This is a genomic window from Xanthomonas hortorum pv. pelargonii (assembly GCF_024499015.1).
In the GTDB taxonomy this organism is placed as follows: domain Bacteria; phylum Pseudomonadota; class Gammaproteobacteria; order Xanthomonadales; family Xanthomonadaceae; genus Xanthomonas; species Xanthomonas hortorum_B.
The window spans coordinates 1724522-1955207 of sequence record NZ_CP098604.1 but is presented as its reverse complement, the minus strand read 5'-3'; the positions used below and the strand labels follow the sequence as shown (position 1 = coordinate 1955207).

The 230686-nt window shown below is 63.9% G+C and carries 190 protein-coding genes, 3 tRNA genes, 3 rRNA genes and 9 pseudogenes (1 of these 205 only partly in view); 113 read left to right on the top strand and 92 right to left on the bottom strand.

Going from position 1 to position 230686, the window contains the following annotated elements; genetic code table 11:
* The 7 genes from NDY25_RS08700 to NDY25_RS08670 all read right to left on the bottom strand — a co-directional run.
* On the bottom strand, positions 1-1310 hold the 5' portion of the coding sequence (locus tag NDY25_RS08700) for a leucyl aminopeptidase family protein (RefSeq protein ID WP_168959592.1). It extends 61 nt beyond the left edge of the window; only the first 1310 of its 1371 coding nucleotides appear in the window; it begins with the start codon at positions 1308-1310; the stop codon falls past the left edge of the window.
* A 42-nt stretch (positions 1311-1352) separates the two neighbouring features.
* A complete protein-coding gene (locus NDY25_RS08695) occupies positions 1353-2090 on the bottom strand; it encodes an HAD family hydrolase (RefSeq protein WP_168959591.1) in 738 nt (245 codons plus the stop codon).
* 93 nt (positions 2091-2183) lie between these two features.
* Positions 2184-3290 carry an AI-2E family transporter gene (locus NDY25_RS08690; protein ID WP_168959590.1) on the bottom strand — a complete coding sequence of 369 codons (1107 nt, stop codon included), beginning with the start codon at positions 3288-3290 and terminating at the stop codon, positions 2184-2186.
* A gap of 172 nt (positions 3291-3462) precedes the next feature.
* Positions 3463-3846, bottom strand: a complete 384-nt coding sequence (locus NDY25_RS08685; RefSeq protein WP_168959589.1) for a hypothetical protein — start codon at positions 3844-3846, stop codon at positions 3463-3465.
* Positions 3843-4331, bottom strand: a complete 489-nt coding sequence (locus NDY25_RS08680) for a phage holin family protein (RefSeq protein WP_115039437.1) — start codon at positions 4329-4331, stop codon at positions 3843-3845. The genes NDY25_RS08685 and NDY25_RS08680 overlap by 4 nt, the downstream gene beginning before the upstream one ends.
* A gap of 3 nt (positions 4332-4334) precedes the next feature.
* Entirely contained in the window at positions 4335-4697 is a 363-nt protein-coding gene (locus tag NDY25_RS08675; RefSeq protein WP_006450942.1) for a hypothetical protein, read from the bottom strand.
* A gap of 115 nt (positions 4698-4812) precedes the next feature.
* A complete protein-coding gene (locus NDY25_RS08670; protein WP_023905506.1) occupies positions 4813-6249 on the bottom strand; it encodes a Do family serine endopeptidase in 1437 nt (478 codons plus the stop codon).
* 242 nt (positions 6250-6491) lie between these two features.
* On the opposite strand from NDY25_RS08670, the gene NDY25_RS08665 reads away from it, so the two are divergent.
* Positions 6492-7343, top strand: a complete 852-nt coding sequence (locus tag NDY25_RS08665; RefSeq protein ID WP_168959588.1) for a histidine biosynthesis protein HisIE — start codon at positions 6492-6494, stop codon at positions 7341-7343.
* Positions 7344-7539: 196 nt separating this feature from the next.
* On the opposite strand, the gene NDY25_RS08660 is transcribed toward NDY25_RS08665, so the two are convergent.
* The 8 genes and pseudogenes from NDY25_RS08660 to NDY25_RS08625 all read right to left on the bottom strand — a co-directional run bounded on the left by NDY25_RS08660 (position 7540) and on the right by NDY25_RS08625 (position 13030).
* Positions 7540-8202, bottom strand: a complete 663-nt coding sequence (locus NDY25_RS08660; protein WP_168959587.1) for a DUF3313 domain-containing protein — start codon at positions 8200-8202, stop codon at positions 7540-7542.
* Positions 8203-8262: 60 nt separating this feature from the next.
* Entirely contained in the window at positions 8263-8553 is a 291-nt protein-coding gene (locus NDY25_RS08655; RefSeq protein ID WP_043909161.1) for a hypothetical protein, read from the bottom strand.
* 100 nt (positions 8554-8653) lie between these two features.
* Positions 8654-9576: pseudogene (locus NDY25_RS08650) on the bottom strand (ATP-binding protein); the annotation flags it as partial.
* Between the two features lie 275 nt (positions 9577-9851).
* On the bottom strand, positions 9852-10517 hold the full coding sequence (locus tag NDY25_RS08645) for a response regulator transcription factor (protein ID WP_168959585.1): 666 nt from the start codon (positions 10515-10517) through the stop codon (positions 9852-9854).
* A gap of 151 nt (positions 10518-10668) precedes the next feature.
* Positions 10669-11556 (bottom strand): TIGR01777 family oxidoreductase, encoded by an 888-nt coding sequence (locus tag NDY25_RS08640; protein WP_168959584.1) that lies wholly within the window; start codon positions 11554-11556, stop codon positions 10669-10671.
* A 189-nt stretch (positions 11557-11745) separates the two neighbouring features.
* Positions 11746-12339: a DUF4142 domain-containing protein gene (locus tag NDY25_RS08635; protein WP_168959583.1), complete on the bottom strand. Its 594-nt coding sequence runs from the start codon at positions 12337-12339 to the stop codon at positions 11746-11748.
* A gap of 99 nt (positions 12340-12438) precedes the next feature.
* The gene (locus NDY25_RS08630) at positions 12439-12705 is read right to left on the bottom strand and encodes a hypothetical protein (protein ID WP_168959582.1); all 267 of its coding nucleotides are present in this window, start codon (positions 12703-12705) and stop codon (positions 12439-12441) included.
* 43 nt (positions 12706-12748) lie between these two features.
* Entirely contained in the window at positions 12749-13030 is a 282-nt protein-coding gene (locus tag NDY25_RS08625; RefSeq protein ID WP_006450952.1) for a hypothetical protein, read from the bottom strand.
* Between the two features lie 650 nt (positions 13031-13680).
* Between NDY25_RS08625 and NDY25_RS08620 the strand changes: the two genes are divergently transcribed.
* Both NDY25_RS08620 and NDY25_RS08615 read left to right on the top strand, forming a co-directional pair.
* Complete coding sequence (locus tag NDY25_RS08620; RefSeq protein WP_168959581.1) at positions 13681-14766, top strand: DUF3182 family protein; 1086 nt, start codon at positions 13681-13683, stop codon at positions 14764-14766.
* Positions 14766-15632, top strand: coding sequence for an alpha/beta hydrolase family protein (locus NDY25_RS08615; RefSeq protein WP_168959580.1), 867 nt, complete (start codon positions 14766-14768; stop codon positions 15630-15632). The genes NDY25_RS08620 and NDY25_RS08615 overlap by 1 nt, the downstream gene beginning before the upstream one ends.
* 131 nt (positions 15633-15763) lie before the next feature.
* On the opposite strand, the gene NDY25_RS08610 is transcribed toward NDY25_RS08615, so the two are convergent.
* Positions 15764-16585 (bottom strand): hypothetical protein, encoded by an 822-nt coding sequence (locus tag NDY25_RS08610; protein ID WP_115039477.1) that lies wholly within the window; start codon positions 16583-16585, stop codon positions 15764-15766.
* 667 nt (positions 16586-17252) lie between these two features.
* Positions 17253-17900: an HTH-type transcriptional repressor FabR gene (gene fabR / locus NDY25_RS08605; RefSeq protein ID WP_006449004.1), complete on the bottom strand. Its 648-nt coding sequence runs from the start codon at positions 17898-17900 to the stop codon at positions 17253-17255.
* Positions 17901-17993: 93 nt separating this feature from the next.
* Here fabR and NDY25_RS08600 point away from each other — a divergent pair, with 93 nt between their 5' ends.
* Positions 17994-19070 (top strand): ferredoxin reductase, encoded by a 1077-nt coding sequence (locus NDY25_RS08600; protein WP_168959579.1) that lies wholly within the window; start codon positions 17994-17996, stop codon positions 19068-19070.
* A gap of 9 nt (positions 19071-19079) precedes the next feature.
* Positions 19080-20204, top strand: coding sequence for a fatty acid desaturase family protein (locus NDY25_RS08595; RefSeq protein ID WP_168959578.1), 1125 nt, complete (start codon positions 19080-19082; stop codon positions 20202-20204).
* 251 nt (positions 20205-20455) lie between these two features.
* Here the strand turns inward: NDY25_RS08595 and NDY25_RS08590 are convergent, their stop codons facing one another.
* Positions 20456-22018, bottom strand: a complete 1563-nt coding sequence (locus NDY25_RS08590; protein ID WP_168959577.1) for an EAL domain-containing protein — start codon at positions 22016-22018, stop codon at positions 20456-20458.
* 384 nt (positions 22019-22402) lie between these two features.
* Here NDY25_RS08590 and NDY25_RS08585 point away from each other — a divergent pair, with 384 nt between their 5' ends.
* Positions 22403-22579: a hypothetical protein gene (locus NDY25_RS08585; protein ID WP_006449000.1), complete on the top strand. Its 177-nt coding sequence runs from the start codon at positions 22403-22405 to the stop codon at positions 22577-22579.
* Positions 22580-23077: 498 nt separating this feature from the next.
* Here NDY25_RS08585 and NDY25_RS08580 read toward each other — a convergent pair whose 3' ends face one another.
* From NDY25_RS08580 to ubiK, 3 genes are all read right to left on the bottom strand, one after another.
* Positions 23078-23587 (bottom strand): lipocalin family protein, encoded by a 510-nt coding sequence (locus NDY25_RS08580; RefSeq protein ID WP_168959576.1) that lies wholly within the window; start codon positions 23585-23587, stop codon positions 23078-23080.
* Between the two features lie 89 nt (positions 23588-23676).
* Complete coding sequence (locus NDY25_RS08575) at positions 23677-25197, bottom strand: YifB family Mg chelatase-like AAA ATPase (RefSeq protein WP_168959575.1); 1521 nt, start codon at positions 25195-25197, stop codon at positions 23677-23679.
* 16 nt (positions 25198-25213) lie between these two features.
* Positions 25214-25492 (bottom strand): ubiquinone biosynthesis accessory factor UbiK, encoded by a 279-nt coding sequence (ubiK, locus tag NDY25_RS08570; protein ID WP_023905487.1) that lies wholly within the window; start codon positions 25490-25492, stop codon positions 25214-25216.
* A 153-nt stretch (positions 25493-25645) separates the two neighbouring features.
* Between ubiK and NDY25_RS08565 the strand changes: the two genes are divergently transcribed.
* Together NDY25_RS08565 and NDY25_RS08560 are read left to right on the top strand one after the other, a co-directional pair.
* Positions 25646-26020, top strand: a complete 375-nt coding sequence (locus NDY25_RS08565) for a P-II family nitrogen regulator (RefSeq protein WP_199680230.1) — start codon at positions 25646-25648, stop codon at positions 26018-26020.
* Positions 26021-26390: 370 nt separating this feature from the next.
* A complete protein-coding gene (locus NDY25_RS08560; RefSeq protein WP_256627882.1) occupies positions 26391-28364 on the top strand; it encodes a glycoside hydrolase family 84 protein in 1974 nt (657 codons plus the stop codon).
* Positions 28365-28705: 341 nt separating this feature from the next.
* Here the strand turns inward: NDY25_RS08560 and NDY25_RS08555 are convergent, their stop codons facing one another.
* On the bottom strand, positions 28706-29389 hold the full coding sequence (locus NDY25_RS08555; RefSeq protein WP_168959573.1) for an RIO1 family regulatory kinase/ATPase domain-containing protein: 684 nt from the start codon (positions 29387-29389) through the stop codon (positions 28706-28708).
* A 563-nt stretch (positions 29390-29952) separates the two neighbouring features.
* Here NDY25_RS08555 and NDY25_RS08550 point away from each other — a divergent pair.
* Together NDY25_RS08550 and NDY25_RS08545 are read left to right on the top strand one after the other, a co-directional pair.
* Positions 29953-30762, top strand: a complete 810-nt coding sequence (locus NDY25_RS08550) for an outer membrane beta-barrel protein (RefSeq protein ID WP_168959572.1) — start codon at positions 29953-29955, stop codon at positions 30760-30762.
* A 197-nt stretch (positions 30763-30959) separates the two neighbouring features.
* The gene (locus tag NDY25_RS08545) at positions 30960-31571 is read left to right on the top strand and encodes a PH domain-containing protein (protein ID WP_168959571.1); all 612 of its coding nucleotides are present in this window, start codon (positions 30960-30962) and stop codon (positions 31569-31571) included.
* A 231-nt stretch (positions 31572-31802) separates the two neighbouring features.
* On the opposite strand, the gene speE is transcribed toward NDY25_RS08545, so the two are convergent.
* Positions 31803-32660, bottom strand: a complete 858-nt coding sequence (gene speE / locus NDY25_RS08540; RefSeq protein WP_168959570.1) for a polyamine aminopropyltransferase — start codon at positions 32658-32660, stop codon at positions 31803-31805.
* 234 nt (positions 32661-32894) lie between these two features.
* On the opposite strand from speE, the gene speA reads away from it, so the two are divergent.
* The 4 genes and pseudogenes from speA to NDY25_RS08520 all read left to right on the top strand — a co-directional run.
* A complete protein-coding gene (gene speA / locus NDY25_RS08535) occupies positions 32895-34781 on the top strand; it encodes an arginine decarboxylase (RefSeq protein ID WP_168959569.1) in 1887 nt (628 codons plus the stop codon).
* Between the two features lie 955 nt (positions 34782-35736).
* Positions 35737-39720, top strand: coding sequence for a non-ribosomal peptide synthetase (locus tag NDY25_RS08530; RefSeq protein ID WP_168959568.1), 3984 nt, complete (start codon positions 35737-35739; stop codon positions 39718-39720).
* On the top strand, positions 39713-41050 hold the full coding sequence (locus NDY25_RS08525) for a glycosyltransferase (RefSeq protein ID WP_168959567.1): 1338 nt from the start codon (positions 39713-39715) through the stop codon (positions 41048-41050). The genes NDY25_RS08530 and NDY25_RS08525 overlap by 8 nt, the downstream gene beginning before the upstream one ends.
* 276 nt (positions 41051-41326) lie before the next feature.
* A pseudogene (locus NDY25_RS08520) lies at positions 41327-42400 on the top strand (acyltransferase family protein); the annotation flags it as partial.
* A gap of 90 nt (positions 42401-42490) precedes the next feature.
* On the opposite strand, the gene NDY25_RS08515 reads toward NDY25_RS08520, so the two are convergent.
* From NDY25_RS08515 to radC, 6 genes and pseudogenes are all read right to left on the bottom strand, one after another.
* Positions 42491-43102 (bottom strand): thioredoxin-like domain-containing protein, encoded by a 612-nt coding sequence (locus NDY25_RS08515; RefSeq protein ID WP_168959565.1) that lies wholly within the window; start codon positions 43100-43102, stop codon positions 42491-42493.
* A pseudogene (locus tag NDY25_RS08510) lies at positions 43092-45292 on the bottom strand (TonB-dependent receptor plug domain-containing protein). The gene NDY25_RS08515 and the pseudogene NDY25_RS08510 overlap by 11 nt, the downstream one beginning before the upstream one ends.
* A 312-nt stretch (positions 45293-45604) precedes the next feature.
* Complete coding sequence (locus NDY25_RS08505; RefSeq protein WP_168959563.1) at positions 45605-46363, bottom strand: SDR family NAD(P)-dependent oxidoreductase; 759 nt, start codon at positions 46361-46363, stop codon at positions 45605-45607.
* Between the two features lie 162 nt (positions 46364-46525).
* Positions 46526-47425 (bottom strand): SPOR domain-containing protein, encoded by a 900-nt coding sequence (locus tag NDY25_RS08500; RefSeq protein ID WP_168959562.1) that lies wholly within the window; start codon positions 47423-47425, stop codon positions 46526-46528.
* A gap of 45 nt (positions 47426-47470) precedes the next feature.
* Positions 47471-49159 (bottom strand): arginine--tRNA ligase, encoded by a 1689-nt coding sequence (gene argS, locus NDY25_RS08495; protein WP_168959561.1) that lies wholly within the window; start codon positions 49157-49159, stop codon positions 47471-47473.
* An 86-nt stretch (positions 49160-49245) separates the two neighbouring features.
* Positions 49246-49923: a RadC family protein gene (gene radC, locus NDY25_RS08490; RefSeq protein ID WP_168959560.1), complete on the bottom strand. Its 678-nt coding sequence runs from the start codon at positions 49921-49923 to the stop codon at positions 49246-49248.
* Positions 49924-50019: 96 nt separating this feature from the next.
* On the opposite strand from radC, the gene coaBC reads away from it, so the two are divergent.
* Genes coaBC through NDY25_RS08475 form a run of 3 tightly spaced genes read left to right on the top strand, consistent with a single transcriptional unit; the run spans position 50020 to position 54104 of the window.
* Positions 50020-51279, top strand: a complete 1260-nt coding sequence (gene coaBC / locus NDY25_RS08485; RefSeq protein ID WP_256627881.1) for a bifunctional phosphopantothenoylcysteine decarboxylase/phosphopantothenate--cysteine ligase CoaBC — start codon at positions 50020-50022, stop codon at positions 51277-51279.
* Positions 51276-51743, top strand: a complete 468-nt coding sequence (gene dut / locus NDY25_RS08480) for a dUTP diphosphatase (RefSeq protein ID WP_168959558.1) — start codon at positions 51276-51278, stop codon at positions 51741-51743. The genes coaBC and dut overlap by 4 nt, the downstream gene beginning before the upstream one ends.
* 12 nt (positions 51744-51755) lie before the next feature.
* Complete coding sequence (locus NDY25_RS08475; RefSeq protein WP_168959557.1) at positions 51756-54104, top strand: phosphomannomutase/phosphoglucomutase; 2349 nt, start codon at positions 51756-51758, stop codon at positions 54102-54104.
* A gap of 101 nt (positions 54105-54205) precedes the next feature.
* Here NDY25_RS08475 and NDY25_RS08470 read toward each other — a convergent pair whose 3' ends face one another.
* The 9 genes from NDY25_RS08470 to pyrE form a co-directional block, all read right to left on the bottom strand.
* Complete coding sequence (locus NDY25_RS08470; RefSeq protein WP_168959556.1) at positions 54206-54739, bottom strand: hypothetical protein; 534 nt, start codon at positions 54737-54739, stop codon at positions 54206-54208.
* 258 nt (positions 54740-54997) lie between these two features.
* A complete protein-coding gene (locus tag NDY25_RS08465) occupies positions 54998-55339 on the bottom strand; it encodes a lipid-A-disaccharide synthase N-terminal domain-containing protein (protein WP_074056508.1) in 342 nt (113 codons plus the stop codon).
* Entirely contained in the window at positions 55339-56061 is a 723-nt protein-coding gene (locus NDY25_RS08460) for a glycosyltransferase family 2 protein (RefSeq protein ID WP_168959555.1), read from the bottom strand. Before NDY25_RS08460 ends, NDY25_RS08465 begins: the two co-directional genes overlap by 1 nt.
* A gap of 134 nt (positions 56062-56195) precedes the next feature.
* Positions 56196-57161 carry an SDR family NAD(P)-dependent oxidoreductase gene (locus tag NDY25_RS08455; protein ID WP_006448976.1) on the bottom strand — a complete coding sequence of 322 codons (966 nt, stop codon included), beginning with the start codon at positions 57159-57161 and terminating at the stop codon, positions 56196-56198.
* Between the two features lie 99 nt (positions 57162-57260).
* The gene (locus tag NDY25_RS08450; protein ID WP_043907425.1) at positions 57261-57569 is read right to left on the bottom strand and encodes a helix-hairpin-helix domain-containing protein; all 309 of its coding nucleotides are present in this window, start codon (positions 57567-57569) and stop codon (positions 57261-57263) included.
* Between the two features lie 34 nt (positions 57570-57603).
* Positions 57604-58533, bottom strand: coding sequence for a ParB/RepB/Spo0J family partition protein (locus NDY25_RS08445; protein WP_168959554.1), 930 nt, complete (start codon positions 58531-58533; stop codon positions 57604-57606).
* On the bottom strand, positions 58533-59330 hold the full coding sequence (locus NDY25_RS08440; RefSeq protein ID WP_023905461.1) for a ParA family protein: 798 nt from the start codon (positions 59328-59330) through the stop codon (positions 58533-58535). Before NDY25_RS08440 ends, NDY25_RS08445 begins: the two co-directional genes overlap by 1 nt.
* A gap of 115 nt (positions 59331-59445) precedes the next feature.
* Positions 59446-60126 (bottom strand): hypothetical protein, encoded by a 681-nt coding sequence (locus tag NDY25_RS08435; RefSeq protein WP_168959553.1) that lies wholly within the window; start codon positions 60124-60126, stop codon positions 59446-59448.
* 22 nt (positions 60127-60148) lie between these two features.
* Complete coding sequence (gene pyrE / locus NDY25_RS08430) at positions 60149-60808, bottom strand: orotate phosphoribosyltransferase (RefSeq protein WP_074056510.1); 660 nt, start codon at positions 60806-60808, stop codon at positions 60149-60151.
* A 120-nt stretch (positions 60809-60928) separates the two neighbouring features.
* Between pyrE and NDY25_RS08425 the strand changes: the two genes are divergently transcribed.
* The 3 genes from NDY25_RS08425 to NDY25_RS08415 all read left to right on the top strand — a co-directional run bounded on the left by NDY25_RS08425 (position 60929) and on the right by NDY25_RS08415 (position 63392).
* The gene (locus tag NDY25_RS08425; RefSeq protein WP_256627880.1) at positions 60929-61729 is read left to right on the top strand and encodes an exodeoxyribonuclease III; all 801 of its coding nucleotides are present in this window, start codon (positions 60929-60931) and stop codon (positions 61727-61729) included.
* 71 nt (positions 61730-61800) lie between these two features.
* Positions 61801-63093: an AmpG family muropeptide MFS transporter gene (locus NDY25_RS08420; RefSeq protein WP_257608272.1), complete on the top strand. Its 1293-nt coding sequence runs from the start codon at positions 61801-61803 to the stop codon at positions 63091-63093.
* Positions 63094-63164: 71 nt separating this feature from the next.
* Entirely contained in the window at positions 63165-63392 is a 228-nt protein-coding gene (locus tag NDY25_RS08415; RefSeq protein WP_168959550.1) for a hypothetical protein, read from the top strand.
* Positions 63393-63652: 260 nt separating this feature from the next.
* Here the strand turns inward: NDY25_RS08415 and NDY25_RS08410 are convergent, their stop codons facing one another.
* On the bottom strand, positions 63653-64795 hold the full coding sequence (locus NDY25_RS08410) for an anhydro-N-acetylmuramic acid kinase (protein WP_168959549.1): 1143 nt from the start codon (positions 64793-64795) through the stop codon (positions 63653-63655).
* A 74-nt stretch (positions 64796-64869) separates the two neighbouring features.
* A complete protein-coding gene (locus tag NDY25_RS08405; RefSeq protein ID WP_168959548.1) occupies positions 64870-66288 on the bottom strand; it encodes a M23 family metallopeptidase in 1419 nt (472 codons plus the stop codon).
* A gap of 170 nt (positions 66289-66458) precedes the next feature.
* On the opposite strand from NDY25_RS08405, the gene tyrS reads away from it, so the two are divergent.
* The 6 genes from tyrS to rrf all read left to right on the top strand — a co-directional run bounded on the left by tyrS (position 66459) and on the right by rrf (position 73603).
* Positions 66459-67670 carry a tyrosine--tRNA ligase gene (tyrS, locus tag NDY25_RS08400; RefSeq protein WP_168959547.1) on the top strand — a complete coding sequence of 404 codons (1212 nt, stop codon included), beginning with the start codon at positions 66459-66461 and terminating at the stop codon, positions 67668-67670.
* A gap of 724 nt (positions 67671-68394) precedes the next feature.
* A 16S ribosomal RNA gene (locus NDY25_RS08395) occupies positions 68395-69941 on the top strand.
* 92 nt (positions 69942-70033) lie between these two features.
* A tRNA-Ala gene (locus NDY25_RS08390) sits at positions 70034-70109 on the top strand.
* A 19-nt stretch (positions 70110-70128) separates the two neighbouring features.
* A tRNA-Ile gene (locus NDY25_RS08385) sits at positions 70129-70205 on the top strand.
* A 227-nt stretch (positions 70206-70432) separates the two neighbouring features.
* Positions 70433-73315, top strand: a 23S ribosomal RNA gene (locus NDY25_RS08380).
* A gap of 173 nt (positions 73316-73488) precedes the next feature.
* A 5S ribosomal RNA gene (gene rrf / locus NDY25_RS08375) occupies positions 73489-73603 on the top strand.
* Together the 16S, 23S and 5S rRNA genes with 2 tRNA genes alongside form the textbook arrangement of a ribosomal RNA operon.
* A 544-nt stretch (positions 73604-74147) precedes the next feature.
* Here rrf and putA read toward each other — a convergent pair.
* The gene (gene putA / locus NDY25_RS08370) at positions 74148-77348 is read right to left on the bottom strand and encodes a bifunctional proline dehydrogenase/L-glutamate gamma-semialdehyde dehydrogenase PutA (RefSeq protein ID WP_168960019.1); all 3201 of its coding nucleotides are present in this window, start codon (positions 77346-77348) and stop codon (positions 74148-74150) included.
* A gap of 278 nt (positions 77349-77626) precedes the next feature.
* Between putA and NDY25_RS08365 the strand changes: the two genes are divergently transcribed.
* The 6 genes from NDY25_RS08365 to NDY25_RS08340 are packed head-to-tail and all read left to right on the top strand — an operon-like array spanning position 77627 to position 82379.
* Positions 77627-78103 (top strand): DUF2244 domain-containing protein, encoded by a 477-nt coding sequence (locus tag NDY25_RS08365; RefSeq protein ID WP_006449742.1) that lies wholly within the window; start codon positions 77627-77629, stop codon positions 78101-78103.
* A 16-nt stretch (positions 78104-78119) separates the two neighbouring features.
* The gene (gene coxB / locus NDY25_RS08360; protein WP_168960020.1) at positions 78120-79073 is read left to right on the top strand and encodes a cytochrome c oxidase subunit II; all 954 of its coding nucleotides are present in this window, start codon (positions 78120-78122) and stop codon (positions 79071-79073) included.
* Between the two features lie 39 nt (positions 79074-79112).
* On the top strand, positions 79113-80717 hold the full coding sequence (ctaD, locus tag NDY25_RS08355; protein ID WP_168960021.1) for a cytochrome c oxidase subunit I: 1605 nt from the start codon (positions 79113-79115) through the stop codon (positions 80715-80717).
* Positions 80698-80871: a hypothetical protein gene (locus NDY25_RS08350; protein ID WP_168960022.1), complete on the top strand. Its 174-nt coding sequence runs from the start codon at positions 80698-80700 to the stop codon at positions 80869-80871. Before ctaD ends, NDY25_RS08350 begins: the two co-directional genes overlap by 20 nt.
* Complete coding sequence (locus NDY25_RS08345; protein ID WP_168960023.1) at positions 80868-81464, top strand: cytochrome c oxidase assembly protein; 597 nt, start codon at positions 80868-80870, stop codon at positions 81462-81464. Before NDY25_RS08350 ends, NDY25_RS08345 begins: the two co-directional genes overlap by 4 nt.
* A 39-nt stretch (positions 81465-81503) precedes the next feature.
* Positions 81504-82379, top strand: a complete 876-nt coding sequence (locus tag NDY25_RS08340) for a cytochrome c oxidase subunit 3 (RefSeq protein ID WP_006449737.1) — start codon at positions 81504-81506, stop codon at positions 82377-82379.
* 76 nt (positions 82380-82455) lie between these two features.
* On the opposite strand, the gene NDY25_RS08335 is transcribed toward NDY25_RS08340, so the two are convergent.
* Entirely contained in the window at positions 82456-82674 is a 219-nt protein-coding gene (locus tag NDY25_RS08335; RefSeq protein ID WP_006449736.1) for a twin transmembrane helix small protein, read from the bottom strand.
* 60 nt (positions 82675-82734) lie between these two features.
* On the opposite strand from NDY25_RS08335, the gene NDY25_RS08330 reads away from it, so the two are divergent.
* From NDY25_RS08330 to cyoE, 4 genes are read left to right on the top strand one after another with little or no spacing between them, the layout of a single operon-like run.
* Entirely contained in the window at positions 82735-83460 is a 726-nt protein-coding gene (locus tag NDY25_RS08330) for an SURF1 family protein (RefSeq protein ID WP_168960024.1), read from the top strand.
* A 27-nt stretch (positions 83461-83487) separates the two neighbouring features.
* Positions 83488-84063 (top strand): hypothetical protein, encoded by a 576-nt coding sequence (locus NDY25_RS08325; protein WP_168960025.1) that lies wholly within the window; start codon positions 83488-83490, stop codon positions 84061-84063.
* Positions 84064-84073: 10 nt separating this feature from the next.
* Complete coding sequence (locus NDY25_RS08320; RefSeq protein WP_023905443.1) at positions 84074-85237, top strand: COX15/CtaA family protein; 1164 nt, start codon at positions 84074-84076, stop codon at positions 85235-85237.
* A gap of 2 nt (positions 85238-85239) precedes the next feature.
* On the top strand, positions 85240-86136 hold the full coding sequence (gene cyoE, locus NDY25_RS08315; RefSeq protein WP_168960026.1) for a heme o synthase: 897 nt from the start codon (positions 85240-85242) through the stop codon (positions 86134-86136).
* A gap of 203 nt (positions 86137-86339) precedes the next feature.
* On the opposite strand, the gene NDY25_RS08310 is transcribed toward cyoE, so the two are convergent.
* The 6 genes and pseudogenes from NDY25_RS08310 to rpsU all read right to left on the bottom strand — a co-directional run bounded on the left by NDY25_RS08310 (position 86340) and on the right by rpsU (position 93177).
* Positions 86340-87920: a thioredoxin family protein gene (locus NDY25_RS08310; protein WP_168960027.1), complete on the bottom strand. Its 1581-nt coding sequence runs from the start codon at positions 87918-87920 to the stop codon at positions 86340-86342.
* Between the two features lie 268 nt (positions 87921-88188).
* Positions 88189-89190, bottom strand: a complete 1002-nt coding sequence (locus NDY25_RS08305) for a bile acid:sodium symporter family protein (RefSeq protein WP_168960028.1) — start codon at positions 89188-89190, stop codon at positions 88189-88191.
* 111 nt (positions 89191-89301) lie between these two features.
* A pseudogene (gene dnaG / locus NDY25_RS08300) lies at positions 89302-91054 on the bottom strand (DNA primase).
* Between the two features lie 128 nt (positions 91055-91182).
* Positions 91183-92130: a YihY/virulence factor BrkB family protein gene (locus tag NDY25_RS08295; protein WP_074056523.1), complete on the bottom strand. Its 948-nt coding sequence runs from the start codon at positions 92128-92130 to the stop codon at positions 91183-91185.
* Positions 92131-92379: 249 nt separating this feature from the next.
* Positions 92380-92826, bottom strand: a complete 447-nt coding sequence (locus tag NDY25_RS08290) for a GatB/YqeY domain-containing protein (protein WP_168960029.1) — start codon at positions 92824-92826, stop codon at positions 92380-92382.
* Positions 92827-92961: 135 nt separating this feature from the next.
* Complete coding sequence (rpsU, locus tag NDY25_RS08285; protein WP_002808376.1) at positions 92962-93177, bottom strand: 30S ribosomal protein S21; 216 nt, start codon at positions 93175-93177, stop codon at positions 92962-92964.
* A 294-nt stretch (positions 93178-93471) separates the two neighbouring features.
* Here rpsU and tsaD point away from each other — a divergent pair, with 294 nt between their 5' ends.
* From tsaD to NDY25_RS08270, 3 genes are all read left to right on the top strand, one after another.
* Positions 93472-94536: a tRNA (adenosine(37)-N6)-threonylcarbamoyltransferase complex transferase subunit TsaD gene (gene tsaD, locus NDY25_RS08280; RefSeq protein WP_168960030.1), complete on the top strand. Its 1065-nt coding sequence runs from the start codon at positions 93472-93474 to the stop codon at positions 94534-94536.
* An 86-nt stretch (positions 94537-94622) separates the two neighbouring features.
* Entirely contained in the window at positions 94623-95000 is a 378-nt protein-coding gene (gene folB, locus NDY25_RS08275; protein ID WP_168960031.1) for a dihydroneopterin aldolase, read from the top strand.
* A gap of 257 nt (positions 95001-95257) precedes the next feature.
* Positions 95258-97429, top strand: a complete 2172-nt coding sequence (locus NDY25_RS08270; RefSeq protein WP_168960032.1) for a glycoside hydrolase family 3 N-terminal domain-containing protein — start codon at positions 95258-95260, stop codon at positions 97427-97429.
* A 70-nt stretch (positions 97430-97499) separates the two neighbouring features.
* On the opposite strand, the gene NDY25_RS08265 is transcribed toward NDY25_RS08270, so the two are convergent.
* Both NDY25_RS08265 and NDY25_RS08260 read right to left on the bottom strand, forming a co-directional pair.
* Positions 97500-98263, bottom strand: a protein-coding gene (locus NDY25_RS08265; RefSeq protein ID WP_095574585.1) for an IS5 family transposase whose coding sequence is annotated in 2 segments (ribosomal slippage) — positions 97500-97948 and positions 97948-98263 — 765 coding nt in all. Because the reading frame shifts where the segments join, the coding sequence is not laid out codon by codon here.
* A gap of 265 nt (positions 98264-98528) precedes the next feature.
* A complete protein-coding gene (locus NDY25_RS08260) occupies positions 98529-99707 on the bottom strand; it encodes a PQQ-dependent sugar dehydrogenase (RefSeq protein WP_168959646.1) in 1179 nt (392 codons plus the stop codon).
* Between the two features lie 171 nt (positions 99708-99878).
* Here NDY25_RS08260 and yiaA point away from each other — a divergent pair, with 171 nt between their 5' ends.
* A complete protein-coding gene (gene yiaA / locus NDY25_RS08255) occupies positions 99879-100316 on the top strand; it encodes an inner membrane protein YiaA (protein ID WP_168959647.1) in 438 nt (145 codons plus the stop codon).
* A 53-nt stretch (positions 100317-100369) separates the two neighbouring features.
* On the opposite strand, the gene NDY25_RS08250 is transcribed toward yiaA, so the two are convergent.
* From NDY25_RS08250 to NDY25_RS08225, 6 genes are all read right to left on the bottom strand, one after another.
* Positions 100370-100702, bottom strand: a complete 333-nt coding sequence (locus NDY25_RS08250) for a hypothetical protein (RefSeq protein WP_168959648.1) — start codon at positions 100700-100702, stop codon at positions 100370-100372.
* A 181-nt stretch (positions 100703-100883) separates the two neighbouring features.
* A complete protein-coding gene (locus tag NDY25_RS08245) occupies positions 100884-101381 on the bottom strand; it encodes a hypothetical protein (RefSeq protein ID WP_256627877.1) in 498 nt (165 codons plus the stop codon).
* Between the two features lie 87 nt (positions 101382-101468).
* Positions 101469-102776 (bottom strand): APC family permease, encoded by a 1308-nt coding sequence (locus tag NDY25_RS08240; protein WP_168959649.1) that lies wholly within the window; start codon positions 102774-102776, stop codon positions 101469-101471.
* Entirely contained in the window at positions 102773-103549 is a 777-nt protein-coding gene (locus tag NDY25_RS08235) for a L,D-transpeptidase family protein (protein WP_168959650.1), read from the bottom strand. The genes NDY25_RS08240 and NDY25_RS08235 overlap by 4 nt, the downstream gene beginning before the upstream one ends.
* A gap of 561 nt (positions 103550-104110) precedes the next feature.
* Complete coding sequence (locus NDY25_RS08230; protein WP_168959651.1) at positions 104111-105208, bottom strand: dipeptide epimerase; 1098 nt, start codon at positions 105206-105208, stop codon at positions 104111-104113.
* The gene (locus tag NDY25_RS08225; protein ID WP_168959652.1) at positions 105205-106617 is read right to left on the bottom strand and encodes a C40 family peptidase; all 1413 of its coding nucleotides are present in this window, start codon (positions 106615-106617) and stop codon (positions 105205-105207) included. Before NDY25_RS08225 ends, NDY25_RS08230 begins: the two co-directional genes overlap by 4 nt.
* A gap of 265 nt (positions 106618-106882) precedes the next feature.
* Between NDY25_RS08225 and NDY25_RS08220 the strand changes: the two genes are divergently transcribed.
* The 13 genes from NDY25_RS08220 (at position 106883) to hglS (ending at position 119183) form a co-directional block, all read left to right on the top strand.
* Entirely contained in the window at positions 106883-107686 is an 804-nt protein-coding gene (locus tag NDY25_RS08220) for an N-acetylmuramoyl-L-alanine amidase (RefSeq protein ID WP_168959653.1), read from the top strand.
* Positions 107687-107859: 173 nt separating this feature from the next.
* Positions 107860-108777 carry a hypothetical protein gene (locus tag NDY25_RS08215; protein WP_168959654.1) on the top strand — a complete coding sequence of 306 codons (918 nt, stop codon included), beginning with the start codon at positions 107860-107862 and terminating at the stop codon, positions 108775-108777.
* A 372-nt stretch (positions 108778-109149) separates the two neighbouring features.
* On the top strand, positions 109150-109926 hold the full coding sequence (locus NDY25_RS08210; RefSeq protein WP_168959655.1) for a hypothetical protein: 777 nt from the start codon (positions 109150-109152) through the stop codon (positions 109924-109926).
* A gap of 153 nt (positions 109927-110079) precedes the next feature.
* Positions 110080-112050: a peptidoglycan-binding protein gene (locus NDY25_RS08205; protein WP_168959656.1), complete on the top strand. Its 1971-nt coding sequence runs from the start codon at positions 110080-110082 to the stop codon at positions 112048-112050.
* Between the two features lie 320 nt (positions 112051-112370).
* Positions 112371-113075 (top strand): M15 family metallopeptidase, encoded by a 705-nt coding sequence (locus NDY25_RS08200; protein WP_168959657.1) that lies wholly within the window; start codon positions 112371-112373, stop codon positions 113073-113075.
* 150 nt (positions 113076-113225) lie between these two features.
* Positions 113226-113423, top strand: a complete 198-nt coding sequence (locus NDY25_RS08195; RefSeq protein WP_115039547.1) for a CPXCG motif-containing cysteine-rich protein — start codon at positions 113226-113228, stop codon at positions 113421-113423.
* 137 nt (positions 113424-113560) lie between these two features.
* On the top strand, positions 113561-113938 hold the full coding sequence (locus NDY25_RS08190; protein ID WP_168959658.1) for a hypothetical protein: 378 nt from the start codon (positions 113561-113563) through the stop codon (positions 113936-113938).
* Positions 113939-114163: 225 nt separating this feature from the next.
* Positions 114164-114523, top strand: a complete 360-nt coding sequence (locus NDY25_RS08185; RefSeq protein ID WP_256627876.1) for an EF-hand domain-containing protein — start codon at positions 114164-114166, stop codon at positions 114521-114523.
* A gap of 272 nt (positions 114524-114795) precedes the next feature.
* Positions 114796-115200, top strand: a complete 405-nt coding sequence (locus NDY25_RS08180; protein ID WP_180336605.1) for an EF-hand domain-containing protein — start codon at positions 114796-114798, stop codon at positions 115198-115200.
* Positions 115201-115237: 37 nt separating this feature from the next.
* Positions 115238-115996, top strand: a complete 759-nt coding sequence (locus NDY25_RS08175) for an HAD family hydrolase (RefSeq protein WP_256627875.1) — start codon at positions 115238-115240, stop codon at positions 115994-115996.
* A gap of 108 nt (positions 115997-116104) precedes the next feature.
* Positions 116105-116692, top strand: coding sequence for a hypothetical protein (locus NDY25_RS08170; RefSeq protein ID WP_251755064.1), 588 nt, complete (start codon positions 116105-116107; stop codon positions 116690-116692).
* Positions 116693-116862: 170 nt separating this feature from the next.
* A complete protein-coding gene (locus NDY25_RS08165; RefSeq protein WP_256627984.1) occupies positions 116863-117483 on the top strand; it encodes a hypothetical protein in 621 nt (206 codons plus the stop codon).
* Between the two features lie 332 nt (positions 117484-117815).
* The gene (gene hglS / locus NDY25_RS08160; RefSeq protein WP_168959662.1) at positions 117816-119183 is read left to right on the top strand and encodes a 2-oxoadipate dioxygenase/decarboxylase HglS; all 1368 of its coding nucleotides are present in this window, start codon (positions 117816-117818) and stop codon (positions 119181-119183) included.
* A 1283-nt stretch (positions 119184-120466) separates the two neighbouring features.
* Here the strand turns inward: hglS and NDY25_RS08155 are convergent.
* From NDY25_RS08155 to NDY25_RS08145, 3 genes are all read right to left on the bottom strand, one after another.
* Positions 120467-123607: an efflux RND transporter permease subunit gene (locus tag NDY25_RS08155; protein WP_168959663.1), complete on the bottom strand. Its 3141-nt coding sequence runs from the start codon at positions 123605-123607 to the stop codon at positions 120467-120469.
* A 130-nt stretch (positions 123608-123737) separates the two neighbouring features.
* Positions 123738-126986: an efflux RND transporter permease subunit gene (locus NDY25_RS08150; RefSeq protein ID WP_168959664.1), complete on the bottom strand. Its 3249-nt coding sequence runs from the start codon at positions 126984-126986 to the stop codon at positions 123738-123740.
* A gap of 93 nt (positions 126987-127079) precedes the next feature.
* Positions 127080-128321, bottom strand: coding sequence for an efflux RND transporter periplasmic adaptor subunit (locus NDY25_RS08145; RefSeq protein ID WP_256627874.1), 1242 nt, complete (start codon positions 128319-128321; stop codon positions 127080-127082).
* A 256-nt stretch (positions 128322-128577) separates the two neighbouring features.
* On the opposite strand from NDY25_RS08145, the gene NDY25_RS08140 reads away from it, so the two are divergent.
* From NDY25_RS08140 to NDY25_RS08115, 6 genes are all read left to right on the top strand, one after another.
* Complete coding sequence (locus NDY25_RS08140) at positions 128578-129894, top strand: M20 family metallopeptidase (protein WP_168959666.1); 1317 nt, start codon at positions 128578-128580, stop codon at positions 129892-129894.
* Between the two features lie 165 nt (positions 129895-130059).
* The gene (queF, locus tag NDY25_RS08135) at positions 130060-130875 is read left to right on the top strand and encodes an NADPH-dependent 7-cyano-7-deazaguanine reductase QueF (protein ID WP_115039557.1); all 816 of its coding nucleotides are present in this window, start codon (positions 130060-130062) and stop codon (positions 130873-130875) included.
* Between the two features lie 103 nt (positions 130876-130978).
* Entirely contained in the window at positions 130979-131272 is a 294-nt protein-coding gene (locus NDY25_RS08130; protein WP_104549983.1) for a LysM peptidoglycan-binding domain-containing protein, read from the top strand.
* A gap of 90 nt (positions 131273-131362) precedes the next feature.
* On the top strand, positions 131363-131917 hold the full coding sequence (locus NDY25_RS08125; RefSeq protein ID WP_168959667.1) for a hypothetical protein: 555 nt from the start codon (positions 131363-131365) through the stop codon (positions 131915-131917).
* Positions 131918-132348: 431 nt separating this feature from the next.
* Positions 132349-134580, top strand: a complete 2232-nt coding sequence (locus NDY25_RS08120) for an NADP-dependent isocitrate dehydrogenase (protein ID WP_168959668.1) — start codon at positions 132349-132351, stop codon at positions 134578-134580.
* A gap of 360 nt (positions 134581-134940) precedes the next feature.
* The gene (locus tag NDY25_RS08115; RefSeq protein ID WP_168959669.1) at positions 134941-136566 is read left to right on the top strand and encodes a caspase family protein; all 1626 of its coding nucleotides are present in this window, start codon (positions 134941-134943) and stop codon (positions 136564-136566) included.
* Here NDY25_RS08115 and NDY25_RS08110 read toward each other — a convergent pair.
* On the bottom strand, positions 136563-137147 hold the full coding sequence (locus tag NDY25_RS08110) for a helix-turn-helix transcriptional regulator (RefSeq protein WP_006452421.1): 585 nt from the start codon (positions 137145-137147) through the stop codon (positions 136563-136565). The two genes, NDY25_RS08115 and NDY25_RS08110, sit on opposite strands and share 4 nt — an antisense overlap.
* Positions 137148-137704: 557 nt before the next feature.
* Here NDY25_RS08110 and aceK point away from each other — a divergent pair.
* The 7 genes from aceK to NDY25_RS08075 all read left to right on the top strand — a co-directional run bounded on the left by aceK (position 137705) and on the right by NDY25_RS08075 (position 152121).
* Positions 137705-139444: a bifunctional isocitrate dehydrogenase kinase/phosphatase gene (gene aceK / locus NDY25_RS08105; protein WP_168959670.1), complete on the top strand. Its 1740-nt coding sequence runs from the start codon at positions 137705-137707 to the stop codon at positions 139442-139444.
* A 450-nt stretch (positions 139445-139894) separates the two neighbouring features.
* The gene (locus NDY25_RS08100; protein ID WP_256627873.1) at positions 139895-146608 is read left to right on the top strand and encodes a hypothetical protein; all 6714 of its coding nucleotides are present in this window, start codon (positions 139895-139897) and stop codon (positions 146606-146608) included.
* Complete coding sequence (locus tag NDY25_RS08095) at positions 146608-148542, top strand: YncE family protein (RefSeq protein ID WP_256627872.1); 1935 nt, start codon at positions 146608-146610, stop codon at positions 148540-148542. Before NDY25_RS08100 ends, NDY25_RS08095 begins: the two co-directional genes overlap by 1 nt.
* On the top strand, positions 148543-149172 hold the full coding sequence (locus tag NDY25_RS08090; RefSeq protein WP_168959673.1) for an SCO family protein: 630 nt from the start codon (positions 148543-148545) through the stop codon (positions 149170-149172).
* Positions 149169-149744, top strand: coding sequence for an SCO family protein (locus tag NDY25_RS08085; RefSeq protein ID WP_168959674.1), 576 nt, complete (start codon positions 149169-149171; stop codon positions 149742-149744). The genes NDY25_RS08090 and NDY25_RS08085 overlap by 4 nt, the downstream gene beginning before the upstream one ends.
* A 10-nt stretch (positions 149745-149754) precedes the next feature.
* Entirely contained in the window at positions 149755-151056 is a 1302-nt protein-coding gene (locus NDY25_RS08080) for a c-type cytochrome (protein ID WP_168959675.1), read from the top strand.
* Positions 151057-151236: 180 nt separating this feature from the next.
* On the top strand, positions 151237-152121 hold the full coding sequence (locus NDY25_RS08075) for an energy transducer TonB (protein WP_256627871.1): 885 nt from the start codon (positions 151237-151239) through the stop codon (positions 152119-152121).
* Positions 152122-152826: 705 nt separating this feature from the next.
* Here NDY25_RS08075 and rho read toward each other — a convergent pair.
* Positions 152827-154740 carry a transcription termination factor Rho gene (gene rho, locus NDY25_RS08070; RefSeq protein ID WP_168959678.1) on the bottom strand — a complete coding sequence of 638 codons (1914 nt, stop codon included), beginning with the start codon at positions 154738-154740 and terminating at the stop codon, positions 152827-152829.
* A 220-nt stretch (positions 154741-154960) separates the two neighbouring features.
* Entirely contained in the window at positions 154961-155302 is a 342-nt protein-coding gene (trxA, locus tag NDY25_RS08065) for a thioredoxin TrxA (protein WP_005923050.1), read from the bottom strand.
* A 198-nt stretch (positions 155303-155500) separates the two neighbouring features.
* Here trxA and rhlB point away from each other — a divergent pair, with 198 nt between their 5' ends.
* From rhlB to rpoH, 6 genes are all read left to right on the top strand, one after another.
* Positions 155501-157237: an ATP-dependent RNA helicase RhlB gene (gene rhlB / locus NDY25_RS08060; RefSeq protein ID WP_256627870.1), complete on the top strand. Its 1737-nt coding sequence runs from the start codon at positions 155501-155503 to the stop codon at positions 157235-157237.
* A 75-nt stretch (positions 157238-157312) separates the two neighbouring features.
* The gene (ftsE, locus tag NDY25_RS08055) at positions 157313-157999 is read left to right on the top strand and encodes a cell division ATP-binding protein FtsE (RefSeq protein WP_006453137.1); all 687 of its coding nucleotides are present in this window, start codon (positions 157313-157315) and stop codon (positions 157997-157999) included.
* On the top strand, positions 157996-158946 hold the full coding sequence (gene ftsX / locus NDY25_RS08050) for a permease-like cell division protein FtsX (RefSeq protein ID WP_168959680.1): 951 nt from the start codon (positions 157996-157998) through the stop codon (positions 158944-158946). Before ftsE ends, ftsX begins: the two co-directional genes overlap by 4 nt.
* A gap of 8 nt (positions 158947-158954) precedes the next feature.
* On the top strand, positions 158955-159797 hold the full coding sequence (locus NDY25_RS08045; protein WP_006453139.1) for a response regulator: 843 nt from the start codon (positions 158955-158957) through the stop codon (positions 159795-159797).
* A gap of 14 nt (positions 159798-159811) precedes the next feature.
* Entirely contained in the window at positions 159812-160537 is a 726-nt protein-coding gene (gene ung, locus NDY25_RS08040; protein ID WP_256627983.1) for a uracil-DNA glycosylase, read from the top strand.
* Between the two features lie 197 nt (positions 160538-160734).
* The gene (rpoH, locus tag NDY25_RS08035) at positions 160735-161610 is read left to right on the top strand and encodes an RNA polymerase sigma factor RpoH (protein ID WP_006453141.1); all 876 of its coding nucleotides are present in this window, start codon (positions 160735-160737) and stop codon (positions 161608-161610) included.
* A gap of 145 nt (positions 161611-161755) precedes the next feature.
* On the opposite strand, the gene NDY25_RS08030 is transcribed toward rpoH, so the two are convergent.
* Both NDY25_RS08030 and NDY25_RS08025 read right to left on the bottom strand, forming a co-directional pair.
* A complete protein-coding gene (locus NDY25_RS08030) occupies positions 161756-162370 on the bottom strand; it encodes a trimeric intracellular cation channel family protein (RefSeq protein WP_168959681.1) in 615 nt (204 codons plus the stop codon).
* Between the two features lie 52 nt (positions 162371-162422).
* Positions 162423-163715, bottom strand: a complete 1293-nt coding sequence (locus NDY25_RS08025) for an NAD(P)/FAD-dependent oxidoreductase (RefSeq protein WP_168959682.1) — start codon at positions 163713-163715, stop codon at positions 162423-162425.
* Positions 163716-163833: 118 nt separating this feature from the next.
* On the opposite strand from NDY25_RS08025, the gene NDY25_RS08020 reads away from it, so the two are divergent.
* From NDY25_RS08020 to NDY25_RS08010, 3 genes are read left to right on the top strand one after another with little or no spacing between them, the layout of a single operon-like run.
* Entirely contained in the window at positions 163834-164364 is a 531-nt protein-coding gene (locus NDY25_RS08020; protein ID WP_168959683.1) for a hypothetical protein, read from the top strand.
* Complete coding sequence (locus tag NDY25_RS08015) at positions 164361-165191, top strand: NYN domain-containing protein (RefSeq protein WP_168959684.1); 831 nt, start codon at positions 164361-164363, stop codon at positions 165189-165191. Before NDY25_RS08020 ends, NDY25_RS08015 begins: the two co-directional genes overlap by 4 nt.
* The gene (locus tag NDY25_RS08010) at positions 165188-165850 is read left to right on the top strand and encodes a glutathione S-transferase family protein (protein WP_305888812.1); all 663 of its coding nucleotides are present in this window, start codon (positions 165188-165190) and stop codon (positions 165848-165850) included. Before NDY25_RS08015 ends, NDY25_RS08010 begins: the two co-directional genes overlap by 4 nt.
* Positions 165851-166247: 397 nt before the next feature.
* Here NDY25_RS08010 and NDY25_RS08005 read toward each other — a convergent pair.
* Positions 166248-167011 (bottom strand): IS5 family transposase gene (locus tag NDY25_RS08005; RefSeq protein ID WP_256627982.1). Its coding sequence is split into 2 segments (ribosomal slippage): positions 166248-166696 and positions 166696-167011, totalling 765 coding nucleotides; the frame shifts between segments, so codons are not numbered across the junction.
* Between the two features lie 42 nt (positions 167012-167053).
* Complete coding sequence (locus tag NDY25_RS08000) at positions 167054-169276, bottom strand: primosomal protein N' (RefSeq protein WP_168959905.1); 2223 nt, start codon at positions 169274-169276, stop codon at positions 167054-167056.
* Positions 169277-169746: 470 nt separating this feature from the next.
* Between NDY25_RS08000 and NDY25_RS07995 the strand changes: the two genes are divergently transcribed.
* From NDY25_RS07995 to sppA, 4 genes are all read left to right on the top strand, one after another.
* Positions 169747-170784, top strand: a complete 1038-nt coding sequence (locus NDY25_RS07995; protein ID WP_251754951.1) for a hypothetical protein — start codon at positions 169747-169749, stop codon at positions 170782-170784.
* The gene (locus NDY25_RS07990) at positions 170771-171403 is read left to right on the top strand and encodes a DUF3106 domain-containing protein (protein ID WP_168959907.1); all 633 of its coding nucleotides are present in this window, start codon (positions 170771-170773) and stop codon (positions 171401-171403) included. Before NDY25_RS07995 ends, NDY25_RS07990 begins: the two co-directional genes overlap by 14 nt.
* A gap of 173 nt (positions 171404-171576) precedes the next feature.
* A complete protein-coding gene (locus NDY25_RS07985; protein ID WP_168959908.1) occupies positions 171577-172953 on the top strand; it encodes an MATE family efflux transporter in 1377 nt (458 codons plus the stop codon).
* Positions 172954-173037: 84 nt separating this feature from the next.
* Positions 173038-174936, top strand: coding sequence for a signal peptide peptidase SppA (sppA, locus tag NDY25_RS07980; RefSeq protein WP_168959909.1), 1899 nt, complete (start codon positions 173038-173040; stop codon positions 174934-174936).
* Between the two features lie 143 nt (positions 174937-175079).
* On the opposite strand, the gene NDY25_RS07975 is transcribed toward sppA, so the two are convergent.
* Positions 175080-175295, bottom strand: a complete 216-nt coding sequence (locus tag NDY25_RS07975; protein WP_023905392.1) for a hypothetical protein — start codon at positions 175293-175295, stop codon at positions 175080-175082.
* A 106-nt stretch (positions 175296-175401) separates the two neighbouring features.
* Between NDY25_RS07975 and NDY25_RS07970 the strand changes: the two genes are divergently transcribed.
* Complete coding sequence (locus tag NDY25_RS07970; RefSeq protein WP_104650048.1) at positions 175402-176178, top strand: SDR family oxidoreductase; 777 nt, start codon at positions 175402-175404, stop codon at positions 176176-176178.
* A 172-nt stretch (positions 176179-176350) separates the two neighbouring features.
* On the opposite strand, the pseudogene NDY25_RS07965 reads toward NDY25_RS07970, so the two are convergent.
* The 9 genes and pseudogenes from NDY25_RS07965 to NDY25_RS07925 all read right to left on the bottom strand — a co-directional run bounded on the left by NDY25_RS07965 (position 176351) and on the right by NDY25_RS07925 (position 186207).
* Positions 176351-177017, bottom strand: a pseudogene (locus tag NDY25_RS07965) (DUF4124 domain-containing protein).
* Entirely contained in the window at positions 177014-177808 is a 795-nt protein-coding gene (locus NDY25_RS07960; protein ID WP_168959911.1) for a DUF4124 domain-containing protein, read from the bottom strand. Before NDY25_RS07960 ends, NDY25_RS07965 begins: the two are co-directional and overlap by 4 nt.
* A gap of 217 nt (positions 177809-178025) precedes the next feature.
* Positions 178026-178600 (bottom strand): annotated as a pseudogene (tsaC, locus tag NDY25_RS07955) (L-threonylcarbamoyladenylate synthase type 1 TsaC).
* A gap of 8 nt (positions 178601-178608) precedes the next feature.
* Positions 178609-181101, bottom strand: a complete 2493-nt coding sequence (locus NDY25_RS07950; protein WP_168959913.1) for a DNA topoisomerase I — start codon at positions 181099-181101, stop codon at positions 178609-178611.
* 182 nt (positions 181102-181283) lie between these two features.
* Entirely contained in the window at positions 181284-182516 is a 1233-nt protein-coding gene (locus tag NDY25_RS07945) for an RDD family protein (RefSeq protein ID WP_256627868.1), read from the bottom strand.
* Between the two features lie 60 nt (positions 182517-182576).
* On the bottom strand, positions 182577-183302 hold the full coding sequence (locus NDY25_RS07940; protein ID WP_168959915.1) for a pilin: 726 nt from the start codon (positions 183300-183302) through the stop codon (positions 182577-182579).
* A 40-nt stretch (positions 183303-183342) separates the two neighbouring features.
* Positions 183343-183816 (bottom strand): DUF494 family protein, encoded by a 474-nt coding sequence (locus NDY25_RS07935; RefSeq protein ID WP_168959916.1) that lies wholly within the window; start codon positions 183814-183816, stop codon positions 183343-183345.
* A 43-nt stretch (positions 183817-183859) separates the two neighbouring features.
* Positions 183860-184996 (bottom strand): DNA-processing protein DprA, encoded by a 1137-nt coding sequence (gene dprA, locus NDY25_RS07930; RefSeq protein WP_168959917.1) that lies wholly within the window; start codon positions 184994-184996, stop codon positions 183860-183862.
* Between the two features lie 74 nt (positions 184997-185070).
* Positions 185071-186207, bottom strand: coding sequence for a LysM peptidoglycan-binding domain-containing protein (locus NDY25_RS07925; RefSeq protein ID WP_168959918.1), 1137 nt, complete (start codon positions 186205-186207; stop codon positions 185071-185073).
* A 132-nt stretch (positions 186208-186339) separates the two neighbouring features.
* On the opposite strand from NDY25_RS07925, the gene def reads away from it, so the two are divergent.
* From def to NDY25_RS07900, 5 genes are all read left to right on the top strand, one after another.
* Complete coding sequence (gene def / locus NDY25_RS07920) at positions 186340-186852, top strand: peptide deformylase (RefSeq protein ID WP_006453163.1); 513 nt, start codon at positions 186340-186342, stop codon at positions 186850-186852.
* A 102-nt stretch (positions 186853-186954) separates the two neighbouring features.
* Complete coding sequence (gene fmt, locus NDY25_RS07915) at positions 186955-187878, top strand: methionyl-tRNA formyltransferase (protein ID WP_006453164.1); 924 nt, start codon at positions 186955-186957, stop codon at positions 187876-187878.
* Complete coding sequence (gene rsmB, locus NDY25_RS07910; RefSeq protein WP_251754953.1) at positions 187878-189188, top strand: 16S rRNA (cytosine(967)-C(5))-methyltransferase RsmB; 1311 nt, start codon at positions 187878-187880, stop codon at positions 189186-189188. Before fmt ends, rsmB begins: the two co-directional genes overlap by 1 nt.
* 47 nt (positions 189189-189235) lie before the next feature.
* Entirely contained in the window at positions 189236-190957 is a 1722-nt protein-coding gene (locus tag NDY25_RS07905) for an ArnT family glycosyltransferase (protein WP_168959920.1), read from the top strand.
* 152 nt (positions 190958-191109) lie between these two features.
* The gene (locus tag NDY25_RS07900; RefSeq protein WP_168959921.1) at positions 191110-192381 is read left to right on the top strand and encodes an O-antigen ligase family protein; all 1272 of its coding nucleotides are present in this window, start codon (positions 191110-191112) and stop codon (positions 192379-192381) included.
* On the opposite strand, the gene NDY25_RS07895 is transcribed toward NDY25_RS07900, so the two are convergent.
* Positions 192366-193190, bottom strand: a complete 825-nt coding sequence (locus NDY25_RS07895) for a glycosyltransferase family 2 protein (protein WP_168959922.1) — start codon at positions 193188-193190, stop codon at positions 192366-192368. The two genes, NDY25_RS07900 and NDY25_RS07895, sit on opposite strands and share 16 nt — an antisense overlap.
* On the opposite strand from NDY25_RS07895, the gene NDY25_RS07890 reads away from it, so the two are divergent.
* Complete coding sequence (locus NDY25_RS07890) at positions 193191-194249, top strand: CDP-glycerol glycerophosphotransferase family protein (protein ID WP_256627867.1); 1059 nt, start codon at positions 193191-193193, stop codon at positions 194247-194249. It abuts the gene before it with no gap.
* 111 nt (positions 194250-194360) lie between these two features.
* Here the strand turns inward: NDY25_RS07890 and NDY25_RS07885 are convergent, their stop codons facing one another.
* The 3 genes from NDY25_RS07885 to ribA form a co-directional block, all read right to left on the bottom strand.
* Entirely contained in the window at positions 194361-195866 is a 1506-nt protein-coding gene (locus NDY25_RS07885; RefSeq protein ID WP_168959924.1) for a PH domain-containing protein, read from the bottom strand.
* Positions 195863-196339 (bottom strand): PH domain-containing protein, encoded by a 477-nt coding sequence (locus NDY25_RS07880; protein WP_168959925.1) that lies wholly within the window; start codon positions 196337-196339, stop codon positions 195863-195865. The genes NDY25_RS07885 and NDY25_RS07880 overlap by 4 nt, the downstream gene beginning before the upstream one ends.
* Positions 196340-196478: 139 nt before the next feature.
* Complete coding sequence (gene ribA, locus NDY25_RS07875) at positions 196479-197612, bottom strand: GTP cyclohydrolase II RibA (protein WP_168959926.1); 1134 nt, start codon at positions 197610-197612, stop codon at positions 196479-196481.
* A gap of 245 nt (positions 197613-197857) precedes the next feature.
* Here ribA and NDY25_RS07870 point away from each other — a divergent pair, with 245 nt between their 5' ends.
* Positions 197858-198379 (top strand): GNAT family N-acetyltransferase, encoded by a 522-nt coding sequence (locus NDY25_RS07870; RefSeq protein WP_115039600.1) that lies wholly within the window; start codon positions 197858-197860, stop codon positions 198377-198379.
* Positions 198380-198620: 241 nt separating this feature from the next.
* Here NDY25_RS07870 and NDY25_RS07865 read toward each other — a convergent pair whose 3' ends face one another.
* On the bottom strand, positions 198621-199637 hold the full coding sequence (locus NDY25_RS07865) for a lauroyl acyltransferase (RefSeq protein WP_180336614.1): 1017 nt from the start codon (positions 199635-199637) through the stop codon (positions 198621-198623).
* Between NDY25_RS07865 and dtd the strand changes: the two genes are divergently transcribed.
* The 5 genes from dtd (at position 199636) to NDY25_RS07840 (ending at position 204075) form a co-directional block, all read left to right on the top strand.
* Positions 199636-200076: a D-aminoacyl-tRNA deacylase gene (dtd, locus tag NDY25_RS07860; protein ID WP_168959928.1), complete on the top strand. Its 441-nt coding sequence runs from the start codon at positions 199636-199638 to the stop codon at positions 200074-200076. The two genes, NDY25_RS07865 and dtd, sit on opposite strands and share 2 nt — an antisense overlap.
* Positions 200077-200181: 105 nt before the next feature.
* Positions 200182-202059, top strand: a complete 1878-nt coding sequence (gene rpoD, locus NDY25_RS07855; protein WP_256627866.1) for an RNA polymerase sigma factor RpoD — start codon at positions 200182-200184, stop codon at positions 202057-202059.
* Positions 202060-202233: 174 nt separating this feature from the next.
* Entirely contained in the window at positions 202234-202557 is a 324-nt protein-coding gene (locus tag NDY25_RS07850) for a DUF6566 family protein (protein WP_168959929.1), read from the top strand.
* A 280-nt stretch (positions 202558-202837) separates the two neighbouring features.
* A tRNA-Ile gene (locus NDY25_RS07845) sits at positions 202838-202913 on the top strand.
* Between the two features lie 85 nt (positions 202914-202998).
* The gene (locus tag NDY25_RS07840) at positions 202999-204075 is read left to right on the top strand and encodes a site-specific integrase (protein ID WP_168959930.1); all 1077 of its coding nucleotides are present in this window, start codon (positions 202999-203001) and stop codon (positions 204073-204075) included.
* A 115-nt stretch (positions 204076-204190) separates the two neighbouring features.
* Here the strand turns inward: NDY25_RS07840 and NDY25_RS07835 are convergent, their stop codons facing one another.
* On the bottom strand, positions 204191-205171 hold the full coding sequence (locus NDY25_RS07835; RefSeq protein WP_256627865.1) for an IS5 family transposase: 981 nt from the start codon (positions 205169-205171) through the stop codon (positions 204191-204193).
* Positions 205172-205300: 129 nt separating this feature from the next.
* On the opposite strand from NDY25_RS07835, the pseudogene NDY25_RS07830 reads away from it, so the two are divergent.
* From NDY25_RS07830 to NDY25_RS07800, 7 genes and pseudogenes are all read left to right on the top strand, one after another.
* Positions 205301-206261 (top strand): annotated as a pseudogene (locus tag NDY25_RS07830) (IS5 family transposase); the annotation flags it as partial.
* A 1216-nt stretch (positions 206262-207477) separates the two neighbouring features.
* A protein-coding gene (locus NDY25_RS07825) for an IS5 family transposase (protein WP_256627981.1) occupies positions 207478-208241 on the top strand; the annotation gives its coding sequence in 2 pieces (ribosomal slippage) (positions 207478-207793 and positions 207793-208241; 765 coding nt in all).
* A 165-nt stretch (positions 208242-208406) separates the two neighbouring features.
* Positions 208407-208694, top strand: coding sequence for a hypothetical protein (locus tag NDY25_RS07820; RefSeq protein WP_081374062.1), 288 nt, complete (start codon positions 208407-208409; stop codon positions 208692-208694).
* Between the two features lie 6 nt (positions 208695-208700).
* On the top strand, positions 208701-208973 hold the full coding sequence (locus NDY25_RS07815) for a hypothetical protein (RefSeq protein ID WP_168960100.1): 273 nt from the start codon (positions 208701-208703) through the stop codon (positions 208971-208973).
* Between the two features lie 212 nt (positions 208974-209185).
* Positions 209186-209896 carry a P-type DNA transfer protein VirB5 gene (virB5, locus tag NDY25_RS07810; RefSeq protein ID WP_168960101.1) on the top strand — a complete coding sequence of 237 codons (711 nt, stop codon included), beginning with the start codon at positions 209186-209188 and terminating at the stop codon, positions 209894-209896.
* A gap of 9 nt (positions 209897-209905) precedes the next feature.
* Positions 209906-210340 carry a hypothetical protein gene (locus NDY25_RS07805; RefSeq protein ID WP_168960102.1) on the top strand — a complete coding sequence of 145 codons (435 nt, stop codon included), beginning with the start codon at positions 209906-209908 and terminating at the stop codon, positions 210338-210340.
* A gap of 2 nt (positions 210341-210342) precedes the next feature.
* A complete protein-coding gene (locus NDY25_RS07800; protein ID WP_168960103.1) occupies positions 210343-210486 on the top strand; it encodes an EexN family lipoprotein in 144 nt (47 codons plus the stop codon).
* A 36-nt stretch (positions 210487-210522) separates the two neighbouring features.
* On the opposite strand, the pseudogene NDY25_RS07795 reads toward NDY25_RS07800, so the two are convergent.
* The 3 genes and pseudogenes from NDY25_RS07795 to NDY25_RS07785 all read right to left on the bottom strand — a co-directional run.
* Positions 210523-210846 (bottom strand): annotated as a pseudogene (locus tag NDY25_RS07795) (integrase core domain-containing protein); the annotation flags it as partial.
* A 198-nt stretch (positions 210847-211044) separates the two neighbouring features.
* The gene (locus NDY25_RS07790) at positions 211045-211440 is read right to left on the bottom strand and encodes a type II toxin-antitoxin system VapC family toxin (protein ID WP_009602864.1); all 396 of its coding nucleotides are present in this window, start codon (positions 211438-211440) and stop codon (positions 211045-211047) included.
* A complete protein-coding gene (locus NDY25_RS07785; protein WP_002804328.1) occupies positions 211437-211688 on the bottom strand; it encodes an AbrB/MazE/SpoVT family DNA-binding domain-containing protein in 252 nt (83 codons plus the stop codon). The genes NDY25_RS07790 and NDY25_RS07785 overlap by 4 nt, the downstream gene beginning before the upstream one ends.
* Before the next feature lie 181 nt (positions 211689-211869).
* On the opposite strand from NDY25_RS07785, the gene NDY25_RS07780 reads away from it, so the two are divergent.
* Positions 211870-212436: a recombinase family protein gene (locus NDY25_RS07780; protein ID WP_075287283.1), complete on the top strand. Its 567-nt coding sequence runs from the start codon at positions 211870-211872 to the stop codon at positions 212434-212436.
* 52 nt (positions 212437-212488) lie between these two features.
* Here the strand turns inward: NDY25_RS07780 and xopE are convergent, their stop codons facing one another.
* Positions 212489-213559: a XopE/AvrPphe family type III secretion system effector gene (xopE, locus tag NDY25_RS07775; RefSeq protein WP_256627980.1), complete on the bottom strand. Its 1071-nt coding sequence runs from the start codon at positions 213557-213559 to the stop codon at positions 212489-212491.
* A gap of 255 nt (positions 213560-213814) precedes the next feature.
* Here xopE and NDY25_RS07770 point away from each other — a divergent pair, with 255 nt between their 5' ends.
* From NDY25_RS07770 to NDY25_RS07755, 4 genes are all read left to right on the top strand, one after another.
* Positions 213815-214417 carry a hypothetical protein gene (locus NDY25_RS07770; RefSeq protein ID WP_251761834.1) on the top strand — a complete coding sequence of 201 codons (603 nt, stop codon included), beginning with the start codon at positions 213815-213817 and terminating at the stop codon, positions 214415-214417.
* Between the two features lie 353 nt (positions 214418-214770).
* The gene (locus NDY25_RS07765; protein ID WP_256627864.1) at positions 214771-215232 is read left to right on the top strand and encodes a hypothetical protein; all 462 of its coding nucleotides are present in this window, start codon (positions 214771-214773) and stop codon (positions 215230-215232) included.
* Positions 215229-216026, top strand: coding sequence for a M48 family metalloprotease (locus tag NDY25_RS07760; RefSeq protein ID WP_233366680.1), 798 nt, complete (start codon positions 215229-215231; stop codon positions 216024-216026). The genes NDY25_RS07765 and NDY25_RS07760 overlap by 4 nt, the downstream gene beginning before the upstream one ends.
* Before the next feature lie 68 nt (positions 216027-216094).
* Positions 216095-217238 (top strand): IS3 family transposase gene (locus NDY25_RS07755; RefSeq protein WP_256627863.1). Its coding sequence is split into 2 segments (ribosomal slippage): positions 216095-216336 and positions 216335-217238, totalling 1146 coding nucleotides; the frame shifts between segments, so codons are not numbered across the junction.
* A gap of 255 nt (positions 217239-217493) precedes the next feature.
* Here NDY25_RS07755 and NDY25_RS07750 read toward each other — a convergent pair.
* Entirely contained in the window at positions 217494-218597 is a 1104-nt protein-coding gene (locus NDY25_RS07750; protein ID WP_168957282.1) for an alkene reductase, read from the bottom strand.
* Between the two features lie 110 nt (positions 218598-218707).
* Between NDY25_RS07750 and NDY25_RS07745 the strand changes: the two genes are divergently transcribed.
* Positions 218708-219616, top strand: coding sequence for a LysR family transcriptional regulator (locus NDY25_RS07745; protein ID WP_168957281.1), 909 nt, complete (start codon positions 218708-218710; stop codon positions 219614-219616).
* A 196-nt stretch (positions 219617-219812) separates the two neighbouring features.
* On the opposite strand, the gene NDY25_RS07740 is transcribed toward NDY25_RS07745, so the two are convergent.
* On the bottom strand, positions 219813-220424 hold the full coding sequence (locus tag NDY25_RS07740; protein ID WP_168957280.1) for a TetR/AcrR family transcriptional regulator: 612 nt from the start codon (positions 220422-220424) through the stop codon (positions 219813-219815).
* Positions 220425-220644: 220 nt separating this feature from the next.
* On the opposite strand from NDY25_RS07740, the gene NDY25_RS07735 reads away from it, so the two are divergent.
* The 3 genes from NDY25_RS07735 to NDY25_RS07725 all read left to right on the top strand — a co-directional run bounded on the left by NDY25_RS07735 (position 220645) and on the right by NDY25_RS07725 (position 224146).
* Complete coding sequence (locus tag NDY25_RS07735) at positions 220645-221856, top strand: MFS transporter (protein WP_168957279.1); 1212 nt, start codon at positions 220645-220647, stop codon at positions 221854-221856.
* 148 nt (positions 221857-222004) lie between these two features.
* Positions 222005-223117, top strand: coding sequence for a DJ-1/PfpI family protein (locus NDY25_RS07730; RefSeq protein WP_256627862.1), 1113 nt, complete (start codon positions 222005-222007; stop codon positions 223115-223117).
* A 66-nt stretch (positions 223118-223183) separates the two neighbouring features.
* On the top strand, positions 223184-224146 hold the full coding sequence (locus NDY25_RS07725) for a GlxA family transcriptional regulator (protein WP_251755113.1): 963 nt from the start codon (positions 223184-223186) through the stop codon (positions 224144-224146).
* 95 nt (positions 224147-224241) lie between these two features.
* Here NDY25_RS07725 and NDY25_RS07720 read toward each other — a convergent pair whose 3' ends face one another.
* Positions 224242-225312, bottom strand: coding sequence for an acyltransferase family protein (locus NDY25_RS07720; RefSeq protein WP_168957276.1), 1071 nt, complete (start codon positions 225310-225312; stop codon positions 224242-224244).
* A gap of 272 nt (positions 225313-225584) precedes the next feature.
* Here NDY25_RS07720 and NDY25_RS07715 point away from each other — a divergent pair, with 272 nt between their 5' ends.
* The 3 genes and pseudogenes from NDY25_RS07715 to NDY25_RS07705 all read left to right on the top strand — a co-directional run.
* Positions 225585-225797: a ParD-like family protein gene (locus tag NDY25_RS07715; protein WP_023905360.1), complete on the top strand. Its 213-nt coding sequence runs from the start codon at positions 225585-225587 to the stop codon at positions 225795-225797.
* Positions 225794-226570: a type I methionyl aminopeptidase gene (gene map / locus NDY25_RS07710; protein WP_168957275.1), complete on the top strand. Its 777-nt coding sequence runs from the start codon at positions 225794-225796 to the stop codon at positions 226568-226570. The genes NDY25_RS07715 and map overlap by 4 nt, the downstream gene beginning before the upstream one ends.
* Before the next feature lie 377 nt (positions 226571-226947).
* A pseudogene (locus NDY25_RS07705) lies at positions 226948-228423 on the top strand (SulP family inorganic anion transporter); the annotation flags it as partial.
* Here the strand turns inward: NDY25_RS07705 and NDY25_RS07700 are convergent.
* Positions 228379-228624, bottom strand: coding sequence for a hypothetical protein (locus NDY25_RS07700; RefSeq protein ID WP_168957274.1), 246 nt, complete (start codon positions 228622-228624; stop codon positions 228379-228381). The pseudogene NDY25_RS07705 and the gene NDY25_RS07700 sit on opposite strands and share 45 nt — an antisense overlap.
* Before the next feature lie 192 nt (positions 228625-228816).
* On the opposite strand from NDY25_RS07700, the gene NDY25_RS23120 reads away from it, so the two are divergent.
* Together NDY25_RS23120 and NDY25_RS07695 are read left to right on the top strand one after the other, a co-directional pair.
* Positions 228817-229026 carry a hypothetical protein gene (locus NDY25_RS23120; protein WP_168957273.1) on the top strand — a complete coding sequence of 70 codons (210 nt, stop codon included), beginning with the start codon at positions 228817-228819 and terminating at the stop codon, positions 229024-229026.
* Positions 229027-229154: 128 nt separating this feature from the next.
* On the top strand, positions 229155-229385 hold the full coding sequence (locus NDY25_RS07695) for a DUF1653 domain-containing protein (RefSeq protein ID WP_168957272.1): 231 nt from the start codon (positions 229155-229157) through the stop codon (positions 229383-229385).
* 119 nt (positions 229386-229504) lie between these two features.
* Here NDY25_RS07695 and NDY25_RS07690 read toward each other — a convergent pair whose 3' ends face one another.
* Positions 229505-230242, bottom strand: a complete 738-nt coding sequence (locus NDY25_RS07690) for a DNA/RNA non-specific endonuclease (RefSeq protein WP_168957271.1) — start codon at positions 230240-230242, stop codon at positions 229505-229507.
* 20 nt (positions 230243-230262) lie between these two features.
* Positions 230263-230559: a hypothetical protein gene (locus NDY25_RS07685; RefSeq protein ID WP_256627861.1), complete on the bottom strand. Its 297-nt coding sequence runs from the start codon at positions 230557-230559 to the stop codon at positions 230263-230265.
* Positions 230560-230686: the final 127 nt, after the last annotated feature.

Genomic DNA, 230686 nt, shown 5'->3' with positions numbered 1-230686 from the left:
CCGGCCGGGCGGCCGGGGCGGTCGCTGTCGTTCCAGGCGTACACGTCCAGATGCGCCCATCGCTGGCCCGGGGCGACGAAGCGCTCCAGATACAGCGCGGCAGTGACGGCGCCGGCCATGCGCGAGCCGGCGTTGGCCATGTCGGCCACGTGGCTGTTGAGATAGCGCAGGTACGGGCGCCATAGCGGCATGCGCCAGACCGGGTCGCGGGTCTGCTCGCCAGCGCTCAGCCAGGCCTGCGCCAGGGCATCGTCGTTGGCGAACAGCGCAGGCAGATCCGGGCCCAAAGCGATACGCGCGGCACCGGTGAGCGTGGCGAAATCCAGAATCAGATCGGGGTGCTGTTCGGTGGCGTAGCTCAATGCATCGCACAGCACCAGGCGGCCTTCGGCATCGGTGTTGTCCACTTCCACGGTGACGCCGGCGCGGGTGGTGATCACTTCGCCAGGGCGGAACGCATCCGGGCCAACGGCGTTTTCCACTGCAGGAATTAGCAAGGTCAGCCGCACCGGCATCTGCTGCGCCATGACCAGGCCGGCCAGCGCCAGCGCATGCGCCGCGCCGCCCATATCCTTTTTCATGTTGCGCATGCCGTCGGCCGGTTTCAGATCCAGCCCGCCGGTATCGAAGCACACGCCCTTGCCGACCAGCACCAGATGCGGATGCTCGGCCGCGCCCCAGCGCAGCGCGATCAGACGCGGCGCGCGATGCGAGGCGCGTCCCACTGCATGGATGGTGGGGAAGTTCTGCGCCAGCAACTGCTCGCCGACAATCGCCTCGACCTGCGCGCCATGCGTCTGCGCCAGTGCGCGCGTGGCATCTTCCAGCTGTTGCGGGCCCATGTCTTCGGTGGGTGTGTTGACCCAGTCGCGCACGCGCAGGCAGGCTTCGATCAAGGCGCGGGTTTCCGCCGATGGCGTGGCCGCCAGTTCTGCCGGGGCACGCGGTACCTTGCGATAGCGCGAGAAGCGGTACGCGCCCAAGCCCCAGCCCAGGTGCAGCAGCGCCTGTTCGGTATCGCTCAATGCGCTGGCCAGCGTCCAGCGGCTCGCCGGCGGCAACGCCATCGGTGCATGTGCGTAGGCATAGGCATCGGCACGGTCGCCGATGCCCAGGATCGCCCCGGCCAGCCCGTTTTCGCCCGGCAACAACAACACGCTGCCCTGTGTGGCATCGAAGCGCTGCGCCTGCGCCCACGCCAACACGCGCGTGGGTTGCTCGGCGCACCAACCTGCAAAGCCTGCGCGGTCGAGCACATACAGCGGCAACGCGGCGGCGTTGGGATCGATGAAACCGGTGAGCTGCGACATGGGAATCCTTGAATGCGGCGCCATGCGCCGAGCAATAGTGGCTCAGGCGGGAAGGTGGATGCCATCGCGTGCGGCGCCTGGATGCGGCCGGTGTGCGTCGAGCCAATCGGCCAGCCCGGCCATGGAGTCGAACTCCAGATCCGGCTGCTGTGTGGGGTGCGACCACTGCGCGCCTTCGCGATTGATCCAGCACGCGCGCAAGCCGGCATCCAGCGCGCCCAGCACGTCCATGCGCACGTGGTCGCCCACATGCAGCACCTGGGCCGGCGGCGCGTCCAGCCGCGCGCATGCGGCCAGGAAGATGCTCGGGTCGGGTTTTGCGCTGCCGTGTTCGCGCGAGCCCAGCTGAAACGCAAAGTGATGCATCAGCCCGATGCGCTGCAGATCGGCGTTGCCGTTGCTGAGCGCCGCCACCGGCACATGCGCGGCGATGCGTGCCAGTGCGTCGAGCGCATCCGGATAGCATTCCACCTGGTTGCGCACGGCATAGAACACCTCATAGGCCGGTTCCAGCAACGCCAGATCGCCGCCGCTCTCGCGCAGCGCCATTTCCAGCGTCAACCGGCGCAGCGCGCTGAGGTCGTGATGCAGGTGCGGGTGATCGGCAAAGCTGCGCTCGCGCAGTTCGCGCATCGCCTCCACCGGGAAGCGTTCGGCGGTGACCGGACTGTGCTCGCGCATCCAGTCGTACAACACCTGATCGATCCGCGCCCCGATCGGCGCAAAGGGCCACAACGTATCGTCGAGGTCGAGAGTGATGGCGCTGATGTGGAAGCTCATCGCGAGATTGTAATGCCGGGAATGGGGAGTCGGGAATCGAGAATGGGTAGAGCGGCGCCTCTGCTCTTGCGATTCCCAACTCCCGATTCCCGGCTACTCAAGCAGCCTGGCCCAGCGCTGCATTCCCTCCACCCGGCTCAGCACCATCTTGATGCAGACCAGCAGCGGCACCGCCAGCAGCAGGCCGACCATGCCCCATAGCCAGCCGAACAGCATCAGCGCCAGGATCAGCATCAGCGGCGAAATCGCCATGCGGCGGCCCAGGATGATCGGGGTGACCACCTGGCCTTCGATGGAGTGCAGCGCCAGATACAAAATGGCCGGCAGCAGCGACGACAAGGTGGTGCGGAATTCCACAAAACCCATCAGCAGCATCAGCATCACGCCGATCAGCGGGCCCACATACGGCGCGAAGTTGAGCAGCGCCACCACCGTGCCCCATAGCAATGCTTCGGGCAGCGGAATCTTGAGCGCATACAGAATGCCGGCGAAGACCAGTCCGACCAGCGTATTGATCACGCTGATGGTGAGCACATAGCGCGAGACCTCGCGTTCGATGTCCAGCATGATTTCGGTGGTGAAGCGCTGTTGCTGCCGATTGGGCAGCAAGGCGATCGCATGCCGCTGCAGGCTTTCGCCATAGACCATGAAGAAGAACGTCAGCAGCACCACCGCCAGCACCGAGGCGGCCAATTTGGGCGTACGCACCAGCGCCTTGTACGGGTCGTCCATCTGCGTGCGCACGATCTGCACATTGCGCTGGCCTTCGCCGCCTGCCGCGCGTGCAAAATTTTCCGCAGCCTGGTTGGCCTGCATCACCGGTTTGGTGAGATCGCGCACATCGCGCGCGATCTGGCGCATCTGCCGCGGTGCCTGCTGCACCCATTCCGCAGCCGGGCCGGCCAGTTGCGCGGCCAGCGCCACGGTGCCGGCCAGGCCCAGGCACAACACCATGAAAGCGCCAAGAAAACGTGGGATATAAAGCTTGCGCAAGCCGCGCAGGATGGGATTGCCGATCAGAGCGAAGAACGCCGCCAGCATCACCGGCAGGATGATCGTCTGCGCTGCCCACAAGGTGTAGCCCACCGCCAGCGTGGCCAGCACCACCAACGAGGCAGGGGCCCGCGGACGCGGTGCCGGTGGGGGCGGGAGCGATTCTGCCGGGACGGCAGCATCCAATGAGTCGATGGGAAGAGACATGCGCGCCCTGGCAGCAGACTGGCGTGGTGCCAGCGGTGGGCCATTATCGGCAGAACGCGTCAACAGCGCGCACAGAGTCTGTGCGCATCACGTCAGTATCGAAAGTTCGGTGGCGGACTCGGCCGCACAGGCAGTACACAAAGGCACACGGTGCCCGCCTTCAGCGCAGCGATCAGGCTGCGCGGTCTACCGGCGGCTGCACCACGGTCACCGGCGGATCGGCAGCAACCTCTTCGGCGTTGTCGGCCGCACGTTCGGCCTGCTCGGAGGCCTCCTGCGCGCGATGTGCTGTAAACAGTGCAGAGATCGTGCTGATCATCTGCAGAATCTTCGGGATACCGCCCAGCTTGCTGGCGATGCTGCCAAGCGCGGCTTGCGGTTCGTTGCGGCCGGTGACAAAACCCAGTCCGAAACCGACCACCACGATGCGCAGCGGCGACCAGCCAGCACGCCAGGTCTGGCGTAATTCACCCCAATGCTGACGCGTTTCTTGCGCGCGCCCTTCCACCAGAAATTCAGCGCGCTCGACGCGCTGACGCAAGGTGCCAAACTTCATGTACGCGCTCCATTGCTGGGCGATGCAGTGGCATCGTCGTCGTCATTGCTGTCATCGAAGATGCCCAGCTTGATCAGCTGACGACGTGTTGCATTCAAGCCGGTGTGATCGAAGTAGAAGAACACCCGCCACGCCGCGATGCCGGTGACCAGCAAGCTGGCCAACGCGGTGAAGAACATTGCCTGGAACCACGACAATCCGGCGCGCTGCAACAACGCGATGATCGCGCCTGCCAACAACAACCATGATGAAGCGCCGAAAACCACGGCAACGCATGCCCATGCCAGGCCGCGCCCGAAGGCACTACGTGCAAGTTGTAAATCGGCCGACACCAGCCGGCGTAATGCGCGGCTGGTGTCCTTGGCCGAGCCCAGCGTCGCGCGACCGGCAGCGCCGACCGCACGTACGCTTTCGTCCAGTCCTGGCGTCTCCGTACGCGCGTTAGGCGCGTCGGATGCTCCAGCTGTAGAGGCCTGATCGCTCACGACTTAGTTGTCGTTGCTGCGTGCCAGCTTGGCAATGATCCAGCCGGTCGCAAATGCAACGCCAAACGCAGCCAGTGGACGCTCGCGGATCAGATCGGTAGCGCTTTCCAGCAGGTCGTTGCCCTTGCTGACCAGCACGTCGAGCTGCTCCTTGGCAGCGGCACCGCCGAACTCTGCAGCCGCCATGCCGGCCAATGCGGTGTCGGACAGCTCTGCCTTGACGTTGGCGCGACCAAGCTTGAGCTCATCGCCCGCAGCGCTGGTGGCGCCCTTGACCGCTTCGCCTGCAGCGCTGGCAGCGGACTTCAGGTGGGTGCTGGCTTCGCTCAGATTCTCTTTCAGCTGATCGGTATTGGTGGGGCTCATGCGATATCTCCTTCGGTCATTGATGGCAGCCGCGACAGCATGCGGGCGTGGTGCAGCAATAGCATCGCTGCGGTGTAGGGGGTGTTAGTGGACGTGCATCGCAGTGCACGCCACGTCAACGCATCAACGCGTCGTACTGCGCGTTGCCACGCAAGATGCGGACGACCAATTGCTGCGGTTTGCGTTGAAAGTTGGCGCGCCAGCTGGCCAGATCGGCAAACTCGCCCACGCTGCTGGCCACGATCACATCGCCGCTGACCAGACCATTGGCTGCGGCACGACCGCCGCGTTTGACCTCGCTGACCATCACCCCGGTGATGCCGGATTGGCGCAGCGATTCGGGCAGGTCCACAAAGGTGGCCCCGCCCAGGCGTGGGTCGAGCATGTCGCCAGTGACCGCGCGATCCTGCTCTTTCAGTGTGGCGCTGAGCTTGAGCGGTTTGCCGTCGCGACGAATCTCCAAGGTCACCGCACTTCCTACCGCTTGCAGGCCTTCGTAGTTGTGCAAGGCTTCGGCACTGTCCACGCGTTGGTCGTTGGCCGCCACCACCACATCGCCCGGCTGCACGCCTGCGGCCGCAGCAGCGGAACCTGGCAACACGCGCGTCACCAGGGCGCCGCGCAATGAATCCACACCCAGGCCCTGCAGCATCTGCTGGGTAAGGTTCTGGGTTTCCAACCCGAGCGTGCCGCGCACCACCACGCCCTTGGTGACCAATTGCTCCACCACATTGCGCGCCAGGTTGGAGGGGATCGCCAGGCCCAGCCCGATATTGCCGGCCATGCTGCCCTGCGGATTGAAGCTGGCAGTATTGATGCCCACCAGCTGGCCTTGCAGATTGACCAGCGCGCCGCCGGAGTTACCCGGATTGATCGAAGCATCGGTCTGGATGAAGTTCTGATAGCCCAGCCCGCGAATACCGCTGCGGCCCACCGCCGAGACGATGCCGGAAGTGACCGTCTGGGTGAAGCCGAACGGGTTGCCGATCGCCACCACAAAATCGCCCACGCGCAGCGCGCTGCTATCGGCCAGTTTGATGTCGGTGAGCTTGTCGGCCTTGATGCGGATCAGTGCAATATCGGTATCGGCATCGGAGCCGATGAAGTCGGCCTTGACGGTGCGCCCGTCGCCGAGTGTCACCTGCACATCGTCGGCATTTTCGATGACGTGGTGGTTGGTCAGCACGTAGCCCTTTTGCGCATCGATGATCACCCCCGAGCCGAGCGATTCGTTGATGCGGTCCTGCGGAATTTCCGGAAACAGCCGGCGCAGGATCGGGTCGTTGAAGAACGGGTTGCGCACGCGCACCACTTGCTTGGTGTTGACGCTCACCACTGCCGGCATCGCTTGCTGCAGCATCGGCGCCAACGACGGCACCGGTTGCCCGGCGACCGCAGCCGGCAGCGCGGCAGCCGCGGGCAGGGTGAAGGACGCAGCGCCGGCCGGGGTGGCCTCGGCACGGTTGTCCAGCCAGGCATTGATGCCGGTGGCGGCAAATCCGCCGAACGCGGCGGCCAATGAAAGTGTCAGCAGGGTAGGCAGCGGTCGCATGCAACGGAATCCGGTTACGCGGTGGAAGAGGAATAGGGCGTCTGACTGCGTAAATCAAGCTGAACGAGAGTGCCAGTGCGCGATTTAACTCTTGGTGAAAGCGCCGCGCACCCCTTGCAGGCCTTGCGTTGACAGCCGCTTGAGCCCGGCGTAGCGTCCGCTTGATCCGATGCCTGTTCAGCATACGCATGCCGTCGTGCATCGCCCGCGTTTTTCAGAAATGACGCCCTTAAGGAGGGTCTATGAGCAACGGCAATGGTGTGACGGCAACCCTGTCCGACGCCGTCGACAGCGTAAAAAGCACGGCTACCGAACTGACCGAAACCATCGCCAGCACCACCAGCGACGCGGTTGCCAGCGTGCAGGACGCGGCCGGCACGGCGGTGGAAGAGGTCAAGACGCGCGTGGCCAAGGCGCGCAAGGCCGTGGTCAAGGTCGAAAAACGCGTGGTCAAAAAAGCCAATCAAGCGGCCACTGCCGTCACGCGCAGTGTGGCCAAGACCAAGCGCTCGCTGGTGTCGACCAAAGAGGCTGCCAAGGACAAGCTGACGGCCACCAAAAACGCGGCCAAGCACAAGCTGAGCACGACCAAAGACGCAGCAAAGCAGAAGTTGACCGCGACCAAGGATGCGGCCAAGCAGAAGCTGACCAGCAGCACCGCTGCGGCCAAGCAGAAACTTGCCAGCACCAAGGCCAGCGCCAGGCAGAAGCTGGAAACCGCCAAGGCCAACGCCAAGGCCGAAGCGGCTGCATTGACTGCCAAGACCGCTGCCAAGAGCGCGGCGCGCAAGAGCGCGGTGGCCAAGGTCGGCGCGCGCTCGGCGGCGAAGAAGGCTGCGGCCAAGTCGGCTGCCGTCAAGAAGCCGGTCGCCAAGACCATTGCCAAAACCACGGCCAAGAAAGCGCCAGTGGCCAAGCAGACCGCGACCAAACAGGCAGCGGTGAAGAAGGCGCCGATCAAGAAGGTAGTGACCAAGACCGCCTTGAAGAAGGCCGCCAAGGTGACCAAGACCCCGGCAACGCGCGCAGTGGCCAAGACCACCGCCGCCCGCAAGGCCGTCGGCAAGAAAGTGGCCAAGCGCGTGACGCGCTGATGGTGCGGGGCCAAGCTGACACTGCACGCTGACGAACTAAAGAAGCCCTTCTCCCTGGCGCAGAGCCCCTCTCCCGTCGGGAGAGGGGTTGGGGAGTGGTACGGGGCGAAGCCCTCGTGTCGTTCCAACTGCACGAGGCTTCGCTCGTACCCTCATCCGGCGCTATGCGCCACCTTCTCCCGGTGGGAGAAGGGAGTTACTCCATCCCTTTGACCAACTGCTCGGCACCCTTGCGAATGCCGGCTTTTGCCGCGTCGTATGCACCCAGGCTGGCCTTGATGTTCATCGCGCTCGGATACTGCTTTTCGACATAGGCAGCGAGCAGGCGATTGCTCTGTGCATCGAAGATTTCCACCGCGTAGCTGACCGAGCCGGAGAACGCGCCCTCCTTGCCGCGCGCGGCCTGCACTGCGTTGTAGGAACCGCCGCCGATATCCACCTTCATGAAGGTGCCGAGTACGCGTTTGCTGGGCTTGGCGCCGGTCAAGGTGATGCGCACACGTAAGCTGTCGCGCTCTGCCGTGGTCGCACGCTGCCAGCGTTGTCCGATCGCATTGCCGAACTCCTGCTGCATGTAGTCGGCCAACATGCGTTTGTCCTGCTCGGGCACGTCTTCGAATTGCGCGTCCGGCCCGCGATAGATGCTCACCGGCTCGATCAGCGCGGCACGGTAGCGGGTCCAGTCCACTTGGCTCTCATACGAATACGGCATGCGGTCGCCGCGGCTGCCGTCGTGCAGGCGCAGATAACTGGCAGACGGCAGTTGGCTATACGGCATCGGACGCGTGCTGGCGCAGCCGATCAGCGTCACGCTAACCATCACGAGCGCGCAGCAACGGACAGAAAAAGAGTGCGACATGAAAAAGTACCTGAAGAAGAGGAAATGGCGTTGCAACAGCACACAGCCGATGCCCAGCGCTCAATGCATCAAGAAACTGGCCAAGGCCAGCGCAAAGACCACCGCTGCGGCAACGAACAACACACTGCTTTTTGCCCAGTGCTGCAGTCGGCGTGCATCGCGCGCGCTGCGGATATCCGGTAACGCACTCCAGATGTCGCGATTGCGCGTGCCGGTGCGGCCGCAGCGGAATTCCAGTGCAGGCGTCGCAGCAGTGACAGCGGTCGTGACGCTGTCGTTGGCGGCGATGTGCGGTGCCAGCAGCGAGACGGCGGCCGGAGCGAGATGGGTGGAACGGATCGAGTGGAACATCACCATGCATCCTGGACGCGTGCGGTGAGTGCACTCTAGGCAAGCGGTTTTGGAAACTTATTGGTATCGTCGGCGCGCCATTGCGGTGCGCGGACTGCAGTCAGCCACCAACGCGCGCACTGTCGCTGGCAAACACCACGCGCACGCACAGGCCACGCCCCTCGTTGCCTTCGCAGGTTTCGATGGTGGCTTCGTGCAGCCGTGCGATGCCGGCCACCAGCGACAAGCCGATACCGCTGCCTTGCACCTCGCTGTCGGCAACCCGGTAAAAGCGTTCGAAGATGGATGCGCGTGCGCTCTCCGGCACGCCGGGGCCGTCATCGCTGACCTGCACGAACGGGTGCAGCACATCGGCGCGCAGGCAATAGCCGCAACTCACTTCAACCGTGCCATGGGTGCGGCCGTAGCGGATGGCGTTGTCGACCAGATTGCGGATCAGGATCCCCACTGCGTCCACATCGCAACGCAGGGTGCACGGTGCGGCTTCCAGCTGCAGAGTGATGTGGCGCGCATCTGCCTGCACGCTGAATTCGTCCAGCACATGGGTGATCAATTCGCCCATATCGACCTGCTGATACGCCGCCGATGTGATGCCTGCATCCAGTCGCGCCAGGTCCAGTAATTGCTCGGCCAGACGGTTGCTGCGGCGCGCGGTTTCCAGCAGCTGTTGCAGCGCTGCGTCCTTGGCTTCCAGCGTGGGCGCACGCAGCGCGACTTCGGCATAGGCATGCAGTGCGGATAGCGGCGTGCGGAGTTCGTGCGCGGCATCGGCAATGAAATCGCGCTCGACCTGCATGGCTTTTTCCACCCGCGCCAGCAAGGTGTTGAACGAGGCGATCAGGGGCGAATTTCGTCCGGCACCTTGTCCATCGGCACCGGTTCGGTGTCCAGTCCCTTGCGTGCGGCGATCGCCCGCGAAATCTTGCGCAGCGGCCCCAGCGAGGTGCGGACCGCCCAGGACATCAGCAGTGCCAGCGTCATCAGCTGCACGGTGTTCAATACAACCGCAGTCAAGGTGCGTTTGAGATCGGCCTTGGTGGATTCGGTGGGGGTGCCGGCCGTGTCCCACGAGGGCTGCGCGGCCGGCAGGGGCGCGTGTGCAGGAGCGACAGGTTCGAAACGCTGTTCGATCTGGTCCGGCAGCACCTTGGCCAGGTGCTCGCCGAAGTCGTTCAAGTGATGCTCCCAGGCGCTTTCCCGGCCCTGCAGGATCAGCGCAATCAGGATCCAGATCGAGACCGCCCAGCTGAGTACCACGATCGTGCCCAGTGCTGCGATCATGCGCGCGCGCAGCGACCTCATTCGGGTGCCTTGCCGACCATGTAGCCCTGACCATAGACGGTGGAGATGAGCTCCTCCCCCAGCTTGCGGCGCAACTGGTGCACATACACAGCGATCATGTTGCTGCCGCCTTCGGACGGGCCGCCGTAGACGCCTTCTTCCAGCTGATCCTTGGTGACCACGCGCCCGGCGCGTTCCATCAATGCGAGCAGCAGGCGGTATTCGTGCGCGCTCAGTGCGACCCACTTGCCGTCCCTGGTGACCTTGCGGCTGCTCGGGTCCACGCAGACATCGCCCTGCGTGAGCAGCGGCACCACGCGGCCCTGGCTGCGCCGGGTGATCGCGCGCAGCCGCGCCATCAGCTCATCGAACTGGAAGGGTTTCACCAGGTAATCGTCGGCGCCGGCATCCAGGCCGCGGATGCGGTCGGTGAGCTGGCCGCGCGCAGTCAGTGCGATCACCGGGGTGGCGTCGTACTGGCCGCGCATGAAGCGGATCACGGTCAGCCCGGACTCGCCGGGCAAGCCGATATCCAGCAGCACTGCCGTGTAGCGATGGTCCACCAGCACGGTCTTGGCGGCGTTGGCACTACCGACATGGTCGATGGTCCAGGAATGCTGGCGCACGCCGGCGCAGATGGCGTTGGCCAGCATGGTGTCGTCTTCGACGAGGAGCAGGTGCATAGAAGTTCCGCCGGGCACGGGGCCTGTCCGAGATGCGCGCCACTGTCGGAGGTCGCCATTAGGCAAATATTAGTGCATGGCTCAGGCGCGCATTCCAGCGCGGCCAGCGGCTTTGCCCTGGTGGCCGAAGTCACCGGACAGGTGGCGCAGCTCAGCGCTGCAGGATGGCGCGCAACGCCGCTTCCAGGCCTGGGTGCTGGAAGCGGAAGCCGGCAGCCAGCGCGCGTTGCGGCAGCACCCGCTGGCTGATCAGCAGCAGCTCGGCCATTTCGCCGAAGCCCAGCCGCAGCAGGCCGGCGGGCAGCGCCAGCAGCGCCGGGCGGTGCAGCACCCGGGCCAGCGTACGCGCGAACTCGGCGTTGGTGACCGGGGTCGGTGCGGTGGCGTTGTAGGCGCCGGCTTCGCCGTGCTCGAGCAGCCACAGCAGCAGCGCGACCATGTCGGCGCGGTGGATCCAGCTCATCCAGTGGCGGCCATTGCCGAACGGGCCGCCGCCGCCAAAGCGGAACGCCGGCAGCATGCGCGCCAGCGCGCCGCCATCGCGGTCGAGCACGATGCCGGTGCGCACCCAGCTCACGCGCGGGCCCAGTGCGGCGATCTTGGCCGCTTCGGCCTCCCAGTCGCGACACAACACGGCGGAAAAATCGTCGCCGGCGCTGTCTGCTTCGGTCAGCGCGGTGTCGCCGCGTTCGCCGTAATAGCCCACCGCCGAGCCGGAGATCAGCACGGACGGGCGTTGCTCGGCCGGTTGCTGCACGATCCAGGCCTGCAGTTGCCGGGTGATGCCCAGCCGCGATGCGCGAAATTGCTGCTTGCGTGCATCGGTCCAGCGGCCGGCCGCCAGCGGCTCGCCGGCCAGGTTGATGACGGCATCGGCTTGCACGCCGTCCAGCGTCTCCACGGCGGTGATGCCGGGCAGGGTGCGGTTGGCGCGGCGGGAATCGCGCGTCAGTACGCTGACCCGATGCCCGGCGCGCAGCAACGCCGGGCACAGTGCCTGGCCGATAAAACCGGTGCCGCCGGTGATGAGCAACTGCATGGTGGAGATTCCTGGGCCAAGGCGATGCGGCACGATAGGCCAGGGCGGGGGGCAGCGCAGTGAAGTCGATGCCTTGCCAGTGCTGCGATAGGATCACGGCGTGTTGCACCGAGCTGATCGCTGCGCAGCCCAAACGCAAACGCGCCGGACCAGCCGGCGCGTTGCGCGATCGCTAAAACAGCCGAGTGCTTACTTCGACGAAGACACCGCGTGGGCGCGCTCGAAGTGCGCCGAAACCACGCGGCGGCTCTCTTCCAGATGCTGCTTGACCGGTGCGCTTTCGGCAGCGGGCAGCAGTTCGGAGTCGATGATCTTGATGGTGTCGCCATGGTCGATGACCATGGTACGCATGAAGCCGTTGCGATACGCATCTTTGCCGTCTGGCAGGGTCAAGGTCTGCGACAGCGCATCGGCGGAAGCCTTGCCCTTGGCGCGCATCGCATCGGCGCGCGCGCTGCCGGTGGCACCCAAGGCCTTGCACTTTTCAAGATTGGCTTCGTGGTCGTGCAGCATCTGCCTGGCGAATGCGTCGGTGGCGCCGCCCATTTCCTGCGCGATGGCCTGCTTGGCCAGCGCGATTTCGTTTTCATCCAGCGCCGCCAGCACGCCCAGCACCGCGCCATCGCCCTTGGCCAATTCGGCTGCGCCGGTGCCGCTGACCGGTGCGGCAGTGGGTTCCGGCGAGACGGCCGGTGCGGTGCGCGAGGCATCGCCGCCGGGGCGATCACACGCGGTGAGCGTCAGCATGGCGAACAACGAGGTAGCAACAAGAAGGGATTTCATGGACGTCCTGAGCGTTGAAGAAACCGCCGGCAGGTGCCGACGGCAAAATGCAAAGGAGCCGCTGTGCGGCTCCGATAATGCGCGGGGGGAGTTATGCACTCACGCCCACTGGGTCTGGGCTACCGACCCGAGGCCCATCGGCCTGGCCGGTGCATGCACTGCGTCCTGCGCGCTGCGACAGATACGCGTCATGCGTGCGGTGCGTTCGCGAATCAGCGCGTGTTCGCTGGCCGGCGCACTGCCCAGCAGACTGGCCACATGAAAGCCAAGGATGTCCTCCGCGCGGTCGCCCTGGTCGCTGACGATGTGCGGTACCAACCGCTCCAATCGTTCCAGCTCCTGCTGCACTTGATACGGGGTTTTCATGACGTTCTCCAATGAATAACGGGTCCTGCTGACACTGACGTACTCAACTATTGCGCATGCCCAGACGCTGCCAGCAATCGGTGGCCAACTGCTCGTAATTGGACTGGGTGTTGGATGAAATGAAGTGATGTTCCAGGCGGTCGCGAAACAATCGCAGACGCTCCTGATCACTTGAACGCGGCGCCTGCAGATAGATATCGCAGGCCATTTTCACCACCGGTGACAACTCGCTGAACTTGCCTGCACCAAGGTTGCCCTGGGCATGCCGCGCTTGCCAATGCGCGATTTCGGCTTGTACATCGATAACGGAGGGGTCTCTGCTCATGACTTCGGGTGGTCCGGGTTAAACAAACTTGACGTGCAGGGTAACTGCGGGTATGTCAACGAATGATCATCGAACGCGACCATTGGCTCTTCGTGCGGCCGTATTTTCTTAATTAGTCAGAGTTTTTATGGATCTCTACACGCTGCATATGCACTGCGGCCGACCTGCGAATTCCAGCATCGACGGCAGCGACCACATTCGGCTCGTGCACCGGCCTGTATCACTTTGAGCGGATCGATGCGCCGCGCAAATGAGCGCAGCGCAAAGATGAATACGATAAATTGCGTTAGAAACAGCCGTGTTTTACGGAATATTCTGAACCGCTCTACACCTGTGTAACGTCTGATCCGTAAGCTCTGCAGCGACGTAATGGAGAGAGCACCCAGGATGCAGGAGAGCGAAAGCAGTCGCAGCAAGCCGCAGCACGCTAGCGGCACATCGGAAGCACGCGTGTGGTGGCATGCCTTGTTGGAGTTGCGTGGCGGGCGCGTCGCCATCAGCCTAGTCGTGGTGCTTGTGATTGTGCTCGGGGTCTACCTGGTACTGAAGTGAAACGCTAGCGCAACCCGCGTGCGGTAACGCATTGCAGGTTTCAGGTGCGCGATTAGAGCCAGAACGATCAAGCGGCCGAGCGCCGCGAGGGGAACGTGATGGCACACAAGCGGTATCGGCAGGTGCTGGGACATGTCACGCGTCTGGTGCCCGAACACGGCCATGAGCAGATCACGCATGCGTGGGTGTGCAGCGAAATTGAACGCTTGCTGGGCGCGCATGATGCAACAGCGGCCGCTGATGACGCGGCAGTTTTCCATGTGCCCGACGAGACCCTGACCACCGAGCAGGCGCATGGCTTGGGAATCGACGACAACGGCGATCTGCTGGGCGGCATCGTGCCGCACGCGTTTCTGGCGACCAAGGTGATTGGTCATCCGCTGATCGCCGACGATGCGGCCAGCATCCCTGGTTGGAATCAGGCGCTAGCCACCGCGCTGATCCCGGCCACGCTACCAGGCTACACGGTGTTTTCGCGTGCCGATGCCGAGCACGCGCTGGATGCATTGCTGCCAGGCGGAGGGGTGCGACTCAAGCTGCCGACCGGCGTTGGTGGCAATGGTCAATGGCGCATCGCCAACGCCGCGCAGTTGGCAGATGCACTGGACAGCCTGCCTGATTGCTATCTTGCGACGCACGGTGCCGTGCTGGAGCGCAACGTCCTGCATGCAGTCACGCATAGCGTTGGCGAGTTGTGTGTTGCCGGAATTCAGATCGCCTATTTCGGCACGCAATGCAATGTGCGCAACGCGCAGGATGACGAGGTCTATGGCGGCTCGTCGCTGCAGGTGTATCGCGGATCGCTCGAAGCGCTGGCCGTCACCGCGCTGTCGGCATTGCAGAAACACGTGGTCGAACAGGCCTGCAGATACGATCGATTCATCACCGCCGCCTATCCTGAGTTGCACATCTCGCGCCGCAATTACGATGTGGTCAGCGGTGAAGATGCGCAGGCTGGGCTGATCTGCGGCGTGCTGGAGCAATCCTGGCGGGTCGGTGGCGCCACCCCGGCCGAGCTCGCTGCAATCGCCCGCTTTCAGCAAGACCCGGCACTGCAATGGGTGACAGCATCCACGCATGAGATCTATCAGGGCGAACCGCCGGCCGATGCGCAGATCTACTACCGCGCCGAGCATGCCGGGCCAGGTCCGCGCTACAAATACAGGAGGGTATCCAGCACCTAATGGAAGCCAAACTTTCCAGCATCCAAATTCCCGTCGACCAGGACGCACTCAGCGGCACCTTGCTCACGCCGTCTGGCATGCCGGCCGTGTTGTTCGTGCACGGCTGGGGTGGCAGCCAGCACCACAATCTGCTGCGCGCACGCGAGGCGGTGGGCCTGGGCTGCATCTGCATGACTTTCGACCTGCGTGGTCACGAAGGCTACGCATCGATGCGCCAGACAGTGACGCGTGCGCAGAACCTGGACGACATCAAGGCCGCCTACGATCAACTCGCGCATCTGCCGTATGTGGACGCGCAGTCGATTGCCGTGGTTGGGCTGAGCTACGGCGGTTATCTGTCTGCCCTGCTGACGCGCGAGCGCCCGGTGGAATGGCTGGCGTTGCGCTCGCCTGCTCTCTACAAGGACGAACATTGGGACCACCCCAAGGTCAGCCTCAATGCCGATCCGGAGTTGATGGACTACCGCCAGCGCACACTGACCCCCGATGACAACATCGCCCTGGCCGCGTGCGCGCAGTACAAGGGCGATGTGTTGCTGGTGGAAGCCGAAAACGATGTCATCGTGCCGCATCCGGTGCTGCGCAATTACGCCGATGCCTTCGTCAATGCACGCTCGCTGAGCACACGTGTGATTGCCGGCGCCGACCATGCCTTGAGCGTCAAGGAGCATCAGCACCACTACACGCGTGCACTGATCGACTGGTTGACCGAGAAGGTTGTCGGGCGTCGGATTGCGCTGGCCAAGGAAGTGGTGGCCGCACGCAAGCAATTGCTCAAGGAGCAGGGCGACGCGGTGTCGTCGTCGGGGCAGGGCACGCGCGAGTTTCGTGGCGATATCCGGGCGGTGGAGAAGACCTCCAGTTGATCTGGAGCAATGGCTGATCACGCCGCGCTCGATCATCAACAACGCGCGACAATAAAAAACGGGCCCATTGGGCCCGTTCTTTATTCATTACGCTCACGCTTTCACTGCAGTGAAGCGCTGGATCGAGACGGCTACACGCGTGGATCGGTCGGGTTACGACGTGCGGCTTCGTCGTGATGCTCGGAGTCGAATGCCTCGCGCACGGCATGCTTGGCCTTTTCCCAGCTCAGACGCGAGTTGGACTTGAAGCGATCCCAACCATCACCCAGGTCGCGTTCCAGATGGTCGTCCCACTGGCGGCCGGCGTGCTGCTGGCGTGCCTGCATGCCATAGCGATACGCCGGGCGATAATCGTCGTACGAATAGTCGGCATCGCGATAACCTGCGCTGTCGAAGCGACCTTCGTAGTGCGTGTCGCCATCGCGATACACGCTGTGCGTGCGATCGGCGCGCTCCCAGGCATCGCGTGCAGCCAGACGTGCATCGTCCCACTCCAGGCGCGATTCGCCGCGATTACGCGGCCACTCGCCGGCCAGGGTCGCTTCGGTTTCTTCCCAGGTGCTGGTCGGACGCGTTTCGCGTGCCTGCAGACCGAACCCGTAAACCGTTGCGTAATCGCGATCGTAATCGGTGCCTTCCTTGTAGTAAGGACGGTTCTGATGTTCCTGGCGCCAGTATTCGGATTCGACGGTCGGGTCCAGTCGTTCTGCCACGCCCTTGCCGGCCGCAGCACCAGCCACAACACCGACTGCCGCACCGATCAAGGTCCCCAGCGGGCCGAACACGGTGCCGGCCAACGCGCCTGCTGCTGCGCCGCCCGCGATGCCACCAACGCCCACGCCAACCGGATGCGATCCGGGTGCTCCGGAGATCGGGTCACGATTCGAATCCTGTGCTTCTGCTGCGCGTTCCTGCTTATCCAGCTTGTCTAGATTGCTGTCGTGATTGGTCATGTCGTCTCCGGCTGTCTGGTGGATGCGGTCTGTGGATACAGATCGCCAACGTGGCGCCACCATGGCGATGCAGGAGTGAAACGCGTGTGCGTAGATGTGAGCATCATCGCGACATGCCTGAACTGTGCACGAGTGCAGTGCGGATGAGGTTGGTGACATACCGCTGCAATATTTTCCCGCAGAAATTAAGGGGCATGCGCGGGTTTTCTACTTTTCCCCTTGATGCACAGCAATGGCGTCTACAGACGACCTCAATCAAGTTTTCGAGCCGACAACTTGGAAGCCTACAAGCCGCGTTGGCAGACGCGATGCCTTCAACGCTAGCGGGACACGCCGTGAATCCATCGATGCCGCCAAAGAGTCCTGCAAGCGGTGAGGACACCGCACCAGGAAGCTTGCAGGTTGCTTTGTTGAAAAAAATGCACACCGACCATCTCGACTGGCCCTTGCCGGCCTACCGTCGCGGGACCTTACGCGGCATGGATGCCGCGTAAGAGCCTACACGGACGTACTTGCGGCGTGTCCCGCGATGGTAGGCCGGCAAGGGCCCTGCAGAAAAGCTAAAGGTCAACCGCTCTACAATTGATCTATCCGCGCCATCAACCCTCCAAGACAACCCAGATTTCGAGTCGCAGCGTCGTTTTTAGATGCGAAAGCACACGCACACTCAACCGCCGTGCGTACCCAGCGTGCGTGCGCCGGTCAGGATCATGCGCAGCATCTGCGAGATCTGTTCGACCAGTTCCGGATCTTTTTCCGGCGGCGAATCCATCGCCACTGCGCCCATCGCAAAGACCAGCCGGGTGATCGCCTTGGACACCAGCGCCGGTGCGTGCAGCTTGGCGTTGTCGGCGGCGGCCAGGCGGATCAGGTCCACGCGCAGCTCGTCTTCGAAATAGCTGAGCTCGCGCTCCACCGCCTGCTTAAACGCATCCGAGCCCACTGCACCTTCGCGCAGCAGCACGTGCAGCAACTTGTCGTCGGCGCGCAGCTGTTCCATGAACGCCTCGACCGACACGCGGATGACGCTGCGGTCTGTGGAGGTGGCGCGTTGGCGGGCCTGGCCGATGATGGTGCGCAGCGAGCGCCCGGCCAGATCGATCAAGGCCACGGCGAGCTCGTCCATGTCGCGGAACTGGCGATAGAAGCTGTTGGGCGCGATGCCGGCTTCGCGTGCCACCTCGCGCAGGCTCAGCGTGGACAGGCTCCGGTGCGGGCCGATCAGCGACAGCGCTGCGGCGATCAGATCCTCGCGTGAAATCGCCGGCTTGCGTGACGGCGGCGCGTCGTGGGAAGGCAGGGCGATGGAAGTCATGAGGCTGCGGCCGGTCGTGGGGATGAATCATAGCCCCTTCGGCCGATATACAACTGTATACACGTCTGTGCATGCATGCGTATAGTGTAATCCATGAACCTGGCATCCGACCCCAAGTCCAAGTCCCCGTTGCCGACGCGCCTGGCGCGCCGGCTGGTGTCGCCGCAGTTGTTCGACTTCTGGGCAACCCGGCTCAACCCCTTGTGGACCCTGGAACGGCCGATGGCCCGCCTGGTTGCGCGCACCGCAGCAAGCCGTGATGCGGTGACCCTGGTGCTGCAGCCCAACGGCCACTGGCAGGGCCTGCAGGCCGGCCAGCACGTGAGCCTGGGCGTGGAGATCGACGGCCGCCGCCTGCTGCGCAGCTACAGCCCGACCGTGCTGGCCGATGGCCGCCTGGCGATCACCGTCAAGGCGATCGAGGGCGGTCTGGTGAGTCGCTACCTGGCAAGCGAGGCGGCCATCGGCACGGTGGTGTCGCTTGATCCGGCCTTCGGCGACATGCTGCTGCCGACCATACCCACCCCTCTGTTGCTGCTGGCCGCCGGCTCGGGCATCACCCCGATGCGCGCGCTGCTGCAGGCCGCCGCGCAGGCGGGCATGCCGATGGATGTGGACCTGCTGTACTGGGTGCGCCAGCGCGACGAAGCCTGTTTTGTCGAAGAATTCGAAGCGCTGGCGGCGGCGCATCCGCGCTTGCGCGTGCGTTTGCTGACCACCCGCGAAGGCGAGGCGCCGGCTGCGCGCGTGGATATCTATCCGTTGGAGCAGATCGCCGATCTCTCCAATCGTCACGTCATGGTCTGCGGCCCTGGCGGTTTTGTGCAGGCAGCGCGCGAGCGCTTGCAGGGGCGCGTAGCCGCGTTCCAGGCCGAAGCCTTCAGCGTGCCGACGCTGGACGATGGCGAGGCCGGTGAGGTGCAGGTGCAGCTGTCACGCAGCGGCCGTACGCTCACCCTGCCGCGCGGCCAGTCGCTGCTGGAAGGCCTGGAAGCGCAAGGCCTGCGGCCGAAACACGGCTGCCGCATGGGCATCTGCAACAGCTGCGCCTGCGCGCGCCAGGCCGGCACCACGCGCCACCTGTTGACCGGTGAGCGCAGCAACGAACCCACCGCACAGGTGCGCCTGTGCATCAGTGCCCCGAGCACTGACCTGATCCTGGATCTGTAAGGAATCTTCATGAGCCGAGTCCATAACCGTTCCCTGTCCGCTGCCGAACTGCAGTCGTTTGGCGACGAACTCGATGCCATCCGCGCCCGCGTGCAGGCCCAGGTCGGTGCCAGCGATGCGCGCTACATCCGCCGCATCGTGGCCGCGGTGCGCTGGACCGGTGTGGCCGGTCGCGCGCTGCTGTTTCTGGGCGCGTTCGTGCATAGCGTGCTGATTCCGGCGTGGATCGCCGGTGTGGTGCTGCTGACCTTGTCCAAGATCCTGGAGAACATGGAGCTGGGCCATAACGTCATGCACGGCCAGTACGACTGGATGGGCGACCCGCAGCTCAACGGCAACACCTACGAGTGGGACATCGTCGCCACCGGCGACAACTGGCGCAAGACGCACAACTTCAAACACCACACCTACACCAACGTGCGCGGCATGGACGACGACATCGGCTACGGCCTGCTGCGCATCTTCCCCGAGCAGCGCTGGCGCCCGTTCTACCTGCTGCAGCCGTTCGTGGCGGTGTTCTTTGCGCTGTTGTTCGAATGGGGCGTGGCGATCCAGGACCTGCGTCTGGGCCGCTGGTTTGCCGGCAAGATGAAGGCGGCCGAATTGCGCGCCTCGTTCCTGCCGGTCGGCCGCAAGATGGGCCGCCAGATGCTCAAGGACTACATCGTGTTCCCGCTGCTGGCCGGCCCGTTCTTCCTGACCGTGCTGCTGGGCAATCTCGCCGCCAACGTGCTGCGCAGCATCTGGACCTTCGTGATCATCTTCTGCGGCCACTTCACCGCCGATGCGGAAGTGTTCCCGAAGGAATCGATCCGCAACGAGTCGCGCGGCCATTGGTATCTGCGTCAGCTGCGTGGCTCGTCGAATCTGACTGGCGGCAAGCTGATGAACGTGCTGTCGGGCAATCTGAGCCACCAGATCGAGCATCACTTCTACCCGGACCTGCCGGCCAATCGCTATGCGCAGATTGCCGTGGAAGTGAAGCAGATCTGTGCGCGTTACGGCCAGCACTACAACACCGGCTCGCTGCCGCGTCAGTTCGGCCAGGTGATGTGGCGGATCGTGCGCCACGCCTTCCCGAGCCGGCCCAAGCCGGCACGCCGCCAACGCGAAGGCGCCTTGCAAAGCGCCTGATCAGGCAAAGCGCTTGATCAACATGATCAAAAGGGGTCGCCATCGGCGGCCCTTTTTGTTGGGTCAGCGAAGTGGTCGCCATACGACGTTGCGCATCGTCGCGCGGGCGCGGTCGTTACATTGCGGCAGCGGTGAACCCCTCCGCTGCGATTCGAGCCTGCCGTTTGCGCATACCGGCAACCGCTGCGCCTGGTGGGTCGGCGGCGCGCAGTGACGGCTCAGGTCAGGGTGTAGCGGCGCACCGCCCCCGGTCAGTGTGCGGCGCCGCGCATCAGCGCGTGATACGCGATGAAACCAGTGGCCGGCAGTGCGCGCGAGAACAGCCAGCCCTGCGCCAGATCCACGCCATGCGCGCGCAGATAATCCAGCTGCTCCTGGCGCTCCACGCCTTCGGCAATGGTGCGCAACTTCAGCGTCTTGGCCATGTCGATGATGTGCGAGGTCACCGCACTGGTGGCCGAGTGGGTGCCAATGGTGTCCACGAACGACTTGTCGATCTTCAATGCATCCAACGGCAGCCCTTGCAGGTACTGCAGGCTCGAATAGCCGGTGCCGAAGTCGTCGATCGACACCGTGTGGCCGGCGCCGCGCAGGTGGGTGATGGTGGCGCGTGCCGCATCGATATCCATCAGGCTGCGTTCGGTGGCCTCCACCCACAGCTGTCCGCTGTCCACGCCGGTGCCGCGCAGTGCTTGCGCCAGCACGGTCTGCACGCGGCCGCTCTTGATGTCGCCGGCCGAGACGTTGATGGCCACATGCAGGGACGGAATCGCCGCCAGGGTCGGGCCGAGTTCGCGGATGACTTCGGCTACCACCATGTCGGTGATCGGCAGGATCAGACCGCTCTCTTCGGCCAGCGGGATGAAGGCGTCGGGCGGGATCAGCACGCCATCGGATTGCTGCCAGCGCACCAGCGCCTCGGCACCGACGCAGGCGCCGCTATCGAGCGCGATGATCGGCTGGTAGTGCACGATGAATTCGCCGCGCTGCACCGCACTTTCCAGCCGTGCCAGGGGCGACAGCCGCCGCCGCGAAACCCAGATCACCAGGCTGACCAGCAGCAGCGCCAATGCGATGCCCACCGGCACTGTCTGCAGGCGTGCCGCCGCCAGCGGGCCACGCAGGTAAGTGGCCGGTTCGGTGACCACCGCAGCCCAGTCGCCACGGCGGTCGCGGCCGGACAAGACCTGCGTCTGCGTTGCGTCTGCGCTGGATGTATCGGGCAACGGCTCGATCAACAATTGCTCTGCGGCGATATCGGTACTGCTCAGGATCTGCCCGGTCGGGGTGCCGATCGCCAGTTGCAGGCCGGGCGGGATATTGATGTCGGTGAGGGTGGCCGGATTGATCAACACGTTGTAGTCGTCCAGCTGCAGCGCCATCAGCGGGTGCTGCGGATTGGCCAGCGGACGAAGGCGGGTGGTCACCGCAATGCCGCGCTTGACAACGAAATCCGGGGTGGACTGTGGAATGGCCTCTGGCAACGGCCCCCACGAGGTGCAGCGCAAACGGCGCTGCTGAAAATGCCCCAGCTCCACGATGTAATGACTGGTCAGCACCAATGCGCGCATCTGCGCCAGGTGCTCAGGAGAACAGCGCGGCAGCTGCGAGCCAGCCATGTTCACCAGCGCGCCGTGCGCTTCGTCGAAGGCGGCTTCGGTGCGCCGGATCGACAGCGCTGCCAGCTGGCTGAGCCTGCTCTGCTCGCGATCCAGCGCCAGCCGCCACGCCAGGTAATAGGACAGGCTGATCGGAAGGGTTGCGCATAGCACCACCAGCAACACGGTCACACTGATGATGCGTTGTCGCTTCACCTCATCCCCCGCATCTGCATGGCGGCCAGCTCACGCAGTGCGCCCTGGACAGTGCGCGGCAGATGCGCATTGCCGAGCAATCGGCACAGCGAATGCGCCGCGCGCACGGAGGCCCGACGCGCGCATGGTGACGACAGGAGACATGGACTGATGAGGCTGCACGTCGCGAATGTACGACACGCGCGTGCATTGCGCGCGTCCTCGGAGCGAAGCGGATGTGATTTTCTGCCGACGCGCATGCACCGCAGAGTGGCAAGCGGGCTTGTCAATAGGTTCACACGCCTGCACGCGATGGCGCGCTAGGGTCGAAAGGTCTGCCCTCCCGTCTGGGAGCAGCGGGACAATCCGGTCCCACGCAAGACGCTTTCCGAGGAGGAATCACCCATGACAACCCAGAAAGAACGTGTCGGCGGCACCGATGCCGTGCCGATCTTCAAGATGCAGGAAACCACGCGCGACGGCGAACTGACCAAATACGTGGTCGGCGACACCGGCGTGGCCTTCGACAGCCTGGAAGGCGCACAGGCTGCGGCCAAGGATCTGAGCACACTCAACGGTTGAGTGCGTGCTCTAGATCCGAGGTAGTTAATCGAGTACGGAGTAGGCGAGGGCGCGGTGCCCTCGCCGCTCGCGGGACACGCCGTAAACCCATCCCTGGGAGCATCCATGCCGCCACACGGTCCCGCAATCGGCGAGGACACCGCACCAGAAAGTTGGCGGTTGCTTTGTTGAAAGCCTGCCTGTTGATCGCGTTGCGTTGCGAAGCTGATCAAACGCGCAGTTATCCAAACAACGCACGACATGCCTTGCTTGCAACCATGTACACCGACCATTTCGACTGGTCCTTGCCCGCCCACCGTCGCGGGACCTTACGCGGCATGGATGCCGCGTAAGAGCCTACACGGACGTACTTGCGGCGTGTCCCGCGAGGGTGGGCGGGCAAGGGCCCGGCAGTTAAGTTGCAGGTCGACCGCTCTACACCTGACAAAAACCTGGCCAGTCGAGGGTGCAGTGCTCTCTGGACGTTATAGGTGGCTTTGTTAAAAGCCTAAACCCTGATCAGGAGAGCGGCTGCTCGGTCAGCCGCCCGGTATGCGGGGTGTGGATCAGCGGCGCCAGATCGAAGCCCTGCTCGCGCGCATGCGCCAGATAGGCCTGGGTGATGTTCTCGTCCAGCTGCGGCAGCCGTGCCAACAGCCACAGATACTTGCGGTCGGGGCCACCGACCAACGCGGCGGTGTAGTCCGCATCGATGCGCATCACCCAGTAATCGCCTTTGGTGAAGGGAATCCAGCGCAGGCCTTCGGGCAGGAACGTGACCTCCAGGCGCGCGTTGCTGTCGTCGATGGCGCGCGCCTCACCGATTGCTTCTTCCAATGTGCCTTCGGCAGTCAGGCAGCGGTTCTGCACACGCACCGTGCCATCGTCCTGCAGCGAATAGTGTGCCGACACATCGGTGCAATCGGCATCCTCGAAGCGGATCGGCAGCCGCGCGATCTCGTACCAGGTGCCCAGATAACGATTCAGATCCAGGGACGGGACGGTGAGGAGTTCGGGAAGTCGGCTCATGGCGGCCTCTGCGTAGTGGAATGGCAGATGTTGTACGTGCATCGTCATGAAATGCATGTTGGGATGCTGATACCGCTGGAGCGCCGCTATTAGGCTGCGCTTGCCGTGCCCACCGCGCGATCCAGTTTGCGGTAGCCGATCGCTTCGGTCAGATGACGCGTTGCAATGACCGCGCTGTCGTCGAGATCGGCGATGGTGCGTGCCACGCGCAGGATGCGATGCATCGAGCGTGCGGACAGCTGCAGGTGTTCGATAGCGCGTTCCAGCAACAGCTGATCGTCGTGTTGCAGGCGGCAGTGATGATCGGTTTGTGCTTGGTCCAGTTGTGCGTTGGGCACGCCGGCACGTGCCAGTTGCCGCACGCGTGCCGCGACCACGCGGGTGCGCACGCTGGCGCTGTCCTCGCCGACGTTGCCGCTGCGCAGGGCCTGCGGCGGCAGGCGCGGGACCTCGACATGCAGATCGATCCGGTCCAGCAGCGGCCCGGAGATCCGGCTGCGATAACGGCCGATGGTGTCGCTGCTGCAACGGCAACGCCCGCTGCTATCGCCGGCCCACCCGCACGGACAGGGATTCATCGCCGCGACCAATTGGAATCTTGCCGGGAAATCCACACTGCGCGCGGCGCGCGAGATGGTGACCATGCCCGATTCCAGCGGCTCGCGCAGCACTTCCAGCGTTTGGCGTTGCCACTCGGGCAACTCGTCCAGAAACAACACGCCGTTGTGGGCCAGCGAGATCTCGCCGGGGCGTGGATGTGTGCCACCGCCAACCAAGGCGACCGCGCTGGCGGTGTGGTGCGGAGCCCGATAGGGGCGTTGCCGCCAGCGCACAAGATCCAGTCCGCGACCGCTGATGGAGGTAATGGCGGCGGTTTCCAGCGCCTCGGCCTCGCTGGCTTCCGGCAGCAGGCCGGGCAGGCGCGAGGCGAGCAAGGTCTTGCCGCAGCCAGGGCTACCGACCAGCAATAAATGGTGACCGCCGGCTGCGGCAATTTCCAGCGCGCGGCGGGCATGCGGTTGGCCGCGCACGTCGGCCATGTCGGGCAGGGCGCGCGCGCCGAGCGCCTGCACCGCCAGTTCGGCGGCGGGCGCCTTTTGGGTGCCATTGAGCGTGGCACAGACTTCCAGCAGCGTGCGCGCGGTGAAGGCTTCGACGTGGCCGGCGATGGCGGCCTCGGCACCGTTGGCCAGCGGCACGATCAGGCGACGGCCGGCCTGCGCGGCTGCCAGGGCGGCGGGCAGCACGCCATCGACACCGCGCAACTCGCCGGTCAGGGCGAGTTCGCCGAGAAATTCGTACTCGGCCAAGGCCTGGCGGTCGATCTGACCGCTGGCGGCCAGAATGCCGAGTGCGATTGGCAGGTCGAAGCGGCCGCCTTCCTTGGGCAAATCGGCCGGCGCCAGATTGATGGTGATGCGCCGTGCCGGGAATTCGAACTGTGCGCACAGCAGCGCGGCACGCACGCGTTCGCGCGATTCGCGCACTGCAGCCTCGGGCAGGCCCACGATCTGGGTGGAGGGAAGACCGCCGGAGAGATGCACTTCCACCCGGACCTCAGGCGCATGCACCCCCACGCGGGCACGGCTGTGCACCAGCGCCAGACTCATGGTGGAGGGCCTTAGGTCAGGGAGTGGTGGGTGGCGCTGCGGGTGGCGAGCCGGGCGCGCGTGCTTCCAGTGCGGCGACGGCCTGTTCCAGTGCGTCGAGTTTTTCGCGGGTGCGCAGCAACACCGCACGCTGCACGTCGAACTCTTCGCGGGTGACCAGGTCCAGCTTGCCCAGGCCGGCCTGCAGTGCGCCCTTGAAGGTGCTCTGCAGTTCTTCGCGCGATTGGCGCAGGCCCGGCGGCACCAAGTCGCTGAGGCGGCGGGCAAGGTCGTCGAGCTGGTTGAAATCGATCATGGGTGTTCTCCGCAGGTCCGTAGGAAGCCTAGTGCAGGCCGGAACACGCGGGACATCGGCAAGGCAGTCGGCAGGCGGTAAGGATAGTCCCATTCGGTTGTCGGTCGTGGTGAGGGCGATGAGCATGAGATGAGTGTTGCGGCCGTCCACGGTATGCTGCGCGGCCGTCATGCCCTGGGATCTGCACCGATGAAAATGATCATGGCCATCGTCAAACCGTTCAAGCTCGACGATGTGCGCGAAGCGCTCGCCGGCTGCGGGGTGGCGGGCATCACGGTGACCGAGGTCAAGGGCTTCGGCCGGCAGAAAGGCCACACCGAGCTGTATCGCGGTGCCGAGTATGTGGTCGATTTCCTGCCCAAGGTGAAGATCGAAGTGGCGGTGACCGACGACCAGGCCGAGCGCGTGGTCGAGGCGATCGTTGCCGCAGCCGGCACCGGCAAGATCGGCGACGGCAAGGTGTTCGTCTACGACCTGGGCACCGTGGTGCGCATCCGCACCGGCGAGCTGGATAGCGACGCGTTGTAAGGCGTCAGCGAGACGCTAGCCGGATTGGCAGTGCTGCGGGCAGTACGCATGTGCCGCGTGCAGCGTGGCTGCAATGCGGTCCTCCGATGCCTGCGTGGAGTTTGAAGTCGGCTCACATCCGATTGAGCGGCTTGACCGTGGTTTACCGAGTACTTCACTTGACGACGCGCCCACACGGCCGCTCATACCATTTCAATACCGCAGGTTGGGCCCGGTACCGGCGTGCAGCACGGCATGAACCTCAACCTCGCGCTCGCAAGTCGAAATCCAGGCCTTGATGAGCCGCGGCACATCGCAACACTCCCGACTTGTCCCGGCCCGACGACTTGCCTACTCTAGGGCTAATACCATTTCAATACCGGAGTTCGGAATGAAGCGACGTGACGGCAAGTCGGGCTTGCGCCTGCTTCCGGTCCTGGTGGCGCTAAGCCTAACGGCCCCTGCGCTGGCGCAGCCGGTCACACAGCCGGCGATCTTTCCGACCCCGACGTCGATCGCGCTGGAGGGCGGCACCGTCACGCTCGGTCGGTCGGTCGTGCTGGTGGTGGCGCCGGGTGCGGACCCGGCGTCGGTCGCGCTGGTGCGCCGCATTCTCGGCACCGCTGGCGTGACCAAGATCTCCACCGCATCGCGTCTGCCTGCCACGCTCGACCGCCCGCATATCGTGCTCGGCACCGACGAGGCGGCGGTGGTGCGCGATGCCCTGACGCGCAGCAAGGCGGCGCAGGACACCCACAAGGAGGGCTATACGCTCGCCAGCGTCGCGCTCGGCAACGGCAGCCTGATCACGCTGGCCGGTCACGACAACGATGGGCTGTTCCATGCGGCGCAGACGCTGCGTCAGCTGGTCGAGCGCCCCGCCATCCCGACCCTGGTGATCCAGGATCATCCGGCAATGCCGATCCGCGGCACCATCGAAGGGTTCTACGGTGCACCGTGGTCGATGGCCGATCGCACCAAACATCTGGAGTTTCTCGCCCGCACCAAGGCCAACACCTTCATCTACAGCCCGAAGGACGACCCGTACGCGCGCGACCGCTGGCGCGAGGCGTATCCGGCCGCCACGTTGAAGGCGCTGGGCAAGCTGGCGGCCACCGCCAAACGCAATCACGTCGACTTCGTCTATGCGATCTCCCCGGGGCCGACGGTGTGCTTTTCCGATCCGGCCGACGCCAAGGCGCTGCTGCGCAAGTTCGATGCCTTCCGCAAGCTGGGCGTACGCAGCTTCTATGTGGCGCTGGACGATATCGAATACACCAAGTGGAATTGCGAGCGCGACAAGACCACGTTTGGCGATTCCGGCGCGCAAGCGGCCGGCATCGCGCAGTCGCATCTGCTCAATCTGGTGCAGGCCGATCTGGTCGCCCGCCACGATGCATCGTCGGAGCTGATCATGGTGCCGACCGAGTATTTCGACGCCAAGGAAAGCCCGTACAAGGAAGCACTGCGCAAGCACCTGGACCCGAAAGTCGTGGTGCAGTGGACCGGCACCGACGTGGTGCCGCCGGCCATTTCCATCCCCGATGCACGCGCGGCCACCAAGGCGTTCGGCCGCAAGACGCTGCTGTGGGACAACTACCCGGTCAACGATTTCGAAACCTCGGCCGGGCGTTTGCTGATGGCGCCGTACGCGCGCCGCGAAGCGGGTTTGTCGGCGGAATTGTCCGGCATCGTCTCCAATCCGATGAATCAGGAAGTGCCCAGCCGCGTCGCGGTTATGGGGCTGACCGCGTTCGCGTGGAACGACAAGGATTACGACGCGCAGCGCACCTGGCATGCGGCCGCACGCGACCTGGCCGGTGGCGATGCGCAGGTGACCGCCGCGCTGCTCACCTTCTTCGATACCCAGCATCTGGCGCCGACCTTCGGCAGCCAGCCGTGGCAGGAACAGGCGCCGCGCCTGAAGGCCGTGCTCGATCATGTGCGCGAGATGATCGCGCTCGGCGATGCGGCAGCGCGCAGCCAGGCGATCGCCGAGCTGGCGCGCACGGCGGACGAGATTGCTGCCGCGCCGCAGATCATTCGCGAAGGCGTGGCCGACAAGGGCTTTGCGGAACAAGCGCGCCCGTGGCTGGATGCGATGCAACGCTGGGGCCGCGCGCTGCAGCAGACCGCTGCCGGCCTGGATGCCGCCAATCGCGGCGATGCGCAGGCATCAAGGGCGTTTGCCGATGCAAAGCAGAGTGCCGCCGAAGCCGCAGCGATTCCCTCGATTCCCGGCGCCACGCGCTTCGGTGGCCTGGTCAAGATCGCCGATGGCGTACTGGACCGCTTCGTCGCCGACGCGCCGCGCCTGATCGCCTACCGCGCGCAGGCGACAGCCGAAGCGGCAAACGCGCAGTGACGACCTGGGGCGGCGACCGGACGACGGCCTAGCCACTAGACAGGCGTCGCCTGTGCGCAGCATCGACGCGTACCCCTGTCCACTGTGGTTCCCCTCGCGCCGTTGCGCACCACCTGGCGATTGCTCGCCAGGTGGATAGGCGCACCGTTGGCGTGTCATCGGGATGGTCAGGCGTGCAGCCCGGTGGGCGTGGCCCGCGTTGCCGGATCAGCATGCGGCACGCAGATCGAGATGCGTTGTGCCTCTGCGCTGGTGCTGGATGCATGGCGCGATTGCGCGTCACCGGCCAGGCGCCGCGCCCCCGCGCGCCGCCTGGCCGGCAGGTGACGGCAACTTGCCGGTCAGCGGGTTTCGTTCGGCGCTACCGGCTGCGCATCGCGCTTCAGGTGCCGATACAGCCGCTTCCAGCTGCCACGGATGGTGCGTACCCAGCGCGGCTCGGCGCTGCGTGCGGCCTCGTCGGCGGTCGGCGCGATACCGGCAAGGCGCTGGCGCATCTTCTGGAAATTGGCCAAGTCACTGCGCTGCAGTTGACGCGCCAGCGTGCCGCGTCGCAACCAGCGCGGGAAGCGCCAGGCCGAGGTGAAATCGATCAGCACTGGCACGCCGGCACTGATCACCACATTGGTGCCGTGCAGATCGTTGTGGGTGATGCCGACTGCGTGCAGGCGGCGCAGCGCCTGCTGCAGCTGCTGGAACACCTCCTGGCCGACCACCGCGCTGGCGCTGAGGGTGTCGCCCGGAATGAACTCCATGCCCAGTGCCAGCCCGCCCAGCGTGCCGAGCAGGGCCGGCGCATGCCGCCAGCCGTGCAGGCGGGCCAACATCTTGGACTCGTGCCGCACCATCAGCCGCGCGATCGGCGCCAGCAGCGTACGGCGGTAGCGGCTGTAGTCCTTGACCACCGCCACTTGCCCATCCAGATGCGTGCGATAGACGTTGGGCTCGAGCAGCCGGGTGCCCTGCTTGAGCAGCACGGGCGTGACGATTTGCAGGCTGGAGGTGTCCAGCGGCTGGTAGTGCATGGCAAGTCTCCGGACCTTGGCGGCGCGGAGGAATCACGCGTCTGGCAGGTTCACGATGATCGCGGGGGATCGGTCCGGTGAATTTTAGAACTTGCGAGTATTGAAATTACATTTGTTAAAAAAATGAAATGTTCCGGGAGTGGAACGGCTCGAAGAATCAGGAGCTTGCAGAGTCAGCTGCCATCAATGTTGTCGGTATCTCCGTGCGAGGCGCTGCTTGCAGCGAGCGTGCATTTACCGCATCGCGTGCCGCGCTCTTCGGCACAAGCGCTCACCAGAACGCTGGTCGGCCGCTGTATACGCCAACAGGCAGCGATCACAGCCCTTCTTGACAGGTGCTGAGACTCGATTCACTGTGCCCGCTGCGGTCAGGGGGCTGCATCACGCGTCAGTACCGGCACGTCCACACTGACGATGCCTGAAGCCGAGTACGCGCACGATCCTGTGATGTTGGGAAAGCCCCCGAATTGGACAGCAACTGCGCCACTTCTGGACGCCGCCAGGTCATGCCTGCGTGCGCATTGGATGCGGGGACGATGGAGTACGACTCATTGGGGAATGCGATGAAAAGGACCGCAACATGGCTGTTGGCCTGCACGGCGCTGGGCTGCGTTTCCGACGCGGCCGCGCAGTCGTTGTCGCGCGGCTGGGACAATTATCGGCAACAGCAAAAACAGCAGGCTGGCACCCAGGGGGCCACCGCACCGGCAGCGCCACCGTCGGGCCCGTCGCAAGACGGTACCGCCGCAGGACAGACGGCAGTGCAAGACAGCGCATCCGGCGAGACCGGCGGATTCACCACGGTGACGGCGCAGACGCCCGTAGCGGCGGCACCGCCCGCACCGGTGCCCGCCTACGTTGCGCCTGCGCCGCGCGAACAAGAACAGCGCCTCAAGAGCGGCATGTTCTTGGGCGCGCAGGGCGGCGAAGCCAAGGTGTTCGAGGGCAACAAGCAGGACATGGCGGGCTTCAACGTCGGTTACCGCTGGCGTGCTGGTCCGGTCACGCTGGTCGGCATTGAAGTGGCCACCGGAAAGGTTGACGGTTCGAAGGATGCGGATGGCTTTGTCGTCATTCCGACAGTGGACTTCGGCAGCATCGGTGGAACGGCGCGCTTCAACTTCGGCGACACCCCAGTGTTCGCTCTGGTACGCATGGGCTATTGGGGAGGCGAGGCAAAAGGCGAGGACTACACCGAGCGTGTCTACGGCGCATATCTGGGTGCGGGCCTCGGTGTGGATATCGGCAAGCATTTCAGTCTGAGCGCGCTCTACACGAACTACCTGTACGCCGACGAGTACTACGACGACTACGAAGACATCACCATCAATCGTGCCGAAGTGCTGAGCTTCGGCGCCGAAGTCCGCTTTTGAGCCGGCGATAGAAAAACAGCGTTGTGCACACAGCAAGGCGGATGGCGACATCCGCCTTGTTGCCGTTGGGCTGTATGAAGCGCTCGGTGATCCGGTACTGCGCACGCTTCGTCGGAGCTCTGATCGGCACCACGAAGGCACGGATGTGGTGTCATACAAGACAACGCTGCGGCGCAAGCAATCACGACGAGGAAGGTATGGAGGTCTTTACGCAATTCCTGACCGACGAGCAGGACCCGGTGGCCGTGGGCAAGATCCTGCCCAAGGTGAACGAGTTGCTGACCCGCGACGAGCAGGTCGAGTACATCGCGGTGCAGAAGAAAATGGTGATGAACTTGTCGCCGGCCGCGGTGGTGCTGACCAATCGCAGATTCATCGTTGTACACCCCACGCTGTTCGGGATGACGTTTCGCGATGTCCCCTGGCGCGAGGTGCTCGACGTGCATATGAGCGAGCAGATGCTGGGAGCGACGATCATGTGCCGCACCACGCAGGGCGGCTACCTGTCCATCGACAGCCTGCCCAAGAAACAGGCACGGCGGGTCTACGCCTATGCCCAGCAGGTGGAAGAATCGGCCCACGAAAAACGTCAGCAGCTGGAGTTCGACAAGTTGCGTGCGTCGGCCGGCGGTGTGGTGGTGCATGCGCCTGCAGCGCAGGGCGTGGTGCCTTCAGTGCCAGCGGCTGCGGTGGCCGGCGCGGATGATCCGGTGCAGGTGCTGAGCAAGCTCAAGCAGTTGCTGGATGCCGGGTTGGTGACCCAGGAAGAATTCGACGCCAAGAAGGCTGAAGTGCTGGCACGGCTGTAGGGCTGGCGGCACTGCGCGCACAAGCTTCAGGTAGATGCGTGCCGCAGCAGGGGAGCGCAGTGCACACGTGACCCCTGCCATGCTGCGCGATGCTCTAAGCATCGCCAGCATTCGCCTGTAATTAGCGCTGTCGTCGACGCCCCAATCTGCAGGACCAGCGCACGCGAACGATGCGCCGGTTCTTTTCAATCAGGCCGGCGCGCAGCAAGCGGCGCCAGCCCGATGACATGCTTACTCGCCCAGCGCCTTGGCCACGAACGGCGGTGCAACCAGCACGCCGGTATGCAGGTGCGCGGTGTAGTACAGAGTCTCGAAACCCTTGGCCTGCGCATCGTTTTGGCGGAACGCGAAATCGGCATTGGCCTGCTTGCTGGCCATGGTCACGCTCCACCAGCCGGTGGGGTAGCACGGCTGCGGGAACGGCAGGGTCTTGAACGACTGGAAGCCGGCCTTGCCCATTTCGGTGCGCATTTCCTTGATCAACTCCAGCAACGCCAGCGGCGACTCGGACTGCTGCACCAGGATGCCGTCGTCCTTCAGCGCATTGAAGCAGCTGTCGTAGAAGGCCTTGTTGAACAGGCCTTCGGCCGGGCCGACCGGGTCGGTGGAATCGACGATCACGATGTCCACGCTGCCGGCCGGGCAATTGGCCATGTAGGCCACGCCGTCGTCGAACAACAGCTCGGCACGCGCATCGTGGTTGGAGTCGCACAACTCGGGGAAGTATTTCTCCGACATGCGCGTGACCTGCTCGTCGATATCGCACTGGGTGGCACTTTCCACGCCCGGGTGCTTGAGCACCTCGCGCAGCGTGCCGCAGTCGCCGCCGCCGATGATCACCACGCGCTTGGGTGCGGGGTGGGTGAACAGCGCCGGGTGGCTGATCATCTCGTGATAGAAGAAGTTGTCGCGGGTGGTCAGCATCACCGCGCCGTCGATCAGCATCAGCTTGCCCCAATCGGTGGTCTGGTAGATCTCGATCTTCTGGAACGGGGACTGCACCTCGTCCAGCTTGCCGCTGATGCGAAAGCCGATCGCCGAGCCGGTCGGCTGGAAGTGTTCGATGTACCAGTTGTCGTTGGCGCTCATGCAAAGTCCTAAAAGGAAGGGGGCTGTTCCTTCTCCCACCGGGAGAAGGTGGCGCGTAGCGCCGGATGAGGGTCGGGCGCAGCCTCATGCACCAAGCTGCTGACGGCAATACCGAACCCTCACCAACCCCGCTCCAATCAGGAGAAGGGCGTGAAGTCGGCGCGGATTGTAACGGACCCTGCGCGTGCCAGGCGTTACACTTCACGCCCTTTTTGCCCCAGCCGAGACAGCGAAATGAGCGATTGGTCCCTCGACCAAGCCCGCAAGACCTATTCGATCCCGCATTGGGCCGATGGGTATTTCGATGTGAACGCTGCCGGACACATCGTGGTCACCCCGACCACCGATGGCCCGTCGGTGTCGCTGCCCGAGGTGGTGGATGCCGCGCGCGCGGCTGGCGCCAAGCTGCCGCTGCTGGTGCGCTTCCCGGACATCCTGGGCCAGCGCCTGGGCAAGCTGCAGGCGGCGTTCGCGCAGGCGCAGTCCGAGTGGGACTACGCCGGCGGCTACACCGCCGTGTATCCGATCAAGGTCAACCAGCATCGCGGCGTAGCCGGCACGCTGGCCAGCCACCACGGCGAGGGCTTTGGCCTGGAAGCGGGCAGCAAGCCCGAGCTGATGGCGGTGCTGGCCCTGTCGCGCCCGGGCGGGCTGATCGTCTGCAATGGCTACAAGGACCGCGAGTACATCCGCCTGGCACTAATCGGGCGCAAGCTCGGCCTGCAGACCTTCATCGTCATCGAAAAGCCCTCCGAGCTGAAGCTGGTGCTGGAAGAAGCGCGCGCGCTGGACGTCAAGCCAGGCCTGGGCGTGCGCATGCGGCTGGCCTCGCTGGGCGCGGGCAAGTGGCAGAACAGCGGCGGCGACAAGGCCAAGTTCGGGCTGTCGCCGCGCCAGGTGCTGGATCTGTGGAAGACGCTGCGCGACACCGAGTACGCCGACTGCCTGCAGTTGCTGCATTTCCACATGGGCTCGCAGATTTCCAACGTGCGCGACATCGCCAACGGCATGCGCGAGGCCACGCGCTATTTTGTCGAGCTCTCGCGCCTGGGCGCCAAGATCAGCCATGTGGATGTCGGCGGCGGCCTGGGCATCGATTACGAAGGCACCCGTTCGCGCAGTTATTGCTCGATCAACTATGGCCTGCATTCCTACGCCAGCAATATCGTGCAGCCGCTGGCCAATGCCTGCGAAGAGCATGGCCTGACCCCGCCGCGCATCGTCACCGAATGCGGCCGCGCGATGACCGCGCACCACGCGGTGCTGATCGCCAACGTGTCCGAAGTGGAGCAGGCGCCGGAAGGCCGCGTGCCCGACGCGCACGACGACGAACCGGCGGCGATCCGCCACCTGCGCGAGATCCACGACGAACTGGATGTGCGCCCGGCGGTGGAACTGTTCCAGGAAGCCCAGCACTTCCATGCCGAAGGCCTGAGTGCGTATGCACTGGGCCAGATCGACCTCATCCACCGCGCGCGTATCGACGATCTGTTCTACGCGATCGCCCACGGCGTGCGTGCACGCCTGAGCTTCGACGAAAAGAGCCACCGCCCGGTGCTGGACGAGCTCAACGAGCGGTTGGTGGACAAGTACTTCGTCAACTTCAGCGTGTTCGAGTCGATTCCGGATGTGTGGGCGATCGATCAGGTGTTTCCGATCGTGCCGATCGAGCGCTTGAACGAGGCGCCGCAGCGGCGCGGCATCATCGCCGACATGACCTGCGATTCCGACGGCATGGTCAGGACCTACGTCGAGAACGAAAGCCTGGACAGCTCGATGCCGCTCCACACATTGAATCCGGGCGAGAGCTATCGCATCGGCTTCTTCCTGGTCGGCGCCTACCAAGAAATCCTCGGCGATATCCATAACCTGTTCGGTGATACCGATGCGGTGGAAGTGGCCGTGGACGGCGATGGCTATCGCATTGTGCAGCAGCGCCGTGGCGATACCACCGATGTGATGCTGGACTACGTGGGTTATCAGCTGGACACGCTGCGTGCGACCTATGCCGAGCGCATTGCCGCCGCGCAGCTGTCGCCGGAGCGTGCGCAGGAATTGCACGACGCCTTGGAAGCCGGGCTGACCGGTTACACCTATCTGTCCGACGAACCGTTGGGCTGAAGCAGTACGCGCGCTGCGGCCGACGCCGTGGCGCGCAGGCAGTGCCGATGCAAGATCAGCACTGAGTCCGCGCCGCCAGAGCTGCGTAGAAAGAGCTGCATTGACGAGTGAGCAGTCGTAAAGCGGACGCGGCAGGTGATCGGCCTTGGCATGAATCTGTTGGGCACCGCCCTGCCAGCGCGCCTTGAGGGCCGCTTGCCACCGCTCAGTCACGCACGCATGACTCCGCGCAGACGCGCACCGGCGCAGTCCACACAAAGCAGCGCACTGTGATCCGCCCGACCCCGCGCGTTGATCTATAGAGTGCCGCAGTCGTATGACATCCAAACGACCGACGCATGATCGAACGAATGCACGCGCTAGGTGTCGCAAGCGAGGCCGCATGTCGTGCAGTGATTTGTCTGGTAGCGCAGCTATATCAACGCTGCCACGCGCAGTGGTCTTATGCATTGCGGTCTTTTATGCAATGCGGAGAACGCAAATCCGCCTGCAATTTCGCCTGCAATCGCGCGCCTGCCGCATCGACGCGACATGCGTCGCGTTTTGTGTGTGGCGCTGCATGCAGCGACGAATCCCCAAACAGACGTATGTATCCAGAACACTAACTGCAATCACACTTCATTAAAAAATATTTGCAGGAAACGCGCAATTCGTGATTTTTGCACGGTTCATTGTGTTGCCCGATTGTTAGTGTTTATTAACTTGCCGGGAAGCAAGTGCTTCAAGAAAAACGCAGTTGCACGTCTTGGTGTCACTTGCGTGCCACTTCGTTGTACGTCTCCATTGTGCGTCTTTATCGAGTGTTCCAACTGCGTATCGCCGGCCTCTGCCGGTGGTCGATGGTGTTTTCTACCTAAACGTTTTTAGGCCAAGTGCTGATCCGGCGTCTCGTTGACCGCATTGCGGGCAAGACCCGTTGGGCGACTGCGCGCCACACTGAAGAAGGATGCACGCAATGCACGCTGACGCCTCTCCCGTGATTCCCCTGACCAAAGCGCAACGCGGCCTGTGGGTCGCCAGCAAGTTGCACACCGACAACACCTTGATGTTGTCCGAAGCGTTGGAGATGTTCGGCCCACTCGATCCGCAGCTATTGCTACGCGCCAGCATGCAGCTGACGCGCGAGTTCGACACGCTGCGGCTGTGCATCGTCGAACACGATGGCGTGCCTGGCCAGGTCATCCGTCCCGAGTACACGGCCGCCATTCCGTACTTCAATCTCAGCGAAGATCCCTCGCCGCGCAACGCGGCCGAGCATTGGGTGGACGAACAAATCCGCAAGCCGGAAAATCTGCAGGACGGGCCGTTGTGGCATTGCGCGGTCTTCCGTCTTGGCGAAGATCACCATATGTGGGTGCAGTGCGTGAGCCATCTGGTGATGGATGGCTATTGCGCATCGATCATGATGCAACGCATGGCGGTGCTCTATAACGCCTACGCTACCGATAGCGAGCCGGAACCTGCGCAGTACGGCAGTGCGCTGTCGTTGAACGAACTTGAGCAGCACTATCGCGAGTCTGATCGCTTTCAGCGCGATCGCAGCTACTGGATGCAACAGCTGGCCGATCTGCCGCCGCCGGCCACCTTGGCACGGCCGGGCAATCAGCTGTCCACCGGGTTGTTGCGTGGCACCGGGCAGTTTTCGCCGCAGCAGGTGGTGCGTTTGCGTGCGCTGGGCAAGGACTATGGCGCCAGCCTGCCGCAGATGCTGATCTCGCTGATTGCCGCGTATTACTACCGCTGCACCGGTGCCGAGGATCTGGTGATCGCAATGCCGGTGACCGGCCGCATCAATGCGCGTTACCGGCAAACCGCCGGGCTGGTGGCCAACGTGATTTCGCTGCGTTTGAAGATGGATCCGCAGCAGCCGATCCATCACTTGTTCGCGCAGGTGTCCTCGGTGGTCAAGCATGCCTTGCGGCACCAGCAATACCGCTTCGAGGATGTGCGTCGCGACCTGGGCGTGTTCGGCATCGAGCAGAAGTTCGCGCGGCTGGCGGTGAATATCGAGGCCTTCGATTACGCGCTGCGCTTCGGCGAGGCGTATGCCGTGCCGCACAACCTCTGCAACGGTCCGGCCGACGATCTGACCATCTTCTGCTACGAGCGTGGCGATGGCGCCGCGTTGCGCTTCGATCTGGATGCCAACCCGGCGTTGTACGACAGCGACGAGCTGGCAGAACATTGCCGCCGCCTGACCCACCTGGCCGATGCGGTACTGGCAGATCCGGAGTGCGCACTCGGCCTGATCGATGTGCTGGGTCACGACGAACGCCAGCGGCTGCTGCACACCTGGAACGACACCGCTGCGCCGCTGCCGGAGCCGAGCACGCTGTTGCACGGCATGCTGCAGCGCGCCGAGCTGATGCCGGCGGCGGTGGTGGTGCAATACGACAACCGCACGCTGGATTACGCCACGCTCTGCGAGCTCGCCTCGCGCGTCGCCGCGCAGTGGGTGGCCGACGGCGTGGGCCCGGGCGATGTGGTCGCCATCGCGTTGCCGCGCAGCGAGCAATTGCTGGTGGCCTTGCTCGCGGTGATGTGGAGCGGGGCGGCCTATCTGCCGCTGGATCCGGAAAGCCCGGCCGCGCGCAATCGGCAGATGCTCAACGATTCCGGCGCCATCGCGCTGGTCTGCGAGCCGGCGTTGTGCGAGCGCTATCTGCTCGGTGGCATGGTGTGGCTGGACCCGCGCCCGGCGGTGTTGCCGGCGGCGATCGCACCGCTCGCCACGCCGGATGGCACCGCCTACGTGCTGTACACCTCCGGCTCGACCGGTGCGCCCAAGGGCGTGGAAATCAGCCATCGCAATCTGTTCAATTTCCTGCATGCGATGGAGCACGAACTGGCATTGCGCCCGCGCGACCGTGTGCTGGCAGTCACCACCATCACCTTCGATATCGCCGGGCTGGAGTTGTACCTGCCGTTGTTGGTGGGCGCACGCGTAGTCATCGCACCAGCCGGCATCACTCACGATCCACGCAGCCTGTCGCGCCTGATTGCACACGAGCAGATCAGCGTGGTGCAGGCCACCCCGTCGTTGTGGCGCATCCTGTTGGCCAACCAAGATCTGGCACTGGACCGTATCCATGCGCTGGTCGGCGGTGAGGCCCTGGTGCCGGAGTTGGCAACGCAGTTGCTGAGCCGGGTGGGGCGCCTGACCCAGTTGTACGGGCCAACCGAAACCACCATCTGGTCGACCATCATGCCGTTGCAGCTGACCGACGCCGCAGCCCCACCGATCGGCAGGCCGCTGCTCAATACGCGCGTCTACGTGCTGGATGCGCAGCGGCAGCCGCTGCCCACCGGTGCGATCGGCGAGCTGTATATCGGCGGCGCAGGTGTGGCGAAGGGCTATCGCGGCAAGCGCCAGCTGACCAGCGAGCGCTTCGTGCGCGATCCGTTTGCCGATGACGGCAGCAGCATGTACCGCACCGGCGACCGCGTGCGTCAGCGCCGCGACGGCATGCTGGAATTCATCGGCCGTGCGGACGCGCAATTGAAGATCCGCGGCCATCGCGTGGAGCCGGCCGAAATCGAAAACGCCTTGCTGCTGCATTCGCAGGTGGCCCAGGCGGTGGTGGTTGGCCATAGCGATGGCGACAACAACGCGTTGCAGTTGCTGGCCTATGTGGTGGGCAAGCACGGCACCATGCCGGCGACCGAGCTGCTGCGCGCGCATCTGCAGCAACGCTTGCCTGCGTCGATGATTCCCACGCTGTGGATGCCGCTGGAGGCACTACCGCTGACACCCAACGGCAAGCTGGATCGCCGCGCATTGCCGTCACCGGGCGCATTGCCGCAGCGCGCGCATGTAGCGCCACGCGATGCGCTCGAACACCAACTGGCAGCGATGTTGCAGGACGTGCTGGGCATTGAAGTGGTGGGGGTGGAAGACAACTTCTTCGAACTCGGCGGCGACTCGCTGCGCGCGGCAGAAATGGCCGCGCGTTTCCCGCAGATGTTCGGCGTCGAACTGCCGCTGGGCACGCTGTTCCATGCGCCGACGATTGCCGGCCTGGCCGAGGTGATCAAACGCAGTGCGCAGACCCCGAACGATCCGCTCGGCGTGCTGTTGCCGTTGCGTGCGGGGACGCCGGGCACCACGCCGCTGTTCTGCATCCATCCGGTGGTCGGTCTGGGCTGGTCGTATCTCACCCTGCTCGGTCAGCTCGATCCGCAGTGGCCGGTGTATGCATTGCAGTCGCCGGCATTGAGCGACCCGCAGCATCGCCCGGAGAGCATCGAGGCGATCGCGCGCGATTACCTGGCCCGTCTGCGCAGCGTGCAGCCGCATGGGCCGTACCGGCTGATCGGTTGGTCGCTGGGCGGCTTGATCGCCCATGCCATCACCGCCGAGTTGCATGCGCTTGGCGAAGAAGTCGAGTTGCTGGCAATGCTCGACAGCTACCCGCATCTGGAGCAGGCCGCATCGTTGCCGGAATCGGAAAACGTACGCGCATCGGTGCATGCGCTGGGCCTGACGCTGGCACACGGCCAGCCGATGCCGACCACGGTGGCCGAACTGGCCAGCCTGCTATGCGATCACTACGGGTTGAACGATTTGCCCGCGGTGCGCCAGCTGCTCGAACAACGCCCCACGCTGCTGGACGACATGGGCGGTATGACCCAGCACCACCTGCAGCTGGCGCGGCGTCATCGGCCCAAGCCGCTGGACCAGGATGTGCTGTTCGTCGAAGCAAGCGTGCGCATGACCTCCGGCGGCGACGATGCAGTGTGGGTGGATTACCGGCCGCAGGCCTGGCGCCCGTACGTGCGCAATCTGCACCTGCATACCTTGGACAGCGACCATCATTCGATGCTGTCGTCCACGCATTCGGCCACGCTCAGCGCGTTGCTGCACGCGGCCACTGCGAAAGCCACACAACGCGATGGCAGCATCGCCACCGCCAGCGACGGGGTGGCCGAATATGCCTGAGTCACTGCATACGCCGGCACGTCACCGCCCGGTACTGATCGCCACCCTGGGCACGCATGGCGATGTGCGCCCGATCATCGCGCTGGGCCGCGGCCTGCAGGAGCGCGGTTATCCGGTGCGGGTGCTGACCAGCGCCAACTTCGAATCCCTGATCCGCGCCAATGGGCTGGAGTTCTTCCCGCTCAGCGGCGACCACCAGAAGCTGTTGCAGGGCCATCCCAATGTCGCCGAGATGCGCGGCGGCTGGCGCGGCATCTGGGGCACCTTGCGCGCACAACTGATGGACTGGGCGCGCGACTGGGCCGAGCAGGGCCGCGCGGCCTGTGCCGATGCCGGTTTGATTCTCGGCGTCGGCAGCGCGAGCTTGCTGGCACATAGCCTGGGCCAGGCCTATGGCCTACCGGTGGTATTCACGCAACTGCAGCCGCTGACCGCCTCGCGCCATGTGCCGTTGATGGTGATGCCCACCGTGCGTCTGCCCGGGCTGGTGAGTGTGGCGCTGCATCACGCGGTGCGCTTTGCCGGCTGGCAGCTGATGCGCCCGGCGCTCAACGGCATCGTGCGCCCGGCTCTGGGGCTGCCGGCGTATCCGTGGAGTGGTCCCGACCGCAGCGCGCAGCGCGTGGTGTATGGCTATAGCGAGCATCTGTGCCCACGTCCGCCGGACTGGCCGGACCGAGCCCAGGTCGCCGGTTTCTGGCAGTTGCCGCAGCCGCAGTGGCAGCCGCCGGCCGCGCTGGAAGCGTTTCTGCAGGCCGGCCCGCCGCCGCTGTATATCGGCTTCGGCAGCATGATCAGCACCGATGCGGCGCAGCTCACCGCCATCGTCAAGGCGGCGGTGCGTCTGACCGGTCAACGCGCGTTGCTGGCCAGCGGCTGGGGCGGGCTGGCGGCCGGGGAAGACGCGTCCGACGATGCGGAGCGCTTCTTCCAGTTGGAGCAGGCGCCGCACGATTGGCTGTTCCCGCGGGTGTCGGTCGCGGTGCATCACGGCGGTGCCGGCACGACCGGTGCGGCGCTGGCTGCGGGGATTCCGTCGGTGGTCCTGCCGTTCGGCTACGACCAACCGTTCTGGGCGCACTGCCTGGCCCAGCGTGGCGTCGCGCCCCCGGCGCTGGTGCGGGCCGGACTGCAGCCGGAAACCCTGGCCGATGCCATCCGCCAGGCCAGCGCGCCGAGCATGCGCGCAGCGGCAAGCGTGCTGGGGCAGCGCATCCGTGAGGAGGACGGAATCAGCCGGGCGGTGGGGCAGCTGGAAGCATGGGGATTGCTGCAACCGGCGGTGTCGGTGGCGCCGGTCGTGCGGATCGAGCAGCAGGCCGTCGCCTGATGGATGACGCTGTGGGGGAGCCACAGCGCCGATGTCGCAATGGCTGCGGTAATGCGGTGGCGGGCGTTATCGAAGGCACCGGAGTGCAGCACCGGTGAGGTGCTGCGCTGGTTGCCTGTTGCCGCCGACGCGTAGTCGGCAAGAGGATGCTTGCGCTACCAGGAAACGTCGAAGCAGAGCCGGCATCCCCTACCTGAGCCGAGCAGCGCTGCAGCCGGCACCGTTGCGTCGTGTGCATGCGGCACAATCAGATCCCCTCGGCCTCTCGTCGCCCGCATGCGCTATCCCGCTCTCGATCTGCTGCGTGGCATCGCCATAGTCTGGGTCATGCTGTTCCATTCGTTTGTGGTCGGCGGTCTGGGGCCGGACTGGGCATGGCTGTCGCGCTACGGCTGGATGGGCGTGGATCTGTTTTTCGTGCTGAGCGGTTTTCTGATCGGCACGCAGGTGCTGACGCCATTGGCGCGCGGGCAGCGCCTGGACTTCAAGGATTTCTACCTGCGCCGCGCGTTCCGCATCCTGCCGGCGTTTTTGGTGGTGCTGGTGATCTACATGGCGTGGCCGGATTTTCGTGAGTCGCCCGGGTTGGCACCGTGGTGGATGTTCGTCACCTTCACCTTGAATTTGTTCGTCGACTACGGCCGTGATGCCGCGTTCTCGCACGCCTGGTCGCTGTGCGTGGAAGAACATTTCTATCTGGTGTTTCCGTTGCTGGCGACGCTGCTGTTGCGGCGTCCATCGGCCGCGCGCTTTGGCGTGCTCTGCGTGTTGGTGGTGGTCGCAGGCATCGCGCTGCGTGCCGGCATCTGGTTGCACAACACCGCCTTGGACAGCGCAGGCGCGGGGCTGCAGCGCAACTGGTTTATCGAAGACATCTACTACCCGACCTGGAACCGTCTCGACGGTTTGCTGGCCGGTCTTGCGCTGGCGGTGCTGAAGGTATTTCGTCCACAGCTGTGGCAACGACTGCAACCCCACGGCAACGCCTTTCTGTTTGCAGGCGTGGTGGTTCTGGGTTTGGCGATGTGGCTGTTTCGCGAGCGCACCGGCCTGATCGGCAATGCGGTGGGCTGGCCGGTGCTGTCGCTGGGGCTGGCCTTGCTGGTGCTCTCAGGCACCGCCACCAGTGGATTGCTGGGTGGCCTGCGCGTGCCGGGGGCGGCATGGCTGGCGGGCATTTCCTACAGCCTGTATCTGACCCACAAGGCGGTGTTCCACCTTGTCCAGACCTGGTTCGGAAGCGGGCTCGATGGCCGCGGCGTGATTGCGTTCGCGATCTATGGTGGGTGCGCGTTGTTGGCCGGTGCCGCCCTGCATTACGCGGTGGAACGTCCGTTCCTGCAGTTGCGCAAGCAGCGTGGCAAGGCTGCCGCAGCGCCCCCAGGGAGGTGCCCGAGGTGCTCGCCGGTGGCTGAAATGGCGCTGCAGGCGCGCGCAGCGTCAATCGCCAGGGTGGCGATGTGCTGCGGGACCGTCGTGTAGTAGGGGTGGCGTCGTATCGACTGCGGCGCGCCGAAGGTGCTCGCTCCATGTGCGCAGCACCGGGGTCAGGCCGATGTAGTGTCGGCCTTCCCAGCCGCTGGCCAGTACGTTGCCGGCGCGATCCAGCAGCACCAGGTTCGGTGGTGCGGTGCCGGCCAGCCGGCGCAACGCAGGAAGCGCATCGATGCGGCGGTAGTCGATCGCCGGCCAGGGCATCTGTTGCTGGCGCATGTAGCGGCGCATCTGCGTTTCCGAGTGGTCCTGGCTGACGTACACCACCTCGGTGTCGGCACCTGCCTCGCGCAGCGCCGCGCGGATCCGGACCAAATCCGGCACGAACGCATGGCAGGGCCCGCACCAGTCGGCGCCGAAGTACAGCGCGATCACCGCCGGCTCGCGCGTCCAGCGAAAGGGGCGCATGCGGTCGGCATCGGCCACCACCAACGTCTCGGCAATCTCCCGCCGCAGCCGGGGCCCCTGTTGCGCCGCCGCCGGCGACATCCACGCAACGAGCGCCGCGCAGAGCGTCAATATGCGCAGCAGACCTGCGTGGGTCGGCTCAGAACGCATGGCGCAGATTGAGATACCACGAGCGTGCAAAGCGCGGCCCGTAAACATAATCGCTGTCGCGGCCAGCGCCCACCTCCAGATCGCGCTGGCGTTGATCGAACAGGTTCTTGACCCCGAGGGAGATGCTGGTCTCCCGGGTGCCGGTCTGGCCCAGATGAAGATGCCACAGCGCGCCAAGGTCGGTATTCCAGAAATCCGGGGTATGGCGCAAGACGCCGAGTCGGTTGTTCAGCGCCTCCATCCGGCCGGTGTAGCGGGTGGCAACAAAGGCCTGGAACGCCTCGGACGGTTGCCAGGTGAGCTGGGCCAGCCCGCTCCAGTCCGGTGTCTTGAGATAGCGCGCGCTGGCAATGCGGGTGTCGCCGCCGTCGGCGGTGTCGTCGTAGATCAGCTGCGCCTGGTCGTAACGCGAGCGATACCACGCCAGGCCTGCGCTGGCCCGCCATTGCGCGGCCGGTTGCCAGGCCAGGTTGCTCTCCAGGCCCGCCACCTTCGAGCCGGACGCGTTGTCACGCAGCTGGTAGAGGTTGCCATCGGCGTCGCTCTGGATCTGCCCGAGCACGAAGGTGTCGCGCAGCCGGGTGAACGAGGCGGTGGCATCCCAGCTCCAGCGCGGTTGCGCCGGGTCGCTGCGCCAGTCCAGCCCCAGCATTGCGGTGAGTGCGCGTTCCTCGCGCAGCCCATCGGCATTGCGTACCCGCACCTGCGCGGCGCCGAGCGTGTCCACGTGCACATCTTCGACGAAGATCTCCGGCGCGCGGAAACCGGTCGATACGCCTGCGCGCCATTTCAGGTTGGCCGTGGCCTGCCAGGCCAGCGCCAGGCGCGGCGAGAACACGCTGTTGTCCAGCTCAGAGCTCTTGTCCAGGCGCCCCCCAGGACCAGGTCCACGTCCTCGGTCACCGCCCACTCGTCCTGGACAAAGCCGCCCAGATTGCGGAAGCGCGCAGCGCTGAGCGTGCGCAGGCGCTGGCCGGCCGCATCCAGATTGAAATCGTGCAGGGTTTCGCGCTTGTACTGCAGGCCGAAAGCCAATGCGTGCGCGCCCAGTCGCCAGTTGAACTGGCTATCCAGAAACTGCAGCGGATTTTCGGTGTGGCCGTATTGGTTGTAGGAGTGCGCGGCCGCACTGCCGGGAACGGAGGGGTCGAGCTGGCGTGGGTCGTAGGCGGGATCGCGCGGGTCGGTGACCACCTCGCCCAGGCCGCCGTAAAAACTGTCGCGATCGATATCGGCGAACGCATAGGCGATGCGGAAATCGGCGGTGTCGCTGAGGGTTTGTTCCCAACTCAGCCCGCCGCGCTGGTAACGGGTGTGCAAGGACTCGGCGATATTGGCCAGGTACTCGGGTACGCCCAGGCGATTGCCGCCGCGGCGCGACTCGTCGGTGTACTGATAATCGGCGCGCAGGCGGGTATCGGCAGTGGGCGCGTACCAGAGCTGGACGCCGCCCAGGCGCAGGTCCTTGCGGGTGATTTCGGTATAGCCGTCGTGGTTGTAGTCGATGCCGTCGTCGTCGGAGCGTTGCGCCACCACCGACATGCCGAGGCGATCGTCGGCGCCGACCAGATCCAGGCGGCCATCCAGGTTCCATTGCGGCTGACCCTTGAGGACATCCACGCCGGCTTGCACGTAGCCGCCGTTGCGCACCGGTTGCTCGGAGATCAGGTTGACCACACCGGCCACCGCGCCGGGCCCGTACAACGCCGAGCCGCCGCCCTTGACCACCTCGATGCGATCGATGAACGCGCCGGGGATCTGTTCCAGCCCGTACACGCTGCCCAGAGTGGACAGCAGCGGCGTGCCGTCGAACAGCAACTGGTTGTAGGCGCCGGGCAGGCCCAGCACCTGCACCTCGGAGGTGTTGCAGTTCTGGCAGTTGCTCTCCACACGCAGGCCGTTGATCAGTTCGGCCGCCTGCGAGAAATCGGTCGCCGCGCGTAGCGCGATGTCCTGCTGCCGTAGGACTTCGGTGCGCACCGGAACGTCCGCCAGCAAGCGCTCGGTCCGGGTGGCGGTGCTCACCTTCACCTCGACACGGTCCAGCGCCACCGCGCGCTGCTGCGCGGTGGCGTCGTCGTTCAGGTTGCCGGCAGTCGAAGCGACTGCGTGGCAGGGCAGGGCGGCGGCGAGCACGACGATGGGCAACGCTGGGTGGAAGTGGATGGAGCGCGATGTGGTCGTGTGCATGACGAGGGCCTGGAGGATGTCCGCAAAATTGTTACGCTATAACAACCGATGCGTTGGTTATTGCCTGACGTGAGAGGTGGGAAGCATGCGTCGGGTTCGGCGTAATATAGCAACTGCTATATAAGGCAGCAATTGCTAATCAGGTGGTTGGCCCATCCTATTGCCGCAGCGCTGCGGGCCAGGTCGTACACAACGCGCCATCTACAGGTGCCTGCTCGGCTGGGCTGGACGCAGAAACGACAAAGCCCGCCCTCGCTGCCGAGGACGGGCGTGTTCAACGGGACGCACCGACGCGCCGCAGGTGGCGGCTGCTTAGTTCGCCGCGTCGCGCGCCACCTGGAAGCCGGCGAACGACTGCGTCACCGGCATGATTTCCAGCCGATTGATGTTCAGATGCGCCGGCAGGCTGGCGACATAGAAGATCTGCTCGGCGATGTCCTCGGCGGTCATCGGGGTGGCGCCGCGGTATAGCGTGTCGGAGGCGGCCTGGTTGCCGCCGGTGCGCACCAGGGTGAATTCGGTTTCGGCCATGCCCGGTTCGATCGAGGTCACGCGCACGCCGGTGCCGTGCAGGTCCGCTCGCAAGCCCAGCGAAAACTGCTGCACAAACGCCTTGGTGCCGCCGTACACATTGCCGCCGGTGTACGGGTAAGTGGCCGCCACCGAGGCGATGTTGATGATCGCGCCGCGGCGTGCGATCAGCGCCGGCAGCAGGCGGTGGGTGAGGGTGACCAGGGCGGTGACGTTGGTGTCGATCATCTGCTGCCACTGCGTCAGGTCGGCCTGCTGTGCAGGCGCGGTACCCAGCGCCAGGCCGGCGTTGTTGACCAGCACATCGATGTCGGCGAAACCAGCCGGCAATGCATCGATCGCTGCCGACAAGTCGTGCGCATCGCGCATGTCGAACGCGGCCGTGTGCACCTGGCCGGCGGGCAGTTCGGCGGCCAGCGCCTCCAGGCGCTCGGCGCGCCGGCCGGTAGCGATGATCTTCCAGCCGGCAGCAGCAAAACGGCGCACGGCGGCGCTGCCGAATCCGGAGGTGGCACCAGTGATCAGAACGGTCTTGGACATGGGGATAACTCCTGCGAAGGGGGATCAGGCGAAGCAATCAGGTGTGGCGACCGTGCCGGATGCGCGTGCCGCTGCACGGCGTGCGTGCAGCCGGGCCGCACCGAGCGGCTTGCGTGCAATGACGTCGTAGCAACAGGCCGCAAGCGCGATCCGACACTGTCGCTACTGCGCCTTGATGGCGATGGCAGGCAAGCCGCTGCCGGTCAGTTTCTGCTTGGCTTCGGCCAGTTCGCCGGCGCTGCCATACGGCCCCATGCGCACGCGGTAGACGGTTTTGCCGCTGATTTCAGCCGATTCCACGCGTGCTGCCAGGCCCATCATCGCCAGCTTGGCCTTGGTCGATTCGGCATCGCCGGAGGCGCCGAACGAGCCGGCCTGCAGGATGTAGCGGGTGTTGTCTGTCACTGCAGGTGCAGCCGCCGTCGTTGCCGCTGCGGCCGTCGCAGCCGGTTTGGGCGCTGCAGTTGCAGGTGCGGCGGCAGCCGGCGTGGTGAGCGCTGCGGTGCTGGCCGGCGCCGGTGTCGCCGCCGGACGCGCAGGCGCAGTTTCCGCCAACGGCTTGGGCGCGCTGGCGGCGGTTTCGTTCAACGGCACCGGCACGCTGGCGGCCGGCGTGGCTGCAGCAACACGTGCTGCTGCACCCGGTGCGGGCGCAACCGGCTTGCCTTCCAGTGCCGCACGCGCACGCGCGGCTTCCTCGGCGCGCGCACTGGCCGCCAGTTCGGCATCGGACATCTGCACTTCCTTGCCGGGCAGCAAGGTGTAGAAGTCGTACTGGGTCTGCGCATCGCCGGGTTTGGCTTGCGGCTTGGGCGGTTGTGCGCTGGGCTTGGGCAGTTCGGCCGGCGTATCCACGTCGGCATCTGCCACCGGCTCGGGCTGCGCATCGGGATTGGCGCGCGGGCCCACGCGCAGGAAGCCGTCGCCGTCCTTCTTGAACAGGTTGGGCGCTGCCAGAAAGATCACTGCCGCAATCGCGGCGCCCGCCACCAACCACACCCAACCGGGGGTGCCATTGCTGGTGTTGCGTCGCGCCTGACTCTTACCGCGTCGTGCTGCCATCTACCACTTCTCCGAATCACGTCGTTGCGGGCCGTGCGGCCCGACTTACATCTTTTCTGGGGCGCTGACGCCGAGCAGTTCCAGGCCGTTGGCGAGCACCTGTTGCGTGGCGACGGCGAGGGTGAGTTTGGCGTCGCGCTCTGCGGCATCGTCCACCAGCAGTTTGGTGTTGTGATACCACGTGTGGAAGGCGTGCGCCAATTCACGCAGGTACTGCGCAATCTGATACGGCTCCAGCGTCTGGCCGGCGATTTCGACCACTTCCGCATAGCGCGACAGCTCGACCATGACGTTGAGCGAATGCTCGTCATCCAGACGCGCCAGCTCGGCCAACCCATGCGCCTGCTCGTACTTGTAGCCTTTTTCCAGCGCCTGACGCAGCACGCTGCACACGCGGGCATGCGCGTACTGCACATAGAACACCGGGTTGTCGTTGCTCTGCTGACGGGCCAGGTCGATGTCGAAGGTGAGCTGCGAATCGGGCTTGCGCGCGATCAGGAACCAGCGCACCGCATCGGCGCTGGTTTCTTCGATCAGATCGCGCAGGGTGACGTAGCTGCCGGCACGCTTGGACAGCTTCACCTCTTCGCCGCCGCGCATCACCGTGACCATCTGGTGCAGCACGTATTCCGGCCAGCCCTGCGGGATGCCCAGTTCCAGTGCCTGCAGGCCGGCGCGCACGCGCGTCAGCGAGCCGTGGTGATCCGCGCCCAGTTCGGTGATCGCGCGCTCGTAGCCGCGCTGCCACTTGGTCAGGTGATAGGCCACGTCCGGCACGAAGTAGGTGTAGGTGCCGTCGGACTTGCGCATCACCCGGTCCTTGTCGTCACCGAAGTCGGTGGACTTCAACCACAACGCGCCGCCTTCCTCGTAGGTGTGGCCGGAAGCGATCAGCTTCTGCACCGCCTCTTCGACCTTGCCGTCCTTGTACAGCGAGCTTTCCAGGAAATAGATATCGAAATCCACACGGAACGCGGCCAGGTCGTGGTTCTGCTCGTTACGCAGATAGGCCACCGCGAAGCGGCGGATCGCGTCGAAATCGGCAGGATCCTTGCCGCCGGTGACCAGATGGCCTTCCAGGTCGACGGTGTCGCCAGCCAGATAGGCGTTGGCCACATCGGCGATGTAGTCGCCGCGGTAGCCGTTCTCCGGCCAGCCATCGCTGTCTGGGGTGAGTCCCTGCGCGCGTGCCTGCACCGACAACGCCAGGTTTTCGATCTGCACGCCGGCATCGTTGTAATAGAACTCGCGCTTGACGTTCCAGCCGTTGGCATCGAGCACGCGCGCCAGGCTGTCGCCGATCGCCGCCGCGCGGCCGTGGCCGACATGCAGCGGGCCGGTCGGGTTTGCCGAGACGTATTCCACGCCCACCGAGCGGCCATTGCCGGACAGCCCGCGGCCGTAGTCGGCGCCCTGCTTGATCACATGCGCCACTTCGCGCTGGTAGGCGGAGGGTGTCAGGTGGAAGTTGATGAAGCCCGGGCCGGCGATGTCCACCTTGGCCAGGTCGTCGCTGGCCGGCAACGCGGCGACCAGTGCCTGGGCCAGTGCGCGCGGATTGCTGCGCGCGGGCTTGGCCAGCAGCATCGCGGCATTGGTGGCGAAGTCGCCGTGTTCGCGCGTCTTGGGCCGCTCGACCACAAAATCCGGCGGCAGGGTGTCGGCAGGCAGGGTGCCGTTGGCGCGCAAGGCTTCAATGCCTTGGCCGATCAGTGCGCGGAGTTGGGCTTTCACGTGGGATCTGCTTGGAACGAAACCACCGATTTTACCCGACCGCGCGCCCCCGGGTCCGGCCGACGGTTCAGGTCACCGCCGCGCTGTCATTCCAGCCAGCCGCGCTCGGCCAGCGACACCGGGCGGCCGTCGCCGATCACGAAGTGGTCGAGCAGGCGGATCTCCATCAAATCCAGTGCCTCCAGCAAACGTTTGGTGACCGCGCGGTCGGCCTCGGAGGGCTCCGGGTTGCCGGACGGATGGTTGTGCCCGACGATCACGGCCGCTGCATTGTGCAGTAGCGCCCGCCGCACCACTTCGCGCGTATGGATATCGGCGCCATCAAGCGTGCCGGTGAACACTTCCTCGAAGGCGATCGCGTGATGTTTGGTATCCAGGTACAGCACCGCAAACACCTCGTACGCCTTGGCACGCAGTCGCTGCGAAAAATAGCGGCCGACGCTGGGTGGGTCGCTGAGCGCTTCGCCGCGCTCCAGCTCGCTCATCAGGTGGCGATGTGCCAGTTCCAGCGCCGCGTTGAGCTTGCAGGACGAGGCGGGCCCAAGGCCGGGCAGGCGCGCCAGGGCCGAGGCCGGGCGATCCAGCAGCACGCGCAGCGGGCCGTGGCGAAGCAGCAGATCGCGCGCAGTGCGCACGGCGTCCTGGCCGCGCAGACCGGAGCCGACAAAGATCGCCAGCAGCTCGGCATCGGATAACGCAGTCGCCCCGCGCGCCAGAAGTTTCTCGCGCGGGCGTTCGTCGGTGGGCCAGTCGTGAATGTGCATATGGCGAGATTGCCGGTGCTCATCGCTCACGCCTATCAGGCCAGGCGGGGGCATCGGCTAATCTAGTTGTCCTTGTAACCGTAGGACGACTCCGACGTGATCGGCTCCACTCAGGCCCGCCCCCTGGACGGACAGCGCTTGCTGCTGTGCGTCGGCGGAGGCATTGCCGCTTACAAATCGCTCGAACTGGTCCGTCGCCTGCGCGACGCCGGCGCGCAGGTGCAGGTCGCCATGACCAGCGGCGCACAACAATTCGTCACCCCGCTCAGCTTCCAGGCGCTGTCCGGGCAGCCCACCCGCACCACCTTGTGGGACAGCGCCGCCGAGCAGGCGATGGGGCATATCGAACTGGCGCGCTGGGCCGATCAGGTAATCGTCGCCCCGGCCACCGCCGACCTGCTGGCGCGTCTGGCGCATGGCCTGGCCGACGACCTGGTCACCACGCTATGCCTGGCCACCACCGCGCCGCTGACCGTGGCCCCGGCGATGAACCATCGCATGTGGCTGCATCCGGCTACCCAGGCCAACGTTGCGACCCTGCGCACTCGTGGCGTGCGCGTGGTCGGCCCGGACGACGGCCCGCTGGCCGAAGGCGAATCCGGCCCCGGCCGGCTGGCCGAGCCGGCGGCGATCATCGCTGCGCTGGCCGGCACCGCCGCGCCTGCCGCGTCCAGGAGCGCGGCTGCGCCGGCCTTCGTGCCCGGCAGCGCGCAACTGGACGGCTTGCGCATCGTGATCAGTGCCGGCCCCACCTTCGAGGACCTGGACCCGGTGCGCTACGTCGGCAACCGCAGCAGCGGCAAGATGGGCTATGCGCTGGCGGCCGCGGCCGCCCACCAGGGCGCCGAGGTGGTGCTGGTCAGCGGCCCGGTGCATCAGACCACCCCGGCCGGCGTGCAACGGATCGACGTGCGCTCGGCCGCGCAGATGCGCGATGCGGTGCTGGGCGCGTTTCCGGCCGACATCTACATCGGTGCCGCCGCAGTGGCCGACTACACCCCCAAACGGGTGGTCGCGCAGAAGATCAAGAAAACCGGCGAAACGCTGACCCTGGAACTGGTACGCACCCCGGACATCCTGGCCGAAGTCGCTGCGCAGACCGGCGCACTCAAGCTGGTGGTCGGTTTTGCTGCCGAAACGCACGACGTGGAGCACTATGCGCGTGGCAAGCTCGCCGCCAAACGGCTGGACCTGATCATCGCCAATCAGGTGGGGATCGAAGGCGGCGGCTTCGAAAGCGACAACAATGCTGCGATCGCCTATTGGCAGGGCGGCGAACGTGGCTTCCCCAGCAGCAGCAAAACCGAATTGGCCGAGCAACTGCTGGCCCTGATCGCGGAGAGATTGCAGGCATGAGCCACCCAACCCAGTCCTTGCAAGTGAAGTTGCTTGACCCGCGCTTCGGCGACCTGTGGCCATTGCCCGCCTATGCCACCGAATCCAGCGCAGGCATGGACCTGCGCGCTGCGTTGGAAGCGCCGATGACGCTGGAACCGGGCGATGCGGCGCTGATCCCCAGCGGCATCGCGATTCATCTGGCCGACCCGCAGCTGTGCGCGGTGATCCTGCCGCGCTCGGGCCTGGGCCATCGCCACGGCATCGTGCTCGGCAACGGCACCGGCCTGATCGATGCCGATTACCAGGGGCCGCTGCTGATCAGCACCTGGAATCGCGGCCGTGCCGCCTTCACCATCGAGCCGGGCGACCGCATCGCACAGCTGGTGATCCTGCCGATCGTGCGCGTGGGCTTGCAAGTGGTGGATACTTTCGTCGACAGCGTGCGGGGAGCGGGTGGATTCGGCCACACCGGCGTGCGCTGACGGGGGCGTCATATGAGCAAAGCGAGCGAGCGCAGCCAGGCCGCGTCCGGCATGCGCACGAGTGGTCCGGTGTTGGGGGGCGTGTTGCTGCTGCTGGCAGCCTGGTTCGGCTGGAGCGGCTACGCGCAATGGCGCGAAGATGCGATGACGCAGGACCTCGAGCAGGCGCGCGACCGCGCCGTGCAGGACGTCAGCCAGGCCATGGCCAAGCAGGCCAGCCAGCTCGACGCCGTGCTCAAGCAGCCGCAGGTCATCGCCGCGTTGGCCAATGGCGATGCGCTCGCCGCCGCTTCGGCCATCCGCGAGCGCTTCAAGGGCGCCGAAGACGTGCAGGTGCTGTCTGGCGATCTGACCGCCGCCTATGAAAATCCCAAGGACTTCGGCTATGCGCGGCTGAGCCTGCTCGAGTCGGCGCTGGTCGGCAAACGTGCGCAGGTGCATGTGGTGCGCGACGCCAAGCAGGTCCGCCTCGGCGTGGCGGCAGCGGTGACTTTAGGTACGCAGCCGGCCGTGGCGTATGCGCGCCTGCCGCTGTTGCGGTTGACCGGCCCGCTGGATGCGATCGCAGTGCCCGGCAGCGCCTATCTGGCATTGCGCCAGGGCAGCTACAACGTCGCCGAGCAGGGCGATACCGGGCTGGCCGACGCCGCCGAAACACTGGCCAGGCAGCTGGGCGACAGCGGTTTGCGCGTTGCCGCCGCCGTGCGGCAGAGCGACAGCGGCCCGTTGGGTCTTGGCGCAGTTGGCTGCGCGATCGTGGCGTCGCTGTTGCTCGTCATCGCCGTGCTGCTGGTACTTGCCAGCCGGGGCCGTGTCGCCTTGCCGCGCCGCCGCGTGGCAAGCGAATCGACTGCCGACGAACCTACCTTCGGTCAAAGCCTGCAGCACGATGCCAGCGTTGCCAGCCAGGCACGCGCGCTGGACCAGGACGCGGCCGCATCCGCGCCGCCCGCCCTGGTGCCGGCGGTGCAGATCGCCACCGAGATGTTCCGCGCCTATGACATCCGCGGCGTGGTCGGCAAGGACTTGAATCCTGGCGTTGCCGCGCTGATCGGCCAGGCCGTCGGCAGCGTGATGCAAGCCCAGGGCCTGCGCGAGGTGGTGGTCGGCCGCGACGGGCGCCTGTCGGGCCCGGAGCTTGCCAACGGCCTGATCGAAGGCCTGCGCCGTGCCGGCTGCAGCGTGATCGACATCGGTCTGGCACCGACGCCAGTGGTGTATTTCGGCGCCTACGAACTGCGCGCCGGCAGCTGCGTGGCGGTGACCGGCAGCCACAATCCGCCCGACTACAACGGCTTCAAGATCGTGATCGGCGGCGAGACACTGTCGGGTGCGGCGATCACCGACCTGCACCAGCGCATCAACGAAGGCCGCCTGCACACCGCAGCGGCGCCTGGCGAACTGGAACAGCGCGACATCAGCGATGCCTACATCCAGCGCATCGCCGACGACGTGCAGCTGGACCGCCCGATCAAGGTGGTGGTGGATGCCGGCAACGGCGTGGCCGGCGATATCGCACCGCGACTGCTGGAGGCGATCGGCGCCGAAGTCATTCCGCTGTACTGCGATGTCGATGGCACCTTTCCCAATCATCACCCCGACACGAGCGAGCCGCACAATCTCGACGATCTGGTGAACATGGTGCAGCGCTTCGATGCGGATATCGGCGTGGCTTTCGATGGCGATGCCGACCGTCTGGGCGTGGTCACCAAGGAAGGCGCCATCGTGTTCCCGGACCGCCTGCTGATGCTGTTCGCCGCCGACGTGCTGCAGCGCAATCCTGGCGCGCTGGTGATCTACGACGTCAAATGCACCGGCAAGCTGTCCGACTACGTGTTGCGCAATGGCGGCAGCCCGTTGATGTGGAAGACCGGGCACTCGCTGATCAAGTCCAAGATGCGCGAGACCGACGCCGAACTGGCCGGCGAGATGAGCGGGCACTTCTTCTTCAAGGAACGCTGGTACGGCTTCGACGACGGCATCTATGCCGCCGCGCGCCTGCTGGAAATCCTGGCCCAGCGCGAGGAAACCCCGTCCGAAGTGCTGAACGCGCTACCCGAAAGCGTGTCCACGCCGGAGATCAAGGTGCCGGTCGACGGCGATGCGCATGCGCTGGTGGCGCGCTTTGTCGAGCGCGCGCAGGCCAGCGAAGAATCGCCGTTCGAATCGGCTCGGCTCTCCACGATCGACGGATTGCGTGCGGACTTTACCGACGGCTGGGGCCTGGTGCGTGCCTCCAACACCACGCCGATCCTGGTGCTGCGGTTCGAAGCCGACACCGAGGCTGCATTGAACCGGATCCGTGCGTTGTTCCGCAGCGAATTGCAGGCCTTGCTGCCAGAGCATCCGTTGGCGTTTTGATCGACGGGTGAGTGATAGGCGATTGCTCTGCCGGCATGGCGGCAGAGCAGGTGGTGAGCAGCAGTTGCCGATCTGAAGCTGGCAGCCCTGGGCAATCACGATCACGCGCCTCCCAGGCCTGCCATGCGTAAGCAATCATCCGGCGCCGGAATGGCGGCGTCTTTCCCGGCGTTGTCGTGCAACAACCAGATCGCGTCCCAATACGGATACCCACCGATCTGCTCGGCCAGTCCCGCACGCAACGGCAACGCGACCAGCGAGCGCGCGAACTGGCGGTGATCGGCCTGCAGCGGAAGTGCCGATACCTGCATCTGCGGCTGCCACACCGTTCCGCCACGGCCACGCGCGCGATTGACCGCCTCGCCAGCTGCCTGTCGCGCGACAACAGCCATCTGCAGCAGTGCAGCCTTGCCCGGTGCCTGCAGCAAGGCGCACCAACTGTCCGGCAGCAGCACCCAGCACAGCAGGCGCGCACCATGCCAGTGACCGGCCATCGCAAGGCTCGCTGCCGCCGCCCGCGCGCAGCGCCAGTCCGCAAACAGCGGCACGTGTTGATGCGTCTGCAAACGCAGATGCCAATGCGCCGCAGTGGGCGCTGGCATGGAGACGGGGCGATGAAGCAAGGCGCTGGACATGACCCCAGCATGTCGATGGCGTTAGCGAAGCGGCATCGGCGATGCGCGTCATCTTAGGTCGGTAACCATCGCAGCGCGGTGTACGAACAAACGCATTGACTCTCGGAGGTCGCGCGCCTGGCGTTATCCACTGCAGAGTAAAGCCGATGCAGAATGCTCCATCAGCTCAGTCGCGCAGCCAGCATCACCTCAAACGCCTGAAGACCGGAGCACCAGTGCCGCACTTGCGACTCCCAATCCCGACTCCCCAATCCCCGCTCAATGCACCGCCCGATCCCGCTTCCAGCCGCGATGCTTCACATCCAGATACAGGCTGTAAAACGCGGTAAACGCCGGAAACAGGTTCTGCAGCACGCCCACCGAATCCTGCTTGGCCGAGAACACGAAATAGCTCAGCGTCATCAGGCTGCCGACCACGCTCATGTACCAGAACATGCGCGGAATCACCGGCTTGCCGGCGCGCTTGGAAGCGACGAACTGCACCAGCCAGCGGCCGCCGAACATCAGCGCGCCCACATAGCCGATCAGTTTCCAGCCGGTGACATGCAGCCCGGTCCAGAACAGCCAGGTCAGCGGTTGATCCAGCCAATGCAGTTCCATCAGCGTTCCTGCACCACGGTGCGCTTGCTGCGGGTGATCAACCAGGCCACGCCACGCAGGTCGCGGATGCCGACCAGGGCGCGATTGAGGTTGTTGTACTTGGACACGCCAGCGGTGCGATGGCGGTGGTGCACCGGCACGCTTACCGTGCGCCAGCCGGCGCGTTGCATCAGCGCCGGCAGATAGCGGTGCATATGGTCGAAGTAGGGCAGGTCCAGAAACGCCTCGCGCTCGAACAGCTTGATGCCGCAGCCGGTGTCGGGGGTGTTGTCGTGCAGCATGCGCGAGCGGATCGCATTGGCCCACTTGCTGGCCCAGCGCTTGGACCCCGAATCCTGGCGATTGACCCGCCAGCCGGCGAACAACTTCACCTGCATCTCGGCGCTGGCACGCGCGGTCAGCAGCTTGGGAATGTCGGCCGGGTCGTTCTGGCCGTCGCCATCGAGCGTGGCGATCCAGCTCGCGCGCGCCGCCTTGACGCCGTTGCGTACTGCCGTGCTCTGGCCGCTCTGGGTGACGTGATGCAGCACGCGCAGTTCCGGCGTGGTGGTCTTCAGGCCTTGCAGCACCGCCAGCGTATCGTCGCGCGAGTGGTCGTCGACATAGACGATTTCGAACGCCACCAGCCCGCGCAACGCAGCGACGATTTCGCCAATCAGCGCGGCGACGTTATCGCGCTCATTGAACACCGGGACGACAACGGAAAGCTGAGGTTGGCTCATGGATTCGTAGTGGCCAGATGAAGGCTGAGCGAAAAAGATCGCGCATTGTGCCCTGACTGTCTGAGTCAGGCATGAAGCGAACGTGCGTTGTGCGCGGTGGAGCGAATGGAAAGCGGCCTGTAGCGTGTTGGATGCTAAGCGCGATCGCCGAAATAGCGGCGGCACCAGTCCACCACCTGCGGCAAGCCACGTTCGACCGGGGTGGCCGGCTCAAAGCCGAACGCGGCCTGCGCGCGCTGCGTATCGGCCATGGTGCGGACCATGTCGCCCGGCTGCATCGGCCGGTAGACCTTCTCGGCCGGGCGGCCGGCGGCCTGCGCGATCACGTCGATGAAGTATTCCAGCTCCACCGGGGTGTGGTTGCCCAGGTTGAACACCCGATGCGGCACCGGCTCGCTGCTGGGTGTGTCCAGCGCGCCCAGCACGCCGGCCACGATGTCGTCGACGAAGGTGAAATCGCGCTGCATCTTGCCGTGGTTGAACACCTCGATCGGCCGCCCCGCCAGCACCGCGCGGCTGAAGATCAGCGGCGCCATGTCCGGCCGGCCCCACGGCCCATACACGGTGAAGAAGCGCAGGCCCGTCGCGCGCAGGCCGTACAACTGCGCGTAGGTGTAGCCCATCAGCTCATTGGCGGCCTTGGTCGCCGCATACAGCGAGCGTGGCTGATCCACGCGCTGGTCTTCGGAAAATGGCGGGGTGGCCGAATCGCCATACACCGAGCTGCTCGACGCATACACCAGATGCTGCACGCCCCGATGCCGGCACAGCTCGAGCATGTTGACGAAACCGACCAGATTGCTGTCGACGTAGGCGGATGGATTTTCCAGCGAGTAACGCACCCCGGCCTGCGCGGCCAGATGCACCACGCGCGTGGGCTGAATCTCATCGAACAACGCGGCCAGGCCATCACGGTCGGTCAGATCCAGCGTGCGGATGTCGATGTCCGGGCACAGTGCTGCCACCCGGTCGCGCTTGAGCTGCGGGTCGTAGTAGCTGTTGTAGTTGTCCAGGCCCACCACTGTCTCACCACGCGCAGCCAGCGCGCGGCAGGTGTAGGCACCGATGAAACCGGCAGCGCCGGTCACGAGAATGGTCATGGAAGTTGTCCTGGAGATTTTTAGTGGCAAAAGGGAGGCGAAAGGCGACGCTGGACCACTCCGAAGCGCTTCATGGCGACGTTCGCTCACCCATCGCACTCACCCCATGCTGAGCGGTGCTTCGCTGGCCAGTTTGGCTTTGCGTTCGGCGCTGAACGACCACCACGGGCCCGGTGCCTCGCCTTCCATGAAACGCACGATCGACAGGAACACATCGATCACGCACGGATCGTGCAGCACACCGGTGCGCAGGCATAGCTGCGCGTACATGTCGTAGGCATCGCGGCCGCGCAGCTGCGCTGGCACACGGATGCCGATCAGACGCAGATCCTTTTCGCAGGCCGGCCCGACGTTCGGCAGGTCGGTCAGACACAGCAGATGATTGCGATCGACCTTGGCGGGATGCATAGCCGGAATGATCCTCTTGCGCGGATGCAGGAACTCAGCTGCGCTGGGCGCGTAAACGTTCCAGCACGCCATCCAGCGTGTCTAGGTCGGTGTAATGAATCACCAGCTTGCCCTTGCCGCCGCGGCCGTGGTTGAACACCACCTTGGTGCCCAGCGACTCGGACAGCTCGGTTTCCAGCGAGGCGATGTCGGCCTGCGGTGCGGTGGCGGCGGGTTTGCCCTTGCGCAGCGCGCCGGGCACCTTGCCGGCGGCGAACTGCTGCGCGCGGTGTTCCACCTCACGCACCGACCAACCCTGGTCGGCCGCTTCCTGTGCCAGCTTGCTGGCCAGTTCCGGCGCCAGGGTGAGCAGCGCACGCGCATGGCCCATTTCCAGACGGCGGGTTTCCAGCAGCACTCGGATCGCCACCGGCAATTCCAACAACCGCAGCAGGTTGGACACCGACGCACGCGAACGGCCCACCGCACCGGCGGCCTCGGCATGGGTCAGCGAAAATTCGTCGATCAGCCGCTGCAGCGCCTGCGCTTCTTCCAGCGGGTTGAGGTCTTCGCGCTGGATGTTCTCGATCAGCGCCATCGCGATGACGGTGCGGTCGTCCAGCTCGCGCACCACCACCGGCACCTCGGTCAGCCCGGCCAGTTGCGAGGCGCGCCAGCGGCGTTCGCCGGCCACGATCTCGAACTGCCCCGGCGCCAGCTCGCGCGCCACGATCGGCTGGATCACGCCCTGGGCCTTGATCGATTCAGCCAGCTCGGCCAGCTTGACCTCGTCCATCTCCTTACGCGGCTGGTACTTGCCCGGCTGCAACTGGGTGACCAGCAACTGGCGCAAGCTGTCGCCCGGCTGCAAGGCGTCTTCGCTGGCTGCGCTCGGTGCCGCTGCGGCTGCTGCGCCCTTCGGTCCCAACAGCGCTTCCAGGCCGCGGCCCAGACCACGCTTCTTTGCGGGGATCGGCTTGCTCATCAAACGGTCTCCACGGGCCGGTAGGCCTTGTTGCGATCGTTCTGGCGGCGCACGATCTCGCCGGCCAGCCCCAGGTACGCCACGCCACCGCGCGAGGTGCGGTCGTAACCGAGGATGCTCTGGCCATGGCTGGGCGCCTCGGCCAGGCGCACGTTGCGCGGCACGATGGTGCGGAACACCTTGTCGCCGAAATGCTGGGTCAACTCGGCCGACACCGCATTGGCCAGGTTGTTGCGGATGTCGAACATCGTGCGCAGCACGCCTTCGATTTCCAGCGCTGGATTGAGATTGGCGCGCAGCGCCTCGATGGTTTCCAGCAAGGCGGTGAGTCCTTCCAGCGCGTAGTACTCGCACTGCATCGGCACGATGATCGAGTCGGCGGCGGTCAACGCATTGAGCGTGAGCAGCGACAACGCCGGCGGGCAGTCGATCAGGATGAAGTCGTACTCGTCGCGGATCGGCGCCAGGGCGCGCTTGAGCCGCTGTTCGCGCTCGCTCTGATCCATCAGCTGGATCTCGGCGGCGGTCAGGTCGATGTTGCCCGGCAGCAGGTCGAAGCCTTCCGGCGCGGTCACCCGGATCTCGGCAGCGGTGTTTTCGCCCAGCAGCAGGTCGCAGGTCGAGGCGGCCACATCGCGCTTGTCGATGCCGCTGCCCATGGTGGCGTTGCCCTGCGAGTCCAGATCCACCAGCAACACACGCTTGGGCGCGCGCGCCAGGCCGGCCGCCAGATTGACTGCCGTCGTGGTCTTGCCGACGCCGCCTTTCTGGTTGGCAATGGCGATGATCCGGGCCATGCGGGAGAGCCTCGTGGGCAAGGAGTAAGACCGGCCATTATGCGGGCAGGGCGTCGGATCGGGAAATGCCGCCCGCAGCAGCGCGCCGCACCGGCGGGAATGACGGCTGCGCCAGTCAGCCGGTCGGCGAAGCGCCGGCGTGCGGCTCCTTCATGGCCCGGTAGCGCAGCAGGATGTCGGCGATTTCGCCGTCCAGCGCCACCCGTTGCTGCTCGAAGCTGGTCTGCAACCGCAATTGCGCCATCAGCTCGCGATGGCGTTGCTGGATGTCGCCGGCCAGCTTGTCGGCAACGGCTTGACCGGCCAGTTCGCGATCACCGGCGCTGCGCAGCATGCTGGCCAGCCCCTCGCGCAGGCTGGTCACATTGAAGCGCGCGGTGTGGATGTTGTTGTCGACGATGGCGATGCGCTCGTTGAAGACCCGGCGCAGGTCGTCCTCGCTCTGATATGACATCAACATCGCCTGGTCGGTGCGCTGGCGCATCTGCTCGGCGGCCAGATCGGCCTGGCGTTGCTGCTCGCTGGCCGCGGCGGCAGCGCGCTCGTCGCTGCTCATCGCGCGCTGCACCTCGGCGCTGCGCATGCCGCTCTTGAGGTTGAATTCGTCGCGCGCCTGGTTCACCGCCTCCGGCGGCAGCGTATCGCTGCACACGCGGGCGCCGTTCTGATTCCAGCAATACAGCTTTTTCGTGGCCGGTTTGTCCTGCGCACTGGCGGGCGCGGCGGCGATCATTGTCGCAACGACAGCCGCCGCCGCAGCGGCGAGTAACGCCAAACGGATGTGTATCGGCATCATCGCAGCCCCCTGTCGCCTGCCGTCAGCCTGTGGTGTCGGTGCCGTAGCGGCCACGATAGGCCAGCAGCGGTTCCCGGAAGCCCACAAGGTCGGCGTTTCCTGCCGCAAAAGCAAGCAAGTCGCCCAGGTTGGCCACCGCAATCACCGGGATGCCGGCCTCGGCTGCCACCGCCTGTGCGGCCGAGCGGCGATCCTGTTCGGAGGCGATCTCCTGCCGGTCCAGCGCCACCACGATCCCGGACGGAGTGCCGCCCGCGCCGCGGATGATGCCCAAGGCCTCACGGATTGCGGTGCCGGCGGTGATCACATCGTCGACGATCAAGACCTTGCGCCCCTCAAGCGGCGCACCGATCAGGCTGCCGCCCTCGCCATGCGCCTTGGCTTCCTTGCGGTTGAACGCCATCGGCAGGTCGCGCCCGCGCCCGGCATACGCGCAGGCCAGCGCGGTCGCCAACGGGATGCCCTTGTAGGCCGGCCCGAACAACAGATCGAATTCCACCCCCGCCGCATCGATCGCATCGGCATAGCACTGCGCCAGCTGCGCAGTCTTGGCGCCCGAATCGAAGCGACCGGCATTGAAGAAATACGGGCTGAGCCGCCCGGACTTGAGCGTGAACTCGCCAAAGCGCAGGGCATCGGCGCCCAGGGCCAGCTGCAGAAAACGGGTGCGGTGGTCGGTCATTGACGGGAATGGGGAATGGAGAATCGGGAATGGTAAACGCATCGCGCCTCGGCAGCCTTCGCGGCTGCGCTGGGGTAGGCTTTACGATTCTCCATTCCCAACTCCCCATTCCCGGCCCTTATGCGCATCATCAGTTTCAACGCCAACGGCCTGCGCTCGGCCACGACCAAGGGCTTCTTCGAGTGGTTCGCCACCCAGGACGCCGACGTGCTATGCGTGCAGGAGACCAAGGCTCAGGAGCATCAGCTGGCCGGGCCGAAATTCCTGCCCAACGGCTACAAGGCCTGGTTCCGCGACGCCAGCACCAAGAAGGGCTACAGCGGCGTGGCGATCTACAGCAGGCATGAGCCCGACGAAGTGCGCACCGCGCTGGGCTGGCCCGAGTTCGACGAAGAAGGCCGCTATATCGAAGCGCGCTTCGGCAACCTCAGCGTGGTGTCCTTCTATATTCCGTCCGGTTCGTCGGGAGAGTTGCGCCAGGGCTACAAGTTCCAGGTGATGGAATGGCTGCGGCCGATCCTGGACGAGTGGCTGGCCAGCGGCCGGCGGTACGTGCTGTGCGGCGACTGGAACATTGTGCGTACCGCGCTGGACATCAAGAACTGGAAATCCAACCAGAAGAACTCCGGCTGCCTGCCACCGGAGCGCGACTGGCTCAATGGCCTGTGCGCCGACGTGCCGGAAGAAGCCAACGCCGCCAACGGCCGCGGCTGGGTCGACACGTACCGCGTGCTGCACCCCCAAGGCGAGGATTACACTTGGTGGAGCAACCGCGGCGCCGCGCGCGCCAACAACGTCGGGTGGCGCATCGACTACCAACTGGTCACCCCCTGGATGCGCGACAAGCTGCAACGCTGCGCGATCTACCGCGAACAGCGCTTCTCCGACCACGCCCCTTATATCGTGGATTACGCGGAGTGAGCGGGGTCACCAAGCCACGTCGACGCTGGCAGCAAGTGCTGACCAACCTTCGCCAGCGCAAAGTGCTGACGATGCTGCTGCTGGGCTTCAGTTCCGGCCTGCCGTTGTACCTGGTTGGCAACACGCTCGGCTTCTGGATGCGCAAGGAAGGCATCGATCTGAGCACGATCGGTTTCCTGTCCTGGGTTGGCCTGGCCTACACCATGAAGTTCTTATGGGCGCCGATTGTCGACAAGACGGACGTGCCGCTGCTGGGCCGGTTGGGGCGACGTCGCGGCTGGATGCTGCTATCGCAGGCGGTCGTGGCGATAGGTCTGATTGGCATGGCGCTGGTCCAGCCTAAGGGCGGCCAGTTACTGGTGATGGGCATTGCCTGGGAACACCTGGTGGTGTTCGGCGTGATGGCGGTAGTGGTTGCCTTTGCCTCGGCCACACAGGACATCGTCATCGACGCGTGGCGTATCGAAAGTGCCGACAACAGTGAGCAGCTCGGCCTGCTGACCTCCGCGTCGGCACTGGGCTATCGCTCGGCCTTGTTAGTGACCGATGCGCTGATCCTGATCATCGCCGCACGCGTCGGCTGGCAAGTGTCTTATGAAGTCATGGCAGCGCTGATGGTGCTGGGCGTGATCGCCGTGACGATGGCGGGTGAACCGGCCCGCGAAGTCATTGCCGTGCAAACGCAGGCCGCGTCGCTGTGGACGCCGCGTGGGCTGTTCGACGCAATCGCCGGGCCGTTTCTTGCCTTCATTCGGGAACATCGCAGCGGCGCAATCTTGATCCTGGTAGCCATCAGCGTCTATCGCATGGCCGATTTCGTGATGGGGCCGATGGCTAATCCGTTCTATGTCGACCTTGGCCTGTCTGAAGATACCGTCGGCGCCATCCGCGGCTCGGTGGGGCTGGTTGCGACGTTCGTCGGCATTGCAGCGGCCGGTCTGGTCTCCGTGCGCTGGGGAGTGCTTGCGACATTGATGGTTGGTGCAGTGTTGGGACCATGTTCGAATCTGGCATTTGCATGGTTAGCCTATGTCGGCCCGGACACGACCAAATTTGCAGTGGCGATGGCGATCGATAACTTCGCCAACGGATTTGCCGGAACCGCGCTGATCGCCTACATGTCCAGCCTGACCAGCTTTGGCTATACCGCAACCCAGTACGCTTTACTGAGTTCGTTCTATGCCATGCCGGGGAAGGCTCTGAAAGGCTTCTCGGGCTGGTCGGTCCAGACATTGTCACAGGGACGAACCCTGCTGGAGGGGTACGCCCTGTTCTTCGTCGGGACAGCGCTGATTGCGATCCCCGTTGTGGTCCTGTGCGGGATGCTTATCCTGCAGCAGCGCCGGCATACTGCTGCGGCTTGACGGCCGCGGGTGGCCGCAGCGCTGCGGGATGATCGCCAACACGCCGGGAACCTTGCGAATAGGGAGTATGCATGACCGATCTGGTATTACGTGACATCGATCCATTGCTGGTAGACAGAATCCGTCGTATCTCCGTTGCACGCGGCTGGACCCAGCACCAGGCCGTGATGCATTTGCTCGAACAAGGCCTGTTCACCAGCGAGTACGAAGTCACCGGCGGCCTGCAACACCCGGAAGTCGATGCCCTGGCCGAAGCGATCGCTGCCCTCAAGGCGCTGCCGGCGGGAAATCATCCCTAGCGCTGTACTACGGTCAGCCAGCGCTGCCTCGCGTGTGAATCCACCCGGCGCGACGATCGATGATGTGCAACTGCGGATGGGTCGGTCAAAAGCCATGCACATTGCCGAGAAGGGCTCAGGCTCCGGCGCACTCGCAGGCTAGACCGCACACATCATCGCCACACCTGATTAGTTGAGCGCTGATGAGAGTCGCCAGACGCAAGGGAGAGCATTCCAAGAAGCGAGGCAGGTGGCATCCGGATCGAGCCGATGCAGGCCGCTTACGCCGGATAAATCGCCCCCAACAATCGCGGCCCCGCCGCCCCGGTTACCGACGGTAAATTGGCCGCACGCCCCGCGATCAGCTCCGCCGCCAACCACGCAAACCCCATCGCCTCCAGATAATCTGGATCCAGCCCATGCCGCGCGCTGGATTCCACCACCACGCCCGGCAGCCGTGCCGCCAATCGCGCCATCAATACCGGATTGCGCACCCCGCCACCGCACACCAGCACCCGGCGGGTGTCGGGCTGCAGCCGCAACAACGCATCGGCCACACTGGCCGCAGTGAGTTCGAGCAGCGTCGCCTGCATATCGGCCGCAGACAGCGCCACGTTTCCTAGGGACTGCATCGCCTGCAGCGCCCAGGCCAGATGAAACTGCTCGCGCCCGGTGCTCTTGGGCGGCGCCAGCGCAAACCACGGGTCGGCCAACAACGCCTGCAGCAGCGCGGCATCGACCTGCCCACTGGCAGCAAATACCCCATCGGCATCGAACGGCGTGCCGTGATGCTGCTGGCACCAGCTATCCAGCAACGCGTTAGCCGGGCCGGTATCGAAGCCCAGCACCGCGCCATTGCGCGGGATCAATGTCAGATTGCCGATGCCGCCCAGATTGAGCACTGCGCGGTCTTCGTCGCCCGCGCCCAGCATCGCCAGGTGAAACGCCGGCATCAGCGGCGCGCCCTGGCCACCAGCGGCCACATCGCGGCGGCGGAAATCGGCCACCGTGGTAATGCCGGTGTGCTCGGCAATCCGGCTGGCATCGCCAATCTGCCAGGTGAAGGCCGGATCGGCCTTGGGTCGATGCCGAATGGTCTGCCCATGCGAGCCGATCGCCCGAATGCGCGCACGCGCAATACCGCTCTCGCGGATCAATTGATTGGCAGCGGCCGCAAACGCCAGCCCCACCTGCGCATCCAACTGCCCAAGCGCATCGATGGCGATCACTTCAGCGCCCTGGCCCAGCATCACCAGCGTCTCGCGCAGCTGCGGCTCCCAGGCCACCGTCGTGCCGGCAACCAGTTCGCAGCGGCGGTGGCTGTCATCTTCGAAGCGCACCAGCGCGGCATCGATGCCGTCGGCACTGGTGCCCGACATCAGGCCCAGATAAAGCGGGGATTCCAGGTGTTCCAGAGCAGACATGCCAGAGCCAGTTGCGCAGCGATCCCCCAGCTTGTGCAGCCGGGGCAGGGGCCGTCAACCGGCCCCGCACCCACTCAACCGCGCGGCTTGCCCTTGGCAGGCTTGGCGGCGTCGGCGTAGATCAACTTCTCCATGCCTTCGATACGCGCCAGCGCCGGCGCCGTCTGCGCACGGAATGCGGCCAGCTCGGCGCCTTGCAACGGTTCCGGTGGCGGCATGGTCACCGACATCGGGTTGCGCTGCTGCCCGGCCACGCGGAATTCGTAATGCAGATGCGGGCCGGTCGCAAGACCGGTCATGCCGACATAGCCGATCACCGTGCCCTGGTTGATGCGCTGCCCCGCCTTGACCTTGCCGAAGCGCGACATGTGCCCGTACAGCGTGCTGAAATTCCTGCCGTGGTCCAGGATCACCACATTGCCGTAGCCGCGCTGGGTGCCGACAAACACCACCCGCGCATCGCCGGCCGCCATGATCGGCGTCCCCGACGCTGCCGCGTAATCCACACCTTTATGCATGCGCATCGTGCCCAGCACCGGATGCCTGCGTGCGCCGAAGGTCGAGCTGATGCGGCTGTAAGCCACCGGCATCCGGATGAAGCTCTTCTTCAAAGGCCGGCCGGTGATGTCGAAATACTCGGCCGGCTTGCCGGCACGCTCGAAGCGGAAACCGGTGTAGGTCTTGCCGCCGGTGGTGAAGGTCGCCGCCAGGATGTCGCCGGTGTTGATCCGCTCGCCTTCGCGCCAGGTCTCGTCCATCACCACGCTGAAACGGTCGCCCGGCTGCAGATCCTTGTCGAAGTCGATGTCGTACTTGAAGATCTCGTCGGTCATGATCGCCACTGCCGCCGGCGACAGCCCTGACTTGCCGGCCGAGGCGTACAGCGAGCTGCTGATTTCCCCGCTTGCCACCACCGTGCGCGTGGTCGTCGCCCGCTCGGTGACGTTCTCGCGCACGCTGTCGCCCAGCAGGCGCAGCTCCACACGGTGGCTGTCGTCGCGGTCGAAGCGCAATGCGCGCAGCTCGCCTGGCGTGGGCATATCGAAGGCGATCTCGGCGCCCGGGCGCAGCTTGGTCAGCGCCTCCTTGGTGCCCGGATGCGCCAGCACCTGGTACATCACCGTGGTCGGAATTCCCAACTCGCCGAACAGGGTGCTCAGCGTCTGGCCCGACTTGACCTGCACAATTTCCCAATCGGTACTCGGCGCCAGCTGCTTGCGGCTCGGCACCAACGGCGGCAGCGGCAAAGCCAGTGTGGAATGGCTGGACAGCGGCGTATCGATGGCGTTGGAGAAGCCCGGCACGATCGTGGCCACCAGCGCACCGATGGTGGCGAACAGGCTGGCGTGGATCCAGTGACGGCGCGTCCATTGATCGTTGAACGCGGCCGGAAGATGGGCCTTGAGCTTGCGATGCAGGGCAGTGTCGTGGAGGACGTGGAGGCGTTCTTGAAAGCGCCGCTTGCGTGCACGGCCCTGCTCTGAGTTCTGCATCGTTCAAATTCCTCGCTGGCTCGAAGTGCGAGCCCAATCGCCGGTACCATAGACAGCCTGTAACAGCGCGTCAAACCATTGAGCCTGTTCAACATTTTCATTTGGCGCGGAATTAACCCGCGTTTAACATCGTTCACGTTTTTGACGGCAAGCGCCGCTGGAGTCTGTGGTTGGCCACTATCGAAGAATCTCTCGCACTCATCGGCCGCGGCGCCGAAGAGATCCTCAAGCTCGATCAGCTCGAAGCACGCCTGAAGTCGGGCGTGCCATTGCGAGTAAAGGCCGGGTTCGATCCCACCGCGCCGGATCTGCATCTGGGCCACACCGTGCTGCTCAACAAGATGCGGCAGTTCCAGCAGCTCGGGCACCAGGTGATCTTCCTGATCGGCGACTTCACCGGAATGATCGGCGACCCCAGCGGCAAGAACGTCACCCGCAAGCCGCTCAGCCGCGAAGACGTGCTGGCCAACGCGCATACCTATGAGGAGCAGGTCTTCAAGATCCTGGACCGCGAGCGCACTGAGGTGCGCTTCAACTCCGAGTGGTTCGGCCAGATGAGCGCCGCCGACATGATCAAGCTGTCGGCCCAGCACACCGTGGCGCGCATGCTCGAGCGCGACGACTTCGCCAAGCGCTTCAGCAGCCAGCAGCCGATCGCCATCCACGAGTTCCTGTATCCGCTGGTGCAGGGCTACGACTCGGTCGCCTTGAAGGCGGATGTCGAACTGGGTGGCACCGATCAGAAGTTCAACCTGTTGATGGGCCGTGGCTTGCAGGAGCATTACGGCCAGGCGCCGCAGGTGGTGCTGACCATGCCGTTGCTGGAAGGCCTGGACGGCGTGGCCAAGATGTCCAAGTCGCTGGGCAACTACATCGGCATCAACGAGCCGGCCATCGACATCGTCACCAAGACCATGAAAATCGGCGACGAGCTGACCTGGCGCTGGATTGATCTGCTGTCCTCTGATATCAGCGTCGCCGAGGCCGCACGTTTGAAAGAGCAGGTCGCATCCGGCGAATTGCACCCGCGCGAGGTCAAACTGCGTCTGGCCTGCGAACTCACCACACGCTTCCACGATGCCGCCACTGCAGAGCAGGCCATCGCCGGCTGGCATGCCGTGGTGACAGGGCAGGGCGACACCAGCCTGTTGCCTCTGCAAGAAGTCGCCGTGCCCGCCGAGGGGCTACGTATTGCCAGCCTGCTCACCGCAGCCGGCCTGACGCCGAGTAATTCCGAAGCCACGCGCAAGCTCAAGGAGCGAGCGGTCAAGATCGACGGTGAAGTGGTCGAAGACCTTGCGCGCCAGTTCGGACCAGGCTTTGAAGGTGTCATCCAGGTGGGCAAGCGTAATTTCGCCCGTGTGGCGCTGGTCGGCGGCTGAGCTGGCGAAGGGGTTGCTGCATGGCGGCAACCCCGGCGTTGCGACGACATATATAAGATCCCGTAGCACCTCATATGTGCGATCAGCGGCTTGCTGCAGTCACCTATGACGAGATACCGCCGCACGCTAAGCAAAGATCGTGAAAATTTTTCACAAACCTCTTCCCAAATAGTCGTCTTGAGCATATAGTTCGGCTCCCCCGACGCAACGGCCCGCAAACGCGGAACCAGAGCGGAACGGGTTCGAAAACCTCCAGAAATTGGGTGTTGACGAAGTAGGAAAGTCGGCTATGATGGGCGGCTCGCTACACGGAAAGACGCTACGGCGGATTGAGGTGCAGCGGCGGCAACTTCCTCTTCACGAGGGGTTGACGAAGATGAAAAGCCTGCTAATATGGCCGGCTCGCTTCGCAGAAAACCTTCGGGCCGAAACAAAGCAGCGTCAACCACCTCGGAAACAAGGTGTTGACGGTAAGAAAAAGTCCGCTATACTAGGCGGCTCGCTTCGAAGGAAACGACGAAGCTGACGGGAACGGCGCTGAGGCCACTTCCCCATGTTCTTTGACAGTGTGCGCAGGTAATTTGTGCGGACGCCTGCAGGAAGGATGATTGTCCATCTTGCAGACGTTTAATCAAAAAGCAACATATTAATTGCTTTGCAAGCGATAAGTTGTCAGTGGTTGAACTTCTGCAGCTAAAGTAATTTGTCTTCGGACATGTAATTTTAAGTGAAGAGTTTGATCCTGGCTCAGAGTGAACGCTGGCGGCAGGCCTAACACATGCAAGTCGAACGGCAGCACAGTAAGAGCTTGCTCTTATGGGTGGCGAGTGGCGGACGGGTGAGGAATACATCGGAATCTACTCTTTCGTGGGGGATAACGTAGGGAAACTTACGCTAATACCGCATACGACCTACGGGTGAAAGCGGAGGACCTTCGGGCTTCGCGCGATTGAATGAGCCGATGTCGGATTAGCTAGTTGGCGGGGTAAAGGCCCACCAAGGCGACGATCCGTAGCTGGTCTGAGAGGATGATCAGCCACACTGGAACTGAGACACGGTCCAGACTCCTACGGGAGGCAGCAGTGGGGAATATTGGACAATGGGCGCAAGCCTGATCCAGCCATGCCGCGTGGGTGAAGAAGGCCTTCGGGTTGTAAAGCCCTTTTGTTGGGAAAGAAAAGCAGTCGGTTAATACCCGATTGTTCTGACGGTACCCAAAGAATAAGCACCGGCTAACTTCGTGCCAGCAGCCGCGGTAATACGAAGGGTGCAAGCGTTACTCGGAATTACTGGGCGTAAAGCGTGCGTAGGTGGTGGTTTAAGTCTGTTGTGAAAGCCCTGGGCTCAACCTGGGAATTGCAGTGGATACTGGGTCACTAGAGTGTGGTAGAGGGTAGCGGAATTCCCGGTGTAGCAGTGAAATGCGTAGAGATCGGGAGGAACATCCGTGGCGAAGGCGGCTACCTGGACCAACACTGACACTGAGGCACGAAAGCGTGGGGAGCAAACAGGATTAGATACCCTGGTAGTCCACGCCCTAAACGATGCGAACTGGATGTTGGGTGCAATTTGGCACGCAGTATCGAAGCTAACGCGTTAAGTTCGCCGCCTGGGGAGTACGGTCGCAAGACTGAAACTCAAAGGAATTGACGGGGGCCCGCACAAGCGGTGGAGTATGTGGTTTAATTCGATGCAACGCGAAGAACCTTACCTGGTCTTGACATCCACGGAACTTTCCAGAGATGGATTGGTGCCTTCGGGAACCGTGAGACAGGTGCTGCATGGCTGTCGTCAGCTCGTGTCGTGAGATGTTGGGTTAAGTCCCGCAACGAGCGCAACCCTTGTCCTTAGTTGCCAGCACGTAATGGTGGGAACTCTAAGGAGACCGCCGGTGACAAACCGGAGGAAGGTGGGGATGACGTCAAGTCATCATGGCCCCTACGACCAGGGCTACACACGTACTACAATGGTAGGGACAGAGGGCTGCAAACCCGCGAGGGTAAGCCAATCCCAGAAACCCTATCTCAGTCCGGATTGGAGTCTGCAACTCGACTCCATGAAGTCGGAATCGCTAGTAATCGCAGATCAGCATTGCTGCGGTGAATACGTTCCCGGGCCTTGTACACACCGCCCGTCACACCATGGGAGTTTGTTGCACCAGAAGCAGGTAGCTTAACCTTCGGGAGGGCGCTTGCCACGGTGTGGCCGATGACTGGGGTGAAGTCGTAACAAGGTAGCCGTATCGGAAGGTGCGGCTGGATCACCTCCTTTTGAGCATGACGTCATCGTCCTGCGGGCGTCCTCACAAATTACCTGCATTCAGAGATTCATACCGGCACAGGTCGGTATGCGAAGTCCCTTTTGGGGCCTTAGCTCAGCTGGGAGAGCACCTGCTTTGCAAGCAGGGGGTCGTCGGTTCGATCCCGACAGGCTCCACCATATTGAGTGAAAAGACTTCGGGTCTGTAGCTCAGGTGGTTAGAGCGCACCCCTGATAAGGGTGAGGTCGGTAGTTCGAGTCTACCCAGACCCACCACTCTGAATGTAGTGCACACTTAAGAATTTATATGGATCAGCGTTGAGGCTGAGACATGTTCTTTTATAACTTGTGACGTAGCGAGCGTTTGAGATATCTATCTAAACGTGTCGTTGAGGCTAAGGCGGGGACTTCGAGTCCCTAAATAATTGAGTCGTATGTTCGCGTTGGTGGCTTTGTACCCCACACAACACGACATGTAGCTCCGAGGCAACTTGGGGTTATATGGTCAAGCGAATAAGCGCACACGGTGGATGCCTAGGCGGTCAGAGGCGATGAAGGACGTGGTAGCCTGCGAAAAGTGTCGGGGAGCTGGCAACAAGCTTTGATCCGGCAATATCCGAATGGGGAAACCCACTGCTTCGGCAGTATCCTGCAGTGAATTCATAGCTGCTGGAAGCGAACCCGGTGAACTGAAATATCTAAGTAACCGGAGGAAAAGAAATCAACCGAGATTCCCTAAGTAGTGACGAGCGAACGGGGAACAGCCCTTAAGCTGGAATGGCTTTAGAAAAACAATCTGGAAAGATTGGCCATAGAAGGTGATAGCCCTGTATTTAAAAGGGCCACTCCAGTGAAGACGAGTAGGGCGGGGCACGTGAAACCCTGTCTGAATATGGGGGGACCATCCTCCAAGGCTAAATACTCCTGACCGACCGATAGTGAACCAGTACCGTGAGGGAAAGGCGAAAAGAACCCCGGAGAGGGGAGTGAAATAGATCCTGAAACCGTGTGCGTACAAGCAGTAGGAGCTCGCAAGAGTGACTGCGTACCTTTTGTATAATGGGTCAGCGACTTACTGTTCGTGGCAAGCTTAACCGTATAGGGGAGGCGAAGGGAAACCGAGTCTGATAAGGGCGCATAGTCGCGGGCAGTAGACCCGAAACCGGGTGATCTAGTCATGGCCAGGGTGAAGGTGCCGTAACAGGTACTGGAGGCCCGAACCCACGTCTGTTGCAAAAGACGGGGATGAGCTGTGATTAGGAGTGAAAAGCTAATCGAACCCGGAGATAGCTGGTTCTCCTCGAAAGCTATTTAGGTAGCGCCTCGGACGAATACTACTGGGGGTAGAGCACTGTTATGGCTAGGGGGTCATCGCGACTTACCAAACCATTGCAAACTCCGAATACCAGTACGTACTATCCGGGAGACACACGGCGGGTGCTAACGTCCGTCGTGAAAAGGGAAACAACCCAGACCCACAGCTAAGGTCCCAAATTCACTGCTAAGTGGAAAACGATGTGGAAAGGCATAGACAGCCAGGAGGTTGGCTTAGAAGCAGCCACCCTTTAAAGAAAGCGTAATAGCTCACTGGTCGAGTCGGTCTGCGCGGAAGATTTAACGGGGCTAAGCAGTGAACCGAAGCTTGGGGTGCGTAAAACTTCGGTTTTATGCGCGGTAGAGGAGCGTTCCGTAAGCCTGCGAAGGTGGATTGAGAAGTCCGCTGGAGGTATCGGAAGTGCGAATGCTGACATGAGTAACGATAATGCGGGTGAAAAGCCCGCACGCCGAAAGCCCAAGGTTTCCTTGCGCAACGTTAATCGACGCAGGGTTAGTCGGTCCCTAAGGCGAGGGCGAAAGCCGTAGTCGATGGGAAGCAGGTTAATATTCCTGCACCTCGCGTGAGTGCGATGGAGGGACGGAGAAGGTTAGGTGTACCGGGCGTTGGTTGTCCCGGGGAAAGGCGGTAGGTTTGGATCTTTGGCAAATCCGGGATCCTTTAAGACCGAGCACCGAGACGAGCCTTTATGGCAAAGTCACTGATACCACGCTTCCAGGAAAAGCTCCTAAGCTTCAGCTCACGAAGACCGTACCGTAAACCGACACAGGTGGGTAGGATGAGAATTCTCAGGCGCTTGAGAGAACTCGGGTGAAGGAACTAGGCAACATGGCACCGTAACTTCGGGAGAAGGTGCACCCTTTTTGGTGGCTCATGCGAGCTATAGCTGAAGAGGGTCGCAGAAACCAGGCCGCTGCGACTGTTTATCAAAAACACAGCACTCTGCAAACACGAAAGTGGACGTATAGGGTGTGACGCCTGCCCGGTGCTGGAAGGTTAATTGATGGGGTCAGCCGCAAGGCGAAGCTCTTGATCGAAGCCCCAGTAAACGGCGGCCGTAACTATAACGGTCCTAAGGTAGCGAAATTCCTTGTCGGGTAAGTTCCGACCTGCACGAATGGCGTAACGACAGCGGCGCTGTCTCCACCCGAGACTCAGTGAAATTGAAATCGCTGTGAAGATGCAGCGTTCCCGTGGCAAGACGGAAAGACCCCGTGAACCTTTACTATAGCTTTACACTGAACGTTGAGTTCGTCTGTGTAGGATAGGTGGGAGGCTATGAAACTGTGGCGCTAGCTGCAGTGGAGCCATCCTTGAAATACCACCCTGTCGTGCTTGACGTTCTAACCTAGATCCGTTATCCGGATCAGGGACCGTGTATGGTGGGTAGTTTGACTGGGGCGGTCTCCTCCTAAAGAGTAACGGAGGAGCACGAAGGTACGCTCAGCGCGGTCGGACATCGCGCACTGTGTGCAAAGGCATAAGCGTGCTTGACTGCAAGATCGACGGATCAAGCAGGTACGAAAGTAGGTCTTAGTGATCCGGTGGTTCTGTATGGAAGGGCCATCGCTCAACGGATAAAAGGTACTCCGGGGATAACAGGCTGATACCGCCCAAGAGTTCATATCGACGGCGGTGTTTGGCACCTCGATGTCGGCTCATCACATCCTGGGGCTGTAGTCGGTCCCAAGGGTATGGCTGTTCGCCATTTAAAGTGGTACGCGAGCTGGGTTCAGAACGTCGTGAGACAGTTCGGTCCCTATCTGCCATGGGCGTTGGAAGTTTGAGAGGGGCTGCTCCTAGTACGAGAGGACCGGAGTGGACGAACCTCTGGTGTTCCGGTTGTCACGCCAGTGGCATTGCCGGGTAGCTATGTTCGGAAGCGATAACCGCTGAAAGCATCTAAGCGGGAAGCGCGCCTCAAGATGAGACTTCCCGGGGCACAAGCCCCCTAAAGGAACCATATAGACTATGTGGTTGATAGGTCAGGTGTGTAAGTACAGCAATGTATTGAGCTAACTGATACTAATGATCCGTGCGGCTTGACCATATAACCTCAAGTTGCCTTGGTCCCAACGAACGTTGGTAGATCCGCAAACGCAAGCTACGTCACAAGTTAACTATGCGAGACGAGCGCTGTATGCGCTTCCCTTCGCAAGAGCCTGCACATCCTTGTGCAGACTCTTGAAGAGAAGCAAATATCGGCGACTCTCCAACCGTCTCCCTGGTGAAATTAGCGCTGTGGAACCACCCGATCCCATCCCGAACTCGGAAGTGAAACGCAGCTGCGCCGATGGTAGTGTGGCTCAAGCCATGCGAGAGTAGGTCATCGCCAGGGGCTTTACCCGAAACCCTCAGTCCAACAGGACTGGGGGTTTCTTTTGCGCGGAATTTGGCGTTTGAAGCCGAAGTCAAAGCCACTGTGGGTCTGCGCCAAGGTGGAGTCATCGCTGTTCGCCCACCATATTGATCAATTCCGCTGCACCGCCGGATTGGCGAGTTAGAGAGATGCCGGTAGGCTTGGAAACCTCAGTGCCTGCGATACTGTTTCATTGCACTGATCGGCTTCTTGCGATCCATCTGCTGCTTTGATGCGTTAGATCACGGCGAATCCATCGCTGACCTAATCCAGTATCGCTAATCAAAGTGTCGAGTTACGTTTTGCCGTTTCTGGCAAGGCATGGCTTGAAAATGAGATGACGCAACGCGCTCAAGGTGCTGATAGGAATATCGATCCGGCATGGGATTACTGTCGTGCTCCGCTTGAATGCTGAGCTGATATAGCTGTGGCGACTCATTGGCAAATCTGGATGCAACAAAAACCCCGCTACCGCGGGGTGTTTGTTTTCTGAATGAAAGAACTACGCGTGCTGAGCGAGCTCTCAGTCGCCCAATGTCAGCAGCGAGGCGTTACCGCCTGCAGCGGTGGTGTTGACGGTGACGACCTTCTCGGTCGCGAAGCGCAGCAGGTAATGCGGCCCGCCGGCCTTGGGACCGGTACCGGAGAGGCCTTGGCCGCCGAAGGGTTGTACGCCGACGACGGCGCCGATTTGATTGCGGTTGACGTAGACATTGCCGACCGCAACGCGTGTGGTGATGCGGTCGATGGTCTCGTCGATACGCGAGTGCACACCTAGCGTCAGTCCATAACCTGTGGCGTTGATCTGGTCGATAACGGCATCGAGCTGGTCCGCTTTCCAGCGGATTACATGCAGCACTGGTCCGAAGATCTCACGTTGCAGCTGCGTCAGCGAGGTCAGCTCATAGGCACGCGGGGCGAAGAAGCTGCCATGCGCGGTTGTTGGATCCAGTGCCGTGCTGCCGATCAGGCGCGCTTCGCGATCCATACGTGCTGCATGATCGTCGAGGATCTTGAGCGCATCTGCATCGATTACCGGGCCAACGTCGGCGGACAGTAGCGCAGGGTCGCCGATCTTCAGCTCGCCCATGGCACCGGCGAGCATGGTCATGACCTTGTCGGCGATGTCGTCCTGCACGAACAAGACGCGGGCGGCCGAGCAGCGTTGGCCGGCGGACATGAAGGCGCTGGAGATCGCATCCTTGACGACGGCTTCGGGCAGTGAGGAAGAGTCGGCGATGAAGGCGTTCTGGCCGCCGGTTTCGGCAATCAGCACACCGATCGCGGCGTCGCGTGCGGCCAGGGTGCGGTTGATGACCCGTGCGGTCTCCGTAGAGCCGGTGAAAGCGACGCCGGCCACGCGCGGGTCGTTCGTCAGCGCGGCGCCAACGGTCGCGCCATCGCCTGGCAGGAACTGCACGACAGCCTCGGGGATGCCCGCTTCTTGCAGCAGCTTCACTGCCGCGTAGCCGATCAGGTTGGTTTGCTCTGCCGGCTTGGCGATGACGCTGTTGCCAGCGGCCAGGGCGGCGGCGACCTGACCCAGGAAGATGGCGAGCGGGAAGTTCCAGGGGCTGATGCAGACGAACACGCCGCGCCCATGCAACTGCAGCTCGTTGGATTCGCCAGTCGGCCCGGGCAGACGCTCGGGGGCGCCGAACTGAGCGCGTGCCTGGCCGGCGTAGTAGCGCAGGAAATCTACTGCTTCGCGGACCTCGGCCACTGCGTCGGGCAGAGTCTTGCCGGCTTCCTTGACGCAGATCGCCATGAACTCTGGCATGCGCGCCTCGAGCAGGTCGGCTGCGTGTTCCAGGATGGTGGCGCGGCTGGCGGCGGGCGTGCGGTTCCAGGCGGGCTGCGCGGCGGCAGCGGACGCCAGCGCCTTCTGCACAGTTGCCGGATCGGCCGGCTGCCAATGGCCGACGGTTTTGCGTCGGTCTGCCGGGTTGAGTACCGCTTCGCTGGGCGTGCTGAGCACTGCGCCGGGCACCAGTGGGGTGGCCTTCCACGGTTTGATTGCGGTATTGAGTTGTTCGGCCAGCTGCCGCAGATCGTTGTCGTTGGCGAGATTGGCGCCCATGGAGTTTTTCCTGTGTTGGTTCTGGCTGCGCAACAGATCGGTCGGCAACGGAATCTTGGGATGCGGAATGGAGCTAAACGACGACACCGCTTCGACCGGATCGCGGATCAGGTCTTCGATGGCGACATCCTCGTCGGTGATGCGATTGACGAAGCTGGAATTGGCGCCGTTTTCGAGCAAGCGACGCACCAGGTACGGCAGCAGATCCTCGTGCGAGCCGACCGGCGCATACACGCGACACGGCAAGCCCAAGCGATCGGCTGGAATCACCTCGGCATACAGGTCATCGCCCATGCCGTGCAGCTTCTGGTGTTCGTAGTGCTTGCTCGTGGCGATCGCGCGCACGGCGGCGATGGTCTGCGCGTTGTGCGTGGCAAACATTGGATACAGCGCATCGCTGTGCGCGAACATGCGGCGTGCGCAGGCCAGATACGACACGTCGGTGTTCTGCTTGCGCGTAAAGACCGGATAGCCAGGGTGGCCTTCGATCTGTGCGCGCTTGATCTCCGCATCCCAGTACGCGCCCTTGACCAGACGCACGGGAATCCGGCGACCGACACGACGCGCAAGATCGGCCAGAAAATCGATCGTGTACGGCGTGCGCTTTTGATACGCCTGCACCGCCAAACCATAGCCTTCCCAGCCATCCAGCGATGGGTCGGAGAACGTGGCCTCGATGATGTCCAGCGACAGTTCCAGACGATCGGCTTCTTCGGCATCGACGGTGTAGCCGATACCGTAGGACTTGGCCAGCTGCGCCAGCTCCAGCACGCCCGGTACGAGCTCGGCCATGACGCGTGCGCGTTTGGCGTGCTCGTAGCGCGGATACAGCGCAGACAATTTGATCGAGATACTGGGTGCTGCGAAGACATCGGTGCCGACAAACTTGCCGCTGCGGCCGATCGCATGGATGGCATCGCGATACGCCTGCAGATAGCGCTGCGCATCTTTCATGGTCAATGCGCCTTCGCCGAGCATGTCGAACGAATAGCGGTAGTTGGCGTTGTCGCCCTTGCGTGAGCGCGCAAGTGCTTCACCAATGGTGCGTCCCATGACGAACTGGTGGCCCATGATCTTCATCGCCTGGCGCACGGCCAGACGGATCATCGGTTCGCCAACGCGGCCGATCAGCCGCTTGAACGCGCCCGGTACGTCGGCGCGGGTGAGGTCGTTGAGTTGCACCAGCTTGCCGGTGAGCATCAGGCCCCAGGTCGATGCATTGACCAGTACCGAGTCGCTGCCGCCGACGTGCTTTTTCCAGTCCGCATCGCCGAGCTTGTCGCGGATCAGCTTGTCTGCGGTGTCCTGGTCGGGAATGCGCAACAGCGCTTCGGCCACGCACATCAGCAGCACACCTTCCTCGCTGCCCAGGTCGTATTGGCGCATGAAGGCCTCGATCGCGCCCTGGTCCTGCGCACGTGCGCGAACGCGGGTGACCAGGTCGGCGGCGACCGCCTGCACCTTGGCCTGTTCGGCGGCGGGCAGGCGGGCCTGGTCGAGCAGTTCGCGCACGTGCTCGGCTTCGTCCTTGAGCCAGGCGGCGGTGATGGCGGCGCGCAATGCACCGGGTGCGGCAGGCAGCTCGGGCGCCAACAGCGGGCGCGCAACTGGGTTGGAGGCAAGCGGGTCGAGCTGAGCGTTCATGCGAAAGATGCCTAGGGATCCGCGCTCATTCTAGAGAGCGGAAGTACCTGCGCACTTGTGTGGAAGCGGCAACTTTTCCGCCGTTTTGTGCATGTCGCCATCGCACGTGCAAGCGGACTCGATCGTTGCTGGCTGCAACCGCATGCATCGGGGAAGTGTTTGATTTACGCGCGTTTTTAGCTGCACTGCAGCAATTGAATGATTGCCGGAAACGCTTGCCGCATGCGTTCGCGCGGGTCTACCATCGGGCTATTCCCGCAGTGCGCTGCGTGTTGCCAATGATCGAAGTGCTGCCGTTGATGTCCGAAGGGGTTGGGACGCAGGTGCGCTTGCGGCCTCCGCGGGCACTGTCTGCCAGGCAATTCGTACAATTGTTCGCAGTGTTGGCGGGAACGATGTGGTTGTTTGCAGGCCTGGGGTGGTGGACCGGCAATGCGTTCGCGCCGGTGTTCGCCCTGTTGCACAGTGGTGTGGTGGCGCTGGCGCTACGGCAGTTGTGGCGAAGTGGCGAGCGCGAAGAAGCGATCCGGGTGGGGGAAGCCGTTGTCGAGGTGTTTCCGTCCGGGCATGCGCCACCAGCGTTTCAGGCTCATCCGCACTGGGTGCGGTTATCCATGGAACGCGACGACAGGGTGTTGCTGATAAGCAGCGGCAGGCAGATCGAGATCGGAAGTTTTCTCGGGCCAGCCGAACGTGTGGAACTGGCAACTACGCTGAAACGCTTGCTCGCGGCCGCCAATGGCCGTCACCGATGACGTGAGGGTCTAGGCAATGACGCAACGCAGCAGCTGGAAGTCGATATATACGAAAGTGAGCCTGGCAATGACGGCGCTGCTGAGCGCACAAGGTGCCTGGGCGCAATCGGCCGACCCGAAGGAATGGCAGCTCAACATGGGCCGCGGGGTCACGCAGACCGCGCGCATGGCCTATGAGGCGCACATGGTGGCGCTGTGGGTCTGCGTGGTGATCGGCGCGTTGGTGTTCGGTGCGATGGGCTATGCGATCTTCAAGTTCCGCAAGTCCAAGGGCGCGGTGGCTGCGCAATTCAGCCATAACACCACGGCAGAAGTGCTGTGGACGGTGATTCCGGTGCTGGTGCTTATTGCGATGGCCTGGCCGGCGACGGCCAAGCTGATCGCGATGTACGACACCCGCGAGTCGGAAATGACCGTCAAGGTCACCGGCTACCAGTGGATGTGGAAATACGAGTACCTGGGCCAGGGCGTGGAGTTCACCAGCCGGCTGGCGCGCGAATCCGATCGCATCCGCCAGAGTGGCGAGCGTCCGACCGCTGCATCGCAACCGCATTATCTGTTGGACGTGGACAACCGCCTGGTACTGCCGGTCGGCACCAAGATCCGTTTCGTGATCACCGCCGATGACGTGATTCATGCATGGTGGGTGCCAGCATTGGGCTGGAAGCAGGACGCGATCCCCGGCATCGTCAACGAGGCATGGACCAACATCGAGCAGCCGGGCGTGTATCGCGGGCAGTGCGCCGAGTTGTGCGGCAAGGATCATGGGTTTATGCCGATTGTGGTGGAGGCGTTGCCCAAGGCTGAATTCCAGCGCTGGCTGGCGGCGCGTCGCAGTGCAAGCGCAACACCTGCTGCTGCACCGGCAGGCGCACCTGCACCGGTCTCCGCACCTGCAGCGGTCCCTGCCGGTGAGGCCGCTCCCGCCGCCGCGCCTGTTCCAGCCGCCGCACCGACCGCCGCTCTTTAATCGCTCGCAACCGCACCGCTTGATAGAGGTCGTTCCGTCATGGCGCATACCGCAGTCGATCACCACGGACACCACCAGCCCGGTTTCGTCGAGCGCTGGTTTTTCTCGACCAATCACAAGGATATCGGCACGCTGTATCTGCTGTTTTCCTTCGTGATGTTCATCATCGGCGCAGCGATGAGCGTGGTGATTCGCGCCGAATTGATGCAGCCCGGGTTGCAGTTCGTCAAACCCGAATTCTTTAACCAGATGACCACCGTGCACGCACTGGTGATGATCTTCGGTGGGGTGATGCCGGCGTTCGTTGGTCTGGCCAACTGGATGATTCCGCTGCAGATCGGCGCGCCGGACATGGCGCTGCCGCGCATGAACAACTGGTCGTTCTGGCTGCTGCCGGTCGCGTTCACCTTGCTGTTGCTGACGTTGTTTCTGCCTGGCGGTGCGCCGGCCGGTGGCTGGACACTGTACCCGCCGCTGTCGCTGCAGGGCGGCTACAACGTGGCCTTCAGCGTATTTGCGATCCATGTCGCCGGCGTCAGTTCGATCATGGGCGCGATCAACATCATTGCCACCGTGCTCAACATGCGTGCACCCGGTATCGATCTGTTGAAGATGCCGATCTTCTGCTGGGCCTGGCTGATCACCGCGTTCCTGCTGATCGCAGTGATGCCTGTGCTGGCCGGTGCGGTGACCATGCTGCTGACCGACAAGTTCTTCGGCACCAGCTTCTTCAACGCAGCCGGCGGCGGCGACCCGGTGATGTACCAGCACATCTTCTGGTTCTTCGGGCACCCGGAGGTCTACATCATGATCCTGCCGGCGTTCGGCGTGGTCAGCGAGATCATCCCCACCTTCAGCCGCAAGCCGCTGTTCGGCTATCAGGCGATGGTCTATGCGATCGCGGCGATCGCGTTTTTGAGTTTCATCGTGTGGGCGCACCACATGTTTACCGTGGGCATGCCGCTCGGTGGCGAAATCTACTTCATGTTCGCCACGATGCTGATCTCCATCCCGACCGGGGTGAAGGTGTTCAACTGGGTCAGCACGATGTGGAAGGGTTCGCTGACCTTCGAATCGCCGATGCTGTGGGCGGTGGCGTTCGTGATTCTCTTCAGCATCGGTGGGTTCTCGGGCCTGATGCTGGCGATCGTGCCGGCGGATTTCCAGTATCACGACACCTATTTTGTGGTCGCGCATTTCCATTATGTGTTGGTCACCGGCGCGGTATTCGCGTTGATTGCGGCGGTGTATTACTGGTGGCCGAAGTGGACCGGGCGCATGTACAACGAGGCCTGGGCCAAGTTCCACTTCTGGTGGACGATGATCTTCGTCAATCTGCTGTTCTTTCCGCAGCACTTTCTCGGCCTGGCCGGCATGCCGCGGCGGATTCCCGATTACAACGTGGTGTTCGCCGACTGGAACCTGATCAGCTCGATCGGCGCGTTCGGCATGTTCGCCACGCCCTTCCTGATGGCCGGCATCCTGTTTGCCTCGCTGCGCAGTGGCGCAAAGGCCGAGGCGCGCGCCTGGGAAGGTGCAAAGGGACTGGAGTGGACGGTGCCATCGCCCGCACCGGCGCATACTTTCACCGTGCCGCCGGTGATCAAGCCTGGAGATCTTGCGCATGAAGACATCGGTCACTGAGTCCGCGCCGGTACCGGCCGTGGCACGTTTGCTCTCCGCTGCCGAACGGCAGGCGCAACAGCGCCGCGCCGTGCGCCGCACCGCGATCACGGTCGGCATCATCGCGTTGCTGATCTACGCGGGTTTCATCGCCTCGGGAGTCATCGGGCGGTGAGTACCCACGCGCCCGCGCCTGCACCGACTGCCGGCCTGTTCAAACTGCTGGGTGTGGTGTTGGGCGTGTTCGTGCTGACGTTTTCGCTGGTGCCGCTGTACCGCATCGCCTGCGAAAAAGTCTTCGGAATTCGCATGGAGCGCGCACCTGGCAGCACGCGTGCGAGTGCGGGTGCGATCGCTGCAGGCGGCAAGCGCACGGTGCGGGTGGAGTTCGATGCCGGGGTCAATTCCAAACTGCCCTGGACCTTCCATCCCGAGCAGATGACGATGGATGTGGTGCCGGGCGAACTCAACGAAGCCTTGTATTTCGCGCGCAACGACAGCGTGCGTGCGGTGGTCGGCAGTGCGGTGCCGTCGGTCGCACCGGCGCGTGCATCCGGATATTTCAACAAGACCGAATGTTTCTGTTTTACCGCGCAGACCTTGCAGGCCGGCGAAACGCGCGATATGCCGCTGCGTTTCATCGTCGACCCTGCGTTGCCGCCGGAAGTCACCACGATCACCTTGTCCTACACGTTCTATCGCAACGACACCCTGACCTCTGAGTTGCAAGGCGGTGGCGCGTCCAGCGCACCGCGTGCGGCGCCGTAATCCTTCCTCCACACGCAGCACCGACACGGAAGCAACGCCATGGCCGACCATAGTCCCAACGCCGATGCGTATTTCGTCCCGAGCCACAGCAAGTGGCCGTTTGTCGGGTCGATTGCGATGTTCGTGATGATGATTGGCGTTGCCAGCTGGCTCAACGATGCGGCATGGGGACGTTGGACGTTCTTCGCTGGCGTTGCGATGTTGCTGGCGACCTTGTTCATGTGGTTTGGCGATGTCATCCGCGAATCCAATGCCGGGCACTACAACCGCCAGGTGGATGGGTCCTTCCGCATGGGGATGGTGTGGTTCATTTTTTCCGAGGTGATGTTCTTCTGCGCCTTCTTCGGTGCGTTGTTCTATACGCGTGTGCTGACGCTGCCCTGGCTGGGCGGCGAAGGCGATGGTGTGATGACCAACGAGCTGCTGTGGAATGGGTATTCCGCCGCGTGGCCGACCAACGGCCCGGGTACGATCGGTGGGCAGTTCCAGACCATCCCGGCGTGGGGCCTGCCGCTGATCAATACGTTGATCCTGCTCAGCTCCGGTGTGACGCTGACCATTGCCCATCACGCGCTGAAAGGTGGCCGGCGCGGTGCGCTGCTGTTGTGGCTCGGGTTGACCGTGCTGCTGGGTTGCGTGTTTTTGTTCCTGCAGGCGGAGGAATACATCCACGCCTACACCGAACTCAATCTGACGCTGGGCTCTGGAATTTACGGCTCCACGTTCTTCATGCTTACCGGCTTCCACGGCATGCATGTGTTGCTGGGCACCATCATGTTGGCGGTGATGTGGCTGCGCGTGGCGCGCGGGCACTTCACCCGCGACAACCACTTCGCCTTCGAAGCGGCCGCGTGGTACTGGCACTTTGTCGACGTGGTGTGGCTGGCGCTATTCCTGTTCGTGTATGTGCTTTGAGGGTGGGGATTGGGAATTCGTGATAGCAAAGCGGGTCGCTCTTGCGAATCCCCAATCACCAATCCCATCGGCCGCGTCAGCGGCCGAGCCCATGCGGCTTGATCCAGCCGGTGTAGATACCGAGGATCACCACCGCGATCAGCGCGACCGACAGACCGATGCGCCAGGTGAGTGCGTTGACGGTGCGCTTGGTCTCGCCGCGATCGGTGAGCAGGTAATAGAGACCTGCGCCCAGGTTCCATAGGATCACGATCAGGAAGGCGACAATCAGCAGCGTCTTGAGCGAATCGTTCACAACAGCCCCGGTGGTCGTCGGCGTGGTAACGGCATTGCACGCCTTTTTGCGTCGCTTGTCATGATGCGCAAGCACACGGCGGTGTTGGGCTGGTGTCTGGCGTTACTGGTCAGCGCGGGTTTTACGGCGCTTGGGTACTGGCAGCTGCAGCGCATGCATAGCAAGCAAGCGTTGCTGGAACGCGCTGCGCATGTGCGCGAGATGCCGTTGACCTTGGTGCAAGCGTTAGCCACGCCGCATGCGCTGTCATGGATCAGCGGAGACGTGCGTTTTCTGCCGCAGCAGGTGTTGCTGGACAACCAGCTGCATGCAGGGCGCGCCGGTGTGCGCGTTTATCAACTTGCCGCGCCACAAAGCAGCCCAGGCACACTATTGATCGATCTGGGCTGGCTGCCGTTGCCGGCCAATCGGCAGTTACCGACGATTACACCACTGCACGGGACCCAGGCAGTGCGGGGGTTGCTCAGCGCGCCGCCATCGGCCGGACTTGCGTTGGGGCCGGCATTGGCCCCCGCCGGTACGCCGCAGACCTGGCTGGCCACACGCCTGGATGCGCCCGCCCTGCGCAGTGCCTTTGGCAGGCGCGACATTTCGTCGCAGGTGTTGCGGCTGGATCCTGCCCTACCGGTTGGTTACGCACGCGATCTGGAGATGCTGCCGAACACGCTGCCACCCGCGCGGCACTTGGGTTATGCGGTGCAATGGTTCGGTCTGGCCGCCGCGGTGCTGGCCACCGCGACGTTGCTGACATGGCGTGCGCGTCGCCGCCGTCGACGCGGGCACTGATGCCTGCGGCATGAGAAAATCGCCGGCATGACCTCATCCACATCGGCCACGCCGCATTCGGTCAAACGCGGCCGCAGGATGCTGATTGCCCTGGCGGTGCTGTTCTTCGGCTCGATGTTGCTGGCCGGCGTGCTGCGCTTCTCCGGATGGCAGCCGGCATCGATGCGCAATCACGGCGAACTGCTGAAGCCGCCCGCTGACCTGCGCGCGTTGGTGCCGCTGCGCGCGGACGGGCAGCCGTATGCATGGACGCCTGCCGAACGCGTATGGCGCATCGCGCTCGCACCGCCCGCCAGTTGCACGCAGCAGTGCGTGACCTTGTCGGCCGAACTGGACAAGGTGTGGCAGCTGCTCGGCCATCGCGCCGACAAGGTGGAGGTGTTGTGGATCGGCGCCCCGCCAGCCGGTCTGCCGCCGATGCCGGCCCTGCGTGTGCTGCGCGACGACGCGCGGCTGCGGCAGGCGTTACCGCGTGCCAACGATGCCGCCGGCGTGCCGGTGTATGTGATCGACCCCAACGGCTTCGTGATCCTGCGATATGCCCCAGGGTTCGACCCGGCCGGCCTGCGTGCCGACCTGGTCAAGCTGCTGAAACTGATGTGAGCCCGTTTCGATGAATCTGTTTGCGCCACCGGCATTGTTCCGCCACTTCCATCGCATGGCCTGGCTGGCGGCGTTGTTCACTGCGAGCACGATCCTGTTCGGGTCGTTCGTGCGCCTGTCCGATGCCGGCATGAGCTGCCCGGACTGGCCGACCTGCTATGGCCGCGTCACCTGGCCGCAGACCAGCGACGAAGCCAACACGCATGTGGCCAGCAAGATCCGCCCGCTGGAGTCGCACAAGGCCTGGCGTGAGCAGGTGCACCGCTTCCTGGCCGGCGCGCTCGGGGTGGAAGTGCTGGTGCTGTCGTTGCTGGCGGTGCGCCGCAGACGCATGGGCATTGCCCAGGTTGTGACTGCGGCGGTGCTGGTGGCGTTGTCGATCCCGCTGTACATGTCCGGCTGGCACACGCTGGCGTCCGGGGTGGCGATCGCGGGCGAAGCCATCCTGCTGCTGGCCGCGCTGCGCTGGAGCAATATCGATCTGGCCCGCGCGGCGGTGCTGACGTTGGCGGTGGTGATCTTCCAGGCGCTGCTGGGCATGTGGACAGTGACGCTGCTGCTCAAGCCGATTGTGGTGATGGGCCATCTGCTCGGCGGCATGCTGATGTTCTCTCTGCTGGTGTGGATGGCCTGGCGCGCGACGCATCTGCCGATCACGCTGGCCGACGCCTCGCGGCTGAAGTGGCTGCTGCGCCTGGGCGTGGCGGTACTGGGCCTGCAGATCGCGCTGGGCGGTTGGGTCAGTGCCAACTACGCGGCACTGGCCTGTGGCGGCGGTAGCTGGTCGGCCGACAATTTCCCGCGTTGCGTGAGCCAATGGTGGCCGCCGCATGACTTCCGCGAAGGCTTCACACTGTGGCGCGGGATCGGGGTGGATTACGAAGGCGGTGTGCTCGATGGCGCGGCGCGTATCGCGATCCAGATGGCGCACCGGTTGTGGGCAATTGCGACGGCACTGTATCTGTGGTGGCTGGCGTGGCGCCTGTCGCGCTCGCCAGGCATGCGCGTGTGGGCCGGTGCGCTGGCGGTGCTGGTGGCGGTGCAGGTGACGCTGGGCATGCTTAACGTCAAGCTGGCGTTGCCGCTGGAAGTGTCGGTGCTGCACAACGGCGGGGCGGTGGCATTGTTGTTCGTGCTGGTCTCGCTGCTGGCGCGGCTGCGCGCGCCGGAGTGAACATGGCTGTCAGCGCACGCGATTACTGGGATCTGACCAAACCCAAGGTGGTGGCACTGATCGTGTTCACCGCGTTGGTGGGCATGTTCCTGGCCATCCCCGATGTGCCGACGTGGCTGCAGGTGCGCACCGGTGCGTTGGGTTTTCTGGGCATCTGGCTGGCGGCGTCGGCGGCGGCGGCGATCAATCAATTGCTCGATGCCAAGATCGATGCACAGATGGCGCGCACCTCTTGGCGCCCGCTGGTGGTGGGCAAGGTGCGGCCGTGGCAGGTGCTGCTGTTCGCCAGCGTGCTGATCGTGATTTCCATGACCATTCTGGTGGTCTGGGTGAATGTCATCACCGCAGTGCTGACGTTTGCTTCGCTGATCGGTTATGCGGTGATCTACACCGTGTACCTGAAGCGGGCGACCTCGCAGAACATCGTGATCGGTGGGCTGGCCGGCGCCACGCCGCCGATGCTGGGCTGGGCTGCAGTGACAGGGTTACCGACCAGCGCCGACTGGATCAATGCCTCGCTGCTGGTGCTGATCATCTTCATCTGGACGCCGCCGCATTTCTGGGCGCTGGCGATCTTCCGTCGCGCCGATTACGCCAAGGCGGCGATCCCGATGTTGCCGGTGACCCACGGCGTGCCGCATACGCGCAGGCAGATCCTGGTCTACACGGTGCTGCTGGCGATCGTGACCCTGCTGCCGGTGGCGGTGGGCATGAGCGGGGTGTTCTATCTGGGCGGCGCGCTGGTGCTCAACGTGGTGTTTCTCTGGTACGCGTGGCGCATGCTCGACCCGCCGGACGAACTGTTCTCGATGAAGATGTTCGGTTACTCCATCGTGTATCTGATGGCGCTGTTCGCGTTCCTGATGGTGGATCACTTGGTGTTGCCGTGGGTCCGCTAGCGGCAGCGACAGGCAGCTGACGCCAGGAGCGGCTGACAAAGCTGCTGTGCGGCCGCTGATGGATGCCGGCCAGGGCTCGGACGCGGCATGTACCAGTCGTACACGCCGGTCCCGGGCACGTTCAACATTGATTGGCCAACCGCCCACCGCGCTCTGTCGGCCGCGCCAAGTCGCCGCGCAACTGCCTGCACGGTTGCGCAGGCTCAGCTCAGCCAGTTGGCGCACTCGCTGGTGTTCTTGCTGCCGCAGCTGGTCTGCATCTTTTGCTGAAGTCGTGTCAGCACCGCATTGCCTTGCTGGTGATGCTGCTTGCCCCAGGTCTTGAGTGCAGCGCCCAGCGTGGCGAAGCGCTGCCGGGTACGTTGACGGTAACCGTCGGGTTGCCCGGCCAGCTCGCCGATCACCTGCGTTGCAGCTGCTTCGATGCCTGCGGTGTCGTCGGGGCTGAGCCGGATCAGGCCATCCACATACATCACGCCCCACTGCACGCGGGTGGCGGGTCCTTGTGCACCCTCGTAGGCCTTCTTGAGCCAGGACAGCGCGGTCTTTTTATCGCCGCGTTGTTCGGCCAAATCGGCCAGTTCGGGCATGTAGTAGTACGGCGTCTTGCTGCGTGCCAACTCGGCCAGCAGCAGCTGCTCGGCCCCGCTGCCATCGCCTACTTCGCTCAGTAGCGCCGCAGCGGTGCTGATGGTGGATTGGCGCTCTTCGTCGGTCTTGGCGGTGTCGGTGGCCCATTGCACGCGTTGCTGCACGGTATCGACCACGGTTTTGGGGAGTGGTGGTTGCGGGCCTTTCGCTTCGGTTTCGGTGGGCTGGCCCTGCGCCAGGCGTGCCAGCTGGATCTGTGCGTAGGCAGTGCCCAGCCGGTCGGCGATCGGCAGCGCGGTGTCGGCGTAGACCTTGTCCAATGCCAGATTCAGTGCGTTGGACAAGGTGGCGCGCTCGCCGGCATCGCTGCTGGCAGCGGCGACCAGACGCGCGGGGACGTAGGTCAGCGTGCCGAGATTGGCGCGTACTTCTGCCGGATCGGCCAGCACCGATTCCAGCAGGGTGCGAGCAGCCGGAGTCGGGGCGGGAGGCTCCTTGGCCGCCGCAATCGCTGCCAGCGCGAAGCTGCGTTGCAGGGCCGGCTGCGGGGCAGATTTGGACAGGCGCGTGAGCACATCGACGGCCTCATCGGGTTTGACAAGCCGATCGTCGGTGCCCCAGGCGTAATTGCCGAGCACGGCCCAGTCGTCCGCGCTGAGTTGCTGCGGGGTCTGCAATGCGGTGTCGAGCAGTTGCTTGGCGGTGCTGGTGCTCTTGGCCGCCACGCGCAGCACATCGGCCAGACGTGCGTTGTCGGCGTCGCCGGCCAGGCGGGTGATCTCGCTGCGATCCGGGCGCAGCACGATGATGGTCGGGTAGCCCTTGATGCCGAAGCGCTCGCCCCAGGCCTGCGCGCCTTCGGAATCGCCATCCAGGTGCACCGCCACGAATTGCTGGGTGCGGGCAATGAAGGCCGGGTCCTTGAACAAGGTGGCCTTCAGACGATTGCACGGCGGGCACCAGGCCGCGCCCCAGTACAGCAGGATCGGCTTGCCGCTTTCCTTGGCCTCGACAAACGCGTCTTCCACATCGCCCTCGCGCCAGGCGATGCTGGACGCTGGGGCGGGCGTGGCCGTTGTCTTGGTCTGCGCGGGTGCCGATGGCGTCGCGGGCTTGTCGCAGGCACTCAGGGTGGCGAGTAGCGCCAGCAGCACGATCAAGGACGGAGAAGGGCGTCGGAACGACAGCGTCATGGCAATCACCGATTGGGGGCGGCAGGGGGACGATCAAGCACTCTAGCGAGCTGTGCCTTACCAACCATGCGACAGCTCATGACGCTTGTCCATCTGCTTAGAACCCGCTCCGAGCTGCAATGTGAAGTGCCATCACGTGGAGCGTCGTGGCTTGGCGTTTGCGGCAGATGCAACCCGCCGACAGCAAGCAGGCACCTGTAGGCCACGCATACGCGGGTCGCGCCTGCGTGTAAGCGATCAGACCACCGCGGTGCAGTGACCGTCGCGCTCAGTGACCACCGGCACCGGTTTGCGGCTCGCTCGGTGCGGTACGTGCATAACGTGCGGCAACGAACGCGCAGACGATCAGCTGCAGCTGGTGGTACAGCATGATCGGCAACACGATCGCACCGAGGCCGCCGCCGGCGAACATCACCTTGGCCATCGGCACGCCGGTCGCCAGACTCTTCTTCGAGCCGCAGAAGACAATTGCGATCTCGTCGGTGCGGTTGAAGCGCAGGCGGCGCGCGATGAAGGTGATCGAGAGCATCGCAACGGCCAGCAACAGCGCGGCCGCGCCGAGTACGGCGAGCAGGGCCGGCAACGGCGTCTTCTGCCACAGCCCTTCGTTCACCGACGCGCTGAAGGCGGTGTAGACCACCAGCAGGATGGTGCCCTGGTCGGTGTAACGCAGCACGGCGCGATGCCGTTCGACCCAGCCGCCGATCCACGGACGCAGGAAATGCCCGGCCAGGAACGGCACCAGCAGCTGCAGCATGATCTTGCCGATCGCCTCGGCCGGGTGCGCCATCGCGCCTTGGCTGCCGACCAACAGACCCATCAACAATGGCGTCAGAAACACGCCCAACAGGCTGGAAAGCGAGGCTGCACAGACGGCGGCCGGCACGTTGCCGCGCGCCATCGAGGTGAAGGCGATCGACGATTGCACCGTGGATGGCAGCGCGCACAAAAACAACAGGCCGACATACAGCTCCGGTGTCAGCGCCAGATGCGCGAGCGGTTTGGACAACACCCCGAGCAGCGGAAACAGCACGAATGTGCAGGTCAGAATCACCAGATGCAGGCGCCAATGCAGCGCGCCGGCCTTGACTGCCTCACGCGACAACCGCGCGCCGTGCAGGAAGAACAACGCGGCGATCGCCACATCGGTGACATTGTCCATGATCGCGGCAGCGGTGCCGTAGACCGGCAGAAACGAGGCGAGCGTGACCGTGCACAGCAGCGCGAGGGTGAATGGATCAATGCGCAACCGCGCCAGCAGCTTCTTCATCGGGGTCCCGGAGAGTGCGCGATCAGGCGCGTGGTGCGCGTCATTCTACGATGCGTGCTCGCTTGGCACCGCACACGACAGCATGACCTAATCCTATCGCGGCAACCCGCGCTACAACGCGGCGAGCGCCTTGAACAGCTCGCGCAGCTCGTATTTGTCGGTGTCGTCCAGTCCTTGCGCGCGCTGCTTGTCCTGCAGTTCGTCCAGGCGCTGACGCAGCAATTGCTTGTCCAGTTGCGCCACCACGTCGTGCAACTCCATCGCCCAACTGTGTTCGTCGCCGGGCAAGACCTGTGCGGCCAGTTTCTGCAGCGCGGCCTGTTCTTCGCGTTCGGCGAAATGCTCCAGCAGGGCACCGGTGCTGATTTCCGGGCGTTGCCGCACCAGCGCCAGCAGCTCCATCAACAGGTCGATGCCAGGCAGGCGCAGGCCGGAAAAATCGTGGTCGCCTTCCAGGCTCATTGCCAGTGACGGTTGCTGCAGCAGGATGGCGATCGACGCGCGCACCAGGCTGCGTTTTTGCGTGGGCGCGCCCATGCGTGCGGGCGGCCGGCCGCCCTTGTGGCATGGACGTTTGCGTGGAGGTGCTGGCGCCCACACCGGTCAGGCGCGACAGTTCCTGCCTCATCAGATCGCCGAACGCGCCTTCGGGAATCTGCGCCAGCATCGGCTTGGCGCGTTCGGCCAGCCGGGCCTTGCCATCGAGCGTGTGCAGGTTGATCTCGCGCGACATCTCGTCGAAGAAGAACTGCGACAGCGGCGTGGCCTGTTTCAGCCGTTGATCGAAGGCCTGCGCGCCTTCCTTGCGCACGATGGTGTCCGGGTCTTCGCCATCGGGCAGAAACAGAAAAAACGCCTGGCGGCCGTCCTTCATGCGCGGCAGCACCGATTCGAGCGCGCGCCAACCGGCTTTACGGCCGGCGTTGTCGCCGTCGAAACAGAAATACACATCCGGTGCGTTGCGAAACAGCAGTTCGGCATGTTCGGGTGTGGTTGCCGTGCCCAGCGTGGCCACCGCCTGGGTGACGCCGAACTGGAACAGCGAGACCACGTCCATGTAGCCCTCCACCACGATCAGCCGCTCGATCTTCTGATTGGCCTGACGCACCTGCCACAGGCCATACAATTCGCGGCCCTTATGGAACAGCGCGGTTTCCGGCGAATTGAGGTACTTCGGGCCGGGGTCGCGGCCATCGGCCGGCGCGCCCATGATGCGTCCGCCGAAGGCGATCACGCGGCCGCGGCGGTCGAAGATCGGGAACATCACCCGGTCGCGGAACTTGTCGTAGACGTGGCCGCGATCGTTCTTGGAAAACAGGCCGGCGCGTTCGAGCACGCTCATGCGGCGCGCATCGGTGCCCAGGGTGTCCTTCAATGCGCTGTAGCCATCGGGCGCGTAGCCGATCTGGAAGCGCGCGCGGTTGTCGGCATCCACGCCACGGCCGTCCAGGTAATCGCGGGCGCGCTCGCTGCCCTCGAGCTGGCGCTGGAAGAACTGGGTGGCCGCTTCCAGTGCCGAATAAAGTTCGCGGCTGTCGTCCTGCTGCTGCGGGGTGCGCTGCTGGGTCTCGCGCGGGATCTCCATGCCGGCGCGCTTGGCCAGCTCGTCGACCGCATCGAGAAATTCGAGGCGGTCGTAATTCATCAGAAAACTAATTGCGGTGCCGTGCGCGCCGCAGCCGAAGCAGTGATAGAACTGCTTGGTCGGCGAGACCGTAAACGAGGCCGAGCGCTCGTCATGGAACGGGCAGCGCGCCGAGTATTCCTTGCCCTGACGCTTGAGCGGCACGCGACCGCCCACCACCTCGACGATGTCGGTGCGTGCAAGCAGTTCGTCGATGAATGCGTCGGGGATGCGGGCCATCCCGCTAGGATATCCCAGCCGCTGGCGCTCGCCGGCTTCAGCGAACGAAGGCCCTTAGAGAGCGAAGGCCCTCAGTGCGTCACTACGTGCAGCCTTGCCACACATGGCACAGGCCGCGCCGGGCGCAATCAACTGCGTGCCGGCGTTTCCGGCTGCGGCGTGACGCTCGGTTCGTCGACCGCCGGCGGCAGGTTGTCCGTATCCACCCCGGCCTCGCGCAGCTTGCGGTGCGAGCGCACGCGCTCGTCGATCACGGCGGTCAGCAAGGCGCCGACGAAGAACACCACCGAGGCGTAGTACATCCACACCAGCAGGATCACCAGGGTGCCCATCGAGCCATACGCGCTGCCGGGTGCCGCCTTGGCGATGTACAGGCCGATGCCGTAGCGCCCCAATGCAAACAACAACGCGGTGATGACGCCGCCGACAAAGGCCTGCCGCCAGTTGACGGTGCGGTCGGGCAGATAGCGATACAGGAAGGCGAAGGCGAGCGAATACAGCGCCAGGGTGGTGACATACCCGATCGCCGGCAGCACCGACGGCAGGCGTGCGAACACCACTTGCAACGCGGTAGTGGCGATCATCGACACGATCAACAAGAAGCCCAGCGCCAGGATCACGCCGAACGAGAACACGCGCTTCTTCAGCCATGCCACGACGCCTTCCAGACGCTCCTTGTCGGTGCGAAAGATCAGGTTCAACGCGTTCTGTAACTGCGCAAACACCGCGGTGGCACCGATGAACAGCAACAGCGTGCTCCACAGCCCGGCCAGCGAGCCTACGCCGGGTTGATCGGTGGCATTGCGGATCACCGTGTCGGCGACTTCCGCTGCGCTACCGCCGGCCAGTTGCGCAATCTGCTGCACCAAGGCTTCCTGTGCAGGCGGATACAGCGATGCAGTCAGCCACAGCAGCAACACCAGCAGCGGTGCCAGCGACAGCAAGGCGTAGAACGACAGCGACGCGGCCTGCGTCATCACGTCGATCTCGAGAAAGCGATTGAGCAGTGCCATCGGCAGGCTGCGTTGCAGGCGGCCCAGATGCTTCTGCAGGTGTTCGGTTGAGAGCTTCGTCACCGGCGGGGGAAATCCTTGGGCATACCGTGATGCGTGCAGGGGTGAGAGGACGAAACCGGTATGCGGAATGCTTCGCCCGCGCCTGCATTGGCGGACCTGTTCTAACAGGGCCGAATCGAAGGTCTGGTGAAAGCGGGCGCTGGATGTCGCGCGATGTGGTGCGCACGATGCGGCACCGAGATAGCCTTGGCTTGCGCGGCGATCTGTATTGCCCTGGCAATCCAGCACAGGGCAATGCGGAGGCAGACTTCAGCCTGCCAGACTCTTCTTGACCAGGGCCGAGACCAGGCCCATGTCGGCCTGACCGGCCAGCTTGGGCTTGAGCGCGCCCATCAGCTTGCCGATGTCGGCGGGGCTGCTGGCACCGGTTTCTGCAATCGCAGCCTGGATGGCGGCGGCGATCTCGGCTTCGCCCATCTTGGCCGGCAGGTAACGCTCGATCACCACGATCTCCTCGCGCTCGATCTGCGCCAGGTCTTCGCGTGCGGCGGCTTCGAACTGGGTGACCGAGTCCTTGCGCTGCTTGACCATCTTGTCGAGCACGGCGATCACGGCCGCATCGTCCATCTCGATACGTTCGTCCACTTCCTTCTGCTTGATCGCGGCATTGATCAGCCGGATCACGCCTAGGCTGTGCTTGTCGCCGGATTTCATGGCGGCTTTCATGTCATCGGTGAGCTGCTGCTTGAGGGGCATGCGGTGACTCCTGAGGTTGCGTGTTGAAAAAGACCAATACAAAAAGCCGGCGACGCTTGCGCGTGCCGGCTCTTGGGTTCGATCCCGATGAGCCGCGCCTTCAGCGCGTGCCCACCGGCAGGGAACCGCGTTCGATCAGTACAAGCGCTGGCGCTTGGTGACGTCGCGCGAGGAACGACGCAACTGACGCTTCACAGCAGCGGCAGCCTTGCGCTTACGCTCCTGGGTCGGCTTTTCATAGAACTCGCGCTTGCGGGTTTCGGCCAGCACGCCGGCCTTTTCGCAGGTGCGCTTGAAACGGCGGAGCGCAAATTCGAAGGGCTCGTTCTCGCGGACTTTAACGCTGGGCATGGGTTCTCCAGATAATGGGATTTCCGTCCGGGAGCCCCGGGCGGGTGCGAGCGGACTCGCGTGACGGAATTTCCGGGTTGCCCCGGCGAGCCGCGCATTATAACGACTTGCCAACGACCTGCAAGCCCCCAGCAAGATTTGCTTCTGCAGGCCTATGAGAAACGCGCTAGAAACGCGTGGGTTTGGGCCTGATCCGGCAATGATCGCACGGCGGCGCCGCATATCGCCCCTGGCCGATCTGCGCAGCGCAAAAGCTGCGAAAATAGGCCGCATGTGCCTGCCTGCCGAGTTGCCGTGAAAGTTCTTGGGATCGAATCATCGTGTGATGAGACCGGTGTGGCGGTCTACGACACCGCGCTATCCGGCGTGCCGGCGCTACGCGCGCATGCGGTCTACAGCCAGATTGCGCTGCATGCCGAATACGGCGGGGTGGTGCCGGAACTGGCCAGCCGCGACCACGTGCGCAAGTTGCTGCCGCTGATCCGCCAGACCCTGGACGAGGCCGGCTTGCGCATCGACGAACTCGATGGCGTGGCCTATACCGCCGGCCCGGGTTTGGTGGGCGCACTCCTTGTAGGTGCAGGCGTGGCGCGCTCGCTGGCCTGGGCGCTGGATGTGCCGGCGATCGGTGTGCATCACATGGAAGGTCATCTGCTGGCGCCGTTGATGGAAGACGACCCGCCGAAGCCGCCATTCGTGGCGCTGCTGGTCTCTGGCGGCCACACCCAACTGGTGTCGGTCAAGGCGCTGGGGTGTTACGAAGTGCTCGGCGAAACGCTGGACGATGCAGCCGGCGAGGCCTTCGACAAGACCGCCAAGATGATGGGTCTGCCGTATCCGGGCGGCCCGCAGCTCGCTGCCCTTGCCGAAACCGGCACGCCGGGACGCTATAAATTCTCGCGACCGATGACCGACCGGCCCGGCCTGGATTTCAGTTTCAGCGGGCTCAAGACCCAGGTGCTGCTGGCCTGGCGCGCCAGCGACCAGTCCGACACCACGCGGGCGGATATCGCGCGCGGGTTCGAGGATGCGGTGGTGGAGACACTGGCGATCAAGTGCCTGCGCGCGCTGGATGCGGCCGAGTGCAACACGCTGGTGGTGGCCGGTGGCGTGGGTGCCAACAAGCGCCTGCGCGCGCGGCTGCAGGAGGCGGCGCAGCGGCGCGGCGGCCGGGTGTGCTTCCCACGCCCGGCCTTGTGCACCGACAACGGCGCGATGATTGCCTTCGCCGGCGCGCTGCGGCTGGAGGCCGGCGAGCGCGCCGATGCGGCGGTGCATGTGACGCCGCGCTGGGATATGGCGAGCTTGCCGCCGTTGGCGGCGGCGCGGGATTCGGGAATCGGGAATAGGGAATCGTAAGAGCGCTATTCCGATTCGTTCTGTGCTGCTTTGCTGTTGCTCGTGCTTCTCACCATTCCCTAATCCCCATTCCCGATTCCCCACCCATGGACAAAGTTTTTATCGAAGGCCTGGAAATCGATGCGCTGATCGGCATCTACGACTGGGAGCGGCGCATCCGCCAGACGCTGCGGTTCGATCTGGAGATGGGGTTCGACAACCGCATTCCGGCCGCCAGCGACGACATCGCCGACACGCTGAACTACAAGGCGGTGAGCAAGCGGCTGATCGAGTTCGTGCAGGGCTCTGACTTCGGGCTGGTGGAAACGCTGGCCGAGCGCTGCGCGACGATCGTGCTGGACGAGTTTGGGGTGCACTGGCTGCGGTTGAAATTGAGCAAGCCGGGGGCGGTGCGCGGCGCGCAGGCGGTGGGTGTGCTCATCGAGCGCACGCGCGTTTCTGCTGACGTGCCACCTTCTCTATAGGGTGTGCCCGCTCTCTGGCCGTACAGTAGCGCTCGGTGTTGTCGGCGGCTGGGCCGTCTGGAGCTTCCGGGCGCCCACCGATGGCAGGTATTGAACGGTTGCGGTGGCGCGTGAGCGACTGCAAGGCAGGTCGTCATTTTGCCGCCCAACGTCTGCCAATGGGGCTGAACATCAGCCTGAACAGGCAGAAGAGTTGCATCCTCGCGGTCGCGTCAGGCTAGAATTGACGGCCATGTAAACGTTTTCTCAAGGATCTCATGGCTGCTGATCGTATCGAAACCCTGATTGCCCGGATGACCGTCGAAGAGAAGGTCGGACAGTTGGGTGTGTTCGCCGACATGGTGCGGCCGTTCGCGCCGGACGTGAATCCCGAAGCCAATGTGCTCAACGCCGACGAGGTGCTGCAGCAGGTCCGGCAGGGCCGGGTCGGCTCGCTGTTCAATGGCGTTGGCGCCGCGCTGGGCGTCCAGATCCAGAAAGTGGCGGTGGAAGAAAGCCGTCTGGGCATCCCGGTGATCCTGGCCGCCGACGTGATCCACGGCATGCGCACGGTGTTCCCGATTCCGCTGGGCGAAGCGGCCAGCTTCGAGCCGGAACTGGCCGAGCGCACCGCGCGCGCCACCGCGATCGAAGCGACCGCTGCTGGCCTGCACTGGACCTACGCACCGGCGGTGGACATTGCGCGCGATCAGCGCTGGGGCCGTGGCGCAGAAGGCGCCGGCGAAGACGTGCTGCTGGGCGCGGCGTTTGCTGCCGCCCGCGTGCGCGGCTTTCAGGGCAGCGATTTGAAAGCCGACGACTCGTTGCTCGCCACCCCGAAGCACTTTGCCGCCTATGGCGCGGTGGCGGCGGGCATGGAATACAACACCGTGGACATCGCGCCGCAAACCTTGCGCGATGTGCATCTGCCGCCGTTCAAGGCTGCCTTCGATGCCGGCGCACTGACCGTGATGTCCTCGTTCAACGACATCAACGGCGTGCCGGCCAGCGCCAACCACGAGTTGCTGACCGAGATCCTGCGTGGCGAATGGCAGTTCCCCGGTGTGGTGATTTCCGACTACACCGCCGACATGGAATTGATCGCGCACGGTTACGCCACCGATGAGCGCGATGCGACCAAAAAAGCCTTCCTGGCCGGTCTGGATTTGAGCATGCAGAGCGGCTTTTATGCCGCGCATCTGCCGTCGCTGGTGGAAAGCGGCGAGGTGCCGATGTCCACGCTGGATGCGAGTGTGCGTCGCATGCTGCAGCTGAAAGAAGCGATCGGCTTGTTCGACAATCCGTATCGCTCGCTGGATCCGGCACGCGAAGCCGATACCGCGCATCTGCCGGCGCACGATGCGTTGTCGCGCGATGCGGCGCGGCGTTCGATCGTGTTGCTGAAGAACGAAGGCGCAGTGTTGCCGCTGAAGAAAAGCGGACAGCACATCGCGCTGATCGGGCCGTTCGTGCAGGACCGCGAGAACATCGAGGGCTGCTGGACCTTGTTCGGCGACAAGGAACGCTATGTGACCCTGGAGCAGGGCGTGCGTGCGGTGGTCGGTGGTGAGCATCTGAGCGTGGTGCCGGGCTGCGGCCTGGAAGAGCCGCTGCCGGGCGGGATTTCCGCCGCCATCGATGCGGCGCAGGCCGCCGATGTGGTGGTGCTGGCGCTGGGCGAGCCGCAGCGGTTCAGTGGCGAGGCGCAGTCGCGCACCGAGATCGTGTTGCCGCCGGCACAGCAGGCGCTGGCCGAAGCCATTGCCGCCACCGGCACACCGATGGTGGTGTTGCTGCGCAACGGGCGCGCGCTGGCATTGAGCGGTGCGGTGCGCGATGCCGATGCGATTGCAGTGACCTGGTATCTGGGCACGCAGACCGGCACCGGCGTGGCCGATGTGTTGTTCGGCGACTACAACCCGTCTGCGCGGTTGCCGATCAGCTTCCCGCAGGTGACCGGGCAGCAGCCGTATTTCTACAACCATCTGCGCACCGGCCGCCCGGAATTGCCGACCCTGTCCGAATACAAGGCGCGCTGGCGCGAAATGCCCAACGAGCCGTTGTATCCGTTCGGCCATGGCTTGAGCTACACCACGTTTGCGTATGCGCCGCCGCAGCTGAGCAGCGCGCAGGTTGGTTGGGATCAGGCGCTGACCATCACCACGCGCGTGACCAATACCGGTAGCGTTGCAGGCGAAGAAGTGGTGCAGCTGTATGTGCACGATCGTGTGGCCAGCCGGGTGCGCCCGGTGCGCGAACTCAAGGGCTTCCGCAAAGTGATGTTGCAGCCGGGCGAGAGCACGGACGTGGTGTTCACCCTGGCACGCGATGCGCTGGCCTTCACCGACCCCAAGGGCGTGTTCGGCGCCGAGCCGGGGCTGTTCGATGTGTGGGTCTGCGCATCGGCCAAGAGTGGCGAGGCAGTGACCTTTGAGTTGTTGGAAGGCTGAAAGCGTGTCCTCCGAGGAAGCCGGTGCGTTTGGAGCCGCCGCTTTCGGATGACCGTGTTTCTAGGGCCTGTTAACACATCCGAAGCCCATCAACGACTAGGACGAAGCTGAGGAATCCAAGGAACATGACATCCAGCTTCTCGAAGCGCGAGAAAATCCGGCGGTAGCCTTTCAAGCGACGGAACAGTCTCTCCACTTCGTTACGCCGCTTGTACATCTCCCGGTTGTATTCCCAAGGCTCGACCCGATTGGATTTCGGCGGGACCACCGGCACGAAGCCAAGATCGAGCGCCAACTGGCGGGTTTCGTTGCCTTCGTAAGCACGGTCCATCAACAAATGAATCGGCCGCTCCACTGGCCCCAGGTGTTCAAGCAACGCGCGGCCTGCAGGTGCGTCATGCACGTTGCCAGGCGTCAATCCAAAGGTGATGGCTGTTCGAGCATCTGCGGCAACCATATGAATCTTGGTGTTCCATCCACCGCGAGACTTGCCGACGGCCTGCGGGCCGTTTTTTTTAATGCACCCGTGCCATCGGGATGGACCTTGACGCTGGTGGAGTCCAGCGAGACTGCTTCGATCTTGATGCGCACGATCTGGGACTTCTGCAATTGGGCGAACATCCGGTCCAGCACACCCGCCTTGGCCCAACGGTTCATGCGTGTGTAGACCGTATGCCAGTTGCCAAAGCGCTTGGGTAGGCCGCGCCATTTGCAGCCATGCTCGGCAACGTAAAGGATGGCGTTGACCACTTGCAGGTTGGTCATGCTGACATTGCCGCGCTGCGCCGGCAGGCAGTGTTCGATCAGAGAAAATTGTGCTGGCGTGATCTCCATGCCCAATAGTTTAATCGCTCGGGCCATTAGTGTTAACAGGCCCTAGTGGCGAGTCATCACCAGTTTGCGCTGATGCAGTTGCCTGTAAAAGCGTCGCGTTTGGCCGATAGCTAACGCTATGCAGCGCAAATCGCCACCCAAGCAATTCGCTTGATCGTCACCATCGCCAGCGCTCAACGAGCGCATGGCGATGGTGCGAGTCATCACTCAGTGCTGCTACTTGACGCAGCACGCAGTGGCGCAGCGATCCAGGCGATGCACCAACTTACGCATCGTTCTCGACTGCGGCCTTGCTCTTGGGTGTCAGCTTGAGCAAACGCCCGGTGCTGCCACTGGCTTCGTCTTCCAGCAACCACAGCGCGCCATCCGGCCCTTGTTCCACTTCGCGGATACGTGCGCCCATGTCGTAGCGGGCCACCTCGCGCGGCTGATCGCCGAGCGAGACCTGCACCAATGCCATCGACGACAACCCGCCGATGAAGCCGTTGCCGCGCCATGTCGGGAACTGCTTGCCGCTATAGATCACAAAGCCGGCCGGCGAGATCACCGGTGTCCAGCTGATCTTGGGCGCGGCGAATTCCGGGCGGGTGTTGTGATCGGGAATCGGGGTGCCGTCGTAGTTGTCGCCATTGGAGACGATCGGGTAACCATAGTTGGCGCCGCGCTGGATCAGATTCAGCTCATCGCCGCCCATCGGGCCCATCTCGTGTTCCCACAAGCGGCCCTTGCTGTCGAACGCGATGCCCAGGATGTTGCGATGGCCCAGCGACCACACTTGCGCGGCGACACCGCCTTGCGCAACGAAGGGATTGTCGGCCGGCACGCTGCCGTCGTCGTTGAGCCGGATCAGTTTGCCGAGATTGGCTTTCATGTCCTGCGCGGGGGTGAATTTCTGCCGTTCGCTGGAGCTGATCCACAGTTTGCCGGCCTGATCGAACGCCAGCCGATGCCCGAAGTGTCCATTACCGGTGACCTTGGGGTCCTGACGCCAGATCACCTTGAAGTCCGAAAGCGTGCCGCCGCCGGTGGCATCCAGCGTCAGTTTGGCCCGCGCCACGGCGCCGCCGCGTGTATCGCCTTCGCCTGGTTCGGCGTAACTCACATAGACCAGGCCATTGCGAGCAAAGCGCGGGTGCGCGAGCACGTCGCCAAAGCCGCCCTGGCCGCCGTAGGCCACGGTCGGGATGCCGGTGATGGCGCTTTTGCGCTTGGTCTTGGGATCAAGCCGCATCAGCGAGCCGCGTTTTTCGCTGACCAGCAAACTGCCGTCAGGCAGGAAGGTCATCGCCCAGGGTTCGTCGAAATCGGCAACGGTGGTGGCCTGGAATGGCCACTGCGCCTTGGGAATGGCCGCTGCAGGTGCGGCGGCGGGCGCGGCAAATGCGGCGCCGGTGGTGAACAGCGTGGCCGAGCAGGCCAGTGCAAGCAGACGTCGGACAGACATGTGGTCCTCCAGGGGATAAGGCGCGGTGACGCTGCAGCCCTCCCGCAACGTGTCCCGCGTCGGGTTTTCAAGTACCTTACACGACGCCTTCAAGGCCGCCTTGTCGTAGATCACTTTCTCTGTGAGACGTGTGCGTCCCACCTTCCTGCTCCACCATGAAAAGGAGTTTCCATGGTTGCCACGCAAAAAACCTCACCTGCTTTTATCGCCGCATCCTGGGCCGCATTGCTGCTGGGCAGCACTGCCTACCTGATCGGGTTGTGGAATGCGCAGATGATGCTCAACGAAAAAGGCTACTACTTTACGTTGCTGCTGTTTGGCTTGTTCGCATCGGTGTCGTTGCAGAAGAGTGTGCGTGACCGCGCGGACGGTATTCCGGTGACGGGACTGTATTACGCGATCTGCTGGTTCTCGCTGATCATCGCACTGCTGCTATTGGCGATTGGCTTGATCAACGCGACCTTGTTGCTCAGCGAGAAAGGCTTTTATGCAATGGCGTATGTATTGAGTCTGTTCGGTGCGGTTGCGGTGCAGAAGAACACGCGCGATGCGATGGATGTCGACAACAGGTTGCCTATTTCGCGCGCGGCACCGCCGCCACTGGACTGATGCCTCGACCACGCTGATACAACAACGCCACCTCGACGGTGGCGTTGTTGTTTTCAGGGCTTTGACTTGCTGTCGCCGGTGACGAAGTCCGTCGCGTTTTCCCAGGCACGCTTGACTGCGTGACGGGCCTTGCTCCAACTCAGGCCTTCGGTGCCGCGATTGGCTTCCCATTCGCGGTGCAACTCAGCCTCTACCTGATCATAGGCACGCGCGTTTTCACGGATACGTGCCTCATGGCCTGCCAGGTAGGCGCCCTCGTAATCTTCGTAACGGTCACCTTCGGTGTAATACGACTCTTCGGTGAAGCGCTCACGCCAATAGTTGGATACGTTCTGGCTGCGGTCTTCGTCCGGCGCACGGCCTGGAATCTGATACGGCACGTTCATGCTCGTCTCCATGGTGAATGTGCCGTCTACCGTAGGTGGGTAGGTGTTAAATCCGTTGCCAGGGCAGGTGAGGAGGGCATCAAGGCGTAGGGTCGCGATGAGTGCGATAAAACCGGTCCGGCTGCGATGCTGAAACCAAGGCCTTTGCAATCGGCCGGCTGTCGCCCGTCTCCGACCGCATTCAAGTCGCCGCCGATGCGGCCTCGTAGGGCAATGGTGTTGCACCCGCAGCCACCAGGCTGGTTTCGGCATGCAGCAGCGACGGCTCGTCGGCATCAATGATCACCAATACGCGCCCGGCCTGAATTTCCTCTTCGAACTGGCGACGGATCGGATCGGGTACGGTGGCCCCGATCAGTGCAGACGACCAGGTGCCGACCAGGGCGCCTGCCAGTGCCATGACGCCGGCCCCGGCAATGGTGAGGCCGATGGGAGGCACCGCGATGGCAACCAGACCGGCGACCAGGCCTGCGGCACCGCCCGTTGCGGCGCCACGCGCAGCAGCGGGAAGAAAGTCGGTCTTGGCATTCTTGCGCTCGTCAGGCACGTCTTCCAGCTCGATATCCGAACGGGCAATCAACGACAGCGCATCATTGTCGATGCCTGCGCTGCGTGCTGCCTGCACGACGCGTTGCGCACTAGCGATATCGGGTGTGCTGTAGACACGGCGCAGTTTCATCGCAAATTCCCATGCAGGTGAGAGCTGCAGCGTTGGGCGCGCGCGGTTAGGTATGCGTGAGCCCTGCGCGAGTGTGTTGCGAAACCTTCAAACCTGCTTGCGTGGGAACAGATAAAACGCCCAACCCACCAGCAAGGCGATGCCGGCGGCGGCCAGATTCTGCCAGCTGGCACTGGCAAGCAGGCCAAGCGACAGCAGTAGCGCGGCGATGGGAATGGCTGGCCCACCCGGTAGACGCAAGGTGTCGGTACGTTGCCGGTAACGACGCGCCAGCACGATGACCGCCGCAGCCGTGCCGATATACGCAAACAGCCGCGTGACCATCGACAACAGCGCCAGCTGCGTGAACGACCCCGACAACGCCAATCCGAGCGACAACACGCCTTGGGTGATCACCGCCGCTGCAGGGGTGTGGAAACGTGGATGCACGCGCGCCAGAAATGCCGGGCCATACCCATCTTGTGCAAGCGCGAACAAAAAGCGCGGGCCAAGCATCACCGTGTTGCTGGTGGTGCCGAGGATGGAGATGGTGGCGCCAACGGTGAGAATCAGCGCCAGCGCTTCGCCACCGAAACGGCTTGCGGCATCGGCCAACGGCGTGGCCGAGGCGGCAAGATTGGGCAGCGTGCCTTGTGCGACGACTTGTACCGCCGCATAGATCAAGGTGACGGTGACGATCATGGTGATCAGTGCGAACGGCACGTCGCGACGTGGATTGCGGTACTCGCCAGCGGCCGCCGGAATGTTTTCGAATCCCGCATAGGCGAACAGCAACAACAAGGCGGCTTCGCCTAGATTTCCCAGGTCGCGCAAGTCCGGCGTGGTGCCGGCGAAGGCCCATGACCAATCCACATAGAACAGGCCGATGGCGACAAACAACAGCAGTGGCACCAACTTGCCGATCACCAGGGCGATGCCGGTGCGCGCGGCCGATTTCACTCCGATTACATTGATGGCGGTGAGCAATCCCAATGAGCCGACTACCACCAGCAGACGTGCCCACTGCTCGGTGGCGACGGTCGGCCAGAACCGCGCGACCGCGTCGGCCAGGCCGTTGCTCAATGCGGCTGCCGAACTGATGCGGGTGAGCCAGATCATCCAGCCGATCTGAAAACCGACGAAGGGGCCGAACGCCTCGCGCGTGTACAGATAACTACCGCCTGGCGTATCGAAATAACTCGCCGCCTGCGCATAGCACAACACCAGCAAGGCCACCGCCAGGCCGGCCAGCATCACCGCCCACAGGCTCATTGGTCCCAGCAGTGCGGCGGTGGCCGCCGGCAGCAGATAGATGCCGCTGCCGATCACATCGTTGATCGACAATCCGACGATCTGCCAACGGCTAACGACGCGCACCAGCCCAGTGGAATCGGGAGCAGGAACCGGTGTGTTCATCGTGCGGCGTCCTTCAACTTGGGCAGCTGCCACTGTGCTTGAAAGCGTGCGTATTCGGATCGCGGTAACAGCACAAACAGCGGTTTGTCTTCGGGCTTCAACCAGGCGAGCAGGCGTTGCATATCGGCCGGCGCCATGGCGGTGCAACCGGCGGTGAACTGGCCTGGCGTGCGCCATAGGTGGGCGAAGATGCAGCTGCCATGACCGGGAATCGCGTTGGGGTTGTGCGCGATCACAAAGCCCTCGCTGTAGCGTGCATCGCCGGGATGTTGCAGGTCCAGCCGCATCGGTTCGGTCGAGCCGGCCACTGCGGTCTCACCGACCTGGGCGGCATCGACGATGCGGTTGTACAGCGGCGAGCTCGGTACATCCATGCAGTAGTTGGTGGCGGTCATCGCCTGGTATGGCATCGTGCTGTCGATACTCGGCGCATAACCGAAGGCCGGGCCGATGGCGAATATACCGGCCGGGCTGCGGCCGTCGCCCTCGCGCTTCTGCAGGCCTTGCGTCTGTGCAGGATGCAGGCCATCGCCCCAGGCGCTGCCATGGCGACCCAGCGCCACCGCAAACCCTGGTGCGGCCTGTTGCCAGTGGCCATCCACACGGGTGAATGTCTGCAGGCGCGCCTGTGTGCTGTTCCAGTCCGGTGTGGTCACCACGATCAATGCGCGCGCTCGATTCAGCGCATCGATTGGACCGGCAGCGCCGGCAAGGCTGCTGCAGCTTGCCAGCGCCAACAACGCGACGGATCGAAACACGGTGGCAAGGCGCATGCAGGCTCCGGAGAAATGGGTCTGGCAGGGGTGAGCTGCGTTGAGTCGATCGGTCGTTGGCGGCGACAGTGCGGTGCCTCGGCACTGCATCACGGACCAACACCTTATCGCTACTGTACCCAGCAATGCGGCTGTGTGGCGCATGCGCGCCGATGTTCGTATGCGTGCTTGGCGGGGCCGGCTTAAGACCGAGGGGTCGGATTGTCTTGGCGTGGTTGGACAGTGCGTATAGATCACTTGCAGAGCGGCTGATCTGCGGGTTGGCTGCAGGGCCCTTGCCCGCCCACCATCGCGGGACACGCCGCAAGTACGTCCGTGTAGGCTCTTACGCGGCATCCATGCCGCGTAAGGTCCCGCGACGGTGGGCAGGCAATGACCAGTCAAGAGTGTGGGTATGCATGTTTTCAAGCAACCGACTAACTCTCTGGTGCGGTGTCCTCACCGCTTGCGGGACCGTGTGGCGGCATGGATGCCGCCACCGAGCCTCCAGGGATGGATTCACGGCGTGTCCCGCGAGCGGTGAGGGCACCGCGCCCTCGACCAGAAATATCCAACGGCGCTTTAATCCGACAACAGCTCCAGCCCGCGAATGCGTCGGATGCCCAGACCCGGCGAGTCGTCGATATGAAGTTGCGCTTCGTCGAAGTGCACTCCGCCCTCGGTGGGATCGAACTGCCCGAGTGCGGGCGCATCCAGATCCGCCAGGGTGATGCTATCGGCCTTGGCCACGGCCAGATGTACCGCCGCCGCGACGCTGATGCTGGATTCGATCATGCAACCGATCATGCACGGCACCCCATATAACGCCGCGATATCGGCGATGCGGATTGCGTTGGAGAGTCCGCCGGTCTTCATCAGTTTGATGTTGACGATGTCGGCGGCGCGGCGCTGGATGAGCTCGATCGCCTGGATCGGCGAGAACACGCTTTCGTCGGCCATCACCGGCGTGTCGATGTGCGCGGTGACGAAGGCCAGGCCGTCGATGTCGGCCGCCTTGACCGGCTGCTCCACCAATTCCATCACGATGTCGGCGTCTTCCAGCGTGCGCATCGTGCGCACCGCCTGTTTGGGCGTCCAACCCTGGTTGGCATCCAGGCGCAGCGATGCGCGGCCAGCGACCGCCGCATGGATCGCCTTGATGCGTTCGACATCCGAATCGCTGTCTTTGCCGACCTTGATCTTCAGCGACCCATAGCCGCGTGCGAGCGCGGACAACGCCTCGGCCACCATTGTGTCGATGGTATCGACGCTGATAGTGATGTCGGTGGTGATGCGCGGCGTGCCGCCACCGAGCGCCTGATATACCGGGGTACCCAATGCCTGCGCCCACAGATCGTAGAGCGCGATTTCCACTGCAGCCTTGGCGTTGGTATTGCGATCCAGCGCGTGTTGCACCAGCGCACATAGCCGGTTGAGATCGGCCACGTCCTGGCCGATCAGCTTCGGGGCGATGCACTGTTGGATCGCGGCGATGATGGAGCCATGCGTATCGCCGGTGATCGGTGCGGTGGCCGGCGCTGCGCCATAGCCGATATGGCCGCTGTCGGTCTGCAACAGCACCACCACATCCTCGATCGCCTGCACGGTGCGCACCGCGGTCTTGAACGGAGTTTTCAACGGCACGCGCAGCATGCCGAGGCGGAAGCCGGTGATCTTCATGTGGAGCCAATCGGTGCGATGCGTTGGATGCGGGTGATGTGATCGACAAACGGCGTGCCGTCGCTGGCGAGCAGTGGCAGTAACGGGGTGACCGATACGCCGTTCAATCGCGCGCGCTGCACGCTGCCATCGGCCGCGCGATAGTTGGCGCCGGCCACATCGTGGATGACCCACGGTGCGCCTTGTTCATGCCCGATCACCAGCATCACGTGGCCCGGAATATAGATCAGGTCGCCGACCTGCAGTTGTGCGAGTTGTTGCAGACGTTGCGGCAATGGCGCGCGCACATCGAACGGCACGTTGCGTAACGCCGGACTGCGTGCCTGATCGCCAGTATTGCGCGGCAATGCGATGCCAAGGCTGCGATAGACGTCCAACACGAAGCCGCTGCAGTCGCGGGCGTCGTAATCGTTGCCCCAGCCATAGCGCTCGCCGAGGAATTTGAATGCCTGACGCAGTAACACTGTATGGGTGGCCGGCAACGGACCAATGCGCATGTCGGCACCGCGCGGGATCAGTGCCGGCACCAGCTGCAAGCGGCCTTCTTGGTTGCGCAGTGGCAGTTGCACGGCATATGCGGCGAGCGGCAACTGCCCGTTGACCGGCTGTTGCTGTGGCCAGTCAGTGAGCAGCGGCACGCTGGTGCCCATGTCCAGCGTCAGCGCTGAGATCGCAGGTAATTCGGGTGTGTAAGCGCTTTGCACGCGTGCGCCGGTGACCATCACGCGTGGGCTGCGTTGTGCGTAGTCCAGCACTTCGGCGCGTGTGCCGATTGCGAGGCGATCACTGGCAATCCATGCGGCGTAGTTGGCGGCCAGCACGAATTGCCATGCGCCATCGGCACTGGTATGCAACACCGCCACCGGCGTGCCGGGGTAGAGCGCCGACTCCTGGAAGCGGTCGATGTCGCGGTCGTCGGTGGTGGTGAACGCACGCTGCGTAGTGGGAAATGTGCGTAGTGCCGCGCGTTGTACCACCAGCGCGAAGCGTGGCGTTACCTGGGCGGGGAGTGCATCCAATGCCAGTGCGCGGCGCAACGCGGCCAAGCGTGTCGCATCAATGGGCATTCCGTCCGCACCGTACAACGCACGCGTTGGCGTGACCGACAGCTTCTCGATGCGTGCGCGTACATCGGCAGCAGGGAGAGCTTCGGGCAGCTGTGAAAGATCGTGTATGGAGACATCGTCACGCAGCAGGCGCGCATTGAAGCTGGCGATCTGTGCGGAAGTCATGCGCAGCGTTTGTGCGGTGCGACTGCGCTGGATCCAGTAATCGGCTGTCAGCTGCGCATCGCTGATCGCAAATGGGGCCGTCTGCTGCACAGGAACGGCATGCGTTGCCGGAGCCGCACTGCAGGGTAGGCCGGTGACCAGCAGCAACAACGCCAGCAGGCGGCGCGACAATGGCATGAAGAAGGCTCTTGATGGATGTAGCGACTGACTAGGTTCTGTGCGATAGACCAATGCTGCAAGCGCATTTTGCACCTGCGACGAGCGCAATGGATTGCAGTGTACGCGTGGCGCATGCCGCGGTGCCTACCGCGCTTGCAGGGCTGCTCGCGGCCGCTGCAACTTCATGACGCTCGGCAGATAATGGGTGCACCGTGTGCGGTGTCCATCCAGGCGCAGGCACGGCGCATCCCCTTGTCGTTTCGCCAGTCACCCGGAGAGTCCGATGTCGCCTACTACCGCCCTGTTGCCATCGCTCTGGCTACGCGCCGCGTGTTGCCTGGTCGTGCTGTCGTTGGGTGCTTGCGCGCATGCGCCGCAGCGCAATCCGCTGGCCCAGTGGGTGCCGTCGCCCAATTACGACACGCGGCGGCCGATCCTGATCGTGCTGCACTTCACCGACCAGCACTCGGTGCAGCAAAGTCTGAGCACGCTGCGCGGGCGTAACAGCGGTGGCCGGGTCAGTGCGCATTATCTGATAGGCGACGATGGGCAGCGCTATCAGTTGGTCAGCGACGACCAGCGCGCCTGGCACGGCGGTGCCGGGCGCTGGGGCACCATCACCGACATCAATTCCGCTTCGATCGGCATCGAGCTGGACAACGACGGCAGTGAGCCGTTCGCGTCCGCGCAGATCGACAGTCTGCTGGTCTTGCTGGACGACCTGTGCACGCGCTTGCGCATCCCGCGCACGCAGATCGTCGGCCATGAAGACGTCGCGCCGACGCGCAAGAACGACCCCGGTCCCCTGTTTCCCTGGAAACGCCTGGCCGACGCCGGATTCGGCCGCTGGCCCGTAGCCGATGCCCCGGCTGCGCCGGCCGGTTTCGACCCGTGGCAAGCGCTCGCCCTGCTCGGCTACAGCGTCGAGGATCCCGCCGCGACGCTGCGCGCCTTTCACCATCACTATCGCGGCAACGATGCACGCACATTGGATGCTGAGGATCTGCGGATTCTGTACGCGTTGACGCAACCGGCCATGGCGCGGGTGCAGGGCCGGTCTCCCCTTCCAGAAGCCGAGGTTCCGTAGCAGGGTGCCGGTGCCTGCGCTGCGCGGTGAATGTTGGGCAAGATTCCGTGCGCACGTGCCAACAGCGTCAGCGGGTCTCCTGCGGTGGCATGGTCTAGCGAACACATGCACTGGATCTGGATCGCGTTCTTGGTAGGATCGGCCCGCCGAAAATCTAAGAAGGACGTGCCGTAATGAGGCTCAGGAAGACAGTGCTGTGGGTGGCAACGATGCTGATGCTTGGCGGTTGCTCGGACAAGACCAGTGATGCCGCAATGGCGGAAACGCCGGCAGCACCTAGCGCAGATGCCGGGGTTGCATCAGCGCAGGCTGCCGCTGCACAGCCGCAGCCAGTGACCGTCGAGGTGCCAACACCCGGCCACGTGCTGAATGATGTCTATGGCATGAAGGGAGATGGGTCAGCGTCCTACACCATCGACAATGGGGCCCTCGCCACCTTCTGGTATGGCTATCCCTTCAGTCTTGGCGGCAAGCAGTACTACACCGGTTTCGCCAATGCCGGACCAGGGAAATATGCAAACTCAGCCGATGAGGACATGCCTGACCCCACTGTTGGCGTGAGCATCAGCCAGGCTACTTACATCCTGGACAAGGTGGACGGCAAACCGGTCTGGACGCTGTTCCATGCACAGCAGTGGGCGGGCGATTTCGGTGCCAATGAAAAAGCCGATCCGTTGGATGAGAAGCGCAAGCCACAAAGCACACAGACCAAGGACGGCCATCTGCTGCTGGCAGTGCCCACGACGCGTTTTGCAACCGGTGTTACCACCACGGGCTTTGCCATCTTTACCTTCGATCCCAACAAAAACGACCTGGGCGACTACAAGGGATGGGTCTACCTGGGTACCGTCACCACGGGTGACGACAACAGCGCAGCCTGCGACGACGAGGCCACAGTGAAGTGCGCTTCCAATACCGGCACGCTGAGCTTCGAGCCGTCCAAGACTGGCCCCATGCCGACGCTGCGGGTCGCGATGCAGGGCACCGCCGTTTCCGGCCCAGGCAAGATCCGCACTCTGGGCGATGCCGACACGGTGACCTATACGTTCGACACTGCCAAGAAACAGTACACACCGCCGCTGGATCGCTGAGCGGTTGCCCGTCAGTCGACCCATCGACTGGCGGGCATGGCGATGGCGACCGGGCCGAGAACTGGTTAAGCTATGCGAACGGGGCCTGATGTTCAGGCGAGTTATTCGCGAGCGGCAACGGATGCTGCACTCGCCCGAGAGACCGGATGGAGTTGCCGGTTTGCTGCTGCCATGTGCAGCAGCCATTGCCGCCCCCGGCGTCGGGGCCGGACGAAACCATTATTGTCCGTTTCCAACCTGCAAACAGTTGTGCTGCATGCAGGGTGCGCCGTTGTGTAGATGCGCAGGATGGCGACAAGCGACGGCCCGGCTGGCTGCATCGCATGTCAGCTAAAGGCTTTGGCTTTTCAACGACAACAGGATGTTCTGGCTATGTCCAATGACAACACGGTTGCATCAGCGACCGAGGTAGCACCCTATGCAGGCAGTGTGCTTTATCTGATTTACGGTGTGGATGGCGATGGCGCCACGTCCTATGAAATCGATAACGGTGCTGTGGCCACTTTCTGGGGCGGCCAGCATTTCGATCTGGACGGTAGGCACTATTACACAGGCTTCGCCTACGCAACACCGAACAAATACGGAAACGACGAAGCAGAGACCTTTCCTGATCCGGGCGTCGGGGTGTCGATTAGCCAAGCCACGTTCCTGCTGACTGCACCTGGCACCGAGCGGCCATGGATGCTGTTCCATGCGCAGCAATACGTGGGTACTTTTGGTGGATACGAACGTGCCGACACTTTCGATGACACGCGCGCTTGGCAATCTTTCGTGCTGAGCAATGGACATCTATTGTTGGCGGTCGCTACTTCCAGCTTCAGTAACGGCGTCACTAGTAACGGGTTTGCATTGTTCACCTTTGATCCGAATAAAAACGACCTTGGCGACTACCAGGGATGGGTGTATCGCGGCACCCTCGCGGCGGGCGAGGACAATGGTCCGAGCAGCGACGAAGAGGGTGGTGTGCCGCATGTAGTCAGCACGGGCATCCTGAGCGTGACACCCGATCCAGCGGCGACCATGCCCGCGTTGCAGGTTGTCTTGCAAGGCACCGTGATTGCCGGCCCAGGCAAGACGCGCATGCTGGACGCAACCGACATCGCGCGTTACCGCTACGACCAGGCAAGTGGGCAATATCTGCCGATGTGACGTGACTGATAAAGCAATGCGGAAATTGTCATTGCCGCAGTACCGATGCAGCACAACAAAAGTTTTGTTAACCGCGAACTCAAGCTAAAGGAAGAGCTCGGTTGACTCTGGCGGCTTACGCTGCTGTTTCTCAACCTCAAGGAGTAAAACGAGATGGCACGCGATTACACGAAAGCCGAAAACCTGAACATCATTGAGAATGAGGCCAGGCAGCGCCACATTCCGGTCGACGATTTCATGCGTTTTGCTTACATCGAAACAGGTGGAAGGTTCGATGAGCAGGCTAGCCGTGGACCGAATAGCGCCAAGGGTCTGTTCCAGTTCACGCCGGGCACCGCTGATGCCTATGGCATTCGTGGTCAGGAGCTTGACGCAGTTGCCAATACCGACGCGGCAGCGCGCCTGTATCAGGACAACCAGGCATCATTGACCCGCCGGCACGACCAGGACAATCGTCCTTATTTGTCTGGTAAGCCACAGCCTGATGGCCTGGATATGTATATGGCCCATCAGCAAGGATCTGGCGGATACCGCTCGATTCAGGCGGCGGTTGCCACCGGAAGTTTTGCGCGAGAGGACACCCGTCCCAACATTCTCAACAATGTTCCGCGCGAAAAGGACGTTGCCGGCGCCAGGCAATTCGAAGCCTATACCGGCTCGTCATTGGCAGACTTCAAGAAAATGTCTGACCAGGAGATGGCCAAGACGTTTGTGAAGTACTGGGACACCAAGTTCGACCACATCTCGATTCCTGAGAAGGGCATCAAGCCGGTCACCGAAAATCAAGGCCGCTCGCCTGTTGCTGAGCATGTCCCGCAACGCACGCCGACGCCCGCTGTAGAAGAAAAGACGACGCCTGCCGCAACGAAAAGCGGCGCTGAGGGCATCAGTCTCACGGCTGCGCATGCTATGGGGATCAAGTACGACGATGTGAAGTACGCGATCAACATTCCAGGCCACAAGCTTTACCACCCGGGCGTCGACGGCAAGCACCTAGAGCAGGGCTACATCGATTGTTCCGGCTGGGTGTCTGAGCTGCAGAACGCCACCATGCGCGAAATCAATCAGAAGGCTGGCCGTGACGTCTTCGGGCGCCAAGATATGCTGACGCAAGGCGCAAATGGCTCCGGCGGCATCGTCAAAAAAGCGTTCGACAGTTCCGGCGTGCTGTTGCAAGGTCAAGAAGTTTTCAAGCCCGGCGCGTTGAAGGAAGGCATGGTGATCGGTGTGGATGCCGGCAACACCAAACATGAGCACTGGAAGGGCATCGACCACATTCTGATGGTGGTGCGCGATCCCAAGAGCGGCGAACTGCAGGTCAGCCAGTCCAGTGGCACCAAGGGCGTGAACACCATGCCTTTGGACAAGTATCTGGCCGATCACCCGAACGCCAAGTTGTTTGCGTCCGACCCGTTCGCCAAAGCGCGCGATTTGCTGCAGGACAAACAGCAAACGCAATCGCTAAGTCATGATGCGCGTGCATCGCTGAAGCCAGGCGAGCAAGGCCCCGATGTAAAGGCAATGCAGCAGAGCCTGATCGACCTTGGAATTAAAGACAACAGCGGCAAGCTGTTATCCGGCACAGGCTTTTACGGTGACAAGACCAAGGAAGTGGTGGCTAACCTGCAGCGCGAGAAGGGCCTGGAACCGACCGGCATTGCCGATAAGGCCACGCTTGAAGCACTCGGCAAGCAACAAGGGCAGGGTAAAAATAGTGACGAATCTAAGCTCGCAACTCCTGCCGCTGTTGAAGCGCAACGTCCAGTAGATCCTTTGGTCAAGCAGGCAATGGAACATCTTCAGAAGCATGGGCCGAACGGCGGCTTTAATAGTCGCGATGAAATGCAGCGTGCTGCCGGCCAGATCGCATTCGAAGCCAAGGTGAGTGGTATGTCGCGTATCGATGAGTTGGTGCCGAGTACCAATGGCAAGGGCTTGATTGCAGTGGAGCGAAACCCCAACAACGCGCTCGATGTGAATCGTGCCTACGTGGACAAGCAGCAGGCCGCAGCGGTGCCGCTGGAGCAGAGCCAGAAACAGCTCACAGCGGAGACGCAGCGGCAAAGTCAGGACGAACAGCAACGCACGCAGACCGCGCAGACACAGACGGGCCCGGCGCGCTGAGCAGGCTTGTGCGGATGACGTTGTGATCTGTTGAGACAGCAGCCGCCAGTCCGGTGTTCGACCGGGCTGGTGCTGCACCGGATATCGGTGTTGCTTTGATGTATAGCGTTCCCTGACTTCTGTTTTCTGATTCGCAAGCCCAAAGTCCAGCAACAACTGATCCCACCTGGTCGGATCCGCATGGCAGCCCATGCGATCCGGCAAGCGTGTCTTTCTGACCATCTCCGCGTATCCCGCCCAGCGGGCCGATGTCCTATGCTTGGCGCATGCCACACTCATGCTTCAGCGCAAATAACACATCGCAGACCGTCTGCATCTCGATGCGTGCTTGGCGATGGTCGCTCGCATTAGCTGTTCTATGCGCGGCGTTCAATGTAGCGGCCACTCCCACGATTTCGCCAGCAACGACACCCGCACAAGCCGGCCTGATCGATGTGCGCAGCCTTGCGCCGGAGATCGCGGTGGACATGCGCTATGCGGGCAGCAACAACTTCACCGGGCGTGTGGTGCCGGGGTATGCGGCGCCGACCTGCTATCTGCTGCGTCCGGCGGCGGAGGCGTTGGCGCGGGCGGCGCGTACGCTCAAGGCGCAGGGATATCGGCTGCAGGTGTTCGATTGCTATCGACCGGTGCGGGCGGTGCAGGCGTTCGTGGCCTGGGCAGCGGATCTGCAGGAGCAGGCGAGCAAGGCGCAGTACTACCCGCGCGTGGACAAGCGCGCGCTGCTGGGCGATTACATCGCCGAGACCTCCGGCCATAGCCGCGGTGCGACGCTGGATCTGGGCTTGCTGGATTGCCGATCAGGCCAGTGTCTTGTGGTCGATATGGGCACCGATTTCGATTTCTTCGATGCGCGTGCGCATACCGATGCACCCGATATCGGCGCCGCGCAGCGGGCGAACCGTCAGCGCTTGCTGCGTGCGATGGCGGCGGAGGGCTTTGCCAACTATCCGATGGAGTGGTGGCACTTCACTCTGCGTCCCGAGCCCACGCCCGACACTGCGTACGACGTTCCGGTCAACTGATCGGGCACGAAGCCGCTGCGCTGTCGCCGGTGGTCGTTGGCGCTCGGCAGCGGTCAACGCCGCTCGTACACTGCGCGTGCTGCCCGCCATCCGCGCGCTGCGCATGGCCTGATTGCCGCGTAGCGTGTATTGCCACTTCAAGGAACTGTCATGTCCGACCCGGAACGTTTTGTCGATATCGCCTGCCCGTATTGCGGGGAGTGGATCACGCTGACGCTGGACCTGACCGGCGGCGACCAGCACTACATCGAAGATTGCCAGGTCTGCTGCAAGCCGATCTCGGTGAGCGTGCAGTGGGACGACGAGGGCGAGGCGCAGGTGAGCGCGCGCGGGCAGGACGATGCATGAGCGTGGCTTGTCGCACGATCGAGCAATCGGTTTGCCCAGCCAATCCCCATTCGCGTGACCGGTCGTTCCTGCGGGTTTGGCAGGGATCGGTCGCCCGCAGCCGCTAGACTGATGCGCCTGCTGCCCGGATCGTCACGATGAATTTGTCTCTGCACTTCGGCCTGCTCGGTTCGCTGGAGGCTGGTTTGATCGCGTTGGTGTTGGGTGTGCTGGTGTTTGCGGCCGTTGAGTACAGCGGGCGGCGCCTGCAGTTCACCCATGGGCACACGCTGGGGATCGCCTGCCTGCTCGCGGTTGCGATCGGCGCCGGTTACGACATCTGGAATCTCGTCTACACCAGCATCGTGCGGTTGGAGTCGCCGTTGTATGCGCGCATCGCGTTGGCCAGGATCCACGATCCCAACGAGCTGGGATCGCGTGTGGTGCTGGAAGTGTTCGGCGCGATTGCTGGCGTGGTACTCGGTTGGAAACTGTTCAGTTCCGGAAGCTGGGACGACGCGCCGCCGAATGCCTGACATCGCCCTAAAAAATGTGCGGGAGTTCGCATATTTTCATGCATTGAATGAGCCACTTCTATTTGGCTCATCGAGACCTAACAGATGGCTAGTCGCAAATATCCGCGCTGTGGTTAAAAGGATGTTTTGCGCAAATTTAGGGTGGGTTTTGCATTCATTCGCGCCAGGTAGGGTGATGCCATGCGCGGCGATACCGTGCATTCCCAAGCCAAGGAGACCACCCAAATGAAGAATCGCAACCGCACCTCGCTGCTCGCTGCCACCGCCGTCCTTGCTGCCGCTTTGGCGCTACCGGCCATGGCGCAGAGTACGCAACAGGATGCCGCCGCGACATCGGCCCAGTCGGGAAGTTCCGCCACCACTGCGGCACAACCTGCGCAGTCCGGCGGTGGCCAGACCTGGGCGAGTGTCGACACCGACAGCAGCGGCGCCATCAGTACGCAGGAGGCTCAGGTCAACGCTGGGCTTGCGCAGATCTTCAACGACGCCGATTCCGACAAGGACGGGCAATTGACCCCGGACGAGTACAAGGCGTTTGTCGTCAAGCAGCAGGGCGGCGCAGCGAGTGGGTCGCAAGGCAATTGAGACAGTAGGTCGCAACGTAAGTGAGTTTGTTTGCTGACATTTTTCCAAGTATCAGGAGGCAGCTTTCGCAGTAGCAGGTGTTTGATCAGCAGTTGTCGTTTGATCCGTGGCATCGCTTCTGGATGCCCGGTATGAGCAAGTAACAGGATGGACATGCGGGAGCGATCTGCCAGGGTCGCTCCCGTTTTCTTTACGTCTGCCTCGCTACGGTGGTGTGGCCTTCTGCACGGTCTTCTTTCATGTTTCAGTTGCGCATCGTCTTGTTGGTCGGCTTGTCGAGTCCATTGCTGGCGCTCGCCGCGTCGCCACAGCTGCCCACCGTGGCGCCATTGCCGTCGCCGACGGCATCCAATACCGCTGCACCGGCGATGTCGCCATTGCCAATCGATCCACCAACGCCCGCCAGCACGCCATTGCTGCCTGCGGATGTGCCCAGGTCATCCACTGCCAAAGGCGGTGCAGAGGCGTCGCTCGCACCGCAAGCAGGCGCTCTGGTGCCACGCAGCTTTCGCAGCCTGGACAGCGATGCCGATGGGTCGCTGACGATGGCCGAAGCCGGTGCGGACCCGGTCCTGCGCGAGAATTTCGCCGGCTTCGACAGCAATGGCGATGGGCGTTTGTCGCGCGACGAATTCGCCAGCTACCAGCCCGGCCCGGGCGATGCCGCAGGCGACTGAGCATAGCAACGCTCCAGTGCGCTGCTAGACTTGTGCGATGACCTCTTTTGCACAGCGCGACGGCGAGGCGATCCAACTGGTCGGCTTCGATGGCGACGATACCCTCTGGAAGAGCGAGGACTATTACCGCAGCGCCGAAGCGGATTTCGAAGCGATTCTGGCCGATTATCTGGACCTGGGCGACAGCCGCATGCAGCAGCATCTGCTGGCGGTGGAGCGGCGCAATCTCAAGGTGTTCGGTTACGGCGCCAAGGGCATGACGTTGTCGATGATCGAGACCGCGATCGAGCTGACGCAGGCGAGCATTGCCGCGCGCGACATCCAGCGCATCGTCGAGATCGGCCGCGCCACGCTGCAGCACCCGGTTGAGGTGATTGCCGGCGTACGCGAGGCGGTCAGCGCGATTGCGGCCGACTATGCGGTGGTGCTGATCACCAAGGGCGATCTGTTCCATCAGGAGCAGAAGATCGAGCAGTCCGGTCTGGCCGATCTGTTTCCGCGCGTCGAAGTGGTCTCCGAAAAAGACCCCAAGACCTATGCGCGCGTGCTGGGCGAGTTCGACCTGCCGGCGCAGCGCTTTGTAATGATCGGCAATTCCTTGCGTTCGGATGTGGAGCCGGTGCTGGCCATCGGTGGCTGGGGCATCTACACCCCCTACGCGGTGACCTGGGCGCACGAGCAGGAGCACGGCGTGGCCGCCGACGAGCCACGGATGCACGAAGTGCCCGATGCGGCCGGCTGGCCTGCGGCGGTGCAGGCGCTGGATGCACTGGCCCGGCAGCACGCGCTAAGCTAAAAGCGGCGAACAAAATCACTGCGGATGCAACAGGCGGGCACGCTGAGGTGCCTTAGCAACAGGACGTTTCCGGCTGGGCGCAGGCATGGCCGACCTTGGGGATCACCAATGCACATGTTGTCGTTTACCTATCGCACCAGCCTGGCCGTGTTGTTGAGTCTGCTGGTGGCTACGCTGCCGCTGGCGGCTGCCGAGCTTGAAGAAGAAGTCATCAACCCCAGCGAAGTGATCTTTCGCGACGGCCAGCCTTACTACGACGATGGCGGCGACTATGTCCGCCTGCGCACGCGTCGTGAGGGTGGGGAGTTGGTGTATTTCCGCACGGTGCGCTTCGACCGTGAGCAAGGCTATGTGGATGCCCAGGGTCAGAGCATTGCGACTTTGCAGACCCGGCCGAGTGGACGCGATGGCAGCTCCGCATTCGCGGTGGACTGGTATTCGGACGATCGCTACGGTGGATACGCCGGCTATCGTGGTGCGTATCCGAGATATGGCGCCGGTTTGCGGCTGGGTGCATCGCGTAACCGTCCCTACGGGCAAATTTATTACGGCAACGGGCTGTACGGCCCCGACCCCTACAGCAGCCCGCATAACCGCGATGCGCGGCAGCGTTACATCGGTCCGGGCTATGTTGGGTCTTGCGACCTGACCGGTTGCCGCGAAGTGCATCACATCGGGTTTTACGATCTGCGCTGAGCGCGGCTCATTCCTGCTGCGCCAACCGGCGCAGGTGCATTGCCGACGCGCGGTGCGACCTGTACCACGCGCCTACTCTGAAGTCTGGGCGCGCCACGCTGCTTGCCTGACCACTGTTGACCACGCGTGACATGGCGCAGCGCTGCGATCGGCCTGACACCGGCGCGGGCATGCGGCATCATCGGCACATGCGTTTACTGCCCACCGCCCTGTTGCGATCTCTGCCATTGCTGATGGCGTTGCTGTTGCCGACATTGGCGGCAGCGCAGACCTCGCCTGCTGCAACGCCAGCGTCCGGTGCTGCGGCAGAGCCGGCGCCGGCGGTGATCCCCGGCACTGGCGATGCGTGGGTGGACCAGCATCTGGCCGATATGGGCAGCTATGCGCAGCGCTATCCGGACACCTTTATTGCCGAAGTGGCGCGCTACACCGGCACCCCGCGCGGTTACGTGCAGGCGCTGCTGCAGGTGCGTGGCTGGCATGCGGGCGATATCTATTTCGCCTGTTTCTGGGCGCGGACGCTGCAGTTGTCCTGTCGCGACGCGGTGCGGGCGTACAGCCGCGACCATCACGATGGCTGGCAGGGCGTGGTTACGCGGCTGTCGGCCAGCCCGGACAGCGCGCACATGCGTGCGCTGCGGCATGCCATCGTCGCCAGTTACGACCGCTGGGAGCGGCCGATCACGCTGGATGCGCTGCTGCGTCGACAACTTGGCGACCATGCGCAACGGCTGGAGGCCGCGCGCCAGGCCAGCGAAGCGGACGAGGCCGCGGCGCAGGCCGGGCTTTAGACCGTGTGATTCCCTCCGGGCTTCCCGAATGGGTTGGCCTTCAGCGGCACGGGGTTTAGCGGCATGGAGCGTGCGTCGCGCGGTTTGCCTTGGCCGGCCAGCCGAGCCGGCACCACGCAGCGCCGGCGCCGCATCGCTAACGACCACCGCCTCTGATCCTGAAAGGCATCATCGGCTCTGGCGCGGCAAAAGGCGTACGCAGTCTCCATGCCGCGCGACTGTCTGCACGCCAACGCACTCGCCCGCATGCTGCCGTGCAGCTGGTCGCCGCAGGGCACGGTCGGCGAGAATGCGATAACGCTGGCGTTGGCCGGCTCTGCCAAGACCAGCCCATGCGCGATACCGTGTTTGTCTCTCCCGATCACATCCGCAGCCTGTTCGCCCAGGCGATGTCGGACATGTATCGCGCCGAGGTGCCGTTGTACGGCGAGCTGATGACGCTGGTGGCGCAGGTCAACGCCGACACCCTTGGCGCCGATCCCGCCCTGGCCGCGCGCCTGCAGCGCAACGACGAGCGCGCGCGGCTGGATCTGGAACGCCACGGCGCGATCCGGGTCGGCACGGCGCAGGAACTGGCCACCTTGCGCCGGCTGTTTGCGGTGATGGGCATGCATCCGGTGGGCTATTACGACCTGTCGGTGGCCGGGGTGCCGGTGCATTCCACCGCGTTCCGCCCGATCGACGATGCAGCGCTGTCGGCCAATCCGTTCCGCGTGTTCACCTCGTTGCTGCGGCTGGAGTTGATCGAAGATGCCGCGCTGCGTGCGCAGGCCGAGCAGATCCTGCAGCAGCGGCAGATCTTCACCGCCGGCGCGCTGGACTTGATCGAGCAGCATGAGCGTCACGGCGGGCTGGAGGCGGCGCAGGCGCAGGAGTTCGTGGCGCAAGCGCTGGAAACCTTCCGCTGGCATGGCGATGCCACTGTGTCGCTGCCGACCTATCGCGCGCTGAGCGAGGCGCACAAGCTGATTGCCGACGTGGTGAGCTTCCACGGCCCGCACATCAACCATCTCACCCCGCGTACGCTGGATATCGATGCGGCGCAGGCGCAGATGCAGCGCGCCGGCATCGATGCCAAGGCGGTGATCGAAGGCCCGCCGCACCGGCGCATTCCGATCCTGCTGCGGCAGACCAGCTTCAAGGCCCTGGAAGAGCCGGTGCGCTTTGTCGGCGACAGCGGGCTGGCCGAACATGGCACGCACACCGCGCGCTTTGGCGAGATCGAGCAGCGCGGGCTTGCGCTCACGCCCAAGGGCCGCGCGCTGTACGACGCGTTGCTGGCGCAGGCACGCGACAGCGATGGCGCCGGCAGCACCGGCGCCGATTACGCCACACGCCTGCAGACGGCGTTTGTGGCGTTTCCCGATGACGAAGCGCTGCTGCGTCAGGAAGGCCTGGGCTATTTCCGTTATGCGTTCACCGAGGCAGGACGCGCCGATCCCGCACAGGTGGCCGCGATGCCAGCAGAAACTGCGATCGCGCTTGGCCTGGTCAGCGCCGATCCGATCATCTATGAAGATTTTCTGCCGGTGAGTGCGGCGGGTATCTTCCAGTCGAATCTCGGCGGCGCCGAACAACGCGCCTACGCCGCACATTCGAGCAAGCGCAGTTTCGAGCAGGCATTGGGCGCGCAGGTGCACGACGAATTTGCGTTGTATGCGCAGTTGGAGCGGGAGTCGCTGCAGGCGTTGGTGGTGTAAGGCAGCACCAGGCGACAGTATCAGGTGGGTGTGTGCGGTAGCGGTATCCCGCAGTTTCAAGTGCTGCATGCGATATCGCCCAACTGCACGCACTACGAAGGGCGACTGATAAAAATTATCAACGCTGTCTCGACAGCGGCGGCGTGTTGGCCAAATGCCCCTGCTTTGACGAATGAGTTGGTGTTGGATGGAGGTGACATCGATCGGATAGAACTAAGCTGATCAGACCGCACCTAATCGAACTACCGCGCTCCATGCCCTGCTTGTAACCACGTACACCGACCATCTCCACTGGTCCTTGCCCGCCCACCGTCGCGGGACCTTACGCGGCATGGATGCCGCGTAAGAGCTTACAAGGACGTACTTGCAGCGTGTCCCGCGATGGTGGGCGGGTAAGGGCCCTGCAGCCAAGCCGCAGATCATCCGCTCTACAACCAACCAATCCACACCGTTCGATTACATCTCAAGGCGATCGGGATCTTGAGCTTCAGCATTGCTTGGATGTTCCGAAGCCTAGCGGGTCGAGGGCGCGATGCCCTCACCGCTCGCGGGACACGCCGTGAATCCATCCCTGGAGGCTCGGTGGCGGCATCCATGCCGCCACACGGTCCCGCAATCGGCGAGGACACCGCACCAGAGAGTTGATCGGTAGCTTTGTTTAAAACCCTGCACACCGACACTCTCGACTGGTCCTTGCCCGCCCACCGTCGCGGGACCTTACGCGGCATGGATGCCGCGTAAGAGCCTACACGGACGTACTTGCGGCGTGTCCCGCGATGGTGGGCGGGCAAGGGCCCTGCAGCCAACCCGCAAATCAGCCGCTCTGCACCCGACGGCATCTCCAGCCCCGTTCGATTACCTCTCAAGGCGACCGGGATCTTGAGCTTCAGCATTGCTTGAATGTTCCGAAACCTAGCGGGTCGAGGGCGCGACGCCCTCACCGCTCGCGGGACACGCCGTGAATCCATCCCTGGAGGCTCGGTGGCGGCATCCATGCCGCCACACGGTCCCGCAAGCAGCGAGGACACCGCACCAGAAAGGTCGTAGGTTGCTCTGTTGAAAAACATGCACACCGACACTCTCCACTGGTCCTTGCCCGCTCACCGTCGCGGGACCTTACGCGGCATGGATGCCGCGTAAGAGCTTACAAGGACGTACTTGCAGCGTGTCCTGCGATGGTGGGCGGGCAAGGGCCTTGCAGCCACGCCGCAGATCAGCCGCTCCACAACTGCAACGCATCCACACCGTTCAATCACTTCTCTTCGGTTTTTGTCAGCCCAGCCTCAGTGCGCCGAGGCTGCCGGGCGCCGTGCTGCCGCGCGTTCTGCACGGCGTGCGCGCGCACGTGCGCGACGTGCCTTCCAGCGCTCGCTCAGGCAAGAGAAGATCACGTACAGCGCCGGGGTGCTGAGCAAGGTCAGGCTCTGCGAGAAGATCAGCCCACCGATCATCGCGATACCGAGCGGGCGGCGCAGTTCCGAGCCTTCGCCCAGGCCCACCGCCAGCGGCACTGCGGCCAGGATCGCCACCATCGTGGTCATCATGATCGGGCGGAAGCGCACGATCGAGGCCTCGCGTGCGGCCGCGCGCGCATCCATGCCGTGCACGCGCTGCGCCACCAGCGCGAAGTCGATCATCATGATCGCGTTCTTCTTGACGATGCCGATCAGCAGCACCAGCGCGATCATCGAGATCACCGACAACTCGGTATTGGTGAGGAACAACGCCAGCAGCGCGCCGACGCCGGCCGCCGGCAACGTGGACAGGATGGTCACCGGATGGATCAGGCTCTCGTATAGCATGCCCAGCACGATGTAGACGGTAAGCACCGCGGCCAGCAGCAACACGCCCATCGAATTGGGGCTGAGCTGCACGTTGAAGCTGTCGTCGCCGCTGAGACGGATGCCGTCGGGCATGCGCAGCCCGTCCACGGTGGACTTGATGATCAGGTCTGCCTCGCCGGTGCTCACGCCCGGTGCCAGGTTGTAGCTCAGATCCATCGTGGTGTACTGGTTTTCATGGATGATCTGCGGCGGCGCCAGGCCCGGCACCTGCGTGGCGACCGACGTGATCGGCACCATCAGGCCTGCACGGTTGGGCACGAACACCTGATCCAACGCCTTGGGCGTGGCCGTCTGCGAGGGCAACGCATTGACCACCACGCTGTACTGGTTGAGATCCGAGTAGATGGTGGAAATGGAGCGCTGGCCGAACGCGCCATACAGCGCGCCATCGATCGCACCGACCGAGATGCCCAGCCGCGCGGCCTTGGCACGGTCGATCACGATGTTCTGGCGCAAGCCCGATGTATCCACGTCGGTGCCGACATCGCGCAGGCGCGGATTCTTCTTCAACGCGGTCTGCAGCTTGGGCAACCATTCCTGCAACTGCGCCAGGTCGTTGCCCTGCAGCGACACGCGGTATTGCGCGCCCTGGCTGGTGCCGCCACCGCCATCGCTGGGCAGGTCCTGGATGGCGCGCAGGCGCAGATCCAGATCCGGGTAGCGGTCGGCCTTGGCGCTCAGCCGTGCGACCACCTGCGCGGTGGTATCGCGACGGCCTTCATTGCGTTTTTTCAGTTCGATATTGAACGAGGCGCTGGAGCCCTGACGGCCGGAGCCCAGCCGCGCGCCGACGGTCTTCACCGCCGGGTCGGCCATCAGCATGTCGGTGATGCGGCGCTGGCGGCTGACCATGTCGGCAAACGACACCGTGGCGCTGGAATTGGCGCGACCCCAGATCAGCCCGGTGTCCTGCGCGGGGAAAGAGCCCTTCTTGACCGCGCTGCCGAGAAAAATGGTGGCGGCAATCAACAGCAACGGCGTCAGCGACAGCAGCAGCGCGTGGCGTAACGAGAAATCCAGCGCCACCGTGTACACCGCCAGCATGCGCTCATGCATGCGGTCCAGCCAGGCACCGAAACGGCCGGGCTTTTCCGGCTCGGTATGCGCCGACAGAAAGCGGCTGCACAACGCCGGCGTCAAGGTCAGCGACACCAGCATCGACACCACGATCGCCGCCACCAGGGTCACGGTGAATTCGCGGAAGAACGCCCCGACCATGCCGCTGGCAAACAGCATCGGAATGAACACCGCCACCAGCGAGGCGGTGATCGAGACGATGGTGAAACCGATCTCGCGCGCACCGGCCAGTGCGGCGTCCAGACGCGACATGCCTTCGTCCAGATGCCGCATGATGTTTTCGATCACCACGATCGCATCGTCGACCACAAAGCCAATCGCGATCACCAGCGCCAGCAGGCTGAGGTTGTTCAAGGTGAAGCCGAGCATGTACATCACCAGCGCCGAGCCGGCCAACGACAGCGGCACGGTGACTGCGGCAATCAAGGTCGGTGCCAGCCGGCGCAGGAACAGCGCCATGGTCAGGATCACCATCACCAGACTGATCATCAGCGTGGCCTGCACCTCGTGCAGCGAGGCGCGGATGGTGGGTGTGCGGTCGAAATAGGGCGTGAGTTTGGTGCCGGGCTGCAGGTAGGCGCGCAGCCCGGGAATCTGCGCCTTCACCTGGTCCACGGTTTCGACGATGTTGGCGCCGGCGCGGGTGAAGGCATACATCACCACGGCGGGTTTGCCGTCGAACCAGGCGGCTTGATACGCGTCCTGCTGGCCGTCGTAGACGGTGGCCACATCGCCCAGCCGCACGATGCGCCCGTTGGATTGGGTGGAGATCGCCAGCTGTGCGAAATCGGCGGCCTTGGCGACTGAATCGTTGGCGACGATGGCCATGGTGGTGTTGCCGTCGGACAGAAATCCGGTCGGCGAGGTGACGTTGGCTGCACGCACCGCGTTGCGCAGATCGTCCGGGGTCAGCCCCAGCGCGTTGAGCGCGCGCAGATCCACATCCACGCGTACCGCCGGTGTGGACGCGCCGGCGATGTCGACCGAACTGATGCCGGTGATCTGGCGTAGCCGTTGCGCCAGCAGCGAGTCGGCGACGTTGTAGAGCTCATCGGCCGATTGGGTGTCCGAGGTCAGCGCGATGGCGATGACCGGGTCGTCGTTCGGATTGGCTTTCGAGTAGATCGGCGTGCCGAGCCCGGAAGGCAGGTCCGATTGCGAGGAGTTGATCGCGGTCTGCACATCCTGCGCGGCCGAATCGATGTTGCGATTGTTCTGGAACACCAGCACCACCAGACTGCTGCTCTCCGAACTGGAGGAGCGCATGCGGTCGATGCCGGGCAACTGGCCCAGATGCCGTTCCAGCGGCGCAGTGACGGTGGAGGCCATGGTGCTGGCATCGGCGCCGGACTGCGTGGCGTGCACGAAGATCACCGGAATCTGGATGTTCGGCAACGCCGCCACGCCCAGCCGCAGGTAACACATCAAACCGATCACGAACAAACCGATCGCCAGCAGCGAGGTGCCGATCGGGCGCTTGATGAAGGGGGCGGAGATGTTCATGGCTGTGGCGCCGGGAGTCGGGAATCGGGAGTCGGGATTCGGCAAGCAGGGCCAAAGCCACGCCCGAATGCGCGTGCGGGCATGCGCCGCCGCAGGCCGGAAATCCGATCAGCCTTCGCTGCACCAGTCGTCATGCCGGGCGCTCCGAGGTGGAGGCCGGGTTTGCGCCGTCGCGGCGTGCGGCACGCCGTGCACGCCAATCGCGCACGCGCACGCCGGCGCGTTCCATGTACAGATAGATCACCGGCGTGGTGTACAGCGTGACCAATTGCGACAACAGCAGGCCGCCAACGATGGCGATGCCCAGCGGACGGCGCAGTTCCGAGCCGATGCCGGTGCCCAGGGCCAACGGCAAGGCGCCCAGCATGGCGGCGGCGGTGGTCATCATGATCGGGCGGAAGCGCAGCAGGCAGGCGCGCCGGATCGCTTCATGCGCATTGGCGCCTTCTCGGCGCGCGTCGATGGCGAAGTCGATCATCATGATCGCGTTCTTCTTGACGATGCCGATCAGCAGCACGATGCCGACGATGCCGTCCACCGACAGGCTCAGCCCGCACATCATCAATGCCAGCAATGCGCCGACACCGGCCGGCGGCAGCGTGGAGATGATCGTCAGCGGGTGGATGTAGCTTTCGTACAGTACGCCCAGCACGATGTAGATCACCACGATCGAGGCCAGCAGCAGCCACACGATATCGGTCTGGCTGCCGGTGAATTCGGCCGCCTTGCCGACGAACTCGGCATGCACCTGGGTCGGGATCTTGAGGTCTTCGCGCGCCTGTTCGATCGCTTCCACCGCCTGCGACAGCGAATGGCCCGGCGCCAGATTGAACGAGACGGTGACCGCCGGCAACTGTTGCTGATGGCTCACCACCAACGGCGTGTTGGTGACCTTGGCCTCGGCCAGTGCGGCCAGCGGAATGATGCTGCCGGCGCCGACCACGATGCCGGTGTTCTGCGCGCCCACGCCGGTGGCGGTGGAGGAGTTGGACGAACTCACCTGGCCGAAGCTGGTCGCGTTGGTGCCGGTCAGCGCGCCGCTGCCGTTGCTGGCCACCGCCAGCTGATTCATCAATGCGGTGCTGCTGCGGAATTCCGGCGCCACTTCCAGCACCACGCGGTACTGATTGAGCTCGGTGAAGATGGTGGAGATCTGGCGTTGGCCGAAGGCGTCGTACAGCGTGTCGTCGATGGTCTGCATCGGCACGCCCAGCATGCTGGCCTTGTCGCGGTCGATGGTCAGTTCCAGCGCGCGTCCCTGGTTGGCCAGGTTGTTATCCACATCCGCCAGCTCGGGCAGCTTGCGCATCGCCTCGGTCATGCGTGCGGCCCAGGTGGCCAGCTCGGCACTGTCCACATCCGACATCGAGTACTGGTATTCGGTGGCGGCCACGCGGGTGTCCAGGGTGACGTCCTGCACCGGCTTGAGGAATAGCGCCACGCCCGGAATGCCGGACACCGCTTTCTGCAGGCGCGGCAGCACCTCGTCCAGGCTGTCGCGGTCGCCGCGCGTCTTCAGCACGATCGAGAGCTGGCCCTGGTTGATGGTGGGGTTCATCGAGCCGGCGCCGATGAAGGCGGCCACGCCGGTCACTGCCGGGTCTTTCTGCAGCGCCGCGGCTACCGCCTGGGTGCGCTGCTGCATCTGCGGGAAGGCCACGTTCTGATCGGCCTGCACCACGCCGGTGATCAGGCCGGTGTCCTGCTCCGGCAGCAGGCCTTTAGGAATGGCGACGTACAGCACCACGGTCAGCGCCACCGCACCGATCGCCACCGCCAAAGTCAGCGGCTGATGCGCCAGGACCCAGTCCAGGCTGCGTTCGTAGGTGCCCACCGTGCGCGTCCACAGGTTGGTCTTGCCGGCGGCAGCGGCGCGTTCGTGCGCGTCCTCGCCTTCGGGCAAGGCGTCGGGCTTGAGCAGGTAAGCGCACATCATCGGCGTCAGCGTCAGCGACACCAGCATCGAGATCGTCACCGCAATCGACAGCACCCACGCAAATTCATGGAACAGGCGCCCGGTGACGCCCGGCATCAGCAGCAGCGGCAGGAACACCGCCACCAGCGACACGGTCAGCGACAGCACGGTGAAGCCGATCTGTTTGGCGCCGATTTCGGCCGCTTCCGGCCCGCTCTTGCCTTGTTCGATGTAGCGCACGATGTTTTCGATCATCACGATCGCATCGTCGACCACGAAACCGGTCGCCACCACCAGCGCCATCAGCGACAGGTTGTCCAGCGACATGCCCGCAAACGCCATCACCCCGAAGGTGCCGGCCAGCGACAGCGGCACCGCCACCGAGGGAATGATGGTGGCCCACAGCCGGCGCAGGAACACGAAGATCACCGCCACCACCAGGAAGATGGTCAGCACCAGGGTGAACTTCACTTCATGCACGGAGGCGCGGATGGTTTCGGTGCGGTCGGCGAACACTTCCAGATGCACATCGGCCGGCAATACCGACTGCAGCTGCGGCAGGATGCTGCGGATCTGCTCCACCGTCTGCACGATGTTGGCGCCGGGCTGGCGGCGGATTTCCAGCAGCACCGCCGGTTTGCCATCGGCCCAGGCGGCGAGCTGATCGTTTTCCACGCCGTCGACCACGTTGGCCACATCGGCCAGCCGCACCGGGCGGCCATTGCTGTAGCTGATGATGGTTTCGCGGTACTGCGCCGCATCGGTGAGCTGGTCGTTGGTGCCGATGCTGTAGGACTGGGTCTTGCCATTGAGCGAGCCCTTGGGCGCGCTGACATTGGTCTGGGTCAGCGCGCTGCGCAGCGACTCCATGGTCAGGCCCATGTTCGACAGCTGCGCCGGGTTGACCTGGATGCGCACCGCAGGCCGCACGTTGCCGGCGATCGAGACCAGGCCCACGCCCGGCACCTGCGACAGGCGCTGGGCCAGGATCGCGTCGGCGTAGCGGTTGACCTCGCGCAGTGGCAGCGAATCGGAGGTGAGCTTGAGCGTGAGGATGGCCGCGTCGGCCGGATTGACCCGGTTATAGACCGGCTGATACGGCAGCGACGAGGGCAGGGTGGCCTGGCGGATCGCTGCCTGCACGTCCTGCGCGGCGATGTCGATGTCGCGGTCCATCGAGAACTGCAGAATGATCGTGGACAGGCCTGCCGACGAATCGGAGGTCATCATCTGCAGCCCGGAGATCTGCCCGAGCTGGCGCTCCAGCGGTGTGGTCACCAGCGAGGCCATGGTGGTCGCATTGGCGCCGGGGTACTGGGTGGAGACGACCAGGCTGGGGGCGTCGATTTCCGGCAACGCGGAGACCGGCAGTTGCCGGTAGCCCAGGATGCCCAGCAGCAGGATGCCCGCCATCAACAACGAGGTGGCGATGGGACGGCGGATGAAGATGGTCGAAAAGCCCACGGGGGGAATCCTTGCTGAAGACGTCAATCGGTGCCGGCGCGCAATGCGCCGACGCGCACCGGCGACGGAAGTCCCGTCGCCGGTGGTCGCGAGTTAGCGCGGGCCGCCGCCGCTGCGTCGGCCGCCGGCGCCGCCACGGCTCTTGTCCTGCACGGCCTTGAGTTCGGCCTCGGTGGGCTCGGGCGGTGTTTCGCCCGGCTTGAGCGCGCTGACCTTGCTGCCCGGCTTCAAGCGGAACTGGCCCTCGGTCACCACCCGCTCGCCCTGTTTGAGCCCCTTGGTGATCTGCACGTGGCTGTCGTCCACCTCCACGCCCTGCACCACGGTGCGCATCTGCGCGGTGTTGTCGCTGCCCACCACGTACACGTAATCGCCGTCCGGGCCGCGCTGCACCGCCTGGGTCGGCACCACGGTGCCGCCGGAGATGGTGCGCAGCTGCAGGCGCACGTTGACGAACTGGCCAGGCCACAACGCGTTGTCGGCGTTGTCGAAGATCGCGCGTGCGCCGAAGGTGCCGCTGTCGGCGGCGATGCGGTTGTCGATGACGTCCAGCTTGCCGTCGCCGCTGATGATGTGCGCATCGCCGCGATCCAGCGCCGCCACGCCCAGCGCGGCGGCCGCCTGTCCGCTGCGCACCGCCTGCAGCTCGCGCTCGGGCAGGTTGAAGGACACGTAGATCGGGCGGATCTGGGTCAGGGTGACGATGGTGGAGGTGCTGCTGACGATATTGCCCACGTCCACACCGCGGATGCCGGCAATGCCGTCGATCGGTGCCAGGATGCGGGTGAACTGCAACTGCACCTGGGCCGCGCGCATCTGCGCATCGTTGGCCGACACCGCTGCCTCGTACTGCGCCACCTGGTTGCGCTGGGTGTCCAGATCGGTGCGCGAGACGTACTGCTTGTAGGCCGGATCGTTGGAGCGCTGGTAGTTGACCCGCGCGGTGGCCAGCAGCGCCTGGTTCTGGCGCTTGGCCGCCAGCGACTGGTCATAGCTGGCCTGCAGGCTGCGTGGATCGATCTGCGCCAGCAGCTGGCCCTTCTTCACTTCCTGGCCCTCCTGGAAATTCAGGCTCATCAGCTGGCCGCCGACCTGCGGGTTGACCGTGACCGTGTTGAGCGCGGTGACCGTGCCCAACGCGCTGGCGTAGACCGGCACGTCCTGGGTGGTGGCAGCCACCACCGTGACCGGCACCGGGCCGTGGTCTTCGCTGCCGCTGCCGTCCGGCGCGCCCGCGCGCTTGCCGTGATTGCCCCCACCGAACATGCGCATTGCAACGAACACCACGACAAGCACCGCTACGACCAGCAGTGTGATCTTCCAAAAACGCGACATGCGACAACTCCTGAGGGCGGGCCGGGCGCTGATGCGACCGTGGGGCAGCTGTGCGAAGCATATCGTTGCGCCCAAGCAATTGAGCGTTACTGAAGTAACGGCTCGCCAAGCGAAACGGCCACGACGTTCACAGATGCAGTACAGCAGCAACGCACCACGGTCGCCACGGTTGACCGGCGGGCTGAATCGGGCACCACCGCAGCCCGCCAGCTGCGCGGGTGCACTACATTAAGCAACCATCTTTAGAGGATTCTCGATGCGCCACTCCCGCCTGCTGACCAGCGCGCTATTGCTCGCCCTGCCCACGCTCGCCGCCGCCCAGGCTGCGCCCCGGCCCGAAGTGCAGGCCGCCGCCGCGCCGTTGCAGACCAAGCTGGTGCAGTGGCGCCGCGACTTCCATCAGCATCCGGAACTGTCCAACCGCGAGGAGCGCACCGCCGCCACGGTGGCTGCGCAGCTGCGCAAGCTCGGCCTCAAGCCGCGCACCGGCATCGCCCATCACGGTGTGGTGGCCATCATCAAGGGCGGCAAGCCGGGTCCCAAGATCGCCTTGCGTGCGGATATGGACGCCCTGCCGGTGAAAGAGCAGACCGGGCTGCCGTTCGCTTCCAAGGTCACTGCCGAGTACCGCGGCGAGCAGGTCGGGGTGATGCACGCCTGCGGCCACGACGCGCATACCGCGATCCTGCTCGGCGTGGCCGAAGCGCTGGTGGGCATGCGCGACCAGTTGCCCGGCGAAGTGATGCTGATCTTCCAGCCCTCCGAAGAGGGCGCACCCGGCAACGAAGAGGGCGGCGCCTCGCTGATGCTCAAGGAAGGCCTGTTTGCCGACTTCAAGCCGCAGGCGGTGTTCGGCCTGCATGTGTTCTCCAGCGTGCAGGCCGGCAAGATCGCGGTGCGTAGCGGCCCGCTGATGGCCGCCTCGGACCGCTTTGCGATCAAGATGATCGGCCGCCAGACGCATGGCTCGGCACCATGGAACGGTATCGACCCGATCGTGGCCAGTGCCGACATGATCGGCGCTGCGCAGACCGTGATCAGCCGCCGCGCCAACCTGTCCAAGCAGCCGGCGGTGCTGAGCTTCGGCGCGATCAAGGGTGGCATCCGCTACAACATCATTCCCGATGACGTGGAGATGGTCGGCACCATCCGCACCTTCGACGAAGCCATGCGCCAGCAGATCTTCGCCGACCTCAAGACCGTGGCCGAGCACACCGCCGCCGCCCACGGGGCCACCGTTGAGGCACAGGTGCCGGACCAGCCCGGCAACCCGGCCACGGTCAACGACCCTGCATTGACCGCGAAGATGCTGCCCAGCCTGCAGGCCGTGGTCGGCGCCGACAATGTCTATGAGCCGCCGTTGCAGATGGGCGCGGAAGACTTCTCGTTCTATGCCCAGCAGGTACCGTCGATGTTCTTCTTCGTCGGCTCCACCGCCAAGGGCATCGACCCGGCGACCGCGCCCAGCAATCATTCGCCGCAGTTCCTGCTCGACGAGTCGTCGCTGGATGTGGGTTTGCGCGCGCTGTTGCAGGTATCGCTGGATTATCTGCATCAGGGTGAGGCTGGCTGAATCGGGAATCGGGAATCGGGAATCGTGTGCAGTTGCGCGGTTCCGCTGAGCGTTGGTGATCGTGTGGGGCGGCGGGCCGCTTGACGGCCCGCTGCTTCTGCCGCCAGCTCGCCCCAGCGTCTGCCATACACCTCACGGCCAGCCCGCTCGCCCTAAAATGGCGGCATGAATACCCCAGAAGATTCCTCTCTCGGTCGTGAGGTCGCGTATCCCAGCGGCTACGATCCGTCGCTGTTGTTTCCGATTCCGCGCGCGGCCGGGCGCGAGGCGATCGGCCTGACCGGCGCGCTGCCTTTTATCGGCCGCGATCGCTGGCATGCCTATGAACTCAGCTGGCTCGATGCACAGGGCAAACCCTGCGTGGCCACCGCTACCTTGCATGTGCCCAGCGATTCGCCGTCGTTGATCGAATCCAAATCGCTCAAGCTGTATCTCAACTCGCTCAACGCCACCCGCTTCAACAGTGCCGAAGCGGTGCGCACGCGTATTGCCTCCGACCTGTCCACGCGCGCCGGTGCCGATGTGGCGGTGGAATTCGGTCTGCCGCCGATCGATGCGGTGGGCGAGGGCGAGTCGATCGACGCGCTGGATGTCAGCATCGACGACTACGGCCCGCCCAATGCCGCGTATCTCTCAGCGCACACACAACCAATCGTGGAAGAAGTGCTGACCTCGGCGTTGCTCAAATCCAATTGCCCGGTTACCGGTCAACCGGATTGGGCCAGCGTCACGCTGCGCTATCGCGGCGCGCCGATCGACCGCGAAGGCCTGTTGCGCTATCTGGTGAGTTTCCGCGACCACGCCGAGTTTCATGAGCAATGCGTGGAGCGCATCTTCCATGACGTGCTGATCCGCTGCGCGCCCGAGTGGTTGGTGGTGGAGGCGCGTTATACCCGTCGAGGCGGACTGGACATCAACCCATTGCGCAGTTCGCCCAGCGTGCCGACACCGCTGTCGATTTTCCGCGACCTGCGCCAGTAGCCGGCCGTGCTGGAGGATCGCGCCAGCTTCACGGCGGCGCGATCCACGCTTAACGGCGCTCCGCGCACGCTGCAGTCATCGTGATGCACGCAGGATGGCAGCAATGAGTGTCGACAAGAAAGCAGATTTTTCCAACGTAACCTCGTCGGTCGACAGCACCGCCGATGTCACGCCAGCGCCGGATTTTTCCAACGTCCGCAGCAGCGTGCAAAGCACGGCGCAGATCGTCGAAGAGACGGTGACCGTGCAGGCAGGCGACAGCCTTTCCAGTATTGCCAAACGCCATTATGGCGACGGCAATCTGTGGCCGCGCATTTTCGAGGCCAATCGCGAGACGCTCAAGGATCCGGACAAGATTTTTCCGGGACAGGTGTTGCACTTGCCACCAAAGGCATAAACGCCTGATTTAGCCAGTCGCTGGCTTGGTGATCTGTTCCACTCAATGCTTTCCTCAACAAACCCCATTCGTTTAGCCGGAGATTCATTCATGCGTACCAAATCCGTTTCAAGCACGCTCGCCATTGCTCTTGTCGGCGTGCTCGCACTATCAGGTTGCAAGAAAGAAGAAGATGCCAGCGTGTCGAAGGATCCAACCTCCGGTGCCGCCACCGAAGCGATGCCCGGCCCGGCGGGCACGCCGCCCGCAAGTGATCAGGCTGGCCAGAGCACCGCCACCGGTGCTGCCAGTACCGACAGTGCCGCCGCAACCGGCGCGGCAGTGACGGTGTCCAGCGTCGCGGTCGGCACCACTGCTGCCGCAGACAAGACAGTGACTCCGTCGGCCAATATCGGCAGCAAAGACACCATCATCGTCTCGGTGAAAACCGATGGCAGCGCGAGCAACGTGGCGGTTTCGGCCAAGCTCACCTACCAGGACGGCCAGGTCGCTGGTGAGCAGAACGCCACCTTGACCACCACCGGCGCAGAAACCACCAACCTCAGCTTCAGCAAGCCCGATGGCTGGCCGGCTGGCACCTACACCGCGCAGGTGATGGTGGATGGCAAGCCGGCGGGTAATCCGCAGACCATTACGGTAAAGTAAGAAGAACCGCGCGCAAGCACGCCGCAGCACGCTGCGTGTAGACATAGATGCTGGCGGAGCAGGGCGGTAACACGCTGGCCCGCCAACATTTCGCCAACAGGGCGATCACTTCGTCGCTGTTCTTCCAGCAAGCCATCAAGCGGTAAGCCATCAGGGCGCGATCACACGATCGCGCCTTTTTGCTGCGCCACGTTGCGACGCGACACATTCGTTACAGCTGCATCCATGTCGATTGGCCGGGTCACGGGATGGAGCATCCGCCTGTGGTCGCTTTACCCGGGCGCGGCTCAGACGCGACAATGCCGTGCTGATCCATCGCCGCGTTCCACGCGCTGGCCGATCGGCGTGCCACCAGCGACCCCCGTCGCGCACGCCAACGCCATTGCCATGGACACCGGCGCTCCTCCCGACCACAAGAGCCATCGCACCTCATGTCGAAGACACCGAAGATCCTCTACACGCTCACCGACGAAGCACCGTATCTGGCCACGCAGTCGCTGCTGCCGATCATCGATGCCTACACCGATACCGCCGGCATCGTGGTCGAAACCCGCGATATCTCGCTGGCCGGCCGCATTCTGTCGCTGTTCCCCGAGCACCTGAGCGACGCGCAGAAGATCGCCGACGACCTTGGTGAGCTGGGCGCGCTGGCCACCACGCCGGAAGCCAACATCATCAAGTTGCCCAACATCAGCGCCTCGGTGCCGCAGCTCAAGGCCGCGATCGCCGAACTGCAGGGCCAGGGCTATGCGCTGCCGGCGTATCCGGACACGCCCAAGGACGATGCCGAAAAAGACATCAAGGCGCGCTACGACAAGGTCAAGGGCAGCGCGGTCAACCCGGTGCTTCGCGAAGGCAACTCCGATCGCCGCGCACCGCTGTCGGTGAAGAATTACGCACGCAAGCATCCGCACCGCATGGGCAAGTGGAGCAGCGACTCCAGGTCGCATGTCTCGCACATGGACGACGGCGACTTCTTCGGCAGCGAGCAGTCCACCACGGTGGCAGCGGCGGGCACGCTGAAGATCGCATTCGTCGGCAACGATGGCAGCACCACCGTGCTGAAGGAAAAGGTGGCGGTCAAGGCCGGAGAAATCGTCGATGCCGCCGTGCTGAGCAAGCGCGCACTGGCCAGCTTCATCGATGCCCAGATCGCCGATGCCAAGGCGAAGGATGTGCTGTTCTCGGTGCATCTGAAAGCCACCATGATGAAGGTCTCCGACCCGGTAATGTTCGGTGTGGTGGTCGGCGAGTTCTATAAGGACACGCTGAGCAAGCATGCCGATGCGCTTGCGTCGGTCGGCTTCGATCCCAACAACGGCATCGGCGACCTGTACGCACGTATCGCCACGCTGCCGGAAGCGCAGCAGGCGCAGATCAAGGCGGATATCCAGGCCGAATACGCGCAGCGTCCGGCCCTGGCGATGGTCAATTCCGACAAGGGCATCACCAACCTGCATGTGCCCAGTGATGTGATCGTCGATGCATCGATGCCGGCGATGATTCGCGATTCGGGTCAGATGTGGAACGCCGAAGGCAAGCTGCAGGACACCAAGGCGGTGATCCCGGATCGCTGCTACGCCGATGTCTACCAGGCCGTGATCGACAATTGCAAAGCGCACGGCGCGTTCGATCCGTCCAGCATGGGCTCGGTGCCCAACGTCGGCCTGATGGCGCAGAAAGCCGAGGAATACGGCTCGCACGACAAGACCTTCCAGCTTCCCGCCGCCGGCACCGTCAAGGTCACCGACGACACCGGCACCACCGTCTTCGAACACGCGGTGGAAGCCGGCGATTTGTGGCGCATGTGCCAGGTCAAGGACGCACCGATCCAGGACTGGGTGAAGCTGGCGGTCGAGCGCGCACGTCTGAGCGAAACGCCGGCGGTGTTCTGGCTGGATAAAGCACGCGCACACGATGCACAGGTGATCGCCAAGGTCGAAACCTATCTGAAGGATCACGACACCAGCGGGCTGGATATCCGCATCCTGCCGCCGGTGGAAGCGACCACCTTCTCGCTGGAGCGCATCCGCAAGGGCCAGGACACCATCTCGGTCACCGGCAACGTGCTGCGCGATTACCTCACCGACCTGTTCCCGATCCTGGAGCTGGGCACCAGCGCCAAGATGCTGTCGATCGTGCCGCTGATGGCCGGTGGCGGTCTGTTCGAAACCGGCGCCGGTGGCTCGGCGCCCAAGCACGTGCAGCAGTTCGTCGAACAGAACAGCCTGCGCTGGGATTCGCTGGGCGAGTTCCTGGCCCTGGCCGCCTCGCTGGAGCATCTGGGCAACCGCTACGACAACCCGTCGGCCACGGTGCTGGCCAAGGCGTTGGATGTGGCCAATGGCCAGTTCCTGGACAACAACAAGTCGCCGGCACGCAAGGTCGGTGAACTGGACAACCGCGGCAGCCACTTCTATCTGGCGATGTACTGGGCGCAGGCCCTGGCCGCACAGACCGAAGACACCGCGCTGCAGGCCAAGTTCGCGCCGCTGGCCAAGGCCTTGACCGAGAACGAAGCCACCATCGTGGCCGAGCTCAACGGCGCGCAGGGCAAGCCGGTGGATATCGGCGGCTACTACCACCCCGATCTGGGCAAGGTCAGCGAAGCGATGCGCCCGAGCAAGACCTTCAACGACGTATTGGCGACGCTGAAGGCCTGATCCTGATGGCTGAAGCCGCCTTCTGAGGCGGCCTGTCCGCATGCATGTCCCCACGACCCGCTTCGTTCGAAGCGGGTCGTTCTGTTTCCGCGACACCGATGAGAAGGCCGCCAGCGTGCGATCGCGTATGCCGTCGCTAACGCCGACCATCGCCAACCATTGGCGTGCTCGTCCATGTCAATACGCTGTAAGACACACACTTGAGCGTTCGGCTGGATCGTTGGATCCATGGATATGGGCACGATGGAGGATAAAAACCGGATCCATCGATGCATGGCCGGTTGGGACAAACGCGACCAGCATTGGCTTACTCGGTAAACCGCCGGGCAACGATCAACGCGATACAAGGGAGTCTTCCCGATGACAACGCGAGCGCTTGTAGTTGGTATCAACAACTACCCAGGGACCAATGCACTACCGAGTTGTGTACAGGACGCAACCGCATTTTCAACCCACCTGCAGTCCAAGTTTGCATTTCAGGAAATCAAAGCGCTGACCGACCAGCAGGCAAGCAAACATGCGGTTCTGGACGGACTGGCATGGTTGTTCAATGGAGCCACGCCGCAGGATCGTCTGGTGTTCTTCTACTCCGGTCATGGCTACCGGCCGCAGATCAACGGCGAGTTGCGCGAGGCGCTGGTGACGCAGGACAGCCAGTTCCTCGATGACACGGAATTGGCAGATGCAATGGTGTCGGTGCCGGATGGTGTACTGACCATCGTTCTGGATACCTGCTTCTCCGGTGGTTTGGAGAAACTCTTCATTGCTGAAGACGGCAGGATTGCCCATGTCGTCAAGTCCAAGTTCTGGACTGCCGAGGCGCCGACGAGCCAGGTAATTAGCTCCAAGGGATTTGAGCCTGCTGCAGTGTCTTTCAGGCCATTCGGGTTGGTCCTGCCCCTTGCGTCGAAGGGGTATGTTCCTGGCACCGGTGATGCAACGGTCACCACGCTCACGCTTCCGGCGTCCAAAGGCTTGCTCATCTCCGCAGCACAAGCCGATGAGACCGCATCTGCGTCCACGCCAGGAACCAACGGAATGTCTGCCTTTACATACGCCTTGCTGGATCAGGTCGATCAGCTTGGCGCAGCACGCTCATCCATCGACCTAGTCCTCGGAGCGGGAAACACACTTCGACGTCTGTTCGTGAAGCAGACGCCCGCAATCAAGTTGCCGATCAAGCCGGCCGGAATGGGGCAGTTGAGCTTCTTGAAGCTCGACCCGCTTGCCGCCTCTTCGCCTGCCAATGTTTCCCTTCCTTCTTCGCATCCTTCAGAGGTCAATGTCATGTCCGCATACATGTCCAGTGGTTTAAATTCCTCGGCCCTGCTAGCCGGCCAATCGCTTTCGGTAGACAAGGCGTGGTACGACAGCATCACCCGCGCGGTGAGCACGGCACTGCCGATCGTGTTGCCGATCGTGACCCAGGCAATGCAAAGCAAGGGCTTTTCACCGACAGCGCAGGCGCAGGGCCTGGCCGTGGGCAGCGTGGATGAAAAAGCGTGGTACGACAGCATCAGCCGCGCGGTGAGCACGGCATTGCCGATCGTGTTGCCGATGGTGACCCAGGCAATGCAAAGCAAGGGCTTTTCACCGACGGCGCAGGCGCAGGGCCTGGCCGTGGGCAGCGTGGGTGAGAAAGCCTGGTACGACAGCATTACCCGCGCGGTGAGCACGGCACTGCCGATCGTGTTGCCGATCGTGACCCAGGCAATACAAAGCAAGGGCTTTTCACCGGCAGCGCAGGCGCAGGGCTTGGCCATGGGCAGCGTGGATGAAAAAGCGTGGTATGACAGCATCAGCCGCGCGGTGAGCACGGCATTGCCGATCGTGTTGCCGATGGTGACCCAGGCAATGCAGACCAAGGGGTTCACACCTGCGGTTAGCGCGGGCACGCCAAACGATGAGGGCTACGATAAAGCCTGGTATGACACTGTGCTCGATGTGGCAAAGACCGTTGCACCCATCGCACTGGCCCTGGTCTAAGGCATGGAAAAAGCGGCGCCGATGTTCACCACCGCTTGCAGGCGCGTGCGTGCATCGGTCTTTCTGAGCACGCTATGTACGTGATTTTTTACGGTAGCCAGCTCGATACGCAGGTCGCGCGCAATTTCCTTGTTGCTCAGCCCGCGCGATAACAAGTCGGCCACCTCACGCTCGCGTGGGGTGAGTCGATACATCGTCGGTTGTGGTGAGGGCGGCGTGGCGCGTCTGTTGGGAGGACGCTCGTGGCTAAGGACGCTCAGCATTTCCTCGATGCCCACTTGACGGCCAAAGATGTAATTCATGCTTGCGCCGCTGCAGATCACTTCCTGACTGGAAGAACTCAATCCGAATGCCACCATCAAGGTCTGTGGCCAGCGACGCCTGAGCGCCGAAAGGCTTTGCAGAACGCCATCAGCTCCCACATCCAGCAGCACGGCATCCATTGCACGCTTTTCCATTTCGATGACGGCTCCGCCGATGCTGGTGGCCAGGGTCACTGTCATCTGTGACTGCGTGGTGCGTAGCAGTGAATCGAGCGCATCACCATATATCTGTACCTCGCTCAGGACCAACAACTGCATGCGTATTCCTTGTCAGTGCATTGTTGCGGCTTTGTCGGGGAACAGTGGCGCCAGACATGACGAGTCTCCCTGGCGCAACAACATCGCCTGATCCTGTATCAACAGCGGCAGCGAGCCACGTTACCGACGGTGCTAATGATCGGTATGCGTGAAGGGTCTGATGGCGGCATCTCCGTTGCACGGTGTCTATACAGATCCTGACAAGCTTTGGCTTACAGCCTATGGAAGAAAGCGCAACGACACCCCGCGACTGCGCCGCCGCTTGGTTCCAGCAAGGCTGAGCCGTGCGTCCTCAAAAAGGCCAGACCGGTGGAAAGAGCACAAGCCTTCTGTTGCTCCACAGAACCTTGAAACCAGAAATAGCATAGGCGGTGTCTTCAGGTCCCTGACGAATCTCTCTCTGTGGCAAGTGCGTCAACGGGCTGGATTTCCCGCGCGCAGTCGCGCCCGGTGCCGTACGTTTGCCAGGATCGTATCTTCAGCGAGTTCGTAATGCTGCCTAGGTCACTTGCGACATTGCCTGTCGTCCGACGCCCCACGCTGGGTACACTGCCGCCATGAGCCCTCTTCCGTTATCGCCGCAGTCCGAGCGTCGCGCGCTGGCGATCGGCAGCGCCGTGTACGAAGCCTTCGAGGATTACCACGCGCGCTTTGCGCAGATCACCGCACGTGCCAAACAGCGTTTCGAGACACGCGACTGGAACGGCGCGCGCGAGGATGCGGTGGCGCGTATTGCGCTCTACGATCAATACATCAGCGAATGCATGCTGCGGCTGCGTGCGGTCTTGCTGGGGCAGGCGCACGACCGCGTGTTGTGGATGCGCGCACGCGAGCATTACGCCGCGCTGCTGACCGGGTTGATCGATCAGGAGCTGTACAAGACCTTTTACAACACCCTGACCCGGCGTTACTTCGGCACCCATGGTGTGGATGCGGAGATCGAATTCATCGCGCTGGATATCGAGCCGACCGATGCGATCACGCTGCCGGTTGCGCGGCATACCTACGCGGTCTCGCCCGGCCGGCTGACCGACATGCTGGTGCGCGTGCTTGGCGATTATGCGTTCGATGTGCCGTACCTGCACCGCACCCGTTGCGCGGCGGCAATTGCAGTGCGGCTGCAGGACGATCTTGCGCACTGGGGCGAGCATCCTGTGCGCAGTGTGGAGCTGCTGGAGACGGTGTTCTACCGCGAACGGCGCGCCTATCTGATCGGGCGCGTTTTCGGCGAACATCGCTTTTCTCCCTGCGTGATCGCACTGGTCAACGATGGCGCCGGCCTGCGTGCCGAAGCGGTGCTGACCCGGCGTAGCGATGTCGCGCAATTGTTCAGTAACTCGCGCAGTTATTTCCAGGCCGATCTATCCACCGTCGGTGATGCAGTGGTGTTTCTGCGCAGCCTGCTGACGCACAAGCCCATCGACGAGCTGTACACGATGCTGGGGCGTGCAAAGCAGGGCAAGACAGAGCGTTATCGCACGTTTTTCAGCCATTTCCAGGCGCATCCTGCCGAGCAGCTGGTGCATGCCGATGGCACACCGGGCATGGTCATGGTGGTGTTTACGCTGCCCAGTTATCCGCTGGTGTTCAAGCTGATCCGCGACCGCTTTGCGTATCCAAAAACCATGAGCCGCGCGCAGGTGGAAGGCAAATACGAACTGGTGTTCCAGCTCGACCGCATCGGCCGCCTGCTCGACGCGCAGCCGTATCGCTTTCTGCGCTTTCCCAAGGCGCGTTTTTCGCCGGCGTTGCTGGAAGAACTGCAGACCAGCTGTGCGATGAGCCTGAGCGAAGATGGCGCCGATGTGTTGATCGCGCTGTGCTACGTGCAGCGCCGGCTGCGCCCGCTCAATCTATACCTGCGCGAACAACTGCCCGAGGCCGCGCATGCCGCAGCGCTGGACTACGGGCAGGCGATCAAGGACATGGCGCGCAACAACATCTTTCCCGGCGACATGCTGCTGAAAAACTTCGGCATCACCCGCCATCAGCGTGCGGTGTTTTACGACTACGACGAGCTGTGCCTGATCACCGAATGCACGTTCCGCGATTGGCCCACGCCCACCAGTTACGAAGAACAAATGTCCGCCGAGCCCTGGTTTCATGTCGGCCCACGCGATGTGTTTCCCGAGCGTTTTGCGCTGTTTATGGGCTTGCCGGCGTCTCAGCTGGAAGCGGTCAAGCACACGCATCCGGAACTGTTCGAGCCGCAATGGTGGCGCGATCTGCAAGCGCGACTGCGCGAAGACGATTACCCGGACACGCCGCCCTACGCGGACTCGCGCCGTCTGGCCTGAGCGTCGATTGCATCGCCGATGCATGGCGATGCGACGTAACGAACCCGACTAGCCGAGACGCTTATCAGTGATCTCTGCGGGTTTGTGCAAAATCGCAAACAGTGCGCTGCAACACGCTTGGGCCTGTTGCAATGTGCTGACCGTTGCTCCGAAACTTGTTTGCACCTCAGATTGGCTGTGCTATATCGGCACGACAGTGGATGTTCACTTCGAGGCAGTCGGACGCCTCTCACCACGCTTTCTGCATTAGACCAATCCGTCGTCTGGCGCGGCCGGACGACGTGCATGCCTGTACGTTCGTGCGGCTGTTGTTGCCTGTGTGCATCACTCTGACGGAGCGACTTGCTCCGCGACAACTCGTGCAGTCTTGCGTGGGAGAAGAACTCGATGGATGTTCGTTCCTCGATGTCTCGCTGTCTGTTTTGCGTGGCTCTGTGTGTGCTTGCCGCAATGGCAATGGCGCAGCCGGCGCGGCCACTTGAGCGTGTGGATCTGCGCCTTGATCAAGGCCTGCGCGTGTCTGACAGCGCGCTGCAGCGGATACGTGGGCAGCTGACCCAACGCGCCGCGTTCAGTTGCCCGCAATCGGCCGTGTTCGCCGATGTCGTGGCCATCGACCACCCGATGGTGTTCAACCGCCTTGGCGCGCAGAACGTCAATTGGGCGATGTACGCGTTGCGCCACGATCTGATTCACCGCAGCAACAGCCAGGTGCTCGACTATTCCACGCAGGGCCAGGCCTTGTTTGCACGCGTAGTTGCCAACAACCAAAGCCGCGATATCGCGCTGCGTCCTGACCTGCGTCCGCGTCCGTTGGTAGTGCGAGTGGCCGCCGGTGGCTATCTGCATGTGCGCTTGACCAATCTGCTCGAATTAACGCCAGTCCCGCCAGAAACGGGGCCGGGGAATCCGTTCAATTCCTTCCCGGATCCGCTGCCGGGCGTGGACCATCCAATGGAACATGCGGTCAAGGATGCAGTGGGCACCGAGCCGCTCTATCGCATCGACGATCAAGTCGACAGCCGCGTCGTCGGCTTCCATCCGCAAGGGTTGGAACTGGTCGGCTCGATCGACAGCGACAGTTCCAACACCGGTGCAAATGCAGACAGCCTGGCCAGGCCCGGACAGACCCGCGACTACTGCTTTCATGCGCCGCACGAAGGCGCCTATCTGGTCGGCAACGATGGAGCGGTGTTCGGTGGCGAAGGCAGTGCCGGCAACAGTGGCGTCGGCTTGTTTGCTGCGGTCACCGTGCAGCCGCTCAATGCGCGTTTCTACCGCGCGCAATTGACCGAAGAAGAACTGCGCCTGGCCACGGTGGGTGCCACGCCCTCCGGGCAACCGATTCTCAACTACGAAGCGACCTACCCCAACGATTGCGCCAGCGCCGGAGTGTGGTGCCGCGAGGGCAAGGCGGGCCTGCCGATCCTCAACATGCTGCAAGGGCAACGCCTGGTGCACGGCGAGGTCAATGCGATTGTGGTGGGGCCGGAAAAAGACGGCAGTTTTCCTGCGCGTACCTATCCGCTGGAAGGGCAGGGCAAGCGCAATCCCGCGCTACCGAATCGGCTGGAGCCGTTCCGCGAATTCGTCTCGGTCTTTCATGACGAAAACGCTGCCACCCAGGCATTTCCGTATTTCTTCGAACACCCCGATCTCTCGCACACGCTGCATGGCGTGCGCGATGGCTTCATGATCAATTACGGCTCCGGCGGCGTTGGTGCGGAGATCATCGCCAACCGGCTCAAGGCGGGCCCGATGCAGGATTGCCTGGATTGCGCCTACGAAGAATTCTTTCTCTCTTCGTTTGCGGTTGGCGATGCCGCCACGCTGGTCGATAACCCGGCCAACCTGGTGATCAGCCAGTGCCAGCCGGAATATCTCACCGACCGGCGCTATGCGGCGCAGCGCGCCAAATATTGTGTGCAGCCCAAGGAGCAACGCGCCACTCAGGCGTACTACCCGCACGATCCGGCCAACGTGCACCACAGCTACATCGGCGACTTCGTCAAGTTCCGCAATCTGCATGCCGGCAAGGAACAGCACATCTTCCATCTGCACAACCATCAGTGGTTGTTCAATCCCAACGACGACAACGCCAACTACATCGATGCCCAGGGCTTGGGGCCGGGGTCCGGCTATACCTACGAGATCGCGTACGGCGGCTCGGGCAATCGCAACAAGACCGTGGGCGATGCGATTTTCCACTGCCATTTCTACCCGCATTTCGCGCAAGGCATGTGGTACATGTGGCGCAATCACGATGTGTTCGAAGCGGGCACGCGGCTGCAGGTCAGCCAGACCCGTTCGGGCTTCCATGAAACGCCGTTCGGCTTGCAGAACGGGCGCCCGGCCAGCCAGTCGCGCGCCTTGCCCGATGGCGAGATTGTCGCCGGTACGCCGATTCCCGCAGTCGTGCCGTTACCGGGCAAGGGCATGGCGGTGATGCCGGCGGCGGTGCAGGTGGAACCGCGCATCGTCGATGGCGTGCAATACGGCTCGGTGGCGCGCGTGCAGCAGCGCGATCGCAATCCCGGCTATCCGTTCTGGGTGGCCGGTGCGGAAACCACGATGGGCTCGCGCCCGACCACCCCGCCGCTGGATATGTCCAGCATTCCCGGTGTGGTGGCAGGCCACGACGGCGGCATTCCACGGCATGCGCTGGCCGGCTATTCGGCCGGCGGCGTGACCGACTCCAAGCTCGATCGCATGACCGCAGAAAAGCACATCAAGCTGGCCAAGCCGGTGTATTACCCCGAGGCCGGCACCGATCTGGAACAGGTCGCGATGAAGTTCCATGCGGTGCGCGAGCATCCCACCCACGCGGTGGATATGGCGGGCACGGTCAGCGCCTCGCGTTTCATCACCAATGGTGCGCCATCGGTGCCGGGCGCGCCGTACAACGAACCCTGCATCGACGATCAGGGCAGCTTGCTCAAGCGCGGCGGCGATGGGCGTTTTTTCGGTGGCAGCAACGGTGCCTGGATCACTGCCACGGCCGCATTGCCTGGCGGTATCGAATTCGGCGCCGACAGCCCACGCGTGTATCGCGGCGCCAATCTGCAACTGGACGTGGTGTTCAACAAGGTCGGTTATCACTATCCGCAGCAGCGCATCCTCACCCTGTGGGAAGACGTGTCGTCGCTTCTCGACAAGACCCGCCCGCCCGAGCCGCTGGTGCTGCGCATGAACACCTTCGATTGCGCGATGTACGCGCACACCAACCTGGTGCCGAAGGATTTCTATGCCGACGATTACCAGATCACCACGCCGACCGATGTCATCGGCCAGCATATTCACCTGCCCAAGTGGGACCTGACCTCGGCCGATGGCAGCGCCAATGGTTGGAACTACGAAGACGGCACGTTTTCGCCCGGTGCGGTGCGCGAGCGCATCCACGCGGTCAACGCCTGGAACGAGGCGCAACGCGCGGCGGGGCGGCCGGACGTGGTCAACCCCTACGACGGCACGCAGGCGCCCCTGGTGCCGAGTTCGCATCCGTATTTCGGCACATTGACCGGGCATCAATATGCCGATTGCGAAGCGCGTTGGCGCGCACTTGTAGGCGATTTCGAAAAATTCGAACACAGCTATGGATTCCCCGGCGCCTGCGACTGGCTGGGTGCACGCACGACGTTGCAGCGCTGGTTCTCTGACCCGCTGGTCAATGCGCAGGGCGTGCATCGCGGCCTGGGCATCACCTTCACCCACGACCATCTTGGCCCCTCCACGCATCAACAGCTCGGGCTCTACGCCACCATGCTCACCGAGCCGCCCGGTGCGCTATGGCGGCACAACGAAACCGGCAAGGTGTTGTACGACGCGGCCACGCGCATGGACGGTGGCCCGACCTCCTGGCAGGCGGTGATCACGGACAAGGGCGGCAAGCCGCTGGACAGCGATGGCGATGGCCGCGACGACGCGCACCGCGAGTTCTTCCTGCAATTCGGCGATTTCCAGCACGCCTATCAAAAGGGCTATTTCTACGGCGTTACCAGCAAGGGCGTGCCATCCACCATCGATGCCTCGGCGCTGCCCACGGCCAACAGTTTCCGCCAGGCGATTCATCCATCGGTGCGCAAACCCGCTTCGCCCGTGTTGCCGGATATCGTCGCCTACGAGCCGCGCTGCCCCGGTGGCGACACCGGCTTGCCGGGCGCGGTGTATGTGCCCGGCACCGCACCGCTGCGGCCGTGTCCGGAGGCGATCTCGGCCGACGACGTAGGCATGATGGTGGTGAACTATCGTAACGAGCCGCTCGGCTTGCGCGTGTACAACCCCAGCGCCACGGCGGCCGATGGCAAGTCCGGCGCGCAGGCCGACAGCTACCGCGGCGATCTGGCGTTCGCGCTGCAGACCCGCACCGACCGCGCGATCAGTGTGCTCAACGGCATCGGCGGCGAAGATCCGTCGCTGGCCGGCAGCAGCCCGCACTATCCCGCCGACGTCAACGCGCGTCGCCTGGCCGGCGATCCGTATACGCCGATCCTGCGCGCCTATTCCGGCGATCTGGTGCGGGTGAAAATCCAGGCCGGCGCGCACGAGCACGAACACAACGCCTCCATCAACGGCATGGCGTGGATGCAGGGCGGCTCCGGTTTCGGCCAGGCGCCGCACTCGGGCTGGCGCAACAGCCAGAACGCCGGGTTGTCCGAGCAGTTCACCTTCTCGGCGCGGATCACCGATTACGAAAGCGCCACCCATCTCAACGACCGCATGTACACCATCGACAGCAGCCAGGACGGCTTGTGGAGCGGGGTGTGGGGCGTGTTGCGCAGCCACAACCGCCGCGATGTGCGTAGCGACCGGCTAGTCGCCTTGCCCAGCCAGCTGCGCCCGGCCTTGCTGGCCCCGCAACAGGGGCGCGGGCTGTTCAACGATTGCCCGATCAATGCGCCGGTGCGGCGGTATCACGTCGCTGCGGTGCTGGCCAATACCGCGCTCGGCAACGCGTTGGGCGTGACGATTCCAGCAGGCCTGGCCGGCAGCCGGCTCAACCCGCGTGGCGGCACGCTGGTCTACAACCCGCGCGCCACCGAGATCACCTTGAAGACGACCGACGACAAGGGCGTGGTCACCACGCAACGCTACGGCAGTGGGCCGCTGCACGATCCCTCCGCCATCCTGTTCGTGCGCAACGAGGATCTCGATGCCAAGGGCATGCTGCGGCCCGATCGCCCCGTCGAACCACTGGTGCTGCGCGCATCCGCCGGCGAGTGCCTGCAGGTGGTGCTGCACAACCGCCTGCCGCGCGCGCGCGCCGGCATGCCGGATCTGGAGGGCTATACCTCGATGTCCGGCACGGTGCGGCGCTCGGCCGGCAGCGGTAGCTCGAGCATGCAGTCGTTCAACAACAACCTCGTGCACGCCTCCAACCGTGTCGGTCTGCATCCGCAACTGGTGCATTACGACGTGCAGTCCTACGACGGCAACAATGTCGGCACCAACAAGATCAGCACCATTTCGCCGAACTGGAGCAAGGTCTATCAGTGGTATGCCGGGGTGATCGACACGCTGCCCTCGGCCGGGCTATGCCCGATCTACGCAGGCGACAAGGCGCCGTTTCTGGACCTGCTCAGCCAGTTCGCACGCGAGCCGAACCTGCGCCCGTTGACCGAGCTGATGACCGCCGCCGCATTCGAGGACGTGGTGCTCAGCGCGCTCGAACCAGGTTATGCGCTGGAGGGCAGTGCCAACGAGCGCTCGCGTGCCCTTGCCAGCGATCTGCTGCGCCAGGCGCCCGTACAGGCCTGCCTGGAGAGCGTGCCGGACGGCAAACCGCTGGCCGGCGAGGCACTGCGCGCCTATGCCGCGCCACCGGCGTTGCGCGACCCCAAGGAAGGCGCCGATGCGCAGCTCGACGAAGCGGCACTGCTCGACGGCGACGCATATCTGTATCGCGAACGCCTGGCCGACACGCGTGGCAAATGCGTCGCCGATCCTGCGCTGCGCCAGGTGGTGTTGGAGCGTTTGCTGCAGGAAAAACCCCGCGAAGAAGCCGACGTCTTGACCGCGCGCATCACCGCCAGTTTCCGCTACGAAGTCGAGGGCGTGGACAGCGCCGCCAACGATCCTTCCGGCGCCAGGCGCGCCTACGCCTGGCGCGAGCTGCGCTATCCGGATCTGACCCTGGACAGCACCGAGCTGGTCGCGTTGTCGGCCAAGGCCTGCCGCTATGTCGGCGTCGAGTTCGGCGGCAGCAACCTGACCCCGCCGGACCGGATCAAGCAGGGCCAGAAGGCGGCAGTAGGCGCGCTGGTGATCGAGCCCAAGGGCGCGCGCTGGCGCGAGTACAGCGACGACCGCATGCGCAATCGCCAGGACCCGGCATCGGCCAGCTTTCCGCAGACCCGCAGCCGTGCCACCGCCGATGTCAGTTACCGCATCGTCGATGCGGCGGGGGCCACCCAGAATCGCAGCTTCCGCGATCTGGCCCTGGTCCATCAGAAAGGTCTGAACCTGCGCTACGCCGATGGCAAGGCGGTACAGAACATCGCTGCAGAACGCGTGGACGCCAACGAAGATCCGCTGCGCACCGCGCCGGAGGATGCGCACGACTCCGGGCATATGGCGATCAACTACGGCAGCGAACCGATGTGGTTCCGCTTCGGCATCGCACCGGATGCGCCGTTCGGCGGCGATGGACTGGGTGGCATCGATGAGGCCTGGCAGGCGTTCGACAATCAGTGCTGCGGCAACGGTGCCACGACGGCGCAAGCCAACGTCGGCGAACCGTTCGTGCCCGTGCTGCTGGCCTACGCAGGCGAAGAAACCCGCTTGCGCAGCCTGATGCCGACCGGCGTCGGCCGCGCCTCGGTGGTCGAGCTGCACGGCCACAGCTGGCCGCGCGACCCGTACCTGGCCGAGCGCGTCACCGCAGCGGGATTCCCGCAAGGCGGCAAGCCGGCCGACTGGGGCGTGCCATCGCAGTGCATCGGCGACAACCCGACCCAGATGGCGATGGGCGGGCAGGAGAGCGTCACCCCGCTGTCGCACTTCGACATCGTGTTGCCCAAGGCCGGTGGGCAAGCCGGCGTCACCGGCGATTACCTGTGGCGCGACCACGGCGGCTTCGGCATCACCAACGGGCTGTGGGCGATCGTGCGGGTGCAGGCGGCGGCAGCGACGTATCCGGCTGCACCGTTACGCCGCGATTGCCGCTGATGGCACCGCCGCGCCCGCGCCGGAGTCTGCGAACAGGCGGTGCACTCGCCGGGCTGCTGCTGTGCGCGCTGGCGTTGGCCGCGCCGCCGCCCAAACCGCCGACGCCGGTCTATCTGGATCGGGCATTGGAAGCGGAAGGCGTGGGCTTGCGTCTGCGCCTGGAAGCGCTGGAGCCGGGCGCACCGGGGCAGCCGGTCGCCGGGCAGCAACTGCGGCTGCGTATCGATGCCAGGCGGTTGGCCGATGGGCAGCCATTGAACAACTGGGCGCCGGGTGCCTGGCTGGATCGGGCCACCGATCCGCTGTCCGGCGCGGTGCCGGTCTGCCACCAGCGCATCGCCGGTTTTCTCAGCGCCAATCTGTTGCAGCGCCCCTTGCTCGATATGACCGGCTACTACCTGCTCAGTCTGGATGCCGAACCCAGCGTCTCGGTGCTGGACCCGGCGGTCAGTTTCAGCGGACGCACCAGTCTGCTGGCCGCAATGCGGTTGGAAGGGCGCGGCTTCGATTGGGTCAAGACCAGCGACGATGCGCGGCTGTACGTGGCCTTGCCGGAGGCACGCAAACTCGCCGTGCTCGATGTCCAAGGCCTGAAGACACTCGCGCATGTCGCGTTGCAGGGCCGCCCCACGCGGTTGGCGTTGCAGCCGGGCGAACGCCTGTTGTGGATCGGCCGCGTCGGCGAGGCCGGCGATAGCGGCGTGGATGTATTCGACACCGTGGAGGCACGCATCGTGGCGCAGTTGCCACTGCCGGCCGGGCATCACGAAATCGCGTTTTCCGAAGATGGCCGCCTGGCCTATGTCAGCAGTCGCGAAGGGCGCGCGCTGGCGATTGTCGACACCGACAGCCTGGCGATCGTGCGCCGGCTGTCTTTGGACGACGAACCATCCGCGGTGCTGTTCGCCCCCGGCAATGGCTTGCTGTGGGTGGTGAGCGCCCGCGCCGGGCGCATCTGGCGCTATAGCCGCGACGGCGAAGCGGTGGACACGCGCGTGGTGGAGCGGGGCAGCGGCCCGGCCCGGCTCACCCCGGATGCCCGCCATGTGCTGCTGGCCAATCCCGTGCAGCATCGCCTGCTCGCCCACGATGCAGGCAGCGGTGCGCTGCGGCATGCCATCACCATTTCCGGGCGGCCATACGACATCGCCTTCTCCGCGCAATACGCCTATGTGCGCGCGCTGGACAGCGAGCAGGTCGCATTGTTGTCGCTGGCCAGCCTGGACACCGCCGCGCCGTTTTTGAAATTCGTACCCGCCGGTGCCGCCGCGCCCTCGGCCAGTGCGGAGTTGCCGCGCGCCTCCAGCATGGCCGAAAGCTACGAGGGCAACGGCGCCTTCATCGCCACTCCTGCCGAGCGCACGCTGTATCACTACATGGAAGGCATGAACGCGCCGGATGCGGGCGTGCGCACCTACGGGCATACGCCGATGGCGGCACTGCTCGCGCTTCGCGGTCTGCGCCAGACCGGTGTGGGCGAATACACCGCCATCGTGCGCCTGCCCGCCGCCGGGCAGATGGTGATGGCCATCGCCAGCGCCCTGCCCAAGGTGCAGGAATGCATCGGCCTGCAGGTCGCCGCCGCCGCGCCTGTAGCGGGGCCTGCGCAGGTGGCGATGCGCTGGGAAGGCGATTCGACGCGCTCGTTGGCGCCAGGCGAACGTTTCGCATTGCGGGTTGCCGCGCGCGATGCGCAGGCCGCCGCCCGCATCGCCGGCCAGCCATTGCGGCTGCGCATCGTCATGGCCAACGGCAACGTCACCGCCACCTGGCCAATGCATCCGGACACTGCGCAGCCAGGGGTCTGGGTCGCGCACGGTGCGTTGCAGGCCAGCGGCGGTTACTACGCCTATCTGGACGCAGCCACGCCGGTGCAGCTGGTTTTTGCCACCTTGTTCGTTCGTGAGCCCACCGTTTTGCAAGGAGCCAACTAAATGCGCATGTTCCTGCTCTCGGCCTGCGGCCTGATGCTGCTGTCTTCCACTGCCGTGGCGGCTGCGGCCCAGCACGGCCCGCACGCTGCCCATCACCGCATGGCACAGGCGCAGACCCTGGCCGCCAGTCCCACCGAGGTGCAGGTGCCGGAAGTGGCGTTGCTGGACGCCCACGGTCAGCCTCACGATCTGCAACCGCTGCTGCAGGAAGGCATCGTGGTGGTCGATTTCATGTACACCCGCTGCACCACCATCTGTCCGGCGCTCACCGCCGTGATGGGCAGCGTGCAGCGCGAGCTGGCGCTGCGGCCGCGCGGCAAGGTCACGCTGATTTCGATCACCCTGGACCCGCGCCACGACACCCCCGCGCAACTGCTCGATTTCAGTCGGCGCGTACGCGCTGGCGAGCGCTGGTACTGGCTCACCGGCACGCCTTCCGATATCGACCGGGTCTTGCGCGGCTTCGGGCTGCCGGTCGGTGGTCGACCGGAAGACCACGGCCCGGTGATGCTGGTCGGCGATGCGCGCCAGGGACGCTGGTGGCGATGGGTCGGCATGCCCGAGCCGGCGCGATTACTGGCCGCCGTCGATGCGCTGGCGACCGATGCCGGCGCGCGAGGTGCGCCATGAAGCGGCGGCGCTTGTGTCTGGCGCTGGTACTGGCGTGGCCGGCATTGGCTGCTGCACGCGGCACCTCCACCGGCGCGCCCGAGACGCGCGCACGCGATTACTTCGGCGACGACACCCTGGTTGACCAAAACGGCGTCGGCCACCGCTTTTATACCGATCTGTTGAGCGAAGGCGTGGTGCTGGTCAACCTGGTGTTTACCAACTGCCCCAACGCCTGCCCGATGCAGACGCAGATGCTGCAGCAGGTGCGCCGGCAGCTGGGCGAGCGTTTCGGCAAGGACGTGCGCTTTCTGTCGCTGTCGATCGATCCCAAGCGCGATACCCCGCAATCGATGAAAGCCTTCGCTGCAAAATATGGCGCCGACGTAGATGGTTGGCGCTTTGTCGTCGCCGCCCCCGAGACGATGCAGCAGGTGCTCGGCAAGCTGGGCCAATGGAGTGGCGAGCCCGAGAGCCACAGCACGCTGCTGATCGCCGGGCGTGCCGGGCGCCAGCATTGGCTCAAGCTGCGTCCGGATGCGCCGGCGGAGCGGATCGCGCTGGATCTGCTGCGGCTTGCCGACGAAGCCTGAGCGCACGCCGATGCACCGCCGCCTTTACGCCTGGTTGCTCACCGCGTGCGCGTGTGCGGCGGCGGCTGCATTTGCCCAGGGCGCGCCGCCAGCCGAGCTTGGCCGGTCGCTGTATGCAACCGGCATCGGGCGCGACGGACGCAACGTCGCCGGCCTCGGCGTGCACGGCTGCGCCGGCTGTCATGGCGACGACGGCCGCGGTAAATCCGAGGGCTTCGTGCGTGCGCCGGATATTCGGTGGTCGCAACTATCGGCGCGGTTCCCCGCACGTCGCGCCGATGCGCCATTGACTCGCTACGACGTGGATGCATTGGCGCATGCGGTGCGCGCCGGCAGCGCGCCGGACGGTCGCCGTCTGGACCCGATCATGCCGCGCGTCGCACTGGCCGACGACGAAGTGCAGGCCTTGCTGGCCTATCTGCAGCAGCTGTCGCATCCGGTTGCGCAGCGCGATGCTTCGTTGCGCATCGCACTGCTGTTGCCGCGCCCGGGCCGTCAGCCGATTGCCGATGCATTGCACGATGCGCTGCGCAGCTGTCGTCCTGCAGAAACCGGGCGCCTGGCCGCCTTCGACGTGGTGTCTTTCGATACGCCCGAAGAGGCCGCCGAGCTATTGCAGTCGCAGCTGCATCCATCGCGCGACACCTTATTGCTGGCACCGTTTATCGCCGGCTGGGAACAGACGTACGCCGATCTGATGCATGGTCGCAACATCGTCACTGCGCTGCCGTTCTCCATGCTGGACGCACCGCAGGGCGCGCGCTGGGATTACGCATTTCCCGGCGTACAGGCACAGCTGGCACGCCTGCTCGACGTGGCGCAGGCGCGTGGCCATCGCAGCCTTGCGATCACCTACGATCCCGACGATCCACTCAGCGCGCAGCTGTATCGCCAAGTGGTTGCACTGGCACCGCGCACAGGTTTGACGCTGCGTCCCTGGCACTCCGATGAATCCGCCAGGCTGTGGCTGCGCCCTGTCGCGGCCGATCACGACATCTCCGCACAGCCAACGTCCATGTTGCAGCTGGCACCCGCGATGTACGCACCAGATCCCACGGTCGTCACTGCACCCTCCGGCGCCGGGCGCTGGATCGTGGCCTATCCCTACAATCCGGTCGCTGCCGATGGTCGCTGGATCGGGCCGGCTGCCGCATGGGCATCGGCGGCCTGCGATCTGCTGGCGCAACTCGACCCGCTGCGTCGCCTGCAACCGCAATTGCAGACGATCCGACTCACGCAAGGCGCAACAGTGCTGACTGCCGAATCGTCCGATGCCGCGCAGATCGCGCACGTCCATTTGCTGCAGCGCTGAGGCGTGTGCGCGTACCTCCATCTGCTGTCGGTGTATCGCAACTGCGCAGTCGCGTCGCAGGCATTCAAGCACCCCGGCACGCCGCCGTTACCGACGGAGAAACGGATAAACCTGGTCCAGGATTTACGCGTATGCACCAAGGCTGGTACAACGAAGATTCAATCACGATGGAGCGCGGTCATGCAGTGGAAGCAACGCTTGGGCCTGGGGATTTTGCTGGCAATGGCGAGTATCAACGGCGTGCAGGCACGTCCCAGTGCCGCGCAGGTGCAGGCGCAGATGGAGGCCAGCATGAATGTCGCGGGCGAATTGACGCTGACCCCGGACGGCACTGTCACGGCGGTCAAGCTCACCGACGAAGCAAGCTTGCCGCCAGTGGTCCGCGACCGCGTCAAGCAATCGATCGCCTCCTGGCGCTTCGACCCTGTCAAAGACGATGGAAGCGCATTGCCCGCGCAACTACCGATGAATCTGCTGCTGGTCGCCAAGCCGGGCGACAACAACACGTATGCGGTATCGATTCGCAGCGCGCATTTCGGCAGCCAGGAGCAAGGTGCAGCCAGCGTTGCTGCCAAAGACATGCCGCCGCCCGCCTATCCCGAGCATGCGTTTCGAGAAGGTGCGACAGGGGTGGTGTATCTGCTGCTCAAGATCGGGCGCGATGGCAAGGTCGAGGATCTGGTTGCAGAGCAGGTCAACCTGACCACGCTAGCGCCGGAATCGAAGCGCCCGCGCTGGCGCAAGGCGTTTGCCGATGCCGCAATCGCCAAGGCGCAGCGCTGGACATTTGAGCCGCCAACGCAAGGCGTCGAGGCCGACGCGCCGTACTGGGTCATGCGGGTTCCGGTCACCTTCGACATCGAAACCTGGCCAGGCAATCTGACCGCTGCAAAGCAAGCCAAAACGTGGCAATCCTATTTGCCGGGCCCACGTCAGCCGGCGCCCTGGCACGAACAGCGCGGTGCGTCAGCATCGACCGACAGTCCGGATGCGCTACCTGGAAGTGGATTGTTCTCGGCACGCGGAGTAGGTGTGCGCTTGGTGACACCGCTGCAAGGAAGTTAAGCGCAACGCCAACATCAGAGCGGCTAGCAAACTACTTCATGCCGGTCTATTGCGGAGCCGACGATCTGGGCCTTCGCTGCGGGGCGGATTATCTGATGCTTGGCGGCAGGGCGGCTGATCTGCAATTTGGCTGCAGGGCCCTTGCCCACCCACCATCGCAGGACACGCCGCAAGTACGTCCGTGTAGGCTCTTACGCTGCATCCATGCCGCGTAAGGTCCCGCGACGGTAGGCGGGCAAGGACCATCGAAGATGGTCGGTGTGCATAGTTTCAATAAACAGCCAGCAAACTGTCGGGTGCGGTGTTCTTGCCGCGACCTTGATGCTGTGAGTTTGCTGCAGGGCCCTTGCCCGCCCACCATCGCAGGACACGCCGCAAGTACGTCCATGTAGGCTCTTACGCGGCATCCATGCCGCGTAAGGTCCCGCGACGGTGGGCGGGCAATGACCAATTGAGATGGTCGGTGCGCATGGTTTTCAACAAAGCAGTCAGCAAACTTTCTGGTGCGGTGTCCTTACCGATTGCGGGACCGTGTGGCGGCATGGATGCCGCCACCGAGCCTCCATGGACGGATTCACGGCGTGTCCCGTGAGCGGTGAGGGCACCGCGCACTCGGCCAACCAGGCTTGTGACTGCAAGCAATCGCGCACCCACAAAAAAGCCCCGCAATGCGGGGCTTTTTCTTATCGAGAATGCCGATCGAAATCAGCGCTTCATCGAACTGAAGAACTCGTCGTTGGACTTGGTGGTCTTCATCTTGTCCAGCAGGAATTCCATCGCTGCGATTTCGTCCATCGGGTGCAGCAGCTTGCGCAGAATCCAGATCTTCTGCAGCAGCTCCGGCTCGATCAACAGATCTTCGCGACGCGTACCCGAACGGTTGATGTCGATCGCCGGGTAAACGCGCTTTTCGGTGATACGACGGTTCAAATGCACTTCGCTGTTGCCGGTGCCCTTGAATTCTTCGTAGATCACTTCGTCCATCTTGCTGCCGGTCTCGACCAGCGCCGTGGCGATGATGGTCAGCGAGCCGCCTTCTTCGACATTACGGGCCGCACCGAAGAAGCGCTTCGGGCGATGCAACGCGTTGGCGTCCACACCACCGGTGAGCACCTTGCCGGAACTGGGCACCACGTTGTTGTAGGCGCGCGCCAGACGGGTGATCGAGTCGAGCAGGATCACCACGTCCTTCTTGTGCTCGACCAGGCGCTTGGCCCGCTCGATCACCATCTCGGCAACCTGCACGTGACGCGCAGCCGGTTCGTCGAACGTGGAAGAGATGACCTCGCCGCGCACGGTGCGCTGCATTTCGGTCACTTCTTCCGGGCGCTCGTCGATCAGCAACACGATCATGTGCACTTCGGGATGATTGCTGGTGATGGCCGTGGCCACCTGCTGCATCATCATCGTCTTACCGGCCTTGGGCGGGGAGACGATCAGCGCACGCTGACCCTTACCCTGCGGCGCCATCAGATCCAGGATGCGGCCGGTGATGTCCTCGGTGGACCCATCGCCACGCTCCAGACGGAAACGCCGGCGCGGGAACAGCGGGGTCAGGTTCTCGAACAGCACCTTGTTCTTGCTGGCTTCCAGCGGTTCGCCGTTGATGGTGTCGACGATCGACAGCGCGAAATAGCGTTCGCCGTCCTTCGGGAAGCGGATGCGGCCGGACAGATGGTCGCCGGTGCGCAGGTTGAAGCGGCGGATCTGGCTGGGCGAGATATACGTATCGTCCGGGCCGGCCAGGTAGCTGGCTTCGGCGGCACGCAGGAAACCGAAGCCGTCGGGCAGGATTTCCAGCACGCCGTCGGCGGCAACGCCTTCGCCGTGGCGGGTCAGCACCTTGAGCAGGGCGAAGATCACGTCCTGCTTGCGCGCACGCGCCACGCCTTCCTGGATGTTGAGCTGATCGGCGATATCCAGCAGCTTCTGCGCCGGCATCCGCTTGAGATCGCTCAGCGAATACACCGGGAAGCCATCCGGCACGGCCGGGTGCGGACGCGCGATAAACGGCTCGTTGCTGCCATCGGACGACGGCATGCCGCCACCGGTTTCATTACCGAACCGATCGCGCGGCCCACGGTCGCGGCGGTTGCGGAACCGGTCACGGCGATTGCCCTGCTGGTTCTGCCCCTGGCTCTGACCTTGCTGATTCTGGCCGGCGTTCTGACCTTGGTCCTGACCCTGACCTTGATTTTGCGGCTGGCCCTGGACCTGGGCTTGACCCTGGTTCTGGCCTTGACCCCGGCTTTGCGCCTGATTCTGGTTCTGCTGGTTCTGCGCCTGGTTGAAGCGCTGCTGCTGCGACTGGCCACCTTCGCGGGATTCGCCATGGTTGTCGCCGCCCTGGTTGCCTTGATTGCCATGACTGGCGCTGGGGGCGTTACCGGCATATGCGCCATCGCTGGACGTCTGCGCCGGTGCCGAATCGGCAGCGTGCGACGGTGCCTGCGGCGCACGCGGAACATCAGGCGCGGGGCTGGCGGGCAAGGGCAGGTTGGGCTGTTGCGCGCCACCGTCGTCATTGGCAACGGCGGTCTTGCTCACGCGCGGCTTGCGCACGCGTTTCTCGACAGGAGCGTCGACGCTCCCGGTATCGGAAGAAGGATGATCGGACAAGTGCTTGATTCCTCGCTAAGAGTGCGAGCGCCCGGCTGGGGGGCGAACTATGGTGATGGGAGTCTAGAGAGACGTTTCTAGAGGGGTACGGCGGCGCACGAACGTGCTCCGGATCGACTGACACTATCACCGCTGCGCTCAACCGCGCAAGCGTCTGCCGGGGCAGGGTTTAACTGCTGGCGAAACATCGGGGGCGCCCATCGCTGGGACGCCCGCTCGCTCAGGCGGCCGCGCCGCCCAGGGTCTTGTCGATCATCTGGGTCAGCTGGCCCTTGCCAACCGCGCCGATCTGGGTTGCCTGCACCTGCCCGTCCTTGAACAGCAGCAGCATCGGGATCGACCGCACGTGGTACTTGATGGCCAAAGCGCGGTTCTGGTCCACATTGACCTTGGCAACCTTGAGTCTGCCCTGGTATGTATCGGCCAGATCGTCCAGTACCGGGGCGATCATCTTGCATGGGCCACACCATTCGGCCCAGAAATCCACCAGGACCGGTTCGCCGGATTGCAGTACAGCTGTATCGAAGTCGGCATCGCCGACATGTTGAACCTTGTCGCTCACGTTGGGTCTCCTGGAAACCAAAACGGCCCGCCCGAACGGGTAGGCCGCTACATTGCGTTAAACTGGGGTATTGCGCGACTGAATCAAGTGTCAGTCCTGAAGCCGCGCTGTCCGCCACAACAGCCGCAGTTTGCGACGCTGTCGGCATCGATGCAAGCCGCGCCCGGGCTGCCCAGGGCGCCTCACGAAGACGGAATAATGAGCGACAAACCGCTGACCGATTTGACTTTTTCCACGTTCGACCTGCATCCGGCGTTGATCGCCGGGCTGGAGAGCGCCGGGTTCACCCGCTGTACCCCGATCCAGGCGCTGACGCTGCCGGTCGCGCTGCCAGGCGGCGATGTCGCCGGCCAGGCCCAGACCGGCACCGGCAAGACGCTGGCGTTCCTGGTGACGGTGGTGAACCGCCTGCTGAACCGCCCGGCGCTGGCCGACCGCAAACCGGAAGACCCGCGCGCGCTGATCCTGGCCCCGACCCGCGAGCTGGCGATCCAGATCCACAAGGATGCGGTCAAGTTTGGCGCCGACCTGGGCCTGCGCTTTGCGCTGGTCTACGGCGGGGTGGACTACGACAAGCAGCGCGAGCTGCTGCAGCAGGGCGTGGACGTGATCATCGCCACCCCGGGCCGGCTGATCGACTACGTCAAGCAGCACAAGGTGGTCTCGCTGCACGCCTGCGAGATCTGCGTGCTGGACGAAGCCGACCGCATGTTCGATCTGGGCTTCATCAGGGACATTCGCTTCCTGCTGCGGCGCATGCCCGAGCGCGGCACCCGCCAGACGCTGCTGTTCTCGGCCACGCTCAGCCACCGCGTGCTCGAGCTCGCCTACGAGCACATGAACGAGCCGGAGAAGCTGGTGGTCGAAACCGAGACCATCACTGCCGCACGCGTACGTCAGCGTATCTATTTCCCCTCAGACGAAGAGAAGCAGACGCTGCTGCTCGGCTTGCTGTCGCGTAGCGAAGGCGCGCGCACCATGGTGTTCGTCAACACCAAGGCGTTCGTCGAGCGCGTGGCGCGCACGCTGGAGCGTCATGGTTACCGGGTCGGTGTGTTGTCCGGCGATGTGCCGCAGAAGAAGCGCGAGTCGCTGCTCAACCGCTTCCAGAAGGGCCAGCTCGAGATCCTGGTCGCCACCGATGTGGCCGCGCGCGGCCTGCACATCGACGGCGTCAAGTACGTCTACAACTACGACCTGCCGTTCGATGCGGAAGACTATGTGCACCGCATCGGCCGTACCGCGCGTCTGGGCGAAGAAGGCGATGCGATCAGCTTCGCCTGCGAGCGCTATGCGATGAGCCTGCCGGACATCGAGGCCTACATCGCGCAGAAGATCCCGGTCGAGCCGGTGACCTCTGAACTGCTGATCCCGTTGCCGCGTACCGCACGCGTGCCGGTGGAAGGCGAAGAGGTCGACGCCGACGCTGGCGACAGCGTGGGCACGATCTTCCGCGAGGCGCGCGAACAGCGTGCTGCCGAAGAACAGCGTCGTGGCGGTGGCCGCAGCGGCCCGGGTGGCGCCTCGCGCAGCGGCAGCAGCAGTGGTGGTGGCCGCCGTGATGGCGGCAGTGCCGATGCCAAGCCGCGTCCGCGCCGCAAGCCGCGTGTCGAAGGCGACGTTGCCGCCGAGACCGCAACCGTTGCAGCAGCTTCGGAAACCCCTGTGGTCGCCGCAGCGACGACCGAAGCGCCGTCGACCGGCGTGGCCGATGCCGAGCGCGCACCGCGCAAGCGGCGTCGTCGCCGCAACGGTCGTCCGGTCGAAGGTGGGGAGCCAGCGGTGGCGTCCACACCGGTTGCTGCGCCGGCCGCACCGCGCAAGCCGACCCAGGTGGTCGCAAAGCCGGTGCGCAGTGCGACCAAGCCGTCGGGTAGCCCGTCGCTGCTGAGTCGTATCGGCCGCAGATTGCGTTCGCTGGTCTCCGGCAACTGATCTGTTGCCGCTGCAATCGCATCGCCGCGCATCGGCGATGCGACGCAAGCGCTGGCGCTCCGGCATAATCGCTGGATGACCGTTCTGCGTTTCGACAACGTCAGCAAGCACTACGCCGGTGGCCACCAGGCGCTGACCGATGTCAGCTTCGAAGTGGCCGATGGCGAGATGCTGTTCGTGACCGGCCACTCCGGCGCCGGCAAAAGTACCTTGCTCAAATTGATCCACCTCAGCGAGCGCCCGAGCCAGGGCGCGGTGCTGCTGGGTGAGCGCAACCTGCTCAAGGTGCGTGGCCGGCAGATTCCGCTGCATCGTCGCCAGGTAGGGGCGGTCTACCAGGACCATCGCCTGCTTACCGACCGCAGCATCGCCGAGAACGTGGCATTGCCATTGATCCTGCGTGGCACCCGCCGCGCCGAGATCGGCAAGCGCGTGCGTTCGGCGCTGGAGCGGATTGGGTTGGCTCATCGCGAAAAGGCCTTGCCGTCGCAGTTGTCGGCCGGCGAGCAGCAGCGCGTGGGCATTGCCCGTGCCATCGTCGGCGAACCGCGCCTGCTGGTGGCCGATGAGCCCACCGGCAATCTCGACCCGGCGCTGGCCGCCGAAATCATGCAGTTGTTCGCCGAGCTGCCGGCGCGCGGCACCAGTGTGCTGGTGGTCAGCCACGATCTGGCCCTGCTCAAGCAGATGCGCAAGCGCGTGCTGATCCTGGATCACGGCCGGCTGGTCGACGACATCTCGCCGCAGGATCTGGCCGAATGAGCAAGCCCGCCAATACCGAAGCCGCCGCACCCTCGCGGTTCGGCGTGTGGATCGACCACCATCTGCACAGCATCGCCTTCAGCCTGGGCCGCGCGATGCGCAAGCCGTGGGCCACCTTGCTGACCATCGTGGTGATGGCGCTGGCACTGGCCCTGCCGCTGGGGCTGTCGATCGCCTTGGACAACGTCAAGCTGCTGGCCGGCAGCGTGCAGCAATCGCGCGAGATCAATCTGTTCCTGAAGGTCGATATCGGCGCCGATGCCGCACAGGCCCTGGCCGGCGAATTGCGTGCGCGCCCCGACGTCGCCCAGGTCACCCTGCGCACGCCCGCACAAGGACTGACCGAGCTGCGCGAAAGCGCCAAGCTCAATGAGGCGATCGATGCGCTCGGCGACAACCCGCTCCCCACGCTGTTGATCGTCACCCCGACCGATGCGGCCGACGATGCGCAACTGGCTAGCGCGCTGCAGGCCTTGCCGCAGACCGACCAGGTGCAGCACGACGCGCTGTGGCGCAAACGCCTGGATGGCTGGCTGCGCTTTGGCGAGCGTCTGGTGCAGGTGCTCTCGGCACTGCTCGGCGTCGGCGCGGTACTGGTGGTCGGCAATACCGTGCGGCTGGACATCCAGTCGCGGCGCGAAGAAATCGGCGTGCTGCAGTTGCTGGGCGCCAGCGATGGCTTCATCCGGCGCCCGTTTCTGTATCTGGGTGCGTGGTATGGGCTGGGTGCCGGCGCGGTTGCGCTCGCGCTGATCGCCGCCTCCGGGTTGGCCTTGCAGTCACCGTTGGCGACATTGGCCGACAGCTATGGCAGTTCTTTTACCCTGCACGGGCTGGATCTGCTGCATTCTGCGATGGTGCTGGTCGGCACCCTGGTCCTGGGTTGGCTGGGCGCCTGGCTGGTGACCGGCCATTTCCTTCGCCAGACCCGTCCCACCGAGACCTGAGGCCTGCCATGCATCCACCAGATCTCAAACACCTGATCAGCGACGCGCCGCGCGTGATGGTGGTCGATGGCTCGAAGCTGGTGCGCAAGCTGATTGCCGACGTGCTGACCCGCGACCTGCCGAATGTGCAGGTGATCGGCTGCTCCAGTATTGCCGAAGCGCGTCAGGCGCTGGAAGCCGGCACGGTGGATCTGGTCACCACCTCGCTGTCGCTGCCCGACGGCGATGGCCTGACCCTGGCGCGCAGCGTGCGCGAAGCGGCCGGCCAGGCCTACGTGCCGGTGATCGTGGTCTCCGGCGATGCGCAGCAGCACCTGGTGGAGCGCCGCTTCACCGAATACGTCACCGATTATTTCGACAAGGCGCTGGGCCATGAAGCCCTGGCGACCTTCATCCGCGGCTACGTGCAGCCCGAGCCGATCGTCGGCGCGACCGTGCTGTACATCGAAGACAGCCGCGTGGTGGCCGAGGCGACCAAGCGCATGCTCGAGCGCCAGAGTCTGAAGGTCATCCATGTGCTCACCGCCGAAGACGCCTTCGCGCTGCTCACCGCCGAATCGCTGGGCCGCACCGAGCGCCGCATCGACGTGGTACTGACCGATGTGACCCTGAAAGGCGAGCTCAACGGCCGCGACGTGGTCGAGCGCATCCGCATCGATTTCGCCTACGGCAAGCGCCGCCTGCCGGTGCTGGTGATGACCGGCGACACCAACCCGCGCAACCAGTCCGAGCTGCTGCGCGCCGGCGCCAACGATCTGGTGCAAAAACCCATTGAAGAGCGTCTGCTGGTGACCAAGGTGTTGTTCCAGCTGCGCCTGGCACGGCTTGAGGATCAGGCTGTCACGCTATGACTGAAATGTTAGATGTGGCCGAAGTAGAGGCACGTATCCAGCTGGAACCGTCGTGGAAGGCGCGCGTGGGCGATTGGTTGCTGCGCCCGGAGATGCGGGAGCTGTCCGCCTTCCTGCGTCAGCGCAAGGCGGCCGGTGCGCGGGTGTTTCCTCCGGGCCCGCAGATCTTTGCCGCTTTCGACGCTACCCCGTTCGAGCAGGTCAAGGTGGTGATCCTGGGCCAGGATCCGTATCACGGCGAAGGCCAGGCGCATGGGCTGTGCTTTTCGGTGCTGCCCGGCGTGCCGGTGCCGCCGTCGCTGCTCAACATCTACAAAGAGATTCAGGACGACCTGGGCATCGCGCGGCCGGACCACGGCTATCTGATGCCGTGGGCGCGCCAGGGCGTGCTGCTGCTCAATGCGGTGCTGACGGTGGAGCAGGGCCGCGCCGGCGCGCACCAGAACAAGGGCTGGGAAGGCTTTACCGATCACGTTGTGGAAACGCTCAACCGCGAGCGCGAAGGCCTGGTGTTCCTACTGTGGGGCAGTTATGCGCAGTCCAAGGGCAAGGTCATCGACCAGGCGCGCCATCGCGTGTTCAAGGCCCCGCATCCCTCGCCATTGTCGGCACACCGCGGCTTTCTGGGCTGCCAGCATTTCTCCAAGACCAACGACCATCTGCAGCGGCGCGGGCTCGGCCCGATCGACTGGTCGCTCCCACCGCGTAACGCGCTTAACACCACGCCCGCCCGCGGCTGAACGGGTCGGGCGGCACCGCATTTCGCATTGGTTTTGTCACGGTCTTCGCAGCGTGGCGGTGATAACTTACCCATCGATTCGTGAAGTTGGCCGCTGGAACGCCGGTATGGTCAAAAGCCCGAACGTCCTATAAATGGAACGCTGGGAACTCTTACTGTACCCGGCAGTCCAATAGTTCGACTGCTAAGATGGTGCCTATGAACCAGACTACCTCGACTGCCCTTGTGGCAAACAATCTCCCGATTCCCAGTGCGCTCGGTTCGCTGGACGCCTACATCGGTGCCGTGCACCAGATCCCGGTGCTGTCGGTCGATGAGGAACAGAATCTTGCCCGTCGTTTCCGCGACGAGCTGGATCTGGACGCCGCGCGCGAACTGGTCCATTCCCACCTGCGCTTCGTGGTGCATGTCGCCCGCGGCTACAACGGCTACGGCCTGCCGCTGGGCGACCTGATCCAGGAAGGCAACATCGGCCTGATGAAGGCGGTCAAGCGCTTCGACCCGGAAATGGGTGTGCGCCTGGTCAGCTTCGCGGTGCACTGGATCCGTGCCGAAATGCACGAGTTCATCCTGAAGAACTGGCGCATCGTCAAGGTCGCCACGACCAAGGCGCAGCGCAAGCTGTTCTTCAACCTGCGCAAGTCCAAGACCCGTCTGGGCTGGCTCAATGCCTCCGAAGTGACTGCGGTCGCCAAGGACCTGAACGTCTCCGAGCGCGAAGTGATGGAGATGGAGTCGCGTCTGTCCGGTCGCGATATCGGCTTCGATGCCTCGTCCGATGAGGACGACGATCATGGCCCGCCGTCGCCGGTGAGCTACCTGGTCGCCAACGAGGAAGACCCGTCGCAGGCCTACGAGCGTCACGACAGCGAAGACAACCAACTGCAGCTGTTGCGCGAAGGGCTGTCCGGTCTGGATACGCGTTCGCGCGACATCGTCAAGCGCCGTTGGCTGGACTCCGATTCCAAGGTGACCTTGCAGGAGCTGGCCGACGAGTACGGCGTGTCGGCCGAGCGGATTCGCCAGATCGAGGCGAACGCGCTGAAGAAGATGAAGGCACTGTTCGTCGCCTGATCGGTTAGATCACGCGCGTCAGGTTGCAAAAACGGCCTGGTTTTCCGGGCCGTTTGCGTTGCAGGTGTGCAGTTTTCATGTCCATCAAGAAGCTGACGAACCGTCCGGATGATGCGCCCGGCATTGTCGCTTTAGCCGACGACAGCTATTCCGGCAGACGCGCTACCGGTAGATGCCAGCCATAGCGGATGGCCATGAAGCGCAGCCCGAAACACACGCCCGCACCCGTGGCCAGCGACCAGGCTTGCGGCACGTCGAGCACATGCCCAATGGCGACCAGTCCGCCGCCTGCGAGTGCGGCGACGGCATACAGCTCGGCTTGCAGGACTACCGGCGTGCGCGCTACCAGCAGATCGCGCGCGATGCCGCCGCCGATGCCGCTGAGCATGCCCAGCAAGGTCGCGCTGAGCGGGCTGAGCTGATAGTCCAGCGCCTTGCTGGTGCCATAGACCGCAAACAAGGCCAGCCCGGCTGCGTCGAACAGCTGCACCGGGTTGCGCAGCCGTTCCACCGCGGCATGCCAGCGGAAACCGGCCATCCCGGCCAGGCAGGCGATGAGCAGATACTGCGGATGCACCAACGCAGCCGGCGGGGTGGCGCCAATCAGTACATCGCGCACGATGCCGCCGGAGACCGCGGCCGCGCACGACAGCACCAACACGCCGAACAGATCCAGACGGTTGCGCACCGCCACGGTCGCGCCGCTGAGAGCGAACACGAAGGTGCCGAGCAGATCCAGCAGGAACAGGAGAGTGGTCACAGCGCCGCAGTGGGAACGGGCGGCACAGCATCGCGCACCGCCCGTCGCACTGTCATCCGTCTTTGCTGTTGGGCAGCGGGTCGTCGGTTGCGCCGCCGAAGATGATGCGTGCGGCGCGCTGGTAGCTCCAGTACGCCATTGCCCAGTTCACCAGCACCACGAAGCGGTTGCGGAAGCCGATCAGGAAGTACACGTGCGCGGCCAGCCAGAACCACCAGGCGACAATGCCGGAGAGCTTGAGCTTGCCCACATGCACGATGGCGGCCATGCGGCCGATGGTGGCCAGATTGCCGTAGTCCTGATAGCGGAAGGCCGGCGTGGCCTGGCCGCGATGGCGCGCGCGGATCGCCTTGGCGATGTGCTTGCCCATCTGCTTTGCCGCCGGCGCCACGCCCGGCACCGGGCGGCCGTCCTGCTGTACCGAGGCCAGATCGCCGCCGACGAAGATTTCCGGATGGCCGGGCACGCTCAGGTCCGGCTGCACCAGTACGCGACCGGCGCGATCCAGCGGCACGCCCAGCGTACGCGCCAGCGGCGAGGCGGCCACGCCGGCCGCCCAGACGACGGTACGCGCGGGCACGAAGGTGTCGCCGAGTTGATAGCCCAGCGCGTCGATATGCGTCACCGGCGTACCGGTGTGCACTTCCACGCCCAGGCGTTCCAGCTGCTTGCGCGCCTTGTCGGTGAGATCTTCCGGGAATGAGGGCAGCACGCGCGGGCCGGCTTCGACCAGACGCACGCGCGCCTGTTGCGGATCGATGTGGCGGAACTCGTCCTTGAGCGTGTGGCGGGCGATTTCGGCCAGCGTGCCAGCCAGTTCCACGCCGGTCGGACCGCCGCCGACCACTGCAAAGCTGAGCCAGGCGGCGCGTGCGGCGGGGTCGGATTCGGCTTCGGCGCGCTCGAAGGCCAGCAGCAATTTGCGCCGCAGCACCAGCGCGTCGTAGAGCGTTTTCAGGCCGGGCGCATGCTCGGCCCAGTGATCGTTGCCGAAGTAGGCATGGGTGGCGCCGGTGGCCAGCAGCAGCATGTCGTAGCCGAGCGTGTTGCCATCGGCGAGCACCACTTCGCGACGGGTTGGAGCAATTTCGGCCACATCGCCAAGCAGCACTTCGACATTGCGCTGCTCGCGCAGGATGTGGCGCAGCGGCGCGGCGATATCCGGTGCCGACAGGCCGGCGGTGGCAACCTGATACAGCAGCGGCTGGAACAGGTGATGATTCTGGCGGTCGATCAGGGTGATGCGGATGCCGGGATCGTCGAGCGCGCGAGTTGCCCATAAGCCGGCAAAACCGCCACCGACCACGACCAGATGCAGTGGAGCTTGGGAGGGAGAAGAAGTCATCGTCAGGTCCGATGGAATGCGACGCGGGCTCATCAGCATGCCGTATCTGCAATGAACATGACGCCTGAATTCGGCCCGCCTGCGGCATCATGTCGCATCCAGTCGATCCGGTCACCGCATGTCGTCGTTGCCACCGCCCTTGCCGCAAGTGTCACCTCCGCCGCTATCGCCATCCTCTTTCTCTTCGTCTGCCGCAGCGCCGTCCGCACCTGCAGTGCGTCCCGTCCGAAAACGGCTCAGCGGGGTCGCGATCGGCCTGATCGGCCTTGCCGGCTGCGCGACGCTGTTCGTCATGCTGGTGCTCGGGGCGCTTGGCTGGTTGATCGTCACCGGCTGGTCGCTGTTCGCCGATCAGGCGCGCACCGCGCTGCAGGACGATGCGGTGGTGCAGGAGCGGATCGGCCAGATCCACACGATGCGGGTGGATCTGTATCGCACCGGTCTTGCGCCGGGCGGCGATGATTTTGTCTTCAATGTGGAAGGCGATCGTGGCGCGGGGCGGGTGCATGCCACCTGGGTCAGCGCCGGGGCAGAAAGCGAGACGCTGACCAACGGGACGCTCACCATGCGCGATGGCAGCGAATACGCGTTGCCGGGCGCAACTGCTGAAAATACCGAAACCGACTCTGCCGATTCCTGGGAGCAATGAGCATGATCGACAACCCCGACAAACGCATCGCCTTGCTGATCGATGCCGACAACGCGCCGGCCGGCAAGATCGACGTGGTGCTGGCCGAAGTGGCGCGCTACGGTGTGGCCAATGTGCGCCGCGCCTACGGCAACTGGAAGAGCCCGCACCTGAAAAACTGGGAAGCGGCGCTGCACGATTATGCGATCCGGCCGATCCAGCAATTTGCCTATAGCTCGGGCAAAAACGCCTCGGACATGGCGATGGTGATTGACGCGATGGACCTGTTGTACGCGCGCAATCTGGATGGGTTTGCCATCGTGTCCAGCGATGCGGATTTCACCCCGCTGGTGATGCGTCTGCTCACCGATGGCATGAAGGTGTACGGCTTCGGCGAGAAGAAAACCCCGGCGCCGTTCGTCAATGCCTGCTCCAAGTTCACCTATGTCGAAGCGCTGGGCGAGCAGGCGGCAGCAGCCGGCGACACCGCTGCCGGGCGCAAGGACGCCACGGCGTTGCGTAGCGATACGCGTCTGGTGCAGATGCTGCGCAACGCGATCGACAGTGCCCGCGAAGACGATGGCTGGGCGCTGCTGAGTGCGGTGGGCAAGCAGGTGGCCAACCAGGCCTCGTTCGATCCGCGCAACTACGGCTACCGCAAGCTCAGCGATCTGGTGCGCGCGATCGGCTTGTTCGAGATCAAGCAGGACGAGCAAGCGTTGTGGCTACGCGATGCACCCAAGGGCGGGCGAGCGAAGGCTGCGCAGCCCGCTGCTGCTGGATCAGCGCAAGCCTCCGCTGCGAAGCCCGCGGCGCGCGCGACGTCCAAGCCGGCGGCAGGGAAATGACCATGGCACCCGCTGCAACGCAGCCCACCACGCAGACACCAACGATCACGTTATGGGGGCGCCGCAATTCCAGCAATGTGCGCAAGGTGTTGTGGTGCGCCGAAGAAGCCGCAGTGCCCTACACATCGATCGAAGTGGGCGGCGCCTTCGGTGGTAACGACACGCCCGCGTATCGCGCGTTGAATCCGAACGGCGTGGTGCCGACGCTGCAGGATGGCGAGTTGGTGCTGTGGGAGTCCAACGCGATCGTGCGTTATCTGGCCGCGCGTTATGCGCCGGCCCTGTATCCGCAATCGCCGGCCGAACGCGCGCTGGGCGATCGCTGGATGGACTGGACCACCTCGACATTTGCCGGCGTGTTTCGCGATCTATTCTGGGGCGTGCTGCGCACCGCCGAGGCCGAGCGCGATCACGCACGCATCGCCGCTGCTTTGATGCGCTCAGGCGAACTGCTTGCACGCGCCGATGCGGTATTGGCGCAACAGCCGTATCTGTCCGGCGAACAGTTCGCGATGGGCGATATTCCGCTCGGCAGCTTTATCTACGCCTGGTTCGAAATGCCGATCGACCGACCCGAGTTGCCGCACCTGCAGGCGTGGTATCAGCGCTTGCGCGCGCGGCCCGCGTACCAGCGTGGAGTGATGACGGCGCTGACGTGAGTTTCAGGTCTCCGCTCAGGCCGGCGTGATTCATTGCAGGCACCACACGCGTCGACGACATCAAACGCTGCTTGCAAAGAAGTGGGCCTCGTACATCGCGCGGTCTGCTGGTCTGGCGTTGTTTGTAGGAGCGCACTTGTGCGCGAGGGCATTCCCGGCAATGCCCCATCGCGCGCAAGCGCGCTCCTACAAAAGCGTGAGGACACGCGCGGCCTGTTGGCTCGCGTTTGTTTGTAGGAGCGCACCCGTGCGCGATGGCAGTGCCGGTAATGCCGCATCGCGCCCAGGTGCGCTCCTACAAAAGATCACGCCATGCGCGATCAAGGACCTGGGCACAGCGCGCAAAACGTGAGTCTGGCTGCAGCCGCGTGTTCGACAGGCCCTGCACTAGGGCCTGTTAACACATCCGAAGCCCATCAACGACTAGGACGAAGCTGAGGAATCCAAGGAACATGACATCCAGCTTCTCGAAGCGCGAGAAAATCCGGCGGTAGCCTTTCAAGCGACGGAACAGTCTCTCCACTTCGTTACGCCGCTTGTACATCTCCCGGTTGTATTCCCAAGGCTCGACCCGATTGGATTTCGGCGGGACCACCGGCACGAAGCCAAGATCGAGCGCCAACTGGCGGGTTTCGTTGCCTTCGTAAGCACGGTCCATCAACAAATGAATCGGCCGCTCCACTGGCCCCAGGTGTTCAAGCAACGCGCGGCCTGCAGGTGCGTCATGCACGTTGCCAGGCGTCAATCCAAAGGTGATGGCTGTTCGAGCATCTGCGGCAACCATATGAATCTTGGTGTTCCATCCACCGCGAGACTTGCCGACGGCCTGCGGGCCGTTTTTTTTAATGCACCCGTGCCATCGGGATGGACCTTGACGCTGGTGGAGTCCAGCGAGACTGCTTCGATCTTGATGCGCACGATCTGGGACTTCTGCAATTGGGCGAACATCCGGTCCAGCACACCCGCCTTGGCCCAACGGTTCATGCGTGTGTAGACCGTATGCCAGTTGCCAAAGCGCTTGGGTAGGCCGCGCCATTTGCAGCCATGCTCGGCAACGTAAAGGATGGCGTTGACCACTTGCAGGTTGGTCATGCTGACATTGCTGCGCTGCGCCGGCAGGCAGTGTTCGATCAGAGAAAATTGTGCTGGCGTGATCTCCATGCCCAATAGTTTAATCGCTCGGGCCATTAGTGTTAACAGGCCCTAATACAGATCAATCGGGTCCACATCCAGCGACCAGCGCACGCGGCGCGCCTGCGGCAATGCGTAGATGGCCGGCAGTTGCGCATCGAGCAAACGGTGCAAGGCCGAGCGCTGTTGCGCAGACAACAACAGCTGCGTGCGCTGGAAACCGGCGCGGCGCGGCATCGGTGCGGGCATCGGGCCGTAGCATTCCACTGCGGCAAACGCGGGCGATTGCGTCGTGGTGTCTGACGTGGTCAATCCACGCACTGCCATCAAAAACTGATTGGCGGCCGCCACGTCCTTGGCCTCGGCGCGGAACAGCGCCAGATGCGCGAAGGGTGGAAATCCCGCCGCTTCGCGCTGTTGCAGTTCGGCATCGGCGAAGGCGTGGTAACCGCCGTTGACAAGCGTCTGCAGCAAGGGATGTTCCGGGTGGTGGGTCTGTAACCAGACCTCGCCAGGGCGGTCTGCACGCCCGGCGCGTCCTGCCACCTGGATCAGTTGTTGGGAGAGTTTCTCGGCGGCGCGGAAGTCGGCCGAAAACAGGCCTTCGTCGATGCCGACCACCACCACCATGGTCAGCCGTGGCAGGTCGTGGCCCTTGGCCAGGATCTGCGTGCCCACCAGGATGCCGGCTTCGGTACCGAGCCGGGCGAGTTGGGTTTCCAGCGCATCGCGGCGCTGGGTGGTGCTGCGATCGATACGCACCACCGGAAACTCCGGGAACGCCTCGGTCAGGCGTTCTTCCAGCCGCTCGGTGCCGATGCCTTGCGGCTGCAGCGCCAGACTGGCGCAGGCCGGGCAGGCCAGCGGTGCGGATTGGCGCGCGCCGCAGTGATGGCATTGCAGGCGGCGGCCGCCGGCGTGCACGGTCATCGGGGTCTGGTGCAGCGGCGTGCTGCAGCGTTGGCAGGCGGCGGTCCAGCCGCAGTCGTGACACAGCAGCACCGGCGCGTAGCCGCGGCGGTTCTTGAACACCAGTACCTGCTCGCCGCGCGCCAGGGTGGCGCCGATGCCGGCCAGCACCTCCGGCGACAGGCCGTCCTTGAGCGGACGCTTGCGCACATCGAGCACGCGCACGCGCGGCGGACGCGCCTCGCCGGCCCGACGCGACAGGCGCAGATGCTGGTAGCGGCCGGAATAGGCGTTGTGCAGGCTTTCCAGCGATGGCGTGGCGCTGCCCAAAATCACCGGCACATCCAGCGCCTTGCCGCGCACCAGCGCGAAGTCGCGGGCGTGGTAGCGGATGCCGTCCTGCTGCTTGTAGCTGCCGTCGTGTTCTTCATCGACCACGATCAGGCCGGCCTTGGGCAGCGGAATGAAGATCGCCGAGCGGGTGCCGACGATCAGTTTGGCCTCGCCACGCCAGGCCGCCGCCCACACGCGGGCGCGTTCGCCATCGGACAGGCCCGAGTGCAGCGCATGTACGGGCACGCCCAGGCGGGCGCGGAAGCGGCCCAGCGTCTGCGGGGTCAGGCCGATTTCCGGCACCAGCACCAGCGCCTGGCGTCCGGCGGCAAGGCAGTCGGCGATCGCCTGCAGATAGACCTCGGTCTTGCCGCTGCCGGTGACGCCATCGAGTAGATAGGTGGCAAAGCCGGTGTGTGCGCGGACGGCGGCTGCGGCGGCCTGTTGCTCGTCGTTGAGCTGCGGGCCACTGCCGGGGCGCGGCGGGATGGCGTCGGCGGGCACCGCCACGCGCTCGACATAGTCGCGCTTGGCCAGACTGCGCGCGGCCTCGCGCCATTGCGGCAGCAACGGGTCCAACTGTTCTTCGCCCACCGCACCGGTGAGCAGCAGGGCTGCGAGCAAGGCTGGGCGGCTGCCTGCGCGCAGACCGGCAGCGCCGGTGCGCCCGGTCTCGGTCAGCTGCCAGGCCCAGGCATGGGTATCGGCCAGCGGTTCGCCACGGCGCAACGGGCCGGGCAGCGCGCTGGCCTGGGTTTCGCCAAGCGGTGCGTGGGTGTAGCGCGCCAGCCAGTGCAGCGAGCGGGCCAGCTCCTCGACCAGCAGCGGGGCGTCGTCGCACCACGCCAGCGCCGGGCGCAGCCCCTCGGCCGACGTCAGCTGCCCGATCTCCACCACCACCCCGACCAGCTCGCGTGGCCCGAACGGCACCCGCACCCGGCAGCCGACCCGCGCCGGATCGGTCAGCGGCGCGTCGGCCGGAGGCAGATAGTCGAACAGTTGGGGTAGCGGCACCGGCAGGGCGACGCGCAGGGTGGCGACGGTCGAAGACATCCGGTCAGTCTACCGACCCTGTCCAGAGGCCGGCAGTCGGGTATCAGATCGCCCCAAATCGGCACCTCGTCTTAGGGCGCGTTTCTGTGACACAAGTGATAAATACGACGTAAACCTATGTGAGGGTTAAGGAAACCGGTTTATCCACACTGCCTGTGGATAAACCTGTGAATTAGTCTCGTGCTCCACGCGTTGAAGGCGGATTCACTAGCCTCTGCAACCTCTTGGACATTTTTTAGCCAACACAGATAAGTCTATCAATATCAATGCTTTAGGCGTGAAACACGATTGCAACAAAGAAAAATCAACAGTTGACAGACGTCTGCGTATCGGTATGTCTGCCGCTGTGCACAACCCGCACGGGTGGCGGTCGCGGCCAAGGCGAGGGCGGAGCAAGGCCGTCTCGATCTGTCAAGCCATCGGCGGGGGCCAGTTGCGTCGGTATCATGCCGGCCGATGCTGGAGTTCTCATGACCGTAGTCCCCGACGCCCCTGTCACCCCTGCCGCGCTGTCAGCCTTCCTGCGCGGTGTCGAACGCCGGGGTCTGGTGCTCGCGCAACTGCAATGCGGCGATGTTGCGGCGGCCGAGCGGGCCCTGGCTGCGGCGCTACGTGCCTTCAGCAGCCAGGCGGCAGGACGCCCGATGGCCGGCTGGCCGATGCGCTTCTGGAGCCTGTTGGCAGCTGCCCCGCCGTTGCGGCGCGAGCCCATGCCGGGCACTTGGCTGCCCCCGTTCACCGCGCTGGGGCGGATGCAGACCGCCGACCGGCTGGCGCTGCTGCTGCGTATCGTGGCCGGGCTGGAAGAAGAGCCCGCCAGCGAGGTACAGGGCATCGACGTGGCGGCGTACCGGCAGTCGCTGGCTCGCGCCTGCCCGCGCGATGCGGCCGGCAATCCGGACGCGCAGGCCTGGCGGGTGCTGGCCGAGGCGGCGCAGCAGGAGTTGCGCGAACTCACCCCGGCCCAGGTGAGTCGACTGGGGCAACTCCGCGATTCGGCCCTGGCCGGCATGCCGCTGCAGCCGGCGGCGGTAGCGCCCGTGGTCGCCGCTGCCGAGCCGCGTCGTCCGGCGGCGCCACGTGCGCGCCGCGCCCGTCAGTGGCATTGGCCGCGGATCTCGCGCCGCCACGCCGGCATCGTGCTGGCCGTGCTGGCGTTGGCACTGTTGCTCGCGGTGCTGGGCTGGTGGTGGACCCATCGCCGGCCCGCACTGCGACCCGAGCCGGTCTCGCAGGCGCCGGCCGGTGTGTTGCATGTCACCGACGCCGCGCCGGTGCTGGTGGAAGAACTTCCCGCCGCCGACCTGCCGGACGCAGCGGCAGCCCCCGCCATGGACCCGCGCGACCAGGCGATGCTGGCCGACCCGGATCTGGAACTGGCGCGCTCGGCGGACTTCTACGCATGGTATGCGGCCGGCCATCCGGTGCCGGCCGACGAATCCGCTGCGCATGCCACCGCCGCCGATCAGCCTGCCGCCCCGATGGAGACCGTCGATGACGACAATTAAGTGGTACGGGTTGCTGTTGTGCGCCGCTATCGACTTGGCCGGTGCGCAAGCCTTACCGACGCCGTTGGAAGAAGGCAGCGTTGCCGCACCGTCCAGCGCCGCGACGCCTGCAGTCTCGACTTCCGCGACTTCAACGCCCGCAGCTCCAACTTCCGCGACCCCGAGCGCCGCACAGCAACGCGCGCGCTGGGACGCCTTGACGCCTGCACAGCAGGCCGAGCTGCGCGCCCGCTATGCCGCGTGGAAAGGGCTTACCGCCACCGATCGGGTGGTGCTGCGGCAGGCACGCGAGCGTCTGCGTGCCTTGCCCGAAGACCAGCAGCGCGCACTGCGCACGCAGTTCACCGTGATGGATCGCCTGCATCGCGATGGCTGGCGCCTGGGCTCGCAGCTGGGCGCGTTCTATTCCCCGTTGCAGCCGTTGATCGGCTACGTACCGCCGGCACAGCGCGACGCGCTCTTGAGCGTGTTGCGCAGCCTGGATGCCGGGCAACTGGAGCAGTTGGCATTGCTGGCACAACGCACCCCGCCGCAGGAGCGCGATGCCCTGCGCGATGCCTTGCTGGCCGAGGCGCCTGCAACGCGCAATGCATGGTTGAAGCGGCAACTGGCGCGGTGATGTCGAAACCCTCGCTGTCGAAACGGTCAACGCACCGTCGCGCGTCCACGCGCCGATGGCGCATGGGAGGCTGACTGACCCACGTCGCACAGTGCGGGTAAGATGTCGGCCCCGCGCGACCCGGTGCCAGCGCCTCCCGGCACGGCCGTAGTCCGCGCAGCGATCGGTTTGTCATGTCTGTTTCTTCTGCACCCACGTCCGCGACGCCAGGCTTCGCTGCGGAAGTGCGTACCACCGGCCTGCTCGCGCTGCCGCTGGTGCTCGGCCACGTCTCTACCGGCCTCATTGGCTTTGTCGACAACGTCATCGCCGGCCACCACGGCACCGCCACGTTGGCCGCAGTCACCATCGGCACCTCGCTGTTGTGGCTGCCGATGCTGGTGCCGATCGGCACGCTGATCTCGTTGACCGCTTCGGTCTCGCAACTGGTCGGTGCCGGCCGCGAGCGCGAGATCGGCCCGTTGTTCCGCCAGGCGTTGTGGTTATCGCTCGGCCTGGGCGCGGTGATGTTCGCCTTCCTGAGCGCGGTACCGCCGCTGCTGCCCACCTTCGGGATTGCGCCGGACATCGTGCCGGGGGCGACCGACTTCCTGCATGCGGTGCGCTGGGGCGGGCCAGCGCTGACGTTCTACTTCTGCATGCGCTATCTCAGCGAAGGCATGCACTGGACGCTGCCGACCATGTTGCTGGGTTTTGGCGGCCTGCTGGTGCTGGCGCCGCTGGGCTATGCGCTGACCTACGGCAAATTCGGTTTTGCCGAGCACGGTGCGCAGGGCCTGGGTATGGCCTCGGCGATCACCATGTGGGTGCAGGCACTCGCGTTTGCGCTGTATCTGTGGCGCTCGCGCCGCTTCGCGCATCTGCAGTTGTTCACCCATCTGGAAGGGCCGCGCTGGCGCGCCATCGGCGATCTGTTGCGTACCGGCCTGCCGATCGGCATCACCGTGTTGATGGAAGGCGGGCTGTTCATCGTCACCGCCTTGCTGATCGGCCGGCTCGGCTCCACCGAAGCGGCGGCGCACCAGATTGCGATCAACGTTGCGCAGCTGTGCTTCATGATCCCGATGGGCGTGGCCGAGGCCACCACCGTGCGGGTCGGGCATGCGGTGGGGCGTGGTGATCCGCTCGGCATGCGGCGTGCGGCCTGGGCCGGCTACGCCATCGTGCTGGGCACCCAGGCATTGTCGGCCAGCGTGCTGTTGCTGGGCCACGACGCCATCGTGAGTGTCTACACCGACGATGTGGCGGTGGCGGCGTTGGCCTCGGTGCTGCTGCTGTACGCGGCCACGTTCCAGTTTCCCGACGGCATCCAGGTGCTCTCCAGCGGCGCGCTGCGTGGGCTCAAGGACACCCGTGTGCCGATGTTCCTGGCGATGTTCTCGTATTGGGGCGTGGGCATGCCGATCGGCGCCGGGCTCGGCCTGGGACTTGGCTGGGGCCCGCAAGGCATGTGGATCGGCTTGATTCTGGGCCTGACCGTGGCGTCGATCCTGATGGGCCTGCGTTTCCGCCAGACCAGCCGGCGCCTGACTGCCGACGCGACCCCCTGACTTCCAGCGCATGCCGTGCGTGCTGCGCAGCCGGTATGCTGGGCAGCATTACTTGCATGCAGCGTCATTTCGACGGAGTTTTCCATGAACCACCCCGTGCGTCGCAATCCCATCGCCAGTTTCTTCGTTGGCCTGTGGGATGTGATGAATTTCACCCGGCGCCTGATCTTCAACCTGGCGTTTTTCGGCTTTTTGTTCCTGATGCTGCTGCTGTTTGTGGTGGCGATCGCGCGTGGCGACGGCACCAAGCCGCTGGCCGAGCGCACCACGCTGGTGATCAACCCGGAAGGCACCCTGGTCGAGCAGTTCAGCGCCGACCCGGTGAGCCGTTCGCTGGCCAAGGCAGTCGGCGACAAGAGCGCCGAAGAAGTGCAGCTGCGCGACCTGGTGCGGGTGATCGAGGCGGCCGGCAAGGATCGCAAGATCGAACGGGTGCTGTTGAACCTGGACAAGTTTCAGCCCTCCGGTTTCGCCTCGCAGCGCGAAGTCGCCGCGGCGTTACAGAAGCTGCGCGCCTCCGGCAAGCAGATCGTGGCTTTCAGCGAGAGCATGAGCCAGGGCCAGTACCTGCTGGCCGCGCAGGCCAACGAGGTCTATCTCGACCCGATGGGCAGCGTGCTGCTGGAAGGTCTTGGCCGCTATCGCCAGTATTTCCGCGAAGGCCTGCAGGACAAGCTGGGCGTGGATGTGCATCTGTTCCGCGTGGGCGAGTACAAGTCCGCGGCCGAGCCGTACATCCTCGACGCGGCCTCGGCCGACGCCAAGGAAGCGGATCTGTTCTGGATGAACGACGTGTGGCAGCGCTACCTGGCTGACGTCGGTACCGCGCGCAAGCTGAGCCCGGCGCAGCTGACCGCCGGCATCGATACGCTGCCCGAAGGCGTGGCCGCCACCGGTGGCGACCTGGCCAAGTTCGCGCTGCAGCAGAAGCTGGTCGACGGGCTCAAGACCCGCGAAGAAGTCGATGCCTTGCTGACCAAGCGCGGCGTGGCCGACAGCGATGCCGATGCCGGCTTCCGCAACATCGATTTCGCCAGCTATCTCACCCAGTTGCAGGCGCGGCGGTCCATGGACAGCCGCCCGCAGGTGGCCGTGGTAGTGGCCGCTGGCGAGATCAGCGGTGGCGAGCAGCCGGCCGGCCGCATCGGTGGCGAATCGACTGCCGCGTTGTTGCGTCAGGCGCGTGACGATGAAGAGGTCAAGGCGGTGGTGCTGCGGGTGGATTCGCCCGGCGGCGAAGTGTTCGCCTCCGAGCAGATCCGTCGCGAAGTGGTCGCGCTCAAGCAGGCCGGCAAGCCGGTAGTGGTCTCGATGGGCGATCTGGCCGCCTCGGGCGGTTACTGGATCAGCATGAATGCCGATCGCATCTATGCCGACCCGTCGACCATCAGCGGCTCGATCGGCATATTCGGCATGGTGCCGAATCTGACCCGCGCCCTCGACAAGATCGGCGTGCATACCGATGGTGTGGGCACCACGCGGTTTGCCGGTGCCTTCGACATCACCCGTCCGCTGGATCCGGCCGCCGGCCAGGTCATCCAGGCGGTGATCAACAAGGGCTATGCCGACTTCACCGGCAAGGTGGCGCAGGCGCGTCACCAGTCGGTGGACGCCATCGACAAGGTCGCCCGTGGTCGCGTGTGGAGCGGGGCGCAGGCCAAGCAGCACGGCCTGGTGGATGCGTTCGGCGGCATGCAGGAGGCAGTGGCCGATGCGGCCGATCGGGCAAAGTTGAGCAAGGGCAAGTTCCGCGTGCGCTATGTCGAGAAGCCGGCCACGCCGTTCTCGCAGTTCATGAGCGGCTTTGCCGGCAGCCGCATGGGCGCCTGGATGCTGGGCGATTCGGCTATGGCACGCGCAATGCTGGCGCGCTCGCTGCCGGAAGTGGACACCCAGTTGCGCTTCGTCGAAGACGCCGTGCATGACAGCAAGGCCGGTGGCACGCCGGTCAAGTCGCTGGCGTATTGCTTCTGCGGTTTCTGACGCAGCACGTTTCAAGGTGATGCATCTACAACGCCGGCTTTGCGCCGGCGTTGTCGTTTCTGCGCTCAGGCGATGCAGTGATGCGGGCGCGCGCAGTCGCGGCTTCGACACAAAACGCGCGTGCTTCAGACACCAGATTTCGGTTACTGCGTGGCCGCGTCGATCACCTTGCGTTGGTCGTCTGCGGCCTGATCGGTGGCCGCCTGCACCGCATGCGCCTTGTTCAACGGTTCCTGGATATGGTCGCGCAAGGCGGTGGCCTGCGGCTCGGGCTTCTGATCGGTGGGCGCAGGTTGCGGTCGCTGACAGGCACCAAGCAACAACGCCAGGCTGGCTGCAGGAATCCAATGCAGTTTCATCGTCGTGACCTCGCTTGGGGTGGCGGTATCCTAACGCTCGGGCCGCACGCAGGCGTCAATCACGCTGCAGCGGCCGTTTCCTGCGTCTTGAAAGAGGATCACCCACGTGACAACCCATCGTTGGCGGCTGGATGGACAGACCGCGCTCATCACCGGTGCCAGCGCCGGCATTGGCTTTGCCATCGCGCGCGAGCTGCTCGGCTTCGGCGCGGATCTGCTGATGGTGGCGCGCGATGCCGATGCGTTGGCGCAGGCGCGCGACGAGCTCGCCGAAGAATTCCCCGAGCGTGAATTGCATGGGCTGGCCGCCGATGTGGCCGACGATGAAGAACGTCGCGCCATTCTGGACTGGGTGGAAGACCACGCCGATGGCCTGCATCTGCTGATCAACAATGCCGGCGGCAACATCACCCGCGCGGCGATCGACTACACCGAAGACCAGTGGCGCGGCATCTTCGAAACCAACGTGTTCGCGGCCTTTGAATTGTCGCGTTATGCGCACCCGTTACTGACCCGCCACGCGGCTTCGGCAATCGTCAACGTCGGCAGCGTCTCCGGCATCACCCATGTGCGCAGCGGCGCGCCGTACGGCATGACCAAGGCCGCGTTGCAGCAGATGACGCGCAATCTGGCGGTGGAATGGGCCGAGGACGGCATCCGCGTCAATGCGGTGGCGCCGTGGTACATCCGCACCCGTCGCACATCCGGGCCGCTGTCGGATCCGGATTACTACGAGCAGGTGATCGAACGCACCCCGATGCGCCGCATCGGCGAACCGGAGGAAGTTGCCGCGGCGGTCGGGTTTCTGTGTCTGCCTGCGGCCAGTTACATCACTGGCGAATGCATCGCGGTGGATGGCGGATTCCTGCGTTACGGGTTTTAACCCGCCTGCGCGAGTCAGGGGGCCGCGAGGTTGCTCGCTTGCGCTGCTGGTCGGTGCACCGCACATGCCATCTGGTGATCGCTGTAGGTTGCCAGTGGCTTTAAAACATCCGCCCAGCAAACGCAGCGCCGTCGAACTGACTGCCCTGTGCGCTAGACCGCTGGTTGCAGCATCAAGGCGTGGCGGACGGATTCGCGCAGCGGCTTTCGTCCAGCACCCGGCGCATTTGATCGTAGCGCTGCTTGCGTTCGGCCGATTGCGCCTCGTCGGAGAAGCGCCAGGTCGCCTCGGCCTGCTCGGCGCGTTTGCGCCAGGCCTCGCACAGGCTCTGATCCGGTACCGGCGCGCAGCGATCGGTGACCACCTCGCAGGCGCTGCCGCCGCCGGTGGCCGGCCCGCCCGCCAGGTTGGTGGTCTGCATCGGCAGGCAGCGCGTAGCCGGTTCGCGGTCTTCGGTGAAATAGCGTCCGTTGTCGTGCGCGGTGCATTCGAATAACGGCGGCGGTGGCAGTGTAGAGGTAGAGGGTGGCAGGTGACGGCGGCGCAACCGGTGCTGGTGCCGCAACGGGTGCAGCAGCGGGCGCCTCGGTTTTCGGGGTGGCGCGCGGTTGTGCAGAGGGCGCTGTGCGCGCAGGCGATGCTGCGCTCGATCCGCCGGGCGCAAACGGCACGGCGGCCGGCGCAGTCATCACTTTCTTTTGCTGCTGCATGCCTTTCGGGCACGGCATGTTCTGCACTGTGAGCGCGCCGGTCGGATCGGTGCAGCGGTAGATGGTCACGTCCTGGGCGCTGGCAACCGACATCCATCCCATCAACAACAACAGCAGACAGCGCCTCATGCGCCGCCGCAATCGCGCTGCAGGCGTGCGTCGATGCCGCGTTGTTCGCGGCTGAGGTCCTCGCGCTCGCTCTGCAAGGCGCTGTTGTAGCGCCGGATCAGCTCCCAGCGGCGATCGGCCAGCCGCCCGCAGACTTCCTGCTCCGGCAGGGCATGGCATTCGTCGCGGATCTGCACATTCCCGTAGGGCACGATCACCGTGCCGCCGCCGTAGCCGCCGCCGTTGTAGCCGCCCTGATAGCCGCCTTGATAGTCGCCTTGATAGTCGCGGCCACCGAAGCTTGCACTGCCGCGGAGGCTTCCACCTCGCCCGGAGCCGCCCTGCACCGATAGCGCCGGGCGCGGGCTCACCGAGATCGGCGGACGCTGGATGCCGCCGCCGTTGACCGGCGGGGCAATGCCGTTGCCCACATAGGCGGGGCCCCAGGTCGGCACCCAGCGCGGATTGCCTTCCGGGCTGTCGCTTGTGTAGCGGTTGCCGTCTTCGGTGGTGCACTCGTACATCGGCTGTGGCGGCTGCACGGTGATGATGCGCACCTCGCGCGGCGGCTGCGTCGCGACGGCGGCAGGGGCGAGGACGGCGCGTTCCGGTCGCGTCGGCGGATCCTGCGGGCGTTGCAGGTCCAGCACCTGCTGGCGCCCGCTGCTGCATGGCGCATCCTGCAGCGCGACGGTGCCCGTGCTACTGACGCAGCGGTAGATCCGCACGTTCGGATCGGGTTTGCTGGCGGTACTGGCCGCCGACGCAGGCAGCGCGGTGGCCATCAACAGAAGGGTCAGGACGGTACGCATGCCCGCAGTGTGCGCGTCTGCCAGGCTGTGGGCAAAGGGGGGCTGAACTGATTCGCGCGGCGCACAGCCGGATCAGTGGCGCGTCAGCCGCGTATCGGGGCAGTCGAGCGTTGCAGGACGTCAGGCTAGGTCGAAGACCGAACTCGTGCCAGTCCTGGCGTGCACGCGCGTCAGTCCAGCGTCCAGGTGTGCCGCCCTGACAAGCCACCGCATCCACTCAGTCGCGCAGGACCTGCCCGCTGCGCGCATCGCGGATCTGGGTCGGCTGCGCCAACGTGCCCACCACGCCATCCACCACGCCATCGATGCTGGCCAGCAGGGCCGGATCCAGCGCCTGCCGGCTGCGTGCGGGTGACTCACCGGCCAGGTTGGCACTGGTGGACACCAACGGGGCCCCCAGGCTGCGCAGAGCGCGGCGACGACCGGATGCGCGCTGATGCGCACGGCTAGCCCGTCATGCTCGCCAGTGACCCAGCGCGGCGCCTGTGCGGTGACTGGCAGGATCCAGGTGTGCGGGCCCGGCCAGCTGGCCAGTACCTCCTGCTTGCGCGCAGGCTCCAGTGCGTCGAAGTCCACCCACTCGTGCAAGACGTCCACGCTGGCGGCCACCACGATCACGCCCTTGTCGACCGGGCGCCGCTTGATCGCCAGCAGCCGCAGCACGGCCGCTTGCTGGCGCGGGTCGCAGCCCAGTCCCCATACCGCTTCGGTGGGGTAGGCGATCACGCCACCCTGGGTCAGGGCAGCGACGGCGTTATCCAAACTGAGCGCAGGGCTGGGTGCCGGTTGCATCGTGCGACTCAGCCTGCCGCCTTGCTCGCCACTTTCTTGACCACACGCTTGGCGGCCTTCTTGGCGGCGGTTTTCTTGGCCGGGGCCTTTTTGGCAGCGGTCTTGGTCGCAGCAGTCTTGGTGGCGGTCTTCTTGACCGCAGTCTTCTTCGGCGACGAATCCTTGACCGTATTCTTCTTCAGCGTGGCCTTCTTCGCACCGAAGCCCTTGCGCACGGGTTTGCCGGTGTCGGTCAGCAACTGCTGCACTTCTTCGAAGCTCAGCGACGCCGGTTCGCGATCCTTGGGGATCTTGCCGTTGAGTTTGCCGTCGCTGATATACGGGCCGAAGCGGCCGTTGAGCACCTGGATGTCGCTGCCTTCGAATTCCTTGATCACCCGATTGCGTGCGATCTCTTCCTTCTCTTCGATCAGGAACACCGCGCGTTCCAGATCGATGGTGTACGGGTCGTCTTCTTTCTTCAGCGAGGCATACACGCTGCCACGGCGCGCAAATGGCCCGAACCGGCCGATACCGACGCTGACGTCCTGGTCCTTGTCCTGGCCGAGCGCGCGCGGCATTTTGAACAGTTCCAGCGCGTCTTCGATGGAGATCGAAAAGATGCTCTGGCCCGGGCGCAACGAGGCGAACGTGGGCTTTTCTTCGTCTTCGACCGTGCCGATCTGCACCATCGGGCCGAAGCGGCCAATGCGCGCACTCACTTCCTTGCCGCTGACCGGGTCGGCGCCGAGCACGCGCACGCTGCCGGCGTCGGTCTTGTCCAGCGAATCCTTCTTGTCCTCGACCAGTTCCTTGAACGGGCCCCAGAACTTCTCCATCAACGGAATCCATTCCGCTTCGCCACGCGAGACCGCATCCAGATCGTCTTCGAGCTTGGCGGTGAAGTCGTAATCCACGTAACGGGTGAAATGCCCGGACAGGAACTTGGACACCGCACGGCCCACGTCGGTGGGACGGAAGCTGCGGCCTTCCATCTCCACGTACTTGCGGAACTGCAGGGTCTGGATGATCGAGGCGTAGGTGGACGGACGGCCGATACCGTATTCCTCCAGCGTCTTGACCAGCGCCGCTTCGGTGAAGCGCGGCGGCGGCTGGGTGAAATGCTGGTCGGTGACGATGCGGTCCAGCGGGATGTTGTCGCCGGCCTTCATCGGAGGCAGCTTGCGGCCCTCGTCCTCGTCTTCGCTGCTCTTGGTGTCCTTGCCTTCTTCGTACACGGCCAGAAAGCCTGCGACCACCACCGTGGTGCCGCTGGCGCGGAACACGTGCTCGCTACCGGCCGACAGATCGACGCTGACGGTGTTGAGCGTGGCCGGAATCATCTGGCAGGCAACTGCGCGCTTCCAGATCAATTCGTACAGACGGCGCTCGTCGTCGGACAGAAAGCGCGCGACCTGCGCCGGTGTGTGCAATGCCGAGGTCGGGCGGATCGCCTCATGCGCTTCCTGCGCATTCTTGGATTTGGTGGTGTAGGTGTTGGGCTGATCCGGCAACGAGGCGGTGCCGAAGTCGCGCGCGATCACGTCGCGGATTTCCGCCAACGCGTCCTGCGACAGGTTCACCGAGTCGGTACGCATATAGCTGATCAGGCCGACCGAGCCCTCCTCGCCCAGTGCCACACCTTCGTACAACTTCTGCGCCACCTGCATGGTCTTGCGGGTGGTGAAACCGAGCTTGCGCGAGGCTTCCTGCTGCAACGTGGAGGTGGTGAACGGCGGGGCGGGGCGGCGCTTGCGCTCCTTGCTGGCCACGTCGGTGACATGCAGCACGCCTTGCGCCGCCTTCTGGATGCGCAGCCGCGCGGCTTCAGCGGTATCGCCGTCGGTGACGGTGAACTGCTCGAATTTCTGCCCGTCCAGCTTGATCAGGCGCGCGTTGAACGGCTGCGACGGATGCCGGCATTGCGCATCGATGGACCAGTATTCGCGCGCGATGAAGGCTTCGATCTCTTCTTCGCGCTCGACGATCATGCGCAGCGCCGGCGACTGCACGCGGCCGGCCGACAGGCCGCGCTGCACCTTGCGCCACAACACCGGTGACAGGTTGAAGCCGACCAGATAATCGAGCGCGCGACGTGCCTGCTGCGCATCGACCAGGTCGGCGGCGATCGCGCGCGGCTTGAGCATCGCTTCCTTGATCGCACGCGGGGTGATCTCGGTGAACACCACCCGCTGCATCGGCTTGTCCTTGAGCAGCCCGCGTTCTTTCAGGATCTCGGCGATGTGCCAGCTGATCGCCTCGCCCTCGCGGTCCGGGTCGGTCGCCAGAAAGATGTCGTCGGCGGTCTTGGCCGCACGCGCAATGGCTTCGACATGCTTTTCGTTCTTTTCGATCAGGTCGTAACGCATCGCGAACCCGTTGTCCGGATCGACCGCACCTTCCTTGGGGACCAGGTCGCGCACGTGCCCATACGAGGCCAGGACGGTGAAGTCCTTGCCGAGGTATTTATTGATCGTCTTGGCCTTGGCGGGCGATTCGACGATGAGCAGGTGCTTGGGCATGGTGGTTAATTCTTTGGGCAGGGCCCGGGGGGCAGGTAGCGTGGCCTAATTGGCCGGTGGAGGGAAGCAGATCGCCTGTTTCCCACACGTCAACGCCCGGGATGGTAGCCCGGGCGTTCATTTCTCTTATTAGAAAGATCACGGCAGACGCCGCCGTGTCAAGCGGCTTCGGCTACGAACCCTCAGTTCTGGCTCATTCCGATCGCTGCAATCATGATTGCGGCGAAGATCACGCCAATCACTACTATCACCGCATAAATGGCCAGCACCACAATCGTGACTGTGTCCAGCCCCGTGGATTGCCGCTCCGGGTGATCGGTGAAGGCCCAGCGATCCACCACCAGGGTCTCGCACACTTTGTCGTGCGGGGCTTGCTTGCGCTGGGTCATGCCGGCCATGAATGCCGCCACGATCGCGCCGATGCCCAGGGTGAGCACGCTGATCAGCATGTAGGCCAGGTAGCGCAACACGTTGCGCCAAAAGCCGACCCGGCCGCCGTTGGTGTCGGCGCGGACCAGCTTGATCCCGCAGGCGAGCTTGCCCAGGCTGGCCTGGTGCCGGCTGGACTGCATCCAGGCGAAATACAGCGTCGGGATGGTCAGACCGATGCCATACGACAACACCACCATCGCGATGCCAAGCGCGCTGCCGTCGTCCAGCGCCGAACCGGAATCGCCGCGGGTGGTTGCCAGCGCCACGACGAACACCAACGGGATCACGATCAGATACACCGCAAAGGTGGTCACGAAGCTGTCCAGAATGCTGGCCGCCACGCGCCGCCACAGGCCGGCATAGACAACCGGGGCATCCTGCAATGCAACGGTTGCTGTGGGCGCGGCGGCTACGGACTCCCAGGCGCTGGGAATTGGCACGCCAGCGGGTGTCTGCGACGAGGCGTAGGCGGGCGTCGCAGACGCGTCCGAGGTCTCGGTCAGGATCGGGCTTGAGGCCGCTTGGGTTGTCGCTGCGTCTGCCGGCGTGGTGGACCACGCTGCTGGATCTGCCGGTGCAGCGTGCTCGCTCGGCGGAACCTGCTGCTGCTCGACTGCGGCATGGTGATCGGCAAGGCCAGATTCGGTCTGCGCGAGCGAAGCGTCTGCAGCGGAGCCGGCAAACGGCGCCGCTGCGGCGGGCGCGTTATCCACCGGGACGCTGGTCGGGAAAACCGTCGCCTGCGGTTCGCTGCCCGGAACGTCCACGGGCGCATATCCGGTTGGCTCGGGGGGCGCCGGCACTGGTGTGTCGACGCCCAGTTCGGCCGCGACCTCGCGCAGCGCCACCCACTGCGGCAGACCTTCGCGCCAGACCAGGCTGGAGCGGTCGATGATGCCTTGCGACAGGCGCGCAACCAGCGTGTCGGTGTCGATCGGCCCCTGGCGTTCGCGCTGGGCGTCGGCGTAATACCACTGCGTCATTGATGTCCCCTTGGGTGAAACGATTGGCTAGAGCGTGAGATGCATTTGAGCTAACGCGCTCTAACCGCGGCAGTCCGGCGGAAGTTGGTTGTCGTCGATCTCGGAACTGCACTGCCAACTGCTCGCATCAACGTCGAAATCCAGCCACAACGCCTTGCCATCGAGCTTGGCCGATGTCGGTGCATGCATCACCGCTTCGATGCCGCACTGGGTGGTGTCGAAACGGCCGACCCGCACGCTGGTCAGCACGTCGTTTGCATAATGCTCGGGCGCCTGGAAGCCGCTGTCGCCATTGACCGGACAACGGCCTTCCTGCGCGAGAAATTCGGCGATCTGCGGCTTTAATGGCGCCAACGCGGCCACTGCCTTGGCGACTTTGGTGCGTCCCACATAGTCCTGATAAGCCGGCAGCGCGATTGCAGCCAGAATGCCGATCACCGCCACCAGGACAAACATCCCCACCACCGCGCACATGACCACCGCCAGCGACCATCCCGGCCCGTGGTTCGGCAGGCGATGCGCTGGCAGTACAGCCACGTGGGCAGGCGACACGTGTGCCGCCGCCGATGGCAGTGGCGGAGGCTGCGCTGCAGCGCTCAAATCGGTGGAGATCGGCGGCCCGAGCTCTTCGGCGCAGGCAGACAATGGCACCCATTGGGTCAGGCCTTCGCGCCAGACCAGGGTATCCAGGGCAATCGCGCGATCACGATACAGACCCAGCAAGGCCTCGCCGGCCACCAGGCCACGCCGATGGCGGTTGCCCTCGGCGTAATACCAACTGCTCATTCCCGTCCCCACGCACGCGCTTCCATCGCGGCTTCGACCCTCAGTGTACGGGTTCAGGCTCGTCGAGGAACATCTGCGTTTCCATCCATGCGTAGGCCGCTTCGGCGCCCGGCTGGTTGAACAGCACCATCAGCACCACCCACTTGAGGTCGTCCAGATCAAGCTCGTCCTGGTCCAGCGCCATGGCGCGGTCCAGCACCAACTCGCGCTGATCGGCATCGAGAATGCGGTGTTGCTCCAGGAACATCAGAAACCCACGGCAATCCACATCGAGCTTGTCCAATTCCGGGCCCTGGTATATACGCACCGGCCCGTCGACGTGCGGGCGCGCAACGCTAGGCCGCTGCTCGGAGAGCGCGTCCAGCCAATCGAAGGCTTTACTGATTTCTGCAGGGCTGAAGCCAGCCTGGATCAGGCCATTCTGAAGCGAGTCACGGTCACGGACCAGGTCCGCGTCTTCGCTGAAATAATGTTCGAACAGGTACAGCAGTACATCAAGAATGCTCTCTTTCATTGCCCCTCGGCCTGCGTCGCGCGACGCTGTGGAGGTGAAGAAACTAGGGATTGCGGGTATAGCGACCGTGCTCGGTGACCACGTCTCCCTCCAGTTCCATGATGAGCAGCATGGAGGACAGCGTGGCGGCCGTCAATCCGGTGCGTTCGACCAATGCATCCATAGGGGTTGGGTCGTGGCCAAGTGCCTGCCACAAGCGCTGGTAGTCCGGATCCGGGCGCGCGGTAGAGGCCTTGGGCGCCGTCCTGGCCTGATCAGTGGGGGCGGCCAGGCGCTGGCGCAAGGCATCGGCCAACTCGCCCGAGAGCAGGCGCAGCCCGTCGATGATCTGGGCCGGCTCCTGGGCCAGGGTGGCACCCTGACGGATCAGGTGATGGCAGCCGCGCGCGAGCGGATTGTGCAGCGAGCCGGGCAGGGCGAACACTTCACGCCCGGCCTCAGCTGCCAGCCGCGCGGTGATCAGCGCGCCCGAGCGCATGGCCGCTTCGACCACCAGCGTGCCCAATGCCAGCCCGGCGATGATCCGGTTGCGGGCCGGGAAGTGCCCCGCGGCCGCCGCTGTGCCGGGCAGGTACTCGCTGACGACCGCACCACGCGCGGCGATGCGATCGCGCAAGCCGTGATGGTGTGCGGGGTAGGCCACATCGGTGCCGGTGCCGACCACCGCTACGGTGATGCCGTCGGCGCGGGCCAGCGCGGCCTCGTGGGCGATCGCATCCACGCCTGCCGCCATGCCGCTGACGATGCCCAGCCCGGCGCCCGCCAGGCTGGAAGCGAACGCGCGGGTGTGCTCCCTCCCTCCGGCGGTGGCTGCGCGGCTGCCGACCACCGCCACCGCTGGATGCCACAACGCATTGGGGTCGCCGTCCACGAACAAGGCCAGCGGCGGATTGATCAGATGCCGCAGCAGGGCGGGATAGTCCGGATCCTGCCAGCCGATGAGGTGATGCCCGGGCTGCGCGCACCAGTGCAGCGCTGCGTCCAGCGCCTGCGTGTCGGGGACACGCAGCAGGGCCGATTGCAGCGCGTCGCAGCCGGCAGCGCACCATGCATCGGAGCCGGCGGCAAGGATCTCGGTCGGCGAGGCGAACGTCGTCAGCAGCGTACGGCGCGGCGGGCTGCGGCCGCCGGCCAGCAGCAGGATCAACAACGCACGCAGGTCGGGAGCAATCAGGGCCATGCGGTCAGCGTAGGCCGCAAGCGACGACGGCGCCCTCAGGCGCCGTCGCGTTACAGCATCGGATTTTGTCCCGCTTACTGCGCGTCTGGATGCTTGACGATGTAGCCCAGGCCGGTCGGCTTAACGCTTTCCATCACCAACGCATAGCTGACCTTGTCGAAGGTGCGGAACACCATCGCGTGCGAGACGTATTCGTCGGGCAGGCCGACGGTGGAACCGGCCGGACCGCTGAAGTCATCGTCAGCCCGCGAAAAACGCGAGTGTTTGACGCGGTCGCTGACCGTACGGCCCTTGCGCCAGATCGAAAACACGGTGCCGTTGTTGATGCCCTCGCGCGCGCCACCGGAGATGGCGATCACGTCGCGGGTACCGCCGACGATGAAGGCATCGGAGATGGCGAGTACGCGTAACTCGGTCTGCGTGGCCTGTTCCGACGGTGGATGCGGAATGAACTGCAGATCGTAGGGCTGTGCCTCGACCGCGATGATGCGATCGCCCGCACGCACTTCACGGCCGCTGTCCTGCAGCAGCAAAGTCGCCGCCTTGGAATTGCCGCCTGCCGCGCTGCGGGTAATGGTGCCGACGTTGACCTGCGCCAGTTCATACCCCAGGAACTCGCGGCGACTGCTCGGCGCGATGTAGTTCTTCCAGATGTTGCCGGAGCCGGCGACGCTATTGCCGGCCATATCCAGATCATCGTTGGGTTTGGGCAGGCTGAACTTCACGGTCGGGCGCACCACCGCAAAGCGCTGACCCGGCTGCGCGTCATCCAGGCCGACCACATAGGCCAACTGGCCAGTGGTGGCACGCGAACGACCGCCTTCCAGACCCACGACATACGGCAGGCCGTCGAAGTCGTCGGTGACGCGCAGGTTTTTGAGAAACGGCTCCACTTCCGACAGCGGAATCGCATTGATCGGCGCTTCCTGACGCGGGCCGGGCTGCACAGTGCCCTTGGCGACGCGATCCAGGTAGGCCAGGCTGATCACATCGCCCGGGTAGATCAGGTGCGGGTTCTGTATTTGCGGATTGGCCTGCCAGATTTCCGGCCACAGCCACGGCTTTTGCAGAAAACGCCCAGCGATGTCCCAAAGGGTATCCCCCTTGCGGACCACGTAAGTCTCTGGATGTTCGCCCACCGCTTGCGCGGCAGCGTAGGTCGCGACGGTCAGCATCGCCGCAGCGACGACCGTACGAAGTCGTTTCAACATGAGTGCCTTCTTGCCTGATTCCCCAACAGGTCCGCGCACTATGGTCCAGAAACCCCGGCGCTACGCAAGCAGTGCGCTAGAATAGGAGCGTCTTGCCGGCGCTGCGCCGGTGTTCCCAGCACGGGTAACCCCATGGCTTTGCTCCCTATTCTCGAATTTCCCGACCCGCGGCTGCGCACCAAGGCCGTGCCGGTGGATGCTGCCGAGGTCACCAGCCCGGCATTTCAACGCTTGCTCGACGATATGTTCCAGACCATGTACGAGGCGCCCGGCATCGGCCTGGCCGCCAGTCAGGTGGATGTGCACAAGCGTTTCATGGTGATCGACGTCAGCGACGAGAAGAACCTGCCGCAGGTGTTCATCAACCCGCAAATCGTCAGCAAACAGGGCGAGCAGCTGTATCAGGAAGGCTGCCTGTCGGTGCCGGGCATCTATGCCGATGTCAGCCGTGCCGATGCGATCACGGTGCGCTATGTCGACCGCCACGGGCAGGCGCAGGAACTGAGCACCGAAGGCCTGCTGGCGGTGTGCATCCAGCATGAGATGGATCACCTGGACGGCAAGTTGTTTGTCGATTATCTGTCGCCGCTCAAGCGCGAGATGGTGCGCAAGAAACTGGCCAAGCAGCGCAAACACGTGGCCTGACGGCCGGGATTCGGGAGTCGGGATTCGGAAAGCCGGTTCTCTCACCGATTGCCGAATCCGCCCTTGCGACTCCCCAATTTCCACTCCCGAATCTCCTGCCCAATGAAAATCATATTCGCCGGTACGCCGGATTTTGCCGTCGCCTCGTTGCGCGCGGCCGCGCAGCGACATGAAGTGGTGGCGGTCTATACCCAGCCGGATCGGCCTGCCGGCCGCGGCCGTGGGCTGACCGCCTCGCCGGTCAAGCTGGAAGCGATCGCGCGCGGCATCCCGGTGTTTCAGCCGCAGACGCTGCGCTCACCCGAGGCCCTGGCGACGCTGCGCGCGCTCGATGCTGACCTGATGGTAGTGGTGGCTTACGGCTTGATCCTGCCCAAGGCAGTGCTGGCCGCGCCGACCTACGGCTGCTGGAACGTGCATGCCTCGTTACTGCCGCGTTGGCGTGGTGCCGCGCCGATCCAGCGTGCGATCGAGGCCGGCGATACCGAGACCGGCGTGTGCCTGATGCAGATGGAAGCCGGTCTGGATACCGGCCCGGTGCTGCTGTCGCAACGTCTGGAGATCGGGGAGCAGGAAACCGGCGGGCAGCTGCATGACCGCCTCGCCGCGCTGGGTGCGCAGGTGCTGTCCGATGGGCTGGGGTTGCTGCGTGCCGGCGTTCGCCCGGTGGCGCAACCGCAGCCGGCCGAGGGAGTGACCTACGCGCACAAGCTGGACAAGGCGCAGGCGCGGCTGGACTGGGCGCAGCCGGCGCAGGAGCTGGCGCGGCGCGTGCGTGCGTTCAACCCCTGGCCGGTGGCCGAGGCGATGCTGGCCGGTGAGCGTGTGCGCCTGCATGGCGCAGTGGCGCTGGAGCTGGCACATCGGCAGGCGCCGGGCACCCTGCTCGCTGCCAGCAAGCAGGGCATCGATATCGCCTGCGGTGCGGGTGCGTTGCGGGTACGCGTCTTGCAGCGCGAGGGCGGCAAGGCGATCACCGCCGCCGACTACCTCAACGCGCGCCGCGATCTGCCGGCGCTGACCTGATGTCGACGGAAGCCGCCACTGCCGGCGTTGCCTCGCGTCTGGCCGCTGCGCGGGTGCTGACGGCGGTGTTCGACCAGGGCCGCTCGCTCAAGGCCGAGCTGGCCGCAAGCTTGCCCGGCCTGAGCGATCCACGCGACCGCGCGCTGGTGGAGGCGATCTGTTTTGCGGTGTTGCGCCGCCGCCCGGCCTACGACGTAGCGCTGCGGCAGTGGCTGGAGCGCCCGTTGCCGCCGCGCGATGCTGAACTGAAAGCGTTGCTGATGACCGGCTTCGCCCAGCTCGACGTGCTGCAACTGCCTGCGCATGCGGCGTTGTCGGCCACCGTGGATGCGTGTCGTGCGCTGGGCCGGCCGCGTCAGGCCGGCATGGTCAACGCGATCCTGCGGCGTGCGCAGCGCGAGGGTTTCCCGGCGGTGTCTGCCGATGCCGGTTGGCCGTCCTGGTTGCGCAAGCAGCTGCGTGCCGATTGGGGCGATGACGCCGAAGATATCTTCGTTGCAAGCGCGCTGATGGCGCCGATGTGGCTGCGGGTGCATCGCGGGCGCACCGATCCGGCCGCGTATGTCGCGCGCCTGGCCGAACTGGGCATCGCTGCCGAAATCGATGCGGTGTTGCCGGATGCGGTGCGCTTGCACAGTGCGCTGCCGGTGAGTCAATTGCCTGGCTTTGCCGAAGGCGAGGTCTCGGTGCAGGACGGCTCTGCGCAGCAGGTGGCCGATGCACTGCAGTTGGCCGCGTCCGCGCGTGTGCTCGATGCCTGCGCCGCGCCCGGTGGCAAGGCGGCGCACCTGCTGGAACGTCGTCCCGGCCTGCAGCTCACTGCACTGGATGTGGATGCGCGCCGGCTGGAACGCGTGCAGCAGACCCTGCAGCGCACCGTGCCAGGCGCGCAGGTCGTACTGCATGCGGCCGACGCCGCCGATCCCGCCGCGTGGTGGGACGGGCAGCCGTTCGATGCGGTGCTGCTGGATGCGCCGTGTTCGGCCACCGGCGTGGTGCGCCGTCAACCGGATGTGCTGCTGCATCGCCGCGCCGACGATATCGATGTCTTGAGCGCCTTGCAGGCACGCTTGCTCGATGCGACCTGGCGCACGCTGCGTCCGGGCGGGCAGTTGCTTTACACCACCTGCTCCTTGCTCGCGCGTGAGAACCAGGCCCAGGTGGAGGCGTTTTTGCAACGTACTGCCGATGCACAGGCGCAGTCGCTGGGTGCGCAGTTTGGTCATGCGGCAGGGCCGGGGCGCCAGCGGTTTCCAGGCGAGCAGCACTGCGACGGATTTTTCTACGCGCTTTTGCTAAAAACCTCCTGATCGCGCGCCGAGTCGGCGCTCCCTCCTGCTTCCCACTGCCGCCGGCCATGCTCAAGACCCGTGCTTCCACCGATTTCTGGCTGCTGGCCATCACCGCTGTATTGGTCATCGGTGCCGGGCTGGGATTGCGTGACCCTTGGCCGGCGGACGAGCCGCGGTTTGCGCTGGTCGCCAAGCAGATGGTGCTGAGCGGCGACTGGCTGTTCCCGCATCGCGGCAACGAGCTGTACTCGGACAAGCCGCCGATGCTGATGTGGCTGCAGGCGCTGTTCTACACGCTGCTGGGCAATTGGCGGGTGGCGTTCCTGCTGCCGTCGCTGCTGGCAGCCTTGGGCACGCTGGCCTGCGTGTACGACCTGGGGCGGCGGCTGTGGACCCGGCGCGTCGGCCTGTATGCGGCCTGGATGCTGCTGTTCACGTTGCACTTCACCTTCCAGGCCAAGAAGGCGCAGATCGACCCGCTGGTGGTGTTCTGGATCACCCTGGCCAATTACGGGCTGTTGCGCCATCTGTTGATGGGCCCGGCCTGGCGCTGGTGGACGCTGGGCTGGTTCGCCGCCGGGCTGGGCGTGATCACCAAAGGCGTCGGGGTGATCGCGTTGCTGATGCTGATCCCGGCCGGCATTGCGTCGGCGCGCGGTTGGCCGGGCGTACGCGTGCATGTGCGCGATCGGCGCTTCTGGCTGGGGCCGCTGTTTTTCTTTGTCGCGATCCTGCTGTGGTTCGTGCCGATGATGGTGACCGCGCTGACCGCAGGTCAGCCCGAATACCGCGTGTATCTCAACGACATCCTGCTGCGCCAGACCGCCAAGCGCTACGCCAGCTCCTGGGACCACGCGCAACCGGTCTGGTACCACTTGAAGGGCATGGCCACGATGTGGCTGCCGACCATCCTGCTGCTGCCATGGGCAATCCCGGCCTGGCGGCGACGGCTCAAGCGCCGCGATCCGCGCTATCTGCTGCCGCTGGCGTGGTGGCTGTTGGTGCTGGTGTTCTTCACCATTCCCAGCGGCAAGCGCGATGTCTACATCCTGCCGGCGCTGCCGATGTTCTGCCTGGCGCTGGCGCCGTTGGCGGCGGGGCTGTTGCGCCGGGCCGGGGTGCAGCGCGTGTTATTCGGATTCGCGCTGCTGCTGACGGTGGTCTTCAGCGTTGGCGGGGTGGCGATGCTGATCGGGCATCCGGGCTTCGAGCAGAAGATCATGGACAGCCGCGGGGTCGGCAGCGAGGCCACCGACCCGCTCGGCTGGCTGTTGCTGGCGGTGGGGGTGTGGGGCATAGCCAGCCTGCTGTTGCTGCGGGTGCGCCGCTCCGCGCTTGCGGTCGCCTCGCTGCTGGGTGCGTGGTGGGTGGCGTTCGGGCTGGTCTGCTACCCGATCTTCAACGACTCCAGCTCGTCGGGCGCGGTGATGCGCGAGGCCGGGCGCCGGATCGGGGCGCATGCGCAGCTCGGGCTGGTGGCCTGGAAAGAGCAGAACCTGCTGATGGCCGACCGCTCCGCGCAGACCTTCGGCTTCAAGGTGCCGTGGGAACAACAGCTGCAACGCGGGGTGACCTGGCAGGCAGAGCAGCCTGCGCAACGCTGGCTGTTGGTGCAGGAGACGGCGTTGCTGGCCTGCGTGGATCGCAGTCGCAGCCAATTGGTGGGGGTGGCCAACCGTCGTCGCTGGTGGCTGGTGCCGGCCGATGCGGTGCAGGGCAGCTGCGTGGCGAGCTCCAACGAGCGGGCGGTGGAAGCACAGGAGCAGGGCAACCTGGAGACCGAATGAGGGCACCGAGCCCTGGTCCCGGGCCCGATTTGCGCCGCGTCAATGGTGCCGCTGGCCGCTGTCTAGCGACGATTCATGCGGGGCATCGTTAGCTTGGCCGGCATTGCCGCTGAGTGTTGCCCGCTTTACCTCCCTTTCGCCACCGATGCTCGATGAATTCCTTGCCCACTCAACCCGCTTCGCTGTCGCAGGCTGCCCCCATCGCATCGCGGGCAGGCGTGCGCATCGCCGAACTGGGCGTGTTCCTGATGACCGCACTGGTGGTCAGCATGCCGAGCGGCCTGCTGCCGTTCGGCGTGTGCCTGCTGCTCGGTTCGCTGGTGGGTTGGCGCAACCTGCGTGCGGGCATCGTCACGCGCGATGGGTCGCTGCGTGCGCTGGGCTGGCTGACGGCGGCGGTCATCGCGATGTCGCTGCTGTCGATCGCCCTGTTCGAACATGGGCTGCGCGACGTCGATAACCGCTCGCGCTTTCTGGTGCTGCCGTGGGCTGCGTTGTGGGCGTACGCGCTGCAGCCGCGCCAGGTCTGGTTGTGGCGCGGCGCACTAGCCGGCGTGTTCGCAGCCATGTTGATCGCCTTGTTGCAGGTGATGAACGGTGCCGACCGCGCGGAAGGCTTTACCAACGCGATTGTGTTCGCCGATATCGCGCTGATGCTGCTGGTGGTGGCGGTGTTCTGTCGCCCGGTGGGCAACGTGCGCTGGCTGGTCGGCGCGGCCATCGCTGCGGTGGTGGTCATCGTGCTCAGTGGCAGCCGTGGTGTGTACCTGTCGTTGCTGGTGACCCTGGGTGTGCTGATCTGGGGCGCGGCCTGGCATAGCCCGCGCATGCGTTTGCTGGCCTTCATCGGTAGCGCCGTGCTGGCGGTGGGCGTGATCGTCAGCGTGCCGGCCTTGACCGATCAAATGCGTCTGGGTGAATTGCAGAGAGACCTGCAACGCTACGAGGTCGGCGACAGCGATTCGTCTGCCGGCGCCCGCATCGAGCGGCTGCATGTGGCCTGGGATACCTTGCGCGCGCATCCGCTCACTGGCGTGGGCGTCGGGCGTTTCGACGATGCGATGCGCGAGTTGCCGGTGTGTGCCGGCGATACCTGGTTGCTGCGTTGTCATCTGGGTCACGCGCATAACGATCTGGCCGAATGGGGCGCCACGCAGGGCGTTCCGGGCCTGTTGCTGTTGATCGCGGTGTATGGCGTGCCGCTGTGGATCTTCGTGCGATTGCATCGGCGCAGCGGGCAGCGCCAGTTTCGCGGGCCGGCAGCGGCCGGCGTGATGATCGTGATCAGCTACGCGCTATGTGGATTGACCCAATCGATGTTCGCGCATCAGGTCTCGGCGAGTTTCTACACGGCGATGGTCGGTGTGCTGGCTGGCCTGGCAGCGCGTCAGGCGCAGCAGGCTGCATCTCAGTCGCTGCGTTGATCGTCCGCACGCGGCGGGTCCTGCACCGGTTGGTTGTGCTGTAGCAGCCACAACATGATGGTCTTCTGGCGCACGTAGTTGGCACGCACATAGGCGTAGATCAGCCCGTGCCAGCCATCGCGAAAACCGCCACGCAGCAGATAGCCGCGCCAGAAACGCCAGGCCGGCGCCAGCACCAGCTTGCTCCAGGTCGCGCGTTTGCCGCGTGCGTACTCGTGCTCGGCCATCATCTGCGCATAGCGCTGGGTCTTGGCCAGCTGCTGCGCCAGTGAGCGATACGGGTAATGGATCAGATCGCCGGGCAGGGTGACGACGGTTCCATCCACACTCGCCGCTTCGTGGATCTCGCGCTTGCCGCGCCAGCCGCCGCGCCGGCGATCGAACAGGCGCAGTACGCGATCGGGATAGGCATTGCCATGGCGCAGAAAGCGGCCGAAGTAATCCGACAGCCGTGCGAAGCGATAGCCGGCCGCCTCGGTGAAGCCCGCATCGCGCGCGGCGATGATCGAGCTGCGCAAGGCATCGCTGACGCGTTCGTCGGCATCCAGGCACAGCACCCAGTCGTGGCTGGCCTGTTCGACGCAATACGCCTTCTGGCTGCGATAGCCGTCGAAGTCGCGTTGCAACACGCGTGCGCCAAGCGCAGTGGCCAGCGCCACGGTGGCGTCGGTGGAGCCGGAGTCCACCACCACGATCTCGTCGCAGAACGCCAGCGAGCTCAGACAGTCGCGTAGGCGATCGGCCTCGTTGAACGCGATAATGCAGGCGCTGATGCGCGGCCGTTCGTCGGGTGCGGTCAAAGAGGACATGTGATGGCCGAGTACCTGCTGTTCGCAACGGAGCGTTACGCGTTGCCTATTCTGGCGCCATTGGCGCAGGCATTACAGACCCGCGGCCACTCCGTGTCGGCCTGGTTCGAGGGCGGTGCGCGTGGGCTGGCCTTGCCGGGTGTGCGCGAGGTCGGCCTGCGCGAGGCGCTGGCGCTGGGTCCGCGTGCGGTGTTCAGCGCAGCCAACTGGGTGCCGCCGTTTATCTCCGGCGCCAAGGTGCAGCTCTTCCATGGTTTCAACGTGCAAAAGCGCGAAGACAATCGCGGCCATTTCCGCGTGCGCGGTCTGTTCGATCTGTACTGCACGCAAGGTCCGGCCACCACGGCGCCGTTTCGTGCATTGGCCACGCGCGAAGGGCATTTTGCAGTGGTCGAAACCGGCTGGCCGAAGCTCGACCCGGTGTTCCGCGACGATGGCGGACGCAGCGCCGCGTTGCGCGCGCCAGCCAACGGGCGGCCTGTGATCCTGTTCGGCTCCACGTTTACCGAGCGCTTGAGCGCTGCGCCTGCGCTCTATGCTGAGATCGCCGCCGATATATCGCGCGGTACGCACTACTGGCTGCTGACCTTGCATCCCAAGTGCGCGCCAGAACTGTTCGATCGCTATCGCGCGCTGGCCGGGCCGAATGCCCGCTTCGTCGAACCCGAAGAGGTCGCGGCCGCGCAGCGTGCGGCCGATGTGCTGGTGTCGGACACCTCATCGATCGTGTCCGAATTCGTGGTGCAGCACAAACCGGTGGTGACTTTTCGCAACCGCGTGCCGCAGCCGCATATGCTCGACTTTCAGCAAGCAGAGCAGTTGCCGCAGCAACTGGCGCGCGCACTGGCGCCGGATGCGGCGCTGCGTAGCGCGCTGGCCAGTTATGCCGACGCGATCCATCCATATCGCGATGGGCAATCGTCGGCGCGGGTGATTGCCGCGACCGAGGACTTCATCGCCGGCAAGCTCGGCCCGGTGCGACGCAAGCCGTTGGGTGCGCTATGGCGCGGGCTGCAGATTCGGCGCGAACTCGGGTACTGGGGGCCGGCGCAACGTTGATTGCTGGTGGTGCGCGATGCCAATGCCGATCAGCGATCGCTGATCCAATCACCAATCACCAATCACCAATCACCAATCACCAATCACCAATCACCAATCACCAATCACCAATCACCAGCGCAGCTTGCGCCGCGTCAACGCCGCACCGAGTTGTGCCTGCAGCTGCTGCGCCTGTGCCAACGGCACAAAGCGCAGGCGTAACGCCGGGCCGGTTGCGCTGGCGCCGGCGGTGTCCAGCCAGAGCGTGGCGGTGCCGGACAACCGATCCAGCGGCGAGCGTTGCAGTTGCAGCGCCTGCAGCTTGTCCAGTTCGGCCAGCCGCCACCAACGCTTCCACCAGCCACCGCGCACGGCTACATACCGCGCATCCAGCGCATAGCCCATGCGCTGCACCTGGCGATGCGCCTTGAACGCACTCCACGGCAACCACAGCAACACCCACGCCGCCTGACTGCCGAATTGCCAGGCCAGGCCGGCCATCAGCGGCAGCAGCAACAGCAACGTGGGCAGGCTCAGCCGCCACCAGCAATGCGTGGCGATCGATTGCCACTGCGCAGGCGGCCAGGCAGCACCGGGCAGCAGGCGCTGCAACAAGGCATCGCAGCGCTGCGGGTCGGCGATCGGCGCGAGTTCCTTCAACGCGCTGCCTTCGTTATCGCCAGTGCCTGCCACGGCAGTGTCCACGCGCAACTGGCGCCGGCCGAACAGGCGATGCAGGCGGCTTTCGTACAGCGTCCACGACTGGATCCGCCGCAACGCCACGCTGCTGCGGACGCGCGTCAGCAGGCCGCGCTCCACGGTGAGACGGCGCTCGGATTCACTGAGATGAAAGCCATGGTATTGCGCCACCGCCAAGGCCACAGAGAGCGCGCGCATTGCGAGTAAGACCGCTAAAAAGCCGATCAGCACCAACGCGGCGGTGAGTGCCGTGCCCGGATGGATCTGGCTGACATAGCGATACGCCAGCTCGCCATTGTGTTCGACGAAGTTGGACACCGTGCGGCGCGGAATCATCTGGTAGATCACACCGAAACTGGCTGCCACCACCACCATGCCGCGATTGGAAATCAGCCCCAGCCGGATCACCTCGCCCATCGGCAGGCGCAGTAGCGTGTTGCTGTTGTTGTCGACCTGCGGCGCGGCGGCATCGGTGTGCTGCGCGCGGCGACGGATCAGGTCTTCCAGCGCCAGTGCCTGATCCAGCCGCAGCACGCGCATTTCCGCTTCGGGTTTGTGGCCACCGGCCGATTCCAGCCGCACTTCGGCCACGCCGGCCAGCCGGTGCAGCAGCGATTGATGCACCACCACGTTGTGGATACGCGCGAACGGGATGTCGCGCCGGCTGCGTTCCAGCAGGCCGCTGCGAATGGCCACGCCGTCGGTGCCGATGCGGTAGCGGTAGGTGAAGTAGCGCAGCACCGAAATCGCCACCAGCACCGCGATCACCACGCCGGTGGCGATGTGGTCGGCAAAATCGCGGCTGCCGTCGCGGCTGCCGAACAACACGAGCGCGGCCAGCGGAATCAGGAACTGGCGGATCTGCTGCAGCAGCACGAACATCCACGACAGCGGGTGCAGGCGTTGTTCGGCGTCGCCGGGATGTTCGATCGCGCTCACAGCGCGTCGTCGTCGTGATCGAGCTGGCGCGCGAGGCGGTCGCGCAACCGCTCGGCATCGTCCTGATCCAGGCCGGACAGCGCCACAGCATTGAGCCGGCTGCCGGCGGTGTGCACCACCAGTGTGGTCAGGCGCGTGGCGCGCTCGATCGGGCCGCGGCGCAGATCCACATGCTGCACGCGCGAGATCGGAATCCGTGTGTCGCTCTGCCACAGGTGGCCGCGTTGCAGCGCCAGGCCATGCTGGTCGAGCTTCCAATGGGTGAGGCGATGGCGTTTGACCGCAAACCAGGCACCCAGTGCAGCGGCCACCAACGTCACACCCAGCACCACCGGCCAGTAACCCCAGGCGTGCAGCGCGGTGGCCATCACGCCAGCGGCAATCAGCCCGGCGAATCCGCCGCCCAGTGCGCCGTTCACCCCGGCCACATAGGCGCCACGCTGCGGTAGCGCCTGCCACTGCGCGTGGTCCACGGCCGGACTCTCTGCCGGAGCGGCTGGGACGATGACATCGGGGTGCGGAGGTGGAGCGTCGTGCACTAGGCTGGCCTGCAGAAGCGGTGCGCAAGCATAGCCGGGCGCCGAGGGCGGGCGCATCCGGCGCAGGCCGCGCTTACTGCGCGGCCAGAATCAGCGCATCCACATCCAGCGCGTGGCCGGCACGGGCGGCCTTGGTGCGCAGGTATTGCTCGTTTTCGGGGGTGATGTCGCCGGTGACCGGGATGCGGTCTTCGACGCTGATGCCGGCCGCGCGCAGGCGTTCGGCCTTGGCGGGGTTGTTGGTCAACAGCCGGATCCGGCCGATGCCCAGGCCGCGCAGCATTGCCACCGCGCTGCCGTAGCGACGCTCGTCCGGGCCGAAGCCCAGCTGCGCATCGGCATCGATGGTGTCCAGCCCTGCATGCTGATAGCCGTAAGCGCGCATCTTGGCAGCGATGCCGGTGCCGCGGCCTTCCTGGTCCAGATACAGCAGCACGCCGCCGCCGAGGTCTTTCAGCTTGGCCAGGCCGTGCCGCAGCTGATCACCGCAATCGCATTTGAGCGAGCCGAACAGATCGCCGGTCAGGCACGAGGAATGCACGCGCACCGGCACCGCAGCCGAGAGGTCGGGCTGGCCGACCACGATCGCCACCTGGTCGCGCTGCGCCACCCCGCCTCGAAACACCACGAATTCGCTCATGCCCAGGCCGCGCAACGGCACCGGCGTACGCGTGACCAGCTCGTAGCCGGCGGCGGCGGATTTGGCGCAGCCGGTGGCCAGATCGTCCAGCGCCAGCGACTGGCAGCCGGCGAAGGCGGCCTGGTCGTTTGCGTCGCGCAGGTCTACCGCCAGCATCGCCGGCAGCAATAGTCCCAGACGCGCGATCTCCACTGAGCCTGCGTCCAGTGCATCGCCGGGTGTCCACTGCGTCGGCACCGGGGTATCGCGCAGGTAGGCCAGCGCGGCAAGCTGGTCATAGCTGTGTTCGATCAGCGCCACGCGCGCGCCCTGCTGCGCGCTCAAGCCCAGTACCTGGGCGCGGGTCGGGGTGACGAACAGATAGTGACGCCCCTGCGCCGCACGCGCGAAGGCCGCATACGACTGCGCGGTGCTGCTGTCCAACGCCAACACCGCGCGCGACTGCCCGCTCGCCGCGGTGAGCAGCACCGGGCGGCCGGACCGCAGTTCGGAGGCGGCGCGCTCACAGCGGATCGCCGCCGGATCACCGAAGGCGTGTGCGCTGGGGGAGGGGACGGGGCTGCTCATGCACGACTCCAGATGGGGATTGCCACGGCCGCTTCAAGGCGGCCGCCGCCGCAGCCACTGGGTGGTCGCGTGACGCCATTGTCGCGTGGTTCGCAACGCCCGGTCGCCACGGCGCGGTGGAACGGTGCATCCAGCGGCTGCAGACTGGGTGGCGCAGCAGGCGCCGATTGGTTGCATGCCGGTCGCGTTGTTCATCGCCCGGCAATGCTTTTTAATCCCAAGACCCTCTGCCCGCCTAGGACCCCATGTCTCTTATCGACTGCAGCGAAGCCCGCCACGCCAGCGCCATCCTGGACATCTTCAACGATGCCATCGCCAACTCGACGGCGCTGTACGACTACAAGCCGCGGCCGCCGGAGAGCATGGTCGGCTGGTTTGCGACCAAGCGGGCGGGCGGCTTTCCGGTGATCGGTGTGGAAGACGCCGACGGCACGTTGATGGGCTTTGCCAGCTACGGCACGTTCCGCGCCTGGCCGGCGTTCAAGTACAGCGTGGAGCATTCGATCTACGTGCACCGCGACCATCGCGGCAAAGGGCTGGGGCGCACGCTGCTGCAGGCCTTGATCGCCGCGGCGCAGGAGCGCGGCGTGCATGTACTGGTCGGCGGCATCGATGCCAGCAATCAGGCCAGCATTGCCTTGCACGAACAATTCGGCTTCACCCACGCCGGCACGGTGCGCGAGGCCGGTTTCAAGTTCGGGCGTTGGCTGGATCTGGCGTTCTATCAGCGCATTCTGGCCACACCGGCCGATCCACACGACGATTGAATAGTGCTGCCTGGCGCCGACACGGCGTGCCGCGCTCTGTTCGCACCCTTGTTTGAGCCGGGCTGAGCGGTCGGGCGATGTAGCGAGCCACTGCGACGCGGCCTCACCCAGTGGCTGTCTGCGATGGAGAAGATCGGAATGCGCTGCGTGTCAACGCAGCGTTGCACGGGATCTGTTGCACAGGATCTGCAGCCAGGAGCGGCTAGCAAAACGTAGCCGTGCCGTCGGTGTGCTGGCTAATCTAGTGCGGATGCCGCTCCGTCGCATACGGATTGGCCTCGCCGCTGCCTGGCGGGCGCAGCGTGTAGCGCTTGTAGGTCCACTGGTATTGCGCCGGGTCGCGCCGGGCGATCTGTTCGATGCCCGCATTGAGCGCGCTGGCCGCGCGCACCGGGTCTGCATCGGCCACCGCCGGGTCCGACGGCTGCACATGCAGCGCGAACTGCAGATCGCCACCGGCGCGTTCGCACCAGCCGTACAGCACGATCGCGCCGGTACGTTCGGCAAGCCGATTGACCAGGGTCATGGTCAAGGCCGGAATGCCGAAGAACGGCGCAAAGACGCCATCACCCATCTTCGGTTGCTGGTCGGGCAGGATGCCGACCGCGCCGCCGTCCTTGAGCACCTTGAACAACTGCCGCACCGCCGGACCTTCGGCACGCACCTGACGCACGTTGTCGCCGCCACGGGCCAGTTGCAGGAAGCCGTCCACCGTGTCCGACTCCGGCGGGCGGTACACGATCGCGATCGGCCCGCGTTCGGACAGCCACTGATTGAGCAATTCCCAGTTGCCGAAGTGCGGTGCGGCGACGATCACCCCGCGCCCGGAGGCCAGTGCTGCGTCGTAGAGCTCCTGGCCATTGCGTTGCAGGCGTGCCAGGTTTTCGGCCGGCGGGCGGGTCCAGGTACGCAGCACTTCCAGTGTCTGCCGCGCGGTCGAACGCAGCACCTGCGCATGCAGCTGCGCGCGCTGGCCGGCATCCAGTTCCGGGTACGCCAACTCCAGGTTGCGACGTGCCACGCGGCTCTCGCGCGCATCGAGCTTGCGCCAGCTCCAGGCCAGCGCGTCGGCCACACGTTTGAGCAGCGGCCACGGCAAGCGGCCCACGGTGGCGGCAGTGGCGTAGAGCAGGCGAGCGCGAGCATCAGGTTTCATCCGCGTAATTCTAAACAGCGCGGCCGCCCAAGGCCCGCGCGTGACAGTACGGGCAGTGCTGGGCATGCTGCGCGACACAGTTTGCTCAACCACAATGCCCATGCTTGCACTGATCCAACGCGTCACCCAGGCCTGCGTCACTGTCGAAGCGGAGCGCGTCGGTCAGATCGGTCCTGGACTGTTGGCCCTGGTCGGGGTCGAACCCGGCGACAGCGATGCGCAGATCCGGCGGCTGGCCGAACGCCTGCTCGGCTACCGCGTCTTTGCCGACGACGCCGGCAAGATGAACCGCTCACTCACCGAGACCGCGGGCGGGCTGCTGCTGGTCAGCCAGTTCACCCTGGTTGCCGACACCAGCTCCGGCACCCGCCCAGGCTTCAGCACGGCCGCACCGCCGCTGGAGGCTGAACGGGCGTTCAATCAATTGGTGGCGATCTGCCGCGAAAAACATCGCGGCGGGGTGGAAACCGGGCGTTTCGGTGCCCATATGGTTGTCGACCTGGTCAACGATGGCCCGGTGACCTTCCTTCTCAGGCCCTAGCCAGCGCTACACCAGCGGTCTCGTCTTGAATCCGGCAGACGGGGCTTCACGCTGGTATAATGCTAGGTCCTCTTTCCAATCTCAAAGCCGGTGGCGCGAGCATCCATGGCCAACGAACGTCCTGCCCAGCAATCCGACATCAAGCTACTGATCAGCAAGGGCCTGGAACAGGGCTATCTGACCTACGCCGAAGTCAATGACCATCTGCCCGACGACCTGGTCGACCCGGAGCAGATCGAAGACATCATCAGCATGATCAACGGCATGGGCATCGATGTCCATGAAGTTGCGCCCGATGCTGAAACCCTGTTGCTCAACGATGGCAACACCGGCAACCGCGAGGTTGACGATACCGCAGCCGAAGAAGCCGCCGCCGCGCTGACCGCGCTCGATACCGAAGGTGGCCGTACCACCGACCCGGTGCGCATGTACATGCGCGAAATGGGCACGGTCGAGCTGCTGACCCGCGAAGGCGAAATCGCCATCGCCAAGCGCATCGAAGAAGGCCTGAGCCAGGTCCAGGCAGCATTGGGCGTGTTTCCGCTGTCGACCGAAATGCTGCTGGCCGATTACGAAGCGCACAAGGAAGGCAAGAAGCGTCTGGCCGAGATCGTGGTCGGCTTCAACGACCTGATCGAAGAAGCCGATGCCGCCGCCGCGGCGCCGGCCGCCGCTGGCCCGGTTGCGGTCTCCGAAGACGATGCTGCCGACGACGACGACGCCGAAGATGGCGACGACGACGCTGCCGAGGAAGAGGCCGGCCCGACCGGTCCGGACCCGGTAGAAGTGGCCACGCGCATGGAGAACCTGGCCAACGAGTACGCCAAGTTCAAGAAGATCTATGCCAAGAACGGCGCCGAGCACAAGCTGGTGGTCAAGGCGCGCGAGGACATGGCCGCCATCTTCACCACGCTCAAGCTGCCGTTGCCGCTGACCGACGCGCTGGTCACCCAGCTGCGTGGCGTGGTCAACGGCATCAAGGACCACGAGCGCAAGGTGCTGCACCTGGCCACTACCGTGGCGCGCATGCCGCGCAAGGACTTCATCCGTTCCTGGGAAGGCAATCAGACCAACCTGGAATGGGTGGAAGACGCCCTCAAGCGCAAGCAGAAGTGGTCGTCGGCGCTGCGCGACGTCAAGGATCAGATCGTCTCCGAGCAGCAAGGCTCGATCGAGATGGAGAAGGCCAACTACCTGACCTTGGGCGAAATCAAGGAGATCAGCCGCGCGATGGCCTATGGCGAAGCCAAGGCACGCAAGGCCAAGAAGGAAATGGTCGAGGCCAACCTGCGTCTGGTCATCTCCATCGCCAAGAAGTACACCAACCGCGGTCTGCAGTTCCTCGACCTGATCCAGGAAGGCAACATCGGCCTGATGAAGGCGGTGGACAAGTTCGAATACCGTCGCGGTTACAAGTTCTCCACGTATGCAACGTGGTGGATCCGTCAGGCCATCACCCGTTCGATCGCCGATCAGGCGCGCACCATCCGTATCCCGGTGCACATGATCGAAACGATCAACAAGTTGAACCGCATTTCCCGTCAGATGCTCCAGCAGTTCGGCCGCGAGGCCACGCCGGAGGAGCTGGCCAAGGAAATGGACATGCCCGAGGACAAGATCCGCAAGGTGATGAAAATTGCCAAGGAGCCGATCTCGATGGAAACCCCGATCGGCGACGACGAGGATTCGCATCTGGGCGACTTCATTGAGGACACCAATGTGGAGTCCCCGATCGACAACACCACCAACATCAATCTCTCCGAGACGGTGCGTGATGTGTTGGCCGGTCTGACCCCGCGCGAAGCCAAGGTGCTGCGGATGCGCTTCGGTATCGACATGAATACCGATCACACGCTGGAAGAGGTCGGCAAGCAGTTCGACGTCACCCGCGAGCGGATTCGTCAGATAGAGGCCAAGGCGTTGCGCAAGCTGCGTCACCCGAGCCGTTCGGAGCAGCTGCGCTCGTTCCTCGATATCGACTGATATCAGGGCGATTTCAGCGCAGTGATCACAACAGCCCCGCAACTGCGGGGCTGTTGCGTTATGGGGCAGCCGAAGGATGATACTTGCAATAAGTGCGGGGGATGCGTGCCACGGCAGCGTATTGCGGCGCTACGGCATTCACGCATCGGCGACGAAGCCGCACGGCGCCGCAACATGAAATCGGCGCTTCTCCAAAGCTCACGTGGTGTTCTAGCCGTGCCTTCTAAGTTGACGGACGCACGCACACGAGACCGCCTTATGAGCAGGCAAAGCCGCTTTGAAACCACCACGTACCGCGATCACGAAATCCGCGTACGCGTCGAGCGCGCTGCGCCGGATGCCAACTGGACGTTGCAGGTCGATGTGTATGCGCTTGGCGGCCAACGCCAGCCACGCATCGACGACCAGGGGCCTGGTTGGGAGACGTATCAGGACGCTATTGCGCAAGGGTTTCACGCGGGGCGGAAGTTGATCGATGCGCAGTTTGAGATGTCGTAGTGGCCGGGTTGAGGGTTGGGGATTAGTGATTCGGAATTGCTGAGGTGTATGTCGCTAGATCGTTCACCCTCGAATACCGCGGCAGGACAGATTGAGCGCGTACACCTTTAAAGCCTGGCTCACGCCGGGCTTTCCTGTATCTGCATGCGCAAACCCAGGTAGATGCGGCCACTCGTCCTCATTGACACCTGATGCAGCAGACAGCGACGCGCACGGACAGGTAAACTTTCGCGTCAGCTGGACGGTCCGACATGCCCTGCATCTCGCCACCCACCCTGCCGGGCCTATAGCTCAACGGTTAGAGCAGAGGACTCATAATCCTTTGGTTCCAGGTTCGAATCCTGGTGGGCCCACCAGTAAAATCAATGATTTGCTGACGCGTCTCATCTTAAGAGAGAGGCCAAAGGTACATTTTCGGTACAGTCCGGGAAGTAGAGACCTATGGCAACACTCGTAAAAACCCCCGCAGGTTCTTGGAAGGCCGTCATCCGTAAGACTGGATGGCCTCCTGCGATCAAGACATTCCGCACCAAGCGTGATGCCGAGGACTGGGCTAGGCGCACCGAGGATGAGATGGTGCGCGGTGTGTACATCCGCCGCGCCGGCTCCGAGCGCACTACCGTTGAAGCTGCGATGCGGCGATACCTGGCCGAAGTCACGCCAGGCAAGCGGCCTGTCACGCAGATCAGTGAAGTGCGCAGTGCCGAAGTTCTGATCAAACATCTTGGCCGTTATTCATTGGCGGCGGTGACCGCAGAGATCGTTGCTCGCTTCCGCGACGAACGCTTGGCCGGAGACCTGGATGCGCAGGGTCAACGCCGGCCGCGCAGTAACAACACGGTGCGCTTGGAACTCGCGTTGCTTGGGCACATGTTTACGGTGGCATTGAAGGAATGGGGCCTAGGGCTCATCCACAGCCCGGTGCTAGGCATTCGGCGCCCGCCACCTGGCCCTGGGCGAGATCGCCGCTTGATTCCGCACGAGGAGCAGCGCCTGCTTCGCGCAGTAGATGGCCACTCAAATCCGATGCTCGGTTGGATCGTACGCTTAGCCTTGGAAACGGGAATGCGCGCTTCCGAACTGGTGGGCCTGCGCCGCAGCCAGGTTGACTTGGTGCGCCGCGTGGCCCGTCTTCAGCAGACAAAGAATGGAAGTTCGCGGACTGTCCCCTTGACCCAGGAGGCTGTGCGAGTGTTGCGAGTTGCGTTGGCCAACCCTGTACGTCCTATCGACACCGATCTGCTGTTCTATGGCGAGCCTGGGCGAGACGGTAAACGTCGCTCTTACCAATTCAATCCAGCTTGGATGAAGCTCAAGCGCGACTCCGGAATGGCGGATCTACATTTTCATGATCTACGGCATGAGGCAATCAGTCGACTTGTTGAAGCAGGCCTTTCAGACCAGGAGGTTGCTGCGATCAGTGGTCACAAATCCATGCAAATGTTGCGGCGATACACACACCTGCGGGCTGAGGATCTTGTATCAAAGTTGGACCGACTCGGAAGAGGGGTTGCCTAGGGAAGGTCTGAATAACGAGACCTGAGAGTGCGGAATGTCGCATCGTTCCGGAGAGTCGCGTTTGGATCTTCGGATTTTCCGCCATTTCTGGCGCTTTCCTTGGGAATTCCACGGATCACAGGCGCACGCTCCCCATAGCAGGCAGTAACTGCTTTCGCTTCATCCACAGATTGGAGAGCGCAAACAAGGTCAGCACGTGTGCGGTGTTCTTAGCCAGGCCGCGATAGCGGACCTTGGTGTAACCGAACTGGCGCTTGATCACCCGGAACGGATGCTCCACCTTCGCGCGCACGCTGGCCTTGAAGTGTTCCCAACGCTGTTCCCGAGCACGCTCGCGTTTGTTGCCGATGGCTTGCAGCGTCGAACGCTTGGCGGCAATGAAAAATGCAGCCTTGCAGGTCTGCAGTTCTTCGCGTTTGTCCGCACCGGTGTAGCCGCTGTCGCCGAACACGCTGTCTTCTTTGCCATGCAGTAATGCGTGCGTCACCGTGACGTCGGCGACATTGGCGGCTGTGCAATGGACGTGGTGCACCAGCCCGGAAAATTCATCCACGCCGATGTGCGCCTTCATCCCGAAATACCACTGATTGCCCTTCCTGGTCTGATGCATTTCAGGGTCGCGCGCGTGATCGGCGTTCTTGGTCGAACTGGGTGCAGCGATCAGCGTCGCATCGACGATCGTGCCCGACCGCAGGCTCTGCCCCTTGCGTGCCAGATGCGCGTTGACCGCGTCCAGCATCCGCGCGGCAAGGCCATGGGTCTCCAGCAGGCGCCGAAAGTTGAGAATCGTGGTCTCGTCCGGAACGTTGTCCAAGCCACCGAGCTGGGCAAACCTCCGCAAGATCGGGATCTCGTGCAGCGCTTCTTCCATCGCCGGATCGCTCAACGCATACCACTGCTGCAGCAAATGAATCCGCAACATCGTCGCCAGTGCGTATGGCTGTCGACCAGGGCGTCCCGACACCGGATAGTGCGGCGCGATCAGCCCCAGCAGTTGCTGCCATTGAACCACCTGCTCCATCTCGGCCAGAAAGATCTCGCGCCGGGTCTGCTTGCGCTTGCCCAGGCCCTCAGCGTCACCGAACGTCAGTTGCATGGATGATTCCTCACTCTGTGGCAATAGTGTCGCGCATCTGCTGTGCTTCGTTCAGAGGTTCCCTAGGGAAGCTCTGAACAACGCACCATAGATACGCGACACTACCCGCCTCATGTTGAGGAGTAATCCATGCAACTGACGTTCGGCGACGCTGAAGGCCTGGGCAAGCGCAAGCAGACCCGCCGGGAGATCTTCCTGGCCGAGATGGAGCAGGTCGTTCCGTGGCAGCACTTGCTCGGTCTGATCGCACCGCACTATCCGGTGTCGGGACGCCCTGGTCGACAGCCATACGCACTGGCGACGATGTTGCGGATTCATTTGCTGCAGCAGTGGTATGCGTTGAGCGATCCGGCGATGGAAGAAGCGTTGCACGAGATCCCGATCTTGCGGAGGTTTGCCCAGCTCGGTGGCTTGGACAACGTTCCGGACGAGACCACGATTTTGAACTTTCGGCGCCTGCTGGAGACCCATGGCCTTGCCGCGCGGATGCTGGACGCGGTCAACGCGCATCTGGCACGCAGGGCCAGAGCCTGCGGTCGGGCACGATCGTCGATGCGACGCTGATCGCTGCACCCAGTTCGACCAAGAACGCCGATCACGCGCGCGACCTGAAATGCATCAGACCAGGAAGGCAATCAGTGGTATTTCGGGATGAAGGCGCACATCGGCGTGGATGAATTTTCCGGGCTGGTGCACCACGTCCATTGCACAGCCGCCAATGTCGCCGACGTCACGGTGACGCACGCATTACTGCATGGCAAAGAAGACAGCGTGTTCGGCGACAGCGGCTACACCGGTGCGGACAAACGCGAAGAACTGCAGACCTGCAAGGCTGCATTTTCATTGCCGCCAGGCCCTCGACGCTGCAAGCCATCGGCAACAAACGCGAGCGTGCTCGGGAACAGCGTTGGGAACACTTCAAGGCCAGCGTGCGCGCGAAGGTGGAGCATCCGTTCCGGGTGATCAAGCGCCAGTTCGGTTACACCAGGTCCGCTATCGCGGCCTGGCTAAGAACACCGCACACGTGCTGACCTTGTTTGCGCTCTCCAATCTGTGGATGAAGCGAAAGCAGTTACTGCCTGCCATGGGAGCGTGCGCCTGTAACCGGGAATTCCCATGGAAAGCGCCAGAAATGGCGAAAATCCTAAAATCCAAACGCGACTCTCCGGAACGATGCGACATTCCGCACTCTCAGGCCTCGTTGTTCAGACCTTCCCTAGCTGATACGTAAATCGGAGCTTGCATCTGCTGCTTGATAGCTGCTCGAGATGCGCTTTTTTATCTCAAATGCACTTTATGAGCCACGACCAAAACGTATTAATTTGGTTTTCGTTAAGGGCGTAAGTGTACGGAAGTAGGATTTGTTGTACCTCTGTGTTTCGCTGTTTTTAGGCTTATTTCCAGCTGAAAGTAGGTTGTCAGCCGATATGGGGGTGCTTGGCAACAACGCCAATATAGAGCGTCTTGGTATTTGAGCAATTTTCCGTGATGTTTGACCAATGGATTCGAAGTCATGAGGATGTGCATCTACAGAAACCAACCGTAGGTACATGCACTCCTATGACAACTGAAGAATATCTACTGCAGAAGTATGGGCCGCTTATGAAGCTGGTTGACGTTGCCGCTCTCTTAGGGCGTTCTCCCGACGGAATGCGTGTAGCGCTGTACTCGAATAACGAGGTTTCTCGAAAGCTCAGGCCCACAATGTTGCGTGTAGGGAGGCGAGTCTACTTCCGAACGCTTCAAGTCAAGAACGCGTTGTTACTTGACGGAGAAGTAATACCTGCCAACAGCGTCGCAGGCTAGTCTGGTCATGAGCGAATTTATCAGCATCAAGCGCCGCACCTACTCGGCAGTGCCAGATGACATCTTGACCGATCATCGAGTGGGATGGACGGCGCGTGTTGTCCTATCCTGGATGCTAGGGAGAAGTTCTGATTTCAAATTGAATATTTGGCATGTACGTAAGACCTTCAAGTTGAGCGAGCAGCAGTGGCTTCGCGCTCGGGGAGAAATGCAAGCTGCTGGCTACTTCCAGCAAAAGCGGGTGCGTGATTCGCAAGGGAAAATAAAGTGGTTGCAAGTTGTTACAGATACACCTAAGCAGCACATTGCTACGACTACGTCAGACCCTGAACCATACCCCCAAAAACCGGGGTATGGGCGTCCAAGCCATGGCGACTCATCCAATGGCCTGTCAGGCCTTGGTAGACAGGGGGGTAAACCAAGTGTAAGTAGTACCAAGAAGAGCAGTACCAACTTAGGGCCTGTTAACACTAATGGCCCGAGCGATTAAACTATTGGGTATGGAGATCACGCCAGCACAATTTTCTCTGATCGAACACTGCCTGCCGGCGCAGCGCAGCAATGTCAGCATGACCAACCTGCAAGTGGTCAACGCCATCCTTTACGTTGCCGAGCATGGCTGCAAATGGCGCGGCCTACCCAAGCGCTTTGGCAACTGGCATACGGTCTACACACGCATGAACCGTTGGGCCAAGGCGGGTGTGCTGGACCGGATGTTCGCCCAATTGCAGAAGTCCCAGATCGTGCGCATCAAGATCGAAGCAGTCTCGCTGGACTCCACCAGCGTCAAGCTCCATCCCGATGGCACGGGTGCATTAAAAAAAACGGCCCGCAGGCCGTCGGCAAGTCTCGCGGTGGATGGAACACCAAGATTCATATGGTTGCCGCAGATGCTCGAACAGCCATCACCTTTGGATTGACGCCTGGCAACGTGCATGACGCACCTGCAGGCCGCGCGTTGCTTGAACACCTGGGGCCAGTGGAGCGGCCGATTCATTTGTTGATGGACCGTGCTTACGAAGGCAACGAAACCCGCCAGTTGGCGCTCGATCTTGGCTTCGTGCCGGTGGTCCCGCCGAAATCCAATCGGGTCGAGCCTTGGGAATACAACCGGGAGATGTACAAGCGGCGTAACGAAGTGGAGAGACTGTTCCGTCGCTTGAAAGGCTACCGCCGGATTTTCTCGCGCTTCGAGAAGCTGGATGTCATGTTCCTTGGATTCCTCAGCTTCGTCCTAGTCGTTGATGGGCTTCGGATGTGTTAACAGGCCCTAGTTGAGACTATTGATGAAAAACCACTACAACCCACTGCGTGTAAGGTCATCAGCGGTAACGAACTTGACGACACAGATGCAGGTGTCCCGGCTGGAAGAGAACTTGTTTGGCCGCACTCCTTAAACACGCCACAAAGGCGTGCATTGGAACTGCTGATGGCTGGAATCGACTTTGACGAAGCACAGGTTCTCTTAGACGAACTTACCGGAGTGCTTTCGACCAACAGCATCAAGACCACCCCAGAACGTTGGCTAAGAGCCATCGTTTCGCGCTACGAGAGAGGTGAATTTGAGCCGGTCGCTGGAGTGGCGGTATCGGAAGCAAGAAGGAAAGCGAGCGAGAAGAAAGCGATTGAGCCAGTTCGTAGCCTTCAGCGATCATCACCAGGGGCCAGCAAGCCGTACATGGACCAGATAGGTGCAATGCTTAGGGTGAAAACGTAAAAGCTAATGAGCACCACGACGCCTGATAAATCTTTATCTTTTCGTAACCTCGAAGACTACTGTGACAGTCTGGAAAGAAGAGGGGAAATTCAGGTGATCTTATATGCCGAACGAAAGAGGGGATACGCCATGCGTATCGATGACGGCACCGAATCCCGAGTAATTGTCGATAGTCATGGCATGCAGCTATGGTTCCGCACCGTCGATCAGGCCTTGGAAGATCTGGCGGATGTGCCGTATTTGAGCGAAAATCTAATCATCGTCCGAAGCAGCTGGTAAAGACGATACGTTTCCAAGACCCTGGGTCGAGTTGCCCCAAGAACGCTTCGTGCGTACCGGGTGCCGGGCTGAAAAGAAGGCCCTGACAGCCATGAGCAGAATGGCCGCATAGTCAGCCCACCGCCATACAGGCGCGGCTACGGGGGCTAAGCCCCTCCTGACCCTGCCGGAACAGTCGGCCTCGTCCTCCTAACGCAATAGGAGTGGCACTCATGCAAATCATCAAATCGCTTCTTCTCGCCGGCCTGCTCATGTTCGGCGGCTATGCCAACGCGCAAGTCCCTGTGACGGTCACTTCAGACCTACCAGCGGTCACCAATCAAATCGAAACAATGGCGAAGTGGAAGACGCAGTACGATCAAATGGTCGGTCAGCTCAACCAAATGCAGAAGCAATACGAGGCAGTCACTGGCCCGCGCGGTCTGGGTCAGATCATGAACAACCCTGCGCTACGCGATTACCTGCCATCCGATTGGCAGAACGTCTACGACTCTGTGCGCAGCGGCGGCTATAACGGGCTTAGTGGTAGTGCAGCAAGCATCTACAATCAGAATCAGGTCTATGACGCTTGTGCTTCGGTGCCACAAGCCGATGCGCGCACAGCCTGCCAGGCGGCGGCCGTAAAGCCTTCTCAGGACAAAGCCTTCGCAACAGCTGCATATGCAGCGGCAAAATCACGCCTGGATCAAATAGATTCCTTGATGCGGCAAATAAATCAAACACAGGACCCAAAGTCGATCGCCGAATTGCAAGGACGGATCGCGTCGGAGCAAGCCATGATCGCCAACGAGCAGATTAGAATTCAATTGTTTCAAATGATGGCACAGGCTGAGGACAAAATTCAGGAGCAACGTCAAAACGAGATTGACGCAAAAATGAATGCGCGTCGCGGATTTTCCCCGTTGAAACCGGTCGAATTCTAAGGAGGTTATATGCTGTACTTCATTGAGCTAATGCTGATTGCTGGATATATTCAACTTCCTATTCGGTTCTGGCTATCAGTCCGAAAGTTTGGAATTGCTCGTTTCAATGATGCCTTGCGCGGCGACGCGCACATGTTTTGCCTAGATATATGCGGAATTTCTATTGCATTACCTGCACTTTACTGGATTTTGTACGATACGCTTGGAATCTCTATTCCTAGCGTCGAGAAGATCACAGACTTGGAAGCAAATATAGTAGCGTTCGTGTTGACAGCGTCGTTTATCGGGCTTGCGTTCATAAATGGCAGAGAGCGCTTTCTAGATGCCACACGTGCCGGCATGCCAGAAGCGGCACTAAGATGGCTTGCAATACGCCAAATCATCGTTGCTTCGGAAGTTTCCGCTGCACTCGCGCAAATGCCGCGCTCTACTAAGAGAATTTAACCATGAAAAAATTCATCTATGTGTTTTCGCTCGCCTCCCTTTTGGCTGGTTGCAACAACAACGAGCCAACCCGCACTGTCGCAGATTTCAAAGCCGACAAAGAGCAACGCAATGCGGTACTGGCGGCCTGTGTCAGCCTCCCGTAAAGTTGATCCATCCATAACTAGAGGTCTCCGGGCACACTAGCCACCCAGCGACGTCCCCCGCCCTGAGTAGCGGTCGGGTTTAGAGTCCGGGTTGATGATATCGGTGTTTGCCAGATGTTGGGCATACGCAGCCGGCGTCATGCCGCCAATTGCTTTCTTGGGTCGGTCCTCGTTGTATTCGCGTCGCCAGCGTTCGATCTCGGTACGCGCGTGCAGCAACGTCGGGAACCAGTGCTCGTTGAGGCATTCATCGCGTAGCCGGCCGTTGAAGGATTCGACGTAGGCGTTCTGGTTCGGTTTGCCTGGTTGGTTCAGCCGCAACTGCACGCCACGTGCATGCGCCCAGACGACCATTGCCTGGGGTTCAGCCGACATACGTGTAAAAATGACTCACAAGCTCGGATTTCACCCATTGCATCAGTGAGTTAGCGGATATTTCTGGGTAACAAAACTCCACTACCAACAGCGATTAGCTCACTTTTGGCTGTTTTTTACACGAATCCCTGCCGCCCCTTATCTTCGCGGCCAGTCGACGGAATTCGTTCATGCTCATGTCCGTCACAAAAGGCGCGTTGATTGCCCTTGCGCTGTGAGAAGTACCACCGCCTTCTTATCGAAGGAAACGAAGGTTTCCCCGCCAAGCCAGTTGCCTTCGTAGGCAATGACGCCATCGGCAAAGTCTCCGCCCGCGTCGAGCACCAGCAAGCCAGCCTCCACGGCAGGCCGGTTCACTTCCACATTCGCGGCGGCCAGTAGTGCCCGGATCGCGCTGGCCGCGTCGGCTTGCTGGAAGCCGTAGACACGCAGCAGCACCCAAACAAATTCACATAGGCACGGCAACGCGACCGCGATCAACTCGGCGTCGGTCAAGACTGCGGCGGCAACGTCCGCTTGTGCGGGATCGTCACGCACAACCGCACGCACAAGGACGTTGGTATCGACGGCGACCTTCATTGCTTACCTGCCCAGCCTTGCGCCGCCGCCTCGTTGATTTCTTCGATGGTTGCAACCTTCTGCGTCCTGCCCGCGAGCAGGCCGACAAAGCTGGCTATCGTCCCTGCGGGCCGGGCCGCCTTGAGCACGCCCCGACCATCTGGCAGCAAGTTCAGTTCGATCTTGTCGCCTGGCCTGATGCCGAGGTGTTGCAGTACGTCCTTCCGAAACGTCACTTGTCCCCGTGCGGTAACGGTCAATGTGGTCATGATGGTTTGCCCTCGCAATCCAAGGTTGATGCTTTACATTGTAATGCAAAACTGCCTTACTGTCAATGTCCGTCAAACGATCATTAGTCGGCCATGCCGGACATTGTCCGGCAATGCACTTGCTTAACGGGTTTTCGGACATTATGATAGGCGGACAGAAAGACGGACAAAAGGGGCGGTAATGGTACTGATCGGCTATGCGCGGGTATCGACGGCGGAACAGGACACCGCTTTGCAGACGGATGCGCTACGCAAGGCAGGCTGCGAGCGCGTTTTTGAGGACACGGCTTCTGGGGCCAAGGCCGACAGGCCCGGCTTGGCTGATGCGCTGGCCTACCTGCGCGCCGGCGACGTGCTGGCCGTCTGGCGTCTGGATCGGCTCGGGCGCTCGATGCCACACCTCATTGAGACAATCGCCGCGCTGGAAGCGCGTGGCGTCGGCTTCCGGTCGCTGACCGAAAGCATCGACACCACCACGCCGGGCGGACGGCTCATCTTCCACGTCTTCGGCGCACTGGGCCAGTTCGAGCGCGACTTGATCCGCGAGCGCACCAAGGCCGGGCTGACCGCTGCCGCCGCACGCGGGCGGAAGGGCGGGCGAAAGCCGGTTGTCACGGCCGACAAGTTGCAGCGAGCGCGGGAGCACATCGCCAACGGGCTTAATGTCCGAGAGGCCGCTAAACGGCTCAAGGTGAGCAAGACGGCTCTATACGCCGCGCTGCAATCCACTAGTGCAGCCAACTTCTGACATTCCGTGCAGCTGTCCTCTGAGAATGACACATCCGCGACCAGAGGACAGTTCACCAACTCAAGGGCGGGCGACCCAAGGCGTCCAGTCGCTCTGCGTCCTCCAGGATCGCTGTTGTCGTGCGCGGCGAAATGGGCTGCGCTTCATCCAGCCCGTAGGCTTGCCGCGCAGCATCGGCGGCTAAATCCTCAAGCGTCCCTTGTGAGTACTCTTGCAGTCTTTGACGCGTGCCTTCGGCAAGATCCGGGGCGATGACCGGCATCGAGGAAAAGATGTAGCCCGGCGCATGCTTGGCATGGTTAGCAAGAAAGACTGCCCCCATGTCGCGCGCATACGCATGCCGCGCAGTTTGCGGATCCTCGATCTCGGCTCTGAATCCGTTTGTCCTGTCCAGCGCTTCGATTGCGTCAGGCTTGTCGAATCGTTCAACTACAGTGGTGGTCGTTCGGTACGTTTCGGCCCAGCGCGAATCCCCTAGTCGCACGGCTGGACCATCGCACCACGAGTCAAGGACCACCGCGGACTCCTCCGCCTCTATCGCGCCTGGTGGCTGGTAAAGCGCGTAGATGTGGGGCACCCCGTAGTCACGTACGGTCATCATCTGCCCGCCATCCTCCATGCGGACGGCATGTTGACGTGCATTGATCGCTGCGTTCTCGTCACAGTTGCCAGCCCCCAAAGCCAGTGCGCTTCCTGCCCATGAATTCTGGTCATTTCTACTGAGGGTGTAGGACAGAGCGCTGTAGGTGGCGCTCCGTCCGTTGCTGAGCCTCAGATCGCTATCGACATTGCCTCGTCCAAGGTGCAAGGCGAGTCGTGTCTCGTGCACCGTCGCTGTGGCGTCGGCAAGGCGTTGGCGGTCGCGCGCATCTTCGATGGGTCTGTCGTTGAGGCGCATACCAAGCTGGTAGGCCGCCTGCTGAACTTCGTGCGGCTGTAGGGTCGGGCGCCCGGCGCCCGCCCGCCTCGCCCTGCGAGCCCCGAGTGATGGCAAGCCATGCAGGCTGGGTGACATGGGCGCCTCGGAGGATGAAGGCGTAGAGGGCGGGGTTTGCTCTAGGGCGTGAGTTGCATAATGGTCAGGTGACCCTGCCACGCTCGGCTTCGAAACGCATAGACCCATTTCCAGCTCCTGCAGTACTGAGTCATCAAGGTTAGCGAGAAGCTCTCCGATTAGCGTAGGCTCACCGAAGTCATGGCTGGGACCACGAAGGATTGGCGCTGGTACGCGCGCGTGCTTGCCGGCAAGCACGCCTGCCCATCTGAAAGATTGCGGCGAACCCTGGGGCAATGCCGAGTCATCCATTGCTGGTAGCGGCGCTGTGGCTGCACTCTGTTGCCGGGTAAATCGGTGTTGGAGCAAGAAGGGCGTGTATCGATGAAGGAGAAGTACTGGCCGGATCATCTGGCCAAGGGATTTATCGGGATTGACGATGCCCAATTTTCACTGGCGCATCTGCAGCCATTCACTTACCAAGTGACCATTGCCACGCCCGACCGGGCGGCGGTGGCGGTGTCTGTATCCGTGGAATTCAGTTCGCACTGCGTCAGCAAGGGCCCGCCCAAGCAAGGGCCGGCGCTGGTCTTCCACGCAGGCCACGACGACCTGGTTATCGACCAGCGTCGGATCTGGCGCTGTTTTCATCCCGCGCGTTATGCAGCCTCAGCGCTCCTGCCCGACATCATGCGGACGCTCGATCAGCGCCCCTGCTTGTTTACCAATGGCGACAACTTCCTGACGATGGAGCTGCAGGAGCTGATTCCCGGCTACCCACCAGGCGCGCAATACGAGGTGTATTTCAATGTTGCGGCGCGAGGCCGGGGCGCAGTTCGGATCTACGTTGAGAGCGCTTATGTGCGCGACGAAGACGCCGACAACGACCCCTACAAGTTCAAGAAGGACGATCGCATTAAGGGGTGGCGGCTGCTGTTGAATCGCGCGACCGGCAGGCCAGTCCGCCGACCGCCGCTGCGGCGCTAAAAACAAACCCCCCTTTCGGGGGGTTTCGCGGAAGCCCTTAGGGATTGCTCCCATCAACCGGCGGTAGGCCTGGAACCAGTGGCGGCGTCTGAACACCTAGAGGTGACTACTAGGCTCCGTATATATCCAGATGTGAATACTCTAACGGATGCGCCCGGGCGATGCAATAGCAATTGCATACCGCCCTGACAAGCAAATGCTCTACCGCCCGGCTACGCAAAAGCCCTATCGCTTGGCAGGCGCGCCACTGCGTGGAATTGGCAGTTATGTCCGCCAGGCCCCTCGCCGCGAGAGTGCTTGCAGCGCGGCTCCAAATGATCGAGCATCAAACAGCACTGTTTGATAGCTCGATCATGACATCACCCATGTCCATCACCACCTTGGCCGCCCTCGCCAGTGCCGGCGTGCTGCGCACCGTGCAGCTGGTCGGCCAGGTCGGCGGCTACACCGTGATGGTGCGGGTTGGCCAAACCGAAAAGCAACTGACCGGCCAGCGTGGCGAGCCACGCGTGTTTGCCTCGCTCGACACCGCCGCCGCCCAGCTGCTGGCGCTGGGCGTGACGGTGTTCGAGGTGCTGCCGGCCAACTACGTGCGCGCGCCCAAGGTCTACCGACGCGGCCGCCCTGCCGCGCTCAAGGCGTTGGCCAAGATCCAGCGCGAGGGCAAACCCGCCAAGCCGCCGGCCAAGAAGCGGGCCGGCGCGGCGACGGTGGCCACCGTCGCCAAGATCCTGCCCAGCGATCGGGCGCAGCTGAAATTGCCCGGCTTGCCGCGCACCCGGAAAGCTGCCCGTGCCACCAGAGCATCCCCATGACCACTGCAACGCGCCTGCAGCTGCAGGCCACGGTCGATGCGATCGCTGCCCACGCCTACATCGCGCCACCGCGCGTGAGGCTCTGGCGGCATCGCAATGCACGCTATAACGCGCTCACGCACACCATCGCGGTGTCCCAAACACTCGCGCTCACACTCGATGCCAACCAGCGTTACACCTTGCTCGCCCACGAAGTGGGCCATGCCCAGCGGCGCGCCACGATGCTCAAGCGGGTCGGCAGCTACTTCTGGCCGCCAGCGCTCGCGCTGGTGGTTGGCGCGATGACCGCTGCCGCTGTCGGCAGCTTCGCCGCAAAGCCGCTGGCCATCACCGACCCGCAGACCTTGTGTGCGCTTGTGCTGGGCATTGTTGCAGCCGTGGTCGCTGGGCAGCTTGCCGAGCGCACCGATCGACGCGCCCGCCGGGACAGCTACGCCGAGGAACTGCGCGCTGACCGTTTTGCCAATCGCATGGCCGGTGATCCGGCTGCTATGACAGCTGTGCTGCACGCGTGCGCCCGGATCAAGGATGGCGGCGAGCTAGGTGCTGAGGCAGAGCGACGCATTGCCTTTGCACGAGACAGTTCAACGCGAACCGGCCAGTCCAGACCCTCTGTTTGTCATCGGCGCCGCTTGAATGGACCTTGTGACCTTTGGTCGCAACCTATTCCTTTCGGGCTGCGGGCGCGATCAGTTCCTTCTGCTCAGGTAGCGGACCGGGACGGAAGCGCCCTCCCGCTCGCGCTTGCGACACGGCAAACTGCACATCATCTTCGGCATCAGAATGACTCTTAATCGAGTGATACGCCCAGGGTTTCCTAGACATCTCAAGGCCATGGAAAATGGTCGATTCGGAGGTGTCTATGAGCAGCAAGCGGTATACGGATGAGTTCAAGATCGAGGCGGTCCGGCAAGTGACTGATCGTGGGTTCAAGGTGGCAGAAGTCGCCGAGCGGCTGGGTGTCACGACGCACAGCCTGTACGCCTGGCTGCGCACGTTCGGCAAGTCTGGCGTGGTGCATCGCGCCGAGGTGGACCAGAGCGCCGAGGTTCGGCGGCTGAAGGCAGAGTTGCGTCGAGTGACCGAGGAGCGCGACATCCTAGAAAGGCCGCCGCGTACTTTGCCAAGGGGTAAAGGCAAAGTACGCCTTCATGCAAGCCCACTGCGGGGAATTCAGGGTGTGTGCGATGTGCCGGGTATTGCGGGTCAACCGGTCGGGTTATTACGCCTGGTTGTGCTCGCCCAACAGTGAGCGCGCCAAGGAAGATGATCGCTTGCTTGGACTAATCAAGCACCACTGGCTGGCCAGCGGCAGTGTCTATGGGCATCGCAAGATCACCACGGATCTGCGCGATCTGGGTGAGCGTTGTAGTCGCCATCGGGTGCATCGGCTGATGCGCACCGAGGGACTGCGTGCCCAGGTGGGCTATGGTCGCAAACCGCGCTTCCATGGAGGGATGCAGTGCAAGGCGGCTGCCAATCTGCTTGACCGACAGTTCGACGTGACGGAGCCGGACACGGCCTGGGCGAGCGATTTCACCTTCATCCGCACGCATGAAGGCTGGATGTACCTGGCTGTTGTGATCGATCTGTTTTCCAGGCAGGTCGTCGGCTGGGCGATGCGCGATCGGGCCGACACCGAGTTGGTCGTGCAGGCCTTGTTGTCTGCGGTGTGGCGGCGCAAACCCAACACTGGTTGCTTGGTTCACTCGGACCAAGGGTCTGTCTACACCAGCGATGACTGGCGCAGTTTCCTGGCGTCCCATGGCTTGGTGTGCAGCATGAGTCGGCGTGGCAACTGCCACGACAACGCACCCGTAGAGAGCTTCTTCGGCCTGCTCAAACGCGAGCGGATCAGGCGGCGGACCTATCCCACCAAGGACGCCGCTCGCGCCGAGGTATTCGACTACATCGAGATGTTCTACAACCCCAACCGCCGCCACGGTTCAACTGGCGACTTGTCCCCTGTAGAGTTTGAACGGCGCTACGCGCAACGAGGGTCTTGAGTGTCTACGGAACCCTGGGCGTATCACCCCGTTGCCCACTGTGTTTGCACGCGCTCGCGCAGGTCAATGGCGAGCCACCGGCGACCACGTGTACCGCCAGCTAAGGGACGACGCGTCACTCGAACACACCGCCAAGCGCGCTACAGCCTGGCGCAGGAGCATGCCGATGTGCGCTGCGATATCCCCATGGAGGCGAACTCGCAGCGCGCAGCGCCAGCCGCCGACGGACGCATCGAAGAGGTGGATGCTTGTGCTTCAGGTTGCGACCGGATAATCGGTGTAACCCTCCGCACCACCGCCGTAGTAAGTGTCACGATCCGGAGACGCGAGCGAGGTCCCTGTCTGCAGGCGTGCCACCAGGTCCGGGTTTGCAATGAAGGGCTGGCCGAACGCGGCCAGGTCGATCACCGCCTGATCGATTAACCGAGTTGCGCGTTCCAGGTTCAATTTGCCCGCAAGGATCACCGTGCCGCCGTATGTGTGCTTGAACGCTGCGAGGAATGTTTCGCTCATGTCCGGGGAACCATTTGCGTGGTTGTCGTTTAGATGCACATACGCAAGCTCACGCTTGGCCAGCTCTTCGGCCAGGTAGAGGTAGCTGGCCTCGCTCTCCGCATACGCGGGCATGTCGAATTGGCGATTGTTCGGTGCAAGGCGGATTCCCACCTTGCGGGAGCCGATGCGCGCGGCCACTGCATCCACGGTCTCGAGAATGAGCCGCGCCCGGTTCTGCAGCGAACCACCGTAGGCGTCGACACGGTCGTTGGTGATCGGGTTGAGGAACTGTTCGAAGAGGTAGCCATTGGCGGCGTGGACCTCGATGCCGTCGAAGCCTGCGTCGATCGCACGCTGGGCCGCCTGCTCGAAATCCCTGACGATGCCTGGCACCTCTTCGGTCTCGAGCGCACGCGCCGGGCTGGGCTCAGCCGTCCCGCGCGTTCCGTCCTCGCGGTAGATAAATGCATAGCTCTTGGAGCTGGATGCAACCGGGCGCGTGCTCGCGCTCACTGGATCGGCGCCATTGGGCTGCAGCGAGGTATGCGACATGCGGCCCACATGCCACAGCTGGGCGAAGATCTTGCCCTGCCGGGCATGCACTGCATCGGTCACCACTTTCCAGCCGGCGACCTGCTCCTGCGACCAGATGCCGGGCACATCAATGTAGCCCTGGCCTTGCTGCGAGACGGGAGTGCCCTCGCTGACAATCAGACCTGCGCTCGCGCGTTGGGCGTAGTACGTCGCCGTCAATGCGTTCGCCACGCATCCCGGATTGCGGGCGCGGGTCATCGGTGCCATGACGACGCGGTTGCTCAGCTGGGTGCCGCCGAGATCGAAGGGTTGGAAGATCTTTAATGTCATGGGGGGGCTATTTGGTAGGGACAGGCTAAAGAAGGTATGGTTGACTTCGATGCACATAAAGGTGCTGAGAGTCCCAGCATTGGGGACACCAATTCCCCAAAGGACTTCCGATGCTCCCTGTCGAGACACTCAATGGACTTGTCACCTTCGCCACCGCTGCACGTTCCAGGACGTTTACCGAGGCGGCCGATTCCCTGGGGATCTCGCGTTCGGCGGTAGGCAAAGCGATCGCCCGCCTGGAGGCGCGGCTGCGCGTGCGTCTGTTCCACCGCACCACGCGGCGCATCGCGCTCACTGCAGATGGTGAATCCTATTTCGCAACATGCGCTGCTGCGTTGGAAGAGATCGCCAGCGCAGAAGCCAGCCTGGCCTCTCAGTCGTCACTGCCGGCCGGCCGGCTGCGTGTGGACATGCCGTCGTCTTTCGGCCGCCACGTCATGTTGCCGATCCTGCTTCGCATCGGCGCAGTGCATCCCGATCTCCATTACACGCTCTCTTTCAACGACCATCTGATCGACCCGGCCCAGGAAGGCATCGACCTGACGATTCGGTTTGGCGGATTGGAGAACTCCGGTGGCCTGGTTGCGCGCAAACTGGGACGGCAGCGACTGGTGTTATGTGCATCACCCGCGTATCTCGCTGCACACGGAACGCCTCGCACGATCAAGGAGCTGCAGGCGCATCGCAGCATCGTCGGCTTCCGCAACGGCCAGTCTGTCGGCTGGAGGTTTGGCGATGAGGTGACCGCCAGCGATTTTGTGCCGCAAGGAACGCACCAGTTGAATGACGGGGACGCTGTCATCGACGCTGCGATCGCAGGTCTGGGCATCTGCCAAATGCCGATCTCGCTGGTGCGCCCGCACATCCAGTCGGGCAGGCTGCAGCTCGTCCTGGAAGAGTGCACGGCCTATTGCATCGAAATTTTCGCGCTCTGGCCGCGCACGCGCCACTTGCGCCCGAAGGTGCGCTACGTGGTGGACGAGTTGGTGCGGCTTTCCGCTATCGGCACCTTCGACTAAAAAGTCACACAATGCGCGCTGCCGCTACCATCGATACCGGTAATCAGGTCCGGCGGCTTGAGTCATTCACTGCGAAAGTTGACCATGAGAGCCAGGCGCAGCGAGGCACGCGGGCTCTCAAATGAATCTAGCTCTATCATCCCGCAGCGAACGCCATCCCGGCGTTCTGCGGCGCACGGGTTGAAGTGCTGCCTGCCTAGTGGGTCTGGGCGTCCCAGAATCCCATGAGCTGCGTAATGGCAGCATCCATCGCCTTGAAGCTCATGCCATCCCTGGCGAGTGTGGATAGCCCAAGCAGGAAGCTGTCGAACACGCATGTGAGTGCAGCGGGGTCGGCATCCGGCCCGAGTTCTCGGTTGGCGATGGCGCGTTCCACGCAGGCGCGGATGCCGGCGCGTGTGCGGGCACGCGAGCGCGTCAGTGGGGTGCAGAGCGCAGAGAGTTCCGGTGATGGTGCACTCATCACTCCCAACGTGACCATGCAGCCCTTTGGGTGGCCGCGCTCGCATTGCATCTTGGCTGAGCGGCGCAGTGCAAGCTCCACCGCCTGCTTTGGAGAAAGCGAGGTGTCCCACAAGCAGTGAGTCACCTTCGCGTAGTTCGCCAGGTAGCGTTCCATGCATTCCTTGAAGAGTGCCTCCTTGGAGCCGAACGCTGCGTAGAAGCTGGGCGCGGTGATGCCGCCGCCAATCGCCGCCTTGAGTTGGCTTAACGAGGTGGATTCGTAGCCCTGTTCCCAGAACAGGTGAAGCGCTTGCTCAACCGCGGTGTCGCGGTCGAAGCTGCGTGGCCTTCCCATCTGTGCCATTGCACTCTCCGATACCTACATACAGACTAGTCGATACATATGTCGTTGACAATGTGGTCGCTTCGTAATATACATACCGAGCGATACATATATGTTTCTTTCGATAGCAGGCACGGACAAGCTGTTCGGTAAATGGCCTGTTTTTTTTGGCTTATATATATACCGATCGATACGGATCGGTGTGATTTGGCCCGAAACTTATCTCAACCAAGGACAGCATGTGACCTCTCCAAACACATCAACGGCCAGTGCAATCCCCGCGCCGTTACCCATCACTGCCCTGTTGGCGCTGGCGATGACCGGTTTCATCTGCATCGTGACCGAAACCCTTCCTGCAGGATTGTTGCCGCATATGTCCGCAGGCCTTGGCATCACTCCCGCCCTGGCTGGGCAGACGGTGACCGCTTATGCGTTGGGTTCGGTGGTGGCTGCAATCCCGCTGACTATCGCGACCCAGCAGTGGAGGCGACGTAACGTGCTGTTGCTCACCATTATCGGCTTCCTGGTGTTCAACTCCATCACTGCACTCTCAACCAACTACAGCTTGACCTTGGTGGCGCGTTTGTTTGCTGGCGCAGCGGCAGGCCTGGCCTGGAGCCTGCTGGCCGGTTACGCCCGGCGCATGGTGCAGCCGGAACAGCAAGGCAGGGCCATGGCGATTGCGATGGTGGGCACACCGATTGCGCTCTCCCTGGGCGTGCCGCTGGGCACCTGGATGGGCGGCATGCTGGGCTGGCGGAGTGCGTTTGCCGCGATGTCGGTTCTGACAGTCGTTTTGATCGTCTGGGTGCTGGTGAAGGTGCCCGATTATCCCGGCCAATCGGCAGCGCAGCGTGTGCCGCTGCGCAAGGTGCTTGGCACTCCTGGCGTGCGTCCCGTGCTCGCCACCGTGATGGCGTGGATGTTGGCCCACAACATCCTCTACACCTATGTGGCGCCATTTGCCGCACACGCGGGGCTGGGCCATCGTGTGGACGTGCTGCTGTTGGTGTTCGGCGCAGCTGCACTGGTTGGTATCGGCGTGGCGGCAAAGCTGGTGGAGCATCACCTGCGTCGCACCGTATTGATCTCGCTGGCGACGTTCTTCGCACTCTCTGTGGTGCTGGCGCTACTGCAGGACATGCAGCCCGTCGTTTACGGGTGTGTGGCGGTGTGGGGTCTGACATTCGGTGGAGCCGCGACGCTGCTGCAGACTGCACTTGCCGATAGCGCAGGAGAAGGGGCCGATGTTGCGCTGTCGCTCAATGTCGTTGCCTGGAACAGTGTCATCGCCGGTGGTGGTGTAGTCGGCGGCGTGCTGCTGGACCAATGGGGCGCGCAGACCTTTCCGGCGGCCATGGCCTTGTTGCTGGCGGCTGGATTTTGCATTGCATGGCGCGCTCGAAGTCACGGGTTTGCTGCGGGCACACGCGCGCCAGTTGTCGGCCATTAGCCTGTTAGCCGTGGCAGTAAATGACGGATCAGCGACATTGCCGACAGCAGGTTGTGGCGGAAGAATCAGCGGACATCTCCTCTGCGGCATCGCCATGGCCCCCCTGATGTTTCACCGCGTTATCCGTCGCGCTGCCTGGGCTGCGTGCATGATCCTTGCCGGGTGTGCCGAGCCGGCGGCGCGGCCTGCACCGCCGGCGCGCGGCGCCCCGGATATCGCTGCAACGGCACAGGCGACGCTGCCGCCCTACCGTGCTCGTACGGCGCGTGCCCGCCCGGTGACTGCGGTGGTGGGAAACAATGCCGGCGTGGAAGTCAGCGACTTTCTGGTGCCGTTCGCGATTCTCTCGCGTGCCGGCACCATGGACGTCGTCGCTGTCACCCTCGATGAGGGGCCACTGGCAACTTTCACCGACCTTGGCAGCCCCGGCTTCAAGATCGCGACAGACACAACCGTGGCCCAGTTCGATGCCGCGCAGCCAGAAGGCGCTGACTACGTCATCGTGGCCGCTCAGGCTTCCGAACCGCGACTACTTGCATGGTTGAAACAGCAATCTGCGCACGGCGCGACCATCGTCACCATCTGCAACGGGGCACTCATCGCCGCACAGATGGGCGTGTTCGATGGTCGCCGCGCCACGGCGCATTGGTCGACCAGCGCCAGCCGCGCCGAGACATTTCCAGCCATGCGCTGGACGCCAAATAGGCGTTATGTCGCGGATGGAACGTGGATCTCTACCGCGGGCGTGAGCGCCGCGATCCCGGCATCGATCGCGTTGGTTGAGGCCATCAGCGGGCAGGCGAAGGCGCAGGAACTGGCATCGACGCTCGGTGCAAAGGATTGGTCGCCGCAGCACGACACTGATGCATTCCGTCCCCGCCTTGGCACAACCGCGTGGCCGCTGGCGCAGGTGCTGTATACCAACCGATGGCTGCACAGTGGCGAGCAGATCGATGTGCTGGGCGCACCCGGGATGGATGAGGCGACACTTGCGCTGACCGTGGATGCGTACTCCACCACTGGGAGAAGCCGCGCGTCCGTCGTCTCTACCACTGGCGCATCCTTCGTCACGCGGCATGGACTTGTCATCGTGCCCGACCGACAGCGCGAGCGGGGCAGCACGGTACCACTCGTCGCCCCGGCCGACCCGATGCCGGTGCCAGCTTTGAATGGTGCGCTCGATGGCATCATGCAACGCTATGGTCGAGCAACTGCCAAGGGCGTTGCGCTGGCATTTGAATATCCCGACTATCCGCGCTGAATGCGCAAGGCCTCCATGTCCGACTCATCTCCTTCGCGTCACGTTGTGCTGCTTGCGCACGAAGACATGAATGTCCTTGACCTCACCGGGCCAGTGCAGGCACTGCACACCGCAAATCAATGCGCGCCCCTGGCTGGGGGCAGTTCGCGCTACCAGATCACCGTCGCGTCCGAGAGCGGTGGCCTGGTGACGACCAGCTCCGGTCTGCAGGTGATGTCGGTGGCGATTGCCTCGCTGGACGATGTCGCCATCGATACGCTGATGGCGCCAGGTGGATGCCGCGGCGCGGTTTACGCCGTCTCGCCTGGATTGGTTGAGTGGGTGGCCGCGCGCGGCGCCAGCGTTCGCAGGCTTTGCTCGATCTGCACCGGTGCGTTTTTGCTTGCCGCCGCAGGGCACCTGGATGGCCGGCGTGCAGCGACCCATTGGGGTTGGGCGGACCGGCTCTCCAGCTTGCACCCGAGCGTGCGCGCGGACGCCGACAAGATCTTCGTGCGCGATGGACATGTGTGGTCATCGGCCGGCGTCACGGCGGGTATCGACCTGACGCTGGCGCTGATCGAGGACGATCATGGTCACCGGCTTGCGATCGATGTGGCACGTCAGCTGGTGGTGTTCGTCAAGCGCTCGGGCGGGCAGTCGCAGTTCAGCACACCGTTGTCGGCGCAGACCAGCGCGGGCGGCGATTTTGCGGAACTGCACGGGTGGATGGCCGCCAACCTGCATGAGGATCTGCGGGTGGAAACGCTTGCCGGCCGCATGAAGATGTCGCCGCGCACGTTCGCACGCGTCTACCGCAGCACATGCGGTGTCACCCCAGCCAAGGCGGTGGAAACGCTACGCGTGGAAGCGGCGCGCCGCCTGCTGGAATCCGGAAACGCGCCGATCAAGCGCATTGCGGCGCTGACCGGTTTATCGGACGAACAGACGCTGCGTCGCACCTTCCTGCATGTCTTGGGCGTAGCCCCGGGCGACTACCGGGATCGCTTCCAGGGCACCGCAGCGGACGAGCGTTTCGCCATCGCCTGATGCATTCATCGTTGCGAGTACGCGATGCGAGAACGTCGGGGAGAGCCTCGGCCACGACGCTCCCAACGCACGGCTACTTCAAACAAAGCGGTAGGTTATTTGATGGTATCGGTCGCTTCGGTACGCGCAGGAGCCACTAACGGACGCGATTCGAAAAGCCTGGTTCCAATGCGCCGCAACAGCGTGTTACCGGGCAGCTCGATGACGCGATACATCAGCCATGCCAGCAAGAAAACCACCAAGGTGATCAGCGCGGCCATGGCCGGGGTATGCGCGTGGTCGCCCAGCAATTTCATGGCGACATAGATCACCGGAATGTTCAGCAGATACATCGAAAAGCTGAACTCGCCACACATCATGATGGGCCGGTGGCCGAACAGCAGCTTGCTCAGCGGTGTATCGAAGGAGAACATGAACACGAAGATGCCCGAGAACAACGCGCCTTCCAGATAGTTGTAGAACTCGCGCTTGCTGCCGAATTCCACCGGCAGGATGCGTGCGATGACCAGGCCGATAACGATCAGCGTCAGGCCTTGCAGCAACGCAAGCGTGCGCATGCCCTTGTCGGACCAGGCTTGATTGCGGAACAACCCGAACAGCACGCCCGAGAAGAAGTACTGCATCTTGGAGCCGACAAAGGTGCCGGGCAGTTGGTCGCGGTAGGAGATCAGCAGAAAAATCGCGGTCAGCACGATTGCAAGCACGGAGGCGTTGCCTTGGTTTCTGAATTTCCACAGTGCGAACCATAGGCCAACGAAGACCGCATAGAACTGCACCTCCGGCGGAATGCTCCACAGCGCGGACACGTTGCCGGAGAACAACAGGTGACGCAGCAGGTTCTGATGGGTGATCGCGTAGACGAATGATGGGTCGATCAAGTTGTAGATCAGATAGGAACCGATCACCACAAACAGATAGGCCGGGGCAATCCGCGAAAAACGCGAGATGCCGTAGCGCACCACGGAGGCGTAGTCGAATTGCTTGTGGCCGTACAGAAAGGCCATCAAGAATCCGCTCAAGGTGAAGAACACCATGACACCCACTTCGCCCGGATACAGATGGCTACGCGAGAAGAATCCGTCTTCCGCAAGATGCGAATAGACCACCAGCAGGGCGGCCAGTCCGCGAATTCCGGTGAGCGCATCGATGCGCTGTGCGGAGCTCATCGATCTTTCCTGCTGATCGGGAGTTGCGGAAAACAGGGGTTTGCGTGGGGCATGGATGGTTTGTCTTTGGCGGCCGGGGGACCTTCCCGCGTGAGTGCGCCTACGTGACAAATTGGTTGCATCCAGCTGTTGGCGTTATGAATGCCGATTCAGTTGCGTGAAAGCAAAGTCGGTGGGGCGATCGGTCGCGCATTTCATCTCCGAGAGAACCGAAATTGTGTGGCAATATATGTTTCGTATATGATTCGTATATCGTTACTTTCGGAGTAGTCATGGGCATCGTCAACATCGACGACGAGCTTCACGATCAGTTGCGCCGCGCGTGCACGGTGACCAGCCGCTCGATCAATGCGCAGGCCAATTTCTGGATCAAGGTCGGCATGTTGTGCGAGATGAATCCGGAGGCGTCGTTTCAGCAGATCGTGGCGCAGGAGCTGCGTGCGGCGGGGGTGCGGCCGCAGGCCTTGAAGCCAGCACGGGCATGATCAAGTCGCCGGACGAAGTTGCCTTGATGGCTGCCTCCGGTCAGCTGCTGGCGCAGGTGTTTCATGCGCTGGATCAGCTGCCGCTCGAAGGCCGCAGCACGCTGGAACTCAACGACTTTGTCGAGCGGATGATTGTCGATGAGTTGGATGCGCGACCGGCCAGCAAGGGCCAGTACGATTTTCCATTCGTGCTCAACGCCTCGATCGACGATGTGGTCTGCCACGGTGTGCCATCGGCCGATGATGTGCTGCGCAATGGGCAGATCGTCAACCTGGATATCACGCTGGAGAAAAACGGGTTCATTGCCGATTCCAGCACCACGTACCTTGTTGGCGAGGTGGCGTACCCGGCACGGCGGTTGGTGCAAACCACGTATCAGGCGATGTGGAAAGGGATCGCGGCGGTGCGCCCTGGTGCGCGATTAGGCGACATCGGCCATGCAATTGCGCGGCATGCGCGCGAGCACGGCTATAGCGTGGTGAAGGAATATTGCGGGCACGGCATCGGGCGTGAGATGCATGAAGACCCGCAGATTCTGCATTACGGCCACGCCGGCACCGGGATGGAGCTGCAGGACGGCATGGTGTTCACCATCGAGCCGATGATCAATCAGGGCAGGGCGGCGATTCGCGCCGAGCCGGATCAATGGCCGGTGCATACGCGCGACGGCAAGTTGTCGGCGCAGTTCGAGCACACCGTGGCGGTGACGCGCACCGGCGTGCGTGTGCTGACGCCAGCGCGTTTGCTCAACCGCGTTTTCGACCTGCGCTAATGAAAAACAGGCCAGCTGGGTGCTGGTCACCGGAATCCGCCGTTTGAACACGGGCAGTCCCCATCTGAAATACGGCCGATTCCAGGCGATCTGCAGAACGCCTTCGATCACCAACAGCACAAGCAACAGCTTGAACATCGGGCATCCGTTGTCGAGTGTTGAATCGACTGTAGCAACTCGGTATGCGGGCTGCGCGGCCCGTCTTGTTCTGCAGTGCTTCAACGCGTTAGCATCGACATTCGTCTATAGCGACCTCTTCCGACACCATGACGCCACCCTGACCTGACGCATCACGCGCTCGCAGTCTCTGCGAAGGTCCAGGTGTTCGACGTTCATGTATTCGCGCCGTGTGTTTGCCGGTGCGCGGAGTCGTTTCAATGTCCAGATTTTTCTCGTTGCGCCAGCAATGGTTCGGCAATGTGCGTGGCGATGTGCTCGCCGGCATCGTGGTTGCACTTGCCCTCATTCCCGAGGCGATCGCGTTTTCGATCATTGCCGGTGTCGACCCCAAGGTGGGGCTCTACGCTGCGTTCTGTATCGCGGTGGTGACCTCCATCGCCGGTGGCCGCCCTGGCATGATTTCCGCAGCGACCGGCGCGATGGCGCTGTTGATGGTGGAGTTGGTCAAGGATCACGGGGTGCAGTATCTGTTGGCGGCTACCGTCCTGGCGGGTGCGCTGCAGCTGATCGCGGCGGCGTTTCGGCTGGGCGCGTTGATGCGCTTCGTGTCGCGCTCGGTGATCACCGGCTTCGTCAATGCGTTGGCGATCCTGATCTTTCTTGCGCAGTTGCCGGAGCTGATCGGCATGCCATGGCCGGTTTATGCGGTGTGTGCAGCGGCCTTGGCCATCATCTATCTGCTTCCGCGCCTCACCACGGCAATTCCCTCGCCGCTGGTTGCCATCGTGGTGCTCACCGTGGCGTGTGCGTACTGGCAGATCGATATCCGCAGCGTGGGCGATATGGGCCGTCTGCCCGACAGTTTGCCGGTGTTTCTGCTGCCGGATGTGCCGCTGCGCTGGGAGACGGTACGCATCCTGCTGCCGGTGTCGACGACGCTGGCGGTGGTGGGATTGCTGGAGTCGTTGATGACCGCGCAGATCGTCGAAGACATGACCGATACGCCGTCGCAACGCAACCGCGAATGCGCCGGCCAGGGGCTGGCAAACATGCTTGCCGGCTGCTTCGGCGGCATGGCCGGTTGCGCGATGATCGGGCAATCGGTGATCAACGTGCGCTCCGGCGGGCGTGGGCGCCTGTCGTGCATGGTGGCCGGCGTGGTGCTGTTGCTGATGGTGGTCTACGGCGCCAACTGGGTGCGGCAGATTCCGATGGCGGCGCTGGTGGCGGTGATGATCATGGTCAGCATCGGCACCTTCAGCTGGGAATCGCTACGCGATCTGCGCACGCACCCCAAGAGTTCTTCGGTGGTGATGCTCGGCACCGTCGTGGTCACGGTGTGGACGCACGATCTGGCCAAAGGCGTCTTTGCCGGGGTGTTGTTGTCGGCACTGTTCTTCGCGCGCAAGGTCGGGCGCATGTTGCAGGTGCAGGAAATCGATCGCGACGACGGTATGCGGGTCTATGCCGTGCGCGGCCAGGTGTTCTTTGCCTCGGCCGCGCAGTTTGCCGCCAGCTTCGATGTGCTGCGCACGCCGCCCAGGGTGCTGATCGACCTCACCCACGCGCACTTCTGGGATATCAGCGCGGTGGCAGCGCTGGATCGGGTGATGCTCAAGCTGCGTGCGCACGGCGCCACAGTCGACATCGTCGGCTTGAATCAGGCCAGCGACACGCTGATCGAGCGCTTAGGAACCCACCGGCGCGCTGGCGCGCGCTTGCGGGTGGGTCACCGAGGTCTGTCGCTCATGCGCGGCGGTGGCGGCGCCCGGCGCAGTTGTAGCAGACGCATGCTCGCCGAGCAGCGCGCTGAGGCGGCGGTGGCACTCCCGGAAGGCGAGCGCAGAGGCCGGCATGTCGCAGGCGTCGAACGTTTGTGCCTCTGCCTTCCAGGATGCGAGCAGGTCGTGCAGATCGTGGATCAGGCTCGGCATGGTGTTTCCTTTGTAGGCGTGATGGTAGCTACGGACGGAAGCGCGGTCCGGATGCAGTGCCGGCGAGACAGCCTCATGCGTCACCGGATGACGTGGCTGCGACGAGCGGTCCGGCCGGTGCGCAGGACACACGTGCGCATCACATGGCCGGGAGGAGGGTGGCTTTGCGGTCCTTTGCCGCTGGAGCTGATCATGAGCAGTTACGAAAACGGCGTAGACGACCCGACCACACCGCCTAACGGCGTCAAGGCACCCGGCAAGGATCATGCAGCGATCCAGGACGGGCCTGCGCAGGACAGCGAGATCGACGACGACGATGCCATCGAAGACGAAGTGGATGCCGACGTGGATCTGGACGATGACGAAGAAGACGATGAGGTCGACGAAGAGGATGAGCAGTAGCCGCTCTGAATCAATGCGTGCACTGGTGCGTTGCTGAGTTCAAGAAGATGCCGCATGTGTTGCGGCATGTTCTGGCTGTGGCCGCGCTGGCTGCTTAAACTGGCTGGCCCTCAATCACGTTGACGTCCATGGATCATTTGCCGCCACTGCCTTCCATCGCGCTCGGGCAGTACCGCCACTTCAAGGGTGGCCGTTATGAGGTGCTAGGTGTCGTGCGCAGTAGCGAGACGCTTGAGCCGCAGGTGCTCTACCGCCCGTTGGACAGCGACATCGGCATGTGGGTGCGGCCCTATGCGATGTTTGTCGAGCAGGTCGAAGTGGAGGGAATTGAACGCCCGCGCTTTGAGTTTGTGGAGTAACGGTTGCCTGCAGCTCACAGGGCCAATAGCCGTCTTTTTTGTCGTGCATGGCGATGGTGTGAAGCCAATCAAAAGCCCGGGCATGCCCGGGCTTTTTACATCGCGTACCTAATCGGTAATCAGCTCAGGTCGCAATTGCTTGGCTGCGGCCAGGTGGTGGCGGGCAGCATGGCCTTGACGGCGGCCGGTGCGGTGATGCCGATGGCGCTGGCGCCGTACAGATCTTCCAGTTCGTCGATGCTGACGATGTAGCTATCGAGCGAACCGAGCGTGGCGCTGTTGGGAATCAGCCAGCTGATCGCGCGCGTGCCGCCGCTCGGGTTGGCGGTGATGATCGTCTTCCAGAAGAAATCCGGGGTGCGGATGCCGTGGCTGGTCAGGAAGTAATCGTTGGTGGTGTCGCTGTAGATCACCCCGCCGTAGACCTGCACGCTGGCGATGTCGCGGTAACACTCGGCCACGTTTTCGGCACGCACCCAGATGCCCTGGTTGAAGCTGGCCACCTGCGGCACGATGTTGGACATCAGGTTGGCGCGACGGATGTAGGTCGCGTTGTAGTCCATGTGGTTGGAGGTCACCAGGTGGCCGCGATCGTAGCCGGTGCGCACGCTGGCGTAGGAGGCAGTGGAGGTCTGGCCGGCGCAGCCGCTGGGCAGTTCGGTATCCAGATTGAAGCTGGACGGACGCGCCGCCGAGCCGGTATCGGCCTGCAGGACGTATTCGTAGCGCAGCGCGGTGTGGTTGGTGCAGTCGTAGCTCAGGGTGTAACCGCCCTTGTTGAGGGTGACGACCTGTGCATTTGCGGTGGCACTGAAAGCGGTGAGAAGCAGAACGGCGAAGAAGGTCCTGAAGCGCATGGGAGTGAATCTCCTTGGAATCATTCGGACGCACGAAGCCACCGCCGGCTGCCGGTGAGCAGATCGACGTTCAGCGGAACGCGCGCTGGAAGGGGGAACAGGTTGGCTCGGTGGTTAGCGAGCGCAACAGCTATCTCACGCAAATGTTTCTTGTTGGTGACGTGGGCGTGAGGAATGTGCACTCGCACCACTTTTTTCGATAAAAGTGTGATGTTTATCAGGATTTTTCGTGCATACGGCGCGCAGGCGATAAGCGATTGGTTATGCCCGGAGCGGGCAGATGCGCGTTTGAACCGTGCTTTTGCAGCGGCGCGCAATCAGCAATGCGCTGTGGGTAACGTCGGAGGACCACTGACGTGAAGGTCAGGAAGTACGCCAGCTTCGGCTGGCCCTGTCGGCAACGCAGGGGCACTCCTCGATGGGAAGGGGGAGCGGCTCGCCGGG

Bases quoted from the DNA above. Each gene is read 5' to 3' on its own strand.
- rsmB (WP_251754953.1), top strand. From the start codon at position 187,878: ATGTCGACGGAAGCCGCCACTGCCGGCGTTGCCTCGCGTCTGGCCGCT.
- NDY25_RS07865 (WP_180336614.1), bottom strand. From the start codon at position 199,637: ATGGGCATTGTGGTTGAGCAAACTGTGTCGCGCAGCATGCCCAGCACT.
- fmt (WP_006453164.1), top strand. From the start codon at position 186,955: ATGAAAATCATATTCGCCGGTACGCCGGATTTTGCCGTCGCCTCGTTG.
- NDY25_RS08365 (WP_006449742.1), top strand. From the start codon at position 77,627: ATGATCGAAGTGCTGCCGTTGATGTCCGAAGGGGTTGGGACGCAGGTG.
- NDY25_RS08630 (WP_168959582.1), bottom strand. From the start codon at position 12,705: ATGAAAACCCCGTATCAAGTGCAGCAGGAGCTGGAACGATTGGAGCGG.
- NDY25_RS07745 (WP_168957281.1), top strand. From the start codon at position 218,708: ATGCTCCCTGTCGAGACACTCAATGGACTTGTCACCTTCGCCACCGCT.
- NDY25_RS08475 (WP_168959557.1), top strand. From the start codon at position 51,756: ATGAGCAAAGCGAGCGAGCGCAGCCAGGCCGCGTCCGGCATGCGCACG.
- ctaD (WP_168960021.1), top strand. From the start codon at position 79,113: ATGGCGCATACCGCAGTCGATCACCACGGACACCACCAGCCCGGTTTC.
- NDY25_RS08655 (WP_043909161.1), bottom strand. From the start codon at position 8,553: ATGTTCCACTCGATCCGTTCCACCCATCTCGCTCCGGCCGCCGTCTCG.
- ribA (WP_168959926.1), bottom strand. From the start codon at position 197,612: ATGAGCAGCCCCGTCCCCTCCCCCAGCGCACACGCCTTCGGTGATCCG.
- NDY25_RS07730 (WP_256627862.1), top strand. From the start codon at position 222,005: ATGATCCTTGCCGGGTGTGCCGAGCCGGCGGCGCGGCCTGCACCGCCG.
- NDY25_RS08195 (WP_115039547.1), top strand. From the start codon at position 113,226: ATGTCCGACCCGGAACGTTTTGTCGATATCGCCTGCCCGTATTGCGGG.
- dtd (WP_168959928.1), top strand. From the start codon at position 199,636: ATGCTTGCACTGATCCAACGCGTCACCCAGGCCTGCGTCACTGTCGAA.
- NDY25_RS08575 (WP_168959575.1), bottom strand. From the start codon at position 25,197: ATGAGTCTGGCGCTGGTGCACAGCCGTGCCCGCGTGGGGGTGCATGCG.
- NDY25_RS07835 (WP_256627865.1), bottom strand. From the start codon at position 205,171: ATGCAACTGACGTTCGGTGACGCTGAGGGCCTGGGCAAGCGCAAGCAG.
- NDY25_RS08220 (WP_168959653.1), top strand. From the start codon at position 106,883: ATGTCGCCTACTACCGCCCTGTTGCCATCGCTCTGGCTACGCGCCGCG.
- NDY25_RS08415 (WP_168959550.1), top strand. From the start codon at position 63,165: ATGACCGATCTGGTATTACGTGACATCGATCCATTGCTGGTAGACAGA.
- NDY25_RS07850 (WP_168959929.1), top strand. From the start codon at position 202,234: ATGAAATCGGCGCTTCTCCAAAGCTCACGTGGTGTTCTAGCCGTGCCT.
- NDY25_RS08615 (WP_168959580.1), top strand. From the start codon at position 14,766: ATGGAAGCCAAACTTTCCAGCATCCAAATTCCCGTCGACCAGGACGCA.
- NDY25_RS08260 (WP_168959646.1), bottom strand. From the start codon at position 99,707: ATGTCTGTCCGACGTCTGCTTGCACTGGCCTGCTCGGCCACGCTGTTC.
- NDY25_RS07895 (WP_168959922.1), bottom strand. From the start codon at position 193,190: ATGTCCTCTTTGACCGCACCCGACGAACGGCCGCGCATCAGCGCCTGC.
- NDY25_RS08020 (WP_168959683.1), top strand. From the start codon at position 163,834: ATGTCGTCGTTGCCACCGCCCTTGCCGCAAGTGTCACCTCCGCCGCTA.
- putA (WP_168960019.1), bottom strand. From the start codon at position 77,348: ATGAACGCTCAGCTCGACCCGCTTGCCTCCAACCCAGTTGCGCGCCCG.
- fabR (WP_006449004.1), bottom strand. From the start codon at position 17,900: ATGACTTCCATCGCCCTGCCTTCCCACGACGCGCCGCCGTCACGCAAG.
- coxB (WP_168960020.1), top strand. From the start codon at position 78,120: ATGACGCAACGCAGCAGCTGGAAGTCGATATATACGAAAGTGAGCCTG.
- NDY25_RS08155 (WP_168959663.1), bottom strand. From the start codon at position 123,607: ATGAACATCTCCGCCCCCTTCATCAAGCGCCCGATCGGCACCTCGCTG.
- NDY25_RS08320 (WP_023905443.1), top strand. From the start codon at position 84,074: ATGAATCTGTTTGCGCCACCGGCATTGTTCCGCCACTTCCATCGCATG.
- NDY25_RS08205 (WP_168959656.1), top strand. From the start codon at position 110,080: ATGGCACGCGATTACACGAAAGCCGAAAACCTGAACATCATTGAGAAT.
- NDY25_RS08645 (WP_168959585.1), bottom strand. From the start codon at position 10,517: ATGCACCTGCTCCTCGTCGAAGACGACACCATGCTGGCCAACGCCATC.
- NDY25_RS08670 (WP_023905506.1), bottom strand. From the start codon at position 6,249: ATGCGACCGCTGCCTACCCTGCTGACACTTTCATTGGCCGCCGCGTTC.
- NDY25_RS07960 (WP_168959911.1), bottom strand. From the start codon at position 177,808: ATGCGTACCGTCCTGACCCTTCTGTTGATGGCCACCGCGCTGCCTGCG.
- NDY25_RS08620 (WP_168959581.1), top strand. From the start codon at position 13,681: ATGGCACACAAGCGGTATCGGCAGGTGCTGGGACATGTCACGCGTCTG.
- NDY25_RS08525 (WP_168959567.1), top strand. From the start codon at position 39,713: ATGCCTGAGTCACTGCATACGCCGGCACGTCACCGCCCGGTACTGATC.
- NDY25_RS08000 (WP_168959905.1), bottom strand. From the start codon at position 169,276: ATGTCTTCGACCGTCGCCACCCTGCGCGTCGCCCTGCCGGTGCCGCTA.
- xopE (WP_256627980.1), bottom strand. From the start codon at position 213,559: ATGGGTCTATGCGTTTCGAAGCCGAGCGTGGCAGGGTCACCTGACCAT.
- NDY25_RS08325 (WP_168960025.1), top strand. From the start codon at position 83,488: ATGACCTCATCCACATCGGCCACGCCGCATTCGGTCAAACGCGGCCGC.
- NDY25_RS08235 (WP_168959650.1), bottom strand. From the start codon at position 103,549: ATGCGCCTTGCCACCGTGTTTCGATCCGTCGCGTTGTTGGCGCTGGCA.
- rpoD (WP_256627866.1), top strand. From the start codon at position 200,182: ATGGCCAACGAACGTCCTGCCCAGCAATCCGACATCAAGCTACTGATC.
- hglS (WP_168959662.1), top strand. From the start codon at position 117,816: ATGCGCGATACCGTGTTTGTCTCTCCCGATCACATCCGCAGCCTGTTC.
- speA (WP_168959569.1), top strand. From the start codon at position 32,895: ATGAGCGATTGGTCCCTCGACCAAGCCCGCAAGACCTATTCGATCCCG.
- NDY25_RS08125 (WP_168959667.1), top strand. From the start codon at position 131,363: ATGCGTACCAAATCCGTTTCAAGCACGCTCGCCATTGCTCTTGTCGGC.
- NDY25_RS08690 (WP_168959590.1), bottom strand. From the start codon at position 3,290: ATGTCTCTTCCCATCGACTCATTGGATGCTGCCGTCCCGGCAGAATCG.
- NDY25_RS08115 (WP_168959669.1), top strand. From the start codon at position 134,941: ATGACAACGCGAGCGCTTGTAGTTGGTATCAACAACTACCCAGGGACC.
- NDY25_RS08665 (WP_168959588.1), top strand. From the start codon at position 6,492: ATGAGCAACGGCAATGGTGTGACGGCAACCCTGTCCGACGCCGTCGAC.
- NDY25_RS07760 (WP_233366680.1), top strand. From the start codon at position 215,229: ATGACCACTGCAACGCGCCTGCAGCTGCAGGCCACGGTCGATGCGATC.
- NDY25_RS08405 (WP_168959548.1), bottom strand. From the start codon at position 66,288: ATGCAGAACTCAGAGCAGGGCCGTGCACGCAAGCGGCGCTTTCAAGAA.
- NDY25_RS08120 (WP_168959668.1), top strand. From the start codon at position 132,349: ATGTCGAAGACACCGAAGATCCTCTACACGCTCACCGACGAAGCACCG.
- NDY25_RS07720 (WP_168957276.1), bottom strand. From the start codon at position 225,312: ATGAGCTCCGCACAGCGCATCGATGCGCTCACCGGAATTCGCGGACTG.
- NDY25_RS08565 (WP_199680230.1), top strand. From the start codon at position 25,646: ATGCTGCGCGGCCGTCATGCCCTGGGATCTGCACCGATGAAAATGATC.
- ftsE (WP_006453137.1), top strand. From the start codon at position 157,313: ATGACCGTTCTGCGTTTCGACAACGTCAGCAAGCACTACGCCGGTGGC.
- folB (WP_168960031.1), top strand. From the start codon at position 94,623: ATGGACAAAGTTTTTATCGAAGGCCTGGAAATCGATGCGCTGATCGGC.
- NDY25_RS08640 (WP_168959584.1), bottom strand. From the start codon at position 11,556: ATGCAGTTGCTCATCACCGGCGGCACCGGTTTTATCGGCCAGGCACTG.
- speE (WP_168959570.1), bottom strand. From the start codon at position 32,660: ATGAGCGCCAACGACAACTGGTACATCGAACACTTCCAGCCGACCGGC.
- NDY25_RS07840 (WP_168959930.1), top strand. From the start codon at position 202,999: ATGGCAACACTCGTAAAAACCCCCGCAGGTTCTTGGAAGGCCGTCATC.
- NDY25_RS08340 (WP_006449737.1), top strand. From the start codon at position 81,504: ATGGCCGACCATAGTCCCAACGCCGATGCGTATTTCGTCCCGAGCCAC.
- virB5 (WP_168960101.1), top strand. From the start codon at position 209,186: ATGCAAATCATCAAATCGCTTCTTCTCGCCGGCCTGCTCATGTTCGGC.
- NDY25_RS07925 (WP_168959918.1), bottom strand. From the start codon at position 186,207: ATGTTGAAACGACTTCGTACGGTCGTCGCTGCGGCGATGCTGACCGTC.
- NDY25_RS08210 (WP_168959655.1), top strand. From the start codon at position 109,150: ATGTCCAATGACAACACGGTTGCATCAGCGACCGAGGTAGCACCCTAT.
- NDY25_RS08675 (WP_006450942.1), bottom strand. From the start codon at position 4,697: ATGAGCCCCACCAATACCGATCAGCTGAAAGAGAATCTGAGCGAAGCC.
- NDY25_RS08515 (WP_168959565.1), bottom strand. From the start codon at position 43,102: ATGCGTTCTGAGCCGACCCACGCAGGTCTGCTGCGCATATTGACGCTC.
- dut (WP_168959558.1), top strand. From the start codon at position 51,276: ATGAGCCACCCAACCCAGTCCTTGCAAGTGAAGTTGCTTGACCCGCGC.
- NDY25_RS08455 (WP_006448976.1), bottom strand. From the start codon at position 57,161: ATGACCATTCTCGTGACCGGCGCTGCCGGTTTCATCGGTGCCTACACC.
- NDY25_RS08165 (WP_256627984.1), top strand. From the start codon at position 116,863: ATGCGGCATCATCGGCACATGCGTTTACTGCCCACCGCCCTGTTGCGA.
- NDY25_RS08095 (WP_256627872.1), top strand. From the start codon at position 146,608: ATGGCACCGCCGCGCCCGCGCCGGAGTCTGCGAACAGGCGGTGCACTC.
- NDY25_RS08445 (WP_168959554.1), bottom strand. From the start codon at position 58,533: ATGAGCAAGCCGATCCCCGCAAAGAAGCGTGGTCTGGGCCGCGGCCTG.
- NDY25_RS07750 (WP_168957282.1), bottom strand. From the start codon at position 218,597: ATGACATTAAAGATCTTCCAACCCTTCGATCTCGGCGGCACCCAGCTG.
- NDY25_RS08505 (WP_168959563.1), bottom strand. From the start codon at position 46,363: ATGTCCAAGACCGTTCTGATCACTGGTGCCACCTCCGGATTCGGCAGC.
- NDY25_RS08425 (WP_256627880.1), top strand. From the start codon at position 60,929: ATGCGCATCATCAGTTTCAACGCCAACGGCCTGCGCTCGGCCACGACC.
- NDY25_RS08100 (WP_256627873.1), top strand. From the start codon at position 139,895: ATGGCAATGGCGCAGCCGGCGCGGCCACTTGAGCGTGTGGATCTGCGC.
- NDY25_RS07765 (WP_256627864.1), top strand. From the start codon at position 214,771: ATGACATCACCCATGTCCATCACCACCTTGGCCGCCCTCGCCAGTGCC.
- queF (WP_115039557.1), top strand. From the start codon at position 130,060: ATGAATACCCCAGAAGATTCCTCTCTCGGTCGTGAGGTCGCGTATCCC.
- NDY25_RS07975 (WP_023905392.1), bottom strand. From the start codon at position 175,295: ATGAAACTGCATTGGATTCCTGCAGCCAGCCTGGCGTTGTTGCTTGGT.
- NDY25_RS08625 (WP_006450952.1), bottom strand. From the start codon at position 13,030: ATGAGCAGAGACCCCTCCGTTATCGATGTACAAGCCGAAATCGCGCAT.
- NDY25_RS08290 (WP_168960029.1), bottom strand. From the start codon at position 92,826: ATGCCCCTCAAGCAGCAGCTCACCGATGACATGAAAGCCGCCATGAAA.
- NDY25_RS07715 (WP_023905360.1), top strand. From the start codon at position 225,585: ATGGGCATCGTCAACATCGACGACGAGCTTCACGATCAGTTGCGCCGC.
- NDY25_RS08245 (WP_256627877.1), bottom strand. From the start codon at position 101,381: ATGAAACTGCGCCGTGTCTACAGCACACCCGATATCGCTAGTGCGCAA.
- NDY25_RS08685 (WP_168959589.1), bottom strand. From the start codon at position 3,846: ATGAAGTTTGGCACCTTGCGTCAGCGCGTCGAGCGCGCTGAATTTCTG.
- NDY25_RS08080 (WP_168959675.1), top strand. From the start codon at position 149,755: ATGCACCGCCGCCTTTACGCCTGGTTGCTCACCGCGTGCGCGTGTGCG.
- NDY25_RS23120 (WP_168957273.1), top strand. From the start codon at position 228,817: ATGAGCAGTTACGAAAACGGCGTAGACGACCCGACCACACCGCCTAAC.
- NDY25_RS08660 (WP_168959587.1), bottom strand. From the start codon at position 8,202: ATGTCGCACTCTTTTTCTGTCCGTTGCTGCGCGCTCGTGATGGTTAGC.
- NDY25_RS07900 (WP_168959921.1), top strand. From the start codon at position 191,110: ATGAATTCCTTGCCCACTCAACCCGCTTCGCTGTCGCAGGCTGCCCCC.
- NDY25_RS07995 (WP_251754951.1), top strand. From the start codon at position 169,747: ATGACCGTAGTCCCCGACGCCCCTGTCACCCCTGCCGCGCTGTCAGCC.
- NDY25_RS07740 (WP_168957280.1), bottom strand. From the start codon at position 220,424: ATGGCACAGATGGGAAGGCCACGCAGCTTCGACCGCGACACCGCGGTT.
- NDY25_RS07770 (WP_251761834.1), top strand. From the start codon at position 213,815: ATGAAGGAGAAGTACTGGCCGGATCATCTGGCCAAGGGATTTATCGGG.
- NDY25_RS08230 (WP_168959651.1), bottom strand. From the start codon at position 105,208: ATGAAGATCACCGGCTTCCGCCTCGGCATGCTGCGCGTGCCGTTGAAA.
- yiaA (WP_168959647.1), top strand. From the start codon at position 99,879: ATGGTTGCCACGCAAAAAACCTCACCTGCTTTTATCGCCGCATCCTGG.
- NDY25_RS08015 (WP_168959684.1), top strand. From the start codon at position 164,361: ATGAGCATGATCGACAACCCCGACAAACGCATCGCCTTGCTGATCGAT.
- NDY25_RS08130 (WP_104549983.1), top strand. From the start codon at position 130,979: ATGAGTGTCGACAAGAAAGCAGATTTTTCCAACGTAACCTCGTCGGTC.
- radC (WP_168959560.1), bottom strand. From the start codon at position 49,923: ATGCACATTCACGACTGGCCCACCGACGAACGCCCGCGCGAGAAACTT.
- NDY25_RS07700 (WP_168957274.1), bottom strand. From the start codon at position 228,624: ATGCCGAGCCTGATCCACGATCTGCACGACCTGCTCGCATCCTGGAAG.
- NDY25_RS07725 (WP_251755113.1), top strand. From the start codon at position 223,184: ATGAATGTCCTTGACCTCACCGGGCCAGTGCAGGCACTGCACACCGCA.
- NDY25_RS08470 (WP_168959556.1), bottom strand. From the start codon at position 54,739: ATGTCCAGCGCCTTGCTTCATCGCCCCGTCTCCATGCCAGCGCCCACT.
- NDY25_RS07905 (WP_168959920.1), top strand. From the start codon at position 189,236: ATGCTCAAGACCCGTGCTTCCACCGATTTCTGGCTGCTGGCCATCACC.
- dprA (WP_168959917.1), bottom strand. From the start codon at position 184,996: ATGGCCCTGATTGCTCCCGACCTGCGTGCGTTGTTGATCCTGCTGCTG.
- NDY25_RS08190 (WP_168959658.1), top strand. From the start codon at position 113,561: ATGAATTTGTCTCTGCACTTCGGCCTGCTCGGTTCGCTGGAGGCTGGT.
- NDY25_RS08555 (WP_168959573.1), bottom strand. From the start codon at position 29,389: ATGCACTACCAGCCGCTGGACACCTCCAGCCTGCAAATCGTCACGCCC.
- NDY25_RS07990 (WP_168959907.1), top strand. From the start codon at position 170,771: ATGACGACAATTAAGTGGTACGGGTTGCTGTTGTGCGCCGCTATCGAC.
- NDY25_RS08175 (WP_256627875.1), top strand. From the start codon at position 115,238: ATGACCTCTTTTGCACAGCGCGACGGCGAGGCGATCCAACTGGTCGGC.
- NDY25_RS08600 (WP_168959579.1), top strand. From the start codon at position 17,994: ATGAACCTGGCATCCGACCCCAAGTCCAAGTCCCCGTTGCCGACGCGC.
- NDY25_RS08025 (WP_168959682.1), bottom strand. From the start codon at position 163,715: ATGACTTCTTCTCCCTCCCAAGCTCCACTGCATCTGGTCGTGGTCGGT.
- NDY25_RS08010 (WP_305888812.1), top strand. From the start codon at position 165,188: ATGACCATGGCACCCGCTGCAACGCAGCCCACCACGCAGACACCAACG.
- NDY25_RS08530 (WP_168959568.1), top strand. From the start codon at position 35,737: ATGCACGCTGACGCCTCTCCCGTGATTCCCCTGACCAAAGCGCAACGC.
- NDY25_RS08595 (WP_168959578.1), top strand. From the start codon at position 19,080: ATGAGCCGAGTCCATAACCGTTCCCTGTCCGCTGCCGAACTGCAGTCG.
- NDY25_RS08145 (WP_256627874.1), bottom strand. From the start codon at position 128,321: ATGTCGCGTTTTTGGAAGATCACACTGCTGGTCGTAGCGGTGCTTGTC.
- NDY25_RS08435 (WP_168959553.1), bottom strand. From the start codon at position 60,126: ATGATGCCGATACACATCCGTTTGGCGTTACTCGCCGCTGCGGCGGCG.
- NDY25_RS08250 (WP_168959648.1), bottom strand. From the start codon at position 100,702: ATGAACGTGCCGTATCAGATTCCAGGCCGTGCGCCGGACGAAGACCGC.
- NDY25_RS08440 (WP_023905461.1), bottom strand. From the start codon at position 59,330: ATGGCCCGGATCATCGCCATTGCCAACCAGAAAGGCGGCGTCGGCAAG.
- cyoE (WP_168960026.1), top strand. From the start codon at position 85,240: ATGGCTGTCAGCGCACGCGATTACTGGGATCTGACCAAACCCAAGGTG.
- NDY25_RS08110 (WP_006452421.1), bottom strand. From the start codon at position 137,147: ATGCAGTTGTTGGTCCTGAGCGAGGTACAGATATATGGTGATGCGCTC.
- NDY25_RS08550 (WP_168959572.1), top strand. From the start codon at position 29,953: ATGAAAAGGACCGCAACATGGCTGTTGGCCTGCACGGCGCTGGGCTGC.
- NDY25_RS08090 (WP_168959673.1), top strand. From the start codon at position 148,543: ATGCGCATGTTCCTGCTCTCGGCCTGCGGCCTGATGCTGCTGTCTTCC.
- NDY25_RS08330 (WP_168960024.1), top strand. From the start codon at position 82,735: ATGATGCGCAAGCACACGGCGGTGTTGGGCTGGTGTCTGGCGTTACTG.
- NDY25_RS07870 (WP_115039600.1), top strand. From the start codon at position 197,858: ATGTCTCTTATCGACTGCAGCGAAGCCCGCCACGCCAGCGCCATCCTG.
- NDY25_RS08500 (WP_168959562.1), bottom strand. From the start codon at position 47,425: ATGGCAGCACGACGCGGTAAGAGTCAGGCGCGACGCAACACCAGCAAT.
- NDY25_RS08350 (WP_168960022.1), top strand. From the start codon at position 80,698: ATGAAGACATCGGTCACTGAGTCCGCGCCGGTACCGGCCGTGGCACGT.
- NDY25_RS08635 (WP_168959583.1), bottom strand. From the start codon at position 12,339: ATGAAATCCCTTCTTGTTGCTACCTCGTTGTTCGCCATGCTGACGCTC.
- NDY25_RS08420 (WP_257608272.1), top strand. From the start codon at position 61,801: ATGCTGCTGCTGGGCTTCAGTTCCGGCCTGCCGTTGTACCTGGTTGGC.
- NDY25_RS08240 (WP_168959649.1), bottom strand. From the start codon at position 102,776: ATGAACACACCGGTTCCTGCTCCCGATTCCACTGGGCTGGTGCGCGTC.
- NDY25_RS08410 (WP_168959549.1), bottom strand. From the start codon at position 64,795: ATGTCTGCTCTGGAACACCTGGAATCCCCGCTTTATCTGGGCCTGATG.
- NDY25_RS08045 (WP_006453139.1), top strand. From the start codon at position 158,955: ATGCATCCACCAGATCTCAAACACCTGATCAGCGACGCGCCGCGCGTG.
- NDY25_RS08560 (WP_256627882.1), top strand. From the start codon at position 26,391: ATGAAGCGACGTGACGGCAAGTCGGGCTTGCGCCTGCTTCCGGTCCTG.
- NDY25_RS07800 (WP_168960103.1), top strand. From the start codon at position 210,343: ATGAAAAAATTCATCTATGTGTTTTCGCTCGCCTCCCTTTTGGCTGGT.
- ftsX (WP_168959680.1), top strand. From the start codon at position 157,996: ATGAGCAAGCCCGCCAATACCGAAGCCGCCGCACCCTCGCGGTTCGGC.
- NDY25_RS08185 (WP_256627876.1), top strand. From the start codon at position 114,164: ATGAAGAATCGCAACCGCACCTCGCTGCTCGCTGCCACCGCCGTCCTT.
- NDY25_RS07985 (WP_168959908.1), top strand. From the start codon at position 171,577: ATGTCTGTTTCTTCTGCACCCACGTCCGCGACGCCAGGCTTCGCTGCG.
- NDY25_RS08075 (WP_256627871.1), top strand. From the start codon at position 151,237: ATGCAGTGGAAGCAACGCTTGGGCCTGGGGATTTTGCTGGCAATGGCG.
- NDY25_RS07690 (WP_168957271.1), bottom strand. From the start codon at position 230,242: ATGCGCTTCAGGACCTTCTTCGCCGTTCTGCTTCTCACCGCTTTCAGT.
- NDY25_RS07785 (WP_002804328.1), bottom strand. From the start codon at position 211,688: ATGACCACATTGACCGTTACCGCACGGGGACAAGTGACGTTTCGGAAG.
- NDY25_RS08085 (WP_168959674.1), top strand. From the start codon at position 149,169: ATGAAGCGGCGGCGCTTGTGTCTGGCGCTGGTACTGGCGTGGCCGGCA.
- NDY25_RS07945 (WP_256627868.1), bottom strand. From the start codon at position 182,516: ATGACGCAGTGGTATTACGCCGACGCCCAGCGCGAACGCCAGGGGCCG.
- NDY25_RS07950 (WP_168959913.1), bottom strand. From the start codon at position 181,101: ATGCCCAAGCACCTGCTCATCGTCGAATCGCCCGCCAAGGCCAAGACG.
- ubiK (WP_023905487.1), bottom strand. From the start codon at position 25,492: ATGATCGATTTCAACCAGCTCGACGACCTTGCCCGCCGCCTCAGCGAC.
- NDY25_RS08310 (WP_168960027.1), bottom strand. From the start codon at position 87,920: ATGACGCTGTCGTTCCGACGCCCTTCTCCGTCCTTGATCGTGCTGCTG.
- NDY25_RS08580 (WP_168959576.1), bottom strand. From the start codon at position 23,587: ATGAGCCGACTTCCCGAACTCCTCACCGTCCCGTCCCTGGATCTGAAT.
- map (WP_168957275.1), top strand. From the start codon at position 225,794: ATGATCAAGTCGCCGGACGAAGTTGCCTTGATGGCTGCCTCCGGTCAG.
- NDY25_RS07940 (WP_168959915.1), bottom strand. From the start codon at position 183,302: ATGAGCAGTTGGTATTACGCCGAGGGCAACCGCCATCGGCGTGGCCTG.
- NDY25_RS07695 (WP_168957272.1), top strand. From the start codon at position 229,155: ATGGATCATTTGCCGCCACTGCCTTCCATCGCGCTCGGGCAGTACCGC.
- NDY25_RS08465 (WP_074056508.1), bottom strand. From the start codon at position 55,339: ATGGAACTGCATTGGCTGGATCAACCGCTGACCTGGCTGTTCTGGACC.
- NDY25_RS07805 (WP_168960102.1), top strand. From the start codon at position 209,906: ATGCTGTACTTCATTGAGCTAATGCTGATTGCTGGATATATTCAACTT.
- NDY25_RS08450 (WP_043907425.1), bottom strand. From the start codon at position 57,569: ATGCATCCCGCCAAGGTCGATCGCAATCATCTGCTGTGTCTGACCGAC.
- NDY25_RS07820 (WP_081374062.1), top strand. From the start codon at position 208,407: ATGGCTGGAATCGACTTTGACGAAGCACAGGTTCTCTTAGACGAACTT.
- NDY25_RS08610 (WP_115039477.1), bottom strand. From the start codon at position 16,585: ATGACCAATCACGACAGCAATCTAGACAAGCTGGATAAGCAGGAACGC.
- NDY25_RS07935 (WP_168959916.1), bottom strand. From the start codon at position 183,816: ATGAAAGAGAGCATTCTTGATGTACTGCTGTACCTGTTCGAACATTAT.
- NDY25_RS07790 (WP_009602864.1), bottom strand. From the start codon at position 211,440: ATGAAGGTCGCCGTCGATACCAACGTCCTTGTGCGTGCGGTTGTGCGT.
- NDY25_RS08170 (WP_251755064.1), top strand. From the start codon at position 116,105: ATGCACATGTTGTCGTTTACCTATCGCACCAGCCTGGCCGTGTTGTTG.
- NDY25_RS07780 (WP_075287283.1), top strand. From the start codon at position 211,870: ATGGTACTGATCGGCTATGCGCGGGTATCGACGGCGGAACAGGACACC.
- NDY25_RS08200 (WP_168959657.1), top strand. From the start codon at position 112,371: ATGCGTGCTTGGCGATGGTCGCTCGCATTAGCTGTTCTATGCGCGGCG.
- NDY25_RS08305 (WP_168960028.1), bottom strand. From the start codon at position 89,190: ATGAAGAAGCTGCTGGCGCGGTTGCGCATTGATCCATTCACCCTCGCG.
- sppA (WP_168959909.1), top strand. From the start codon at position 173,038: ATGAACCACCCCGTGCGTCGCAATCCCATCGCCAGTTTCTTCGTTGGC.
- NDY25_RS08460 (WP_168959555.1), bottom strand. From the start codon at position 56,061: ATGAGCCAACCTCAGCTTTCCGTTGTCGTCCCGGTGTTCAATGAGCGC.
- NDY25_RS08225 (WP_168959652.1), bottom strand. From the start codon at position 106,617: ATGCCATTGTCGCGCCGCCTGCTGGCGTTGTTGCTGCTGGTCACCGGC.
- rhlB (WP_256627870.1), top strand. From the start codon at position 155,501: ATGAGCGACAAACCGCTGACCGATTTGACTTTTTCCACGTTCGACCTG.
- NDY25_RS08215 (WP_168959654.1), top strand. From the start codon at position 107,860: ATGAGGCTCAGGAAGACAGTGCTGTGGGTGGCAACGATGCTGATGCTT.
- NDY25_RS07815 (WP_168960100.1), top strand. From the start codon at position 208,701: ATGAGCACCACGACGCCTGATAAATCTTTATCTTTTCGTAACCTCGAA.
- pyrE (WP_074056510.1), bottom strand. From the start codon at position 60,808: ATGACCGACCACCGCACCCGTTTTCTGCAGCTGGCCCTGGGCGCCGAT.
- NDY25_RS08140 (WP_168959666.1), top strand. From the start codon at position 128,578: ATGCGCCACTCCCGCCTGCTGACCAGCGCGCTATTGCTCGCCCTGCCC.
- rpoH (WP_006453141.1), top strand. From the start codon at position 160,735: ATGAACCAGACTACCTCGACTGCCCTTGTGGCAAACAATCTCCCGATT.
- aceK (WP_168959670.1), top strand. From the start codon at position 137,705: ATGAGCCCTCTTCCGTTATCGCCGCAGTCCGAGCGTCGCGCGCTGGCG.
- NDY25_RS08545 (WP_168959571.1), top strand. From the start codon at position 30,960: ATGGAGGTCTTTACGCAATTCCTGACCGACGAGCAGGACCCGGTGGCC.
- NDY25_RS08270 (WP_168960032.1), top strand. From the start codon at position 95,258: ATGGCTGCTGATCGTATCGAAACCCTGATTGCCCGGATGACCGTCGAA.
- NDY25_RS08585 (WP_006449000.1), top strand. From the start codon at position 22,403: ATGACAACCCAGAAAGAACGTGTCGGCGGCACCGATGCCGTGCCGATC.
- rpsU (WP_002808376.1), bottom strand. From the start codon at position 93,177: ATGCCCAGCGTTAAAGTCCGCGAGAACGAGCCCTTCGAATTTGCGCTC.
- NDY25_RS08695 (WP_168959591.1), bottom strand. From the start codon at position 2,090: ATGAGCTTCCACATCAGCGCCATCACTCTCGACCTCGACGATACGTTG.
- def (WP_006453163.1), top strand. From the start codon at position 186,340: ATGGCTTTGCTCCCTATTCTCGAATTTCCCGACCCGCGGCTGCGCACC.